Annotated in this window: 206 protein-coding genes and 1 pseudogene (1 of these 207 cut by a window edge); 80 read left to right on the top strand and 127 right to left on the bottom strand. The window is 64.1% G+C overall.

Features of this window, described 5'->3' with window-relative positions; genetic code table 11:
• Positions 1-23: 23 nt before the first annotated feature.
• The 14 genes from AC1RJW_RS09575 to AC1RJW_RS09640 form a co-directional block, all read right to left on the bottom strand.
• Positions 24-1970 (bottom strand): bifunctional 5-dehydro-2-deoxygluconokinase/5-dehydro-2-deoxyphosphogluconate aldolase, encoded by a 1947-nt coding sequence (locus AC1RJW_RS09575; RefSeq protein ID WP_493044731.1) that lies wholly within the window; start codon positions 1968-1970, stop codon positions 24-26.
• Positions 1971-1982: 12 nt separating this feature from the next.
• A complete protein-coding gene (gene iolG / locus AC1RJW_RS09580; protein WP_493044732.1) occupies positions 1983-2972 on the bottom strand; it encodes an inositol 2-dehydrogenase in 990 nt (329 codons plus the stop codon).
• Between the two features lie 70 nt (positions 2973-3042).
• Positions 3043-4143: a porin gene (locus AC1RJW_RS09585; protein ID WP_493044733.1), complete on the bottom strand. Its 1101-nt coding sequence runs from the start codon at positions 4141-4143 to the stop codon at positions 3043-3045.
• Positions 4144-4254: 111 nt separating this feature from the next.
• The gene (locus tag AC1RJW_RS09590) at positions 4255-5088 is read right to left on the bottom strand and encodes an inositol monophosphatase family protein (RefSeq protein ID WP_493044734.1); all 834 of its coding nucleotides are present in this window, start codon (positions 5086-5088) and stop codon (positions 4255-4257) included.
• Positions 5085-6170 (bottom strand): ABC transporter ATP-binding protein, encoded by a 1086-nt coding sequence (locus AC1RJW_RS09595; protein WP_070220974.1) that lies wholly within the window; start codon positions 6168-6170, stop codon positions 5085-5087. The genes AC1RJW_RS09590 and AC1RJW_RS09595 overlap by 4 nt, the downstream gene beginning before the upstream one ends.
• The gene (locus AC1RJW_RS09600) at positions 6167-8341 is read right to left on the bottom strand and encodes an ABC transporter permease (protein ID WP_493044735.1); all 2175 of its coding nucleotides are present in this window, start codon (positions 8339-8341) and stop codon (positions 6167-6169) included. Before AC1RJW_RS09600 ends, AC1RJW_RS09595 begins: the two co-directional genes overlap by 4 nt.
• 83 nt (positions 8342-8424) lie before the next feature.
• Entirely contained in the window at positions 8425-9444 is a 1020-nt protein-coding gene (locus AC1RJW_RS09605; RefSeq protein ID WP_493044736.1) for an ABC transporter substrate-binding protein, read from the bottom strand.
• A gap of 247 nt (positions 9445-9691) precedes the next feature.
• A complete protein-coding gene (locus AC1RJW_RS09610) occupies positions 9692-10978 on the bottom strand; it encodes an MFS transporter (RefSeq protein ID WP_070290424.1) in 1287 nt (428 codons plus the stop codon).
• Between the two features lie 679 nt (positions 10979-11657).
• A complete protein-coding gene (locus AC1RJW_RS09615; RefSeq protein ID WP_493044737.1) occupies positions 11658-11981 on the bottom strand; it encodes a thioredoxin family protein in 324 nt (107 codons plus the stop codon).
• A gap of 18 nt (positions 11982-11999) precedes the next feature.
• Positions 12000-12695 carry a fumarylacetoacetate hydrolase family protein gene (locus tag AC1RJW_RS09620; protein WP_493044738.1) on the bottom strand — a complete coding sequence of 232 codons (696 nt, stop codon included), beginning with the start codon at positions 12693-12695 and terminating at the stop codon, positions 12000-12002.
• A 76-nt stretch (positions 12696-12771) separates the two neighbouring features.
• Positions 12772-14067: an MFS family transporter gene (locus AC1RJW_RS09625; protein WP_101484721.1), complete on the bottom strand. Its 1296-nt coding sequence runs from the start codon at positions 14065-14067 to the stop codon at positions 12772-12774.
• A 153-nt stretch (positions 14068-14220) separates the two neighbouring features.
• Positions 14221-15423: a 3-oxoadipyl-CoA thiolase gene (pcaF, locus tag AC1RJW_RS09630; RefSeq protein ID WP_493044739.1), complete on the bottom strand. Its 1203-nt coding sequence runs from the start codon at positions 15421-15423 to the stop codon at positions 14221-14223.
• A gap of 27 nt (positions 15424-15450) precedes the next feature.
• A complete protein-coding gene (locus AC1RJW_RS09635) occupies positions 15451-16092 on the bottom strand; it encodes a 3-oxoacid CoA-transferase subunit B (RefSeq protein WP_493044740.1) in 642 nt (213 codons plus the stop codon).
• A 10-nt stretch (positions 16093-16102) separates the two neighbouring features.
• Positions 16103-16801, bottom strand: coding sequence for a 3-oxoacid CoA-transferase subunit A (locus AC1RJW_RS09640; RefSeq protein WP_493044741.1), 699 nt, complete (start codon positions 16799-16801; stop codon positions 16103-16105).
• Between the two features lie 165 nt (positions 16802-16966).
• On the opposite strand from AC1RJW_RS09640, the gene AC1RJW_RS09645 reads away from it, so the two are divergent.
• Positions 16967-17794, top strand: a complete 828-nt coding sequence (locus AC1RJW_RS09645) for an IclR family transcriptional regulator domain-containing protein (protein WP_493044742.1) — start codon at positions 16967-16969, stop codon at positions 17792-17794.
• Here the strand turns inward: AC1RJW_RS09645 and AC1RJW_RS09650 are convergent, their stop codons facing one another.
• Genes AC1RJW_RS09650 through AC1RJW_RS09665 form a run of 4 tightly spaced genes read right to left on the bottom strand, consistent with a single transcriptional unit; the run spans position 17795 to position 19922 of the window.
• The gene (locus AC1RJW_RS09650) at positions 17795-18652 is read right to left on the bottom strand and encodes a ChaN family lipoprotein (RefSeq protein WP_493044743.1); all 858 of its coding nucleotides are present in this window, start codon (positions 18650-18652) and stop codon (positions 17795-17797) included.
• A 42-nt stretch (positions 18653-18694) separates the two neighbouring features.
• Entirely contained in the window at positions 18695-19126 is a 432-nt protein-coding gene (locus AC1RJW_RS09655) for a DUF6691 family protein (protein ID WP_493044744.1), read from the bottom strand.
• Between the two features lie 8 nt (positions 19127-19134).
• Positions 19135-19560, bottom strand: a complete 426-nt coding sequence (locus AC1RJW_RS09660; RefSeq protein WP_493044745.1) for a YeeE/YedE family protein — start codon at positions 19558-19560, stop codon at positions 19135-19137.
• An 8-nt stretch (positions 19561-19568) separates the two neighbouring features.
• Positions 19569-19922, bottom strand: coding sequence for an ArsR/SmtB family transcription factor (locus AC1RJW_RS09665; RefSeq protein WP_070310209.1), 354 nt, complete (start codon positions 19920-19922; stop codon positions 19569-19571).
• A gap of 334 nt (positions 19923-20256) precedes the next feature.
• On the opposite strand from AC1RJW_RS09665, the gene AC1RJW_RS09670 reads away from it, so the two are divergent.
• On the top strand, positions 20257-20658 hold the full coding sequence (locus AC1RJW_RS09670) for a hypothetical protein (protein ID WP_493044746.1): 402 nt from the start codon (positions 20257-20259) through the stop codon (positions 20656-20658).
• 70 nt (positions 20659-20728) lie between these two features.
• Here the strand turns inward: AC1RJW_RS09670 and AC1RJW_RS09675 are convergent, their stop codons facing one another.
• The 4 genes from AC1RJW_RS09675 to AC1RJW_RS09690 are packed head-to-tail and all read right to left on the bottom strand — an operon-like array spanning position 20729 to position 23472.
• Positions 20729-20908, bottom strand: a complete 180-nt coding sequence (locus tag AC1RJW_RS09675) for a hypothetical protein (RefSeq protein WP_326459643.1) — start codon at positions 20906-20908, stop codon at positions 20729-20731.
• The gene (locus AC1RJW_RS09680; protein WP_493044747.1) at positions 20905-21306 is read right to left on the bottom strand and encodes a DUF3224 domain-containing protein; all 402 of its coding nucleotides are present in this window, start codon (positions 21304-21306) and stop codon (positions 20905-20907) included. Before AC1RJW_RS09680 ends, AC1RJW_RS09675 begins: the two co-directional genes overlap by 4 nt.
• Positions 21306-21893 (bottom strand): DUF1697 domain-containing protein, encoded by a 588-nt coding sequence (locus AC1RJW_RS09685; protein ID WP_493044748.1) that lies wholly within the window; start codon positions 21891-21893, stop codon positions 21306-21308. Before AC1RJW_RS09685 ends, AC1RJW_RS09680 begins: the two co-directional genes overlap by 1 nt.
• A 13-nt stretch (positions 21894-21906) precedes the next feature.
• Complete coding sequence (locus AC1RJW_RS09690) at positions 21907-23472, bottom strand: sensor histidine kinase (protein ID WP_493045142.1); 1566 nt, start codon at positions 23470-23472, stop codon at positions 21907-21909.
• A gap of 207 nt (positions 23473-23679) precedes the next feature.
• On the opposite strand from AC1RJW_RS09690, the gene AC1RJW_RS09695 reads away from it, so the two are divergent.
• Both AC1RJW_RS09695 and AC1RJW_RS09700 read left to right on the top strand, forming a co-directional pair.
• Entirely contained in the window at positions 23680-24018 is a 339-nt protein-coding gene (locus AC1RJW_RS09695) for a hypothetical protein (RefSeq protein WP_046684193.1), read from the top strand.
• Positions 24015-24860, top strand: coding sequence for an HDOD domain-containing protein (locus tag AC1RJW_RS09700; RefSeq protein WP_493044749.1), 846 nt, complete (start codon positions 24015-24017; stop codon positions 24858-24860). Before AC1RJW_RS09695 ends, AC1RJW_RS09700 begins: the two co-directional genes overlap by 4 nt.
• A 177-nt stretch (positions 24861-25037) precedes the next feature.
• Here the strand turns inward: AC1RJW_RS09700 and AC1RJW_RS09705 are convergent, their stop codons facing one another.
• Entirely contained in the window at positions 25038-25364 is a 327-nt protein-coding gene (locus AC1RJW_RS09705; RefSeq protein WP_034746769.1) for a hypothetical protein, read from the bottom strand.
• Between the two features lie 677 nt (positions 25365-26041).
• Here AC1RJW_RS09705 and miaB point away from each other — a divergent pair.
• The 11 genes from miaB (at position 26042) to AC1RJW_RS09760 (ending at position 37451) form a co-directional block, all read left to right on the top strand.
• Positions 26042-27409 (top strand): tRNA (N6-isopentenyl adenosine(37)-C2)-methylthiotransferase MiaB, encoded by a 1368-nt coding sequence (miaB, locus tag AC1RJW_RS09710; RefSeq protein WP_493044750.1) that lies wholly within the window; start codon positions 26042-26044, stop codon positions 27407-27409.
• The gene (locus AC1RJW_RS09715) at positions 27406-28470 is read left to right on the top strand and encodes a PhoH family protein (protein ID WP_493044751.1); all 1065 of its coding nucleotides are present in this window, start codon (positions 27406-27408) and stop codon (positions 28468-28470) included. Before miaB ends, AC1RJW_RS09715 begins: the two co-directional genes overlap by 4 nt.
• Entirely contained in the window at positions 28454-28918 is a 465-nt protein-coding gene (ybeY, locus tag AC1RJW_RS09720) for an rRNA maturation RNase YbeY (protein ID WP_493044752.1), read from the top strand. Before AC1RJW_RS09715 ends, ybeY begins: the two co-directional genes overlap by 17 nt.
• Before the next feature lie 4 nt (positions 28919-28922).
• Complete coding sequence (locus tag AC1RJW_RS09725; RefSeq protein WP_493044753.1) at positions 28923-29345, top strand: DUF4259 domain-containing protein; 423 nt, start codon at positions 28923-28925, stop codon at positions 29343-29345.
• Positions 29346-29462: 117 nt separating this feature from the next.
• On the top strand, positions 29463-30341 hold the full coding sequence (locus tag AC1RJW_RS09730; protein WP_034746750.1) for a CorC family transporter: 879 nt from the start codon (positions 29463-29465) through the stop codon (positions 30339-30341).
• Positions 30342-30357: 16 nt separating this feature from the next.
• Positions 30358-31938, top strand: coding sequence for an apolipoprotein N-acyltransferase (gene lnt, locus AC1RJW_RS09735; RefSeq protein ID WP_493044754.1), 1581 nt, complete (start codon positions 30358-30360; stop codon positions 31936-31938).
• Positions 31939-32084: 146 nt separating this feature from the next.
• A complete protein-coding gene (gene glyQ, locus AC1RJW_RS09740) occupies positions 32085-32999 on the top strand; it encodes a glycine--tRNA ligase subunit alpha (RefSeq protein ID WP_319990729.1) in 915 nt (304 codons plus the stop codon).
• Between the two features lie 37 nt (positions 33000-33036).
• Entirely contained in the window at positions 33037-35139 is a 2103-nt protein-coding gene (gene glyS / locus AC1RJW_RS09745; protein WP_493044755.1) for a glycine--tRNA ligase subunit beta, read from the top strand.
• A complete protein-coding gene (gene gmhB / locus AC1RJW_RS09750) occupies positions 35139-35726 on the top strand; it encodes a D-glycero-beta-D-manno-heptose 1,7-bisphosphate 7-phosphatase (RefSeq protein WP_493044756.1) in 588 nt (195 codons plus the stop codon). Before glyS ends, gmhB begins: the two co-directional genes overlap by 1 nt.
• Before the next feature lie 16 nt (positions 35727-35742).
• Positions 35743-36483 carry a lysophospholipid acyltransferase family protein gene (locus tag AC1RJW_RS09755; protein ID WP_493044758.1) on the top strand — a complete coding sequence of 247 codons (741 nt, stop codon included), beginning with the start codon at positions 35743-35745 and terminating at the stop codon, positions 36481-36483.
• 44 nt (positions 36484-36527) lie between these two features.
• A complete protein-coding gene (locus tag AC1RJW_RS09760; protein WP_493045143.1) occupies positions 36528-37451 on the top strand; it encodes a M48 family metallopeptidase in 924 nt (307 codons plus the stop codon).
• Here AC1RJW_RS09760 and waaA read toward each other — a convergent pair.
• The 4 genes from waaA to AC1RJW_RS09780 form a co-directional block, all read right to left on the bottom strand.
• Entirely contained in the window at positions 37448-38725 is a 1278-nt protein-coding gene (waaA, locus tag AC1RJW_RS09765; protein WP_493044759.1) for a lipid IV(A) 3-deoxy-D-manno-octulosonic acid transferase, read from the bottom strand. The two genes, AC1RJW_RS09760 and waaA, sit on opposite strands and share 4 nt — an antisense overlap.
• An 18-nt stretch (positions 38726-38743) precedes the next feature.
• Positions 38744-39766 carry a lipopolysaccharide heptosyltransferase I gene (gene waaC, locus AC1RJW_RS09770; RefSeq protein WP_493044760.1) on the bottom strand — a complete coding sequence of 341 codons (1023 nt, stop codon included), beginning with the start codon at positions 39764-39766 and terminating at the stop codon, positions 38744-38746.
• Between the two features lie 4 nt (positions 39767-39770).
• A complete protein-coding gene (locus AC1RJW_RS09775) occupies positions 39771-41153 on the bottom strand; it encodes a phosphomannomutase/phosphoglucomutase (RefSeq protein ID WP_493044762.1) in 1383 nt (460 codons plus the stop codon).
• A 104-nt stretch (positions 41154-41257) separates the two neighbouring features.
• Positions 41258-41566, bottom strand: coding sequence for an H-NS histone family protein (locus tag AC1RJW_RS09780; RefSeq protein WP_493044763.1), 309 nt, complete (start codon positions 41564-41566; stop codon positions 41258-41260).
• Positions 41567-41976: 410 nt separating this feature from the next.
• On the opposite strand from AC1RJW_RS09780, the gene AC1RJW_RS09785 reads away from it, so the two are divergent.
• From AC1RJW_RS09785 to AC1RJW_RS09815, 7 genes are all read left to right on the top strand, one after another.
• On the top strand, positions 41977-42816 hold the full coding sequence (locus AC1RJW_RS09785) for a symmetrical bis(5'-nucleosyl)-tetraphosphatase (RefSeq protein WP_493044765.1): 840 nt from the start codon (positions 41977-41979) through the stop codon (positions 42814-42816).
• Positions 42817-42903: 87 nt separating this feature from the next.
• The gene (locus AC1RJW_RS09790) at positions 42904-43824 is read left to right on the top strand and encodes an AraC family transcriptional regulator (RefSeq protein WP_493044766.1); all 921 of its coding nucleotides are present in this window, start codon (positions 42904-42906) and stop codon (positions 43822-43824) included.
• A 129-nt stretch (positions 43825-43953) separates the two neighbouring features.
• A complete protein-coding gene (locus AC1RJW_RS09795; protein ID WP_493044767.1) occupies positions 43954-44508 on the top strand; it encodes a carboxymuconolactone decarboxylase family protein in 555 nt (184 codons plus the stop codon).
• Between the two features lies 1 nt (position 44509).
• Entirely contained in the window at positions 44510-45592 is a 1083-nt protein-coding gene (locus AC1RJW_RS09800; RefSeq protein ID WP_493044768.1) for an acyl-CoA dehydrogenase family protein, read from the top strand.
• Entirely contained in the window at positions 45589-46383 is a 795-nt protein-coding gene (locus AC1RJW_RS09805) for an ABC transporter ATP-binding protein (RefSeq protein ID WP_326458782.1), read from the top strand. Before AC1RJW_RS09800 ends, AC1RJW_RS09805 begins: the two co-directional genes overlap by 4 nt.
• A 17-nt stretch (positions 46384-46400) precedes the next feature.
• Positions 46401-47645, top strand: coding sequence for an ABC transporter substrate-binding protein (locus AC1RJW_RS09810; protein ID WP_493044769.1), 1245 nt, complete (start codon positions 46401-46403; stop codon positions 47643-47645).
• Between the two features lie 2 nt (positions 47646-47647).
• A complete protein-coding gene (locus AC1RJW_RS09815) occupies positions 47648-48412 on the top strand; it encodes an ABC transporter permease (RefSeq protein WP_493044770.1) in 765 nt (254 codons plus the stop codon).
• Here AC1RJW_RS09815 and AC1RJW_RS09820 read toward each other — a convergent pair.
• From AC1RJW_RS09820 to AC1RJW_RS09845, 6 genes are all read right to left on the bottom strand, one after another.
• Positions 48409-49155, bottom strand: a complete 747-nt coding sequence (locus AC1RJW_RS09820; protein ID WP_326458785.1) for a lysophospholipid acyltransferase family protein — start codon at positions 49153-49155, stop codon at positions 48409-48411. The two genes, AC1RJW_RS09815 and AC1RJW_RS09820, sit on opposite strands and share 4 nt — an antisense overlap.
• 147 nt (positions 49156-49302) lie before the next feature.
• The gene (locus AC1RJW_RS09825; protein ID WP_326458786.1) at positions 49303-50604 is read right to left on the bottom strand and encodes a dihydroorotase; all 1302 of its coding nucleotides are present in this window, start codon (positions 50602-50604) and stop codon (positions 49303-49305) included.
• Positions 50605-50628: 24 nt separating this feature from the next.
• Positions 50629-51594 carry an aspartate carbamoyltransferase catalytic subunit gene (locus AC1RJW_RS09830; RefSeq protein WP_034746695.1) on the bottom strand — a complete coding sequence of 322 codons (966 nt, stop codon included), beginning with the start codon at positions 51592-51594 and terminating at the stop codon, positions 50629-50631.
• Positions 51587-52111 carry a bifunctional pyr operon transcriptional regulator/uracil phosphoribosyltransferase PyrR gene (gene pyrR / locus AC1RJW_RS09835; RefSeq protein ID WP_493044771.1) on the bottom strand — a complete coding sequence of 175 codons (525 nt, stop codon included), beginning with the start codon at positions 52109-52111 and terminating at the stop codon, positions 51587-51589. Before pyrR ends, AC1RJW_RS09830 begins: the two co-directional genes overlap by 8 nt.
• 39 nt (positions 52112-52150) lie before the next feature.
• Positions 52151-52549, bottom strand: a complete 399-nt coding sequence (gene ruvX / locus AC1RJW_RS09840; protein ID WP_230492103.1) for a Holliday junction resolvase RuvX — start codon at positions 52547-52549, stop codon at positions 52151-52153.
• On the bottom strand, positions 52546-53148 hold the full coding sequence (locus AC1RJW_RS09845) for a YqgE/AlgH family protein (RefSeq protein ID WP_493045144.1): 603 nt from the start codon (positions 53146-53148) through the stop codon (positions 52546-52548). The genes ruvX and AC1RJW_RS09845 overlap by 4 nt, the downstream gene beginning before the upstream one ends.
• A 386-nt stretch (positions 53149-53534) precedes the next feature.
• On the opposite strand from AC1RJW_RS09845, the gene AC1RJW_RS09850 reads away from it, so the two are divergent.
• Positions 53535-54998, top strand: a complete 1464-nt coding sequence (locus tag AC1RJW_RS09850; protein WP_493044773.1) for a cryptochrome/photolyase family protein — start codon at positions 53535-53537, stop codon at positions 54996-54998.
• A 1-nt stretch (position 54999) separates the two neighbouring features.
• Here AC1RJW_RS09850 and AC1RJW_RS09855 read toward each other — a convergent pair whose 3' ends face one another.
• From AC1RJW_RS09855 to AC1RJW_RS09880, 6 genes are all read right to left on the bottom strand, one after another.
• Positions 55000-60282 (bottom strand): Hpt domain-containing protein, encoded by a 5283-nt coding sequence (locus tag AC1RJW_RS09855; protein WP_493044774.1) that lies wholly within the window; start codon positions 60280-60282, stop codon positions 55000-55002.
• Positions 60283-60323: 41 nt separating this feature from the next.
• Positions 60324-62561, bottom strand: a complete 2238-nt coding sequence (locus AC1RJW_RS09860) for a methyl-accepting chemotaxis protein (protein WP_493044775.1) — start codon at positions 62559-62561, stop codon at positions 60324-60326.
• Positions 62561-63166, bottom strand: a complete 606-nt coding sequence (locus AC1RJW_RS09865) for a chemotaxis protein CheW (RefSeq protein WP_493044776.1) — start codon at positions 63164-63166, stop codon at positions 62561-62563. Before AC1RJW_RS09865 ends, AC1RJW_RS09860 begins: the two co-directional genes overlap by 1 nt.
• A 26-nt stretch (positions 63167-63192) precedes the next feature.
• Positions 63193-63558, bottom strand: coding sequence for a response regulator transcription factor (locus AC1RJW_RS09870; protein WP_070222135.1), 366 nt, complete (start codon positions 63556-63558; stop codon positions 63193-63195).
• A gap of 36 nt (positions 63559-63594) precedes the next feature.
• Positions 63595-64017 (bottom strand): response regulator, encoded by a 423-nt coding sequence (locus tag AC1RJW_RS09875; protein WP_326457650.1) that lies wholly within the window; start codon positions 64015-64017, stop codon positions 63595-63597.
• 84 nt (positions 64018-64101) lie between these two features.
• Entirely contained in the window at positions 64102-64254 is a 153-nt protein-coding gene (locus AC1RJW_RS09880) for a rubredoxin (protein WP_010401308.1), read from the bottom strand.
• 96 nt (positions 64255-64350) lie between these two features.
• Between AC1RJW_RS09880 and thiD the strand changes: the two genes are divergently transcribed.
• Together thiD and hemL are read left to right on the top strand one after the other, a co-directional pair.
• A complete protein-coding gene (gene thiD / locus AC1RJW_RS09885) occupies positions 64351-65208 on the top strand; it encodes a bifunctional hydroxymethylpyrimidine kinase/phosphomethylpyrimidine kinase (RefSeq protein WP_493044777.1) in 858 nt (285 codons plus the stop codon).
• Between the two features lie 59 nt (positions 65209-65267).
• On the top strand, positions 65268-66557 hold the full coding sequence (hemL, locus tag AC1RJW_RS09890; RefSeq protein WP_139090760.1) for a glutamate-1-semialdehyde 2,1-aminomutase: 1290 nt from the start codon (positions 65268-65270) through the stop codon (positions 66555-66557).
• A gap of 125 nt (positions 66558-66682) precedes the next feature.
• On the opposite strand, the gene AC1RJW_RS09895 is transcribed toward hemL, so the two are convergent.
• From AC1RJW_RS09895 to mpl, 9 genes are all read right to left on the bottom strand, one after another.
• Positions 66683-67399: an HAD family hydrolase gene (locus tag AC1RJW_RS09895; RefSeq protein WP_493044778.1), complete on the bottom strand. Its 717-nt coding sequence runs from the start codon at positions 67397-67399 to the stop codon at positions 66683-66685.
• Between the two features lie 280 nt (positions 67400-67679).
• Positions 67680-68645 (bottom strand): magnesium/cobalt transporter CorA, encoded by a 966-nt coding sequence (corA, locus tag AC1RJW_RS09900; protein WP_034746658.1) that lies wholly within the window; start codon positions 68643-68645, stop codon positions 67680-67682.
• A 221-nt stretch (positions 68646-68866) separates the two neighbouring features.
• Positions 68867-69607 carry a monofunctional biosynthetic peptidoglycan transglycosylase gene (gene mtgA / locus AC1RJW_RS09905; RefSeq protein ID WP_493045146.1) on the bottom strand — a complete coding sequence of 247 codons (741 nt, stop codon included), beginning with the start codon at positions 69605-69607 and terminating at the stop codon, positions 68867-68869.
• Positions 69589-70431, bottom strand: a complete 843-nt coding sequence (gene aroE / locus AC1RJW_RS09910) for a shikimate dehydrogenase (RefSeq protein WP_493044779.1) — start codon at positions 70429-70431, stop codon at positions 69589-69591. Before aroE ends, mtgA begins: the two co-directional genes overlap by 19 nt.
• On the bottom strand, positions 70428-71285 hold the full coding sequence (locus AC1RJW_RS09915; protein WP_326457686.1) for an energy transducer TonB family protein: 858 nt from the start codon (positions 71283-71285) through the stop codon (positions 70428-70430). The genes aroE and AC1RJW_RS09915 overlap by 4 nt, the downstream gene beginning before the upstream one ends.
• 137 nt (positions 71286-71422) lie before the next feature.
• Positions 71423-73510: a ribonuclease catalytic domain-containing protein gene (locus tag AC1RJW_RS09920; protein WP_493044780.1), complete on the bottom strand. Its 2088-nt coding sequence runs from the start codon at positions 73508-73510 to the stop codon at positions 71423-71425.
• Between the two features lie 2 nt (positions 73511-73512).
• Positions 73513-74127 carry a chorismate--pyruvate lyase family protein gene (locus AC1RJW_RS09925; protein WP_493044781.1) on the bottom strand — a complete coding sequence of 205 codons (615 nt, stop codon included), beginning with the start codon at positions 74125-74127 and terminating at the stop codon, positions 73513-73515.
• Complete coding sequence (locus tag AC1RJW_RS09930) at positions 74124-74708, bottom strand: YqiA/YcfP family alpha/beta fold hydrolase (RefSeq protein WP_493044782.1); 585 nt, start codon at positions 74706-74708, stop codon at positions 74124-74126. Before AC1RJW_RS09930 ends, AC1RJW_RS09925 begins: the two co-directional genes overlap by 4 nt.
• Complete coding sequence (gene mpl / locus AC1RJW_RS09935) at positions 74705-76081, bottom strand: UDP-N-acetylmuramate:L-alanyl-gamma-D-glutamyl-meso-diaminopimelate ligase (RefSeq protein ID WP_493044783.1); 1377 nt, start codon at positions 76079-76081, stop codon at positions 74705-74707. Before mpl ends, AC1RJW_RS09930 begins: the two co-directional genes overlap by 4 nt.
• A 115-nt stretch (positions 76082-76196) precedes the next feature.
• Here mpl and AC1RJW_RS09940 point away from each other — a divergent pair, with 115 nt between their 5' ends.
• From AC1RJW_RS09940 to AC1RJW_RS09975, 8 genes are all read left to right on the top strand, one after another.
• Positions 76197-76847 carry a hypothetical protein gene (locus AC1RJW_RS09940; RefSeq protein ID WP_070290494.1) on the top strand — a complete coding sequence of 217 codons (651 nt, stop codon included), beginning with the start codon at positions 76197-76199 and terminating at the stop codon, positions 76845-76847.
• Positions 76848-76866: 19 nt separating this feature from the next.
• A complete protein-coding gene (locus tag AC1RJW_RS09945; RefSeq protein WP_489629796.1) occupies positions 76867-77421 on the top strand; it encodes a TlpA family protein disulfide reductase in 555 nt (184 codons plus the stop codon).
• An 82-nt stretch (positions 77422-77503) separates the two neighbouring features.
• Entirely contained in the window at positions 77504-77941 is a 438-nt protein-coding gene (gene aroQ / locus AC1RJW_RS09950) for a type II 3-dehydroquinate dehydratase (protein ID WP_034746628.1), read from the top strand.
• A gap of 91 nt (positions 77942-78032) precedes the next feature.
• The gene (gene accB / locus AC1RJW_RS09955; RefSeq protein WP_070222155.1) at positions 78033-78497 is read left to right on the top strand and encodes an acetyl-CoA carboxylase biotin carboxyl carrier protein; all 465 of its coding nucleotides are present in this window, start codon (positions 78033-78035) and stop codon (positions 78495-78497) included.
• Between the two features lie 101 nt (positions 78498-78598).
• The gene (gene accC, locus AC1RJW_RS09960; RefSeq protein ID WP_070222157.1) at positions 78599-80014 is read left to right on the top strand and encodes an acetyl-CoA carboxylase biotin carboxylase subunit; all 1416 of its coding nucleotides are present in this window, start codon (positions 78599-78601) and stop codon (positions 80012-80014) included.
• The gene (prmA, locus tag AC1RJW_RS09965; protein ID WP_493044784.1) at positions 80011-80955 is read left to right on the top strand and encodes a 50S ribosomal protein L11 methyltransferase; all 945 of its coding nucleotides are present in this window, start codon (positions 80011-80013) and stop codon (positions 80953-80955) included. Before accC ends, prmA begins: the two co-directional genes overlap by 4 nt.
• 8 nt (positions 80956-80963) lie before the next feature.
• Complete coding sequence (locus AC1RJW_RS09970) at positions 80964-82229, top strand: DUF3426 domain-containing protein (protein WP_493044785.1); 1266 nt, start codon at positions 80964-80966, stop codon at positions 82227-82229.
• Between the two features lie 11 nt (positions 82230-82240).
• The gene (locus tag AC1RJW_RS09975; RefSeq protein WP_034746615.1) at positions 82241-83179 is read left to right on the top strand and encodes a carbohydrate kinase family protein; all 939 of its coding nucleotides are present in this window, start codon (positions 82241-82243) and stop codon (positions 83177-83179) included.
• Between the two features lie 49 nt (positions 83180-83228).
• Here AC1RJW_RS09975 and AC1RJW_RS09980 read toward each other — a convergent pair whose 3' ends face one another.
• Entirely contained in the window at positions 83229-83762 is a 534-nt protein-coding gene (locus AC1RJW_RS09980) for a YggT family protein (protein WP_227742044.1), read from the bottom strand.
• Positions 83763-84003: 241 nt separating this feature from the next.
• On the opposite strand from AC1RJW_RS09980, the gene AC1RJW_RS09985 reads away from it, so the two are divergent.
• Positions 84004-84384: a hypothetical protein gene (locus AC1RJW_RS09985; RefSeq protein WP_493044786.1), complete on the top strand. Its 381-nt coding sequence runs from the start codon at positions 84004-84006 to the stop codon at positions 84382-84384.
• Entirely contained in the window at positions 84321-85115 is a 795-nt protein-coding gene (locus AC1RJW_RS09990) for a hypothetical protein (RefSeq protein WP_493044787.1), read from the top strand. Before AC1RJW_RS09985 ends, AC1RJW_RS09990 begins: the two co-directional genes overlap by 64 nt.
• A 720-nt stretch (positions 85116-85835) precedes the next feature.
• Here AC1RJW_RS09990 and AC1RJW_RS09995 read toward each other — a convergent pair.
• From AC1RJW_RS09995 to AC1RJW_RS10065, 15 genes are all read right to left on the bottom strand, one after another.
• Positions 85836-86987 carry a ribonucleotide-diphosphate reductase subunit beta gene (locus AC1RJW_RS09995; protein WP_070218582.1) on the bottom strand — a complete coding sequence of 384 codons (1152 nt, stop codon included), beginning with the start codon at positions 86985-86987 and terminating at the stop codon, positions 85836-85838.
• A 118-nt stretch (positions 86988-87105) separates the two neighbouring features.
• A complete protein-coding gene (locus AC1RJW_RS10000) occupies positions 87106-90069 on the bottom strand; it encodes a ribonucleoside-diphosphate reductase subunit alpha (RefSeq protein WP_493044788.1) in 2964 nt (987 codons plus the stop codon).
• Positions 90070-90461: 392 nt separating this feature from the next.
• The gene (ampD, locus tag AC1RJW_RS10005; protein ID WP_493044789.1) at positions 90462-91073 is read right to left on the bottom strand and encodes a 1,6-anhydro-N-acetylmuramyl-L-alanine amidase AmpD; all 612 of its coding nucleotides are present in this window, start codon (positions 91071-91073) and stop codon (positions 90462-90464) included.
• Complete coding sequence (locus AC1RJW_RS10010; RefSeq protein ID WP_493044790.1) at positions 91051-92124, bottom strand: sigma 54-interacting transcriptional regulator; 1074 nt, start codon at positions 92122-92124, stop codon at positions 91051-91053. The genes ampD and AC1RJW_RS10010 overlap by 23 nt, the downstream gene beginning before the upstream one ends.
• Before the next feature lie 119 nt (positions 92125-92243).
• Positions 92244-92498: a PP0621 family protein gene (locus AC1RJW_RS10015; RefSeq protein ID WP_493044791.1), complete on the bottom strand. Its 255-nt coding sequence runs from the start codon at positions 92496-92498 to the stop codon at positions 92244-92246.
• On the bottom strand, positions 92495-93298 hold the full coding sequence (locus tag AC1RJW_RS10020; RefSeq protein ID WP_070218587.1) for a cytochrome C assembly family protein: 804 nt from the start codon (positions 93296-93298) through the stop codon (positions 92495-92497). Before AC1RJW_RS10020 ends, AC1RJW_RS10015 begins: the two co-directional genes overlap by 4 nt.
• A gap of 228 nt (positions 93299-93526) precedes the next feature.
• Positions 93527-94471, bottom strand: coding sequence for an ABC transporter substrate-binding protein (locus tag AC1RJW_RS10025; protein WP_493045147.1), 945 nt, complete (start codon positions 94469-94471; stop codon positions 93527-93529).
• A gap of 196 nt (positions 94472-94667) precedes the next feature.
• Entirely contained in the window at positions 94668-96662 is a 1995-nt protein-coding gene (locus tag AC1RJW_RS10030) for a MacB family efflux pump subunit (protein WP_493044792.1), read from the bottom strand.
• A 5-nt stretch (positions 96663-96667) separates the two neighbouring features.
• A complete protein-coding gene (locus AC1RJW_RS10035; RefSeq protein WP_493044793.1) occupies positions 96668-97855 on the bottom strand; it encodes an efflux RND transporter periplasmic adaptor subunit in 1188 nt (395 codons plus the stop codon).
• Between the two features lie 91 nt (positions 97856-97946).
• Positions 97947-98288 (bottom strand): DUF3325 domain-containing protein, encoded by a 342-nt coding sequence (locus AC1RJW_RS10040; RefSeq protein WP_493044795.1) that lies wholly within the window; start codon positions 98286-98288, stop codon positions 97947-97949.
• Entirely contained in the window at positions 98285-99982 is a 1698-nt protein-coding gene (locus tag AC1RJW_RS10045; RefSeq protein WP_493044796.1) for a PepSY-associated TM helix domain-containing protein, read from the bottom strand. The genes AC1RJW_RS10040 and AC1RJW_RS10045 overlap by 4 nt, the downstream gene beginning before the upstream one ends.
• Positions 99979-100242, bottom strand: coding sequence for a hypothetical protein (locus AC1RJW_RS10050; protein WP_493044797.1), 264 nt, complete (start codon positions 100240-100242; stop codon positions 99979-99981). The genes AC1RJW_RS10045 and AC1RJW_RS10050 overlap by 4 nt, the downstream gene beginning before the upstream one ends.
• 128 nt (positions 100243-100370) lie before the next feature.
• Positions 100371-102569: a TonB-dependent siderophore receptor gene (locus AC1RJW_RS10055; RefSeq protein WP_493044798.1), complete on the bottom strand. Its 2199-nt coding sequence runs from the start codon at positions 102567-102569 to the stop codon at positions 100371-100373.
• Positions 102570-102682: 113 nt separating this feature from the next.
• Entirely contained in the window at positions 102683-103675 is a 993-nt protein-coding gene (locus tag AC1RJW_RS10060) for a FecR domain-containing protein (protein ID WP_493044799.1), read from the bottom strand.
• Entirely contained in the window at positions 103672-104181 is a 510-nt protein-coding gene (locus tag AC1RJW_RS10065; protein ID WP_493044800.1) for a sigma-70 family RNA polymerase sigma factor, read from the bottom strand. Before AC1RJW_RS10065 ends, AC1RJW_RS10060 begins: the two co-directional genes overlap by 4 nt.
• 238 nt (positions 104182-104419) lie before the next feature.
• Between AC1RJW_RS10065 and ffh the strand changes: the two genes are divergently transcribed.
• Positions 104420-105787: a signal recognition particle protein gene (ffh, locus tag AC1RJW_RS10070; protein WP_034746567.1), complete on the top strand. Its 1368-nt coding sequence runs from the start codon at positions 104420-104422 to the stop codon at positions 105785-105787.
• 68 nt (positions 105788-105855) lie between these two features.
• Here the strand turns inward: ffh and AC1RJW_RS10075 are convergent, their stop codons facing one another.
• A complete protein-coding gene (locus tag AC1RJW_RS10075) occupies positions 105856-106065 on the bottom strand; it encodes a hypothetical protein (protein ID WP_493044801.1) in 210 nt (69 codons plus the stop codon).
• Positions 106066-106142: 77 nt separating this feature from the next.
• Between AC1RJW_RS10075 and AC1RJW_RS10080 the strand changes: the two genes are divergently transcribed.
• The gene (locus AC1RJW_RS10080; RefSeq protein ID WP_071653383.1) at positions 106143-106538 is read left to right on the top strand and encodes an SWIB/MDM2 domain-containing protein; all 396 of its coding nucleotides are present in this window, start codon (positions 106143-106145) and stop codon (positions 106536-106538) included.
• Between the two features lie 77 nt (positions 106539-106615).
• Here AC1RJW_RS10080 and AC1RJW_RS10085 read toward each other — a convergent pair whose 3' ends face one another.
• Both AC1RJW_RS10085 and AC1RJW_RS10090 read right to left on the bottom strand, forming a co-directional pair.
• A complete protein-coding gene (locus tag AC1RJW_RS10085; protein WP_493044802.1) occupies positions 106616-107242 on the bottom strand; it encodes a lytic transglycosylase domain-containing protein in 627 nt (208 codons plus the stop codon).
• Positions 107239-108978 carry a proline--tRNA ligase gene (locus tag AC1RJW_RS10090; protein ID WP_493044803.1) on the bottom strand — a complete coding sequence of 580 codons (1740 nt, stop codon included), beginning with the start codon at positions 108976-108978 and terminating at the stop codon, positions 107239-107241. Before AC1RJW_RS10090 ends, AC1RJW_RS10085 begins: the two co-directional genes overlap by 4 nt.
• Before the next feature lie 205 nt (positions 108979-109183).
• Between AC1RJW_RS10090 and AC1RJW_RS10095 the strand changes: the two genes are divergently transcribed.
• On the top strand, positions 109184-109816 hold the full coding sequence (locus tag AC1RJW_RS10095; RefSeq protein WP_493044804.1) for an RNA pyrophosphohydrolase: 633 nt from the start codon (positions 109184-109186) through the stop codon (positions 109814-109816).
• Between the two features lie 100 nt (positions 109817-109916).
• Here AC1RJW_RS10095 and mqo read toward each other — a convergent pair whose 3' ends face one another.
• Both mqo and AC1RJW_RS10105 read right to left on the bottom strand, forming a co-directional pair.
• Complete coding sequence (gene mqo / locus AC1RJW_RS10100; RefSeq protein ID WP_493044805.1) at positions 109917-111515, bottom strand: malate dehydrogenase (quinone); 1599 nt, start codon at positions 111513-111515, stop codon at positions 109917-109919.
• Positions 111508-111654 (bottom strand): hypothetical protein, encoded by a 147-nt coding sequence (locus AC1RJW_RS10105; RefSeq protein ID WP_493044806.1) that lies wholly within the window; start codon positions 111652-111654, stop codon positions 111508-111510. Before AC1RJW_RS10105 ends, mqo begins: the two co-directional genes overlap by 8 nt.
• Positions 111655-111958: 304 nt before the next feature.
• Here AC1RJW_RS10105 and AC1RJW_RS10110 point away from each other — a divergent pair, with 304 nt between their 5' ends.
• Entirely contained in the window at positions 111959-112381 is a 423-nt protein-coding gene (locus AC1RJW_RS10110; RefSeq protein WP_034780276.1) for a DUF1841 family protein, read from the top strand.
• 5 nt (positions 112382-112386) lie between these two features.
• On the opposite strand, the gene AC1RJW_RS10115 is transcribed toward AC1RJW_RS10110, so the two are convergent.
• From AC1RJW_RS10115 to nirK, 3 genes are read right to left on the bottom strand one after another with little or no spacing between them, the layout of a single operon-like run.
• Positions 112387-114657, bottom strand: coding sequence for a nitric-oxide reductase large subunit (locus AC1RJW_RS10115; protein ID WP_493044807.1), 2271 nt, complete (start codon positions 114655-114657; stop codon positions 112387-112389).
• A 14-nt stretch (positions 114658-114671) separates the two neighbouring features.
• Entirely contained in the window at positions 114672-115349 is a 678-nt protein-coding gene (ytfE, locus tag AC1RJW_RS10120) for an iron-sulfur cluster repair protein YtfE (RefSeq protein WP_493044808.1), read from the bottom strand.
• 32 nt (positions 115350-115381) lie between these two features.
• Complete coding sequence (gene nirK, locus AC1RJW_RS10125; RefSeq protein WP_493044809.1) at positions 115382-116878, bottom strand: copper-containing nitrite reductase; 1497 nt, start codon at positions 116876-116878, stop codon at positions 115382-115384.
• 150 nt (positions 116879-117028) lie between these two features.
• Between nirK and norR the strand changes: the two genes are divergently transcribed.
• Positions 117029-118585 (top strand): nitric oxide reductase transcriptional regulator NorR, encoded by a 1557-nt coding sequence (norR, locus tag AC1RJW_RS10130; protein ID WP_493044810.1) that lies wholly within the window; start codon positions 117029-117031, stop codon positions 118583-118585.
• A 14-nt stretch (positions 118586-118599) separates the two neighbouring features.
• Here the strand turns inward: norR and AC1RJW_RS10135 are convergent, their stop codons facing one another.
• Positions 118600-118941 carry a c-type cytochrome gene (locus AC1RJW_RS10135; protein ID WP_493045148.1) on the bottom strand — a complete coding sequence of 114 codons (342 nt, stop codon included), beginning with the start codon at positions 118939-118941 and terminating at the stop codon, positions 118600-118602.
• Between the two features lie 14 nt (positions 118942-118955).
• A complete protein-coding gene (locus AC1RJW_RS10140) occupies positions 118956-119285 on the bottom strand; it encodes a c-type cytochrome (RefSeq protein ID WP_046684254.1) in 330 nt (109 codons plus the stop codon).
• Between the two features lie 233 nt (positions 119286-119518).
• On the opposite strand from AC1RJW_RS10140, the gene AC1RJW_RS10145 reads away from it, so the two are divergent.
• The 8 genes and pseudogenes from AC1RJW_RS10145 to AC1RJW_RS10180 all read left to right on the top strand — a co-directional run bounded on the left by AC1RJW_RS10145 (position 119519) and on the right by AC1RJW_RS10180 (position 128992).
• Positions 119519-120388 (top strand): AAA family ATPase, encoded by an 870-nt coding sequence (locus AC1RJW_RS10145; RefSeq protein WP_436501367.1) that lies wholly within the window; start codon positions 119519-119521, stop codon positions 120386-120388.
• 9 nt (positions 120389-120397) lie between these two features.
• The gene (locus tag AC1RJW_RS10150; RefSeq protein ID WP_493044811.1) at positions 120398-121039 is read left to right on the top strand and encodes a GNAT family N-acetyltransferase; all 642 of its coding nucleotides are present in this window, start codon (positions 120398-120400) and stop codon (positions 121037-121039) included.
• Entirely contained in the window at positions 121033-122202 is a 1170-nt protein-coding gene (locus tag AC1RJW_RS10155; protein ID WP_475416080.1) for a vWA domain-containing protein, read from the top strand. The genes AC1RJW_RS10150 and AC1RJW_RS10155 overlap by 7 nt, the downstream gene beginning before the upstream one ends.
• Before the next feature lie 313 nt (positions 122203-122515).
• Complete coding sequence (locus tag AC1RJW_RS10160) at positions 122516-123703, top strand: cation:proton antiporter (protein ID WP_493044812.1); 1188 nt, start codon at positions 122516-122518, stop codon at positions 123701-123703.
• On the top strand, positions 123704-124834 hold the full coding sequence (locus tag AC1RJW_RS10165; RefSeq protein ID WP_409027826.1) for a YbdK family carboxylate-amine ligase: 1131 nt from the start codon (positions 123704-123706) through the stop codon (positions 124832-124834). It abuts the gene before it with no gap.
• A gap of 274 nt (positions 124835-125108) precedes the next feature.
• Positions 125109-125591: pseudogene (locus AC1RJW_RS10170) on the top strand (sigma-70 family RNA polymerase sigma factor); the annotation flags it as partial.
• Positions 125592-125618: 27 nt separating this feature from the next.
• On the top strand, positions 125619-126425 hold the full coding sequence (locus AC1RJW_RS10175) for a FecR family protein (protein WP_493045149.1): 807 nt from the start codon (positions 125619-125621) through the stop codon (positions 126423-126425).
• A gap of 95 nt (positions 126426-126520) precedes the next feature.
• Positions 126521-128992, top strand: a complete 2472-nt coding sequence (locus AC1RJW_RS10180; protein ID WP_493044813.1) for a TonB-dependent siderophore receptor — start codon at positions 126521-126523, stop codon at positions 128990-128992.
• Here the strand turns inward: AC1RJW_RS10180 and AC1RJW_RS10185 are convergent, their stop codons facing one another.
• Positions 128993-130072: an alginate lyase family protein gene (locus AC1RJW_RS10185; protein WP_493044814.1), complete on the bottom strand. Its 1080-nt coding sequence runs from the start codon at positions 130070-130072 to the stop codon at positions 128993-128995.
• Positions 130069-131070 (bottom strand): gamma-glutamyl-gamma-aminobutyrate hydrolase family protein, encoded by a 1002-nt coding sequence (locus AC1RJW_RS10190; protein WP_493044815.1) that lies wholly within the window; start codon positions 131068-131070, stop codon positions 130069-130071. Before AC1RJW_RS10190 ends, AC1RJW_RS10185 begins: the two co-directional genes overlap by 4 nt.
• A gap of 218 nt (positions 131071-131288) precedes the next feature.
• Here AC1RJW_RS10190 and AC1RJW_RS10195 point away from each other — a divergent pair, with 218 nt between their 5' ends.
• Genes AC1RJW_RS10195 through AC1RJW_RS10205 form a run of 3 tightly spaced genes read left to right on the top strand, consistent with a single transcriptional unit; the run spans position 131289 to position 133142 of the window.
• Positions 131289-131588 (top strand): hypothetical protein, encoded by a 300-nt coding sequence (locus AC1RJW_RS10195; RefSeq protein ID WP_244556192.1) that lies wholly within the window; start codon positions 131289-131291, stop codon positions 131586-131588.
• Positions 131585-132622: a 4-hydroxy-tetrahydrodipicolinate synthase gene (gene dapA, locus AC1RJW_RS10200; RefSeq protein WP_493044816.1), complete on the top strand. Its 1038-nt coding sequence runs from the start codon at positions 131585-131587 to the stop codon at positions 132620-132622. Before AC1RJW_RS10195 ends, dapA begins: the two co-directional genes overlap by 4 nt.
• Positions 132623-132632: 10 nt before the next feature.
• Positions 132633-133142, top strand: a complete 510-nt coding sequence (locus tag AC1RJW_RS10205) for a P-loop NTPase family protein (RefSeq protein ID WP_493044817.1) — start codon at positions 132633-132635, stop codon at positions 133140-133142.
• Between the two features lie 54 nt (positions 133143-133196).
• Here the strand turns inward: AC1RJW_RS10205 and AC1RJW_RS10210 are convergent, their stop codons facing one another.
• The 7 genes from AC1RJW_RS10210 to kdpF form a co-directional block, all read right to left on the bottom strand.
• On the bottom strand, positions 133197-133946 hold the full coding sequence (locus AC1RJW_RS10210) for a TorF family putative porin (RefSeq protein ID WP_493044818.1): 750 nt from the start codon (positions 133944-133946) through the stop codon (positions 133197-133199).
• A 133-nt stretch (positions 133947-134079) separates the two neighbouring features.
• Complete coding sequence (gene kdpE, locus AC1RJW_RS10215; RefSeq protein WP_493044819.1) at positions 134080-134778, bottom strand: two-component system response regulator KdpE; 699 nt, start codon at positions 134776-134778, stop codon at positions 134080-134082.
• On the bottom strand, positions 134775-137516 hold the full coding sequence (locus tag AC1RJW_RS10220) for a DUF4118 domain-containing protein (protein ID WP_493044820.1): 2742 nt from the start codon (positions 137514-137516) through the stop codon (positions 134775-134777). The genes kdpE and AC1RJW_RS10220 overlap by 4 nt, the downstream gene beginning before the upstream one ends.
• Before the next feature lie 58 nt (positions 137517-137574).
• Positions 137575-138150 (bottom strand): potassium-transporting ATPase subunit KdpC, encoded by a 576-nt coding sequence (kdpC, locus tag AC1RJW_RS10225; protein ID WP_493044821.1) that lies wholly within the window; start codon positions 138148-138150, stop codon positions 137575-137577.
• Between the two features lie 10 nt (positions 138151-138160).
• Positions 138161-140239, bottom strand: a complete 2079-nt coding sequence (kdpB, locus tag AC1RJW_RS10230) for a potassium-transporting ATPase subunit KdpB (RefSeq protein WP_493044822.1) — start codon at positions 140237-140239, stop codon at positions 138161-138163.
• A gap of 9 nt (positions 140240-140248) precedes the next feature.
• Positions 140249-142054: a potassium-transporting ATPase subunit KdpA gene (gene kdpA / locus AC1RJW_RS10235; protein ID WP_493044823.1), complete on the bottom strand. Its 1806-nt coding sequence runs from the start codon at positions 142052-142054 to the stop codon at positions 140249-140251.
• Positions 142054-142143, bottom strand: a complete 90-nt coding sequence (kdpF, locus tag AC1RJW_RS10240; RefSeq protein ID WP_034746483.1) for a K(+)-transporting ATPase subunit F — start codon at positions 142141-142143, stop codon at positions 142054-142056. Before kdpF ends, kdpA begins: the two co-directional genes overlap by 1 nt.
• A 463-nt stretch (positions 142144-142606) precedes the next feature.
• Here kdpF and AC1RJW_RS10245 point away from each other — a divergent pair, with 463 nt between their 5' ends.
• From AC1RJW_RS10245 to AC1RJW_RS10270, 6 genes are all read left to right on the top strand, one after another.
• Positions 142607-144604, top strand: a complete 1998-nt coding sequence (locus AC1RJW_RS10245) for a DNA topoisomerase IV subunit B (RefSeq protein ID WP_326457346.1) — start codon at positions 142607-142609, stop codon at positions 144602-144604.
• Positions 144604-146313: a molecular chaperone HscC gene (locus tag AC1RJW_RS10250; RefSeq protein ID WP_493044824.1), complete on the top strand. Its 1710-nt coding sequence runs from the start codon at positions 144604-144606 to the stop codon at positions 146311-146313. Before AC1RJW_RS10245 ends, AC1RJW_RS10250 begins: the two co-directional genes overlap by 1 nt.
• A 12-nt stretch (positions 146314-146325) precedes the next feature.
• A complete protein-coding gene (locus AC1RJW_RS10255; RefSeq protein WP_493044825.1) occupies positions 146326-148002 on the top strand; it encodes a hypothetical protein in 1677 nt (558 codons plus the stop codon).
• A 42-nt stretch (positions 148003-148044) separates the two neighbouring features.
• Positions 148045-149850, top strand: a complete 1806-nt coding sequence (locus AC1RJW_RS10260) for a J domain-containing protein (RefSeq protein WP_493044826.1) — start codon at positions 148045-148047, stop codon at positions 149848-149850.
• Between the two features lie 48 nt (positions 149851-149898).
• Entirely contained in the window at positions 149899-152253 is a 2355-nt protein-coding gene (gene parC / locus AC1RJW_RS10265; protein ID WP_493044827.1) for a DNA topoisomerase IV subunit A, read from the top strand.
• A 184-nt stretch (positions 152254-152437) separates the two neighbouring features.
• A complete protein-coding gene (locus AC1RJW_RS10270) occupies positions 152438-152626 on the top strand; it encodes a helix-turn-helix domain-containing protein (RefSeq protein ID WP_035822224.1) in 189 nt (62 codons plus the stop codon).
• On the opposite strand, the gene AC1RJW_RS10275 is transcribed toward AC1RJW_RS10270, so the two are convergent.
• The 13 genes from AC1RJW_RS10275 to AC1RJW_RS10335 all read right to left on the bottom strand — a co-directional run bounded on the left by AC1RJW_RS10275 (position 152623) and on the right by AC1RJW_RS10335 (position 170395).
• Positions 152623-152970, bottom strand: a complete 348-nt coding sequence (locus tag AC1RJW_RS10275; RefSeq protein WP_493044828.1) for a hypothetical protein — start codon at positions 152968-152970, stop codon at positions 152623-152625. The two genes, AC1RJW_RS10270 and AC1RJW_RS10275, sit on opposite strands and share 4 nt — an antisense overlap.
• A 26-nt stretch (positions 152971-152996) precedes the next feature.
• Positions 152997-155327, bottom strand: coding sequence for a DUF8189 domain-containing protein (locus tag AC1RJW_RS10280; protein ID WP_493044830.1), 2331 nt, complete (start codon positions 155325-155327; stop codon positions 152997-152999).
• A gap of 165 nt (positions 155328-155492) precedes the next feature.
• Entirely contained in the window at positions 155493-155969 is a 477-nt protein-coding gene (locus AC1RJW_RS10285) for a hypothetical protein (protein ID WP_070224288.1), read from the bottom strand.
• Between the two features lie 215 nt (positions 155970-156184).
• A complete protein-coding gene (locus AC1RJW_RS10290; RefSeq protein ID WP_493044831.1) occupies positions 156185-157402 on the bottom strand; it encodes an acetate/propionate family kinase in 1218 nt (405 codons plus the stop codon).
• A complete protein-coding gene (locus AC1RJW_RS10295) occupies positions 157399-158814 on the bottom strand; it encodes a bifunctional enoyl-CoA hydratase/phosphate acetyltransferase (RefSeq protein WP_493044832.1) in 1416 nt (471 codons plus the stop codon). The genes AC1RJW_RS10290 and AC1RJW_RS10295 overlap by 4 nt, the downstream gene beginning before the upstream one ends.
• A 9-nt stretch (positions 158815-158823) precedes the next feature.
• On the bottom strand, positions 158824-161088 hold the full coding sequence (locus AC1RJW_RS10300) for a DUF3141 domain-containing protein (protein WP_493044833.1): 2265 nt from the start codon (positions 161086-161088) through the stop codon (positions 158824-158826).
• A 47-nt stretch (positions 161089-161135) separates the two neighbouring features.
• Complete coding sequence (locus AC1RJW_RS10305) at positions 161136-162260, bottom strand: ABC transporter permease (protein WP_493044834.1); 1125 nt, start codon at positions 162258-162260, stop codon at positions 161136-161138.
• 1 nt (position 162261) lies between these two features.
• Positions 162262-165006 (bottom strand): ribosome-associated ATPase/putative transporter RbbA, encoded by a 2745-nt coding sequence (gene rbbA / locus AC1RJW_RS10310; RefSeq protein WP_493044835.1) that lies wholly within the window; start codon positions 165004-165006, stop codon positions 162262-162264.
• A 2-nt stretch (positions 165007-165008) separates the two neighbouring features.
• Positions 165009-166082 carry an HlyD family secretion protein gene (locus tag AC1RJW_RS10315; protein WP_493044836.1) on the bottom strand — a complete coding sequence of 358 codons (1074 nt, stop codon included), beginning with the start codon at positions 166080-166082 and terminating at the stop codon, positions 165009-165011.
• 18 nt (positions 166083-166100) lie between these two features.
• Positions 166101-167546 (bottom strand): efflux transporter outer membrane subunit, encoded by a 1446-nt coding sequence (locus AC1RJW_RS10320; protein ID WP_493044837.1) that lies wholly within the window; start codon positions 167544-167546, stop codon positions 166101-166103.
• A 10-nt stretch (positions 167547-167556) separates the two neighbouring features.
• The gene (gene fabI / locus AC1RJW_RS10325; RefSeq protein ID WP_493045150.1) at positions 167557-168342 is read right to left on the bottom strand and encodes an enoyl-ACP reductase FabI; all 786 of its coding nucleotides are present in this window, start codon (positions 168340-168342) and stop codon (positions 167557-167559) included.
• On the bottom strand, positions 168339-168524 hold the full coding sequence (locus AC1RJW_RS10330) for a hypothetical protein (RefSeq protein ID WP_493044838.1): 186 nt from the start codon (positions 168522-168524) through the stop codon (positions 168339-168341). The genes fabI and AC1RJW_RS10330 overlap by 4 nt, the downstream gene beginning before the upstream one ends.
• A 428-nt stretch (positions 168525-168952) precedes the next feature.
• Positions 168953-170395: an IgA Peptidase M64 gene (locus tag AC1RJW_RS10335; protein ID WP_493044839.1), complete on the bottom strand. Its 1443-nt coding sequence runs from the start codon at positions 170393-170395 to the stop codon at positions 168953-168955.
• A 213-nt stretch (positions 170396-170608) separates the two neighbouring features.
• Between AC1RJW_RS10335 and AC1RJW_RS10340 the strand changes: the two genes are divergently transcribed.
• Entirely contained in the window at positions 170609-171211 is a 603-nt protein-coding gene (locus tag AC1RJW_RS10340; protein WP_493044840.1) for a TetR/AcrR family transcriptional regulator, read from the top strand.
• A gap of 8 nt (positions 171212-171219) precedes the next feature.
• Positions 171220-172422, top strand: coding sequence for a DUF418 domain-containing protein (locus AC1RJW_RS10345; RefSeq protein WP_493044841.1), 1203 nt, complete (start codon positions 171220-171222; stop codon positions 172420-172422).
• On the opposite strand, the gene AC1RJW_RS10350 is transcribed toward AC1RJW_RS10345, so the two are convergent.
• From AC1RJW_RS10350 to AC1RJW_RS10360, 3 genes are all read right to left on the bottom strand, one after another.
• Positions 172413-173666 carry a cyanophycinase gene (locus tag AC1RJW_RS10350; protein ID WP_475416052.1) on the bottom strand — a complete coding sequence of 418 codons (1254 nt, stop codon included), beginning with the start codon at positions 173664-173666 and terminating at the stop codon, positions 172413-172415. The genes AC1RJW_RS10345 and AC1RJW_RS10350 overlap by 10 nt on opposite strands.
• 144 nt (positions 173667-173810) lie before the next feature.
• Positions 173811-176603 carry a TonB-dependent receptor gene (locus AC1RJW_RS10355; protein WP_493044842.1) on the bottom strand — a complete coding sequence of 931 codons (2793 nt, stop codon included), beginning with the start codon at positions 176601-176603 and terminating at the stop codon, positions 173811-173813.
• Between the two features lie 35 nt (positions 176604-176638).
• Complete coding sequence (locus tag AC1RJW_RS10360) at positions 176639-177637, bottom strand: MurR/RpiR family transcriptional regulator (protein WP_493044843.1); 999 nt, start codon at positions 177635-177637, stop codon at positions 176639-176641.
• Between the two features lie 202 nt (positions 177638-177839).
• On the opposite strand from AC1RJW_RS10360, the gene AC1RJW_RS10365 reads away from it, so the two are divergent.
• Both AC1RJW_RS10365 and AC1RJW_RS10370 read left to right on the top strand, forming a co-directional pair.
• Positions 177840-178976 carry a succinylglutamate desuccinylase/aspartoacylase family protein gene (locus AC1RJW_RS10365; RefSeq protein ID WP_493044844.1) on the top strand — a complete coding sequence of 379 codons (1137 nt, stop codon included), beginning with the start codon at positions 177840-177842 and terminating at the stop codon, positions 178974-178976.
• Positions 178977-178980: 4 nt separating this feature from the next.
• Positions 178981-180369 (top strand): YfcC family protein, encoded by a 1389-nt coding sequence (locus tag AC1RJW_RS10370; RefSeq protein ID WP_493044846.1) that lies wholly within the window; start codon positions 178981-178983, stop codon positions 180367-180369.
• A 24-nt stretch (positions 180370-180393) separates the two neighbouring features.
• Here the strand turns inward: AC1RJW_RS10370 and AC1RJW_RS10375 are convergent, their stop codons facing one another.
• Both AC1RJW_RS10375 and AC1RJW_RS10380 read right to left on the bottom strand, forming a co-directional pair.
• On the bottom strand, positions 180394-180819 hold the full coding sequence (locus AC1RJW_RS10375) for a GNAT family N-acetyltransferase (RefSeq protein ID WP_493044847.1): 426 nt from the start codon (positions 180817-180819) through the stop codon (positions 180394-180396).
• A 166-nt stretch (positions 180820-180985) separates the two neighbouring features.
• Positions 180986-181183 carry a hypothetical protein gene (locus AC1RJW_RS10380; RefSeq protein WP_076566245.1) on the bottom strand — a complete coding sequence of 66 codons (198 nt, stop codon included), beginning with the start codon at positions 181181-181183 and terminating at the stop codon, positions 180986-180988.
• A gap of 265 nt (positions 181184-181448) precedes the next feature.
• Here AC1RJW_RS10380 and argH point away from each other — a divergent pair, with 265 nt between their 5' ends.
• The gene (argH, locus tag AC1RJW_RS10385; protein WP_493044848.1) at positions 181449-182846 is read left to right on the top strand and encodes an argininosuccinate lyase; all 1398 of its coding nucleotides are present in this window, start codon (positions 181449-181451) and stop codon (positions 182844-182846) included.
• 52 nt (positions 182847-182898) lie between these two features.
• Here argH and AC1RJW_RS10390 read toward each other — a convergent pair whose 3' ends face one another.
• Positions 182899-183555, bottom strand: coding sequence for a hypothetical protein (locus AC1RJW_RS10390; protein ID WP_489629752.1), 657 nt, complete (start codon positions 183553-183555; stop codon positions 182899-182901).
• Positions 183556-184228: 673 nt separating this feature from the next.
• Between AC1RJW_RS10390 and AC1RJW_RS10395 the strand changes: the two genes are divergently transcribed.
• The 12 genes from AC1RJW_RS10395 (at position 184229) to AC1RJW_RS10450 (ending at position 196894) form a co-directional block, all read left to right on the top strand.
• Positions 184229-186760 (top strand): M4 family metallopeptidase, encoded by a 2532-nt coding sequence (locus tag AC1RJW_RS10395; protein ID WP_493044849.1) that lies wholly within the window; start codon positions 184229-184231, stop codon positions 186758-186760.
• 255 nt (positions 186761-187015) lie between these two features.
• A complete protein-coding gene (locus AC1RJW_RS10400; RefSeq protein ID WP_493044850.1) occupies positions 187016-188209 on the top strand; it encodes a type II secretion system F family protein in 1194 nt (397 codons plus the stop codon).
• A 10-nt stretch (positions 188210-188219) separates the two neighbouring features.
• Entirely contained in the window at positions 188220-189917 is a 1698-nt protein-coding gene (locus AC1RJW_RS10405) for a GspE/PulE family protein (protein ID WP_493044851.1), read from the top strand.
• On the top strand, positions 189904-190692 hold the full coding sequence (locus tag AC1RJW_RS10410; RefSeq protein WP_493044852.1) for a hypothetical protein: 789 nt from the start codon (positions 189904-189906) through the stop codon (positions 190690-190692). The genes AC1RJW_RS10405 and AC1RJW_RS10410 overlap by 14 nt, the downstream gene beginning before the upstream one ends.
• Positions 190683-191225, top strand: coding sequence for a hypothetical protein (locus AC1RJW_RS10415; RefSeq protein ID WP_493044853.1), 543 nt, complete (start codon positions 190683-190685; stop codon positions 191223-191225). The genes AC1RJW_RS10410 and AC1RJW_RS10415 overlap by 10 nt, the downstream gene beginning before the upstream one ends.
• Positions 191213-191833 carry a hypothetical protein gene (locus AC1RJW_RS10420; RefSeq protein WP_493044854.1) on the top strand — a complete coding sequence of 207 codons (621 nt, stop codon included), beginning with the start codon at positions 191213-191215 and terminating at the stop codon, positions 191831-191833. Before AC1RJW_RS10415 ends, AC1RJW_RS10420 begins: the two co-directional genes overlap by 13 nt.
• The gene (locus AC1RJW_RS10425; protein WP_493044855.1) at positions 191830-192369 is read left to right on the top strand and encodes a hypothetical protein; all 540 of its coding nucleotides are present in this window, start codon (positions 191830-191832) and stop codon (positions 192367-192369) included. The genes AC1RJW_RS10420 and AC1RJW_RS10425 overlap by 4 nt, the downstream gene beginning before the upstream one ends.
• Positions 192366-194246 carry a secretin GspD/PilQ domain-containing protein gene (locus tag AC1RJW_RS10430; RefSeq protein WP_493044856.1) on the top strand — a complete coding sequence of 627 codons (1881 nt, stop codon included), beginning with the start codon at positions 192366-192368 and terminating at the stop codon, positions 194244-194246. The genes AC1RJW_RS10425 and AC1RJW_RS10430 overlap by 4 nt, the downstream gene beginning before the upstream one ends.
• Positions 194243-194713: a type II secretion system protein gene (locus AC1RJW_RS10435; protein ID WP_493044857.1), complete on the top strand. Its 471-nt coding sequence runs from the start codon at positions 194243-194245 to the stop codon at positions 194711-194713. Before AC1RJW_RS10430 ends, AC1RJW_RS10435 begins: the two co-directional genes overlap by 4 nt.
• 14 nt (positions 194714-194727) lie before the next feature.
• On the top strand, positions 194728-195102 hold the full coding sequence (locus tag AC1RJW_RS10440) for a type IV pilin protein (RefSeq protein WP_493045151.1): 375 nt from the start codon (positions 194728-194730) through the stop codon (positions 195100-195102).
• Entirely contained in the window at positions 195089-195625 is a 537-nt protein-coding gene (locus tag AC1RJW_RS10445) for a type II secretion system protein (RefSeq protein ID WP_493044858.1), read from the top strand. Before AC1RJW_RS10440 ends, AC1RJW_RS10445 begins: the two co-directional genes overlap by 14 nt.
• 45 nt (positions 195626-195670) lie before the next feature.
• Positions 195671-196894, top strand: a complete 1224-nt coding sequence (locus AC1RJW_RS10450) for a M24 family metallopeptidase (RefSeq protein ID WP_493044859.1) — start codon at positions 195671-195673, stop codon at positions 196892-196894.
• Positions 196895-196934: 40 nt separating this feature from the next.
• Here AC1RJW_RS10450 and AC1RJW_RS10455 read toward each other — a convergent pair whose 3' ends face one another.
• The 20 genes from AC1RJW_RS10455 to paaA form a co-directional block, all read right to left on the bottom strand.
• The gene (locus AC1RJW_RS10455; RefSeq protein WP_493044860.1) at positions 196935-198512 is read right to left on the bottom strand and encodes a methyl-accepting chemotaxis protein; all 1578 of its coding nucleotides are present in this window, start codon (positions 198510-198512) and stop codon (positions 196935-196937) included.
• Positions 198513-198573: 61 nt separating this feature from the next.
• Positions 198574-198981, bottom strand: coding sequence for a type 2 periplasmic-binding domain-containing protein (locus AC1RJW_RS10460; RefSeq protein ID WP_070224256.1), 408 nt, complete (start codon positions 198979-198981; stop codon positions 198574-198576).
• A gap of 10 nt (positions 198982-198991) precedes the next feature.
• Entirely contained in the window at positions 198992-200254 is a 1263-nt protein-coding gene (locus tag AC1RJW_RS10465) for a hypothetical protein (protein ID WP_493044861.1), read from the bottom strand.
• 396 nt (positions 200255-200650) lie between these two features.
• Complete coding sequence (gene paaZ / locus AC1RJW_RS10470) at positions 200651-202702, bottom strand: phenylacetic acid degradation bifunctional protein PaaZ (RefSeq protein WP_493044862.1); 2052 nt, start codon at positions 202700-202702, stop codon at positions 200651-200653.
• Positions 202703-202803: 101 nt separating this feature from the next.
• The gene (paaY, locus tag AC1RJW_RS10475; RefSeq protein ID WP_493044863.1) at positions 202804-203418 is read right to left on the bottom strand and encodes a phenylacetic acid degradation protein PaaY; all 615 of its coding nucleotides are present in this window, start codon (positions 203416-203418) and stop codon (positions 202804-202806) included.
• Positions 203419-203509: 91 nt separating this feature from the next.
• Positions 203510-204241, bottom strand: a complete 732-nt coding sequence (locus tag AC1RJW_RS10480; RefSeq protein ID WP_493045152.1) for an ABC transporter ATP-binding protein — start codon at positions 204239-204241, stop codon at positions 203510-203512.
• On the bottom strand, positions 204241-204996 hold the full coding sequence (locus AC1RJW_RS10485) for an ABC transporter ATP-binding protein (protein ID WP_493044864.1): 756 nt from the start codon (positions 204994-204996) through the stop codon (positions 204241-204243). The genes AC1RJW_RS10480 and AC1RJW_RS10485 overlap by 1 nt, the downstream gene beginning before the upstream one ends.
• Position 204997: 1 nt before the next feature.
• Positions 204998-205981, bottom strand: a complete 984-nt coding sequence (locus AC1RJW_RS10490) for a branched-chain amino acid ABC transporter permease (RefSeq protein ID WP_493044865.1) — start codon at positions 205979-205981, stop codon at positions 204998-205000.
• Positions 205978-206856: a branched-chain amino acid ABC transporter permease gene (locus tag AC1RJW_RS10495; RefSeq protein ID WP_166446361.1), complete on the bottom strand. Its 879-nt coding sequence runs from the start codon at positions 206854-206856 to the stop codon at positions 205978-205980. Before AC1RJW_RS10495 ends, AC1RJW_RS10490 begins: the two co-directional genes overlap by 4 nt.
• Positions 206857-206928: 72 nt before the next feature.
• A complete protein-coding gene (locus AC1RJW_RS10500) occupies positions 206929-208080 on the bottom strand; it encodes an ABC transporter substrate-binding protein (protein ID WP_070224248.1) in 1152 nt (383 codons plus the stop codon).
• An 83-nt stretch (positions 208081-208163) separates the two neighbouring features.
• The gene (gene pcaF / locus AC1RJW_RS10505; RefSeq protein ID WP_493044866.1) at positions 208164-209369 is read right to left on the bottom strand and encodes a 3-oxoadipyl-CoA thiolase; all 1206 of its coding nucleotides are present in this window, start codon (positions 209367-209369) and stop codon (positions 208164-208166) included.
• Positions 209370-209391: 22 nt separating this feature from the next.
• Complete coding sequence (gene paaK, locus AC1RJW_RS10510) at positions 209392-210720, bottom strand: phenylacetate--CoA ligase PaaK (RefSeq protein ID WP_493044867.1); 1329 nt, start codon at positions 210718-210720, stop codon at positions 209392-209394.
• A gap of 69 nt (positions 210721-210789) precedes the next feature.
• The gene (gene paaI, locus AC1RJW_RS10515) at positions 210790-211236 is read right to left on the bottom strand and encodes a hydroxyphenylacetyl-CoA thioesterase PaaI (protein ID WP_326459268.1); all 447 of its coding nucleotides are present in this window, start codon (positions 211234-211236) and stop codon (positions 210790-210792) included.
• A complete protein-coding gene (gene paaH, locus AC1RJW_RS10520; RefSeq protein ID WP_493044868.1) occupies positions 211229-212794 on the bottom strand; it encodes a 3-hydroxyacyl-CoA dehydrogenase PaaH in 1566 nt (521 codons plus the stop codon). Before paaH ends, paaI begins: the two co-directional genes overlap by 8 nt.
• A gap of 1 nt (position 212795) precedes the next feature.
• Complete coding sequence (paaG, locus tag AC1RJW_RS10525) at positions 212796-213587, bottom strand: 2-(1,2-epoxy-1,2-dihydrophenyl)acetyl-CoA isomerase PaaG (RefSeq protein WP_493044869.1); 792 nt, start codon at positions 213585-213587, stop codon at positions 212796-212798.
• A 92-nt stretch (positions 213588-213679) separates the two neighbouring features.
• Positions 213680-214759 carry a 1,2-phenylacetyl-CoA epoxidase subunit PaaE gene (gene paaE / locus AC1RJW_RS10530; protein WP_493044870.1) on the bottom strand — a complete coding sequence of 360 codons (1080 nt, stop codon included), beginning with the start codon at positions 214757-214759 and terminating at the stop codon, positions 213680-213682.
• A 40-nt stretch (positions 214760-214799) separates the two neighbouring features.
• Positions 214800-215333, bottom strand: coding sequence for a 1,2-phenylacetyl-CoA epoxidase subunit PaaD (gene paaD / locus AC1RJW_RS10535; protein WP_493044871.1), 534 nt, complete (start codon positions 215331-215333; stop codon positions 214800-214802).
• A complete protein-coding gene (gene paaC / locus AC1RJW_RS10540; protein ID WP_493045153.1) occupies positions 215333-216085 on the bottom strand; it encodes a 1,2-phenylacetyl-CoA epoxidase subunit PaaC in 753 nt (250 codons plus the stop codon). Before paaC ends, paaD begins: the two co-directional genes overlap by 1 nt.
• Before the next feature lie 14 nt (positions 216086-216099).
• Positions 216100-216384, bottom strand: a complete 285-nt coding sequence (gene paaB / locus AC1RJW_RS10545; protein ID WP_034746356.1) for a 1,2-phenylacetyl-CoA epoxidase subunit PaaB — start codon at positions 216382-216384, stop codon at positions 216100-216102.
• Between the two features lie 28 nt (positions 216385-216412).
• The gene (gene paaA, locus AC1RJW_RS10550; protein WP_493044872.1) at positions 216413-217402 is read right to left on the bottom strand and encodes a 1,2-phenylacetyl-CoA epoxidase subunit PaaA; all 990 of its coding nucleotides are present in this window, start codon (positions 217400-217402) and stop codon (positions 216413-216415) included.
• Positions 217403-217669: 267 nt separating this feature from the next.
• Here paaA and paaX point away from each other — a divergent pair, with 267 nt between their 5' ends.
• Positions 217670-218599, top strand: coding sequence for a phenylacetic acid degradation operon negative regulatory protein PaaX (gene paaX / locus AC1RJW_RS10555; RefSeq protein ID WP_493044873.1), 930 nt, complete (start codon positions 217670-217672; stop codon positions 218597-218599).
• Positions 218600-218834: 235 nt separating this feature from the next.
• On the opposite strand, the gene AC1RJW_RS10560 is transcribed toward paaX, so the two are convergent.
• The gene (locus tag AC1RJW_RS10560) at positions 218835-219089 is read right to left on the bottom strand and encodes a hypothetical protein (RefSeq protein WP_493044875.1); all 255 of its coding nucleotides are present in this window, start codon (positions 219087-219089) and stop codon (positions 218835-218837) included.
• Between the two features lie 141 nt (positions 219090-219230).
• Here AC1RJW_RS10560 and AC1RJW_RS10565 point away from each other — a divergent pair, with 141 nt between their 5' ends.
• Both AC1RJW_RS10565 and AC1RJW_RS10570 read left to right on the top strand, forming a co-directional pair.
• Positions 219231-220355, top strand: coding sequence for a M14 family metallopeptidase (locus AC1RJW_RS10565; protein ID WP_493044876.1), 1125 nt, complete (start codon positions 219231-219233; stop codon positions 220353-220355).
• 354 nt (positions 220356-220709) lie between these two features.
• Entirely contained in the window at positions 220710-221840 is a 1131-nt protein-coding gene (locus AC1RJW_RS10570; RefSeq protein ID WP_493044877.1) for a cytochrome-c peroxidase, read from the top strand.
• Between the two features lie 40 nt (positions 221841-221880).
• On the opposite strand, the gene AC1RJW_RS10575 is transcribed toward AC1RJW_RS10570, so the two are convergent.
• From AC1RJW_RS10575 to pmbA, 3 genes are all read right to left on the bottom strand, one after another.
• On the bottom strand, positions 221881-223188 hold the full coding sequence (locus AC1RJW_RS10575) for an aminotransferase class V-fold PLP-dependent enzyme (protein WP_493044878.1): 1308 nt from the start codon (positions 223186-223188) through the stop codon (positions 221881-221883).
• A gap of 11 nt (positions 223189-223199) precedes the next feature.
• On the bottom strand, positions 223200-225611 hold the full coding sequence (locus AC1RJW_RS10580) for a TonB-dependent receptor plug domain-containing protein (protein WP_493044879.1): 2412 nt from the start codon (positions 225609-225611) through the stop codon (positions 223200-223202).
• Between the two features lie 248 nt (positions 225612-225859).
• On the bottom strand, positions 225860-227212 hold the full coding sequence (gene pmbA, locus AC1RJW_RS10585; RefSeq protein WP_493044880.1) for a metalloprotease PmbA: 1353 nt from the start codon (positions 227210-227212) through the stop codon (positions 225860-225862).
• A gap of 96 nt (positions 227213-227308) precedes the next feature.
• Here pmbA and yjgA point away from each other — a divergent pair, with 96 nt between their 5' ends.
• The 3 genes from yjgA (at position 227309) to AC1RJW_RS10600 (ending at position 229295) form a co-directional block, all read left to right on the top strand.
• Entirely contained in the window at positions 227309-227908 is a 600-nt protein-coding gene (gene yjgA / locus AC1RJW_RS10590) for a ribosome biogenesis factor YjgA (protein WP_326456447.1), read from the top strand.
• Positions 227909-227997: 89 nt separating this feature from the next.
• Complete coding sequence (gene mog / locus AC1RJW_RS10595; protein WP_326456448.1) at positions 227998-228630, top strand: molybdopterin adenylyltransferase; 633 nt, start codon at positions 227998-228000, stop codon at positions 228628-228630.
• The gene (locus AC1RJW_RS10600) at positions 228627-229295 is read left to right on the top strand and encodes an alpha/beta hydrolase (protein WP_326456449.1); all 669 of its coding nucleotides are present in this window, start codon (positions 228627-228629) and stop codon (positions 229293-229295) included. Before mog ends, AC1RJW_RS10600 begins: the two co-directional genes overlap by 4 nt.
• A gap of 56 nt (positions 229296-229351) precedes the next feature.
• Here the strand turns inward: AC1RJW_RS10600 and AC1RJW_RS10605 are convergent, their stop codons facing one another.
• Positions 229352-230686, bottom strand: the 3' portion of a protein-coding gene (locus AC1RJW_RS10605) for a S1C family serine protease (protein WP_493044881.1). 225 nt of this gene lie beyond the right edge of the window; the window shows 1335 of its 1560 coding nt (coding positions 226-1560); its start codon lies off the right edge, out of view — the gene reads right to left on this strand; the stop codon is at positions 229352-229354.

Raw genomic sequence — 230686 nt, forward strand, 5'->3', positions numbered from 1 at the left:
CATGGTCAGGCGGATGGTGGCGCTCATGCCGCACGCTCCAGGCGGTTGCGCGTGCGCTGCCACAGGACAATCAGCTGTTCGAAATTGGCGCGCACGGCGGCGATCAGGCCCGCATCGTCGAGTTCGCCAGCCAGCCAGCGGCGGCTCGGTTCCTGGAAGATGGTACGGCCGACCATGAAACCGCGGCAAGTCGTGCTGGCACTGGCCTGCTCAAAACTGTCGGCCAGGGCGGCGATGGGCGCGTTCAAGCCAAGTAATACGACGCCACGGCAATACGGATCGCGCTCGTGCACGAGGGCATCGATGGCTTGCCATTGCTGGGCCGACATGCTTTCCAGTTTCCACCATTCCGGGTAGATGCCGAGGTTGTACAGGCGCTTGACGGCGCGATACACGGTATCGTCGTGCTGGGGCAGCGACTTGGCAGGAATAATTTCCAGCAGCAATTCATGGCCCATGATTTGCGCGGCGTCGTACAAGCCCTTGATTTGCGCTTCCTGTTCCAGCCGGTTTTCCGGCGTATCGTCGGGATGCAGCTGCACCAGGCACTTGATCACGTGCTCCTTCGGCCACTGCGTCAAGCGCGACGCCAGCGAACGGCCCCAGTCGAACTGCAAGGGATTCGAGCCCGGCATCTCGACGGGACGGCCTATCCACCAGCCCCGTCCCGTCGCATCGTTGAGCGCATCGACGCCATAGCGGTCATCGATCAGCACGCCCGTGCCGCCCTGCAAGCCGCGCGCCGCTTCCGTCTGGCCCACGGCTTGCACGAACAGTTGCTTGAGCTTTGAAATCCGCGCTTCGTCGCTCACGCCCTGCTGGGCCAGCTCAAAGAATTGCGTGCGGTGATCGAACGCAAACACGCACAGCTCGTCCCATTGCTTGCGCGCCACCGTCGTGCGGTGCAGGCGCGACAAGGTGGCGTCCTGGTCCGGCTGCGTCAGTTTTGCCGCGTTGGCGAGGAAATAGTCGAGTTCCACGGGCGACGGCATGGCCGGCGCGCAGCCGTGGCGCGACACGACGAGGGCGCCGCAGCCATTCGCATAGCGGCAGCATGCCTCGTAATCCTCGCCGCGCAGCCAGCCTTTCAGGAAGCCCGACAGGAAGGCATCGCCCGCACCGAGCACGTTCAAGACTTCCACGCGCACGCCCTGATAGTTGAACGCCTCATCGAGACCGGCAGGAATGGCCGACTCGATGACGGCGCAGCCCAGCGGTCCACGCTTGACCACCAGGGTTGCACTACTCACCTTGCGCACGGCGCGCAGGGACGCCATGATATCAAGGCCGCCGCCGGCGATCATGAATTCCTCTTCCGTGCCGACGATCAGGTCGAACTGCGGCAAGATCGCCTGCAGGTGGCGCGTCACGCCTTCGTTCGAGACGAAACGCGTTTCGCCGTCCGCCTTTCCCGACAAGCCCCACAGCACGGGCCGGTAATCGATGTCGAGCACGGTGCGCACGTTGTTGGCGCGCGCCAATGTGAGTGCCTGGGTGCTGACGGCGTGCATGGCAGCGGTGGAGAAATGCGTGCCGGTGATCACCAGCGCCTTGCTCGAGGCAACGAAGGCCGCATCCACCGACGCGGCGTCGATGGCCATGTCGGCGCAATTTTCACGGTAAAAAATCAAGGGGAAGGTGTTTTTATCCTTGATACCCAGCATCACCAAAGCCGTCAGGCGGTCGCGGTCGATGCCCACGTGGCTGACGTCGCAGCCTTCCTTTGACAATGTGTCCGTCAAGAAACGGCCCATGTGGTCGTCGCCCACCTTCGACAGCATGGCCGATTTCAAGCCCAGACGAGCCGTGCCGAAGGCGATGTTCGCCGACGAGCCGCCCAGGTATTTGGCGAAACTGGTGACATCTTCCAGGGTACTGCCGATCTGCTGCGCATACAGGTCCACCGCCAGGCGGCCCAGGCAGATCACGTCGAGCGCGCGGCCCTGGGCAAATTCAGTCGTATTCTTCATGGCATTGTTTCCTTATGACAGTTGCACGATGCGCTGCTCGCGCCACGACACGGTGGCCGCTTCGGCCAGTTCCAGCGCTTTCAAGCCATCGTGGACGGTGGTGCGCAGCGCTGCGCCATGGGCAAAGGCGTCGAAAAAGTGCGCCATTTCGCTGGCGTAGGCGGCGCGGTAGCGTTCCAGGAAAAAGTCTTCCGGCTTGTCCACGCTGACGTTCACGGCGCCATAGGCCGTCACTTCCGTCGGCTTGTGGTTACCCGCCTGCAACATGCCGGCGCTGCCCAGCACTTCGAAACGCTGGTCGTAGCCGTAGGCGGCGCGGCGCGTGGTGTTGATCTGGCACAAACGTCCTTTTGCCGTGCGGATGGTCACGGCCGTGCAATCGAGATCGCCCGCCGCGCCGATGGCCGGATCGACCAGGCAGCTGCCCGTGGCGTGCACGCTGACGGCTTCATCGTCGAGTATCCAGCGGAAGATGTCGAAATCGTGGATCAGCATATCCTTGAAGATGCCGCCCGACACCTGGATATAGCTGACGGGCGGCGGGCCCGGATCGCGGCTGGTGACGATGAGCATCTCCGGCGTGCCGATCTCGCCCGCTGCGATGCGCTGCTTGACGGCGGCAAACGTGGGATCGTAGCGGCGCTGGAAGCCGATCATGCACAGCACTTTTGCCTCCTTGACGGCGGCGGCGGCGGCGCGCGCGCGCTCCAGGGTCAGGTCGACGGGCTTTTCGCAAAAGATGGCCTTGCCGGCGGCGGCCGCGCGCACGATCAGGTCCGCATGCGTATCCGTGCTCGACGCGATCAGCACGGCCTTGACTTCCGGGTCGGCCAGCACAGTGTCCACGCTGGCGACGCTGGCGCCATGCAGGGCAGCCACTTCCGCCGCCGCGCCCGCATGCACGTCGACCACGTATTTCAGGCGCACGCCGGGCTGGCGTACCAGATTGCCGGCGTGAATGCGGCCGATGCGCCCGGCGCCGAACAATGCCACTTGAATCATTTCCATCTCCTTGATAGTCGGTATTGCTTGGCCCGGAAATGCACACGTGTGCATTTCCGGGCTAAAAAAGTTAAAACAGGTGGATGACGCCCAGCATTACACCGCTGAGCTTGGCACCCTTCTTGGTGGTGGCGAAGGCATTGCCGCCAAACGTGTAGTTGGCGTTCTTGTCGTTATTCGTTTGCGTGTAGTAGGCATACACGGTGCTGCGCTTGGACAAGTAATACTCGTAGCCCAAAGTCGCCTGCTTGGCGCCGCTGTCGTCGCCGCGCACCAGGGTGGTGGCCTTGATGGTCACGCTGCTGCCGTTGGGCGCGCTGCCCGACACGTCGCCTGCCACGCCGAAACGGCCGATGAAGGCACCGCCGCCCGCCTTGTAGGCGCCCGTGATGGTGAAGTAGTCGCGCTGCAAGTCGCCGCCGGCCACGTCATACACCATGCGGTTCCAGGCCACGCCCACGTCGCCGCCGCCGAAGTTGTAATTGCCCACGGCACGGAACATCTTTTCGCTGAAGCCGGGACGCAAGTCCTTGTGCTTTTCATAGCCGACGGCGCCCTTCACGGGACCGTTTGCGTATTGCACGATGCCCGAATAGATGCGGTCGCCGTTCGATGCCTCGTTTTCGCTGGCGCGGTAAATCGTGGCGCTGAATCCCTGTACCACGGGCGTGCGATAGCTGACGGCATTCGAACTGCGGCGGTTGAAGCCTTCGCCGCCCAGCTGCGAAATGTTGGCGTCATCCTGGATGCCTTCGCCCACGAAACGGTTGGTGTAGCCGTTGATCTGGCGGATCGGCGTGGCGAAGCGGCCCAGCGCGATGCGGCCATAGGCGGGGTTTTCCAGCCCGACAAAGGTATCCTTGCTATTGATGGCGCCCGTGCCATCGTCGAGCTTGGCATTGCCCTCGATCTGGAAGAAGGCCGTGTTGCCATTGCCCAAGTCTTCTCTTCCCCGGAAGCCGATCTTCGAGGAATTGTCCGATACGCGCGACACCGACTCGCCATTCGGCGCCGTGGCCGAGCTCGACGTTTCGATACGGTCAAAGCCCGCGTGGATGCGGCCGTACACGACGACGCTCGATTCGGCCAGCACGCAGCCTGGCGCGGCCAGCAACAGTACGGCGGCGATCTTGTTCAACTGCATGGTGCTCTTTTTCATCCCGTTTTTCATTTTGTCTCCTGCTTGTTTTTATGCTGGTGGATTACTCATGATGCTCAACAGCGTGTTGCCACTACATGCGTCCCTCGCCGGACGCCTGCCCTCCCTTTCCAGTCAATGTGTTCAGGTACAGCGCGGCAAGGCCAGCGCCGCCAGTTGCGGATACAAGCGGGGGCCGCCCACCAGGATGGGGTTGCCCTTTTCCAGGCCGTTATCGGCGAGGAAATCATTGCAGCGCCCGCCCGCCTCGTTGACGAGCACGATGCCCGCCAGGCAATCCCAGGAATTGATGTGCGGCTCGAAATAGCCGATCAGGCGCCCGGCCGCCACGTAGGCGATCATCAGCGCGCCGGAACCGTTGCGGATGAACATGCCGCCCTCTTCCAGCACGTCGAGCAAAAAGGGCAAAAAGGTATCGGTGCCCACGCGGTGCGAAAAACCCACGCCCAGCACGCCGCCCTGCAGACTGGCCACGTCGTTCACGCGCAGCCGCGTTTCGCCCGCCTTCGCCGTCACATGCGCGCCTTGTCCCAGGCAGGCGTGGAACAGCTCGTCCGCATTCGGGTCGTACACGGCGCCGATGGCGGGCTGGCCGTCGACCAGCACGCCGATCGACACGCACCAGGCCAGCATGCCGTTGACGAAGCAGGCCGTGCCGTCGATGGGATCGATGACCCACACGCAGCGCGCGTCCGACGCCCCGCCGCCCCGCTCCTCGCCTACCACGGCGTCGTCAGGAAAACGCGCGGCGATTTGCGCGCGCACAAAATCTTCCACCATGCGATCGGCGATACTGACCATGTCCTGCAAGCCCTTTTCCTCGATCACCAGTTCCGTGCGGCGCTGGAACATGCCCAGTGCAATCTCGCCCGCCTGGCGGATGATGTGCCGGGCGTAGGCATAGCGTTCCAGGGTGGCTGCGTCGGCCAGTACCGCTGCCTGTGTCATATCTGTCATGCTTGTCCTCCAATGATGGCTGCGCCATGTTCGTGTACGGTCATGGCGACCGATGTGCCTTGCGTGAAAACCTGGCTCAAGTCGTGCGAGACGGCAAACAGTTCGCCGACCGGCGTCTCGAGCGTGTATTGCATTTCGCGTCCCAGGTAAGTGGCGCGCGCCACGCGCACCACCATGGCGCTGTCGGGCTGCGCGGGCGACAGCAGGATCGCTTCCGGACGCACGGCGAAACTCGCTTCGCCGCTGCGCTGGCTGCGGCATGGCAGGCGCAGCCGCAGCTTGCCCATGACGCAAACGGCCTTGCCGTCGGCCACCGATTCGATCACGCCATCGACGATGTTGGCGTTGCAGATGAAGTCGGCGACGAACTTGTCGGCCGGCGACTCGAACAGCTCGTGCGGCGTGCCCTTTTGCGCGATCACCTGGCGGTTCATGACGATGATCTGGTCGGAAATGGCCAGCGCCTCTTCCTGGTCATGCGTGACGTACACGGCCGTCAAGCCCAGCTTGACCTGGATGTCGCGGATCTCGTCGCGCACGCGGCGGCGCAGTTTCGTGTCCAGGTTCGACAGCGGCTCGTCCAGCAGCAAGACCTTGGGCTGCAGCACCAGCGAGCGGGCCACGGCCACGCGCTGCTGCTGGCCGCCCGACAACTCGTTGGGGAAGCGCGCGGCAAAGTCGGCCAGGCCCACCAGGCGCAGGCTTTCCTGCGCCCGTTCGATGGCGCGCGGCTTGGTCTCGCCCGAGACGGTCAAGCCGTAGCACACGTTGTCGAGCACCGTCATATGCGGAAACAGTGCATAACTCTGGAACACCATGCTGACGTCGCGCTCGGCGGCGGAGGTCAAGGTGACGTCCTCGCCGGCCAGCAGGATGCGCCCGGCGCTGACGCGCTCCAGGCCCGCGATCAGGCGCAGGGTGGACGTCTTGCCGCAGCCGCTGGGACCCAGCAGGGTGACCATGGTGCGCGGGGCGATCGTGAACGACACATCGTTCACGGCCAGGGCCTTGCCATAGCGCTTGGTAACACCGTCGAATTCCAGCGCGGCAAGCTCTGTTGCTTGGGTAGTAAAGTGGTTCATGCGTAGCTCTTTTCCAGGTTGGGAACGGCGGCCGGCAGCGTTTTTTCGGCGCTGACGCGGCGAAGGCGGCGCTTGCCGACCAGCAAATGGATCAATTGGATGCACAGCAGGATGATGACGATCAGCACCGTGGCATAGGCGATCGCCGTGCCGTAGTTGCCGTTCGACACCAGGCCGATGATGTAGGACGTGGCCATGTCGTAATCGGCGCTGACGAGGAAGACGACGGCCGAGATCGACGTGATCGAACGCACGAAGCCATACACGAGGGCCGAGGCGATAGCCGGGCGCAGCAGCGGCAGGATGACCTTGCGCATGGTGGTCCAGCTGCTGGCGCCCAGGGTGATCGACGCCTCGTCCAGACTGCCGTCGAGCTGACGCATGGCGGCGATGCCCGTGCGCAAGCCCATCGGCATATTGCGGAAGACAAAGCACAGGATCAGAATCGTCGCCGTGCCCGTCAGTTCGATCGGAGCCGAGTTGAACGCCAGGATGTAGCTGATGCCGATGACGGTGCCGGGAATGGCAAAGCTGAGCATGGTGCCGAACTCGAACGCGCTCTTCAGGGCGAATTGCTGGCGCACCAGCAGCCAGGCCGACAGGATGCCGACAAAGGCCGTCAAGGGCGCGGCGATGGCCGAAATCGTCAGCGTGGTGAACAGCGACGGCCAGGCCTGGCCCGTCCAGTGCCAGCCGGAAGCGCCCGCCGTGATGCCGAAGGCGTCGATGTAATGGCGCAAGGTGAAGGCATTGTCCTGGCCCCAGTTGTTCACGAAGCCGCCCGCCACCACGGTACCGTAGATCAGGGCCGTGAAGGCGAACCATGGTAAGGCGATGGTCCACAAGGTGGTTTTCAGGCGGGGATTGAGCGAGGCGTGGCCGCCGTGGTCGGCCTTGCCCGTCACCGTCACATACGATTTCTTGCCCAGCCACAGGTTCTGAATGAAGAAGGCGCCCACGGCAAAGGTCAGCAGCACGATGGCCAAAGTCGCCGCGCGGCCCTGGTCGTTCGAGGCGCCCACCACGGAAAAGAAGATTTCCGTCGACAGCACGTGGAAGTTGCCGCCCAAGACCATCGGGTTGCCGAAGTCGGCCATGCTTTCGATAAAGCACAGCAAGAAGGCATTGGCGATGCCGGGACGCATCAGCGGCAAGGAGACCTTGACGAAGGTTTGCCAGCTGCTCGCACCCAGGGTGCCCGACGCTTCTTCCAGCGAGGGGCTGACGCCTTCGACCACGCCGATCAATGTCATGAAGGCGATCGGCGCAAAGGCCAGCATCTGCGACAGCCACACGCCCGTCATGCCGTACAGCCAGCGGCTTTGCTCGACGCCAAACAGGTCGCCGACGAGGCCCGTGATGGCGCCGTTGCGGCCGAACAGCAAAATCAGGGCCAGGCCCAGCACGAACGGCGGCGTGACGATCGGCAAGATGGTGATGGCGCGCATGGGACGTACCCAGCGGCCGTTGGTGCGCGTCACCAGCAAGGCGAACACGAGACCGAGGAAGGTGGCCGACACGCCCGTCAGCAAGGCCAGCGCCAGGGTGTTCCAGGCCACGCCGCAGCGGCCGGGACCGGCCACGCAATTGAGGCTCCAGATGCCGGGGTCGGCCAGGCGGCGCGCCAGGGCGGCGGCGCCCGTGCCGCCATCGTCCATGGGCTGGCCGGCGCTGACGAGGATCAGCGCGACGGGGAACAGCACGAACAGGGAAATCAGGCAGATGATGAGGCCGATGGCGCCGGCCACGAAGGCGTCGCCGCGGCACACGCCGCAGGCGGCGGCGCCCGAGGTCAGCAGGAACAGCAGGCACAGCGCCAGCAGCAGCGCGCCGAAACCGAGGCCGGTGCCGGCGGCCAGCGGCCCCCAGCCCAGCCATGCCAGCCACAGCAAGCCGGCGCCGCCGAGGGCGATCTGGCCCAGGCCCAGGGTCTTGCGGTGGGGATTGCCGGCCACCAGCGCGGCGCTGGCGGCGATCAGGGCTAAGAACACGCCCAGCGGCCAGGCGCCGAACGACAGCACGTGCAGCACGGCCGGCGCGCCACGTTCACTGAAGAACTGGCCGTCGCGCAGCCATTCGCCGGCGAACAGTCCCGCTTCCTGCTGCTGCCAGGGCAACAGGCACAACGCTGCCAAAGCGGCCAGCAGCCAGCCGTAAAATATCTTTTTCATGAGGTCTCTATCCAGCTAAGTAGGCCTGCCGACATGGCCGTTGCGGCATACGGCAGGCTCGGTACGATGACAGTCTTTGCGCCTTAATTGCCGGCAGAATATATCTGTGTCGTCCAGCGTTGTAATAAGCGCTTGCGCGTGTCCGAGGCGCCGTACTTGGCGAAGTCGTAGTTGATGGTCTTGATGTTTTCCAGGCGCGGCGAGGCGGCGGGAATGGTGGCGGCCGTGTTCGATGGGATTTGGAAGGCCAGCGCTTTCACGGCTTCGCTCTGCACGTCGGGACGCAGGGCGAATTCATAGAATTTCTTTGCCTGTTCCATGTTTTTCGCGCCCTTGACGATGCTCATCGAGCCGATCTCGTAGCCCGTGCCTTCGCAGGGCGGCAAGACCTTCACGGGAAAGCCGGCCACGGTGAGTTTCATCAGGTCATGCATGAAGCCGATGGCCACGCCCGCTTCGCCGCGGCCTACGTCCTCGCCCGGCGCCACGCCCGCGTTCGGGTATTTGCTGACGTTCTGGCCCATTTTCGCCAGGAAATCGAAGGCTTCCTCTTCGCCGAACAGCTGCACCACGGTGGCCAGCGCGTTGTAGGCGGCGCCCGAGGAGTTCGGGTTGGCCATCTCGATCTCGCCCTTGTAGGCGGGCTTGACGAGGTCTTTCCAGCACTGGGGCGGCGGCAGGTTTTTCTTCTTCAGCACGTTTTCGTTGTAGGCCAGGCCCAGGATGCCGATGTAGATGCCGACGGTGCGGTATTTGGCCGTCTCGGCCTGCTTGAACGCCCACGGCTGCAGCTTGGGCAGGGTGGGCGACTTGTATTCTTCCGTATAGCCTTCGGCGGCGGCCTGCAGGTGCGGGTCGCCCGTGCCGCCCCACCAGATGTCCGATTTCGGGTTCGACGCTTCGGCGCGGATCTTCGCGTAGGCTTCCCCGGCGCTCTTCCTGATCATCGATACCTTGATCTTGCTTTCCGCCTCGAAGCGGTTCTTCATCAGCTGGCACCACTCCATGTCGGCCGAGCACAGCACGGACAGGCGTTCCTCGGCGGCCATGGCCGTCATCGGCAGGGCCAGGCTTATAGCAATCGCAACATTGCGCATCTTCATCGTCTCACTCCAAGTTCGTTGTCGTTGTGGTACTTCAGACCGCACCGCTATCTTGCGGTGTCACTGTCCCGGGATGTGCTTTTTAAGGCCTTGCACTGCATTGCACACGTGTGCACACCTTAACACCAGCCGATTTTGACTGTCAACAAGAATCTCGGCAGGCATGCGGCGTGGCGTTTTACCGACAAAAAAAGCCGCCAGCTGGTTGCAGCTGGCGGCTTTCGGGACCGGTGGGGTCAGAGGGGTGTTACTGCCAGGCTTCCTTGCCCGCGCGCGGCTTGCCCACCATCAGCAAGGCGCCCAGGGTCAGCACGGCCGCCAGCGACAGGTAATAGCCCACGTATTGCAGACCATAGTTGGTGGCCAGCCAGGTGGCGATGTACGGCGCCAGCGAGGCGCCCAGGATGCCGGCCAGGTTGAAGGTCAGCGAGGCGCCCGTGTAGCGCACTTCGGGCGGGAACAGTTCGGACAGCATGGTGCCCAGCGGTCCGTAGGTCATGCCCATCAAGCCCAGGCCGACGGCCATGAAGACGGTGACTTCCCACGTCACGCCCGAGCCGAACATGGGCGCGAGCACCAGGCCGAAGATGGCGATGGCGACGGAAACCCAGATCAGGGTGGCGCGGCGGCCGCGGCGATCGGCCAGCACGGCCGAAAACGGAATCGTCAGGGCAAAGAACAGCACGGCAAACAGCTGCACGACGAGGAATTCCTTGCGCGTGAAGCCCAGCTTGGTCGTACCCCAGCTCAGCGCGAACACCGTCATCAGGTAGAACAGCACGAACGTGGCCAGGGCGATGATGGTGCCCAGGAACAGCATGCGGCCATGCTGGCGGAACACGGTGGCCACGGGCAGCTTGACGACCTCGTTCTTGTCGATGACTTTCTGGAAATCCGGCGTTTCCGTGATCTTCAGGCGCACATACAGGCCGACGATGACCAGCAGCGCGCTGGCCAGGAACGGGATGCGCCAGCCGTAGCTGAAGAATTGCTCATCGGTCATGGTTTCGCTCAGCAGCAGGAAGATACCGCCCGACAGGAAGAAGCCGATCGGCGCGCCCAGCTGCGGGAACATGCCGTACCAGGCGCGTTTGCCCGGTGGCGCGTTTTCCGTGGCCAGCAGCACCGCGCCGCCCCACTCGCCGCCCAGGCCCAGGCCCTGGCCGAAACGGCACAGCGCCAGCAGCAGCGGCGCCAGGGTGCCGATGGCGGCGTAGGTCGGCAGCAAGCCGATGATGACGGTGGAGATACCCATGGTCAGCAAGGCCGCCACGAGGGTCGCCTTGCGGCCGATGCGGTCGCCGAAGTGACCGAACACGGCCGAGCCGATGGGGCGGGCAAAGAAGGCGATGGCGAACGTGGCCAGCGATTGCAGCACGGCGGCCGACGGGTCGCCGGCGGGGAAGAACAGTTTCGGGAACACCAGCACGGCGGCGGTGGCGTAGATATAAAAGTCAAAGAACTCGATGGTGGTGCCGATCAGGCTGGCGAACAGCACCGTGCCGGGGGAATTTTTCTTAGGGGGGGTGCTCATTTACTGCGCTCCTTGGGGAGGGTGTCTAAAGGCCATTCTCTGGATGTTTTTTCAGGCAGCAGCACAGCACGTTGTATAAAGTAACCGCCAGTAAATTATTGTTATTTCTGACTTCCATAAGCGGCGTGCTGCTGCGTTGGCAGCCGCTCGCAGTGCTCGCACTGCGTCGCGACAGCCGCCTTGCATCACATCCGCTTCTGTTCATCATAAATTTACAATAATTTCCCGACGATTACTTAGGCGCATTGTTCACCTATCATAGCTGTGCGCGGGCGCATTTGCTGCGAAATTGCTATTAAATTCGCAAACAAATTCCACGCCGCAACACGCCGTTGTTAACGGCAGACAACGGTGTACCAACGCGCGCTATCGCGCCGTGATCAGTGCTGATTTAGAGAAACAACGGTCGTGCGCCATCCGGTTACCCGGGGCACGGCAGGAAAGGCGTCAGGGGATGGGCGACGTGTATCAGGCCCGGCGTATCGCCAGGCATTCCGTACCAGACCCGCGCGTCGGCATCGCGGCATCGGTCATTTGTGGTGAATCCTTGCCTGCGGCCCCTCCGGGTGGAGCGGGCCGGCGATGATCGCGCTGCATCACGAAGGATGCGGTTGATCTTGCTGTAAGCGGCTTATGATACGCGCAGTGCTGCGGTGCGGCAAGAAATGATGCAAACCGCTTACGCCTCGATCAGGGAGAACGCCCTGGCAATCTCCGCGCTGTCGAGCGGACGCACGAGGCGCGCCACTTCCTGGCCATCCTTGAGAAAGATCAAGGTTGGCCACAGTTTCACCCGGAAGTAGCGCCCCAGCGCGCGGCCGGGGCCGTCTTCCACACGCAGGTGCGGCACCCCGGGATACCGCGCAAAGGCGGCGGCCAGCGGCGCCTGGGTGGCGCGGCAGTGGCCGCACCAGCCCGTGCCGAACTCCAGCAGGGCCGGCCCCGCCAGGGCGTCGATCTCGGCGCGCATGGGTTGTGCTACAGCATAAGTGTCGTTCATCATGCCCGTCTCCTTGACAGCTCAGACCACTTTCACGCGCAGTTCGCCCAGGCCATCGATGGCGCCCACCAGCGCGTCGCCGCGCTGCACGGCCGCCACGCCGGCCGGCGTACCCGTGTAGATCAGGTCGCCCGGCTGCAAGCTAAAGTAGGTCGACAGGTCGGCGATGGTTTCGGCCACGTTCCAGATCAGCATGTCGATGCTGCTGCTTTGACGCAGATCATCATTCACGCGCAGGGTGATGGCAGCATGGCTGATATCGCCCGCCTGCGCAGCCGGCGTGATGGGGCCGATCGGCGCCGAGTGTTCGAACGCCTTGCCCGTTTCCCACGGACGGCCCTGCTTTTTCGCTGCGCCCTGCACATCGCGGCGCGTCATGTCCAGGCCGATCGCATAACCCCACACGTGGCTCAGCGCATCGGCCACGCCGATATCGCTGCCGCCCTTGCCGATGGCCACCACCAGCTCCATCTCGTGCTGGAAATCCTGCGTCTGCGCCGGATACGGCAGCTCGCCCGTCGTGCCGGCTAACACGGGCAGCACCGCGTCAGCTGGCTTCATGAAGAAAAACGGCGCCTCGCGGCCCGTGTGGCCCATTTCCTTGGCGTGGTCGACATAGTTGCGGCCTACGCAATAGATGCGGTGGACAGGGAAAGTATCGACGCTGCCCGTGACGGGAACGCTGGGCTGGATCGGTGCGGGAATGACATACGACATGAAAACTCCTGATCGGCACGATAAAAAGGCGGTGATGAAAAAGGGACACCGCAGTGTCCCCCATTTTACGACAACGTTACTTGAGCAGTCCCGAGCGGCTCGGGTCCGGCATGCGGATGGCAACGATGAAAGAAATCAGGCACATGATGGTGACGTACCAATAAAAATACTCTTCCACGTGCCAGGCCTTGAACTGCAGCGCCACATATTCGGCCGAACCGCCGAACATGGCGTTGGCGACCGCATACGACAGGCCCACGCCCAGCGCGCGCACTTCGACGGGGAACATTTCCGCCTTGATCAAGCCGCTGATCGACGTGTAGAAGCTGATGATGGCCAGCGCGATGATGATCAGGCCAAACGCCGCGTACGGGCTGGAAATATCCTTCAGGGCATGCATGATCGGCAACACGCACAGGGTGGCCAGGCCGCCGAAGAACAGCATCGAGGTGCGGCGGCCGATGCGGTCGGACAAGGCGCCGAACACCGGTTGCAGAATCATGTACACCAACAGCGCGCAGGTCATGACGGCGCTGGCCGTCTTGGTATCCATGCCGGCCGTGTTGACCAGGTATTTCTGCATGTAGGTGGTGAACGTGTAGAACACGAGCGAGCCGCCGGCCGTAAAGCCCAGCACGGTAATAAACGCGCGTTTGTGCTTGAGCAAACCGCGCAGGCTGCCCGCGTCCTTGTCCTTGCGTTCGCTGGCGGTGGTCGTTTCCGTCAGGGATTTACGCAGGTTCAGCGAGACGAGGGCCGCCAGGGCGCCAAAGACGAACGGGATGCGCCAGCCCCAGGCACGCAGCTCTTCCAAGGTCAGCAGTTGCTGCAAGACCACCAGCACCAGCAAGGCCAGCAACTGGCCCCCGATCAGGGTCACGTACTGGAACGAGGCGAAGAAGCCGCGCTTGCCCGATTCCGATACTTCGCTCATGTAAGTGGCGCTGGTGCCGTACTCGCCGCCCACGGACAGGCCCTGGAACAGGCGCGCCACCAGCAGCAGGAACGGCGCGAAGGCGCCGATGGTGTCATACGTCGGCATGACGGCGATCATCAGGGAGCCGCCGCACATCATCAGCACGGAAATCATCATCGACTGGCGGCGGCCGTATTTGTCGGCGATGCGGCCGAACAGCCAGCCGCCCACCGGGCGCATCAGGAAGCCGGCGGCAAAGATACCGGCCGTCTGCAGCAGCTGCGTAGTCGGGTTACCGGAAGGGAAGAAGGCGTGCGAGAAATACAGCGCGCAGAACGAGTAAATGTAGAAGTCGAACCATTCGACCAGGTTACCGGAAGAAGCGCCAATGATGGCCTTGATGCGCTGCTGGGAAGTCAGCTGCGCAACGTCATGCGGAGTATCGTGGGATGTCATATCAATCTTCTTGTTCGTGTAAAAAAGCCAACGCCAGCCAATTTGCCCGGGCTGGTTTTGCATCATACGCCCTTGATCAAGGTCAAAAAGCCGCCCGGCATACGGGTTAATACGTATCGCCGGCAACTTTTTTTTGCCTGCAGGCGCGTGGAATCAGACCCGTTCCAGCACCAGCGCGATGCCCTGCCCCACGCCGATGCACATGGTGCAGAGCGCATAGCGCCCGCCCGTGCGGTGCAGCTGGTTGACGGCCGTCATGGCCAGGCGCGCACCGGACGCGCCCAGCGGATGGCCGAGGGCGATGGCGCCGCCGTTCGGGTTGACGCGCGGGTCGTCGTCGCGCAAGCCCAGCTGGCGCAGCACGGCCAGGCCCTGCGCGGCAAACGCTTCGTTGAGTTCGATGACGTCGAAGTCGGCCAGGGTCAAGCCCGTCATGGCCAGCACTTTCAGGGTGGCGGGCGCGGGGCCGATGCCCATGATACGGGGTGCCACGCCGGCCGTCGCCATGGCCACGATACGGGCGCGCGGCGTCAGGCCAAAGCGGGCCGCGTTCGCCTCGTCGGCCAGCAGCAGGGCCGCCGCGCCGTCGTTGACGCCGGATGCGTTGCCGGCCGTGACCGTGCCATCGGCGCGCACGACGGGTTTTAATTTTGCCAAGGTATCGAGGGTGGTGGCGCGCGGGTGCTCGTCGCGGCTGACAACGAGGGGCTCGCCCTTCTTCTGCGCGATGCTGACAGGACAGATTTCGCTGTCGAACACGCCCGCCTGCTGCGCCGCCAGGGCTTTTACCTGGCTAGCCAGGGCGAACGCATCCTGGTCAGCGCGGCTGATGCCGAAGTCGCTGGCCACGTTTTCCGCCGTTTCCGGCATCGAATCGACGCCGTACTGCGCCTTCATCAGCGGGTTGATGAAGCGCCAGCCGATGGTCGTGTCTTCCATTTTCATGCCGCGCGAAAAGGCGCTGTCCGCCTTGCCCATGACGAAGGGCGCGCGGCTCATGCTTTCCACGCCGCCGGCGATCAGCAAGCCCGCCTCGCCGCTCTTGATGAAACGGGCGGCGCTGCCGATGGCATCCAGGCCCGAGCCGCACAGGCGGTTCAGGGTGGCGCCCGGCACGCTGTCGGGCAATCCCGCCAGCAAGGCGGCCATGCGCGCCACGTTGCGGTTGTCCTCGCCCGCCTGGTTGGCGCAGCCGTACAGCACGTCCGTGACGGCAGTCCAGTCCACGTTGGGGTTACGCGTCATCAAGGCACGGATGGGCACGGCGCCCAGGTCGTCGGCGCGCACGCCGGACAGGCCGCCGCCATAGCGGCCGAAGGGCGTACGCTGCGCGTCGCAAATATAAGCGTGAGTCATGTTCTTTCCTCCAAGAAAGTGATTGAATTAACGTCCGTCCGTCAGCGGCACGGCCGTCAACGCTTGCAGCTGCTCAAAACTCAAGCCATCGACCAGTTCGACGACCGTGGCACCGTTTGGCCCCAGGTCGAGCACGGCCAGGTCGCTGTAGATGCGGCTGACGCAGGCGATGCCCGTCAGCGGGTATGAGCACGCCTGCACCAGCTTGCTTTCACCGCCCTTGGTCAGCAATTCCATCATGACCCAGGTTTTTTTCGCGCCGATGGCCAGGTCCATGGCCCCGCCCACGGCGGGGATGGCGTCGGGCGCACCCGTGTGCCAGTTGGCCAGGTCGCCCGTGGCGGACACTTGAAACGCGCCCAGCACGCAGATGTCCAGATGGCCGCCGCGCATCATGGCAAAGCTGTCGGCATGATGGAAATAGCTGCCGCCCGCCAGCAGGGTGACGGGCTGCTTGCCCGCGTTGATCAGGTCGTAATCTTCCTCGCCCGGCGCGGGCGCGGGGCCCATGCCGATCACGCCGTTTTCGCTGTGCAGAATGATCTCCGCGCCGGCCGGCAAGTGGTTCGCCACCAGGGTCGGCAAGCCGATGCCCAGGTTCACGACGGCGCCCTCATGGATGTCGGCCGCCACGCGGGCCGCCATCTGGTCCCGATTCCATTTATGCATTTGATACTCCTCAAGCAGCTTTGAAGCCGGCGGGGCCGGTGGCCGTGCGCGGCACTTGCACGATGCGCTGCACGAACAGGCCCGGCGTGATGACGTGTTCGGGGTCGATGCTGCCCAGCTCAGCAACTTCATGCACGGAAGCAATGCTGACCTTGGCGGCCATGGCCATGATGGGGCCGAAGTTGCGCGCCGTCTTGCGGTAGGTCAGGTTGCCCCAGCGGTCGCCCTGCTCCGCCTTGATCAGGGCGAAGTCGGCGTGGATGGGCGACTCGAACACATACATGCGGCCGTCGATTTCGCGCGTTTCCTTGCCCTTGGCCAAATCCGTGCCATAACCCGTGGGCGTAAAGAAGCCGCCGATGCCGGCGCCGGCGGCGCGAATGCGCTCGGCTAGGTTGCCCTGCGGCACCAGTTCCAGCTCCAGCTTGCCCGCGCGGTACAGGGCGTCGAAGACGTGGGAATCGGCCTGACGGGGGAACGAGCAGATGATCTTGCGCACCTGCCCGTTTTTCAGCAGGGCAGCCAGGCCCATGTCGCCATTGCCCGCATTGTTGTTGACGATGACGAGATCGCGCGCGCCCTGGGCGATCAAGCCGTCGATCAGCTCGGCCGGCTGGCCCGCGCCGCCAAAGCCGCCAATCATGACAGTGGCGCCATCGTGGATATCGGCCAGCGCATCTAGGACGCTGGAACGCAGTTTGTCGATCATTGCGGTCTCCTACAAATCAAACCCATCGGTTATTTGTTCGCATAACGAACAAATATTCGTATTTAGAACTTATTCGTGAGAATATGCCTGTTCGGGACGCTTGTCAATTTGCCGTTTTCGCCACCGCCATGGCTATAATTGCCACCTTGCCCCATTGGAATTGCCATGACCGCACGCAGCAGCACGCCCCTTTCCACCGAAGACACCGTCGATGCCGACGTCGCGCCGCGTCCCGGCGACAGCTATGTGCAATCGTTCGCGCGGGGCCTGGCCGTCTTGCGCAGCTTCGGCGCGGACGCGCCGCAACAGACCTTGAGCGAAGTGGCGGAACGGGCGCAGCTGACGCGCGCGGGCGCGCGGCGCATCCTGCACACCTTGCTGCATCTCGGCTACGTGGAAGCGGATGGACGGCTGTTCCGTTTGACGCCCAAGGTGCTCGACCTCGGTTACGCCTATCTGTCATCCTTGCCCGTGTGGACGCAGGCACAGCCGCTGCTGGAAGAATTGATGCAGACCTTGCGCCAGTCGTGCTCGGCCACCGTGCTCGACGGCGACGATATCGTCTATGTCGTGCGCCTGTCCGCGCACCGCACCATGTCGATCAACCTGGGCATCGGCAGCCGATTGCCCGCCTACTGCACCTCGATGGGCAGGGTGCTGCTGTCGGGCCTGGCGCCCGAGGCGCTGCGCGAACGGCTGTCGAAGATGGCGCTGCTGAAGATCACGCCGGCAACCAAGGTCGATATCGACGTCTTGATGGAAGAGATTGCGCATGTACGGCGCCAGGGCTGGTGCCTGGTGCAGGAAGAGCTGGAACAGGGCTTGATCGCCCTGGCCGCGCCCGTGTTCGACCGGGCAGGCAAGGTGGTGGCGGCGATCAACGTCAGCGGCCAGACGGCGGGGCCGTCCGTGGCGCATCTGCTGGAACACAGCCTGCCGAAACTGCTGGAGACGGCCAGCCGGGTCAGCGCTCTGGTGCGGGTGCAGCAGTGATTATTTCCTGAATTTGGCGCACAGGTCCGGGCGCGGCTGCGCCGGCATCGTTTGCGTCAGGTCAAACGTGCCCTGGTAGCCGGCGGCGCCCTGTTCCAGGTAGCCGATGCTGCGCACATTCAGTTGCGGGTCGGCCAGCTTCAGCCAGCGGGGCACGCCGAGATCCTTGCGCACATGCGCATTGCCGGCGATCAGCACCACATCGCGCGGTGCCTGGTCGCGGATCAGCTTGGCCATCCAGATATCGCGCGCCACCTGGGCGCTGACGACACCGGTCATCATCATGTCGGGCAGCATATTGCAGCGGGCCGCCTGGACTTCCTTCTTTTGCCCTTCCAAGATATCGGCCGGCACGGGCGTGGCCAGGTACGTGGCGACCATGGCGGGCGGCATGGACCACTGGATACCGTCGCGCGCGATGCGCGAGGCATCGGCCGGCGACAGGTTGCCGGCAATCAAGGTCAGCTGGTAGCTGATGACGAGGTCCAGCACGGGCCGGTACATGCTCCAGTCCCAGCGCGGCTGTTCCATCACGCGGATGATGCAATCGGGGTCGGCGCAATCGCGCGCGGCGCGCGTCAGCAAGGCCTGGTTTTCGCGGTCGAACTGCTCCATGACGATCACGGGACGCCAGCCGGCCGCCAGCCGGCGCTGCAATTCCGCGACGCGCAGACGCTGGCCTTGCGCATTGTCATACACTTCACCGAGCAGCAGCACTTGCGGATTGGGCAAGGTATCGGCTACGGGCGCGGGAGCGGGCGGCGCTTCCTTCTTCAGCAAGCTGCCGCAGGCGGCCAGCGCCAGCACGCTGCACAGCAGGGCGGCGCGCGCGCCGGCACGGAAAATCACGGTCTTCATGTAAGCGGTATCCAAAGTGGCGATGCGCCAGATTGTACCGTCTCAGGCCGGCGCAGGTGCCTTGCGCCGCTCCAGCACTTCAAAGAGAAGCATGCCGGCCAGCATGGCGCCGGCAAACAACCACGCCTTCGGCTGGCCGGCCAGCAACGACACGAGGGCGGGGCCGGGACAGAAACCGGCGAGGCCCCAGCCTGCGCCAAAGGCCAGGCTGCCCAGCAGCAAGCGCCGGTCGATCCGGCGCGACGCGGGCAATTGCATGGGGTCGCCCAGCAGCGACTTGCTGCGCCGCCGCGCCAGCCAGAAGGCCGGCAGGGCCACGCCGATGGCGCCGCCCATCACCAGCGCCAGCGACGGGTCCCAGGCACCGACCAGGTCGAGGAAACCGAGCACCTTGGCCGGGTTGCTCATGCCGGAGACGATCAGGCCCAGTCCAAAGACGAGGCCGCTCAACAGGGAAAGGATCAGCTTGCTCATAAGCTTGCTCACAGATGGCGCAACAGATACACGGTGAGGAAACCGGCCGCCATGAAGGCACACGTGGCCGCCAGCGAACGGGGCGACAGGCGCGACAGGCCGCACACGCCGTGGCCGCTGGTGCAGCCGGCGCCATAGCGCACGCCCACGCCCACCAGCAGGCCCGCCGCGATCAGGGCCGGCGTACCGGCGTCGATCTGCACGGGCGGCAAGGCTTGCCACAACTGCCACAGCAGGGGCGTGCCGACCAGGCCGGCAAGAAAGGCGATACGCCAGCCCAGGTCGCCACTGCGCGGGCGCAGCAAGCCGCCGAGGATGCCGCTGATGCCGGCGATGCGGCCATTGAACAAGATCAATAGCGCAGCGGCCAGGCCGATCAGCATGCCGCCGGCCAGCGAGGCCCATGGCGTGAAGTGCTGCCAGGCGATGCTCATGGCAAGGTTCAATCCGCTTCGTCGTTGAACGGGGGGCGCGGCGCGCAAAATTGCGCGTACAGCACTTGCAGCACGGCCAGCACGGGCGCGCTGGCGACGCGGTAATAAATCTGCTTGCCGTCGCGCCGCGTGGCCACCAGCATCTCTTCGCGCAGCACGCCCAGCTGCTGCGACAGGGTCGGCTGGCCGATGCCCACTTTTTGCTCGAGGTCGCTGACGCAATGCTCGCCCTGCGATAACTGGCACAGCAGCATCAGGCGGTCGGCATTGCCCATGGCCTTGAGCAGCGAGCTGGCCTTGTAGGCCGAACCCCGCATGGCGTCGAGGTTGTATTCGGCGTGTTGTGTTGCGACTGTCTCCATCGTGCCCTCCCACAGGCGGTCATATTGATCATCATGCGATAAACAATATACTAATCAACATATTGTTTTCCTGCTGGCGATTCGCACAAAAAAACAACAGTGTTTTTGGGCGATAGCGTACTCATGCAAAGTGTGCGGCAACGATCATGTTTACGCTATCAAAATGACAAATATTCGTAATAAACAGGAAATAAACGTATCAAAATTGTCACGATCTGTGCTGTAATGGGAGAACAGCAGAAAAACCATGATACGCCCCCGTACGGGCGAATCGTCCGTCCATGCGCAAGCCGGTTTCGGCTGCGCCACGCGGTGAACAACAAGGGAGAGCAAGATGAGAATCTATCAGCCGCTCTGCGTGGCCTTGCTGGCGCTGTCGGCCAGCACGGGAAGCGTGGCGGCAGTCAGCGACACGACGGCCGGCAAGCTGCAGGAAGCCGGCGATCGCGTGACGATCGATGAAAGCATCAGCTTGAATAATAATCCCGGCTGGGAAACGCCGGACTTGCCGTATGCACGCCTGCTGGCCAGCAGCAGCGCGACGGCGGCACCGCACTGGAGCAGCGCGCGCCATGTGGCCCTGGCGCCGCCCCGGCCCATGACGGCCGCGCCCGCACAGCAAGCCAGCGTGCCGGCCCCCGTGCCGGAAGCGAGCATGTACTCGATGCTGCTGGTGGGATTGGGCCTGGTGGCCTTGAGCCTGCACGGCGAAAAACAGGAAAAATTCGATAACTGACGGCGCCGGCACTGGCAAGGCGCTGCCGCAAAACATTCCGCCTGGTGCGGAATGTTTTTTGATGGCGCCATCATTTGTCCAGCAGGCGGCAGACCCTTTCGATATTGCCCACCGGAATGCCCGACTTCAGGGCGCGCGCGATGCAGCCCGCCTTGTCCGGGCCCGAGGCGGACATGAGCACGAAGGCCGTCACCACCACGCTGATGGCGACGAGCACGATCAAGATACCTTTGACGATATCCCAGTTCATGGCGTCTCAACAATGTCATACGTCAAATCATAATAATGCTTGCCCTCCTCGATGCGGATGGCCAGGCTGCCGGTGAGCCCTTGCAACTGCCCCGTGCCCGTATCGGGCACCACCGTCACGGACAAGGCGGGCGCGCCGCGCGTCATGCTGCCGCTATGCTGCAAATAAAAACTGCCGTGGCGCCCGTCCAAAGTGCCTTCCACCCGTTCCAGCGCCACATAGCCTGCCGAACCGGTCACGCTGGCACGCGCGCTGAGCATCTCGCCCTGCGCGCTGGCGTCGAGGGCGCCGTGGTAGCGCTTGGCGAGCGACAAGCGTCCCAGCCCCGACTGCGCGGCCGTGTCCGACAAGGTTTCCGGGCGGATGGTGACGTCGAATGTCCCTGAAATGGCAGGCATCAGTGCTCCTTGGTAAATGAGGATGTGGCGGCCGCATCGGGGCCGTTCAGCAGCGCATGTAATTTTTGCATGGTGGCCCAGTTGCGCGAGGTGACGCCGTCGCCCAGCAGCACGCCCAGCGCCGCCACCACCTTGCTGGCCAGCACGCCATCGGGACACCAGGCATACGCGGCCCAGCGGCCCAGCGCCAGCGCTTCCGGCTGCCACGGCTGCTGCAACAGGGGCAGCAGGCGCTGGACATCGGCCGGATTGTTGAATACCAAGGTCAGCAAGCGGGCCGCATCGGCCGCCGGCGCCAGGGTGTTTTGTTCCACCAGCTCGGCAAACTGGCTGGCCGACAGCACCGTCACCCTGGCCGCCACGCCCAGTTTCAGCACCAGCGCTTCCTCGATGCGGGCCGCGGCCTCGGCCGGCGCCACCGCGCCGCCGTCATACACGACGTTGCCGCTGTTGAGTACCGTGCGCACCTGCGCAAAACCCAAGTCGCCCAGCAGCTTGCGCAGGTCGGCCATGGCCACGCGCTTGGCGCGGCCCACATTGATCCCGCGCAAAAGCGCCACTTGCTGACTGTTTTCTATCGGTGCCATGTTGTCTCCTTGCCTATGCCTGGCTGCTGGTGCTTTCCGGCAACGGCGTCACCGTAGGCAAACGCAGCAGGAACGTCGCGCCCTGCCCCAGCGTGCTGCTGACCGTGATGGTGCCGCCAAACTGCTTGGCAATCAAGTTGAATACGATATTCAAGCCCAGTCCCGTGCCACCCTGCCCGCGGCGCGTGGTGACAAACGGATCGAACACGCGGTCGAGCATGTCGGGCGCGATGCCGCGGCCGTTGTCGCGCACCTGCATGGCGATCGCGTCGCCGTCGCGGCGTACGCCGATATGGATATTGCCGGCCGTGTCCGCATCGAAGGCGTGCTCGACGCAGTTCAATACCAGGTTGGTCAGCACCTGCGCCAGCGCGCCCGGATAGCTGTCGAGCATGATGCCGGGCGGGCAATCGATATCGATGCTGATGCGCGTCTTTTTCAGTGTCGGCTGCAGGCTCGAGATCACTTCGCCGATATAGTCGCGCAATTCGAACAAACGGCGCGCCTCGCTGACCTGGTCGACGGCGATCTGCTTGAAGCTGTGGATCAGGTGCGCGGCGCGGTAGGCATTGTTCATGATCAGCCGCGCGCTTTCGCCGGCCGTTTCCAGGTAGCGCACGATATCGGTCTTTTTCACGCTGCCGCCAGCCACCGCCGCGCTGATGCCATCGGTGGCTTCCTTCAGCACCGAGGCGCTGGTCAGGGCGATGCCGACCGGCGTATTGATTTCATGCGCCACGCCGGCCACCAGGCTGCCCAGCGAGGCCAGGCGTTCCGATTGCAGCAGGGACTCTTGCGCGCGGCGCAGCTCGTCCATGGCCTGCGCCGTTGCCTGCTGCGAGCGGCGCGCCATGTCTTCCGCCTCGCGGCTGCCTTCGATGATGGACTTGAGCTTGCGCTGCACGGCATTGAAGCCGCGGATCACGTCACCCAGTTCGTCGCGCCGGTTTTCCGGCAGCTCTTCGACGTCATCGCTGCCGCGCGTGGCCAGGTCGAACAAGCCGTCGCGCAACTGTTTCAGGGGGCCGAAGACGATGCGCAGGCTCAGCGCCAGGGCGCCCACGAGAATGATGTCAAGCAGCAACACTTCCACCACCTTGCGCCGCACTTCGCTGCGCAGGGCCGCATCGATTTGCTCGCGGCTGAAATTGACGATGACCTTGCCCACGATCACCGGCTTGCCGCCCGTGGCGGCCGCCACGGCATCGCGGAACACGAGTGGCGCCTCGACGGGCGTGCCGCCCATGGCCACGTCCGCCTCAAGCGGCACCAGGGTGCCGGCCGCGTCGCGCACCTCGCCCGCGAACAGGCCGACCGAGGCGTCATAGACGCGGATGCCGACCAGTTCCGGCGGCAGCATTTCGGCCGCGACGATGCTGTCGACCTTGGATTTATCGAGGTCCCACAGGGCGGACGGCAAGCTGGTCTGCAAACGCGTAAGCACGCCGCTGCGCAGGCGCGCGCTGCCCGATTCGAGTTCCTTGCTCAAGGTATATTGGGTATAGCTGCCGGAAATGCCCAGCACCAGGGTGACGATCACGACAAAAAGCAGAGTCAGCCGGACTTGGATACTCACCATCAATCAACACTCCCCGGGCCAGGCCAGCCGCCGGCCCGCGGCGCGGGCGCAGATACGTCAGCAAGACAACAGCCTGATTCAAATGTACGGTATGACATGCTTATTGGCAAGATTTACAGCATCCCCACTTTCAATAGGGACTTTGATGCAGGTTGAGACATTGCGTCATGGCAATGGTAATATCCCGCAATCATCTAAGGAGTCGTCATGGCGGTCACGCATCAACATCTACCCCTGGAACAAGTTCGTCCCGGCATGATTTTGTCGGATGTCTTGCTCGATGCGCATGGACAAGTGCTGCTGCCGCAAGGCGCGGTATTGACGGAAAACATGCTGGCCCTGATGCCCCGCCACAACATCGACATGCTGCCGATCCAGGCGCCGCCCCCGTCGCCGGAAGAAATCGCCGCACAGCAGGCGGCCGACAGCGAACGGCTGGCCTACCTGTTTCGCAAGCATGACCCGGACGATCCCCTCGATGCGGCCACCACCTTGCTGCGCAGCTATGTCACGGCTTACCGACTGGGCACGGGAGAGGCCGCATGAGCACCCAGCTGACGCTCGACGATATCGTCGCCCACCTCGATGACTTGCCTTCGCTGCCCGCCGTCGTCATGGAGCTGCTCAACAGCATAGACCAGGAAGACGTCGATATTTCCGTGCTGGCAAAAAAAGTGTCGTACGACCAGGCGTTGACGGCAAAAACCCTGCGCCTGGCCAACTCGTCGCAATATGGCTTGCAAGTGAAGGCCACCACCATCCAGCAGGCGATCACCTACCTGGGCTTCCAGACCACGCGCAGCCTGATCACCTCGGCCGCCATTACGGGCTGCTTCCCGGAAGGCCGCTGCCCAGGTTTCGACGACAAGGCCTTCTGGCGCCATTCGGTAGCGACGGCCGCCTGCGCCAAGGTACTGGCGCGGCAGATCCGCTTCAACCAGGATTACGCATTCACGGCCGGCTTGCTGCACAACATCGGCCGCCTGGTGCTGGTCAGCAGCTTTCCCGCACACTACGCGCAAGTCATCGCGCACCAGGCGGCGCACGATTGCAGCCTGCTCGAAGCGGAACAGGCCGTGCTGGGCGTGGACCACGTGCAGGCGGGCGTGGCCCTGGCCGAACACTGGAATTTTTCCGACACCATGCGCCTGGCGCTGGGCAACTACCTGCAGCCGGAAGCGCCGGGCGCCGGTTTCCTGGCGGCACTGATCCACGTGGCCAATGCCGTCGTCTGCGCGCTCGACCTGGCGCAGGCGGGCGACGACATGGTGCCGCGTGTCTCGCCGGTGGCCTGGGATGCGCTGGGCCTGGGCGAAGATGCATATCTGCAACTGTTCCGCGAAACGGAGCTGCGCTACGATGAAATCACCTCGGCCTTGTTAAGCTGATGGCATCAAGCTGACTCGGCAGGCAAAGCCGCAAACGCAAACGGCTCTCGCTGCGAAGCGAAAGCCGTTATGGGTACTGCGATACATCCCTATTACCCGGTCCATGCTGCCCGGTCCACGCCAGCCTGTTGCCGCCAGCAGCTACGCAAGCGGCACAGTCAGCGCGCAACCGCCACATCAGTGCGCGTAATTCGATTCTTGCGCATCGCCGCGGTCTTCCGCTTTTGGACGGCCCTGGGCGTCGGACAAACGATACTTGGTGCGGCGGTCGCCCATCAGATCGCGCAGGTCGCGGATGCTCATGCCCGTCACTTCGTGCATGCGGATCAGCAGCGAGGCGCCGACCGGCAAGCGGTGATGACGGATCTTGCTGATGACGGGTGGCGCCACTTCAAGCAGACGCGACAGGGCTGCATCGTTCTTCAGCTGCATCTTGCTCAGCAGAATATCCAGCAGGTGGTTCGGGTTGTAACTCTCTTGCGATGCTAATGCATGATGTGCCATGATTTTTCCTCGTCTGGTGAATGTAGAAAATAATGCCGATACGAACTTAAGGCTGGCTTAGAGTGTTCAAATAAACGTCTTTGCATCGGATTCAGCCCTCCCCTCCGCCTTCCCTCCTTATCGCACTGCCTGCACAGGACTCGCACAGCCACGTCCAACCAACGTGCGCAGCTTGCCGCGTGAGTAAAAAGTACTGCAATCCACAGAAATGAATTGCATATAAAACAATATACTAGTCCAAACACGCTGCATCTGCGCCTCGCGCAAACTTCCTGATTGTTGAATATCAATCAAGCTGCTGGTTGGCTTGGCAACGATGCTATTTCAACACATTAGGATGCCAGCGGGCGCACACAAGGCTTTGCAGCAACTTGTTACAAATCAATGGTGTCGTACGGCAATAAATGCTTTTCAGCATCATCGTTCCGCGCGCCTTGTTCGCATCGCAAGCTTGTCGGCAAGGTCAGCACGACATGGCCCGTCCCGGCGATTTACGCTAAACTATGGCCTGAACTTGCAGCGAGCCTGCCACCGGGCAGCCAGAGGCGCCCGGCCGGTCATCCACCGCCTCCCGCCCCGGGCGGCGCACAGCGCAAGCCCCCTGCCCAGCTGATTTGCCGCCACACTTAGTTGTCCCACTTATTTGCCGCTACATTTACCGATAAGCATCCGACTCCATGCAGAAAAAAGTATTCATTAAAACCTTCGGCTGCCAGATGAACGAGTACGACTCGGACAAGATGGCCGACGTGCTGGGCGCCTCCGATGGCCTGGTGCGCACCGACACGCCGGAAGATGCCGATGTGATCCTGCTTAACACTTGCTCCGTGCGCGAAAAGGCGCAGGAAAAGGTGTTTTCCGACCTGGGCCGTCTGCGCGAACTGAAACTGGCCAAGCCGCACCTCTTGATCGGCGTGGGCGGCTGCGTGGCCTCGCAGGAAGGCGACGCCATCGTCAAGCGCGCGCCGTATGTCGACATGGTGTTCGGCCCGCAAACGCTGCACCGCCTGCCGCAGATGATCGAACTGCGCCGCGCCAGCGGCGATGCGCAAGTCGACATCAGCTTCCCGGAAATCGAAAAGTTCGACCACCTGCCGCCGGCCAAGGTGGAAGGTGCTTCGGCATTTGTTTCCATCATGGAAGGCTGTAGCAAATATTGCAGCTACTGCGTCGTGCCCTACACGCGCGGCGAGGAAGTCTCGCGCCGCTTCGAGGACGTGCTGACGGAAGTGGCGGGCCTGGCCGCCCAGGGCGTCAAGGAAATCACCCTGCTGGGGCAAAACGTGAATGCCTACCGGGGCGCGATGGAAGGCGGAGAGATCGCCGACTTCGCCCTGCTGCTCGAATACGTGGCCGACATTCCCGGCATCGAGCGCATGCGCTTCGTCACCAGCCACCCGAAGGAATTCACGCAGCGCCTGATCGACGCCTACGCGAAGATCCCGCAGCTGGTCGACCACCTGTACCTGCCGGCGCAGCACGGTTCCGACAAGATCCTCGGCGCCATGAAGCGCGGCTACACGGGCCTCGAATACAAATCCATCATCCGCCGCATCCGCGCCGTGCGCCCGAACATGGCCATTTCCTCGGACTTCATCGTCGGTTTCCCCGGCGAGACGCAAGCCGACTTCGACGCCATGATGAAGCTGATCGCGGACGTCGGCTTCGACAACAGCTACAGCTTCATCTTCAGCAAGCGCCCCGGCACGCCGGCCGCCAGCCTGGAAGACGACACGCCGCATGAAGTCAAGCTGGCCCGGCTGCAGCAACTGCAGGCGGCCATCGACGCCAACACGCGCAAATACAGCCTGGCCATGGTGGGCAGCGTGCAAACCATCCTCGTCGAAGGCCGCTCGAAGAAGGACACGATAGCTCGCGAGCTGCAAGGCCGCACGGAAAACAACCGCGTGGTCAATTTCGACGCCGGCCCCGACGGCTTGCACCTGGTCGGCCAGCTGGTCGACGTGCGCATCACCGAAAGCCATTCCTATACCCTGCGCGGCGAACTCGTCGCCAGCGCACCCGCATTGAAAAGAGCCAGTTGAAAACCAAAGCCCCGATACAGCCGCATTACTTCATCCCCGAGCCGCTCGACAATACGCGCCTGGCGCATCTGTGCGGCCCGCTCGATGAAAACCTGCGCCAGATTTCCGCCGCCCTCGACGTGACGATCTTCCGCCGCGGCGAGAAATTCATCGTCGGCGGCAGCAATGCCGAACGCGCCGTGGAAATCCTCGAGCAGTTCTACGCCATCGCCAACAAGGTCGTGCCGCTGGAAGAAGTGCAGCTGGCCCTGGTGGAACAGCGCGCGGGCCTGTCCGCCGCCTCGGAACACCATGCCAACGCGCCCATCAGCACCTTCGTCGAGCCGGACATCGCCAGCCCCGTGCTGAAAACGCGGCGCTCCGACCTGCGCGGGCGCACGCCGCACCAGATCGCCTATTTGCGCGACATCCTCGAACATGACATCAGCTTCGGCGTGGGTCCGGCCGGCACAGGTAAAACCTACCTGGCCGTCGCCTGCGCCGTGGACGCGCTCGAACGCGACGCCGTCAAGCGCATCATTTTGACGCGCCCCGCCGTCGAAGCGGGCGAGCGCCTGGGCTTTTTGCCGGGCGACCTGGCGCAAAAAGTCGACCCGTACCTGCGTCCCCTCTACGATGCGCTGTATGATTTGCTGGGCTTTGACCGCACGCAAAAACTGTTCGAAAAACAGGTGATCGAAATCGCCCCGCTGGCCTATATGCGCGGACGCACCCTGAACCACGCCTTCGTCATCCTCGACGAGGCGCAAAACACCACCGTCGAGCAGATGAAGATGTTCTTGACGCGCATCGGCTTTGGCAGCAAGGCTGTGGTGACGGGCGACGTGACGCAAGTCGATCTGCACAAGAGCCAGACGAGCGGCCTGATCGACGCCGTGCACGTACTCAAGGACGTGCGCGGTATCGGCTTCACGCAATTTAACAGCACCGACGTGGTGCGCCACCCGCTCGTCGCGCGCATCGTCGACGCCTATGAAACGGCGCAGGCGGCCAATGCCGACGCCGCCCAGTTACTTCCCTTATTGAAACCAGCTGCCGCCAAAAATGTCCGAAAAAAATAAACTGTCCTTGTCCGTGCAATACCCGGATGCCCGCCTGGAAACCCTGATCACGCGCCCGAAAGTGCGCCGCTGGGTGAAGGCGGCCCTGTTCGCGCCCGCCGAATTCACCATCCGCTTCGTCGACGCGGAAGAAGGCCGCAGCCTGAACCGCGATTACCGCGAAAAGGACTACGCCACCAACGTGCTGACGTTCGCCTACAACGAAGGCGAAGAATTGGCCGAGGACGAGCCGACGCGCGCCGACATCATCCTGTGCACGGACGTGCTGGAAAAGGAAGCGGCCGAGCAAAAGAAAAGCGTGGAAGAGCACACGGCCCATTTGATCGTACACGGCGTGCTGCATGCGCAGGGCTACGACCACATGGATGACGCGGAAGCGGCCGAGATGGAGGGCCTGGAAACGGACATCCTCGCCAAGCTCGGCATTACCGACCCGTACAAGGAGTAAGCACATGGGAACCTGGGCCACTGACGCCTTCGGCAACGACTACGCCATGGATTGGGCGCAGGATTTGCACGAATATAAAACACTGGAACTGGTCGAGACAACGCTCGACAACGTCATCGACAGCCAGGAAGCGGAGCTGGAAGCGCCGTTCGCCGCCGAGGCGCTGGCCGCGCTGGAAGTGATCGCGCGCCTCTTGGGCAAGCCCGGCGAGGACGATCCGGCCACGGCCGAGGTGGACGAATGGGCGGCCGCCTGCAAGAAGAAAGTCACGCCGCCGCTGCTGGAAAAGGCGCGTCTGGCGTTCGATAAAGTCAGCGCGGAAGCGTCGGAACTGCGCCAACTGTGGCAGGACAGCGAGCACTTTGCCGACTGGCAGGCCGACGTGGCAGCCTTGCGCGCGCGCGTGCTGGGCCCGGAAGCGGCGTAAAAGATCGCGCAACGGCGCACTTCAACGTATTAAATTTGCATCAAAAGCGGGGAAATCCGGTATTCCCCCACTTTTGGTGTATCCTATATCCCTTCGCAACAACGGCTCACGCCTCCTATGCCCGAGCACCCTAGTGGCGTCAGAACTGACGTCAAGCCCCACCGGTCACTGTTTGAACGCCTGACCGCACTCATTTCCCCCGAGCCAGAGAACCGTGCAGAATTGCTCGAAGTTCTACACGATGCGCATGAACGCAAGCTGATCGACGCCGACGCCCTGTCGATGATCGAAGGCGTGTTCCAGGTGTCGGATCTCTGCGCGCGCGACATCATGATTCCCCGTTCGCAAATGGATGTCATCGACATCAGCAAGCCGATCGAGGAATGGATGCCGGAAGTCCTGTCGACCGCCCACTCGCGCTTCCCCGCGATCGAAGGCGAGCGCGACAAGGTCATCGGCATCCTGCTGGCGAAAGACTTGCTGCGTTATTACGCAGAAGAAACTTTCGACGTCCGTGACATGCTGCGCCCCGCCATCTTCATCCCCGAATCGAAACGCCTGAATGTGCTGCTGCGCGATTTCCGCGCCAACCACAATCACATGGCCATCGTCGTCGATGAATACAGCGGCGTCGCCGGCCTGATCACCATCGAAGACGTGCTGGAACAGATCGTCGGCGACATCGAGGACGAATACGACTTCGACGAAGCCGAGGACAATATCCTCTCGCTCAAGGAAGGCCAGTTCGGCCCCCGCTGGCGCGTCAAGGCGCTGACCGAGATCGAACAGTTCAACGAAGAAGTGGGCAGCCACCTGGTGGACGACGACGTCGACACCATCGGCGGCCTGGTCTCGAAGTACCTGGGCCGCATGGCGCACAAGGGCGACATCTTCGACCTGGGCAATCTGCGTTTCGAGGTGCTGCGCGCCGATGCGCGCCAGGTGCACGTGCTGCTCGTCGAGCGCCTGCCCAACGTGCCGGAACTGGAACTCTGACATGCGCGTGCTGTAAATGCGTTTCAGACGCGCCGACCCCAACGCCCCCGCCAAACCGCCCCGCAGCACCTGGGCGCGCATGCTGACTGCCGCCGTCGCCGGCGCCGTCGCCGTGCTGGCGTTCGCCCCTTTCGGCTACTGGCCGCTGCAAATCCTCAGCCTGGGCGTGCTGTTCTACCAAGTGCTGCGCGCGGCGAACGTCAAGGCCGGCGCGCTGATCGGCTGGGCCTACGGCTTCGGCTGGTGCGCGGCCGGCACGCACTGGCTGTATATCTCGATGCACCGCTATGGCGACATGGCCGCGCCGATCGCCGCCATCGCCGTGGCCCTGCTGGCCCTCTTGATGGCCATCTACGTGGCCCTGGCCATGGGCGCGGCCGCCTGGCTGCGCCAGCGCTGGGTGCTGTCCCTGCCCGCCATGACCTTGCTGGTGCTGCCTGCCACGTGGACGCTGTTCGAATGGACGCGCGGCTGGCTGTTTACGGGTTTCCCGTGGCTGGCCACGGGCTATGCCCACAATACCAGCCCGCTGGGCGGCTTTGCCCCCATCGTCGGATCGTACGGCCTGGGCTGGCTGGCGGCGCTGTCCGCCGGCGCCCTGCTGTTGCTCACGCATCGCACGCGCTGGAGCGCGCTGGGGGGCGTGATCGCGCTGTATGCGGCCGGCGTTGGCCTGCAATACGTGAACTGGACCCACCCGGTCGGGCGCCCGATCACCGTGCGCCTGCTGCAGGGGAATGTGCCGCAGCAGCAGAAATTCGACCCCGGCTTCGTGCTCGGCGCCCTGCAGATGTACCAGAGCGCCATCACCAGCGCGCCGGCCGACCTGATCGCCACGCCGGAAACGGCCGTCACCGTGCTGCCGCACCAGCTGCCGCCCGGCTATCTGGATAGCCTGGCGACGTATGCGCAGCAGACGGGCAGCACGATTTTGGTCGGCATGCCCGTGCTCGACGAGCAGCAGCGCTTCTACAATGCGGCCGTGGGCATCACGCCCAACGGCACGCCGGGACCGTACTACCAGTACCGCAAGCACCATCTGGTGCCGTTCGGCGAATTCGTGCCGCCTGGCCTGCACTGGTTCGTCGCCATGATGGCCATCCCGCTGGGCGACATGGGCCGCGGCGCCGAGGTGCAGGCGCCGCTGCAGGTACGCGACCAGCTGGTGCTGCCGAATATCTGCTACGAAGACCTGTTTGGCGAAGAAATCGCCGGCCAGCTGGCCAGCGCCCACCGCCACGGCAAGCAATCGGCCTCCGTGCTGCTGAATATCTCGAACCTGGCCTGGTTTGGCGACTCGATCGCCATCCCCCAGCATCTGCAGATTTCGCAGATGCGCAGCCTGGAAACGGGCCGCCCTATGCTGCGCTCGACGAACACGGGCGCCACCGCCGTCATTGACGGCAAGGGCGTGGTGCAAAGCCTGCTGCCGCCGGAACAGCAAGCCACGCTGGCGGCCAAGGTGCAAGGCATGGGCGGCATGACGCCATACATTCTGTACGGCAATAAACTGGTGCTGGCACTGGCCGCGCTGGCCCTGCTGACGGCCTTCCTGCTGTCGCGCGCCGCGCGCCGTAGCCGCGCCGCGCAGCAATAAGCGGCCGATATTGCCCGAAGAGTCACAGTGGGCGCATAAAAACCGCTAAAATTAGCAAAACCCCGGCCCGGACGCGCTTGTTAGCAACGTGCGGGCTTCAAGCAAACCTTAACAGCGCGCAGTCTCCCGCGCGGCGAACTCATACGATGCTCACATTTCAACAAATTATCCTGACCTTGCAAACCTATTGGGACAAGCAAGGTTGCGCCCTGCTCCAGCCCTACGACATGGAAGTCGGCGCCGGCACCTTCCACACCGGCACCTTCCTGCGCGCGATCGGCCCGGAACCGTGGCGCGCCGCGTATGTGCAGCCGTCGCGCCGCCCGAAAGATGGCCGCTATGGCGAAAACCCGAACCGCATGCAGCACTACTACCAGTACCAGGTGGTGCTCAAGCCCGCGCCGGAAAACATCCTCGACCTGTATCTGGGTTCGCTGGCCGCGCTGGGCCTGGACTTGAAGCAGAATGACGTGCGCTTCGTCGAAGACGACTGGGAAAGCCCGACCCTGGGCGCCTGGGGCCTGGGCTGGGAAGTCTGGCTGAACGGCATGGAAGTGACCCAATTTACCTACTTCCAGCAAGTGGGCGGCCTCGATTGCAAGCCCGTGCTGGGCGAGATCACGTACGGCATCGAACGCCTGGCCATGTACCTGCAGGGCGTGGAAAACGTGTATGACCTGGTGTGGACCGAGTGGGAAGAGAACGGCACCACGAAAAAACTGACCTACGGCGACGTCTTCCACCAGAACGAAGTGGAGCAATCGACCTACAACTTCGAGCACGCGAATACGGACTTGCTGTTTGAACAGTTCGGCAACTACGAAGCGGAAGCGAAGCGCCTGATCGAGCTGCAACTGACCCTGCCCGCCTACGAAAAGATCATGAAGGCCTCGCACAGCTTCAATATGCTGGACGCGCGCGGCGCCATCTCGGTGACGGAACGCGCCGCCTACATCGGCCGCGTGCGCACCCTGTCGCGCCTGGTGGCGCAAGCGTACTACGACTCGCGCGAGCGCCTCGGTTTCCCGATGCTGCCCGCCGCAGACCAAGCCGCCGCCTAATTCGAGCCTCTACACCGCCGTACCTGACAAGAACACCATGAACCAAACACTGCTCATCGAACTGCTGACCGAAGAACTGCCGCCGAAAGCGCTGGCCAAACTGGGCGCCGCCTTCACGGCCGGCATCGTCAACGGCCTGAAAGCGCGCGACTTCCTGGAGGCCGACAGCGTCGCCACCAGCTACGCCTCGCCGCGCCGCCTGGCCGTCTCCATCACCAACGTGCGCGAAGTCTCGCCCGATAAATCGATCCGCGAAAAAGTCTTGCCCGTCTCCGTGGCGCTGGACGCGAACGGCAACGGCACGCCGCCACTGGCCAAGAAACTGGCCGCGCTGGGCTTCCCCGATCTGACGGTGGCCGAGCTGGAACGCGCCGCCGACGGCAAGGCGGAAAGCTTCTTCTACACCTACACGGCGCCGGGCAGCAAACTGGAAACGGGCGCGCAAGCGGCCTTGACCGAGTCCTGCGCCAAGCTGCCGATTCCAAAGCTGATGAGCTATCAGCGCCCGGACGGCACCACCGTGCAATTCGTGCGCCCGGCCCACAGCCTGATCGCCCTGCACGGCATCAATATCCTGCCATTGACCCTGCTGGGCTTGAGCGCCGGCCGCACCACACTGGGCCACCGCTTCCTCACCGACGGCGAGCCGATCAGCATCGCGCACGCGGAAAACTATGCGCCGTCGCTGATCCTCAACGCCAGCGTCATCGCCAGCAACGAGGAACGCAAGGAGCGCATCCGCGCCCAGCTGCTGGACAAGGCCGGCGCCGACCAGGTGCTGATGCCCGAAGCGCTACTCGATGAAGTCACCGCCCTGGTCGAATGGCCGGTCGTGTATGAATGCCACTTCGAGGAAGAATTCCTGGCCGTGCCGCAGGAATGCCTGATCCTGACCATGCAGACGAACCAGAAATACTTCGCCCTGACGGACAGCGAAGGCAAGCTGCGCTCGCGCTTCCTGATCGTCTCGAACATCGAGACGGACACGCCCGAGCACATCATCGGCGGCAACGAGCGCGTCGTGCGCCCGCGCCTGTCCGACGCCAAATTCTTCTTCGAGCAAGACAAGAAGAAGACGCTGGCATCGCGCCTGCCGCTGCTGGCCAACGTGGTCTACCACAACAAGCTGGGCACGCAAGCGGCACGCACAGAGCGCGTCAAGTCGCTGGCCGGCGCCATCGCCGCCAAATTGAATTACGACGTGGCCCTGGCCGAACGGGGCGCACTGCTGGCCAAGGCCGATCTGCTGACCGACATGGTGGGCGAATTCCCCGAACTGCAAGGCATCATGGGCACGTACTACGCGCGCCATGACGGCGAACCGGAAGAAGTGGCGCTGGCCGCCTCCGAACACTACCAGCCACGCTTTGCGGGCGACAGCCTGCCGTCCACCGCCACCGGCACCGCCGTGGCCCTGGCCGACAAGCTGGAAACCCTGGTCGGCATCTGGGCCATCGGCCTGGCGCCGACGGGCGACAAGGACCCGTTCGCGCTGCGCCGCCATGCCCTGGGCGTGCTGCGCATGCTGCTGGAAAAACGCCTGCCCTTGTCGATTCAGGGCTTGCTGGGCGACGCGGCCGCGCAATTTGCCGCCGTTCCAGGCTTCAAGGACCCGGTCGCGGATGTGACCACCTTCATGCTGGACCGCCTGCGCGGCATCCTGCGCGAGCGCGGTTTCTCGCCGAATGAAATCGAAGCCGTCGTGGCGCAAAATCCCGACCGCCTGGACGACATCGTGCAGCGCCTGGAAGCCGTGCAGGCGTTTGCCGCGCTGCCAGAAAGCGCCTCGCTGGCAGCGGCCAACAAGCGCATCACGAACATCCTGAAAAAGAACGAGGAAGCCGTGAGCCAGGTCGCCGCCGGCGGCGTCAACGTGGCGCTGCTGCAGGACGAGGCGGAGAAAAAACTGGCCGCCGCCGTCTCGCGCGTGCAGCCGGAAGTCGACGCGGCCTTTGCCAAGGGCGATTTCACCAGCACCCTGCAAACCCTGGCGCAGCTGCGCGACGACGTCGACGGCTTCTTCAACGACGTGATGGTGATGGCCGAGGATGTCGCCCTGCGCAACAACCGTCTGGCACTGCTGTCGTCCTTGCACGGCATGATGAACCGCGTGGCCGACATTTCCAAGCTGGCGGCATAATGGGCACTCCGGCGCTGAAACTGATTATTCTCGACCGCGACGGCGTCATTAATCATGACTCGCCGGACTTCATCAAGTCGCCGGCCGAATGGCTGCCGATCCCCGGTTCGCTCGAAGCGATCGCCCGCCTGAACCAGGCCGGCTATCGCGTGGTGATCGCCTCGAACCAATCGGGCATCGCGCGCGAATATTTCGACATGACGGTGTTGAACGCGATCCACCAGAAGATGCACACGCTGGCGCAGCAGGTGGGCGCCGACATCGATGCCATCTTCTTTTGCCCGCATGCGGGCGCGGACAATTGCGACTGCCGCAAGCCGAAACCGGGCATGTTCCATGAAATCTCGCAGCGCTACAACACCAGCCTGCGAGGCGTGCCCACCGTCGGCGATTCGCTGCGCGACCTGCAGGCCGGCTTCATCAGCGGCTGCATGCCCTACCTGGTCTTGACGGGCAAGGGCGAAAAAACCAACGAAACGGGTGGCCTGCCGCCTGGCACCCTGGTCTTCTCCGACCTGGCCGCCGTCGTCAGCCACCTGCTCAAGGCGCCCGCGGCACCAGCGCCCACCGTGGCCTTCAGCATCTAATCTTCGGAGAACCGCATTGCGTAATATTTCCCTGTTCCTGCGATCCCTACTGTTCATGATCATCATGGTCGTGGCCACCATCGTCTGGGCCTGCGTGTGCTTTTTTGCCGCGCCATTGAGCTACAACAAGCGCTATTGGGTCACCTCGCGCTGGAACGTGTTTATCCTGTGGTGCGCCAAGGTCATTTGCGGCATCCGCTATGAAGTCAAGGGCGCCGAGAACTTCCCCGATGCGCCAGCCATCGTGCTGTCGAAGCACCAGTCGGCATGGGAAACCATCTTCTTGCTGCCCAGCCTTCCCCGCCCGCTCGTGTATGTCTTCAAGAAGGAGATTTTGTACATTCCCTTCTTCGGCTGGGCCATGGCGCTGCTGCGCATGATCCCGATCGACCGCAAGCAGGGCAAGCACGCCTTCAAGAGTGTGGTGGCGCATGGCAAGCGCCGCCTGGCCGACGGCCAATGGATTATCATGTTCCCTGAAGGTACGCGCATTCCCGTGGGACAGGCGGGCAAGTACAAGAGCGGCGGCACGCGTCTGGCCATCGCCACGGGCGCCGTGGTGGTGCCGATTGCGCATAATTCAGGCGAGTGCTGGCCCAAGCAGTCATTCCTCAAACGCCCGGGACTGATCACCGTTTCGATAGGCAAACCGATTTCGCCGGAAGGGCAAACCCCGGACAGCATGATGCAACAGGTGGAAAATTGGATAGAATCAGAAATGCGCGTCATTTCGCCTCACGCCTACAACGCTGGCTAGACGGCATCAGCGCGGTCATCCAGGAGCCGACCCTGCGCCAGCAGATGAAGACCATCAAGGTCGGCGACCAGCAACTGGATCTGTTCGCGCATGACGTTTCGACCAGCACGCCCCCGGCGGTGCGCCCCACGGCACCGCCAGCGCCGCCCGTGGCACCGCCGGTAGTGGAGCCCGCGCCCCCCATCGTTCGCCCTGCCCCGCCTCCCCTGCCTTCCCCGCCACGCACCGCCGATGGCCCGCCGCTGCGCCAGCTGCAACTGGGCAGCCACCTCGTCGAATTCGCCCTGCGCCGCTCCACGCGCCGTTCCATCGGCTTCATGATCGACGATAACGGCTTGCGCGTCACCGCGCCCAAGCGTGTCACCCTGGCCGAAATCGACAATGCCATCCGCGCCAAGCAAGGCTGGATCGTCTCGAAGCTGCTGGAACGGGGCGAGCGCAAGGTGCAGCGCCAGCAGCGTCCGCCCGTGGCATGGGTCGATGGCGCCGTGCTGCCCTACCTCGGTGGCGAGATCACCTTGCGCCTGCACCAGGCGCCGCGCCACCGCGCCAGCTTCCAGCGCGAGACGAATGAATTGCATGTTTGGGTCACGCCCACGGGCAGCGAGCAGCAGTTGAAGGAAAAAGTGAAAGGCTGGTTCCAGCACGAGGCGCGCCAGCTGTTCGAAGCACGGCTGGACCTGTATGCGGACAAGCTGGGGGTAAGCTACGATTCGCTGTCGCTATCCTCGGCCGGCACGCGCTGGGGCAGTTGCACCATCGAGCGCAAGATCCGCCTGAACTGGCGCCTGATCCACTTCGCCCTGCCGCTGATCGACTACGTGGTGGCGCATGAACTGTCGCACCTGCTGGAAATGAACCACAGCCCCCGCTTCTGGGCCACCGTGGAATCGATCTATCCTGACTACGATGGCGCCAAGCAGGCGCTGAGAAAACGCTCGCAGGAACTCCCCGTCTTGTTCAATTAAACGGGCAGCAGGGTCTTGATTGCGGCGACCGTACGCGGCGTGGCGCCACGGTGCTGCGCCGCGAAGGCCAGCGCCTTTTGTCCCATCGATGCCAGCTGCGCGGGGTCCTGCAGCAAGACTGACGCCTGCGCCATCAGCGCGTCGGCGTCCGCCACCAGTGCAGCGCCGCCGGCGGCAATCGCCTGCTCGGTCACCAGGGCAAAATTGAAGGTGTGCGGGCCGATCAGCACTGGCTTGCCAAGGGCCGCCGGTTCGATCAGGTTTTGCCCGCCCAGCGGCAGCAGGCTGCCGCCGACGAATGCGCAATCGCAGGCAGCGTAATACGCGAACATCTCGCCCATGGTATCGCCCAGCAGCACCTGCGTGCCCTGCGCCACGGCATCGTCCTGCGCCAGGCCGGACCTGCGCTGGACGACCAGCCCCTGCGCCGCGATCAACTTTTCCACCTCGTCGAAGCGCTGCGGATGACGCGGCACGATCAGCAGCAGCGCATGCGCCGGCAAGCTGGCGCGGATATACGCATCAAGGATCAGCTGCTCCTCGCCTTCGCGCGTGCTGGCGCACAGCAGCACGGGGCGCGCACCGATGGCGCCGCGCAGCCAAGCCCCCGTCGCCAGGGCCGCGTCGGGCACGACGACGTCAAACTTGATGCTGCCCGTGACAACCACGTGCTGCACGCCCAGCTGACGCATGCGATCGGCGTCGTCCTGCGTCTGCGCCGCCACCAGGGTGATGCCGCGCGCTGCGTCGGCAATGAGCTTGCCAAGACGCTGCGCCTTGCCCAGCGAACGCTGTGACAAGCGCGCATTGGCCAACACCACGGGCACTTTGTAGCGAGTGCATTGATGGATCAGATTCGGCCACACTTCCGTCTCCATCAGGATGCAGATGCACGGCGCAAAGTGGCGGATGAAACGGGCCGGCATGGCGCCCGTGTCATACGGCAGATAGCTTTGCACCAGGCGCGCGCCGTGTTTGGCGAACAGCGACTTTCCCGTGGCGCGCCCCGTCGGCGTCATGTGCGTGAGGACGATGCGGCACCTGGGCCAGGCGGCCAGCAGCGCATCGATCAGCGGCTCGGCCGCGCGCGTCTCGCCGACGGAGACGGCGTGCAGCCAGATGGTGTCTGTAGCCGTTGTCGGCTGGCGGCCGTAAAAGCCCAGGCGCTCGCCCCAGTGCTGGCGGTAGCCGGGTTCCTGGCGTCCGCGCAGCCACAGTCGCGCCAGCACCAGGGGCAAGGCCAGCCACCAGGCGAGGGTATAAAGAAGTCGCATGATTGTTGAATGTTGAAGTCAGGAGGTAGGATAGTCGGCCAGCAGGCGACGTGCCGCGGCCAGCACTTCCGGCACGCCGGGCGGCGCACCCTTGTCGCCCAGGTTGATGATTTTCGGCGACCAGTTGCCTTCCGTTTTCCACAGCGGCGAATCGGCATAGATTTCCACCGTCGGGCGCACGAAGGCGGCGGCGATATGCGTGAGACCCGTATCGACGCCGATCACCAGCGCCGCGTGGCGCGCCAGCAGGGTGGCGTCGCCCATCGACAGCTTGGGCAGCACGCGCGCATTCGGCAGGCTGGCCGCCAGCTGTTCGGCTTCCGCCTTTTCCCTGGGCGAACCCCAGGGCAGCAAAATCGGCATGGGCGCGAGCGCCTGGCCCAGGGCGATCCAGTTCTGCGGCGCCCATTTCTTGGCGTCGCGCGCGGTGCCGTGAAAATACACGCAGTAAGGCGCTTCGCCCATCCAGTCCGGGCGCGGTTCGCTGCCGGAGACTTCCGGCAAACCGAAATCGGCCGGCGTATCGACCGTGTAGCCGAGTGCGGCGGCAGCCACCAGGCGGCCGCGCGCTACCGCATGCGTGCGCGGGTCGAGCGGAATGCTCTTCGTGTGAAACAGACGCGAGATGCATTCATAGCCGGAGCCTTCGCTGCCGTTCGCCAGGCCGACCTTCTGCCCGCCCGGCGCCAGGCGCGCGGCGCCCATGATGATGCCCGTCTTGAGCAAGCCCTGGGTATCGAACACATAATCGTAGCGCGTCTGGCGCAGGCTGCGGAAGAAGGCAGCGATTTCCGCGCGCGTCTCCTTCTTGCCCAGGCTCTTGCGCCAGCGCCGTAGCGCAAAGGGAAAGATGGTACCCACGCGCGGGTTCAGGCGCACCAGGCTGGTATAGCCCTCCTCGACCACCCAGTCGATCGTCGCATCGGGATAATGGCGGGCGATGTCCGCCACCATGGGCAGGTTATGCAGCACGTCGCCCAGCGAGGACACCCGCACCAGCAGGATTTTCAAGGGCGCCTGTGCGCCAGGTTGACCGGCCATGCTGTCAGAACGGCAGTACCGCGTCTGGCTTGGCGGCCAGGATCACGCTCTTGAACTGTCCCTGGATGCGCGCCAGGGCCGCCGGCGTTTCCGCCTCGAAGCGCATGACGATCACCGGCGTGGTGTTCGATGAACGGGCCAGGCCGAAACCGTCCGCGTATTCCACGCGCAGGCCGTCGATGGTGATGATCTGTTCATTGCCGGGGAAGACGGCGTCGCGGCGCAGCATGTCCATCAGCGCGACGCTCTCGCCTTCCTTCAGTTCCAAGTGCAGTTCCGGCGTGCTGTCGGACTGAGGCAGGGAGTTCAGCAAGGCTGAAGGATCGGCTTCGCGCGTGAGGATTTCCAGCAGGCGCGCGGCCGAATACAGGCCGTCGTCGAAACCGTACCAACGGTCCTTGAAGAAGATATGGCCGCTCATTTCGCCGCCCAGCGGCGCACCCGTTTCACGCAGCTTGGCTTTTACCAGCGAGTGGCCCGTCTTGTACATCAGCGGCACGCCGCCATGCTTGCTGATCCACGGCGCCAGGTGACGCGTACATTTCACGTCGTACAGAATTTGCGCGCCAGGGTAGCGGGTCAGCACGTCGGCCGCGAACAGCATCATCTGGCGGTCAGGGTAGATGATCTGGCCATCCTTGGTGACCACGCCCAGGCGGTCGCCGTCGCCGTCGAAGGCGATGCCGATTTCGGCATCCGTCTCGGCCAGGCAGCGGATCAGGTCTTGCAGGTTTTCCGGATGCGCCGGGTCCGGATGGTGGTTCGGGAAATTGCCGTCGACTTCGCAGAACAGTTCGATGACTTCGCAGCCCATGCCGCGGAACAGGTCGCCCGCGAACGCGCCCGCGACACCATTGCCGCAATCGACGGCGATCTTGATCGGGCGCGCCAGCTTGACGTCGCCCAGGATGCGCTCCAGGTAGGCGGCGCGGATATCGTGCGTCGCATAAGTTCCCGGCGTAGCGCTGGCGCTGCCATCGTGGGCGACGATGCTGTGGTACAGCGCCTGGATCGCTTCGCCGTGGATGGCTTCACCGGCCAGCACCATCTTGAAACCGTTATAGTCGGGCGGATTGTGGCTGCCCGTGACCATGATGCCGGAGCGCGTGTCGAGCACATTCGTGCCGAAGTAGACCATCGGCGTGGCCACCACGCCCAGGTCGATCACGTCGACGCCAGCCGCTTGCAAGCCCTGCGCCAGCGCCGCCGTCAATTCAGGTCCAGACAGACGGCCATCGCGGCCGATCACGACCCGCTGCTCGCCCTTGGCCAAGGCGGCCTGGCCAAATGCCTGACCGATCTTGTGAGCCACGCTGGCATCGAGGGTTTTGGCGATGATGCCGCGAATATCGTAGGCCTTGAAGATCGTTCTGGACAATGGAAGCATGGTGTGGGCGGTATATAAGAAAGAAGAAGTAAGGGTCAAATAGGGTGCATGGCAAGATGCAGCGCGCGGCTGGCAGCTTGCTACTGCGCCAAGAGTATACCGAATTATACGCGCAGCAGATCGATCGACTTGCCCGATTCCACCCACTGTCTGACCCACAGCGGCTGGCGGCCACGACCTGTCCATTGTTCATTGGTATTGTCAGGATGGCGGTAACGCACCGCGACTTTACCCGTGCGCGGGTGCAAGCCATCGAGTATCAGCTGCTTCAGCGGAATGCCCGCTTGCTGCGCGATGGCCATGATCTGTTCGCGCGCCTTGTTCAAGTCTGCGCGTTCGCGGCGGTTCAATTCCTGCTTGACGTTATCTTCCAGTTTGCGTAATTCCAGCATCGTCATCGTTGACAGATCCATTGGTACATCCTTTATATTAATTTAAATAATAAAATCACGTGGAATATACTACATTGCATAAACATCTGCGCACCATTGCATAATCTCTCGCCAATTGAATCACGGCCATCGTTTTATTTAACGGAGCAACATTAAGATTAAATGAAGAATATTCAGCAAGCGCGCGTGGAAATTGAATAAATATGAATGAAATGGCATTCCGGCATGCCTGAGCGGTGTACCGGCGGCTTATGACCGATATATGGCAGCGAGAAGTGCAGCCCAATTAAATTCCCTATACGACATAATCGGCACCCGCTTTTTCTTCCCGCCGGCCAAGCGCGCAATCGGGCACCTGCCAGAAATACCCCCGACGCCAAAGGGCGGGCATGCTTATAATGCAGGCGCGTAGTTCACTTCACCCGGCACATATGAAAACTTACTTTATCGGCGATCTGCAAGGCTGCCATGCACAAACCGTCGAATTGATCGAACGGATCCAGATGGCAGCGGATGGTCCGTACCGCCTGCTGTTCGCAGGCGACTTGATCAATCGCGGCCCGGCCTCGCTGGCCACCCTGCGCCACATTCACGCGCTGGCGCAGCAGGGCCTGGCCGACAGCGTCCTGGGCAATCATGACTTGCACTTGCTGGCCGTGGCCAACGGCATCCGGCCCGAACATGCTTCCGACACCCTCGCAGAAATCCTCGATGCGCCCGACCGTGAGGAATTGATCACCTGGCTGCGCCAGCGGCCGCTGGCACTGGAACACGATGGCCATGTGCTCGTGCATGCGGGCTTGCTGCCGCAATGGAGCGCGGCCCAGGCCCTGTCCCTGAGCGAGGAGGTATCCACCATGCTGCGCAGCGACGGCTGGGTGGCGTTCCTGCGCACCATGTACGGCAACGAGCCGGCCGCCTGGCGCGACGACCTGCAGGGAGCCGACCGGCTGCGCTGCATCGTCAACGCCATGACGCGGCTGCGCTTTTGCACGCCGGACGGCATGATGGACTTCAAGATGAAGGAAAGCGGCAGCCCGCCGCCAGGTTCCGGCCTGCTGCCCTGGTTCGACGTTCCGGGCCGGCGCAGCGCTGGCGACACCATCGTCTTCGGCCACTGGTCGGCGCTGGGACTGCAATTGCGGGAGCACCTGATCGGCCTCGATAGCGGCTGCGTGTGGGGCGGAAAATTGTCGGCCGTGTGCCTGGAAGACCGCTCGCTGCTGCAAGTCGATTGTCCCGCCTTCCAGCAGCACAGCGGCAAGCAGTAAGCCGCATCGCGCATATGCTTAGTCGAAATCGGTCGTTGGCCATGCGGGGCGCGGCCCGTATGATGCAGCTTTTGCCTTTGCGATCCCATGCATCCTGATACCGACAAGCTGGCGCGCTGGCTGCTCGGCAGCCTGGAACTCGACACCGCCGTCCTGCACGTGGGCCAGTACTGCGGCCGCTGGCGCGCTTCCACGGCGGGCCGGGAACTGGGCAGCTTCCACCTGGTGCTCGATGGCCACTGCTATTTGCACCTCGACGGCGCGGCGCCGATTGCGCTCGGCCCGCGCGACGGCGTCTTCCTGCTGCGCGACTTGCCGCACTTTCTCAGCCCCCACAGCGACCCGCTGCAAGCGATGAGCGCACAAGCCATGCTGCCACTGCAATCGCCCACGGATGGCCTGGCGACGGCGCTGGCCTGCGGCTTCTTTCAATTCCGCGGCGCCCTCTCCGCGCTGATCGTCGACTCGTTTCCGCCGTATCTGCTGATACGCGGCGACGCGCCCGCCTTCAGCGCCGCCGCCGCGCTGTTCGACCTGATCCTGGCGGAGGCCGGCGGCGACCCGGAACAGCCGTCGCCGCTCATCGCGCGCCTGGTCGAGCTGCTGTTCTTCTACCTGATCCGCCATGTGGCGCAGGGCGAGCAGGTGGCGGCCGGCCTGCTGTCGCTGCTGCACCAGCCCGCATTTTCGCCGCTGCTCGAACGCATGCTCGACGCCCCTGCCGACGACTGGTCGATCGAGAACATGGCCAAGGCAGCGTGCATGTCGCGCGCCAGCTTCTGCAAGCATTTCGCCAGCGCCAGCGGCCACTCGCCGGCCCAGTTCCGGCTCCTGCTGCGCATGAAGATCGCCGCGCGGCGCCTGCACGACGGCGTCTCCGTCGAACGCGCGGCCGAACTGGTGGGCTACCGCTCGCACGCCGCCTTTACGCGCGCCTTCAAGCGGGTCACGGGCGAGCAGCCTGGCGCCTACCGGCGCGACCACCGATTGCGCCAGCTGGCCAGCTAAGAGGCTGCCGGGATCAAGGATCACACAATCACAGACGAACGAGCACAAAAGGACGACGCTGACGTCTGTTGCGTGCGCGATATGGCCGATATAATGCCCGGGTGACTTACTAACTTAGCAAGGTACCCCATGTCCCGTCTGACGCTGCACACTCTCGATACCGCACCGGCCGACAGCCGTCCCTGCGTGGAAAAGGCCATCGCCAACAACGGCTTCCTGCCCAACCTGATCGGCGTGCTGGCCAATGCCCCGCTGGCGCTGGAAACCTATCTGACCGTGTCCGGCATCAATGCACGCGCCAGCCTGACGTTAATGGAACGCGAAGTGGTGCAGATCACGGCCGCGCGCATCCATGGCTGCGACTTCTGCATCGCCGGCCATAGCGCCATCTCGCTGAAAAAAGCGGGCCAGACACCCGATACCGTGCGCGCCCTGCAGCACGGCCAGCCGACGGGCGATACGAAGCTCGACGCCGTCGCCGCCTTCGCCACGGCCGTCATCGCCACGCGCGGCGCCGTCAGCGACGCCGAATATCAAGCCTTCCTGGCCGCCGGCTACAACGAACAGCAGGCGCTGGAAGTCGTGCTGGGCATCAGCCTGGCCACCCTGTGCAATTTCTCCAACAGCCTGGCCGGCACACCCGTCAATCCGCAACTGACACCCTACCTGCCTGGCGCCGTCTGACATGGGCCGCCTCAATCACTGGCTGCACATGCACGCCGACCAGCTCGACCAATCGCCGGAACTGGCTGAAACCGTTTTGCCTGCCCTCGCTGGCGACAAGCTGCTGGCCATCGGCGTGCCGCAGGAACACGGCGGCGCGGGCGGCGACGTGCGCGACGCCATCGAGGCCATCGCCAAGGTGGCCGAGCAATCGGTGACGGCCGCCTTTGTCTTCTGGGGCCAGCGCTGCTTCATCGAATTCCTGCTGCAAAGCGAGAACCGCGCGCTGGCAGAGCGCCGCTTGCCCGGCCTGCTGGCCGGCACGCAGGCCGGCGCCAGCGGCCTGTCGAACGCCATGAAATTCTTGTCCGGCATCGAGCAGCTGCAAATCACGGGCGCGCGCCACGGCGACGGCTTGCTCGTCGACGGCGGCCTGGCCTGGGTGACCAACTTGCGCAAGGCGGGCTTTGTCGCGGCAGCCGCCGTGGCGCCCGACGATGGCGCGCCACCCCTCATCGTCGCCTTCGACAGCGGCACGGCGGGCGTCAAGCGCAGCGACGACCTGGACCTGATCGCCCTGCGCGGCAGCAATACGGCTTCCGTCAAGCTGGCGCAGGTGCACATCCCCGCCGCGGACATCATCAGCGACAACGCCCCGGCCTGGCTGCCGCAGGTGCGCCCTTCCTTCCTCGGCATGCAGTGCGGCCTGTCGATCGGACTGGCACGCGCCAGCCTGGCGCAGGCGGCGCAAATCTCGGCCGGCTCGCGCAACCAGCTCACGCCGCGCATCGAAGCGCTGCAGGCGGTCCTGGAAAATGCCGTCGCTACCCTGCTGGCCGGCGTGCACGATGGCCGCTTCAAGACACAGGCGCCGGCCATGTTCCGCCTGCGCATACAGCTGGCCGACGTGCTGCAGCAAGCGCTGATGCTGGAACTGCAAGCCATGGGCGGGCGTGCCTACCTGAACGCCGAGCAGCAGGGCTTTGCCCGCCGCTGGCGCGAATCGTCGTTCATCCCCATCGTCACCCCCAGCCTGACGCAATTGCAGGCGGCCTTGCAGCTGTTCGACAGCCAGCAGGCGGCCAAGGCGGGAGCATCGGCATGAGCGTTGCTGATTGGGCCTTGCAGGCGCAGGATCTGAGTTTTTCCTATGCGGGCAGCGCGCCCGTATTCCAGCACGTCTCGCTGGGCGTGCGCAAGCGCGAAATCGTCTGCCTGCTGGGCGGCAGCGGCTGCGGTAAATCGAGCCTGCTGCGCGTGCTGGCCGGCCTGCAGCCGCCGTCCACGGGCGCCATTCAATTCCTGGACGCGCCCATGCGCGAACCGGATCCGCGCAGCGCCCTCGTATTCCAGCAGGCGAGCCTTTTGCCCTGGCTGAACGTCACGGGCAACGCCGGTTTCGGCCTGGACTTCAAGCACCAGCCGCAGCTCACGCGCGCAGCGCACGAGGCACGCGTGGCGCAAGCCATCGAAGCCGTCGGTTTGAAGGGGCGCGAAAAACTGTATCCGTCCGCGCTGTCGGGCGGCATGGCGCAGCGCGTGGCCCTGGCTCGCGCGCTGGCGCGCGAACCGGAACTGCTGTTCGCCGATGAACCGTTTTCCGCCCTCGACGCCATCACCCGCGCCGAGATGCAGTCGCTGCTGGTCGACGTGGTGCACCGCTGGCACACGGCCGTGCTGCTGGTCACGCACGATATCGACGAAGCCATCCTCGTGGCCGACCGCATCCTGCTCATGGGCGGCAAGCCGGGCAACATCGTGCGCGAGTGGCCCGTCGCCATCGAGCAGCCGCGCATCGGCCACAGCGCCGACGTCATCGCCCTCAAGATGGACATCCTCGACGCCCTGCAGGCGCTGCAAAAGCAGGATCAAACGCCCGCCTTTGCTCCCAATTAATCGACCGGAACTTTCCCATGACATTCGAAGACCAAAACAAACCCCTGCATATCTGCGCCTCGTCCGATTGCGACTGCGGCCTGACGCGGCGCGACTTCCTGCGCATGTCGGCCCTGGCCACGGCCAGCGTCGCCTCGCCGCTGCTGTTCGCCGGCGACGCCATGGCCCAGCAAGGCCCGAAAAGCGACGACCAGCCCGTCAAGATCGGCTACCTGCCGATCACCGACGCCACTCCGCTGCTCGTCGCCCACGCGCGCAAGCTGTTCGAGGCGGAAGGCTTGCAGGCGGAAACGCCGCGCCTGTTCCGCAGCTGGGCGCAGATCATCGAAGCTTTCGTCGCCGGCCAGGTCAACGTCATCCACCTGCTGTCGCCTGCCACCCTGTGGGTGCGCTACGGCGCCAAGTTCCCGGCCAAGGTCGTCGCCTGGAACCACGTCAACGGTTCCGCGCTGACGGTGGCCAACGAGATCAACAAGGTCTCCGACCTGGGCGGGCGCACGGTCGCGATCCCGTTCTGGTATTCGATCCACAACATCCTGCTGCAGCAAATCCTGTCCGCCAATGGCCTGACGCCGGTCACGCGCGCGCGCAACGCGGCCATCAAGCCGAATGAAGTCAACCTGATCGTGCTGGCGCCGGCAGAAATGGTCTCCGCCCTGGCCAGCAAGTCGATCGCCGGCTACATCGTGGCCGAGCCGTTCAATGCGGCGGCGGAAAACGCCGGCATCGGCAAGATCCTGCGCTTCTCGGGCGACGTGTGGAAAAACCACGCGTGCTGCGTCACCTTCCTGTCCGAGCGCGACATCAACACGCGCCCCGAATGGGCGCAGAAAGTCACCAACGCCATCGTCAAGGCGCAGCTGTGGACGCGCTCGAACCAGGTCGACACGGCCAAACTGCTGTCGAACGTGGGCGAGCACCGCTACACGCCGCATCCGCTGCAGGTGCTGACCAAAGTGCTGGCCACCACCGACTACGCCGGCTATGAAAAGCAGGGCCTGATCATGCACAAGAACTGGCAGCAGCGCCGCATCGACTTCCAGCCGTATCCATTTGCCTCGTACACGGAAGAACTGGTGCGCGCCATCGGCCGCACCAAGGTCGAAGGCGATACGCGCTTCCTGGCGAACCTCGATCCGAAGTTCGCCGCGCGCGACCTGGTCGATGACCGCTTCGTGCGCAAGGCCATCACGGCAGTCGGCGGCCCGGCCGCCTTCGGCTTGCCGGCCAACCTGCTGCGCAGCGAAACCGTGGCGGTCTGACGATGGCAAGCAAGTTGTTCACGAAGTTCGGCCTGCCCCTGGTGGGGCTGGCCTGTGCCTTGCTGTTGTGGTCCATGGGCGTGACGGCGCTGGAAAAGTCCACGCCGATCGCCACCGCCTTCGCGCCCTTGCCTACGGCGCTGGCGTTCAAGGAAATGCTGGGCGGCTCCGATATCTGGCTGCACGTGGTATTGAGCCTGCAAAGGGTGGCCGTGGGCCTGGGACTGGCGATCGTCATCGGCGTGCCGCTGGGCGTGCTGGTGGCCATGTCGAAGAGCTTTTCCGGCGCGGCCATGCCGCTGTTCCAGCTGCTGCGCATGATTTCGCCGCTGTCGTGGATGCCGATCGCCGTGATGGTGCTCGGCGTCGGCGACGCGCCCGTGTACTTCCTGCTGGCGTTCGCGGCCGTCTGGCCTATCCTGCTCAATACGGCGGCCGGCGTGGCGCGGCTCGATCCGAACTGGCTGCTGCTGGCGCGCAGCCTGTCGGCCACGCGCAGCGAGATCGTCTTCAAGGTGATTTTGCCGGGCATCACGGCCGATATCCTGACGGGCGTACGCCTGGCCATCGGCATCATCTGGATCGTGCTGGTGCCGGCCGAAATGCTGGGCGTGTCGGCCGGCCTCGGCTACTTCATCCTCGACACGCGCGACCGCCTCGCGTATTCGGAGCTGATGGCTGCCATCGTGCTGATCGGGATGTTAGGTTTCATCCTCGACTACCTGGCCCGCGCCGCGCATGCGCGCTGGCTGCACGTCAAAAACTAGGCCGCCTTTTCCAGCGGCAGCGCAGCGGCCACCGCCGCCTGCGTTGCCGCCGCCAGTTCGCGCCGGTGCGCGTCGGACGTCGCCACTGGCGCCAGGCAGGTCAGGCGCGCCGTGATCGGCGGGCCGCTCAGGATCGCCACCATGCTTTGCGCAAAGCTCATCTCGCCGATGAAGTCGACGGCGTGATGCAAGGCCCCCTTGTCATCCACGTACACGAGCGCGAACGGCTGCACCGGCACTTGCGCGTCGATGGCCGCCTCGAACAGGTTGGCGTGAAACGGCAGGATCTGCCCTTGCGCGGCGGTCGTGCCTTCGGGGAAGAACGCGATGCGCTCGCCCGCCGTCAGTTTATCCACCAGCCCCTGGAAGATCAGGCGCAGGTCGCGCTTGCTGCCGCGCGAAATGAAGATGGTGCCGGCGCGTCCCGCCAGCCAGCCCAGGATCGGCCAGGCACGGATTTCCGCCTTGGCGACAAAACGGCAGGGGTGGACGGCATTGATGACGAAGATGTCGAGCCACGACACGTGGTTCGCCACCACCATCGCATGGTCGAGGGCCGGCACGCTGTCTGCCGGCTGCGCCACATGCACGCCGCAGATGTCGAGCAGCTGCGTCGACCAGCGGCGGATGCGCCGGTTGCGCCCTTCCAGGTCCAGCCAGGGAAAGAGCACGGCGCTCTTGGCCATGCCGCAGCTCAGGTGAATGGCGATGCGCGCGAGGCGGTAGGTAAGCAGAAGTTTCAAATGACACCAAGGTTGGAAGCAAAGCCATACAGCCGCGTAGGTCGGCTTAGCAGCGCCCGCGAGGCGCTGCGTAAGCCGACAGGAGCCGCCATGGACTTGTCGGATTACGCGTACCGCTAATCCGACCTACGGCTCCGATACAAAAAATTAACGCTGAAACGCCACCTGTCCGGCAACGATGGTCGCCTTGACGATGCCGCTCAGCTCATAGCCGAGGAAAGGCGTGTGCTTGCCCTGGCTGGCCAGCGACGCCGACGACACGGTCCAGCGCGCGGCGGGATCGAAGACGCAGATGTCGGCCGCTTCGCCCACGGCCAGGCTGCCGGCCGGGATGCCGGCGACACGGGCCGCATCGGACGTGACCTTGGCCACGGCGCGCGCCAGCGGACGGGCACCCGCCTGCGGCTGGCCCAGCGCATAGTCGTCGGCCCATTTCAGGGCCAGCGACAGCAGCAGTTCCAGGCCCGTGGCGCCGGGCGACGCTTCGCCGAACGGCAGCAGTTTTTCATCGTCGTCGACGGGCGTGTGGTCCGAGCACATGGCGTCGACCGTGCCGTCGAGCAGGCCGGCGCGGATCGCGTCGCGGTCGCGCTGGCTGCGGAACGGCGGCGTCACGCGCGCGTTCGGATCGAAGAAGCCGATGTCGGCGTCCGTCAGGTGCACGTGATGCACGCCCACGTCGCAGGTGACGGGCAAGCCTTCGGCCTTGGCGGCGCGGATCAGTTCCAGGCCCGCCGCCGAAGAGATGCGGCACAGGTGCACGCGCGCGCGGCTGGCGCGCATCAATTCAAAGATCGTGTGCAGCGCGATGGTCTCGGACATCACGGGCACGCCGGACAAGCCCAGGCGCGACGCCAGCGGGCCGCTGTGGGCGATGCCGCCACGGCCGATGTGCGGGTCTTGCGGGCGCAGCCAGACGGTGTAGCCGAAGGTGTTCGCATACTGCATGGCGCGCAGCAGCACGGTGGTGTCCTCGATCGGCTCTTCCGCCTGTGCGAAGCCGATGCAGCCCGCTTCCGTCAGTTCCGCCATTTCCGTCAGCGACTGGCCCTTCAAGCCCATGGTCAGCGCGCCCAGCGGGTGCACGTGGGCCTTGTTCTGCGTCTTGGCGCGGTATTTCAGCATCTCCACCAGGCCCGGCTCGTCGAGCACGGGATCGGTGTCGGGCGGGCAGACCAGGCTCGTGACGCCGCCTTGCAGCGCCGCCTGCAGTTCCGATTCCAGGGTCGCCTTGTATTCGTAGCCCGGCTCGCGCAGGCGCGCGGACAGGTCAACCAGGCCGGGGGAAACCACCAGGCCGGCCGCGTCAAACGTGGTGTCGGCCTTGAAGCCGGCCGGGGCGCTGCCCACGGCCAGCACCTTGCCGTCGGCGATAAACAGGTCTTGCAAGCCATCGATGCCGTTGGCAGGGTCGATCAGGTGGCCGTTCTTGATATGTAGTGTCGTCATGCTCGCTTACTCGTCCTTGGGCTATCAGCCCTGATTACCAGCCAAAATACTCATTACCGCCATGCGCACGGCGATACCGAACGTCACCTGCGGCAGGATCACCGCCTGCGGACCGTCGGCCACGGCCGAATCGATTTCCACGCCGCGGTTCATCGGGCCCGGATGCATGACGATGGCATCCGGTTTCGCCAGCGCCAGGCGTTCGGGCGTGAGGCCATAGCTCTTGAAGTATTCCTGCGCCGACGGCAGCAGCGCGCCGCTCATGCGTTCATTCTGCAGGCGCAGCATGATGATCACGTCCACGCCCTTGAGGCCTTCATCCATGTTGGTGAAGGTACGCACGCCCATCTGTTCCAGGCCGCCCGGCAGCAGGGTGTGCGGGCCGATGGCGCGCACTTCCGGCACGCCCAGGGTGGTCAACGCATGGATGTCGGAGCGAGCCACGCGGCTGTGCAAAATGTCGCCCACGATGGCCACCGTCAGGTTGGTGAAATCCTTCTTGTAGTGGCGGATCGTGTACATGTCGAGCAAGCCCTGGGTCGGGTGCGCGTGGCGTCCGTCGCCCGCGTTGACCACGTGGACGTGCGGCTGCTTGGTGTCGATCAGGTGCTTGGCGATCAGGTAGGGCGCGCCCGACTGCGCGTGGCGCACGACGAACATGTCGGCATGCATGGCCGACAGGTTGTCGATGGTGTCGAGCAGCGATTCGCCCTTGCTGGCCGACGAGGCCTGGATGTTCAGGTTGATGACGTCGGCCGACAGGCGCTTCGAGGCGATTTCGAAGGTGGTGCGGGTGCGCGTGGAGTTTTCAAAGAACAGGTTGAAAACGCTCTTGCCGCGCATCAGCGGCACCTTTTTCACGTCGCGGTCGGAAATGCCGACGAACGAGGAAGCGGTGTCGAGGATGTGGTTGACGATAGACTTCGGCAAGCCTTCGATCGTCAGCAGATGTTGCAGTTCGCCGTGTTTATTCAGTTGCGGATTAAGCATGGTGGGTATCTATGGTGAGCGTGAATTTTCCATCGTCGGCTTGCTTCAGGACCAGGGCCTGGCCCGGCGGCACGGCAGTGAAGGCGGCCACGAAATCGGCGGCCACCGGCAGCTGGCGTTCGCCGCGGTCGACCAGGGAGGCCAGCATGATCTTGGCCGGGCGGCCATAGTCGAACAATTCGTTGATGGCCGCGCGCGTGGTGCGGCCCGTGTACAGCACGTCGTCGACCAGCAGGATAGTGGCGCCGGCCACATCGAAGGCGATTTGCGTTGGCTTGACGTCCGCATGCAAGCCCTTCTGGGCAAAGTCGTCGCGGTAGAACGAGACATCGAGCACGCCCAGGCGGTCGAGCAGGTTCAGGTCGCGCGCCAGGCGTTCAGCCAGCCAGGCGCCGCCCGAATGGATGCCGACGATGGCCACGTTAGGGATGCCCGCCAGGCCGCTCTGCACCTGCTGCAGCAAGACCGCGTACAAGGCCTCGGCGTCGAGTTGGGAAGGATTCGTAGGATGCGGCATAGAGTTCTTGATCATTCAGGGAGGAAGTCTAGGGTCAGATTAATAATTCGCGTCGAAATACTGTTGCAGGATGATGGCGGCGGCGCGGTCGTCGATGACTTCGCCGCGCTTGGCGGCGATGACGGCCGAGGAATAACGCTCGTCGACCAGTTCCACCGGCAGGTTGAAGCGGCCATGCACCTGGTTAGCGAAACGGCGGCAGCGCGCGCTCATCTCGTGCTCGGTGCCGTCCGGGTGGCTGGGCAAACCCACCACGATGCGGCTGGCGCCCCACTCCCTGATCAGGCTATCGATGGCGGCAAACTTCGGTTCGTTCGCCGTGGCCGTGATCACGCTGAGCGGCTTGGCCTGGCAAATCATGGTATTGCCGATGGCCACGCCGATGCGTTTCAAGCCGAAATCGAAGGCGAGGATGGTGTCGATGGCGTCACCGCTCATGCGTGGCCAGCCTCGCTCGCCAGCATGAGGGGATCGATGCCCAGCAACTTGATGGCCGCCACGTAGCGCTGCTCGATGGGGAAATCGAACAGGATGTCGGCCGAAGCGCCTACCGTCAGCCAGCCGTTGCGGCCGATCTCGTCTTCCAGCTGGCCCGGGCTCCAGCCCGAGTAGCCGATCGAGACGAGCATGCGCTCGGGACCATCGCCCTTGGCGACGGCTTCGAGCACGTCGATCGAGGTGGTAAAGGCCACTTCATCGGTCACCGTCAGCGACGAGGAATAGCGCTCGCCCGGCGTATGCAGCACGAAGCCGCGGTCGTCCTGCACCGGGCCGCCGAACATGATCGGCTCGTTGATGATGGGCGTGTCGCTGCCGGCCGCCAGTTTCAGGTCGATGCGGTCGAACAGCACTTCCATGGTCATGTCGGTGGGCTTGTTGATGACGACGCCCAGCACGCCGTTTTCATTGTGTTCGCACACGTACACGACCGTGCCGCCGAAGATCGGGTCTTGCATGGCCGGCATCGCAATCAGGAAATGGTTGGCCAGATTCAGGGTGGAGGAACCGGTCGCGGCCGGCTCTCCCACACCCTGCATCAGGCGATGTCCTGGTAGAGTCTGGTCGATTTTACTCTTTTTCATACGCGATGCTCTCTCTGTGGGCTTGCTGGCAAGTCTCGCTTACCCCGCTATCGTACGCCTGGCGCAAGCGGCCGCACATCCTGGGCGGCGCGCACCGTGTTGCCAGGCGCTATTCTTGTTATGTTGTAAATTAATGATCAATTCACTATGCCTGCAGGCGCATGTCAATGCCAATTGTAAAATTGATTGCAAAATCGCTGTCGCACATAAAGCACCATGAACATACCCGGTAGTTTACACTGAATTGCCACCGCAGCGACGCCAAAGGCACGACGCGAGCGGCCATAAAGCCCTGTTGGCGGCAAAAAATCGCCTATCTTTGACCCTGAACACGCGAAATAATGACAATCAAGACTTCCCTGGTGTGGTTCCGGCGCGATCTGCGCGCGTTTGACCATGCTGCACTGCATCACGCTCTGCGCCAGAGCCAGGCCGTGCATTGCGTCTTCGTCTACGACACCGCCATCCTGGCAATGCTGCCGCGCCGCGACCGGCGGGTCGACTTCATCCATGCCAGCGTGGCCGAGCTGGCCCATGAGCTGCGCCAACTGGGCGGCGACCTGATCGTGCTGCACGCGGACGCGGCCGAGGCCATCCCGCGCCTGGCCGCCGAACTGAACGCCGACGCCGTCTTTGCCAACCACGACTACGAACCGCAAGCCATCGCGCGCGACGCCACCGTGGCCGCCGCGCTCACGCGCGACGCGCGCCTGTGGTTCAGCTTCAAGGACCAGGTCATCTTTGAAAAGGACGAAGTGCTGACGCTCTCGGCCAAGCCGTACACCGTCTACACGCCGTACAAGAATGCCTGGCTGAAGAAAATGCGCGCCGAACCCGGCTGCCTGGCGCCGTTCGATATCGAACCGCATGCGGCCAGCCTGGCGCCGCCGCGCAATGGCACGCCGGCGCCCCTGCCCAGCTTGGGCGAGCTCGGTTTCGAAGCGAGCAACCTGGCCGAACTGGCCATTCCCACCGGTATGTCGGGCGCCAGCGCGCTGTTCGAGGATTTTTTGCCGCGTGTGGCCCGCTATGACGTGGCGCGCGATTTCCCCGCCCTGAAGGGGCCGTCCTACCTGTCCATGCATCTGCGCTTCGGCACCGTATCGCTGCGCTATCTGGTGCGCACCGTGGTCGACCTGATGGACCGGGGCGGCGGCGGCGATGGCGCACCCGTGTGGCTGGCTGAACTGATCTGGCGCGATTTCTACGCCATGATCCTGTACCAGAACCCGCACGTGGAAGGCGGCGCCTTCAAACCGGCCTACGACGCCATCGCCTGGGAAACGGGAGCCGAGGCCGATGCCGCTTTTGCCGCCTGGTGCGAGGGGCGCACCGGCTATCCGCTGGTCGACGCGGCCATGGCGCAGCTGAACCAGACGGGCTATATGCACAACCGCCTGCGCATGGTCACGGCATGCTTCCTGATCAAGGATCTGGGCATCGACTGGCGCCGCGGCGAAGCGTATTTCGCGCTGCACCTCAATGACTTCGATCTGGCGTCGAACAACGGCGGCTGGCAATGGGCGTCCTCGTCCGGTTGCGATGCCCAGCCCTACTTCCGCATCTTCAATCCCATCACGCAGTCGGAAAAATTCGATGCCGGCGGGCGCTTCATCCGCCGCTACCTGCCGCAGCTCAAGGCGCTGGGCGACAAGGAAATCCACGCGCCCTGGCTGGTACCGCGCATGCTGCTCGAGCAAAAAAACATCATGCTGGGGCGCGACTATCCGGAACCCATCGTGCAGCACGACGAGGCGCGCAAGGAAACCCTCGAGCGCTATGCGGTGGTCAAGGCGGCAGCATAGCTCAAGCGCCAGCCAGCAAGCGCCCAACCTCGGCCAGCAATTCCTCTTCCTGGAACGGCTTGCCGAAATACGCATTCACGCCCAGCTCGAATGCGTGCGCGCGGTGCTTCTCGGCGCTGCGCGAAGTGATCATGATGACGGGGATGGTGCGCGTCTTGTCGTCGCTGCGCACATTGCGCGTCAAATCAAAACCGTCCATGCGCGGCATTTCCACGTCGACCAGCAACAGCGCCGGCATGGCAGCCGGTTCCAGCGCATGCAGCTGCTCCAGCGCATCAAGACCATCCTTGGCCAGCAGCACCTGGTAGCCTTCGCGCTCGAACAAACGCTGCATCACGCGGCGCACCGTCAGCGAATCGTCGACCGCCATCACGCGGATAGCTGGCGCAGCCAGTGCACTGGTGGCCGCATGCTGCTCGCTGCTGGCCAGCGCATACTGCGACAGCAGTTCCGGATGATGCTCGAGGTGCTGCGCCAGCGCCACCGGATTGAGGATCAGCACGATGTCGCCCGTACCCAGCACCGTGGCGCCGGCGATGCCCGGCATGCGCGCCAGTTGCGGGCCCACGTGCTTGACCACGACTTCGCGGTTGCCCACCACGTCATCGACCTGCAAGGCCAGCCTGTCGTTGCCATTCCTCAGCAGCAGCACGGGCGCATGGCGCTGCGTGGCCTGCACCGCCGGCGTCTCGCCCAGCATGGCCGACAGGTGATGCAGCGCCAGCGACTGCCCGTGCGACTCGATGCGCCCGGCCGCCCGCACCTGCTCCAGCTGTTCGCCTTTCAGGTGCAGCACCTGCTCGACCAGCACCGACGGCAAGGCATACGTCTTGCCGTTCGCCGCCAGCAGCACCACTTGCGTAACGGCCAGGGTCAGCGGCAGGTGGATGGTGAAGCGCATGCCCAGGCCCGCCTGCGTCAGCGTTTCCACGCGGCCGCCCAGGGCAAGCGCTTCGGAGCGCACGATGTCCATGCCAACACCGCGTCCGGCCAGTTCCGTCAGGCTGTCGGCGGTGGAAAACCCTGGCGTAAAAATCAGCTCGGTCGCCTGCGCGTCGGTCAGCGGCGCGTCCGTCGCCACAAGACCGGCGCCGTGCGCCTTGGCGCGGATGCGCTCCAGGTCCAGTCCCGCGCCATCGTCGGAAAAGGCGATCGCCACTTCATTGCCATGCTGGCTGACCTGCACCAGCAGCTCGCCCGTCTCGCTCTTGCCAGCAAGCAGGCGCGCGTCGCGCGGCTCGACGCCGTGCACGATGGCGTTGCGCAGCAGGTGCTCGAAGGGCGCGGCCATGCGTTCGAGCACGCTGCGGTCGATTTCCACGCCGCCGCCGCGGATGTCGAGGTTGACCCGCTTGTCGACTTCCTTGGCGCTTTGCCGCGCCACGCGGAACAGGCGTTCGGCGATGCTGGCAAACGGCACCATGCGGATCTGCATCAGGTCGCGCTGCAGCTCGCGCGTCAGCCGCGCCTGCAGCACCAGGTCGTCCGTCACCGCATCGACGCTGTGGCTGAGGTTTTCGTGGAACGAGGCCACGTCGTTGACGCTTTCGGCCATCATGCGCGTGAGTTCCTGCAGGCGCGTAAAACGGTCGAATTCGAGCGGATCGAATTCGCGCTCGCTGCCGACGGCCATGCGCGAGGCGATCTGCGATTCGGCCTGCATTTCCACTTCGCGCAGCTGGCGCCGCAGGCGCGCCAGGTTGTCGGAAAACTCGGACAGCGAAGCGCCCAGCACGCCCACTTCATTTTCCATCTTCGAGCGCGTGATCGACACTTCGCCGGCCTGGTTCACCAGGCGGTCGAGGATATCGGCGCGCACGCGCACCAGCGCCGCCTTCGGTTCGGCCACCGGCGTGTCTTCCATGCCCGGCAAGGGCAGCAAGGGCTGCTGCAGCTGCTCGAACAGGTGCAGCGCATGGTCGTAGTGGGCCAGCAATTCCTCGAAGGCCTGCGGCGTGGCGGTGCCCGCGTGCAGCATGTTTTCGATATGCGTCTCGATTTCATGCGCATGCTGGCCCAGGCGCATGGCGCCGGCCATGCGCGCGCTGCCCTTGACCGTATGCAGGGTGCGCAGCAGCATCTGCGCCTGGCCGCTGTCGTGCGGCTGCTGCTGCCAGCTGCGCAGCGCTTCGCCGATCTGCGGCAGCAGGTCGGCGCCCTCTTCCAGGAAGACGGACAATAAATCGAGGTCGAGTTCATCGCTGATGCCGGCGCTCGCCGCCAGCAGCGCGGCCGCATCGGCCGGCATGATGGCGGGCGCCGGCGCTTCCGGCGCCGCGTACTCCAGCGGCGGTGCGTGTTCGAAACCGGCGTCGAACAGGTCGTCGCTGGCGCCGCTGTCCAGCACCGGTGCTGGTACAGGTGCTTCGGCAGCAGCTGGCTGCAGTGCATCGGCGACGATGCTCGCATACGTCGCCTCGAACAGGGTCTCGAGCTGCGGTACAGGAACTTCGGGAAGCGGCGCGGCGGGCTGCGCGGGCGCGCCGACGATGCTGGCGTAAGCGGCCGCAAACAGGGCGTCGAGCCGGTCTTCCTGGCTCTCGCCGGGCGGCGCCGTCAAGGCCCGCCACAGGGTGTTGAGCGCTTCGATCATGTCCGGCTGCGATGGCGCCAGGTCGCCCAGCGCGAACGCCTGCAGCATTTGCCCGATGCGCTGCGTGGCCTGCTCCAGCACGTCGTGCTGGGCTTCCTGCAGCCCGGCCAGCGGCGGCACCACCGTTTCGATCACCGTCTCGAGAGCGTGCGCCAGGTCGCGCAGGGACTGGAAGCCGACCGTGCCGGACGTCCCCGCCAGCGTATGCACGGCTTGCAGCGCCTCCGCGCTGACGGCGCGCTGTTCATGGCGCCATTCGCCGAAGTCGCGCGTGAGCACGCGCAGCAATTCATCCGTCTCGGCCAGGTAGATGTTGTACAGGGGAAGACTGATGCGCAGTTCGCCCACGTGCTTGAGGTGATCGTCCGGCGCTTCATGGAGCGCGGGCGCCGTGGCCAAAGGAAGTCCGATCACATTGCCATTGCTGGCCACCGGCGTGGCCGGACGCGGCTTGCGCAGTTCGAACGCCCCCCCTTCGCGCACGCGCTCGGCCGCCGCCAGCAGCATGCCGGGCTCACGCTCGCGCCCCGCGCCGCCTTCCAGTTCGGCCACCCATTCGCTGAGCTGGTACCAGCCGTAATTAAGCAAGGTAAACAAGTCGTCGCTGACGGGGCGCGCTTCGGCCAGCCAGGTATTCATGACGCGCTCGATGGCGCCGGCCGCTTCGGCAAACTGCGCCAGGCCGATCATGCGGCTGCTGCCTTTCAGGGTATGAAACGAGCGGCGCAGCATGGCCAGGTGGTCGCCACTGGCGGCCTGCTCGCGCGGCAAGGCCAGCGTGGTGTCGATAAAGGCCAGCACTTCGCGCGCTTCGGCGATAAAAATGTCGAGCATCTCCGCGTCGACATCGGTCACTGCCGGTGCGGCATCCATGCCGGCGGGCGCGGCGGGCGCCAATGCCTGGTCGAGCAAGGGCACGGGCACGGCGCCGGCGGCGGCGACTTTTTCAAATGGCAGGGCGCGGAAGGTGCCGGCGGCGGCATCGAAATGGAAACGCCCGCTGGCCGCCTGCGCGTTGCGGCCCAGCATATCGACAAAAAAGCCCAGCGCGCTGACATTTTGCGCGATCTCGTCGAGCGCCGCGGCGGGCGACTCCGCATTGGCGTGCGCATTGGCGTCGCCACCGGCCAGCTGCCGCACGGCGGCGTCGACCTGCAGCACGGTGGCGCGCGCGTCGTCCTGTCCCAGCCCGGCCAGTTGCTGCTGCAACTGCTCCAGCACGGGCGCGACGCCATCGAGTGCCCCCGCCTTCCCCGCACCCGCTGCATCCGCGTAGTAGGCGTTGAGCACCTTTTCCACCTGGCGCAGCCCCGTCTTCATGTCCTCGGCCAGCGCGGCCACGGTCTGGCCCTGCTCGATCTGGCGCGACAGCTCGCCCGCCGTGACGGGCGGCGGCGCTTCGCCGGCCAGCAGTGCCTGCAGGCGCGCGGCGATGGTTTCCGCATTGCCGGCGAAATCGTCGGGCAGGCGGCGCAGCTGCTCCAGGCCCGTGTCGGCAAACAGCAGCGCCATGCCGATTTCATTCTCCAGAGCCGCGCTGCGCCCGGTGGTGACGGCTTGCCGCGCCACGGCCGCGCATTCGCGCAGCAGGCTGGCCAGGGCCGGCTGCTTCAGGGTCTCCACGTGTGCCGCCACTTCGTGCAGCGATGCGTCGAAATCCGTGCCCAGGACTGGATCGAGGTCGGCTTGCGCCAGACGGCTCCAGCTGGCGCGCGCCTGCGCCAGGGCCGTGCGGGCGCCTTGCAAGGCATCCTGGTCGATCTGGCCGTAGCGCCGCGTTTCCACGTCGGCGGGCACCATGCCGTCCAGGGCGAAAGCGGCGCGCAACTGGCGTGCCTCCGGCATCGGTTCCTGTGCCGCGGCGATGAAGAACAGGGCGTCGCGCAGCATCGTTTCGGGCAGGCTGGCCGTGCCCTGCGCCAGGCGGCGCAATTGCAGATTGATCAGGCCGAACAGCTGTTTGACGTTGAGCGTGCCCATGCCTTCGCCGCTGGCCGCCAGCCCGGCGAACGCCTGCATCGCGAACCAGAAGGTGCGCGCCGGCGCTTCCTGCTGCGCGTCGGCCACCAGGGTCAAGGTGGCGTGCAGCTCGCCCGCATGCTGGCGCCGCGCGGCGTCATCCTGCGCCTTCAGGAAGGGCAGCAGGGATTTTTCAAAGCGTCCGCGCCAGGCAGGATAGTCCGCCACGGGTGGCGTGTCGGCCAGCGCGATGGCCTGCCCTTCCAGCACCGATGAAGGCGGAAAAAACAGGTCGGCCGGGTGGATGCGCTCGGCGCCCAGCAGGGTTTGCAGATCGCGGTAGTAGGGGAACAAGCGCGCCGGCTGCGGCGGCGTGCCGGCCACCAGGTCTTCCAGGTATTCCGTCAATGCCTGATACAGTCCGGCGACGATTTGCGCATGGTCCAGCGTGTATTCGAGGCTGCCGTCGCGAAAGCGCGCCAGCGCCCGTTCCGCGCCGTCCGTCAGCAGGCTGGCGCCGGCCACGTCCACCATCACCAGCGCGCCATGCGCCTGGTGCAGGTGCGAGCGTGCATGCTGCAGGGCCGTGGCGCGTTCCTCGCGCTCGCGGCCTCCCGCCTCGAAAAGGGCTGTTTTCGAGCGGCCCAGGGCTTCGCGGATTTCCACCATCACCCACGACAAAGGTTCGCTGTCGAACGGCTTGGACTGCTGTGGACTATCAGGTGTGCTCATGCATGCCTCGGTAAGGAAATCGCCCTGGCTTGGCGCGACATTCAGGCGGCGACGCGGAAGCGCGACACCGAATTTTTCAGTTCCTGCGCCAGCATCGACAGTTTATGGATCGATTGCGCCGTTTGCTGCGTGCCGTCCTGCGTCTGCTCCGTCACGCTCAGGATATGCTGGATATTCAAGGCCACGCCGCTGGCCGAGCCGGCCTGCGTGCCGGTGGCGAACGAGATGCCCTGGATCAGTTCGGCCAGGTGTTTCGACACCTGACTGATGTCGCTCAAGGCGGCGCCGGCCGCGTCGGACAGGCGCGCGCCCTCGACCACGCCCTGCGTGGACGTTTCCATCGCCCGCGTCGCATCCTGGGTATCGGCCTGGATGGTGCGCACCAGCGCGCCGATCTGCTTGGCGGCGGCCGCCGAGCGTTCGGCCAGGCGCTGCACTTCCTCGGCGACGACGGAAAAGCCGCGCCCCGCCTCGCCGGCCGATGCGGCCTGGATGGCGGCGTTCAGCGCCAGCACATTGGTCTGCTCGGTGATGTCGGAAATGAGCTCGGTGATTTCGCCGATTTCCTGCGACGATTCGCCCAGGCGCTTGATGCGCTTGGACGTATCCTGGATCTGCTCGCGGATTTCATGCATGCCCTTGATGGCATTTTCCACCGCCGTCGAACCCTGCTGCGCCGCTGCCACCGACTGGCGCGCCACGTCGGCCGAGACGCTGGCCGACTTCGACACGTCGGTGATCGCATTGGCCATCTTGACCACGGTGGCGCTGACGCCCTGGATTTCGCGCGACTGCTGCTGCGACGCGATCAGCAGCTTGCTGGAGATGCTTTGCGCCTGCGTCGAGGCGCGGTTGACCTGTTCGGCCGTCGCCGTCACCCGTCCCACCAGCCCGCGCAATTCCTCGACCGTGTAGTTGACGGAATCGGCGATGGCGCCCGTGATGTCTTCCGACACGGTGGCCTGCACCGTCAGGTCGCCATCGGCGACCTTCTGCAATTCGTTCATCAGGCGCAGGATGGCCGCCTGGTTCTGGTCATTCCTGGCCTTCGCCTCTTCCTCTTTTCCCTGCGACTGGAGCCGCAGGATTTCCGCTTCCTGGCGCCGCCGCTCGGCGTCGCGCGTGCGGTTGACGGAGTCCTGCAGCAGCACGCGGCCGATGCCGGCCGCCGCGATCAGGGTCAGCAACACGCCGCCGACCATCATCCAGAAGGCGACGCCCAGGGTTTCCTGGTTCACGTGGTACATCTGCTGCAGCAGGGTCAAACGCTGGCGCAGGTCTTCGTTCTCGTTGAAGATCAGCTGTTCGGCGCTTTTCGCCGAGCTGAATTTGTCGAGCCGGTCGAGTATCGACGACACCAGCTTCTGGTAATTATCGAAACTGGCTTTCAGCACCACCAGCCGGTCGCGCAATTCGGCATCGCGCGTGGGCGCCAGTTGCAGCGACACGCTGCCGTTCAACAGGCCTTCCACGGCGGTACGGAAATACGTCGTGTCGCGTCCCAGCGAAAACGCCGTTTCCGAGCTGATGCTGCCCGACGACAGGAACTCGCTGGCGCTGCGGCTCATGCGCTGGCTCAGCATCATCAGGCGGCCGATGACGGCTAGGTCGCGCGCATTGCCGCCGCGCTGCACCTTCAGGGCCGCGACTTCCTCGGTCTGCGCCAGCAGCGCCGGCGACAGCGCGTTCAATTGCTGCAAGGTCTTGTCGAATTCGCCCAGTTCCGTTTTCAGGCGCAGGATGGTGCTGGCCGCGCGGTCGCTGCTGGCCCACTTCTTGCGCGCGTCGGCCACGGCCGCCAGCAGGGCGGAACGCGACTCGCCGATATCGCGGCCGTGATACGTCCCGCCGCGCAGCATCAGGCGGAAATCCTGGTTCAGTTCATTGCGGCTTTCCTCGAGCTGGCGGAACGCTTCCGGATTGCCTTGCACGGCGTTCGGCGCGGCCTTGCCGATGCGCTGCGAATGCATCAGCGCATCGCTGGCCAGCTGCGTCTGCGCCGAGGCGATATTGCCGCTGCGCGTATTGAGTCCCACGAACAGCAGGCTGGCGGCCAGGCTCAGGGCCATCACCGTTGACAGGATGCTCAGCTGCTTTTGCAGCGGAAAATGGCCGATCAGCGGCAGCTTCAAGTCGCGCACCGGCGCATTGGCCAGCGACTTGCGCCGTCCCAGCGCGTCGCGCAGGCGCAGCGGCAGGTCGGCAGCCGATGCCGGCTCGCCGGGCGCGTGCTCCGCTTCGGGCATGCCGGCCGCCAGGATGGGGGAATGGGCGCCCATCAGCAGATGTCCTTGTGGGCGGCAAGGCCGCCAAAGCCGGCATCGAGGAAGCGTTCCGCTTGCGCCAGCTGCGCCAGGTCCAGGCGCAGCCATTGCTGCCCTTCGCTGTCGCGCAGCGCCTGCGCCGCCCACGACGGCGGTCCATCCGGCAAGGAGACGGGCTGCATCGCGCGCAGCTGGCGCAAGCCCAGTACGCGCTCGACCAGCAATGCGCAATTGAGGCCCAGGCGGGGTGAAAAGGTGATGATGCGGCAGTGATTGCCGGGCACGCAGGCCGGCTCGCCCATGTAACGGGCCAGGTCGACGACCCCCGTCAGGCGTCCGCGCATGGCCGCCAGGCCCAGGTACCAGTCCTGCGCCAGCGGCACGCTCTGGATCTGCACACCGGCGGCAATGACGATTTCACCGAGCTGCGTCAGGTCGAGCAGACAGGGGCGGCCACCGAGCATCACGCCCAGTTCCTTGCGCGCCGCCAGCGCGCCGCTGCGCGCTGCCTGTATCCGCTCGATCAATTGCAGCTGATACTGGCGCAAGCGCCCCTGCCGCGCACCCGCCTCGAAGGATGGCATGGCGGCAGCGGCAGGCGGAAAGGCCGTTGTGGACACGCCGTGACCTGGCATCGTGTGCATGCTCAGGAAAGCGCGGCGATCTTGGCCAGCAGCTCGGCTTCCACCACCGGCTTGACCAGGTAATCGCGCGCGCCCTGGCGCAAGCCCCAGATGCGGTCCGTTTCCTGGCTCTTGCTGGAGCAGATAATCACCGGCACGTCCTGCAGTTCGGGATCGCGCGCGATGGCGCGCGTGATCTGGAAGCCATTCGCACCGGGCATCACCACGTCCATCAGGATCAGGTCGGGCCTGGCCTCTTTGAGTTGCGCCAGCGCGTCGGCGCCGTCCTGCGCCGTGAGGACGGCATAACCGGCACGCACCAGCATCTCGCTCAGGTAGTAGCGTTCTGTCGGCGAGTCATCGACGATCAGAATTGTGTGTATGGCCATCTGCTTCCTTGCTGCGTTGTCAATCAATAAAACCACTTACTCAAAATGCCCGGCCAGGTGCAGCCGCACGGCCTCCAGCAGCGCCTCGCGCGCCAGCGGCTTGGCCAGGCAGGCACTGGCGCCCGCCATGGCGCCGCGCGCGCGGTCGAACAAGCCTTCCTTCGACGACAGCATCAGCACCGGCGTGGCGTGATACGCGGCGCTGGCCTTGATCAGCGCACAAGTACGGTAGCCGTCCAGGCGCGGCATCAGAATGTCGCACACGATCAGCGCCGGCTGGCAGTCGGCGATCTTGGCCAGGGCCTCGAAGCCGTTTTCCGCCACCACCACGCGATAACCGGCCTCGCCGAGGATCTTCGCGGCCGCGCTGCGTATCGTCGCGCTGTCGTCGATGACGAGTATCGTGGCGCTGGCGCACACGGCATCGGGCGGCACCTCGGGCGGGAAGGGACGCGTCATGTGATTATTCGACAATCTTTCATACCATAGCACAGGCGGCCGCGATACCAGCGTGCGGCAGCGGCATCCCGTGGACCTGATTGATTACAGCGCCACCATCTCGAAATCATCCTTGCGCGCACCGCATTCAGGACAGGTCCAGTTCATCGGAACATCGGCCCAACGCGTGCCGGGAGCGATGTCTTCGTCGGGCAAGCCGGCCGCTTCATCATAAACCCAGCCGCAAATAAGACACATCCACGTTTGGAATTGCTGCGTTGTTTCGTTGCTACTCACGTTCTGCCACCCTTCAATCAAGTAAAATGCTGAATTAGGTATCTTAATCTACCCGCCGTGCAAAACCAAACTTCTCCCCTCATATTAAGCTTCGGCGTGTCCGATCCGGTCGGCGCGATCGGCATTCAAGCCGATCTGGCCACGTTTTCAGCCTTCGGCTGCCATGGCCTGTCGGTCACCACGGGCCTGCTGATCAGCGATACGGCACGCGTGGAAGACGTGCAGGCGGTCGACCCGGACTGGGTTTCCGACCAGGCGCGCGTGCTGCTGGAAGACATGTCCGTCGCCGCCATCAAGATCGGCGCGCTGGGCAGCGTGGAAAACGTCACGGCCATCGCCGAAATCGTCTCCGACTATCCGACCGTGCCGCTGATCCTCGATCCCTTCATCTCGGCGCTGCCGGAACAGGGCATGGACGACGAAGACATCCTCACCGCCGTGCGCCAGCTGCTGATCCCGCAAACGACCCTGCTGGTGCTCTCGCCGGTGGAACTGGAGCGCCTGGCCGAGACCTGGCGCGACGCCGATCCGGACGACACCCTGCAAAACGACGTCGACTACCTGGTGGCGCTGGGCTGCGAATACGTGCTCGTCACCGGCATGCCGGCCGACGCCAGCAAGTCCGGCATGGGCGAAGGCAAGCTGCGCGCCAATACCCTGTTCGGCGAGGACGGCGTGGTGCGCCACGACGAATGGCAGCACCTGCCGGGCATCTTCAACGGCGCCGGCAGCACCCTGTCGGCCGCGGCCACCGCCCTGCTGGCCCTGGCGGCAAACGAAGACGACGTGCCGCAGGTGGTCGTGGCGGCGCAGGAATTCACGGCCGGCGCGCTGGCCCACGCGCAACGCCACGGCATGGGCAAGCTGGTACCGAACCGGCTGTTCCGGCAGCAGCGCCAGCACGGCGCCCAATAATCCCGTCCAGACAAACACAGACGACACAGACAACGATCCACTCTCAAGGCACGATTATCATGACGACGACTTCACAGAACGACATCCTGTTTGCCCGCGCACAAAAAACCACGCCCGGCGGCGTCAATTCGCCCGTACGCGCCTTCCGCTCCGTGGGCGGCACGCCGCGCTTCATCACGCGCGCCGAAGGCCCGTACTTCTGGGACGCGGACGGCAAGCGCTATATCGACTACATCGGCTCGTGGGGCCCGGCCATCGTCGGCCACGCCCACCCGGAAGTGGTGAAAGCGGTGCAGGATGCGGCCGCGCTGGGCCTGTCGTTCGGCGCGCCGACCGAAGGCGAAGTGCTGATGGCCGAGGAAATCACGCGCCTGGTGCCGTCGATCGAGCAAGTGCGCCTGGTGTCGTCGGGCACGGAAGCGACCATGAGCGCCCTGCGCCTGGCGCGCGGCGCCACGGGACGCGACAAGATCGTCAAGTTCGAAGGCTGCTACCACGGCCACGCCGATTCGCTGCTGGTCAAGGCGGGCAGCGGCCTGCTCACCTTCGGCAATCCGACATCGGCCGGCGTGCCGGAAGATTTTGTCAAGCACACCCTGGTGCTCGACTATAACAACGTGGAACAGCTGAAGGACGCCTTCGACAGCTTCGGCGCGGAGATCGCCTGCGTCATCGTCGAACCCGTGGCCGGCAACATGAACCTGGTAAAAGCCACGCCAGAATTCCTGCAGGCGATGCGCGAACTGTGCACGCAGCACGGCGCCCTGCTCATTTTCGATGAGGTCATGTGCGGCTTGCGCGTGGCCCTGGGCGGCGCGCAGGCGCTGTACGGCATCAAGCCCGACCTCACCGCGCTGGGCAAGGTGATCGGCGGCGGCATGCCGGTGGCGGCCTTCGGCGGCAGCGCGGCGCTGATGCACAACATGGCGCCGCTGGGCGCCGTCTACCAGGCCGGCACCTTGTCCGGCAACCCGGTCGCCGTGGCGGCCGGCATGGCTACCCTGAAACTGATCCAGCAGCCTGGCTTCTACGAGCAGCTGGGCGCCACGGCCAAGCGCCTGGCCGAAGGCCTGACCGCCGCCGCCAAGGAGGCAGGCGTGGTGTTCTGCGCCGACTACATCGGCGGCATGTTCGGCATCTATTTCAGCGAAACGCCGCCGACCAGCTACGCGGAAATGATGGCGGGCGACCGCAGCAAGTTCAACGCCTTCTTCCACGCCATGCTGGACGAAGGCGTGTACTTCGCGCCCGCCGCGTTCGAGGCAGGCTTCGTCTCGGCACAGCACGATGACGCCGTCATCGACGCCACCATCGCTGCCGCACGCAAGGTGTTTGCCAAGCTGGCGTAAGGTACACACCTGACAAAACCTACTGCGCGTCGCGCTTTGCGGCCGGCGATGCTCACCGTACTAAAGTACGGTTGCGCTTCTCGGCCACAAATCACTGCCGCTCGCTACGGTTTTGTCAGGTGTCGTTACACTGTAGCGCCTTGTAGCAGTTCCGCCACCAGCGCCGGCAGCCTGGCCATGTCGCTGAACACGACATGCGCGCCGGCCGCCTTCAGGCGTGCTTCCTGGCCGGCGGCGATATGCCCGCCGCCGATGAATCCCAATACCGTCATGCCCGCCGCCACGGCGGCCGTCACGCCCGTGACGCTGTCTTCCAGCACCAGGCACTGGCTTGGCGGCACGCCAAAGGCGGCTGCCGCCGCCAGGTAGACGCCCGGATGCGGCTTGGCGTGGCCCACCAGGTCCGGCGTAAACACGCGCTTGTCGAACAGCGGCGCCATGCCGGTCCGTTCGAGTGCCGACAGCACGCGCGCGCTGACGCTGTTCGAGGCCACAGCCTTGGGCAGCGGAATGGCGGCCAGCGCCTGCGCCACGCCGGGCACGGCGCGCAATTGCGCATCGCAGGCCGCATCGACGGCGTTGCCGATGGCCATGATCTCGTCGGCCGGCAATTGCGGCAAGCCCAGTTCCTTGTAGATATCCTGCATCAGCGGCACCAGGCGCTGGCCCAGGCGCGGCTCGATCAAGCCTTGCACGGTGACGCCCTCGGGCAGGTTCGGCAGGCGTGGCCCCAGCAACTCCAGCAGCGCTTGCAGGGCCACGGCTTCGCTGTCGATCAGCACGCCATCGCAGTCGCTGATCAGATGGGTGAAGCGCGGTGGGGTGATGGCGGTATCAGGCATGGACTCTCCAGAAGAACAACGGTGACGGGAAATGCGGCGGCCGGCCGGCCAAGGCTGGCATCGCAACGATCATAGGTGGAACAGGCGGACGCTGCCACGCAGAAAACGGCTCAATGACGATACTTTTCTGCAAAAGGCAGACTACGGGGGAAAAGACTGGCTCAGCACAGACAACGTAGATACCAATTCAATACCACGCAATACCAGTGATTATCGCTGATTTTTGAATTTGCTGCGCTCGCCTTGAAACCGGGACGCGGGAGCGTCCCGGCAAGAGGGCTTATTTCAGCCAGCCGCGGTGGCGGAAGTACAGGAAGGGCGCGATGGCGCTGGTGATCATCAAGCCCCAGGCCCATGGATAGCCGAACGACCATTCCAGTTCCGGCATCAGCTTGAAGTTCATGCCGTACACGCTGGCGATCAGGGTGGGCGGCAGGAAGGCCACGCTGGCCACGGAGAAGATCTTGATGATCTTGTTCTGGTTGATGTTGATGAAGCCGACGGTGGCGTCCATCAGGAAGTTGATCTTGTCGAACAGGAAAGACGTGTGACCGTCCAGCGATTCGATGTCGCGCAAAATCTGGCGCGCTTCCTCGAACTGCTCGGAATTGAGCAAGCGGCCGCGCATCAGGAAGCTCACGGCGCGGCGCGTATCCATCATGTTGCGGCGGATACGGCCATTCAAATCTTCCTCATGGGCAATAGCATTCAGCGCTTCGGCCGCGTGCGCATCGGTAAATTCCTTTTGCAGCACGCGCGTGCTGACTTCTTCCAGGTTCTGGTAGATGCCTTCGAGCACGTCGGCCGAATATTCGGCATCGGTGGCGTACAGGTCGAGCAGCACGTCCATGTAGTCGGCGATCGAGCCGGGCCGCGAGCGGGCGCGCATCCGCACCAGGCGGAACACGGGCAAGTCGTCCGTATGCATGGAAAACAAAATCTTGCGGGCCAGGATGAAGGCCACGGTGATGACGCGCGACGGGCCGTCGTCTTCTTCGCGCAAGAAATCCGTGCGCAGATGCAAGTCGCCATTTTCCGCTTCGTAATAGCGTGCCGACGCTTCAATATCCTTGACTTCGTCTTCGCCCGGCAGGGTGACGTTGTAGATGGCCTTGACCCAGGCCCGTTCATCGTCGGTAGGGTCGGTCAGGTCGACCCACACCGGTTCGGCATTTTCGAGGTCTGCGCGGCTGTCGATCGGCACCTGGTTGAGCCGGCCATTCTGTAATACAAAGACATTGATCATGCGCGCTCTCAGCCGGATGTTGGGTTATCGTAATGTGCTGGCGCTGGCGCCAAAAATGAAAACAGCGCAAGTGTACCCGCAAAGGCCTTTTCACGACCACCCCCGGCACTGCTTTTTCACGGAAAAAGTGCGGCGCTGCACCAATCGAAGCGATTAAGATGCTGCGCCGCAATAGTGCCAATTCAACAGCTTTGATTTTATGCAAAGAAAGCTGGCCGCCATCACGGCAATTCCGCCGCCCCCATGCGGCGCAGGATCACGCCCGTGCGCCGGTTCAGATAGCCGGTATCGCGGTGGCGGTCATAAAAACGGGGATTCGGCAGCATCACGGCCAGTTTCGCCGCCTGTCCCGCGCTCAGGCCCGCCGCGCTGACCTTGTAATAGTGGCGCGCAGCCGCCTCGGCGCCGAAGGTGCCCGTGCCAAATTCCACCACGTTCAGATAAATCTCGAAAATGCGCTGCTTTTCCATCAGGTTTTCCAGCATATACGTGATGATCAATTCCTGACCCTTGCGCACATAGCTGCGCGAACCGGACAGGAACAGGTTCTTCGCCAGCTGCTGCGTGATGGTGGAACCGCCCGCCACGACCTTCTGTTTCTTGCTGTTTTTTTCATATGCCTTTTGCAAGGCTTCCCAATCCACGCCTTCGTGCTCGGAAAAATTCGCATCTTCCGAGGCGATGATGGCCCGTTTCAGGTTGTTCGAGATGCGGTTGTACGGCACCCACGTCTGCTTGATCGTGGCATTCGGATTCTTGTCCTGCAAGACAGACAACTGTTCGCGCATGAAAGCCGTGCTGGACGGGTTATGGTCGACCCACCACCAGATTTGCAGGAAAAAATACAGCTGCACGACGATAAAGGCCAGCACGGGCACGATGAACAGCCACTTGATCCAGCCGTAGCCACGGCCGCTCTTGCGCGCACCCTTCTTGCCGGCGCTCACAGGGCACCGCGCAATTGCGCCAGCAAGTCTTGCGTCTGCGGCCGCACGCCGCGCCACACGTAAAACGCTTCGGCCGCCTGCTCCACCAGCATGCCCAGGCCGTCGCGCACCTGCGCGCCATGCTGGGCGGCAAAATCCATGAAGACGGTGGGCCGGGCGCCATACATCATGTCCAGCGCCAGGGTGTGGCTGCCGAAGATACCGGGCGGCACGGGCGGCAAGTCGCCCGCCAGGCTGGCCGAGGTGGCATTGATGACGATATCGAAGACGCCTTCAGGCTGCGTGAAGCCGCCGGCGCGCAGCTGGCCGGGGTGCGCCAGCGCATCGGCAAACTGCGCCACCAGCGCCTCGGCCGTGGCCACGGTGCGGTTGGCAATGAACATTGCCTGCGGTCCCTGTTCCAGCAAGGGCAGGATCACGCCGCGCGCCGCGCCGCCCGCCCCCAGCAGCAGGACGCGCTTGCCGGCGATGGCTACGCCCGCGTTGCGCACGATGTCGGCCACCAGGCCCGCGCCATCGGTATTGTCGCCAAGAATGGTATCGCCATCGAAACGCAGGGTATTGACGGCGCCGGCGGCCCTAGCCCGCGCCGTCAGCTCCGTGGCCAGCGCGCACGCGTCGAGCTTGAAGGGCACCGTCACGTTCGCGCCCTTGCCACCCTCGGCGGCAAACGTGCGGGCCGCCAGCGCGAAGCCGTCCAACGGCGCCAGGCGGCGCTCGTAGACCAACGCTTGTCCTGTCTGCAGGGCAAACGCGGCATGGATCAGGGGGGACTTGCTGTGGGCGATGGGATTGCCGAAGACGCAATATTGATCTGAATTAATGTTTTGCTTGCTCAATTGCTGCCGCCAGTCAGGTTAGCTTCCATTTTTTCTTCGCGGGTAAATTTGAAACGGGTGATGACGACCCACAGATCATCTTTATCACTCGACAACATATTCGGTGGGAAACGGCCAAACGGCGCCGAACGGCGCACGATGGCCAGGGCCGCCGCGTCCAGCGCGGGATTGCCCGAGCTTTTCTCCACGCGGGCGCCGCCCTCTTTCTGGTAGATCGTGCCGTCCTGGAAGATGGGGATGTAAACGACCAGTTCGCCATACATCTTGCGGCCATTCTTTTGCGGGAAATTCAGGGTACCGATTTCCTCGATACGCTTTTGCAAGGTCTTGTAATACATGGCATAGCCGACCTCCTGCGTGCTGGGCGTAATAAACGTCTTGCGCGGACGTTTATTCTGGTCTTCCACGGTCTGGCTGATCTCGGCCGCCATGCGCGCGATGGCCTTGCTGCTTTCCATCAAGTCAGAACCGCTGGCCAGGGGATTGGGCTTGTCCTTTTCCGTGACGGGCGCGGCGCTGTAGGGCGTCGCCTTGGCCGCCTGCGTCAGCAGTTCCTGCTGCTTCTGCTCCAGCTCGGCGATGCGCCGGGCGCTGGCCTTGACGCTGTCGCCCTCTTCCACCTTGCGCATGTCGGGCAAGGGCGATTTGGCGCGGCCCTTGTCGGCTTGTCCGCCACCATCGAGGTTGGCTTGCGCCAGGGCATCGGCCTTCAGCGGCTTGTCCGCATGCTTGGCATTGACCAGTATCACTTCCAGGCCGGGATCGGTGGCCACGGCCCGCTGCGGGGCCGGGGCGACAAAATGCATCGCCAGCAAGGCGCCGTGCGCCAGCAGCGATACCGCCACGGCGATCATCAGGAAACGATTCTCTTGGAAAGACTTCACGCGCAACCCAGTTCGCAACAAGCACAAGATACAAGACTGCTGAATTCTACGTCAAAGGACGGCGCTGGAAACAGTTTTGCTCCCGTTTTTCGCGCCGCCCCGCGGCCTTACTTGACCTCGGGTTCGCTGACCACGTCTTCGCTGGCCAGTTCTGCCACTTCCGCATCGGCATCGCTGACCTGGTTCGCCGCTTCCGGCGATGCTTCCGGCGCCGCGTCGTCCTCGCCGGCGCCTTCGTCGCCCGATTCTTCTTCGTAGTCGAGCTCGGCATCGGCCGCCGCATCGGGCACGGCGGCGATTTCCAGCAAGCGCGCTTCGATGCTCAGGTCGACTTCATCCCAGCGCAGCAAGTCCAGTTTCACCTGGGCACCGCGCGCCACCGATGGCATGCCCGGCAGCTTGATGACCAGCGGAATGTCGACCAGGCGCAAAATCTCGTCTTTCAGCACGACGGCATCGACCTGGCGCGCGTTTTCCTGGTGCAGCCAGCGCAAGCACCAGTAGCGTTCCATATTCGACTGGAAATCGCCATACGCGGCATAGGCGGCGTCGAAAGCCGAGACGATGGCGAACAGATTCGCATCGCGCGGCTTGAACGGGGCCACCAGCGGCGCCGTCACGCCATGCTCGGCGCAGGCGATGATTTGCCACTGGTTCACCAGGTCCGTGTAGCGGCGCAAGGGCGAAGTGCTCCACGCGTATTGATCCACGCCCAGGCCCTGGTGCGGCGCGGCATGGGTGACCATGCGCACCTGCATCTTTGCAGCCCAGCTATTGCCGCTGCCGCCGCCCTGGCTGCGGTAGATGCCGGGCACGCCATGGTCGTGCAACATCTTGCCCCAGGTACTGTTGGCGAAAATCATCAATTCGGCAACGATCTTGTCCAGCGGCGCCCCGCGCTTGCGGCGCGCCACGGTGACGATGTCGTTTTCTACATAGAAGTTGAAATCGACGCGGTTATTCTGTTCCGGCTTCAGGCCAAACGCTTCGCGCTTCTTCATGCGGCCCTGTTCCAGCTGCTGCGCCCATTGCCACAGCACAGCGAAATCGGCCTTGTGCGGGTATTCTCCCTCGCCGCTGGCCAGGGTTTCTTCGTTGACCAGATCGTCGAGCTGGTTATGGCGCAAGTTGCTGGCGATCGGCACCAGCTCGGCGCGCGTCTGCGTGCTGACCACGGCCCAGTCCGCTTTCGGGTCCAGAGTGGCGTACAGCGACAGGGCCGGACACGTCGTGCCTTCCGCCAGGGTAAATGCATTGACGATTTCGTCCGGCAGCATGGTGATCTTGTCGCCCGGCATGTAGACGGTCGACATGCGCTGGCGCGCCATCTTGTCGATCACGTCTTCCGGGCGGATGCCCAGGCCCGGCGCGGCGATGTGAATGCCCACTTTCACGGTGCCATCCGGCAACGGCTGCACGGAAAACGCATCGTCGATCTCGGTGGTGGTCACGTCGTCGATCGAGAAGGCGGCCACGTCGGCCAGCGGCAGCTTGGCCGTCACGGAAGGCACAGGGACGCTCGGGAAACCGGCGCCCTTGGGGAAATTTTCGAAGAGGAATTTCGACAGGTGCAAGTCTTTCGGCGAAGCAATACCACCGACGGCCAGCATCAGGCGCGGCGGCGTCGTGTGCAATTCCGTGCACGCCGCTTCCAGCGCCTTGTATTCAATCGTGTTCTTGTCCGGCTTGAACAGCAGTTGCAGCACCATCGGTTGCATCGAGGCCGGCAAGCGGTTCTGTTTCAGCTCTTCCACATAGCCTGCCTGCACCAGCGCCTGCTGCTTTTTCTTTTCGATACCGGCAAGGGCCGCCTTCAAGGATGCTTCCGGCGCCGCCTTGTAGCGGCCACGGCCCTTCTTGTAGAAATACACGGGCGCCGAATGCAGGGCCAGGATCAGGCCGGCCGCTTCCGGCGGCAAGGGGGCATGGCCGAAATACTCGGCGCCCAGCTCGGCAAAGCCGAACTCGTCTTCGCCCGCCACTTCCCACAGGAAATCGAGATCGATCTCTGCGGCAACGGCCTTGGCCTGTTCCAGTAGCTCGGCCGGGGCCGGCTTTTCATACTGCAGCAGCACATCCTTGACCTTGACCTTGGTGCGCTTGCCGCTGGCCATTTCGACCTGATACGCTTCACCCGCTTGCGACAGGACCGTGCCGACCTTGAAATCGCCGGATTCTTCAAAAAATAGATTCATTGTTATGCTTTGTTTATTAATGTGTCGGTTGCAACGGTGCGAGTGATGGATGTCAACTCGAGCACCGCCGGCAAAAATACTTCGGTTACCAGCAGCAAGCCCTGGTGACGCTGATACAGGCAGCGGCGGGCAAAAAACAGCGACTTGGCGTCAAAGCGCCGCCCTTCCAATGCCAGCGCCGCCTGTGCCCGCTGCACCAGCGGGTGCCCGGCACGCAAGCGGGCAAATTCCAGTGCACCGCGACGCACCATGCGGTCGCCAAACAGGGTCGTGCCCAGCGAACGCTCGCCCAGCGCGGAAAACAAGGGCCAGTCCGTGGCCGTCGCCTGCATGGGCACGACGGTATGGCCAAACACGGCCGGTCTGTTATCACAACGCAACAGCACTTCGCGTTCCCATACCCGGCCCGCGCGGTGCAAACCAATGATGGCGGCCTCGTCGCTCAGGCAGCGTGCCGTTTCCTGATGCAAACATTGCACGCGGAATGCCTGGCTATGCGCTTTCAGCTTGGCCGTCAACGAACCGCCGCCCGTGAGCCAATGGCGCAAGGCCGGCGGCGCATTGACGGCGTTGACGTGCGCATGCCATTGCGCCTGGCGCAGCGAACCCGGCCTCACTGGGCCGCGTCCGTCGGGATGCCGCAAAAGGCCAGCACGGGCGCCAGGTATGCGGCAAATTCGCTGATGCCATGGTCGCTGCCATCGATGACGCACTGCTGCGCCCCCTGATAATGCGCCACCATGTCGCGGTAGTCGAGCACTTCATCGCCCGTGGCGGCAATCAGGAAGTAACGTTGCGGTTCAGTAATTTGCTCTACAGCAAAGCTTCCAAGCTCGGCGATGTATTCGCGCTTGAACTCGAATGGCTTGTCAGAATGAAACTCCGTCGTCACGCCCACATGCTGTTCCAGGTCGATCAGGGGCACGATGGCGGGATTGAGCAATACTGCGCGGCAACCGAGCCGCTCGGCCAGCCAGGTGGCGTAATACCCCCCCAGGGAGGAGCCGATAATCGTCAGGTCCGCTGGCGCCACGTTGTTGACTAATGACAAGGCCAATTCGATGGCCAGCTTGGGCGAGGCCGGCAATTGCGGGCACAGCCACTCTGCTTCGCGGCCCAGCGCCTGCATCTGCGCAGCCAGCAGGCGCGACTTCATCGACAGGGGCGACGAACGGAATCCATGCAGGTACAGAATCATCGGCCGAGCGCCTCCAGCAATTTCTGGTGCACGCCGCCAAAGCCGCCGTTGCTCATGACGACGATCTGGTCGCCGGGACGAGCGGCAGCCGCCACGGCCACCACCAGGGTATCGATATCCTCATACGCGCTGGCGATCTTGCCCAGCGGCGCCAGCGCGTCGCCCAGGCTCCAGCCCAGCGCTTGCTGGCTGCCGAAGCCGAAGACCAGGTCCGCATCCTTCAGGCTGCCCGGCAGCGCATCTTTCATGGCGCCCAGCTTCATGGTGTTCGAGCGCGGCTCCAGCACGGCCAGGATGCGGGCGCTGCCGCCAACTTTTTGGCGCAAGCCGCCCACGGTGGTGGCAATCGCCGTCGGGTGGTGGGCGAAATCATCGTACACGGTAATATTGTTGACGACGCCGCGCACTTCCATGCGGCGCTTGACGCTCTCGAACGTGGCCAGCGAGGCGCACGCCTGGGCAATGGGTACGCCCACGTGGCGCGCGGCGGCGATGGCCGCCAGCGCATTGCTGCGGTTGTGCTTGCCCGTGAGCGCCCACGCCACGTGGCCTTCCTGCTTTCCATTGAAGAACACGTCGAAGCTGCCATCGGCCTGCTCTTGCAGTTGCCAGTTGGCATCTTGACCAAAACTTTCCTGTTCGCTCCAGCAACCACGCGCCAGCACGCGCTGCAGCGACGCCTCGTCGCCGTTGTAGACCAGGCGGCCGATGCCGGGCACGGTGCGCACCAGATGGTGGAATTGCGTCTCGATCGCGTGCAGATCGGGGAAGATATCGGCGTGATCGTATTCCAGGTTATTCATGACGGCCGTCTTCGCGTGGTAATGCACGAACTTGCTACGCTTGTCGAAGAAGGCCGTATCGTATTCGTCGGCTTCGATGACGAAGAAGTCCGAATCGGCGCTCTTGCCATCGATCTTGCCGCTGAGGCGGGCCGAAATGCCAAAGTTCATCGGCACGCCGCCGATCAGGAAGCCCGGCGCGTAGCCCGCGTCTTCGAGTATCCAGGCCAGCATGGCTGATGTTGTCGTCTTGCCATGCGTGCCGGCCACGGCCAGTACCCACCGATCGCGCAGGATGTGTTCGCCGATCCACTGCGGACCCGATACATACGGCAGGCTGCGGTTGAGGATTTCTTCCACCAGCGGGTTGCCGCGCGAGACGACATTGCCAATCACATACAAATCCGGGTTCAGCTTGGTCTGTTCCGGATCGAACCCCTGGATCAGTTCGATTCCCTGCGATTCCAGCTGAGTGCTCATCGGCGGATAGACGTTGGCATCGCAACCGGTGACTTTATGGCCGGCTTCCTTGGCCAGGACAGCCAGGCCGCCCATGAAGGTACCGCAAATACCGAGAATATGAATATGCATGTGATCAGTGCGAAAGGCGCACGCTTAAGTAAGTAAGACGGTGAGATAAAAAACAGCAAGTGCAGGATTTTACCTGACGCCATGACTTTTTCCGCTTCGGAGTATCATCTCGCTCATGACGAACGATGCATTTGACGATAGCGCGCAGTTGCGCCTGGAAATCGCCGCCGCTGCCGCGCGCCTCGTGGCGCAGGATGGCGCCGACTATGGCAGCGCCAAGCGCAAGGCGGCGCGGCAAGTCCTGGGCGACGCGCCGAACCGGCCCACGAATCGGCCCAATATACTGCCGGACAACGACATGATCGAGGAGCAGGTGCGGCAATACAATGCCCTGTTCCTGGCCGACAGCCAGCCGGCGCGCCTGTTCCAGCTGCGCACGATTGCGCTGCAGGTCATGGAAGCGTTGCAACAATTTCATCCCCTGCTCAGCGGCCCCGTGCTCAACGGCACGGCCGGCCCCCACGACGAGATCTATTTGCAGCTGTTTGCCGAGAGCGCCAAGGAAATCCACATCTTCCTGCTGAATAAAAATGTCGTGCTCGACATGTCGGAAAGCCCGCATTTCAAGGGAGCGCGTTATGATGCGGTCGAGACAGCCAGTTTCTTGTGGAAAAATGAAGGCGTGCACGCGGCCATGTATGAGCTCGACGATATGCGCGGCGCGCTGAAAGCCAAGGCGGACGGCAAGGTGCTGCGCACCGATATCGCCGGGCTGCGCAGCCTGCTGGCCGCCAGCCTTGCCGATGGCGTGCCGGCTGCCGACTAACATTGATATAGATAAAGTTATGACAAAAAAGAATTGGATCGCCTGCGCCATCGTCGCGCTGATGTTTGGCGGCATGGGCGCCTACGTCGGTTTGAGCAAGGAAAAAACGAAAGCAGCGGGACCGCTGACGACCACCATCGCGCCAGGCGCGACGGGTCCCGTCAATGAGCTGTATGCGCTGTCCTTGCCGGACGCGGCGGGCGCCACGCAAGCCTTGTCGCAATGGAAAGGCAAGAATTTGCTGGTCAATTTCTGGGCCCCGTGGTGCCCGCCTTGCGTGGAAGAAATGCCGGAGTTATCCGAAGTACAAGGCCACTATGCGGCGAAAAACCTGCAGGTCATCGGCATTGGCATCGATTCGGCCAGCAATATTGCCACTTTTGCCAGCAAGGTCAAGATCGCCTATCCCGTGTATGTCTCCGGCATGAGCGGTACCGACCTGTCGCGTCATTTTGGCAATGCCACGGGCGGCTTGCCCTTTACGGTGCTGATCGGCGCCGATGGCGAAGTCAAAAAGACCTATCTGGGCCGCTTGAAATTTGATCAGTTGCGCGCCGATCTGGATAAATTGTAAATTCGGAGCGTGCTTTTTTCTCTTGCCAATGCGTATCTTTGGCGGCAAAATGCGGAACTTTCGCTAAAACGGTCTTCCATACATGGCAAAAAACCTCCTTCTGCTCAACGGTCCCAACCTGAATTTGCTGGGAACGCGCGAGCCTGAGGTCTACGGCGCCAGCACCTTGGCCGATATCGAGCAGGCAGCAATGGCGCAAGCCATGGCGGCCGGTGCCGACCTGGTCTGCTTTCAAAGCAACCACGAAGGCGCGCTGATCGACCGCATCCATGCCGCGCGAGCGGAAGGGATCGATGCCATCGTCATCAATCCGGGCGGCCTGACCCATACCAGCGTTGCCTTGCGCGATGCGCTGGCCGGGGTCGCCATCCCGTTCGTGGAAGTCCATATCTCGAATATTTATCAACGCGAAACGTTTCGACATCACTCATTTCTCAGCGCGATCGCGCAGGGGACGATCTGCGGGCTAGGTATCGATGGATATCGGTTTGCCATCGACTTTGCGCTTAAAAAACGTTAATCTACGCGATCTGCACGCATTTAGCGCGGCGATAGGCTCTTGGACATCACCGCATCACTCATAAAACAAACTACATTCCTAGGGGTTTTACATGGATCTACGAAAACTCAAGACCTTGATCGACCTGGTCGCCGAATCGGATATCGCAGAGCTGGAAGTTACCGAAGGCGAAAGCAAGGTTCGCATCGTCAAATCGTCGGCCATGCCGCAAAACCAGATGGTCATGATGCAGCCGCAAGGCATGCAAGCCCAATACCAGCCAGCCGCGCCAGCCGCCGCTCCCGCTGCGGCACCTGCCGTCGTGGTCGCCGCCGAGCCAACGGGCTATGTGGTCAAGTCGCCGATGGTCGGCACCTTCTACCGCTCCTCCGCTCCTGGCAGCGCCGCCTATGTTGAAGTGGGCTCGACCGTCAAGGAAGGTGATACCCTGTGCATCATCGAAGCGATGAAGCTGCTGAATGAAATCGACTCCGATAAAGCCGGTGTCGTGACCCAGATCCTGGTCGAAAACGGCCAACCGGTCGAATTCGGTCAACCCTTGTTTGTGATCGGCTAAAACCCAGTCCACACGGCCGGCAACGGCCGTTTGCAGTTTTAGCCCCTCACACTTGTTGTTTCGCCGGCTCGCCGGCTCTCACAGACATACGCGAACCTACCATGTTTGAAAAAATCCTGATTGCCAACCGTGGTGAAATTGCCCTCCGTATTCAGCGCGCCTGCCGCGAAATGGGCATTAAAACGGTTGTAGTCCACTCCGAAGCCGACAAGGACGCGAAATACGTCAAGCTGGCCGACGAATCCGTTTGTATCGGGCCGGCACAGTCGACCCTGAGCTACCTGAACATGCCCGCCATTATCAGCGCCGCTGAAGTGACGGATGCGCAAGCGATTCACCCAGGCTATGGCTTCCTGTCGGAAAATGCCGACTTTGCCGAACGCGTCGAGAAATCGGGCTTCGTCTTCATCGGCCCCCGCTCCGAATCGATCCGCTTGATGGGCGACAAAGTGTCGGCCAAGCAAACCATGATCAAGGCTGGCGTACCGTGCGTACCCGGCTCGGAAGGCGCGTTGCCGGACGATCCGAAAGCGATCGTGCAAATTGCCCGCAAGATCGGCTACCCGGTCATCATCAAGGCCGCCGGCGGCGGTGGTGGACGCGGCATGCGCGTGGTGCACACGGAAGCGGCCCTGATCAACGCCGTGGCGATGACCAAGACGGAAGCGGGCACCGCTTTCGGCAACCCTGAAGTGTATATGGAGAAGTACCTGGAAAATCCGCGCCACGTGGAAATCCAGATCCTCGCCGACGAACACAAGAACGCCGTCTGGCTGGGCGAGCGCGACTGCTCCATGCAGCGCCGCCACCAGAAAGTGATCGAAGAAGCACCGGCGCCGGGCATCCCGCGCAAACTGATCGAGAAAATCGGCGACCGTTGCGCCGAGGCATGCCGCAAGATCGGCTACCGCGGCGCCGGCACGTTTGAATTCCTGTACGAAAACGGCGAGTTCTATTTCATTGAAATGAATACCCGCGTGCAGGTGGAGCATCCCGTCACCGAGATGATCACCGGCATCGACATCGTGCAAGAACAGATCCGCATCGCCGCCGGCGAAAAACTGCGTTTCCGCCAGCGCGACGTCTTGCTGTCGGGCCACGCCATCGAGTGCCGCATCAATGCGGAAGATCCGTTCAAATTCACGCCATCGCCAGGCAAGATCGTGTCGTGGCATGCACCGGGTGGCCCAGGCATCCGCGTCGATTCGCACGCCTACGCCGGCTACTACGTGCCGCCGCACTACGACTCGATGATCGGCAAAGTGATCGCTTACGGCGCCACGCGCGAACAAGCGATCCGCCGCATGCAGATCGCCCTGTCCGAAATGGTGGTCGAAGGCATCAACACGAATATCGCCCTGCACCGCGAACTGATGATCGACGCGCGCTTCATCGAAGGCGGCACCAACATTCACTATCTGGAACAGAAACTGGCCGACATGCCGGACCTGGGCAAGAACCTGAATGGCGGCAGCCCCAGCATCGCCAAGAAATCCGAAATCAAGGCGGGCGCATGAGCTGGACGGAAATCGTCATCGAAATCGCCCGTGACAACGCCGAGGCCATGTCCGACGCGTTGATGGAAGCGGGCGCCCTGTCGGTATCGGTGGAAGACGCCGATGAAGGCACGGATGCCGAGCAGCCCCTGTTTGGCGAGCCCGGCATGGAACCCAAGGAAGCGGCGTGGGAACGCAGCCGCGTGGTGGCGCTGACGGACGTCGACGCCGACCAGGCCGCCATCGTCGCCGCCGCTGCGCAAGCCGTCGGCATGACGGAAGTGCCCGCCTTTACCATGCGCCCCGTGGAAGAGCAGGACTGGGTGCGTCTGACCCAGTCGCAATTCGCACCGATTCACATCGGCAAGAATATCTGGGTCGTGCCCAGCTGGCACGAGGCACCGGACCCAAGCGGTCTGATCCTGGAACTGGACCCCGGCCTGGCTTTCGGCACGGGCAGCCATCCGACCACGCGTTTGTGCATGGAATGGCTGGAAGCCAATCCGGCCCCAGGCAAGACCGTGCTCGACTACGGTTGCGGTTCCGGCATCCTGGCTATGGTGGCAAAGAAACTCGGTGCGCAAACGGTGGCCGGCGTCGATATCGACCCGCAGGCGATCGAATCGGCGCGCGACAATGCCGAGCGCAACCAGTGCGACATCGAATATTTCTTGCCAGACACGTTTGCCACCTCGGCACACGCCACGGCCAAGTTTGACATCGTCGTCGCGAATATCCTGTCGAGCCCATTGAAACTGATGGCGCCGATGCTGTCGGGCCGCGTTGCCGACGGTGGCGCCCTGATCCTGTCCGGCGTCCTGGCACGCCAGGCGGAAGAAGTGGCCGCCGCCTATGCGCCATTCATCCAGCTGGGTGTGTGGGCCGAGCAAGACGGCTGGGTGGCCCTGCATGGTCGCCTGGGTGCAACGCAAGCGCCTGCGCCCCGTGCGGAAGGTGCATAAGCACAGCAATGGCCCTCGCCACCAAATGCCCCCATTGCAACACGATATTTCGGGTCGCTGCTGACCAGTTGAAGTTACGTGGGGGCATCGTGCGCTGTGGCACGTGCAGGGAAGTGTTTGACGGCAATGCCGCGCTGGTCGATCCAGCTGCGGCATCGCCGTTTTTAACGTCCGGCCCCGCCACTGCCACCCCGCCGTCAACCAGTTATCCGGTCGACAACACCCTGCCGTCCGCTACGGATGACGAACCCATTTATTCCCTCGACTTCGACACCTCGTTCGACCCGTTCGGCATCTTGCCGGAAACGGCGCAGCTCAAGGACGACGCAGACGATGATGAGCACATCGAGCTGGACCTCAACGTGGTCCTCCCCGACGAGGTGCCGGCCCACGCGCCTGTCGCCGCACCTATTATTGAATTCCCTGCAGAAACACCGGCAGAGCTACCCGAAGCGCCGCTGCCCCAGCCGATGGCGCCCTTCAGGCGCCGCCAGGTCGATGACGTGCCCGCCTTCGCCACGTATCTGCGCGACAGCCGCCGCGAACCGAATCTGGACGCTGGCACCGCACCGGCGCTGCCGGCGACGGAAAAAGTCAGCCTGGACAAGCCGGTGCCGCCTGCGCCTGCCGCAACCAGCCCCGCACGCCGGGAACCGACGCTGGCCGACCATTCCTTCACGCCGCTGTCCGCCGCCCCCGTTGCGCCGGCTCCAGCCGAAGAGCATGAGGAACCAGTCCTGCCGTCGGCCCACGACGAGCCGGCCTTTGTCACCCAGGGCCGGCGCCGCGAACAGAGCGGCAAAGCCCTGCGCGTGGCCATGGCTATCGGCTCGCTGGCGCTGCTGCTTTTTTTATTCCTGCAAGTAATGACCACCTTCCGCAATCCGCTGGCGGCGCAATTTCCGCAGTGGAAGCCGACCCTGGTCGCGCTGTGCAAGCTCAGCGGCTGCCAGGTCGACTTGCCGGCGCAGATCGAGGCGCTGGCCATTGAGCAGGGCGAGTTGCAGACACTGAAGGAACAAACCTTTTCCTATGTCTCGCTGCTGCGCAACCACAGCCGCAGCGTGCAAGCCTGGCCCAGCATCGAACTGATCCTCAACGACGCGAACGACAAGCCCCTCTTGCGCCGCGTGATCGCGCCGCGCGACTATCTGCCGGCCACGATCGACGTCAGTGCGGGGTTTGCGCCGCGCTCGGAACAAACCATCAAACTGTATTTTGCATTAGACCAGCTCACGGCGTCTGGCTACCATATCGCCATCTTCTACCCTTAACAGACACTATCATGACCAAAACATCGCTGATCTGCGGCTCGCTTGCCACCGACACCATCATGCAATTCCCTGGCCGCTTTGGTGAATCCCTGCTGGCCGACCAGTTGCACAAGGTGAACGTCTCCTTCCTCGTGCCCACCATGCGCACAGAGTTCGGCGGCTGCTCGGGCAATATCGCCTACAGCCTGAAAATGCTGGGCGGCGACCCGCGCATCGTCGGTGTCATGGGGCAAGATAGCGCCGCCTATCTGGAACGCCTGCAAAAGCTGGGCATTTCCACCGCCAACATCCTGATCAAGGCTGACAGCTACAACGCGCAGTGCTTCGTCACGGCAGATGCGGACAATAACCAGATCAACGCCTTCCACCCGGGCGCCATGTCGTTTGCACATGAAAACCCGATCGCCAATGCGGGTCCGGCCAAGGTCGCCATCATCTCGCCGGACGGCGACCAGGGCATGCTCAAGCACGCCGCCGACCTGGCCGAGCTGGGCATCCCCTTCATGTTTGACCCGGGTCAACAGTTGCCACGCTTCAATGGCGAACAGTTGATCGACTTCATCAACAAGGCCACGTATGTGTCGGCCAACGATTATGAGATGGAAATGTTGATGGAACGCACGGGCTTGACCCTGCCGGACATCGCCAGCCGCCTGGAAGCGCTGATCGTCACGCGTGGCGAAAAAGGATCGGAAATCTATACGGACGGCAAGCGCATCGACATTCCTGTCGTGACCGCCAAGGAAGTGCTGGACCCGACCGGTTGCGGCGACGCCTACCGTGCCGGCTTGCTGTTCGGCATCACCAACGACCTGGGCTGGGAAACCAGCGGCCGTCTGGCCAGCCTGCTGGGCGCCATCAAGATCGCCACCCAGGGCGCGCAAAACCATGTGTTTACGCCGGAGAGCATCGCCGACCAGTTCGAAGCGGCATTCGGTTACCGCTATTAACAGATAGCCAGGTCGGCTTGCGCCTCAGCGCCAGGCCGACCTCCCCGCCTTACCTCAGCACAATAATCATCCCCACCAGCACTTGCGCAATCTGCAGCAAAATCAACGCCACCAGCAGCGACAGGTCCAGGCTGCCTACCAGCGGCACCACCTTGCGGATCGGACGCAGCAGCGGCTCGTTCAGGGCCCGTACAAACGGCGCCAGCGGCGCATGCGGATTGACCCAGCTGAAGATGGCTTCGATGATCAGCAAAGCCATGAAACCGTAGAGTATCCATTGCAGGAAGCGTTGCAGCGACTTGAGCAGTACCACTTCGACGGGAGCGCCGGAAATAAACAGCACCGAGCTGGCCAGCAGCACGATCAGGAAGGCGCCGATCAGGCTGGCCCAGTCATACCCGCCCACGCCCGGCACCACGCGGCGCAGGGGGCGCACCAGCCAGTCGGACAATTGAAACGTGAATTGCGCCACCGACGAGGGCGGCCGCACGCGCACCGCCTGCATCCAGAAGCGCAGCAGCAACACGCCCCCCAGCAAGGTGGCGATGGTATCAACGATCAATGTAAGGATAACGATCAGCACGACTAATTCTCCAAAAAAAAACCGCTGTGTGATTGAGTCACACAGCGGCGTGTTGCCTCATCCAGGCACCCGTATCGTTGGAATTACGATGGGCGGGTGCTGGTTGGGAATGGCCAGGCTGCAGCCGGTGCCAACACGGTTTTTGCTACAGGTGCGATAGGCGCCGATGGCTTGGCGACAGGCGCTGCCTTCTTCGGTGCGGCCTTTTTAGGCGCGGCCTTCTTGGCGGCCACGGCGGCTGGTGCCGCTGGAGCTGCTGCCGGCGCTGCTGCTGGTGCGGCTGCCACGACTGGCGCTGCGGCTGGCTTGGCGGCAGGTTTCGCTGCTGCTTTCGCTGCCGGCTTGGCCGCTGGCTTGGCTGCAGCTTTTGCCGCCGGCTTCGCTGCTACCTTGGCCGCTGGCTTGGCTGCAGGTTTCGCTGCTGGCTTCGCTGCTGGCTTCGCTGCAACCTTGGCGGCAGGTTTCGCTGCTGCTTTGGCTGCCGGCTTGGCGGCGACCTTGGCCGCTGGCTTGGCGGCAGCTTTTGCTGCCGGCTTCGCTGCTGCCTTGGCCGCTGGCTTGGCGGCAGCTTTTGCTGCCGGCTTCGCTGCTACCTTGGCCGCTGGCTTCGCTGCAGCCTTAGTTGCTGCCTTGGCCGCTGGCTTCGCTGCAGCTTTTGCTGCTGGCTTGGCTGCTGCTTTGGCAGCTGGCTTCGCTGCTGCCTTGGCGACGACTTTTTTCGCTGCTGGCTTGGCTGCCGCTTTGGCGGCCGGCTTTGCTGCTGCCTTGGCTGCAGGTTTCGCTACGGCTTTTTTCGCTGCCGGCTTCGCAACTACCTTGGCCGCTGGCTTGGCTGCTGCCTTAGCTGCTGGCTTCGCTGCTGCTTTGGCGGCCGGCTTGGCTGCTGCCTTGGCGACGACTTTTTTCGCTGCTGGCTTGGCTGCAGGTTTCGCTGCGGCTTTTTTCACTGCTGGCTTGGCTGCTGCCTTGGCGGCAGGTTTCGCTGCAGCTTTTGCTGCTGGCTTGGCAACGGCTTTTTTCGCCGCTGGCTTTGCTGCTGCCTTGGCGACAGGTTTCGCTGCCACTTTCGCTGCTGGCTTGGCTGCCGGCTTAGCTGCCGGTTTTGCTGCGGCCTTGGCCGCTGGTTTTGCTGCGGCTTTCGCTACTGGCTTGGCAGCCACTTTTGCTGCAGGCTTGGCTGCGGCTTTGGCGGCTGGTTTTGCTGCTGGTTTCGCTGCGGCTTTGGCAGCTGGTTTAGCGGCAACCGTCTTCGCTGCGGCTGCCGGCTTCTTCGCGGCAGGAGCAGCCTTGGCGGCTGGTTTCTTTACTTCTGATTTCTTAGCGGCTGTTGCCATTTGTCTCTCCTTCATCTGAGATGAGAAATTTAAGCTACAAGATTTAAACCCGTCCGACCCACCACAGGGATAGGCCAGGCGAATTATTCATCGGCACAAACGGTCGTTTGCGCTAATGAATTCGGCACCAGCTGAACTGCTGCAACTCCTCACGTTTGCAGCGCTTCAGCCATCGTCGGTGCCACCCTGCTTTATCTCGCAGCTGGTGGCAAAGTCTGAATTCGGTCATTCGTTTTCGATGCCGTGCGTTTTTTCGCTCCTCGCATCGCGCTCGCCACAACACCCATGCGTCAAATAAAAAACCGCCATGCCTGAAAAAATTCGGGCACGGCGGCAGACGAAAACGGTGTGGTTTTGTGCATATCCGTGTAAATCTGTATCCCTGTTTTGCGAGGTTTTTTCGCTACCGCGCTGGTTAAAAACCCCCGCATTCTAACGCTCGCATTTGCAATCTCATAAAGTACACGAAAACCTTGTCAATGCGCAACCGGCACGACACGTTTTCGCCTGCTTTTTTGCACGATACGCGTGCTATCGCACAATCGCGCGGCAAATGCCGCCGCCAGCGTCTCCGGAAATGCTTTTTTGGACCCGCCATGCGGCCATGCGCGGCATCCGAAAATCCTGGCGCAAGCCTCCTCGCATGGCGGGATGATGCACGCATTTTTCCGCCGCCATGCACGCAAAAAAAAAAGCGCCGTCACGATGACGGCGCTTCTTGGCGTTGGCGGGAAAAAGCTTATTCCCAGTTCAGCGCACCACCCGTTTGATACTCGGTCACGCGGGTCTCGAAGAAGTTGCGCTCCTTCTTCATGTCGATCATCTCGCTCATCCACGGGAACGGATTTTCTTCCTGGGCGAACAGCGGCTCGATGCCGATCTGCTGCGCGCGGCGGTTGGCGATGAAGCGCAGGTAACCCTTGAACATCGGCGCGTTCAGACCCAGCACGCCGCGCGGCATGGTGTCTTCCGCGTACGCGTATTCCAGTTCCACGGCCTTCATGAACAGATCCTTGATCTCTTCGCGGAAGGCGGCCGTCCACAGCTGCGGGTTTTCCATCTTGATCGTATTGATCAAATCGATGCCGAAGTTACAGTGCATCGATTCGTCGCGCAGGATGTACTGGTACTGCTCGGCCGCGCCCATCATCTTGTTCTGGCGGCCCAGCGCCAGGATCTGCGTGAAACCGACGTAGAAGAACAGGCCTTCCATCAGGCAGGCAAACACGATCAGGGACTTCAGCAGTTTCTGGTCGTTTTCCACCGTGCCGGTGACGAACGCCGGGTCGGTCAGGGTGTTGATGAACGGGATCAGGAATTCATCCTTGTCGCGGATCGACTTGACTTCGTTGTAGGCGTTGAAGATCTCGCCTTCGTCCAGTCCCAGCGATTCGACGATGTACTGGTAGGCGTGCGTGTGGATCGCTTCCTCGAACGCCTGGCGCAGCAGGTACTGGCGGCACTCGGGCGCCGTGATGTGGCGGTAGGTGCCCAGCACGATATTATTGGCGGCCAGCGAGTCGGCCGTCACGAAGAAGCCCAGATTGCGCTTGACCAGGCGGCGCTCGTCGTCCGTCAGGCCGTTCGGGTTTTTCCACAGCTCGATATCGCGCTGCATGTTCACTTCCTGCGGCATCCAGTGGTTGGCGCAGCCTGCCAGGTATTTATCCCACGCCCATTTGTACTTGAACGGCACCAGCTGGTTGACGTCCGTCTTGCCGTTGATGATGCGCTTGTCGTCGGCATTCACGCGGCGCGCCACTTGTTCGGCGTTCGCTTCGGACGGCTCGGCGCCGGCCGGCAGGTTCAAATCGGTATTTCCCAGTGGCGCTTGCTGCGCCGGACGCGGCACAGCTGCCGACGTGGTTTCATCATCCCAAGACAACGACATATTCTTCTTCCTTTCCATGCCGGCGAGCCGGCGGTCCGCAACAGGCCCGTTGAATCGGACAATGCGGACATTGACAACATTGAATCAGCCCAGAAGTTCTGGGCTGACAACTAAAATCTTACTGGCAGGCTTCGCACTCTTCGAAGCCGTCATCACCCGGGCGCAGGTAGCAGGCTTCGCCATCGGCGTCGTCCGCTGCCGCTGCCGCTGCCACGGCTGCCACCGGCGCCACGGCCACTGCTGCCGCTGCCACGACGGCTGCCTGGGCGCTCTGTGCGCTGGCCGACATGCCGCCATCGACTGCCACGGCGTTCAGGGCGCCCGTCTTGGAGGTCGATTTCTCCATGTGGGTAGCGGCGATGGTACGCAGGTAGTAGGTGGTTTTCAAGCCACGCAGCCATGCCAGCTTGTAGGTCTCGTCCAGTTTCTTGCCCGAAGCGCCCGCCATGTAGATGTTCAGCGACTGTGCCTGGTCGATCCACTTCTGGCGACGCGAAGCCGCTTCCACCAGCCAGCTTGGCGACACTTCAAAGGCTGTGGCGTAGATGTCGCGCAAGTCTTGCGGGATGCGGTCGATCTTCACCAACGAGCCGTCGAAGTACTTCAGGTCGGAGATCATGACTTCATCCCACAGGTCGCGCGCCTTCAGGTCGCGCACCAGGTAGCCGTTGATCTCGGTGAATTCGCCCGACAGGTTCGATTTCACGTACAGGTTCTGGAACGTCGGCTCGATACAGGCCGAGACGCCGATGATGTTCGAAATCGTCGCCGTCGGGGCGATCGCCACGCAGTTCGAGTTGCGCATGCCGAACTTGGCGATGCGTTCGCGCACCGGGGTCCAGTCCATGGCCGACGAGGAATCGACTTCCAGGTAGCCGCCGCGCTCTTCGGCCAGCAGTTTGACCGAATCCTGCGGCAGGATGCCGCGGTCCCACAGCGAACCGGCGTACGACTCATAGCGGCCGCGCTCTTCGGCCAGTTCCGTCGACGCCAGGTAGGCGTAGTAGCAGACGGCTTCCATCGAGGTGTCGGCGAAGCTGACAGCCGCGTCCGAGGCGAACGGCACGCGCATCATGTGCAGGCAGTCCTGGAAGCCCATCACGCCCATGCCGACCGGACGGTGGCGCATGTTCGAATTGCGCGCCTTGTCGACGGCGTAGTAGTTGATGTCGATGACGTTGTCGAGCATGCGCATGGCGGTGCGGACGGTCTTGGCCAGCTTGACGTGATCGAGCTTGCCTTCTTTCATGTGCGCCGGCATGTTCACGGAGCCGAGGTTGCAGACGGCGATTTCATCGCTGCTGGTGTTCAGGGTGATTTCCGTGCACAGGTTCGAGCTGTGGACGACGCCGACGTGCGACTGCGGGCTGCGGATGTTGCAAGGATCCTTGAACGTGATCCATGGGTGGCCCGTTTCGAACAGCATCGACAGCATCTTGCGCCACAGGTCCAGCGCGGCGATCTTCTTGAAGACGCGGATTTCGCCGGCGGCGGCCTTGGCTTCGTAGCCCAGGTAAGCCTGTTCAAAGGCCTTGCCGACCTTGTCGTGCAGGTCTGGCGTGTCCGATGGCGAGAACAGGGTCCATTCGCCTTTTTCCATGACGCGCTTCATGAACATGTCGGGAATCCAGTTCGCCGTGTTCATGTCGTGCGTGCGGCGGCGGTCGTCGCCCGTGTTCTTGCGCAGGTCGAGGAATTCCTCGATGTCCATGTGCCAGGTTTCCAGGTAGGCGCAGACGGCGCCCTTGCGCTTGCCGCCCTGGTTGACTGCCACGGCCGTGTCGTTGACCACTTTCAGGAACGGCACCACGCCTTGCGACTTGCCGTTGGTGCCCTTGATGTGGGCGCCCAGGGCGCGCACCGGTGTCCAGTCGTTGCCCAGGCCGCCGGCGAACTTGGCCAGCAGCGCGTTGTCCTTGATGGCGTCGTAGATGCCTTCCAGGTCATCGGAGACGGTGCTCAGGTAGCACGACGACAGCTGCGAGCGCAGGGTGCCCGAATTGAACAGGGTCGGGGTCGAGCTCATGAAGTCGAACGAGGACAGCAGGCTGTAGAACTCGATGGCGCGCGCTTCGCGGTCCGCTTCGTTCAGCGCCAGGCCCATGGCCACGCGCATGTAGAACGCTTGCGGCATTTCGATGCGCACGTCCTGGATGTGCAGGAAGTAGCGGTCGTACAGGGTTTGCAGGCCGATGTAGCCGAATTGCAAGTCGCGGTCGGCGACGATGGCTTTCGCCAGGCGCTCCAGGTCGAAGCTGGCGAGTACCGGGTTCAGCAGCTCGGCGGCGATGCCCTTGGCGATGTATTGCGGGAAATACGTCAGGTATTCGGCGGCGGCAGCCGCTTGCGGCACTTCCTTGCCGAACACTTCCTTGCGCACCGTGTGCAGCAGGATGCGGGCCGTGACCTGGCTGTAGGCCGGGTCTTTTTCCATCAGCGCGCGCGCCGCCAGGATGGCCGACTTGTGCAGCTCTTCGACGGGCACGCCGTCGTACAGGTTCTTCACCGTTTCAGCCAGGATGGCATCGGCATCGACGTGCTTTTCCAGGCCGGCGCAGGCGGCGTTGATCAGGTCGCGCACTTCCTGCATGTCCAGCAGGCGGCGCACGCCGTTGTCGGTGACATTTAATTGTGGTGCGGAAACTTGCGCGGATGCGCCTTGCGCTTCCTTCTGCAGACGGCGCTCTTCCATGTGCTTGGCACGGTACAGCACGTAGGCACGCGCCACGTCGTGCTCGCCCGAACGCATCAGCGACAGTTCCACCTGGTCTTGCACGTCTTCGATATGGAAGGTGCCGCCGCCCGGATGGCGGCGCACCAGCGCGGCGACGACGCCGTCGGTCAGCTGCTCCACCAGTTCGCGGATGCGTGCCGAGGCTGCGCCCTGGCCGCCGTTAACGGCCAAAAACGCCTTGGTCATGGCGATGGCGATCTTCGAAGGCTCAAATGCCACCACCGCGCCGTTGCGGCGGATGATGCGATAGTCGCCCAATGCCGCGCCCGTGCTCGCCACGCTGTTGGCCGCGCCTGGCGCTGGCGATACTGGCGTTGGATGGATGGAAATATCTTGTGGTGATTGCATTGAAGCTCCCGTTGTCAGCTAAAGTCAGCCTGCAGTTTTTCTGCCGCGTGTGTTGTTGAATAGAACGCCCGATGGTCAGGGTTTCTTCAGGTATTTGTTGCTAAATAGTAAATTTATAATGCATAAAACAGGGTCAGAATCCATAGCGCCACACCGTACTGCCCGGCTGGCGCGAAACACGATCAAGGGTGATAAACCGCCAGTTCCAGTGCTTTATCAGCAATCCGGGTAGCTTTGACAATAATTCTGAAAACGTCTGTGATGGCACTACATATAGTCTTTACATCCAACTTCTGCACTAATTGTAGTGCTCATCGAAGGGCGATGCAATAGTTTTCCGGCATCCGTCGGCGTAATTTTTTGTATTTTCATATACGATTTCGGTTGACTTTTCAGGGTATGGATGGAAAGCCCAATCCCCGCGAAGTAAGCGCTAACGCAGGCTGCCCGCGCAGGGTTTCCAGCCAGCATACTTGGTAAAAATGCCAGTCAAAAAACGGCCCCGGATCCGTCTTCCTCCCCGGTGCGATATGCTCGTGGCCACGTACCTGGGACAGCCCGTAGCGTGCCACCAGCGCCGCCGTCAGCACCGCCAGCACGCGGTATTGCTGCGGCTGAAAGGGGACAAAGTCCGAGCCTTCCATTTCGATACCGATGGAATAGCCATTGCATTGCGGGCGTCCTTCAAACATGGATGCGCCCGCATGCCAGGCACGTTGATCAGCAGAAACATATTGCAACAGCGCGCCATCGCGCCGCACAAAAAAGTGCGCCGACACCTGCAAGCCACGCAGGTCGGCGAAAGAAGGATCGGCATTATAATCTACCCGGCCCGTAAACAAGTCCGACACATGCGGTCCGCCGAAGTGGCCGCCCGGCAAGCTGATGTTATGGATCACCAGCAAGTCGACTTGCGCACCGTCCGGGCGCGCGTCGTGGTGCGGCGAGTCATAGCGCAGTGCGCCGTCGCACCAGCCATCTTCATCTATCGTCCATGCGCTCATCAAGTAGGGCTTCCTGTATCGTCAATTTCTGCATACGGTAACGCAACTGGCGCACGCTCAGCCCCAGCTGGCGCGCCGCCCGTGCGCGGTGATAGCGCGCCTGCACCAGCGCCTGCATGATCATGTCGCGCTCGGCCTGGCGCAAATACACGTCCAGCGGCAGGAGCGGGGCCACACCATATGCCGCCATGCCGGGCAGGCACAGTTGCCGCTCCGGCGCGGCCGGCAGTGCCGGCGCCGCCCGCAACGGCATGCTGCCCGGCGTGGATGGCAAGGCCAGCCCGTCGAGCGCGATCACGCCGCCGTCGGCAAAGGCCAGCGCCCGCTCCAGAACGTTTTCCAGTTCGCGCACATTGCCGGGAAACGCATATGCGGCCAGGGCCGCCAGCACGGGCGGCGCCAGGCTCACGGCCCGGCGTGGCGACAGACGCGCGAGGATCACCTCACATAATACCTGCAGATCGCCGCGCCGCTCGCGCAGCGGCGGCAGCGCCAGCTCGATCACATTGAGCCGGTAAAACAGATCCTGGCGGAACGTGCCGGCGGCCATGCCGCGCGCCAGGCCCTGCTGGCTGGCGCACAGGATGCGCACATCAATCGCCTCGTCAGTATTGCCGCCCAGCTTGCGCACGCGGCGCTCCTGCAGCACGCGCAGCAGTTTCACCTGCATGGCCAGGGGCAGGTCATCGACTTCGTCGAGCAGCAGGCTGCCGCCATGGGCCGCCTGGAACAAGCCTTGGCGTTCGTGCAGCGCGCCCGTATAGGCGCCGGGGCGGCAGCCGAAGAATTCCGCTTCCATCAGCGCTTCGGGAATGGCGCCGCAGTTGACGGCGATAAACGGAAAGCCGGCGCGCGCGCCCTGCGCATGGATGGCGCGCGCCGCCAATTCCTTGCCCGTGCCCGATTCGCCGCGGATCGCCACCGGTGCGCCGCAGCGGGCGATGCGGCTTATCTGCGCGCGCAGCGCCTGCATGGGCAGCGAGTTGCCGCTCAGTTGCGGCGCCCCCGGCTTGTCGGCGGTGGGCACGGTATGCGGGCTGGAACGGGACATGGGGACGCGCCTTTCTGCAATGGCGGTGGCAAACCGCCTGCTGCAGATGCTACGCCGGATGGGTGCAGGAGGTCGTTACGATACGGATGAGCAACGCGCGCGAAGCTGCGGGCCTGCCCTTACAAGGTGGCGTGCGCGTGGCTGCAGTAATCGTGGCCCTTTGCCTGCACGTTTTCCGAGGCCGGGTAGTACACGCCGCAATGGGCGCAGCACAGCATCAGCTCGGCATCGGGCAATTCCTGCGGCCGGGCCGGCGGCGTAAACGGGTTTGGCTGCTGCTGTGCGCGGGCGCGCTGCTGCATGCCGCGGATCTTGCTGCGGATAGCAAACAGCACCAGGAACACCAGCGCCAGCCAGAATAAAACACGTGTCATGCGAATCCTCGGTGTAAAACCACTTCCAGTACAAAACGGCTGCCGACATAGGCCAGCAGCAAGGTGGCGAAACCGGCCAGGGTGAAGCTCAGGGCCGTCTTGCCGCGCCAGCCGCGAAAGCGGCGCCCTGCCAGCAGGGCGGCAAACAATAGCCACGACAGCATGGTAAACACCGATTTGTGATCCCAGTTGAGCGCCTTGCCAAATAATTGCTCGGAAAACACGATACCCGACAGCACGGTCAGGCTGAGCAGGATGAAACCCAGGCCGATCATGCGGAAAAGCAACTTTTCCATCGTCAACAGGGCTGGCAACTGGTCCAGCGCGCTGCCGATGAAGCCGCGGCTTTCGCTGCGCGTATGCAGGCGCGACTCCTGCAGCGCCATGAGTACGGCGTGAAAAGCGGCGATTGTCAAGGTGCTGTACGCGAGCACTGCCACGGCAATATGCCAGCCGAAGACAGCCGACTTGCCTTCCATGCTGACCTGGCTGCCGGGAAAAGCCCAGGCAAGGCCGATGGCGATGACGGCGCTGGGCATGACCATGCGGCGCAGCCCGTCCAGGCTGAAATTGCGGTTCTCTATCCAGTAGGCGCCGACCGAGACCCACAGCGCGGCCGACAGCATGGCGGAAAAACCGAACCGCAAGGTGCCAGGCGCCATCAGGTCGAACCACAGGGTGGCGGCGTGCGCCAGCCAGGCAACGCCGGTCAGGCCGGCAATGAGCCGGGCACGGGACGAGGGAAGCACCGCGCACGCCGCGTACAACAGGGCGGCGATGAAAAAGAAATAGATCTGCATAGTTTAAGTTTACACCATAGCCGGCAAGCGCGATTCAAGCGACAGTATGGGCTGTAGGCAATTGGCGCCAGCCGATACCGCAAGCCTGCCATGATATCGCGCCTCGGCCGCGACGGGGTGGCGCACCCTCAAGATTTCGGCAATCTTTCGCACCGCTACATATATATAGTATGCCGCAAAAAAATGATGGCCCGCTAAGCGAGCCATCGGGTAATGCCAATATCCGGTTTACTTCACATTCAGGCTCTTTTTCGCCTGCTCGAGCAAGTCCGTCTTGACCCAGTCCTTGGCCACGGGCGGTTTTGTCATGCGGCCCACGCCCGTTTTCACCATCACATCCGTGGTGACTTGGATATGCTCGGGCGAGATGTCGTACGAATACGGCGAATTGCTGATCGCGTCGTCGAAGTCATCCTTCGTGATCTGGCCGCGGAACACGACTTCACGCACATACTTTTCCGCCGTCGCCTTGTTGTCGATAAAGGTTTTCGTCGCTTCGACGAAGCAGCGCATGAATTTTTCCGCCACCGGACGGCGTTCCTTGTAGAACTTTTCCGTCATCACCATGGTGCGCACGGGCTCGCCGATGGGCGTGTCGTACGGCTTTAATATTTCCACGCCGAAACCCTTGTTGATCGCCTGCGACGATTGCGGCTCCGACTGCATCATGGCATCGATATTCTTGCCCATCAGCGCCTGATTCAAGTCGGCGTAGGCCAGGAACACCAGCTGCACATCCTTGCCCTTGGTTTCGGAATAGGTCAGGCCCGCCTGCGACAGCTCGGCCAGCAGCAGCACTTCCTGGATGCCGCCGCGCGTCACGCCCACGCGCTTGCCCTTGAGTTCCTTGACGCTGGCGATCTTTTGCCCTGCGCCCGCCACCAGGCGCGCGCCGCCCTTGGCAAAGCCGGCCACTACATAGATCGGTGCGCCGCCGGCGCGGCCGGAAATGGCCGCTTCGGACGCCGTCGCGCCCACGTCCAGCTCACCCGCGATAATCGCCTGCATCACGTCGAGGCCTTTGGCGAAGACATGCTCTTCGACCTTGATGCCGCACTTGGGCGCGATTTCCTTGATGTACGACACGGCGCCGTAATGGGCGAATTTCAAGTTACCCAAGCGCACGACTTCCTGCGCCTGTACCTGCACCGCTCCCATGCCGAACCCCAGCATGAGGGCGGCGGCGATACCGGTCTTCAAGGTTGATTTTTTCTGCATCGGGTTCTCCTGTGGTGGTTGGTATGTGCCCGCAAGGGCATAAAACACGAAACACTGCTCTTATTATGGGGAGATAGTACCGCGTGTTGGAGCCAGGGCAACATTTTTTTGCCGGCAGCCACGCTGCCGGCGTTGTTACTACTGTCTATTGCTACTGCCCCGCCAGCGCCACCACCGGATCGAGTCCCGACGCCTTGCGCGCCGGCATGAAGCCAAACACCAGCCCCGTCACCACGGCGCAGGCAAACGCGCCGCCGATGGCGCTCAGGGAAAAGATCACAGGCACGTCCCATACCAGCAGCAGGCCGGCCACCGTCACGCCGACCACGATGCCGGCCACGCCGCCCACCACCGACACCAGCACGGCCTCGGTGAGGAACTGGCGCAGGATGTCGCGCCGGCGCGCGCCCGTCGCCATGCGGATGCCGATTTCGCGCGTGCGCTCGCGCACCGTCATCAGCATCACGTTCATGACGCCGATGCCGCCCACCACCAGCGAGACGGCGGCGATCAGGCTGAGCATCATGGTCATGTTGTCCTGCGTCTTCGCTTCGGCGGCAATCGACGCGGCCGCGTTGCTGATGCCGTAGTCGCGGATGCGGTGGCGCTCGAACATGGTGGCGTCGACCGCCGCCTCCACCTCGGTCACGCGCTTGACGTCGTCCACGGCCATGACCGTGTACGTCGGCTCGCGCTGGCCGAAGACGCGGATGCCGGCCGTGGAAAACGGCAGCAGCAGCACGTCGTCTTCATCCTTCTCGCCCGTCAGCGCGCCCTTCGCGCTCATCACGCCGATCACCTGGAACGGCACGTTCCCGATCAGGATGCTCTGCCCCACGGGATTGGGCACGTCGGGCATCAGCTTTTCGGCCAGGTGCGCGCCCAGCACGGCCACGGTGGCCATCTCGCGCTCGTCTTCCTCGGTAAAGAAGCCGCCTTTGGCCACGGGCCAGGTCTGGATCTGCGGCAGAGCCGGCCCCGTGCCGCGCACATAGGTCTGCACGTCGAGGTTGCCGTGGCGTATCACCTTGTTGCCTGTGACATTCGGCAGCACGTGGGAAATGCCCGGTACGTCCTTGAGCGCATCGAGGTCGGCCAGGGTGATGCTGCGCCCGGGGATGCGCGAGCTTTCGCCGCGCGACGCCATGTACAGCAAGTTCGAGCCGAAGGCGCCCAATTGCGCCATCACCTGCTGGCGCGTGCCCAGGCCGATGGCCAGCATGACGATCACGGAAGCGACGCCGATGACGATGCCGAGCAGGGTCAAGCCCGTGCGGAAGCGGTTGATCCACAACACGCGCCAGGCGGCGCGCGCCGCATCGAGCAATTCCGTGCCCAGCGACGCGCCCGTGTCGTGGGCGGCGCGCGACATGTCCAGCGGCGGCAGGGCCGTCGACGTGGCGGGAATGGCGATGGCGCCCGTGTCCGCGATGATTTCGCCATCGCTGATCTCGATCACGCGGCGCGCCTGGGCCGCCACCTTGCGGTCATGCGTGATGAGGATGATGGTATGGCCCGCGTCGGCCAGTTCGCCCAAGAGGGCCATGACTTCGGCGCCGCTGCTGCTATCTAACGCCCCCGTCGGTTCATCGGCGAGGATGATGCGCCCGCCATTCATCAGGGCACGCGCGATCGACACGCGCTGCTGCTGCCCGCCCGACAATTGATTCGGCCGGTGGTCGAGCCGCTCACCCAGGCCCAGGCGCTTGAGCAGCGCATCCGAGCGGGCGTGGCGGGCGGCGGCCGGCATGCCCGCGTACAGGGCCGGCACTTCCACGTTTTCGCGCGCCGATTCGGTGGCGATCAGGTGATACCCCTGGAAGACGAAGCCGAACGCTTCGCGCCGCAGCCACGCCAGTTCATCGGGATTCAGGCTGGCCACGTCCTGGCCGGCGAAGCGGTAGCTGCCGTCGCTGGGCCTGTCGAGACAGCCGAGCAGATGCATCAGGGTCGACTTGCCGGAACCGGACGCGCCCACGATGGCGACGAATTCGCCGGCGCCGATGGACAGAGTCAACCCGCGCAGCACTTCCACGGCCGGCGCGCCGTCATGGCCGCCGTAGCGCTTGCGGATGCCGGCAAGTTCAATCAGTGGCGCCGGCTGGCCGGGTTCCCCGGACTGCCCCAGCGACCTGACCTCGCTCATGGCGCTCACAGCTGGAACCTGCTGGCGCCACTGCCGGCCGGCTGCTCGCCCGTCACCAGCAATTCGCCTTCGCGCAAGCCTTGCAGCACTTCCGCGCTGAGGCGGTTGCGCACGCCCACGGTGACGGTGCGCGTATCGACCTTGCCGTCCGCATCCATCACGCGGGCCGTGAACTGCCCCGGTTTGGCGCCTTCTTCCGTCGATGGCTTCAGGGCCGGCAAGGGCACGGCCAGCACATTGTTCGCCGCGGCCGTGACAAACACCACTTGCGCCGTCATCTGCGGCATCAGTTCGCCATCGGCGTTATCGACGTCGAACAGCACGGTATAAAGGATTACCTTGCTGGTCGACGGCGCCAGGGCCGTGCCGGCGGCAGCACCACCGGGCACCGGCGGGGCCGGCAGCACTTGCCGCACCTTGCCGCTCCAGCGCCGCTGGTCGCCGCCCAGAGTGGTGAAGTACACGGGCATGTCCGGGCGCACGCGGCGCACGTCCGCTTCCGACACTTCCGTCCATACCGTCATGGCCGACAGGTCGGCAATGCGCAGGATATTCGGCGTCTGATACGTGGCGTTCAAGGTTTGCCCCTCTTTCGCGTCCAGCCCCACCACCTTGCCGGCCATCGGCGCGTAGATGCGCGTATAGCCGAGGCGCGCCTCGTCCGCCTTCAGGCTGGCCTGGGTCTGGGCGATCTGCGCCTTCAGGTGGTCGATCTTGGCGCCAGCCGAGGCCAAGGTGGCTTCGGCCGTCTCCAGGTCGGCCAAGGGTGTCGAATCGAACTTGGCCATCCGCTTCTGGCGCACGTGCTGCTGGCCCGCCAGGCGGTGCTGCGCCTGCTGGTCGGCCAGTTGCGCGCGCAAGCCCGCCAGCGCGGCGCGGCCCGCGTCGACCGTGGCCTGCTGCACGCTGGGGTCGATCTCGGCCAGCAACTGGCCCTTTTCCACGGCGCTGCCCGGCTGCACGTGCAGGCGCGTGATCTGGCCAGACACCTGCGCGCCCACGTCGACATAGGTTTGCGGCTGCAGGGTGCCGATGGCCGTGACGCTGGCTTCGATATTGCCGCGCTTGACGGGCGCCGTGTCGAACACGGTGGCCGGGCCGCGCGTAGCCCACAGGGTGCCGGTGCCAAACAGCGCCAGCAAGACCACGCCGCCGAGGATGCGGGCGCGGCGGGAAGGCAGGCGGGCCGCCATCAGGCAGCCGCCTTGCGGTTACAGGTAAAGTAAAACGGTGTCGCCAAACGTGAAAAATGCATCGGTCTATCCTTGAAAATAGCGGTGGACATCACCGCAGGAACGTCACAAGACCTGCCAGCGCGGCGACGGCTGCCAGCAGGGTACTACGCAACAACAAGCGGGGGGCATACGGCAGCAGCAGGGCCACCAGCAGCGCCCCGGCCCCGATGAATCCCAGCCAGGCGACGACGCCGACGGTGGCACTCCAGCCGGCCACGCAAGGCCAGATGGCCAGCGCCAGCAGGACGGCGCCCGCCAGCTGCAGCGCGCGCCGCACGTTCGGCGCCGCATCCGTGCCCCAGACCTGGCCATGGTGGCGGTCCATCGCCAGCGAGAGGCTGGCCATGCCCGCATACGACAGACCCAGCGCGCACAAGATGGTGTTAATCATGACTGTCCTTCCGTAGTGACGTGCAGGCTGACCGATGGTGTTTCCTTGCTTGCCGTCTTTTTGAGCGGTTTTTCCTTGCGTTTGTGGACTTTCCACGCGCCCCAGGCGGCCAGCAGGCCGAAGGCCATGCAGCCCAGCTCCACGCCGGCGCTTTCCCAGTCGCCGCGCGCGATTTGCGCCGCCAGGTTGTCGCCTGTGCTCAGCACATTCAGGACAGGCAGCAGCAGGCACAGGGCGGCCAGCAGGCACAGTTGCTCGATCCACGCGCGCTTTTCCGCGCGCAGGCAGGCGTGCACGAGCATCAAAAACCACACGCCGAAGAAGGCCCGCACTTCCCAGCCGGCGCGGTACTCGAGGCCGACGGGGATCAAACGGTTCGCCCACAGGAAGCCCACGCAGGCGATGGACAGGCCGGCAATCGCCGCCACGTTCAGGCATTCGATGACGCGGTAGACGCGCTGCGTGTAGGTGCCGAACTCGCCGCCCGACTTCTGGCGCCGCTTGACCATGAACAAAATGGCGCCCGTGCCCATCATGGCCGTGCCGGCCAAGCCGCAGAAGAAGTACAGCCAGCGCATGGGCGTGCCGCCAAAACCCACCATGTGCAGATTCGACATGACGGAGCGCGTCAGGCCCGCGCCGCCCGTGTCGGACGCGCCGGGCAGGCGCAAGGCGGTCTGCTCGCCCGTGGCCAGCGCATAGCAAGCCCTGCCCGTGTTGGCGCTGATGCGTTCCATCGTATCCGTCTCTTCATTCCAGCCATACATGCACACGCGCATGGAGGCATCGTTCGGATTGTCCAGCACCACGGCGCGGATTTCCTGGCCGATGGCCTGTTCGGCGCGCTGCGCGAACGCTTCCAGCGCGGGAATGGCCAGCGGCTGGCCCGTCTTCACAGGTTTGCCCGCGTCGTTCCAGTCACTTAAAAAGGCTTTCTTGGGGTTGTCCATGCCGTATTGCGCCACCACGGGCGCCGGCACATAGTCATCGCTGAAAAATGCCAGGCCCGTGTAGGCGATCATGAACTGGAACGGCAAGGTCAGCACGGCTACCGCGTTGTGTGCGTCGAGCCACGAGCGCTGGCCCTTGGCCGGACGGAAGGTGAAGAAATCCTTGAAGATGCGCTTGTGCGTGATGACGCCGCTCACCAGCGCCACCAGCATGATCATGGTGGTGATGCCGACGATCCAGACGCCGATGCGTCCCGCATGCAGCTCGTAGTGGAAATCGACGAAATGGTGGCCGCCGATGGTTTCGCGCTCGCTTGCCTCGCGCGCATGTTCGATGACGGCGCCCGTCAGCGGATCGAGCTCCGCCGAGCCATAGCCGCCGCTGGGCTGGAACCAGTAGGCGGACAGGCCATGGCCGGGACGCTGCACGGGCCAGATTTCCCACATGTCCGCCTTCGGGTGTTCCTTCGCCATGAAGTCGAGCGCCAGCTCCAGGCGGTGCGCGCGGTCCGTGACCTTCGGCAGCGGCGGATCGTTCGCATGCGCCGCTTCTTCCAACGCGTGTTCGGGCGTCATCCAGTGGCCGATCGGGTCGTCGAAGACGGCCAGGGTGCCGGTCAGGAAGATGGCGAACAGCAGCCAGGAAATCCACAGGCCGCTCCACGTATGCAGCCAGGCCATTGCCTGGCGCAAGCCGCCCTGCTGTGGCGTTTTCACCACTTTATCGACCTTGACGGCGTTCATGCGGCACCTCGCGACAGCAGCATGCCGATGCCGCCGCAGACGATGGCTGGCAGCAGCATGCCGATCCAGACGCGGCGCAGGTCCTGCACGGCAAAGACCCAGATGACGGCGCAGGTATACACGACAAAGGCGCTCAGGGTGGCCGTCAGCACGGCCTCGGCGCGCGACAGCGGCAGCACGGCCGCCAGCAGCACGGCCACGCCGGACGTCAGCGCATAGCCGCCAAAGACGGCGGCGAGCACGCGCGAAAACAACATCATGTTGGCCGATCTCATCATCGCGGCGCTCCCTGCAGCGCCAGCGTGTTCACGCCGTCGCGGGCCAGATTCAACTGCACATCCATAAGCCATGCATCCTTCATCAAGATAGGTCATTCAAAAGTGATTGTTTACAGTTTGTAGTTCAATGTCAGCATCAGGTTGCGCGGCGTGCCCACCAGGTTGCCGAAGACATCGGAATAGATACTCTGGTAATAGTGCTTGTCGAGTGCATTGTTGACGTTCAGGCGCAGCTCGGCGCGGCTGTCGATCTGCCAGGCCGCATTCAGGCCCACGATCGCATAGCGGCCCTGGCGCAGATGGTAGGTGCCGTCGCTCGACTCGGTCGCGCCCTGCCCGTACACCGACGCGCCGACGCGCCAGCCCTGTGCGGCGCCGGACAGGCGGTAGCTGGTGGCCAGCTTGAGCTGCTGGCGCGGATAGCGGCTGTTGAAATCCTTGCCAATATTGGCCGGATCGCTGTCGCGCGTGAATTGCGCCTTCACATAAGTAAAACCGGCCGACAGCTGCCAGTCGGGCGTCAGCGCGCCCGCCACGTCCAGTTCCACGCCTTCGCTGCGCACTTCGCCCGACGCGCGCTGGCAATAGCCCCAGGTGCTGCCGGGGCAGGGATTCGGGCCAGCCAGGTCGTCCACGCCCCGGTTCTGCTGGCGGATCTGGAACACGGCCGCGCTGGCATTGAGGGCGCCGCCGAAGTATTCGCCCTTCACGCCCGCTTCGTAGTTGGTGCCGCTGATCGGCTTCAACGGCTGCGCATTGGCATCGGTGGACGCCTGCGGCTGGAAGATCTCGGTCCAGCTGGCGTACACGGAATGCTGCTTGTCGAGGTCATACACGACACCGGCGTAGGGCGTGAATTCGCGCGCCACCGAGTAGCCGGCATCGTCCTTGTACCAGCTCACGCGCCCGCCCAGCACCAGCGACAGCGGCTCGGCCAGGCGCAGGCGCGTGCCCGCATAGACGCCGCTTTGCTCGGTGATGCTGGCCGTGTGCCACTGCGCGTAGTTGATGACGGGGCGCGTCACGCTGCCCGCATCCCAGTTGAACGGGTCGAGCACGGGCGCGGCTGCGCCCCAGCTGTACGGCGCCCAGCCGCCATAGCTGTTTTTCGACGAACGGCGGTGGCTGGCGCCGACGGTCAGCTCGTGCTCGCGGCCGAACAGGCTGTAGCTGCCGCTGGCATACGCGTCGTAGCTGGTATTGGCCACCTCGGCGCGGTAGCTTTGCGAATTGAAGCGCAGGGTGTCGCCGCGGCGGTTGATGCCGGAAAACGTCGTGTCGATCTCGGGCGTCTTGCGCGTGGCCGCCAGCTTGGCCTTCCAGCCGTTGCCGAAACGGTGTTCCAGTTCGGCGAAGATGGTTTTATCGGTCTGGCGCCAGCCGTCGAAGTCGCTGCCCAGGTAAGTGGAGCGGGGCAAATTCAAAAAGCGGCCGTCGGCGGCCGTCACCACGCCCGTCGTCACGCCGTCGTTATCGGTCTTGCGGTAGTGGGCGCCCACGGTCAGCGTGGTATCGGGACGCAGGTCGGCCTCGATGACGCCGTACAGCTGGTGATTGCGGCCATGCAGCACGTCGACAAAATCCTTTTTGTCCTGCACCGTGACGACGATGCGCCCGCGCAGGGTCTTCGCTGCGTTGAGCGCGTTGGCCGCGTCGGCTTCCAGGCGGTAGTTGCTCCAGCCGCCCACGCTGGCCGAAAACGACGCCTGGGGTGTGGCCGTCGGTCGCTTGCGCACCAGGTTGATGGCTGCGCTAGGCGTGCCGCTGCCCGTGGTCAAGCCCGTGGCGCCGCGCACCACCTCGATGCGGTCGTAGATGGCCAGGTCGTCATTGTCGCCATTGAAAGTGTTGTTCGCGCCCAGGCTGGTGGGCAAGCCGTCGAGCAGAATATTGTCGACTGGAAAGCCGCGTGCGCTGAAACTGCCCGAATCGCCCGTAAAGTTGCCCTTTTGCATGACCAGCCCCGTGATCGACTGCACGGCGTCGTCCAGGGTCGTGATGCCCAGGTCGTCGATCTGCTGGCGCGTCAGCACGCTGACCGACTGCGGCGTCTCGCGCAGCGACAGGTTCAGCTTGGTTGCCGTGTTGCTCACGCCCGTCGTATAGGAGCCGCTGCCTTCCGTCGTCGCATCGCGCCCCGCCGTGACCGACACGCCGGCCATGGTCTGCTCGGATGCGGGAATGGCGGGCGCCTGCTGCGCCAGCGCCGGCAAGCTGGCGGCCAGGCACAGGGCCGCAGCCGCTTGTGCCAGCGGGCGCAATGCGCAGTAAGGTGATGGCAAACTGACAAAATTCAAAGCGTACGACATGAAAGTTCCTGATGGTGGCGTCATGAGACGGTAAAAGACAGGCGCCCTACTCTGTAGGTGCCGCGAAAACGAAAAACGGGCAGCCGGATGGCTAAATATTTTTGCGCGGCGTGCTATGACGCCGGTTCGACGCTGACCCAATAGCGCGTGCGGCTGCGTACCTGCACCGGCAATGAGTTGGGCAGCATGTTCAAAATGCGCTGCGTGTCGGCCAGCGGGAACACGCCCGACAAGCGCAGCTGGGCCACTTCTGGCGCGCAGTCGATCACGCCGGGGCGGTAGCGGGCCAGGTCGGCCAGGAAATCGCCCAAGGTCACGTCGTCGACGATCAGTTGCCCGCGCGACCAGGCATCCGCATACGCATCGATGGCGTGCGGCGCGTCCGGCGCGTGGCGGCAAAAGGCCACGCCGCGCCCGGCCGCCAGCAGCATTGGCGCGCCAACACCGTCGCGGGGGCGGATTTCAACGGCGCTTTCAAACACATCCACCGTGCTGTAGTCATCTTGCTGGCGCACGGCAAAGCGCGTGCCCAGCGCGCGCACCAGGCCTTCGCGCGTGGCCACGACCAAAGGCGCGGCGCTGCCGGCACCGTGGCCGCTGGCCACGAGGACCTCGCCGGCCAGCAGCTCGATCAGGCGGCGGCTGGCGTCGAAACGCACGTTGACGGCCGATCCCGTATTCAGACTGAGCACGCTGCCATCGTCCAGCACCACTTCGCGCCGCTCGCCCGTGGCCGTGCGGTAGTCGGCACGCAAGGCGCGCACGCCATCCCAGGCGCCCGTCTGCGCGGCCAGCATGCCGCCGCCGGCCGCCACGCCCAGCCACGCCAGCAACTGGCGCCGCTTGCCGTTGACGGCTTTGCGCTGCGTGCCGGCCAGCGCCTGCGCGGCCGCGCCGCGGTGCAAGCCGTTGAAACGCCGCGATACCGCTTCGATATGCCGCCATGCCCGTTCATGTTCCGGGTCGGCGGCGCACCAACGCTGCCAGGCGGCGTGTTCCGCTTCGCCGGCCGCGTCCGACATCAGCACGGTCAGCCACTCGGCCGCCTGCTGCTGCACTTCCTCGCGGATGGCTGGCGATGCCGCAGGCTCTGCCAACTTGCTCATGCCGGCAACGAGAAAAACACCTGGCGGTTGGCACGCGTCAGGTATTGCTTGACCGAGCTGGCCGATACCTTCAGGCGCGCGGCGATCTCGGCATAGCTGAGACCTTCGAGCTGCGCCAGCAAGAACGCCGTGCGCACAGGCGCGGGCAAGCCGTCGAGGGCCAGGTCGATTTCCTGCAAGGCTTCCAGCGCCAGCAGCCGCGCTTCGGGTGCGGGCGCCACCTCGGGGGGCAGGCAAGCGAGCGCCTCCACGTAGGCGTCTTCCAGTACTTGCCGGCGGTAGCGGTGCGCCACCAGGCGGCGCGCGACGGTGGCGAGAAAAGGCCGCGCTTCGCGGATCTGCGGCGCGGAAGCGGCCGTCAGCACGCTGATAAAGGTGTCTTGCGCCAGATCCGCCGCGTCACCCGCATTGCCCAGCTTATGCCGCAGCCAGCCCTGCAGCCAGCCGTGATGGCTGCTGTAGAGCGCGTGCAGGTCTTGTTGCTGTGCAAAATCGGCGGCCGACATGGCATCCCTTTCCGCTCAGGCGTGCGCCACCCGAGAATGTAAATAAGAATTATTCTCATTCTAACCGCGCAATGCCTTTGATGCAATCGCGGCATTGACAGAAATACCAACTAATTCAAAAGCCGGCCAACCGCCAGGCGCTGCAGCGCAGGACCGCCAGCCACCCGCGATAAGGTAAAATGACGGCCATCGTCCGGCTTGCGCCGCCCACTCCCAAGCTTTTCATTGCAGGTTCATCATGCTAGATAATCTCACCCAACGGCTTGCCAAAGTCGTCAAGACCATGCGCGGCGAGGCGCGCCTGACCGAAGCGAACACCGCCGACATGCTGCGCGAAGTGCGCCTGGCGCTGCTCGAAGCCGACGTCGCCCTGCCCGCCGTGCGCGAATTCATCGCCAAAGTCAAAGAAAAAGCCATGGGCGAGGATGTCATTTCCTCGCTGACGCCAGGCCAGGCCCTCGTTGGCGTGGTGCAGCGCGAGCTGGCCGCCCTGATGGGCGCCGACCTGGGACCGGAAGCGTCGCAGATCAGCTTTGCGCAGCAGCCGCCCGCCATCATCCTGATGGCCGGTCTGCAAGGTGTGGGTAAAACCACCACCGTCGGCAAGCTGGCGAAGTACCTGAAGGAAGAAAAGAAGAAAAAAGTGCTGACCGTCTCGGCCGACGTGTACCGTCCCGCCGCGATCGCCCAGCTGCAATCGGTCACTGCCCAGGTCGGCGCCGACTTCTTCCCGTCCACCAGCACGGACAAGCCGGTCGATATCGCCCTGGCCGCGCTGGACTGGGCGAAAAAGCACTACCACGACGTGCTGATCATCGATACGGCGGGCCGTCTCGGTATCGACGAAGAGATGATGCGCGAAATCGCCGCCGTCCACGGCGCCGTGAAACCGATCGAAACCCTGTTTGTCGTCGACGCCATGCTGGGCCAGGACGCCATCAATACGGCCAAGGCCTTCAATGATGCGCTGCCGCTGACCGGTATCGTGCTGACCAAGCTCGACGGTGACGCGCGCGGCGGTGCAGCACTGTCCGTGCGCCACATCACGGGCAAGCCGATCAAGTTTGCCGGTGTCTCGGAAAAACTCGACGGCCTGGAAGCGTTCGACCCGACCCGCATGGCCAACCGCATCCTCGGCATGGGCGACATCCTCGCCCTGGTCGAAGAGGCGCGCAAGGGCGTCGACAGCAAGGCGGCGGCCGACCTGGCGCAAAAGATCAAGGTCGGCGGCAAGTTCGACATGAACGACTTCAAGGCGCAACTGGGCCAAATGAAGAAAATGGGCGGCATGGCCAACCTGATGGACAAGCTTCCAGCCCAGTTCCAGCAGGCGGCAGGCGGCAAGAACATGGATCAGGCCGATAAACAGGTGCGCCGCATGTGCGGCATCATCGACTCGATGACGCCGCAGGAACGCGCCAAGCCTGAACTGATCAAGGCCACGCGCAAGCGCCGCATCGCCGCCGGCGCCGGCGTGCAGGTGCAGGAAGTGAACCGCATGCTGACGCAATTCGAGCAGATGCAGACGATGATGAAGAAATTGTCGGGCGGCGGCATGATGAAGATGATGCGCTCCATGAAGGGCATGATGCCCGGCATGAGGTAAGGCGTCAGAATCCCCGTTCGCGGGGATTCTGACGGACTTCGTGACACCGCAGGATCATCGCTTGAAACTCAAAAAACACTGTTCCAAATAATGCCGGATTGCATTTTCATGTGTCCGGCATCACGCTTCCCGCCCTCCGCAACGCCCCTCCCCGCATAGCCAGCAACCATGCCATTTACGGGTAAAAACGCCGTTCTGCGCTCCCAAGCGGTGCGCCCGGGCGACAGCATGGCCATTTCCCTGCTTTTTCCTCGTGAAAACGTGAAAAACACTTGCATACAAGGTAAATCCACACCAATATTAGCCGTGCGATTAATTGCGCAATTTCCCATGTGTTTGTTAAGGAGGCTCGAAGATGGCAACAGCCAAAAAAACCCCAGTAGCAGCGCCAGCCAAAGCAGCAGCAGCCAAGCCTGCAGCCGCCAAGAAAGCAGCACCCGCAGCCAAGGCAGCAGCTAAACCTGCAGCGGCGAAGAAAGCGGCAGCACCGGCAACACCACGCAAGCCAAACGCAGCATTCATGAAAGCAATGACGCCATCGAAAGAGCTGGCCGCCGTTGTTGGCGCAGCACCACTGCCGCGCACGGAAGTGACCAAAAAGGTATGGGATTACATCAAAAAACTCGATCTGCAAGATCCGGCCAACCGCCGCATGATCAATGCGGACGACAAGCTGAAAGCAGTTTTCGGCGGCAAAGCCCAAGTCTCCATGTTTGAAATGACGAAACTGATCTCCGATCATTTGAAATAATCAGATACGCGCCGGCTAACACCGAGCGAGTGCCCCGCCGCATCACTGCGAGCGGGGCATTTTTTTGCGCTGGCCATTCACCCGGCCGGCTTGAATTCCCACTGGCTCCACGCGGCACGCACCGCATTCGGATACTCGGCCCTGCCCCGGCTGCCGTTATACCGCCCCAGCGCCAGGTACAAGTCGCCCTTTTCCATATCCAGGTACATGCGCAGGATCGCGCAGCCATAGCGCAGATTCGTCTGCATGTGGAACAGCTTGCTGCGGTCATGGTCGCCGATGACGCCCGTCCAGAACGGCATCACCTGCATGTAGCCACGCGCGCCAGCCAGCGAGACGGCATATTTGCGGTAGGCCGATTCCACCTGGATCAGACCCAGCACCAGGGCCGGCTCCAGGCCCGCGCGGCGCGACTCGTACCAGACGGTTTCCAGGAATTCCGTGCGCAGCTGGGCGTCCGGCAGCTTGCGCTGCAGGCGTTGCGACATCTGCGCCAGCCATTGCTGGTAGCGCTGCAAGTCGGCGGGTGTGGCAAATTTGGGTTGCGGCGGGCGTTCATCGCGGATCGCGTGCGACAGGGCCAGGCGGACGGAGTCGGCCAGCGCCTCCTCCTTCTGGTTGCCGGCCTGCACCAAGGGAGTGCAGGCCAGGCCGGCGGCCAGCGCGAGCGCGCCGGCCGTCTTGCTTACGGATAAACGCTTCACTGCGCCATTTTGCCCTGGATGAAGGCGACGATCTCGTCCGGCGCAACGCCGGTCGCTTCCGCGTCGCGGCGGCCCTGGTACTCCAGCTTGCCTTCTTTCAGGCCGCGCTCGCCGATGACGATGCGGTGCGGCACGCCAATCAGTTCCCAGTCAGCGAACATGGCGCCTGGACGCAAGCCGCGGTCGTCGACGATAACGTCCACGCCAGCGCCTTGCAGGGCCGCGTACAGCTTCTCCGTCTCTTCCTTGACCAGTTCGCTGCGGTCCATGCCCATCGGGCACAGCACGACTTCGAACGGCGCGATCGACGCTGGCCAGATGATGCCCTTGTCGTCGAAGTTCTGTTCGATGGCGGCGCCCAGGATGCGCGTCACGCCGATGCCGTAGCAACCCATCTGCAGCGGCGCAGGCTTGCCGTTTTCATCGAGGAAGGTGGCTTTCATGCTTTCCGAGTACGCCGTCCCCAGCTGGAACACGTGGCCCACTTCGATGCCGCGCTCGATGGCCAGTGCGCCCTGGCCGTCCGGCGACGCGTCGCCGGCGACGACATTGCGCAAGTCGGCCACGATGGCAGGCTCGGCCATGTCACGGCCCCAGTTGGCGCCCGTGTAGTGGAAACCGGCCTCATTCGCGCCGCAGACGAAGTCGCTCATGTGGGCGACCGTGCGGTCCGCCACCACGGTGACGGGTGCCTTCGTGCCGATCGGGCCCAGGTAGCCAGGGATGGTGCCGTAGACTTCCAGGATTTCCGCTTCCGTCGAGAAACGGTGACCGGCCAGGCCGGCAACCTTGCCCACCTTGATCTCGTTCAATTCATGGTCGCCGCGCAGCAGCAGCATGAAATGCTGTTTCGTGATTTTTTCGTCCTTGCCCGTCGTTTCCACCGTCAAAGCGATGGTTTTCACGGTGCGCGACAGCTCGATGCCCAGCAAGGCGGCCACGGTTTCGCACTTGACGGTGTCCGGCGTGGCCGTTTTCGTCAGCGCCTGGGTGGCGGCCGGGCGCTCGCCGGCTGGCGGCAGCGCTTCGGCCGCTTCCATGTTGGCGGCGTAGTCGGAGGTCGGGCAGTACACGAGCGCGTCTTCACCCGTGTGGGCGATGACGTGGAATTCGTGCGAACCGGAGCCGCCAATGGCGCCGTTGTCGGCCGCCACGGCGCGGAATTTCAGGCCGAAACGCGTGAAGATGCGCGTGTAGGCGTCGAACATGACTTTATACGACGCCTGCATGCCGGCCAGGTCGCGGTCGAACGAATACGCGTCCTTCATGGTGAATTCGCGGCCGCGCATCAGGCCGAAACGTGGGCGGCGCTCGTCGCGGAACTTGGTCTGGATATGATAAAAGTTCAACGGCAACTGGCGGTAGGACTTGATTTCCGTGCGCACGACGTCCGTGATCACTTCTTCCGATGTCGGCTGGATCGCGTATTCGCGGCCATGGCGGTCTTTCACGCGCATCAGTTCGTCGCCCATCTTGGTCCAGCGGCCCGTTTCCTGCCACAGTTCGGCCGGCTGCACGAGCGGCATCAGCAGTTCGATGCCGGCGGCTTTGTTCATCTCGTCACGGATGATGGCTTCCACCTTGCGGATCACGCGCAAGCCCATCGGCATGTAGGTATAGATGCCGGAACCGAGGCGTTTGATCATGCCTGCACGCATCATCAATTGGTGGCTGACGATTTCCGCGTCAGAAGGTGCATCTTTAAGTGTGGAAATAAAAAAACGGGAGGCGCGCATAACGGTGAATTCTTTTTAAAAAGAGAGGGTTATAATCAACCTAATTTTAAAGGATTAGCTGGCTGATGCGTCCATACTTTACACAAATGCGCTCAATTGGTGCGATTCCGGCGCTTTTCGCACCCCGAAAAGGTCACCGGCTTGCGAAGTTGTGGGTAATTATGTAAAAAAAGGACGCACTGTCGCAGAAAGTTTGAGGTGCATTATGCTCGACCGTGAAGGGTTTCGGCCCAACGTCGGCATCATCCTGCTAAACGCCCAGAACGAGGTGTGGTGGGGCAAGCGGGTGCGCGAGCACTCATGGCAGTTTCCGCAAGGCGGTATCAAATATGGCGAAACACCGGAACAAGCCATGTTTCGCGAACTTGAAGAGGAAATCGGACTCAGACAGGAACACGTCAAAATTGTCGGCCGCACCCGCGACTGGCTGCGCTATGAGGTGCCAGACCACTTCATCAAGCGCGAGATTCGCGGCCATTACCGTGGCCAGAAGCAGATTTGGTTTCTGCTGAGAATGTGCGCGCGCGATAACGACGTCAATCTGCGCCTGACCGACCATCCCGAGTTCGACGCCTGGCGCTGGCATGAATACTGGGTCCCGCTCGATGTCGTCATTGAATTTAAACGCGATGTGTACCAGCGCGCCTTGCAGGAGCTGTCCCGCTTCCTGACCTGGCCCGTACATGGCAACGCCCAGCAAGCGCACCGCCACACCTCGCGCTACCTGCGCCAGCCCCATGCGCCAAGGACACAGGACGGCGCGGCACTGGCCAAGCCTTGCGACGGCATTGCCGCCGAAGGGTGTACGCCGGAACTGATCTTGCCGGGCAAGGGGTAGTCCGCCGCAATGAACGCACGCTCCCACGCAAAAGGGGCAGCCTGAACAGGCTGCCCCTTTTTTCATGCCGGCAGGAAACTACCCTGCCGGTCAGGCTGACTTAGTTTGCTGCCGGCGCTGGCGCAGCGGCGGGAACATCCAGGGTAATGGCTTTCAGACCCAGGATATTGCTGCTGTAGTGGCGGATCTTGTTGGCCAGGGCCGGATCGTTGTTCAGCTTTTGGCCGTACGACGGCACCATTTCCACCATCTTCGCTTGCCATTCCGGCGTGGCCAGACGGCTCTTGAAGGCCGTTTGCAGCACCTTGATCATGATCGGCGGCGCGGTCGAGGCGCCTGGCGATGCGCCCAGCAGGGCAACGATGCTGCCATCGGCGGCGCCGACGACTTCCGTGCCAAACTGCAGCAAGCCGCCTTTGACAGGGTCATCCTTGACGATCTGCACGCGCTGGCCGGCGTTTTGCAGGGTCCAGTCTTCCATCTTGGCGTTCGGCAAGTATTCGCGCAGGGTCTTCAGGCGGTCTTCCGGCGTGTTCATGACTTGTTCGACCAGATATTTCGTCAGCGGAATATTGTCGTAGCCGGCTTGCAGCATCGGTTTCACATTGCCCGTGCCGATCGAAGCAGGCAAGTCGATCCACGAGCCGTTTTTCAGGAACTTCGTCGAGAAGGTGGCGAACGGGCCAAACAGCAGGGCTTTCTTACCGTCGATGATGCGCGTGTCCAGATGTGGCACGGACATCGGCGGCGAACCGACGGACGCCTTGCCGTACACCTTGGCCGCATGCGCCGCCACCAGTTCCGGATTGGTGGTCACCAGCCATTGGCCGCCCACCGGCACGCCGCCGTAGCCCTTGGCTTCAGGAATACCCGATTTTTCCAGCAGCGGCAGCGAACCGCCGCCAGCGCCGATAAAGACGAACTTGGCGCGCATGGTCTTTTCCTTGCCGGCAGCCAGGTCTTTCACCGTCACGTTCCACACGCCATCGGCGCCGCGCTGGATGTCTTCCACCTGGTGGCGCAGGTGCAGGACCATGCCGTGGCTGTCCGTCAGGTATTTCACCAGGCCGCGCGTGAGGTTGCCGAAATTGACGTCGGTACCGATTTCCATGCGTGTCGCGGCCACTTTCTGGCCCTTGTCGCGGCCTTGCATGACCAGCGGCGCCCATTGCTCGATCTGCGCCTGGTCTTCCGAGAACAGCATGCCCTTGAACAGGTTTTCCTTTTGCAGCGCAGCATAGCGCTTCTTCAAAAAGGCAATATTGTCGTCACCCCAGACAAAGGCCATGTGCGGCACATTGTTGATGAAGGTCTGCGGCGCGCCCAGGTGCTTGTTGGCTACCTGATAAGCCCAGAATTGCTTGGAAATTTCGAATTGCTCGTTGATGGCAACGGCTTTCTTGGTCTCGATGCTGCCGTCGGCCGCTTCCGGCGTGTAGTTCAGTTCGGCGAATGCCGAGTGGCCCGTGCCTGCGTTGTTCATCGCGTCCGAGCTTTCGGCCGCCACGGAATCGAGGCGCTCGACCATTTCCATCGTCAGCGACGGATCGAGTTCCTTGAGCATGCTGCCCAGGGTGGCGCTCATGGTGCCGGCGCCGATCAGCAGCACGTCAACCGGCTTTTCGGACGAAGCGGAAGGGGTCTTGTTACATGCCGCCAGGATCAGGCACGACATCAAAAGTAATAGCGATTTACGCATTCGTAACTCCATTTTTGGATACTGAAGGATGATTCTTGCGCGCCACCGTGGCGGCACCATCGCTGTGTTGAATGAAAAACAGCCAGCCAGCCGGAACGCCAGGGCGGCCGGACAGCTCGATGTCGATGGTGATAGGCATGCTGCCGCGCTCCGGGATAAGCCAGGAGCAAGATCTGGTGGCAAAGGTGCGGGCAATGGAAGCACGGAGTGGCAACAAAATCGCCATCGTGTCCAGAGCAAATATCAAGAGCGGCGATTTTATCACCGTTATTTGGCGCCGCCGGGCCGTGGCGGTAGTGGATAATACTTACTGCAGGGTATTAAATGACGGTGACTATCGGGTCATGCAAGCGGGTGCCAGACGACAAAAAGGGCATCCCCGATGCCCTGCGTTGACGTACGCGGTACAATGCCGGCTGCCCTTTAGCCATAGTCCTTCCGCCATGTTCAACCCCTCTTCCGACGACGTGCGCCGTTTCTTTTGCGAAACATTGCGCAAGCACCGCGCCCATGAAATCCTCACGCCGATGGAAGCCATCGCGCTCGACTGGATCCTCGAACACCCCGAGTATGAAAACGAGCTCTCCGACGTCGAAGCGGCGCTGGCGCGCGACTACTCCGTCGAAGGGGGCCAGGCCAATCCATTCCTGCACCTGTCCATGCATCTGTCGATCACGGAGCAGGTGCAGGTGGACCAGCCGCGCGGCATCCGCCCGGCCGTCCAGCAACTGACCCAGCGCCTCGATTCGGCCCATGCTGCCCAGCACGAAGTGATGGAATGCCTGGGCCAGATGATCTGGGCGTCGCAGCGCTCGGGCTTGCCGCCCGATACGGACGCCTATATCGACTGCGTCCGCAGGCGTTAACCGGGCTACACCGCTGAAGGCTGCAGTACCGCTGCCTTCGGCGCCTTGCCCAGCAAGCCCAGCACCACCTGCAATGCCATGGCGATGGCGCCGACGATGAAGACCACGTCGCCGAAGGTGCGTATCCAGCGCAGGTTTTGCAATAGCGGCTGCTGCATGAAGCCTTCGCTGCGCGCGTACCACAGGCCTTCCGTCACGCTGGCGTGGAACTGGATAATGCCAATCGGCAACAGACTGGTAAAGATCATCAGCGCCAGGCCCCCGTTCAAGCCCCAGAACGCCGTCTTCATCAAGGCAGGGCTGAAGCGGTAGTCGGGCCGCAGATAACGCAGCACCAGCAAGGTAAAGCCCAGCGCCAGGAAGCCGTACACGCCGAACAGCGCCGCATGCGCATGCACGGGAGTCGTGTTCAAGCCCTGGATGTAGTACAAGGCCACGGGCGGATTGATCATGAAGCCCAGCACGCCCGCGCCCAGCATGTTCCAGAAGGCGACGGCGACAAAGCACATCAGGGGCCAGCGCAATTGCTCCATCCACGGTGCGCGCTCCTTCAGGCGCCAGTTTTCCCACGCTTCGTGGCCCAGCACGATCAGCGGCACCACTTCCAGCGCACTGAAGCTCGCGCCGATGGCCATCACGGGCGTGGTGGTGCCGGCAAAGTACAGGTGGTGGAAGGTACCGGGAATCCCGCCCAGCATGAACAGCGAGGCCGACGCCAGGCTGGCCGTCGTGGCCATGCGCACCGACACCAGGCCCAGGGTCGAGAAGATGAAGGCCAGCGCCGTGGTGGCGAACACTTCAAAGAAACCTTCCACCCACAGGTGCACCACCCACCAGCGCCAGTATTCCATCACCGATAAATGCGTGCGCTCGCCGTAGAACAGGCCGGCACCGTAGAACAGGCCGATGGCGCCCACGGACGCGGTCAGCAGCGCCAGCAGGTTCTTGTCGCCGCCCGGCTGGCGCAGGGCCGGCACGACGCCGCGCAACATCAGCACGAGCCACAGCAGAATACCGACAAATTTGCCGATCTGCCACAAACGGCCCAGGTCCACATATTCATAGCCCTGGTGGCCAAGCCAGAAATTCCACTCGGGCGGCATCACTTGCGCAATGGCCAGGTAATTGCCGATGAACGAGCCGACGACGACCGCGACGAGGGCCCAGAACAGCACGTCGACACCGAGGCGCTGCCACTCGGGATCCTTGCCGCCATTGATCAAGGGCGCGAGGAACAGGCCGGCGGCCAGGAAGCCCGTGGCGATCCAGAACAGCGCGGCCTGGATATGCCAGGTGCGCGTGAGCGCATACGGGAACCAGCGCGACACGTCGATGCCGTAGAACTGCTGTCCTTCCACCGTGTAGTGCGCCGTAAAGCCGCCGATGAAGACCTGGAAGATGAACAGCGCCACCACCAGGAACAGATATTTTCCCAGTCCCCGCTGCGAAGGCGTCAGCGCAAAAGTGGTGAGCGGGTCGCGCGGACCGGCCACCGGCAACGCTTCGTCATGGTCGCGCAAGAAGGCCCAGCCCCAGACGAGGAAGCCCACGCCGGCCAGCAGCACCACCACGCTGGCGACCGACCAGACGAGGTTTTCACCGCTGGGCTGGTTGCCGATCAGCGGTTCGTGCGGCCAGTTGTTCGTATAGGTCACTTTCTGGCCAGGGCGCTCGGTGGCGGCGGCCCACGCCGTCCACAAGAAGAACTGCGTCATCTGCGCGCGCCGCGCGGCACTGGGCAGGGTATTTTCCTTCATGGCGAAATGCTCGCGGCTGGCGTGCAGCGCAGGCGCATCCGAGAACAGCTGGTCGTAATAATTCGCCGTGTTGGCGATGGCTTGCACGCGGCGCGCCGACAGGCGCAGCACTTGCGCATCATCGGTACGGTTGCCGCGGTATTCCAGCTTGAGCGCTTCGCGCAGCGCCGCCTGCGCGGGGCCGTCGAGCGCCGCGTACGCCTTGCCATGCTGCTCTTGCGCGGCCAGTTCCAGCCAGGCCGTCAGTTCGCGGTGCAGCCAGTCGGCCGTCCAGTCGGGCGCCTGGTAGGCGCCGTGGCCCCATATGGAGCCCAGCTGCATGCCGCCGACCGATTGCCAGGCCGTCTGGCCGTCGAGGACGCCCTCGCGGTCGAACAGCTGCCGGCCATCCTGCGCCAGCACTTGCGCGGGAATCGGCGGCGCCTGCCGATACACTTCCGTGCCGTAGTAGCCGAGCAGCGAGAACGTCACGATCAGCACACCGATCAGGGTGAACCAGAGTTTTTTGTAGGGACCCATGGGTCTTTCCTTTGTCAGTGCACCACGGCCGGCGCAAAGCGCTCGAACAGGATGTTGTTTTCAGTATGGATGTGCGCCATCAGGTCTTCGCGGAAGGTGCGCAAGCCCGTGTACAGTGCGCGCCAGGTGGTGCAGGCGCCGCCAGGTGCGGTGATATCGTTCGTCATCGCCTCCATGGCGCGCAAGGCCACGCCATGGTCGTCGTGCTCCATGCGCATCACGTTGATGGGCGCGCCGGCCCGGGGACCCTGGCCGCGCACGATCATGGGGAACAGCACGTCTTCTTCCTTGCGCATATGGCTTTCCAGCTCCTGCGCCATGGCCGACAGGTGTTCCGCCAGCCCGTGCGGACAGTCCGCGCGGTCGCCATGCACCTGCTCGACCTTGCGCGCCAGGCGTATCAGCTCGGGCAGCTGCTCGCGGTGCACGGCGTGGTAGCGCGCCAGGATATGTTCCACCAGCTCGGTGGCCGGAGCGTCCTGCCAGTCACGCGCGCCGCTAGCGTCAATCCGTCCTGCCAGCACTTCCAGTTCCTTGACGATGGGCGCCGTGTCCACGCCGGCCGCTTCGGCCGCCGCGCGCAGGGTCTTGTTGCCGCCGCAGCAGAAATCGAGGCGGTGCGCATCGAACAGGCGCGTGGCGCCGGGGATGCGGCGGGCCAGCTGGCCCAGGGATAGGTCGATCATTTCCATAGCAGTTCCTTGATGATGAATGGGGGGTTGTTTTATTGGACGGCGCCCGCGTGGTAGACGCCGGGCACGGCTTCGCCCGTCACTTCCAGCACGCCCACGGCGCCCTTGCCGGCGCGCGACAGCGCATGGTCGACCAGCAGATAGCTGCCCGGATGCTGTACCTTGAGTTCGACGATGGTCGCGCCGCCCGGTGCGACGAGCGTGGTTTGCACGTCGTGTTTCGGGCTGCTGATCGAGCCTTCGCTGTACACCTTGTCGAAGATCTCGCCGATGATGTGGAACGATGAAATCTTGTTCGGGCCACCCACGCCGAAATAGATGCGCACGGTCTCGCCGACTTTCGCCTGCAATTTGTGCGTCTTGCTCAGGGCGCCCACTTCGCCGTTGAAGACGTAGTAATCGGGCAGCTCATTGGCCATTTTTTCCAGGTTCGGTTCCTGGTGCACGGGCGCGCCGTGCGGACGGCCCGTGTACATCTCGCCCTGCATCACGTAATACTCGCGGTCGACCTTCGACAGGCCGCCTTCCGGTTCGACCAGGATCATGCCGTACATGCCGGCCGCGATATGCTGCGGCACCAGCGGCGTGGCGCAGTGGTAGACGAACAGGCCCGGATTGAGCGCCTTGAATGTGACCGTCTTTTCCTGCCCCGGCGCCACCTGCGTGTGCTGTCCGCCGCCATGGCCACCCGTCACGGCGTGCAGGTCGATCGAGTGGATCATCTTGCTGTCCTTGGCGTTGAACAGGGTCAGTTCGACCGTGTCGCCCACCTTGGCGCGCAGCATCGGACCCGGTACTTGCCGGTTGAAGGTCCAATACGTAAAACTGGTGCCGTCATCGAGCTTGCCCGGCAGTTCCACCGTCTCCATGCGGTATTTCAGGGTTTGCGGCGCGCGCGCGCCGATGGCGGAAGGCACCTGCGCCGGATTGGCGGCCACGCTGACGGCCGATGGATCGGGGCCGCGCATCGGCGACGGCGCGGGCGTGTACAGGGCCAGCGCGGCCGCCTGGCTCGATTCGCCCGCTGCGCTGCCGGCGCCAGCGGCCTTCGGTGCGCCGGCTTCGGCCAGCGGGGCGCCGGCGACTTCCAGCTTGCCCTCCATGCCGATCTGGCGGTGGCCGGGAATCGAGCAGTAATAGGTGAACGTGCCGGCGCGCGTGACCTTGAAGCGCACGGTGGTGCTGCCACTGTTGGCGCTGAACTTGTTTGATGCCACATTGAGTTCCGGGATCAGCAGGTCGTGCTCGGCGCCTTCGCCGCTTTTCAGCACCAGTTCGACCGTGTCGCCCACCTTGGCCGCCAGCACGGGGTTGACCTGGCCCTTGGCGTCGATGAATACCATCTTGCCGTCGACGATATTGGTTTGCAGTTCATAGCGCTTGAGCGCGGCGGCGGCAGAGGGTTGGCTGACAGCGGCCGCAGTGGCGGCGGCGCTGGCCGGCAGGCTCGCCTGGGCTTGCACGGACAGGGGCATGGCCAGTACGCAGACGGCGGCGGCAATGGCGTGGAGGGAGGGAGTCGTTTTCATCAGGCTTTCCTTGGTCTTGTATGCCGGTTCGGCACCCTTACCTAGGCAAACGGTGTGCCAGGAAAAACTTGTTTTAAATCAACGATTTGAAAAATGCACGGTCATCATGACCCTCTTTCACCGTGGTCCGTTGTACCCTGCATGGTACTTATGACCACCACCGCCATCCACCTGCTGCTGCTCACCGACCTGGTCGCCGACCTGCCCGTGGCCGTGCGCCTGCAGCGCCTGGTGGGCAGCCTGCGCGCACACTTCGGCTGCGAGGCCGTGGCCTTGCTCAAGCTCGATGGCGAGCACTTGCGCCCCGTGGCGATGGCCGGCCTGGCCAGCGACGCGCTGGGACGCCGCTTCGCCGTCGCCGGCCATCCGCGCCTGGCCGCCATCCTGCAGCGGCGCGGCGTGCTGTGCTTCCATCACGACAGTTCCCTGCCCGATCCCTACGACGGCCTGATCGCCGAGCGGGCCGGCGAACCGCTGCCCGTGCACGACTGCATGGGCATGGCGCTGGACCTGGAAGGCGAACGCTGGGGCGTGATCACGCTCGACGCGCTGCGGGTGGGCACCTTCGATACGCAGGCGCAGCGCGACTTGGGCGAGCTGGCCTGCGCCATCGAGGCGGCCGTGCGCGTGACCCGCCTGGAGACGGAAATCCGCGCCCTGCGCCTGTCGGGCGGCGCCATGCTGGCCGATGCGCAGGCGCCGCGCGAAGAACACGACTTCGTCGGCCAGAGCAGCGCCATCACGCACTTGCTGCACGAATTGCAGGTGGTCGCCGATTCCGAACTGCCCGTGCTGCTGCTGGGAGAGACGGGCGTCGGCAAGGAATTGTGCGCGCACCGCCTGCACCGCCTGTCGCGCCGCGCGGGCAAGCCATTGATCCACGTCAATTGCGCGGCCTTGCCGGAATCGCTGGCCGAGAGCGAATTGTTCGGCCATGTACGGGGCGCGTTTTCCGGCGCCGTCAGCGACCGGCCCGGCCGTTTCGAGGCGGCCGAAGGGGGCACCCTGTTTCTCGATGAAGTGGGGGAATTGCCGCTGTCGATACAGGCCAAGCTGCTGCGCACCTTGCAAAATGGCGAAATCCAGCGCCTGGGCGCGGACCGGCCGCGCCGGGTCAACGTGCGCGTGATCGCCGCCACCAACCGCAGCCTGCGCGAACATGTGCGCGACGGCTCGTTCCGCGCCGACCTGTACCACCGTTTATCCGTCTATCCCGTGCCGATTCCGCCGCTGCGCGAGCGGGGCAATGACGTGCTGCTGCTGGCCGGTGGTTTCCTGGAACTGAACCGCGCGCGCCTGGGCTTGCGCAGCCTGCGCCTGTCCGCCGCGGCGGAAAACGCCCTGTGCCATTACCGCTGGCCGGGCAACGTGCGCGAACTGGAACATGTGATCAGCCGGGCCGCGCTGAAAGCCGTGATCCGCGGCGCGGACCGCAAGGACATCGTGACCCTGGAAACGGATATGCTCGACCTCGATGCGCTGGAAGCGCCGGCCGGTACGGACGCGCTGCCGCCGGCGCCGGCCGCGTGCGGCACGCCGGCGGCGGCGCCGCTGTCCATGCATCAGATCGTGGAAGCGAGCCAGCGCCAGGCCATCCGGCAAGCGCTGGTACTGCATCAGGATAACTGGGCCGCCGCGGCGCGGCAGTTGGGGCTGGACGCCAGCAATCTGCACAAGCTGGCGCGCCGCGTCGGACTGAAAGCCTGACGCGGAGATACAGTTCAGCGGTGGATCACCAGGGTGGTCGGCAGGCTGTGCAGGTAGGCGGCCAGGTCCTTGATGTCCTGGCTGCTCAGCGGTTTCACCTGGCCCGTCATGATGGCGTTGTTGCGGCCGTTGGCCTTGTCACCCCGTTTATACGCCGTCAACGCGTGTTCCAGGTAATCCCTGTGCTGGCCCGCCAGTTTCGGGTAGGACGGGTCGATGGGCGAACCGTAATCCTTGCCGTGGCAGGTGGCGCAGCTGTATTTTTCGGCCAGGGCCTTGCCCGTGTTGATATTGCCGGCGGCGCTGGCGGAAAACGAGACGGTGGCGCAAACGAGGGCGGCGAGTAGTGTTTTCATCATCTGGCTGGTCCTCAGTTCGGCTTGGCTTGTTGCGCATAGTACGCGGCGACATCGGCGATATCCTGGTCCGACAGGCTGCTGGCGATGCCCTTCATGCTGGGGTGCTTGCGGTCGCCCTTCTTGTAGGCTTGCAGCGCATTCTCGATATATTTTGCCGGCTGGCCGCCGATCATCGGCACCTGGAACACTTCGGGAAAGGTCGCCTTGTAACCGGGGATGCCGTGGCAGCCGATACACATTTCCACCTTGGCAGGGGCTGCCTTGGCGTTTCCTACAATGTCAGCCGCTGTGACGGCATTTGCTATGCCGGCAAGCACGAGAAGTGCAAATATTTTTTTCATAGTGGCAATGTGAACAAAGGTAATCGGAGAAACGCCAGAGCTGGTTTTTATTGATTTTATGTGTTGACAATTAAGGTTGACAATTAATCTGCTGCTTGCCGATTCTAGCCAAGATATTCTTGCAAGTCCACCTATAAAACCCGCATTGTCGGCAGGCAGGCACAGGCCGTCCGCGTGGCAGCGCGCCACAGTTCTGTTTATACTCACCATTTCCCTACTTTGGCAGACCGCTCATGCAAGCACAGCACCCCCAGCAAGGCCAACGCTTCGAAGGTTCCGACAGCTATGTCGCCACCGCCGACCTGAAACTGGCCGTGAATGCGGCGCTGACCCTGCAGCGCCCGCTGCTGATCAAGGGCGAACCGGGCACGGGCAAGACCATGCTGGCCGAGGAAGTGGCCGCCGCGCTGAACATGCCGCTGATGCAATGGCATATCAAATCGACCACCAAGGCGCAGCAGGGCCTGTACGAATACGACGCCGTGTCGCGCCTGCGCGATTCGCAGCTGGGCGACGAGCGCGTACGCGACATCCAGAACTACATCGTCAAGGGCGTGCTGTGGCAGGCGTTCACGGCGCCAGAACCGGTGGTGCTGCTGATCGATGAAATCGACAAGGCCGACATCGAATTCCCGAACGACCTGCTGCGCGAACTGGACCGCATGGAATTCTATGTGTATGAGACGCGCGAAATGGTCACGGCGCGCCACCGCCCGCTCGTCATCATCACCTCGAACAACGAGAAGGAATTGCCGGACGCCTTCCTGCGCCGCTGCTTCTTCCACTACATCAAATTCCCGGACAAGGACACGATGGAGCAGATCGTCGCCGTCCACTACCCGCACCTGAAGCAGGAATTGCTGGCGCAGGCGCTGCAAACCTTCTATGAAGTGCGCGACGTGCCGGGCCTGAAGAAAAAACCGTCGACGTCGGAATTCCTCGACTGGCTCAAGCTCCTGCTGGCCGAGGATATCCCCGTTGACGCGCTGCGCAGCAAGGACAACAAGGCCGTCGTGCCGCCGCTGCACGGCGCGCTGCTGAAAAACGAGCAGGACGTGCACCTGTTCGAGCGCCTGATGTTCATGTCGCGCACCAACCGCTAAGGAGCGCCGGTGAACGATATCAGCCCCGACAAGGTCTTCATCCCCCTGGAACTGCACGGCATCCGCCTCGAAGCCTTGGCGCCGCACCACGCACCTGGCCTGCGCGCGGCGGCCATGGATGGCGAACTGTGGAATCTGCGCGTCACCTCCGTGCCCGAACCAGACCAGGTGGACCAATACATTTTCAAGGGCATCGAGATGCGCCCCACGCGCTTCGCCTTTGCCGTCATCGACGCGGCCAGCGGCGAGGTGCTCGGCACCACCAGCTATCACGACGTGGTGCCGGCCATTGGACGCCTGGAAATCGGCTACACCTGGTATGCGAAGCGCTGCCAGCGCAGCCACGTCAACACCACCTGCAAATTGCTGCTGCTGGCGCACGCCTTCGACAACCTCGGCTGCGCGCTGGTGGGTCTGCGCACCGACAATTTCAACCACGCCTCGCAGGCGGCCATCGAGCGCCTGGGCGCGAAAAAGGATGGTGTGCTGCGCCACCATGCGCTGCGCCGCGACGGCACCGTGCGCGACACGGTCATGTACAGCATCACGCGCGGCGAGTGGCCGGAAATCGCCGCCCATTTGCGCTACAAGCTCGCGCAGCGCCCCATCGCCGCACTGCCCCGCGCCGGAGGAGAGTCCGCGCCATGCTGATCGATTTCTTCTTCACGCTCAAGGATGCGAAGATTCCCGTCTCGATCAAGGAATTTCTGACCCTTCTTGAAGCGCTGCAAAAGAACGTCATCGACGCCTCGATGGACGATTTCTACTATCTGGCGCGCCTGACCCTGGTCAAGGATGAAGCCCATTTCGACAAGTTCGACCGCGCCTTTGCCCAGTACTTCAAGGGCGTTAACGCGGCCTTCGACACGAACGCGGCAATTCCCCTCGACTGGCTGCTCAAGCGCATGCAGCGCGAGCTGTCCGAAGAGCAGAAGGCGCAGCTGGAGAAATTCGGCTACGACAAGCTGATGGACCGCCTGAACGAGCTGCTGAAGGAGCAGAAGGAGCGCCACGAGGGCGGCAGCAAGTGGATCGGCACGGGCGGCACCTCGCCGTTCGGCAATGGCGGCACGAATCCGGAAGGCATCCGCATCGGCGGCAAGGGCGGCAACCGCACGGCCGTGAAAGTGTGGGAAGCGCGCAGCTACAAGGATTACGACGGCGAGCGCGAACTGGGCACGCGCAACATCAAGGTGGCCTTGCGCCGCCTGCGCAAGTTCGCGCGCGAAGGCGCGGAAGATGAACTGGCGCTCGACGCCACCATCGCCGCCACGGCGAACAATGCGGGCTACCTCGACATCAAAATGCGGCCCGAGCGCAAGAACCGCATCAAGGTGCTGATGTTGTTTGACGTGGGCGGCAGCATGGACGACCATATCGAGCGCACCGAGGAACTGTTCTCGGCGGCGAAGACGGAATTCAAGAACATGGAGTTCTTTTACTTCCATAACTGCGTCTACGACTATCTGTGGAAGAACAACCGGCGCCGCAACGCCGAGCGTTTTCCCACCTGGGACGTGCTGCGCAAATACCCGCCCGACACCAAGCTGATTTTCGTCGGCGACGCCACCATGAGCCCCTACGAAATCCTGCAGCCGGGCGGCAGCGTGGAATACAACAACGAGGAAGCGGGATCGGCGTGGCTGGCGCGCTTTACCCAGGCGTTCCCGAAATTCATCTGGCTCAATCCGGAGTCGGAGGGATTGTGGCAGTACCGCCAGTCGATCGGCGTGATGCGGCAGTTGATGAACAACCGCATGTTCCCCTTGTCGATCGACGGGCTGGAACGGGGCATGCGTCTGCTCAGTAAATAAAAGCACGCAACAAAAAGTCCATGGCGGCATGGGGCCGCCATGCCGTACACTGCGACACGGCACTACCGTGCGGAGCATCTCCGCCGCGGGCGGGTAGCATACGCCGATACCAGCCCTGCCCCACCCTGCTGCATCCCGTGCGCGGCCGCCATGGTCGCGACACTGTTCGATTGCGCACATCGTGCGCGCCTTCTGCTCCGGTAGAATCGGCGCATCGCTCTGCGCAAACTATGCACCACCGCTGCACCACGACATTGCCGCGCCAGCCCCCATGCTGCCGGCCGGTGCCAGCGCCATTTTCAAAGGAATGAGCATGCAAAGTCTGATCTCGATCGCCGCCGACCTGTCCTGGCCGTTCGCCATTACCCTGGCCTGGGTGGTGGGCGAATTCGGCCACCGCTGGACGGGCCTGCCGCGCATCAGTTTTTACGGCGTGATCGGTTTCGTCCTCGCCCAAACGCAGGTAGGCATCCTTCCCCAGACGGACGCCGGCCCCATGCTGGTGCTGGCCGACGTGGCCTTCGGCCTGATCCTGTTCGAGGTGGGCTACCGCATCAACCTGCGCTGGCTGAAGAACAATCCGTGGATCGCCGTCACGGGCCTGGTCGAATCCCTGCTGACCTTTGCCGTCGTCTACTTCATCGGCATCGAATTCGGCAGCACCTCGATGACGGCGCTGCTGCTCGCATCGCTGGCCATGTCCACCTCGCCGGCCACCATCATGCGCGTCATCAACGAGGAACGCAGTTCGGGCCAGGTCACGGAACGCATCGTCCACCTCACCGCCCTGAACTGCGTGCTGGCCGTCTTCACGTTCAACATCATCGTCGGCTTCTGGATGTTCCAGAGTTCCACCGACCTGATCGAGGCGAGCAGCAGCAGCGCCGCCGTGCTGGCCGCCTCCGTGGCCGCCGGCACCGTCTTCGGCATCGTCGTGCCGGCCATGCTGCGGCGCCTGGGCAACATGGCGCAGGACGCCACCGTGGCGTTCGCGCTGTCGGTGATGCTGCTCGTCGCCCTGACCTACACCACCAGCCTGTCGCCGCTGCTGGCCACCCTCACCTTCGGCCTGGTGGCGCGCCACCGCCGCGTCGCCTTCAGCCAGGCGCAGCGCAATTTCGGCGCGCTGGGCGAGCTGCTGACGGTGCTGCTGTTCGTGTATGCCGCCTCGACCCTGGAATGGGCCAGCGTGACGGCCGGCGCGGGCCTGGCCCTGGCCGTCGTCGGCGGGCGATTGCTGACGAAGGTCGCCGGCGTGGCCGCGTTTTCACATGTCAGCGGCATTTCCTGGCGCAAGGGCGTGCTGACGGGCGTGGCCCTGACGCCCGTCTCCGTCTTCATCATCCTGCTGCTCGAACACGCGCGCCAGCACGGCGTGAACTTCGGCGACGAATTGAACGCCCTGGCCGCCATCACCCTGGGCCTGGAACTGGTCGGTCCCGTGCTGGTGCAGCGCGTGCTCATGCTGGCCAAAGAAACCCACGAAATCAAGGAGCGCTAAATGCCGCTGGAACCCTTTGGCCAATCGGCCGCGCTGACCTTCGGCGTCGAACTCGAACTGCAACTGGTGAACCTGTCGGACTATGACTTGACGGCCGCCAGCCCCGACCTGCTGCATCTGCTGAATAAAAAGCCGTTCCCCGGCAACGTCACGCCGGAAATCACCGAGAGCATGATCGAGATTAACTCGAGCGTGCACACGCACCACGGCCCCCTGTTGGAGCAATTGCAGGAAATCCGCGACACCTTGATCACGGCCGGCGACAAGCTCAATATCGGCATCGCGGGCGGCGGCACGCACCCGTTCCAGCAATGGTCGTCGCAAAAGATCTTTTCCAAGCCCCGCTTCCAGGAGATTTCGGAACTGTACGGCTACCTGGCCAAGCAGTTCACCATCTTCGGCCAGCACGTGCACATCGGCTGCGCCTCGGGCGACGACGCCATGTTCCTGCTGCATTCGCTGAACCGCTACATCCCCCATTTCATCGCCCTGTCGGCGTCCTCGCCCTACGTGCAGGGCCGCGACACCCTGTTCGATTCGGCCCGTTTGAATTCTGTGTTCGCGTTTCCCATGAGCGGACGGGCGCCGTTCACCCTCAGTTGGGACCAGTTCTCCAACGAGTATTTCGCCAAGATGGAGAACACGGGCATCATCAAGAGCATGAAGGATTTTTACTGGGATATCCGTCCCAAGCCGGAATTCGGCACCATCGAACTGCGCGTGTGCGACACGCCGCTGACAGTGGAGCGGGCCGCCGCGCTGGCCGCCTACCTGCAGGCGCTGTGCCGCTACCTGCTCGAACGCCGCGAAGCGCCGCCCGTGGAAGACGATTACCTCGTATATAACTACAACCGCTTCCAGGCCTGCCGCTTCGGCCTCGATGGCGCGATCACGCATCCGAAAACCTACGAGACGATGTCGCTGCGCGAAGACATCATGACCACCCTGCGCAAGATGGAACCGCACGCCGAGGCGCTGGGCAGCACGCCGGCCCTGAAACACCTGTCGGACGTGGCCAAGCAGTGGAGCGACGCGCAATACCTGCGCAAGCAGCACAGCCTGCAGGGCAGCGCCGAGGGCATGGTCGATTCGGCGATCAGATGCTTCCGCGGTGAACCCATGAACTATTGAGGATGTCAGCCTGGAAACGTAGGTCGGATTAGCGGCGGCACGCCGCGTAATCCGACGGGCGCTGCCAACAATGTTGTCGGATTACGGTCCTTCGGACCTCGGCGGCCCCACCTAATCCGACCTGCGCCGCTGTCGTAGCAACGCGCCAAAAAACCACACCCCGCTTCCCCGTCATTTACATCCCCCTCCCCAACTTGTTACAATAAGTGAGAATGATTCTTATTGCCGTTTAAAAACACCAGTCCATTCGGGCCGGCCATGCAAGGGGAACGCGATGCCGCTGGCAGAGCCGCTACAACGCCAGGACATCGCGACACTGTATGCCGACCACCACGGCTGGCTGCAGGGCTGGCTGCGCAAAAAACTCGGCAGCACGGCCTGCGCGGCCGACGTGGCGCACGATACCTTCCTGCGCCTGCTCGACCGCGAAGACGCCGTCGCCGCGCGCGAACCGCGCGCCTTTCTCGCCACCGTGGCGCAGCACGTACTGTTCAACCATTACCGCCGCCAGAAACTCGAACAGGCTTACCTCGACGTGCTGGCCCAGTTGCCGCCCCTGCATGCGCCATCTCCCGAGGAACGCGCGCTGCTGCTGTCCACCGTGTTTGAACTGGATCGCATGCTCGACGGCTTGCCGCCGCCCGTCAAACGGGCTTTTTTACTGCGCCAGCTCGACGAACTGCCGCAGGAAGATATTGCGCGCCGGCTCGGCATCTCGCTGGCCACCGTGAAACGCCATCTGCAGCGGGCAAGCAGCGCAACACAGGCATGGCAGCAGCTGCAAATGCAGCACGAGCAACTGCCGCCCGGGACGCACGCGACCCTGCTGCGCGCCTGCGTGCAAGCCAACGCGCCGCGCCGCCGCGCCGTCAAGACGCTGGCACTGTTGCTGGCCTGCGGCGCCTCGCTGTATGCATTCGAACGCCGCAGCCCATGGCGCAGCTGGACGGCCGACTACCGCACGGGCATCAACCAGCGCCGCGTGGTGACCTTGAACGATGGTACGCAGCTCACGCTCAACACCAGCAGCGCCGTGAATATCGCTTACGACGGCGCGCAGCGCCGCATCGACCTGCTGGCCGGCGAAATCTTCATCGCCACTGGCAAGGATGCGGCGCAACGGCCGTTCTTCGTCGACACGCCGCATGGCAGCCTGCAGGCGCTGGGCACGCGTTTCACCGTGCGCCTGCACGAGCAATACGTCAGCGCCGGCGTGCTCGAAGGGGCCGTCGCCGTGCTGGCCGGTGACGGCAGCCAGCGCCTGGTACTGCGCCCCGGCGAAGGCGCGCATTTCGACACTGATGGTTATCACCGCCAGGCGCTGGTGCCGTACGGCGGCGCGTGGCTCGATGGCATGCTGGTGGCGCGCGACATGCGCCTGGCCGATTTCCTCGCCGAGCTGTCGCGCTACAGCGACCATCCGCTGAGCTGCACGCCCGCCATCGCCGGTTTGCGCATGTCCGGCTCCTACCCGCTGGCCGACGTCGATGCCATCGTCGATGCCGTCAGCGCCAGCCTGCAGTTACGGCGCAATACCATCACGCGCTTCTGGGGCCATCAGGTGGTGCGCATCGAACTGGCGGCCTGCTGAAAAATATTTTCTGCAAAGTGAGCTGTTTTAGCGTGCTCGCGTGACTTGGAAGGTAGGCAGTCTCCATCTTGCGCATCCACGAAAGGCTTTTTTCCATGCACCACGCTTCGCGTTCCCTCCTTACCCGTACCGTTCTGGCCTGCGCCCTGGCGCAGATCGGCATGGCCCTGGCCCTGCCGGCGCCAGCCCAGGCGCAAAGCCGGCAAGTACGCGCTTACAGCATTCCGGCCGGCGCGCTGGGCGACGTGCTGACGCGCTTCGGCAGCGACAGCGCCATCCTGCTGTCCTTCTCCAGCGATACCACGCAAGGCTTGCGCAGCGCCGGCCTGCAAGGCAGCTACAGCCTGCACGATGGTTTCCGCGTGCTGCTGGCCGGCAGCGGCCTGCAAGCCGTGCCGCAATCGAATGGCGGCTACCTGCTGCAAAAAATCCCCGCCGGCGCGAACGCTCCCACGGCGGACAGTCGCGGCATGGCCGTCATGAGCGGCGTCACCGTGGTGGCGGCGGCCGAGCGCAGCGCTGCCACCAGCGGCACGGGCAGCTACACGGGCGGCCCCGCCAGCGGCGCCACGGGCCTGGCACTGACGCAGCGCGAAACGCCGCAGTCGCTGACCATCGTCACGCGCCAGCAGATGGATGACCAGAACAGCAACGCCGTCTCCGACGTCATGAAGAACGTCAATGGCGTGAGCGTGCAAAACTACGACAGCGACCGCTGGAGCTTCCAGGCGCGCGGCTTTGCCGTCACCAATTTCCAGTATGACGGCGTGTCGGCCATCTATGACGGCGTCTACGACTGGGGCACGACCAACAGCGACATGGCCATCTATGACCGCATCGAAGTGCTGAAGGGCGCGACGGGCCTGATGAGCGGCTCGGGCGACCCGTCCGCCACCGTCAACATGGTGCGCAAGCGTCCCACTGCCAGCTTCGAGGGCGCGGCCACCGTGGGCGCGGGATCGTGGGACAACTACCGGGGCGAGGCCGATGTCTCCGGCCCCCTGAACGACAGCCGCACGGTGCGCGGCCGCCTGGTGGGTGCCTACCAGGACAAGCACTCTTACCTGGACCGCTACAAGCAGCAAAAATCCGTCGCCTACGGCATCGTCGAGGCGGACCTGACACCCGTCACCCTGCTGACGGCCGGCTTTACGCACCAGGATTACAAGCCGCGCGGCTCGACCTGGACGGGCTTCCCCGTGCTGCTGGCCGACGGCACCCACACGGATTTCCCCACCGCGTGGAATCCCGCCACCGGCTGGAGCCGCCGCGACATGCAGAACACCACGCTGTTCTCGTCGCTCGAACACACGTTCGCCAACGAGTGGAAACTGACACTGAGCGCCAACCAGCTGCGCAGCAAGCATGACAGCGTGCTCGGTTCGGCCAGCGGCGGCAATCCCGACCCCGTCACGGGCGAAGGCGCCTATTTCTTCATGGGCAAATACAAGGGCGACCGCCGCCAGACCACCGTCAACGTCGACGCCAGCGGGCCGTTTACCGCCTTTGGCCGTCGCCATGAAGCGATGATCGGCTATTCCCATTCCAGCGCGAAGCAGGACGGCCCCGTCTACGAATCGGTCTACCCACCCGTGGAAGGCAGCTATTTCGACTGGCGCGGCCAGTATGCGGAACCCGCATTTACCCGCCTGGGCAACGACAACGACAGCACGCGCCAGAGCGGCCTGTATGGCGCCGTGCGCCTGCATCCGGCCGACGCGCTGTCCGTCATCGTCGGCGCGCGCGTGAGCAGCTACAAGCTGGAGCAGGACCGTAGCTTCTTCGACCCCAAGACCGCGCGCATCACCTCGCGTATCGAGGAAAGCAACGTCATCACCCCGTATACGGGCGTCGTGTATGACCTCGACAAGACGTATTCCCTCTTCGGCAGCTATACCAGCATCTTCGCTCCGCAAAGCAACCGCGATGTGAACCGTCGGTTTCTGTCGCCCGTGCGCGGCAAAGGTATCGAGACAGGCGTGAAAGCCGAATATCTCGATGGCAAGGTCAATGCCAGCGCGTCCCTGTTCCAGATCCGCCAGAGCAACGTGGCCAGCTCTGTCGGTGAAGTCAACGGCGAAGAAGCGTATAAAGCCATCGATGGCGTCACCAGCCGTGGCGTGGAAATGGAGGTGACGGGCGAAGTAATGAAAGATGTGAAGCTGAGCGCCGGCTACACGTATTCGCATGTGCGCGACGCGGATGGCAAGGATGTCTTTTCCACCATGCTGCAAACCACGCAGCCTGCCCACCTGGTACGCCTGCAAGGCTCGTGGCGCCTGCCGGCCAGCTTGGACAAGCTGACCGTCGGTGGCGGCATCAACTGGCAAAGCAGCTACGACGGCAATATCTGGAATCCCGCCATCGAGGATTATTCACGCATCAAGCAGGGCGGCTACGCGCTGGTCAACCTGATGGCGCGCTACGAGATCAGCAAGAACGTCACGGCCAGCCTCAACGTGAACAACCTGCTGGACAAGAAGTACTTGACGGGCCTGGGCCTGTTCCAGACGGGCTTTTATGGCGAACCGCGCAACGTGATGTTCACCGTGCGCACGAAGTTCTAACTAACTGCCATACAGCGCCAGCGCCCAGGCTGGCGGGCGCAATTCCAGCGCCAGGGACAGGTAAGCGGGATCGAAGCGCGCCGCCAGCAGATACACATTGGCGGCGCCCTTGGTCTCCCAATTCCCCGTAAAGCCCTTTTCACCGGCGGCCACGCGCTTGCGGTCGAAGGGCACGGCGCTTTTCGCGAACTCCTCGTGCGTCTTTTTGCCCTGCGCATACGGCGCCAGCCAGGCCAGCGCCTCGGCCAGGCGCCGCGCTTCCGGCGCGCCATACCAGTCGTCGCCATGCGCCTGCGCCATCAGGGCCGTCGTCAGCAGCGGCTCCAGGCTGTAGGTGGTGTAGTGCAGGGCGTCGCGCTGCTCGAAGTCGAAGGGCACGCCGCCGGCGCCGATATTGCGCGGCACATGCGCCAGGAAGCGTTCCTTCGCCCGCGCGACCAGCAAGGCGTCGCCCGTGACATACGCGGCGGCCGTGCCGATCTTGATGCGGTGGCTGTGCCAGTTGTTGCGCGCCGTGGACGGGCCTCCCACCTTGATCGGATCACTCAGATAACCGTGCGCCAGGGTGCGGCAAAACGCCCGCACCTGCTCGCGCTCGATACCGTTCAAGCGCTCCTGCACCAGGTCAAATCCCATCAGCAGGCTGGCCAGTTCCGTCTCGTCGACGGGGCTGAACGAGGGCTGATAGCTGCCGCTCCAGGCCAGCAGCAGCTGGCGCGCCGCCTCGAAATGCGGCATCTCGCCCGACAGCCGCCAGGCCAGCGCCTGCAAGCGCGCCTGGCGCCAGTCTTCCTGCGCCTGCTGGCTGGTCTCGCGCCCGCCCTCTCCCTTCAGCAAGCCGCCCGTGCGCACTTGCGCCATCAGGTGCACGGGCCGCGCAGCGTCCTTGCGCGCCGCCTTGACCACCTGTTCAGCGATGGCCGGCGCCACCCGCGCCTTGAGCGTGCGTGCGCGCGCGGCGGACGTCAGCGCAAACGGCGGCGCGCCTTCATGCGGGCGCGTCGCCGCGCGCAAGCCCGCCAGGGGCAGCGCCAGCAGGCCGGCCAGCACGGCGCGCCGGCGGATCAGATGCGTACTCAAAACCGCGTCTCCCGCGCCGCGCGCAAAAAGTTATCGAGGATGGGCGTGCAATCGAGCAGCTCGACGCCGCCCGCCGAATGGAATTCCGGGTGCCACTGCAAGCCCATGACGAAGCGGGCACGCTGGTAGCGGATGGCCTCGACGATGTTGTCCCCTTGCGAATACGCTTCCACGGTGACGTCGTGCCCCAGATCCTTGACCGACTGGTGGTGGATGGAATTGACGAGCGCCTCGCCCGCCTTCGGGAACATGCCCGCCAGGGACGAGCCTTTCGGGAAGACGATGGTGTGGCGGTGGCGGTCATACAGGTCGTTGACATGGGAAGTCGCGCCTGCCACGTCCGAGGCGATGTCCTGGTACAGGGTGCCGCCAAAGCCCACGTTGATCAGTTGGCAGCCGCGGCAAATGCCCAGCACGGGTTTGCCCGCATCGACGAATTCATGCAGCAGTTCCAGCTCGTACAGGTCGCGCGCGCGGTCGCCGTTCCATTCGGGCCGCGTGGCCGCCTCGGAATACGTCTGTGGCGAGACGTCGGCGCCGCCCTGCAGCACCAGGCCGTCCAGGTGGCGCGCATAGTGGCGCAGGGTGATATTGCTCGGGTGTAGCTGGCCGCTGGTATTGACGGTCGGGATCATGAATACCAGCACGTCGCGCGACATGACCCACTGGGCAATCGACTCTTCCAGGTATTGCAGGTTCTTGCTGCGCAGGCCAGTGGCGCCCGGCTCGGGGTGGAAAATGCGCGCCGAGATGCCGATACGCAGGGTGCGCCGCATGAAATCGCGGCTGGCCTTGTCGCGCATGGAACGGTAGCGCGACGAGATCACCCGCCAGGCCAGCGCCAGCGGCGTGTCGTTATCCTTCAGGTAGCGCGGCGCGGCATCGCGCGCGCGGTGCTCATCATCGGGCGCCCGGCGGCCTACCCGGTCGGGCCGGGACGGCGCTGGCGCTGCGGGATCGGTGGATGGCGGCTGCTGGGGATCTTTTTCGTCTGACATGGCAAGGCTGACTGAAAGCGGAGACGTTTTCAATATAAACCCCCTCCCCCGAAAGCACGATTCAATTTTGTAACAAAAGCCCACGCGCGGGGCCTCTGCGCAACACACTCACGCCGCCTGCATACAGCCCGTTTACGCCGGCGGCCCCGCTTTTTAGAGAATCTTTACGCCCCCGCTGCTAATCTTGAACGTACCTCAACCACCGCTGCAAAGCCACCATGGAACCCCATTCACGCCTGCCATCGCATCAAGCACTGCCCCACCGCCATCCCCGCCTGCCCACCTTCCTCATGCACATCACGGTCGACAAAGCCTGCCTGGCCGAGCTGCGCCAGCTGGTCGTCAGGACCTGCGGCGGCATGCTGTCGTTCATGCGCGTCGAGGCGGTCGACCATGCCGAGCGCATGAAGGTCTGGCTGTGCGTGACGGAACCGGCGCTGCGCCTGACCATGGATGCCGTCATGCGCCTGCTGCCGGCGGCGGAATTTGGCCGCATCAGCCAGGGGAAATCGCTATGAACCAGTATTCCTGCGAACAGGCCATGTCTTCATCGCGCATCACCGCGCACTTCCAGGGCATCTGGGTGCCGATGGTCACGCCATTTTGCGACGGCGATGGCGACATCGACTTCGACGCGGCCCAGCGGCTCGCGTGCGAACTGGCCGCCAGCGGCGTCGATGGCCTGGTGGTGTGCGGCACCACGGGCGAAGCGGCCATGCTGAGCGCTGCGGAACAGAGCATGCTGCTCGACAGCGTGCTTGAAGCCGTCGGCCCCCGCTTCCCCGTCGTGATGGGGATCGGCGGCAGCGATACGCGCAGCGTCGTCGCCACGGTGCAGCGCTACAACGACCATCCGCTGGCCGGTCTGCTGGTCTCGGCACCAGCGTATGTGCGCCCTTCGCAGGACGGCATCGTGCGCCACTTCCAGGCCATCGCCGCCGCCACCGACCAGTCCATCGTGCTGTACAACGTGCCGGCCCGCACGGGCGTCAATATCGAACCGCAGACGGCGGCGCTGCTGGCGCGCGACTCGCACTTCGTCGCCATCAAGGAAGCGGGCGGCAAGCTGCAGCAGCTGGGCGAACTGCTGCTCGACACCCGCCTGGACGTGCTGTGCGGCGACGACGCGCTGCTGCTGGCCAGCCTGTCCATGGGCGGCCACGGCGCCATGTCGGCCGCCGCCCAAGTGCGCCCCGACCTGTATGCGCAGCTGTACCACCTCGTCAGGCAGGGCCGCCACGGCGCGGCCGGCGCCCTGTTCAAGACCATGCTGCCCGTTATCCGCCTGCTGTTTGCCGAACCGAATCCCGCTCCCGTGAAGGCCGCGCTGGCCATGCAGGGCAAGGTACGCGACGCATTGCGTTTGCCGATGACGCCCATGTCCGCCACCGGCCAGGCCGCCCTGGCCGAAACGCTGGAGCCACTGATGCAGCTGCCCGCATGGACCGCGGGCGACAGGGATGCGCCGCGCGAAGGCTGTCTGCTGCAACTGGTTTCCCCTGCCAACATCATGCCAGCCGTGCGCCAAGATGATCATCGCCATCACGGATGAACGCGGGGGGATGGAGAAATCCATCCTGGCCGGACGGCTGGCCGCCTCGCGCGCGCTGGCCGGACGCAAGGTATTGCTACTCGATGCCGATCCGCGCCAGGGCGCCATGGCGCAAGCCAGGAACCTGCACGACGGCGCCATGCACGGCAGCTTGACGCGGCCTCGCCTGATGGCGCGCGCCATCAGCGCCAAGGGCTTGCAGCCGGAGCTCGAGCACCTGGTGCACTGCTACCACGACATCGTCATCGACAGCGAAGGCCGCGACTCCATGGGCAGCCGTTCGGCCCTGATCGCCGCGCGCGTACTGGTGGTGCCGCTCGACGGCGTCGTCGACGCCGGAGCGCAAACGGGCCTGGCGCGCCGCATCGCGCACGCGCGCAGCGTCAATCCCGGCCTGCGCGTCCTGCTGGCAAGGGACACGCAAGCGGCGCCCGCCCACGCCCTGGCCGCGCGAATTCCAGCCGCCCGCGTAGTCGGTCTGGAACAGCTGTATTGCGCCGTTTTCAACCTTTCTGCCTAGCCCGTCCGGGCACGCAAAAAAGGCGGCGCATGCGCCGCCTCCCTCCCCTGTCAATTAAAACGTCTTGCTGACCGTCAGCTGCAGCGCCGTCTTGCCCATGAATTTGCCATTCACGGGCGAGGCATAGGCGGACTTGCCCGCGTTCGTGCCGATCACGGCCAGCGCGCCCGAAACAAAACCGAAGTCGCGCGTAACGCCCACTTTCCAGTCCGTGTAGCTAGCCGCATCATTGTTTTTGACCTTCTGGTGGCCCGCATGCAGGTTGCCGGTCCAGCCGTTCGTCAGGTCGATAGTCGCGCCGATATCGAGGTAGCCGCTGTTCTTGCTGTTGACGATGCCGAACAGGTTCGAGACGGCATGCGAATACTTGACGTAGGCGGGGCCGTACGACAGCTGGCCGTAGACTTCCTGCGTATCCGCGTCGGCCAGGCCGGCGACGTGCTTCAAGCCGTTGTCGGCGTACACATACGCGAGCACGCCCACGTCATAGCCAACATCGCCGCCCAACTGGCCGCGCTTGCCCGCATACAGGTCCACTTCCACGTCGCCGCTGCCGCCCGCATCCTTCGTCCACTTGATGGTGGAGGCCCAGGCGCCCGCATACAAGCCCGTCGGATTGTTGATGTAATCCACGCCGCCTTGCAGCGCGGGCTTCAAGCGCGTCTGCGAGATGCCCCGGTAACGGTAGTCGGACACACCGGCCACGTTGAAACTGACTTCATTGTCGGCCTTGGCCTCGTCCGCGTGGGCCAGGCTACCCGTCAAGGAGGTGGCGACGGCAAGTGCAAGTAGCATTTTATTCATGGTTTTTTCTTCTTCATGGGTGGTATGGGCCTTTGCCAACATGGCGCAGCTGGCCCGCCGCTGCAAAAATTTAAAGTAAAGCGTCCCCCCGGCGCGCGCGGCGCCTGTTTTCAAACAGGGGAAATAACAGGTGTTAGAGCGGCAGCAGCAAGCGGTAACCGATGGCCGTTTCCGTCAGCAGGTACTGCGGCTGGGCCGGATCGGCTTCCAGCTTCTGGCGCAGATGGCCCATGTAGATGCGCAGGTAATGGCCATTTTCGCTGTTCGACGGCCCCCACACTTCGCGCAGCAACTGCGGATTGGTGACCACCCTGCCCGCGTTCTTTACGAGCACCGACAGCAGGCGAAATTCCGTCGGCGTCATGTGCACCAGTTGCTTGTTGCGCGTGACCAGCCGGTCCTTCAGGTCGACGCGCACGTCGCCGAACTGCACCACGCCATCGTCGCTGGCGGCGGGCTGGCGCTGGCGGCGCAAGGTGGCGCGCACGCGGGCCAGCAGCTCGCCCACGCCGAACGGCTTGGTCAGATAGTCGTCGGCGCCCGCATCGAGCGCGCGGATCTTGTCCTGCTCGTCGACCCGCGCCGACAGCACGATGATGGGCACGGCCGACCATTTGCGGATGTCAGCGATGAAATCGATGCCGTCGCCGTCGGGCAGCCCCAGGTCCAGCACGATCAGGTCGGGCCGGCGCGTGCCCGCGTCGATCAGGCCCCGCTGCATGGTGGCGGACTCGAAAATCTGCCAGCCCTCGTCTTCCAGCGCGGCGCGCACGAAGCGGCGGATTTGCGGTTCATCCTCGACCAGCAAGGCAGTGGCGGAAGGTTCGTTCATGTTGGTTTTCCTGTTTCATGGTCGTTGGCGTCATCGAGCTCGATCTCCGGCGGCGCAGGAGGCGTGCCCAGCGGCAGGCTGAAGACGATGGCGGCGCCCTGCCCCGGCACGTGGGGCTGCGCGTGGATGGTGCCGCCGTGGGCTTCGACGATGGCGCGGCAAATGGCCAGCCCCAGGCCGACGCCCGGCTTGTTCGATTCGCGCTCGCCGCGCGTGAATTTTTCAAAGATGGCTTCTTCGCGGCCGGGCGGCAGGCCCGGGCCATCGTCAAGCACCGTCACCTGCAGGAACTGGCCGTGCACCCCGGCCGCGACCGTGATGGTGCTGCCGGGCGGCGTGTACTTGGCCGCGTTTTCCAGCAGGTTGCACAGCACGCGCTCGATCAGCACGGCATCGTAGCGCACCAGCGGCAGGTCCGGCGCCAGCTGCGTCTGCACGGCGTGCTGCTGCAATTGCGGACCGCTGGCGCGCAGCGCGCTGCCCACCACTTCTTCCAGCGCCTGCCATTGCAGGTTCAGGCGCACCTGGCCGCTCTCGATGCGCGCCATGTCCAGCAAGTTCGCCACCAGGGCGCTCATGCGCACGGTTTCGGACTGCAGCGAGCGCGCCATGTCCAGCTGCGCGGGCGACAGCGCAGGCCGGGACAGCGCCAGCGATTCGGCCAGGCCCACCAGCGACGTCAAGGGCGTGCGCAAGTCGTGCGACAGGGCCGCCAGCAGCGAATTGCGCAGCCGCTCCGATTCCATCTGCAGCAGCGCGCCCTGGGCCACGTCGATGTAGTGCACGCGCTCGAGGGCGATGGCCGCCAGCGCGGCAAAGGTATCGAGGTGCTGGCGCTGTTCCGGCACCAGCAGCCAGCGCCCGCGCTGCGCGCCATCGAGCGGTAGCAGCGCCAGCACGCCGCGCGTGCGCATCGGCGCGATCAGCGGCAGGTAGAAAATGGGCGAAGCCGGCAAGGTATCAGTGCCCGTCCCCGCCGCCTGCGCGTGGTCGAAGGCCCATTGCGCGATGCCGATATCGAGCGGTTCGCCGCCGTTCGCGGCCTGCAAGCTGCCCTCGTCATCGGGCAGCAGCAAGGTGGCGCGCGCGCGGAACGCCCGTTCGATGGCGCTTTTCGTGATGTCGAAAATCTGCTCCGTCTGCAGTACGCCGGACAATTCGCGCGAGAATTCGTACAGGGCGCGGGCGCGCGCTTCGCGGTGCGAGGCCACGCGCGCCTGGAAGCGCAGACCGGCCGTCAGGTGGCCCGTGATCAGGCCCACGGCCAGCATCACGCCAAACGTGATCACATACTGGAAATCGCCCACGGCAAACGAGAAACGGGGCGGCACGAAGATGAAATCGAAGCAGGCCACGCCCACCAGGCTGGCCAATGCCGCCGGGCCGCGTCCCAGGCGCACGGCCACCAGCACCACCGTCAGCAGGGACAGCATGGCGATGTTGGCCAGGTCCAGGTAGGGCTGCAGCGGGACCGACGCGAGGGCCGTGCCCAGGCTGGCGCCGGCGGCCAGGATGTAGCGCCAGTGACGCGATGGCCGGCGCGGCGCCTCCGCATCGTCGCCCGCCGCGCGCCGGGGCGCAGCATCGGCCGGCGGCAAGCCCACTTCGATCAGGTCGATATCGGGCGCCAGGCTGGCCATGCGCGCGGCAGGCGGCGCCTGCCACAGGCGCGCCAGCGCGCCGCCGCGGCCACGCCCCACGATGACTTTCGAGATATTCGCGCCGCGCGCATACTCGACCACGGCGCCGGCGATGTCGGCGGACGGCACAATGGCCGTGCGCGCGCCCAGGTCCTGCGCCAGCTTCAGGGTTTTCAGGATGCGTTCGCGCTGGCCCGCCGGCAGGCGCTGCAAGCGCGGCGTTTCCACGTACAGCGCGTGCCATTCCGCGTTCAGCTGGCTGGCCAGGCGCGCCGTGCTGCGGATCACGTGTTCGCCCCCCGCGTGCGGTCCCACGCAGGCCAGCAATGCGGCGCCCGTCTTCCACACGGGATTGATCGATTTTTCGACGCGGTAGGCCTGCACGTCATCCTGGATCCGGTCCGCCGTGCGGCGCAAGGCCAGCTCGCGCAGGGCGATCAGGTTACCCTTGCGGAAAAAATGCTGCGATGCCCGTTCGGCCTGCTGCGGCTGATACACCTTGCCCTGCTTCAGGCGGCGCAGCAGTTCATCGGCGGGGATATCGACCAGCACCACTTCATCGGCGCGGTCGAACACCGTGTCGGGCAGGGTCTCGGCCACGCGCACGCCCGTGATCCCGCCCACCACGTCGTTCAGGCTTTCCAGGTGCTGCACGTTCACGGTCGACAGCACGTCGATGCCGGCCGCCAGCAATTCCTCGACGTCCTGCCAGCGCTTAGGATGGCGCGAACCGGCCACGTTCGAATGGGCCAGTTCATCCATCAGTATCAGCGGCGGCGCGCGGCGCAGGGCCTCGTCGAGGTCGAACTCGTACAGGGTCTTGCCCCGGTACTCGATGGCTTTGAGCGGAAGCACGGGCAAGCCGTCCAGCTGGGCCGCCGTATCCTGGCGCCCATGCGTCTCCACCACGCCCACCAGCAAGTCCTGGCCGTCGGCCAGCAATTTGCGGGCGGCCGCCAGCATCGCGTAAGTCTTGCCGACGCCGGCCGAGGCGCCGAAATAGATGCGCAGCCGGCCGCGCGCGGCTTTCTGTTCCTGCGCCTGCACTTGCGCCAGCAGGGCATCAGGGTCGGGGCGTTGGCTGTCGTTGGGGAGCATGGGTATCTTTTTATATCAAAACCAGGAGCAAAACCGGCGGCTCTGCCCCTGCATCATCTTACTTCGCGGCCGCATCGAGCGCCAGATTCAGTTCCAGCACATTCACGCGCGGTTCGCCGAAAAAGCCGATATACGCGGTTTTCTGCACCTTGGCGATGGCGTTTTCCACCTGCGCCAGCGGCACGCCACGTACGCGAGCCACGCGCGGTGCCTGGTACAGGGCGCCCGCCAGGCTGATTTCCGGATCCAGGCCGCTGCTCGACGCCGTCACCAGGTCGACGGGGATCGGCTTGCGGTTGCCGGGATCGGCTGCCTGCAGGGCGGCGATGCGCGCCTTGACGGCGTCCACCAGGGCGGGATTGGTCGGCCCCTGGTTCGAGCCGCCCGAACCGGCGCCGTTATTGGCCATCGGCGCGGTGGCCGACGGCCGGCCCCAGAAATACTTGGGCGAGGTAAAGGACTGGCCGATCAGGGTCGAGCCGACGGGCTTGCCCCCACGCTCGACGATGCTGCCGTTGACTTCATCGTTGAAGGCCAGCTGGCCGATGCCGGCCGTGGCAAACGGATAGACGACGCCGCAGATCACGGTCAGCGCGGCAAACAGGACCAGGGCGGGACGGACGATAGTGCTCATGATGGTTCCTTTAGACTAAATTGATGGCGGACAGCAGCATGTCGATCAGCTTGATCCCGATGAAGGGCAAAATAATCCCGCCCAGGCCGTAGATCAGCAGGTTGCGGCGCAACAGGCTGGCCGCGCCGATGGCCCGGTACTGCACGCCTTTCAGCGCCAGCGGAATGAGCACGACGATGATCAGGGCATTGAAGATCACGGCCGACATGATGGCCGAGGCGGGGCTGGCCAAATGCATGATGTCGAGTGTCTTCAATTGCGGATAGGTGCCCACGAAGGCGGCCGGGATGATGGCGAAGTACTTGGCGATGTCGTTCGAGATCGAGAACGTCGTCAGCGAACCGCGCGTCATCAGCATCTGCTTGCCGATTTCAACGATTTCCAGCAGCTTGGTCGGGTTCGAATCGAGGTCGACCATATTGCCCGCCTCCTTTGCCGCCTGCGTGCCCGAGTTCATGGCCACGGCCACGTCGGCCTGGGCCAGCGCCGGTGCATCGTTGGTGCCGTCGCCCGTCATCGCCACCAGGCGGCCTTCGGACTGGTAGCTGCGAATCAGCTTGAGCTTGTCTTCCGGCGTCGCCTCGGCGAGGAAATCGTCCACGCCCGCTTCGGCGGCAATCGCGGCCGCCGTCAGCTTGTTGTCGCCCGTGATCATCACCGTCTTGATGCCCATGCGGCGCAATTCCGCGAAGCGCTCCTTGATGCCGCCCTTGACGATATCCTTCAGTTCCACGGCGCCCATGACGCGGCCGTCGTCCACCACCACCAGCGGCGTGCTGCCGCGGCGCGCGATGTCGTCGACGGCGCGTCCCACCTCGGCCGGATACGGCTGGCCCAGCGCTTCCACATACTTTTTCATGGAATCGGCCGCGCCCTTGCGCAGCTGGCGCACCTGCTGCTCGCCCGGAATATCCACGCCGCTCATGCGCGTCTGCGCCGTGAACGGCACGAAGGTGGCGTGCAGGCTGGCCATCTCGCGTTCGCGGATGTTGAACTTCTGCTTGGCCAGCACGACGATGCTGCGCCCTTCCGGCGTTTCATCGGCCAGCGAGGCCAGCTGCGCCGCATCGGCCAGCTGCTGTTCCGTCACGCCGGGCGCCGGCACGAAGCTCGACGCCTGGCGGTTGCCGAGGGTGATGGTGCCCGTCTTATCGAGCAGCAGCACGTCCACGTCGCCGGCCGCTTCCACGGCGCGGCCCGAGGTGGCGATCACATTGGCCTGCATCATGCGGCTCATGCCGGCCACGCCGATGGCCGACAGCAGGCCGCCGATGGTGGTCGGAATCAGGCACACGAGCAGCGCGATCAGCACGGTGATCGTCACCGGCGTGCCGCTGCCGGCCGCCGCCACGGAAAACAGCGAGTACGGCAGCAAGGTCACGGTGACGATCAGGAACACGATCGACAGGGCCACCAATAAAATCGTCAGGGCGATCTCGTTCGGCGTCTTCTGGCGCTTGGCGCCTTCGACCATGGCGATCATGCGGTCGATGAAGGCTTCGCCCGGGTTGACGGAAACGCGCACCAGCAGCCAGTCGGACAGCACGCGGGTGCCGCCCGTGACGGCGGAAAAGTCGCCGCCCGATTCGCGGATGACGGGCGCCGATTCGCCCGTGATGGCGCTTTCGTCGACGGAGGCCACGCCGGCCGTCACTTCGCCGTCGGCGGGAATCACGTCGCCCGCCTCGACCAGCACCGTCATGCCCTTGCGCAGGTCGGTCGCAGGCGTGGGCAGCCAGGAGGTGCCGTATTTCGGCGTTTGCATTTTCTTTGCCATCACCGTCTGCTTCAGCGCGCGCAGGGAGGCCGCCTGGGCCTTGCTGCGGCCTTCGGCCAGCGCTTCGGCGAAGTTCGCGAACAGCACGGTAAACCACAGCCACACGGCGACGGCGACGATGAAGCCGAACGGCGCTTCACCCTGGCCATTCAGGGCCTGGATGGCCAGCAGGGTCGTGATGATGCTGCCGACATAGACGACGAACATCACGGGGCTGCGCCACTGCGTGCGGGGGTCGAGTTTTTTGAACGCATCGACGATGGCTGGGCCAATCAGTGCGGAATCGAACAAAGTCAGGCTTGTGCGTGACATGGTAGCCTCTTATTTGATGAAAAGTTGCAGGTGTTCGACGATCGGGCCCAGGGCCAGCGCGGGAACGTAATTCAATACACCAACCAGCACGACGACGCCGATCAGCAGACCGATGAACATGGGACCATGCGTCGGCATGGTGCCCGCGTTGGCCGACAGGCGCTGCTTGGCCGCCAGCGAACCGGCCACCGCCAGCACGGGCACGATCACACCGAAGCGGCCGAACCACATGGCGATCGCCAGCATCACGTTGTAGAACGGCGTGTTGGCGGACAGGCCGGCAAACGCGCTGCCGTTGTTGTTGGCCGCCGACGTGAAGGCGTACAGAATCTCGGAGAAACCGTGCGCGCCCGGATTGGCCACGCCGATCTTGCCCGGTTCGACCATCACGGAGATCGCCGTGCCCGTCAATACGAGGGCTGGCGTAATCAGGATGGCCAGCGACACCATCTTCATTTCATACGCCTGGATTTTCTTGCCCAGGTATTCAGGCGTGCGGCCTATCATCAGGCCGGCGATGAAGACGGCCAGGATGGCGAACATCAGCATGCCGTACAGGCCCGTGCCCACGCCGCCGAAGATCACTTCGCCGAACTGCATCAGCAGCAGCGGCACCATGCCGCCCAGGGGCATGTAGGAGTCGTGCATGGAATTGACGGCACCGCACGATGCGGCCGTCGTCACCGCCGCGAACAGGGTCGAGGAGCTGATGCCGAAGCGCGTTTCCTTGCCTTCCATATTGCCGCCCGATTGCAGGCTGCTGGCCTGCTGGTCCACGCCCAAGGCCTGCAAGGCAGGATTGGCTTGCTGCTCGGCGCTCATCACGCCGGCCGTCATGACGACAAAGATCAGGGTCATCGCGGCCAGCACGGCCCAGCCCTGGCGCATGTCGCCCACCATGCGGCCGAACGTGAAGCACAGGCCGGCGGGAATGATGAAGATGGCCAGCATCTGCAGGAAGTTCGACAGCACGGTGGGGTTTTCGTACGGGTGCGAGGAATTGGCATTGAAGAAGCCGCCGCCATTCGTGCCCAGCAGCTTGATCGACTCCTGCGACGCGACGGGGCCCATGGCGATTGTCTGCGTCGTCGCCACTTGCGCTTCCATCACGGGTTTGCCGGCGGCGTCCAGCACGGGCTGGCCGTCAGCCGTCACCTTCGGCGTTTCATACGCCACGTGGTCGAGCAGGGTCACTTCCTTGTAGGCGGAAAAATTCTGGATCATGCCTTCGCCCATGAAGACGACGGACAAGGCCAGGGACAGCGGCAGCAGGATATACAGGGTCGAGCGCACCAGGTCAACCCAGAAATTGCCGATCGATTTGCCCGAGCGCGAGGCGAAGCCGCGCACCAACGCGAAGATCACGGCGATGCCGGTGGCCGCCGAAAAGAAGTTCTGGCATGCCATGCCCAGCATCTGCGTCAGATAGCTCATGGTCTGTTCACCGCCGTAGCCCTGCCAGTTGGTATTGGCGACGAAGCTGACGGTGGTATTGAACGAGGAATCGGGGCTGACGGCGCCCAGGCCCTGGGGATTCAAGGGCAGGAAACCCTGCAGGCGCTGCAGGCCGTAGACGAAGACGGCGCCCACGGTATTGAAGACGATCAGGGCGATGGCATAGCTTTTCCAGCCCATGGCCTTGTCGGCGGGAAGGCCGGACCAGCGGTACAGCAGGTTTTCCAGCTTTTGCAGCCAGCCCAGGCCGCGCACGGGGCCATCGCCGGCCACCCTGGCCATGTACAGGCCCAGCGGATAGCCGGCGGCCAGCAGCACCGCCAGGAAGGCCACCAATAACAGTATCGATTGCGTCGTCATCACAGTTCCTCCGCCTTCAGCAGCGCCACCAGCAGGTACACGAGCAGGCCGGCCGAGACGACGGCGCCCAGCACATAAAACGCGTTCATTTGACGCTCCCTAATTTGTCGCAGGCGACGGCAAAGCCGGCCGCCACGACGAAAAACACGGCAATCAAGCCGAGATATACGAGATCCATTCCCACCCTCATTCAGGTTTGTTTTGATAGTGAGCAGATTAGCCAAAAGGGTCTAAAAAATTCGTAAAGACTGGGAAGGCAGCTGTAAACAAGATGTAAAAAAGGCGGCTTTACCGCATTAAATCCATCACAATTGGCGCAAAACCACGCGCGCGGCGCACCGTTGTTGCCCTGGAGTAGCGCTATTGCTCGCCGGACAAGATAGAATGCGCGAGCGTCCGCACAAGGACGCCAAGCCTGCCGCACTGCCCTCCCCCAGTGACGCTGGACGGGATATACTGTATATTCATACAGTTATCGCCGCCGCTGTCATTGCGCCCCGCAGTGCCCTGGCCTGGCGTTCCAACCACTGTCTTTACTTAGCTTGAACACGTATGGCCACTAAAAAACCAGCATCCGACTACAGCGAATCATCCATCCGTGTCCTGAAAGGACTGGAACCCGTCAAGCAGCGCCCGGGGATGTACACCCGCACTGAAAATCCGCTGCACATCATTCAGGAAGTGATCGACAATGCCTCCGACGAGGCGCTGGGCGGTCATTGCACGCATATCGCCGTGACGCAGAACACGGATGGCAGCATCACCGTCGAAGACAATGGCCGCGGCATTCCCGTCGGCCTGCACCCGGAAGAAGGCGTGCCGACGGTGGAAATCGTGTTTACACGGCTGCACGCGGGCGGCAAGTTCGACAAGGGTTCGGGCGGCGCCTACGCGTTCTCGGGCGGCTTGCACGGCGTCGGCGTGTCCGTCACCAATGCGCTGTCGACGCGCCTGGAAATCACCGTCTGGCGCAAGGAAAGCGACGGCAACGGCCTGCATCACATGGTGTTTGCCAACGGCGACGTGATCGAGCCCCTGAGTTCCCGCCCCGCCCCGCGCGACGGAAAAAAATCGGGCACGCGCGTCACGGCCTGGCCCGATGCAAAATACTTTGATTCGCCGAACATCTCGCAAACGGAGCTGCAACGCCTGCTGCGCTCGAAAGCCGTGCTGCTGCCGGGCGTCACCGTCACGCTGACCAACGCGAAGACGGGCGATACGCAGACCTGGCAGTACGCGGAAGGCTTGCGCGGCTACCTGACCGAAACGCTGGCGCAGGTATCGAATGGCGAAACCCTGATTCCCCTGTTCGAAGGCGCGCAATACGCGGGCCCGGACTCGGAAGGATTTGCCGAAGGCGAAGGCGCGGCCTGGGTCGTGGCGTGGACGGAAGAAGGCGCCATCGTGCGCGAATCGTATGTCAACCTGATTCCCACCTCGAATGGCGGCACGCATGAATCGGGCTTGCGCGACGGCCTGTTCGGCGCCGTGAAAAACTTCGTCGAAATGCACTCGCTGCTGCCCAAAGGCGTGAAACTGCTGCCGGAAGACGTGTTCGCGCGCGCTTCCTTCGTGCTGTCGGCCAAGGTGCTGGACCCGCAATTCCAGGGCCAGATCAAGGAACGCCTGAATTCGCGCGACGCCGTGCGCCTCGTGTCGACCTTCACCAAGCCGCCGCTGGAACTGTGGCTGAACCAGCACGTCGATTATGGCAAGAAGCTGGCCGAGCTCGTGATCAAGCAGGCGCAGTCGCGCCAGCGTTCACTGCAAAAAGTGGAAAAGAAAAAATCCTCGGGCGTGGCCGTATTGCCGGGCAAGCTGACCGACTGCGAATCGTCGGACATCGCGCGCAATGAACTGTTCCTCGTCGAGGGCGACTCGGCGGGCGGTTCGGCCAAGATGGGCCGCGACAAGGAATTCCAGGCGATCTTGCCCCTGCGCGGCAAGGTGTTGAACTCGTGGGAGACGGACCGCGACCGCCTGTTCGCCAATAACGAGATCCACGACATCGCGGTGGCCATCGGCGTCGATCCGCACAGCGTGGGCGACTCGCCCGACCTGTCGGGCCTGCGCTACGGCAAGATCTGCATCCTGTCCGATGCGGACGTGGATGGCTCGCACATCCAGGTACTGCTGCTGACCCTGTTCTTCAAGCACTTCCCCGTCCTGATCAACAAGGGCCACATCTGCATCGCCCGTCCGCCTTTGTACCGCGTGGACGCGCCCGCGCGCGGCAAGAAGCCGATGCAGAAAATCTATGCGCTCGACGACGGCGAACTGCTGGCCATCGAGGACAAGCTGCGCAAGGAAGGCGTGAAACAGGGCGCCTGGTCGATCTCGCGCTTCAAGGGCCTGGGCGAGATGAACGCCGAGCAGCTGTGGGAAACGACGATGAACCCGGACACGCGCCGTTTGCTGCCCGTCACGCTCGGTGAAATCGACCACATGGCCTCGGCGTCCCGCTTCAATATGTTGATGGGCAAGGGCGAAGCGGCAGGACGCCGCGCCTGGATCGAGGAACACGGCAATGAGGCGGAGGCGGATATCTGATGATCATCGGCATCGACCTGGGCACCACCAACAGCCTGGTTGCCATCTGGCGCGACGGCAAGGCTGCCATCATCCCGAATGCGCTCGGTGAACACCTGACACCGTCGTGCGTGAGCATCGACGACGACGGCACCGTGCTGGTGGGGCGCGCCGCGCGCGAACGGCTGCAGACGCACCCGCAACTGACGGCGGCCGTCTTCAAGCGCTACATGGGCAGCGAAAAGAAGATCACCCTCGGCACGCAGCAATTCCGCCCGGAAGAGCTGTCGTCGATGGTGCTGCGCGCGCTGAAGGAAGATGCCGAAGCCTTCCTGGGCCACAAGGTCGAGGAAGCCATCATCACCGTGCCCGCGTATTTCAGCGATGCGCAGCGCAAGGCCACGCGCATCGCCGGCCAGTTGGCGGGGCTGCGCGTGGAGCGCCTGCTCAACGAGCCGACGGCCGCCGCGCTGGCCTACGGCATCCGCGACAAGGAACAGGAAAGCAAATTTCTCGTCTTCGACCTGGGCGGCGGCACGTTCGACGTGTCGATCCTGGAGCTGTTCGAAGGCGTGATGGAAGTGCGCGCCTCGGCCGGCGATAATTTTCTGGGCGGCGAAGACTTCGTCACCGTGCTGGTCGACGCTTTCATGGAAGGCAGCGGCCTGCGCGGCGCCGTCGGCAGCCGCCTGCTCGACCCGCGCCAGCAGCAGCTGCTGCGCGACGAAGCCGAGCGCGTCAAGCGATTGCTGTCAGACCAGCCGTCCGTGCGCATGGCCACGCGCTACCAGGACAAGGAGTACAGCTGGGAGATCGGCGAAGACAAGCTGGCGCAGTTGTGCGAACCGCTGCTGGCCCGTTTGCGCCTGCCCGTGGAACGGGCGCTGCGCGACGCCACCATCCGCGCGGCGGAATTGAATGAAGTGGTGCTGGCCGGCGGCGCCACGCGCATGCCGCTGGTGCGTAAACTCGTCTCGCGCATGTTCGGCCGCTTCCCCGCCATCCACCTGGACCCGGACGAAGCCGTGGCGCTGGGCGCCGCCGTGCAGGCGGGTCTGAAGATGCGCGACGTGGCCCTCGACGAAGTGGTCATGACGGACGTGGCGCCGTATTCGCTGGGCATTTCGATTTCGCGCCAGGTCGGCGCGAACCAGTATGAGGGCGGGCATTACCTGCCCATCATCGAGCGCAACTCCGTGGTGCCCGTCTCGCGCACGGAAAACATCACCACCATCCACGACAACCAGAAGGAAATCAACGTGGCGATCTTCCAGGGCGAGTCGCGCCTGGTGGCCGACAACGTCTTCCTGGGCAAGATCAGCTTCCCGATCCCCGCGAAAAAGGCGGGCGAGATCGGCATCGACGTGCGCTTCACCTATGACGTCAGCGGCGTGCTGGAAGCGGAAGTGACGGTGCTGGCCACGCAGGAAAAGCACAAGATGATCATCAGCGACAACGCGGGCGTGATGACGCCGGAACAGATCGAGCAGCGCTTTGCGGAACTGGCCGACCTGAAGATCCACCCGCGCGAGCAGATGGAAAACCGCACCCTGGTCACGCGCGCCGACCGCCTGTACGAACAGTCGCTGGGCGACGTGCGCCAGTACCTGGCGGCGCACACGGCCAACTTCCAGGCCGCGCTGGAAACGCAGGACCCGGCCACCATCCGCAAGGCGCGCCAGGCGCTCGACGAGGTGTTGCGCCAGGTCGAGAGCGAGAGTTTCCTGTAAATGGACGGCGGCATGCACAACGGCCAGCGCGGCCTGTGGGCCATCCTGGGCACGGAGCCGACCGGCGACGAGCGCGCCCTCAAGCGCGCGTATGCGAAACGCCTGAAGGTGTCGCGTCCCGAAGACGATCCTGCCGCCTTCCAGGAGCTACGCGACGCCTATGAATACGCGCTGCATCTCGCCACGCAGAAGCAGGAAGCCGGCCTTGCCGCCCCGCTTGAAGCCCCGCCTTCCCATCGCCAGACTGTCACCGTGCCGGACGCGGTGCAACGGTCGCAAGAGGCATTTTTCGCCTGGCGCGAGAATAACCATGAGCACCCGCTCGAAAGCCTGGCGGCGCTGGCGGCCAGCGAACAGCTGCTCGATTTCGCCGTGCGCGAACAATTCGAGCGCCTGGCGCTGGACTATTGCGCCAGCGAGATCTGCGGCGACGAGGAGCGCGACGCCCTGGTCGCACACTTTGAGTGGCAAAAATATTTCCAGCGCCTGGAGAAGATCAACCGCGACGATGCGCATACCACGATGGCACGCTACAACGCCGCCCGTTCGCATGAGTTCCTGCTGCATGGCGACCATCAGCAGAAGGCCGCGTTGAAAGTGCTGCTGGCGCCCCGCCCTCCTGCCTATACGGGATTGCTGGGTGACAAGATCTTTACGCGCACCCTGCTCGAGTTGATCACGCGGCTGCGCTGGCAGCACCAGGATTTCCTCGCGTACCGCGTCAATCCCGAGGTACTCGACTGGTGGGAGCGGCACGCCAGCGCCAAACGCTATCATGTCGATACGGCGGTGCACTCCTTCATTGTCGGGCTGGTGCTGTTCATCATCGCCCTCGTATTCGAGTCTCTCCGGGAGGGTGAGAAAATCGCGTATTTCAACGCCATCGCCTTTTTCGGCACGCAGGCCCTGACGTTCTGCGTCTTCGCGGCCCTGGCATTCCTGCCGCCACGCAAGCTGCTGGCCAGGATGGCACAGTTCAAGGAGCGCAGACTGGATATCTACCTGCACCAGCGGCGCTACCAGGCCAGCTGGCAATTGGGCTGGCTGCCGCCATTCGTGCTGCTATCGCTGCCGCTGTTCCTGCCTGGCGGCTATCGGCCGTTGTCCTACGTAATGCAGCCAGGACTGATGGTGTGCGCATTACTGGCGCTGTTGGCGGCATCCGTCGTCCTGCGCTGGTATCATCTACTTCTGCTGATGCCACTGGCGCTGGCATCGGCCATGCTGATGCGAGAATGCGGCTTCGGCAACTACGGCAACGGTGTCCTGCTGTCGTTCTGCACCTGCTTGCTGGCGCAGGCCATGCGCGGTGGGGTACGGCTGTTCCTGGCATCGGGCTGGCCGCCCGCCAGGCTGAGGGTAGTGCGCCTGGCATGGCTATGTAGCCTGCCGGTACTGTTGATCATGCTGGCACCTGGCATCCTGCCGGCGGCCTTGCCGGTCCTGCTGACGTGGCTATGGTGCCTGAGCGGCATCCTGTTGTCCCGCTTCACGCCCACTAAATTGCCGCCCGTTATGCTGATATGGCCCCTGCTGTTCCTGAAAGGCGGCTGGGATCATGTGCGCGATTATCTGGACGGCCTGCCCGATACCCGCCTCGTATTCCTGATGCCCTTGCTGCTAATCGTGACCATTTTCATGCTGACCAATATGTATCATGCGGAACAAGATGAAAACTATTTTTCCTGATTTTCCGGTCATGGATCGACGGGGCTATCGATGAGTGATGGCATGCACAACGGCCAGCGCGGCCTGTGGGCCATCCTCGGCACGGAGCCGACCGGCGACGAGCGCGCCCTCAAGCGCGCGTATGCGAAGCGCCTGAAGGCGACGCGTCCCGAAGACGATCCTGCCGCCTTCCAGGAGCTGCGCGAAGCGTATGAATACGCGCTGTGCCATGCGCACCTGTTTGCTGGTGAGCTGCCGGAAACGCAAGCGGCCGAAGCGGCGGTGGCGGAAACGCCAGAAGCGCCGCCCATGGAGCCGGCCGACCTGTGGGGCGTCATCGACGAACCCGCGCAGCAAGCGCACGCGGAACTGTGGGGCGTCATCGCCCAGAACCAGGCACCGCCGCCGGAACTATGGGGCGTGGTCGCCATCGATCCGGCGCAGGAAGCGGCCAATCTTTGGCAAGGCTGCCTGGCATGGATGCGGCACGCGGATGCGGGCGACGCGCTGGCCCGCATGCTGCAGGACGACGCCATGCTGAACCTCGACGTGCGCGAAGAATTCGACCTGTGCGCGCTGCGCTATTGCGCCAGCGCCGGCTATGACCTGGCGCTGCGCCAGGCCCTGTTCGAGCAGCTGGACTGGGAGCACGACTTTTCCTACCTGGCGCGCAGCCATGCGGACCTGGTGCGCGCCGCCGTGCAGCGCTACCGGGCCGACCGCTCGTTCGCCCATTTCAGCGACAACCGCGACAGCTACCCGGGCCTGGACTGCATCATGTCGCAGCAGCCGCCAAGCGCCTACGCGCGCCAGCTGTTCGATGAAAAATTCACGCTGCAGCTGCGCGAGCTGCTGCACGCGATACGCTGGCAGCACGGCGAGATGCTGGCCTACAAGCTCGATACGGACCTGTTCGAGCAGTGGGAACACGCCGTGCATGGCAAACGTTACTTCAAGCAGACGGCGCTCGCGTCGGGCGGCCTGGGCTTCGTGCTGCACTTCATGCTCGCGGGCGTGCTCGATGCGGCCGGCTTCAAGCTCGGCGACACGGCCGCCTATGCCAGCCTGCTCGGTTTCCAGGCGCTAACCTTTGCCCTGTTGGCCATGCATGCCTTGCGGTGGCCGGCGCCCCTGTTCGCGCGGCTGGACTCGCTGCAGGAAGCGCTGCAGGACCGCCTGCCCGTGCTGTGGCATCGGCCCGGCTTGCGGCAACTGGGCTGGATCGCGCCCTACCTCGTACTGGCGCTGATGCTGTTCCTGCCCGAACGCAGCGACACCATGCGCCTCGTCACCGCGGGCGGCCTGTGCGCGTCGGCCCTGCTCGCGTATGCGATGAACCGCCAGCTGCTGCATGGCATGCTGCTGCTCCTGGTCCTGGGCATGTCGCTGTTCGCCGCCATGTTCATGAGCGGCAAGGGCCAGCCGGCGCTGGCCATCGGCGACGCCATGCCGATGATGTTTTGTCTGGCGGCGCTGGCCCTGCGCAGCGCCACCGGCCTGTATGGCGATTGCGGCTGGCCGGAGGCGCTCTTGCCCCGCCTGCGCGCGGCATGGCTGATCGGCTGTGCGGGCCTGCTGTCCTTGCTGTATTTGCAGCAGCTGCCGGCCGCCCTCGTCGGCGCCGCGCTGTATGCCTGGTCGTGCGCCGGCCTGCTGTTTTCCCCCACCGATTTCAAATGGAAGACGATCTGGCCGGTGATACTGGTGCCGTCCCTCGCCAGCGTCGTGCTGGCCGGCCAGCCCCCGGCCATCCGCGCCATGCAGATGATGCACAACAGCGTGGAGCTGGCCCTGGCCGTGCTGTATCTGACCTTGCGCTATATGTATCTGACGTACGGCAAGTCCTTTTCCAAATCCCGGCTGTCATAATCAGCCCCACGAATTCAACCGCAACCACTTAACACCGAAACAAGCGCCATGTCCACACAAACCAATTTATTTGACGATGCCCAGCCTGAGCCGATCGAGCCGGATGAACCGGTATTCGACGGCGAAGCGCTGACCCTGTCCACCTTTGCCGAGCGCGCCTATCTCGATTACGCCATCTCCGTCGTCAAGGGCCGCGCCCTGCCCGACGTGTGCGACGGCCAGAAGCCCGTGCAGCGCCGCATCCTGTATGCGATGAATGAGCTGGGCTTGAATTCCACGGCGAAGCCGCGCAAATCGGCGGCCGTGGTCGGCGACGTGCTGGGTAAATTGCATCCGCACGGCGACCAGTCCGTGTACGACGCGCTGGTGCGCATGGCGCAGGATTTCTCCTTGCGCTACCCGCTGATCGATGGCCAGGGCAACTTCGGCTCGCGCGATGGCGACGGCGCCGCGGCCATGCGTTACACGGAAGCGCGTCTGACGCCGATCGCCAAGCTGCTGATGGATGAAATCGGCATGGGCACGGTGGATTTCCAGCCCAACTACGACGGTTCGACGGAAGAACCGAAGCTGCTGCCGGCGCGCCTGCCGATGGTGCTGCTCAATGGCGCCTCCGGCATCGCCGTGGGCCTGGCGACGGAAATCCCGTCGCACAACCTGGCCGAAGTGGCGAAAGCAGCCGTCGCCATGATCCGCGATCCGAAGATGACGCACGCCGAGCTGATGGCCATCATTCCCGGTCCCGACTTCCCCGGCGGCGGCCAGATCATCACGCCGCCCTCGCAGATCGCCGACATGTACGCGAGCGGCCGTGGCAGCATGAAGGTGCGCGCGCGCTGGAAGATCGAGGAACTGGCGCGCGGCCAGTGGCAAGCCGTCGTGACGGAACTGCCGCCGGGCACCTCGTCGCAAAAGGTGCTGGAAGAAATCGAGGAACTGACGAATCCGAAGATCAAGCTGGGCAAGAAGGCGCTGTCGCCGGACCAGGTAGCCCTGAAGGCGCTGATCCTCAATTCGCTCGACACCATCCGCGACGAATCGGGCCGCGCCGCGCCAGTGCGCCTCGTGTTCGAACCGAAGTCGAAAAACCAGGACCAGACGGAATTCATGCTGATGCTGCTGGCGCACACGTCGCTGGAATCGTCGACCTCGATCAACCTGGTGATGATAGGCGGCGATGGCCGTCCGCGCCAGAAAGGCCTGGGCGACATCCTGCGCGAGTGGATCGACTTCCGTTTCGAGACCGTCACGCGCCGCACCGGCTACAAACTGGGCAAGGTCAAGGACCGCATCCATATCCTGGAAGGACGCGAAGCGATCCTGCTCAATATCGACAAGGTGATCCAGATCATCCGCAATTCGGATGAGCCGAAGGCGGCCCTGATCGAGGCGTTCAAGCTGTCCGAGCGCCAGGCCGACGATATCCTGGAAATCCGTTTGCGCCAGCTGGCGCGCCTGGAAACGATCAAGATCCAGCAGGAACTGGCCGAGCTGCGCAAGGAAGAAAAATCGCTGCAGGACCTGCTCGACAACCCGGGCTCGATGAAGCGCGCCATCATCCGCGAGATCGAAGCGGACGCCAAGCAGTTCGGCGACGCGCGCCGCACCCTGATCGAGGAAGCGCAGAAAGCCGTGGCCGAACAGAAGGTGGTCGATGAGCCGGTCACCGTCATCATCTCGGAAAAAGGCTGGGTGCGCGCGCGTACCGGCATCGGCCACGATGCGGCGCAGTTCACCTTCAAGGCGGGCGACAGCCTGCATGGCGCCTTCGAGTGCCGCACGGTCGACACCCTGCTGGGCTTTGGCAACAACGGCAAGATCTACTCGGTGCCCGTCTCGGCGCTGCCCAACGCGCGCGGCGACGGCGTGCCGATCACGACCTTGTGCGACCTGAGCGGCGGCACGCCGGGCAATGCCGTGCGCATCCTGCACTACTTTGCGGGCAATGGCGCCACCAATTTGCTGCTGGCGTCGAGCGCCGGCTACGGCTTCATCGCCAAGGCGGGCGACATGACGAGCCGTCTGAAAGGCGGCAAGGCCTTCATCACCCTGGACGATGGCGACGTGCCTCTGGAACCGAAAGTCATCCCCGAGGCGGCCAGCGCCCTGGCCTGTTTGACGGAAGGCGCGCGCCTGCTGGTGTTCGGCCTCGATGAAATGAAAATCCTGTCCAAGGGCGGCACGGGCGTCAAGCTGATCGACCTCGATGCCAAGGACAAGCTGCTGGCCGTGCAGCCGATCACGCAGCGCGGCGTGGTGGTCTCGGGCATCGGCCGCGCGTCGAAACCGCAGGATGCGTCGCTGGGCGCCACGGCCCTGGCCGAGCACTTCGGCAAGCGCGCCAAGAAGGGCAAGGCGCTGGCGGCCAAGCTGAAGCCTGTCTCGATGACAGCCATCGGCTGAGCGCCACCCAGCCACACGAAAAGACAGGTTCGCCTGTCTTTTTTTTCGCCCATCGCATCTGGCAGCAGAGTAAATAATTTTACAGATAGGCGCCGTGCTCCCGTTATCCCTGCAGGCATGCCACCGGCATGCCGCCCACGGACAGGAGAGCAAGGATGACACACAACGTCTCAGGCAGGCTGCCATGCAGCGCCTGACGCCGGCAGAACGGCTGGTGGCGGCCATGGCGGCCGAAGGCTTGCCGTATAAAAGCATCGCCAGGGAACTGGGCAAGTCGCCGGCCACCGTGCGCAACCAGCTGCATGCGATTTACCAGAAGCTGGGCGTGGGCAACCGCACGGCGCTCGCGCACAAGCTGCGCGGCCAGCCTTAACGCCGCGCCAGGCGCAGCACGTCGGGCGTCGCTTCGACGATGTCGATCACGTCCTGCGCCCCGCCAGCATCGCTGAGCGCATAGCGACCCATGCCCAGGGGCACCAGCCAGGTAACGGGGCCGGCGCGGGGACGGTCGTCGGGGCCGGGCGCCATGGACGTCAATGTCGCCTCCCCTTGCGCCATGGCGCCGGCGGGCGCGCCGAATTCGAGCACCTTGCGCCCCTTGCGGCTGGGAGGAAAGGCGAAGGTGGCCGTGGGCCGGTACACCTCGATACCGTCGGCATCCTCCTCGAAGGAATGCGTCCAGCTGCCGCTGGGCAGTGCCGTTGTCATGCCGTGCATGCCGCCTCCCGTTTAACGCATTGACGTCAGAAACACGATACCACGCCGCCCAGGCTTTCATAGCCGCTCACGGACGGTGACCAGGCCGTGCCGTTCCAGGCCTTGTGGAACAGGGCGCCATTCGTACCCGTGACAAACACGTCGAGCCGGTTCGGCGCCCAGGCCGTGGCGCGCGGACGCGAGGTGCACACGCCGCCCAGGCTTTCAAAGCCCGTCAGCGACGGCGTCCAGGTGCTGCCGTTCCACGCCTTGTGGTACAGGGCGCTATCGGTGCCGATGACGAACAGGTCGAGCCGGTTGGGCGCCCACGACACGGCTTCCACCTCGCCCACGCAGATGCCGCCCAGCCGTTCGAAGCCGTCGTTGGACGGCCCCCATTTGGCGCCGTCCCACCACTTGTGGTACAGGGCGCCATCGGTGCCCGTAACAAAAACGTCGAGGCGGTTCGGTCCCCACGCCACCGCCTTCGGCGACGAGGTGCAAATGCCGCCCAGGCGCTCGTAGCCCGTCAGCGACGGTCCCCAGGCGGTGCCGTTCCACCACTTGTGGTACAGCGCCCGGTCCGTGCCGATGACGAAGACATCGAGGCGGTTCGGCCCCCACGCCACGGCGTCCGGCTGGCCCAGGCAGATGCCGCCCATGGCTTCGTACCCGGTCAGCGACGGCCCCCAGGCGGACCCGTTCCACCACTTGTGATACAGGCCGCGGTCCGTGCCGACGACAAACACGTCGAGGCGATTCGGCCCCCAGGCCACGGCGCGCGGGTCGCCCACGCACAAGCCGCCCATCGCTTCATAACCGGTCAGGGACGGTCCCCAGGCCGTGCCGTTCCACCATTTGTGGAACAAGCCGCTGTCGGTGCCAGTGACGAACACGTCGAGCCGGTTCGGCGCCCACGACACCACCTGCGGCGCGCTGGTACAGATGCCGCCCTGCCCTTCATAGCCGGTGACGGACGGCGCCCAGGCCGTGCCGTTCCAGGCCTTGTGGTACAGCGCGCGATCCGTGCCCAGCACGAAGACGTCGAGGCGGTTCGCGCCCCAGGCCACGACGGGGGAGGAACTCTGACGCGGCGTGGCGCCCGTGCCGCCCGTCCCCGTGCCGATGCTGGCGCGCGGACCATCGAGGCAGGCCTGCATGCGCGCCACCTGGCCCGCCGTGAACATGAACATGGCGGGATCGTCGACGTAATCCATGTAGTTCATGAACATGTCGCCATTCGGCCCGTTACTGCAGGAAATGTGCGGGAACGAAGGCTGGCCCGTGTTCGGTCCGCCCTGGTTCGGCGTGTCGGCCACGTTGTCCGTGCCCGAGCACCCGGTGCCGTCGTCGCCCCAGATATGATTCAGGTTCAGCCAGTGGCCGATTTCGTGCGTGGCCGTGCGCCCCAGGTGGAAGGGCGGCGCGGCCGTGCCCGTCGTGCCGAAGGCCGATTGCAGGATCACCACGCCGTCGGTGGCGGCCGGTCCGCCGGGAAACTGCGCGTAGCCGAGCAAGCCGCCGCCCAGCTGGCAAACCCAGATATTCAGGTAGGTGTCGGCCGGCCAGGCATCCATGCCGCCCATCGCCTGCGATTTGACGGCATCGTCGGCGCCAAACGAGGCCACGGTCGTCTGGCGCCGCTCGACGCCGCTGGTGGCCGCGCCGTTCGGATCGGTCGTGGCCAGCGCGAACTCCACGCGCGCATCGGCCGTCAGCGGCAGGAACGGCGCCGGCGTGCTGTTCACATCGGGATTGACACGCCGGAAATCACGGTTCAGTACGTCGATCTGGCTGGCGATCTGCGCATCCGAAATATTCTGCGCGGCCGTATTCCACACCACGTGCACGACCACCGGTATCTGCGTCACGCCGGAACGTGCTGCAATGCTGCCGTCGCCCTCGTAGAGACCGGCCAGGTTTTCAATATCGGCGCGCACGCTCGCATACGATGGATCTTCAGTCAGCAGGCGGCGATGCACATCCATCGTGGCGCAGGTGCGCACCTGCGGCGCGCCGCCTCCCTGGCCGCCGCCGTCACCGCCCATGCCGCCTCCCCCGCCCCCGCCCCCGCCATCGCGGTCGCCCCCCATGCCGCCGCCATCGCCCACGTGCATGCAACTGGCGCCGGCCATGCCCTGCGATGCCTGCTGCATGCCGCCGCCCGGCATGCTCCCCGCGCTGGCAGCTGCAGCATGGGTGGCGGCCTGGTCTGCGTACGACATGCCCAGGCGCGGCCCCGGCATGGCGCCGGCGCCGGCCACATCAGTGCCGGCATGCACGTCTCCCTCGACCGGCATGGACTGCATGGACTGCATGGCCGGCGCGCCTTCCGCCGAACCGGTGGCCGGTGTTTTTTTCGTTTTAGCGGTGCTCATGATGTCTCCTTCGTCTGTTTGCCAATTCACTATGGCACGGCGAAAAGAGGAGCATTTGCGCCAGATCAAGACTGGCAAGCGGTGCCTGAGAAAAGTGGCGGACGAAAAAAAAGACAGCCGAAGCTGTCTTTTTTTGCTTGCAGGCCGTGGCCCGCAAACGGGGAATTACTTGGCGGCGGCGGCCTTGACTTCAGCGTCGGCCTTGGCCTTGGCTTCTTCCGTCTTGGTGGCGGCGAGGGCTTTGTCGGCGTTCGCTTCCACTTTTTCCTTGGCGACCTTGGCGTTCGCTTTCACGGCAGCCTTGGTAGCTTTCGCATCGGCCTTGGCATCGGTCTTGTCTGCCTTGGCTTCCGCTTTCAGCTTGTCTTCCGCATCGGCGTTGACGACTTTGTCATGGGCCTTGGCCTTGGTTTTGTTCGCCTTGTGATGGGCGTCGGCTTTCTTTTCGTCAGCCTTCATTTCGGCCTTGGCGACATTGGCGTCAGCCTTGGCATCGACCTTGGCTTCCGAAGCGGCAGCCTTGTTGACATCTTTTTGCGCTGAAGCCTGGGCTTTCACGACAGCTTCCGTGGCCGGCGCCGTTTGAGCGAAGGCGGCGGTAGCAAACAGGGTAGCGATCAGTGCGGCGAGTAATTTGTTCATGATGAGACCTTTCAATATGGTTTAATTTTATTCTTACTAAAGGCGGGCAAAATGTTCAAAATTTGCCAGGCATCGCGCTGTTTCTTGATGTAGCGCAATGGCATGACTTCATAGTAAAGATAACTGGCAAACCACACAGTGCGGTAGCGCACTCAACGAGAAATATGTGCAAATCGACAAATTTCCCATCGAGTGCGGCCGGACGCTTCAGATCCTCATGCGCCCACGGCCAGCGCCGCGTGGCGCGCCGCCACCCACTCCTCGTTGGCCGGCTCCACGCCTACCACGATGCGGCTGGCGTCGGTGGAGATACGGCTGGCGTTGCGCGCATTGGCCTGCGCATCGAGCACGGGGCCGATAAAACCGAGCTCGGCGCAGATGCGCTGGCGCAGTTCGGCGCTGTGCTCGCCGATACCGGCCGTAAACACCAGCATGTCCAGCCCCCCCAGCACGGCTGTCAGGGCGCCGATCTCGCGCACGATGCGGCGGACATATAAAGCCAGCGCGGCGCGGATGCGTTCGCCCGTCGCATCCTGCCGGTCCTGCTGCGCCAGCAGCACGGGTGGGTCGGCCGACACGCCGGACACGCCCAGCAAGCCCGACTCGTGGTACAGCACGTGCGCCACTTTTTCCAGCGACAGCTTTTCGATTTCCATCAGGTAGATCACGGCGCCCGGATCGAGCGAGCCGCAGCGCGTGCCCATCATCAGGCCGTCGAGCGCGGAAAACCCCATGGTGGTGGCCACGCTGTGCAAATTGTCCATTGCGCACAGGCTGGCGCCGCTGCCCAGGTGGGCGACGATGACCTTGCCGCGCGCGACAGCGCCAAAACGCCGCTCCAGCACCAGCGACTGGTATTCGTAGGACAGGCCGTGGAAGCCGTAGCGGCGCAAGCCCCGCTCCCACGCATCGTAAGGCAGGGCCAGCATCTGTTCGACCTGCGGCACCGTATGGTGGAAGGCCGTGTCGAAGCACGCCACCTGGGCGATGTCGGGCCGCGATGTGAGCAGCACCTCGATCGCCTCGAGCGCGAACGGCTGGTGCAGGGGCGCCAGCGGCACATAGCTTTTCAGGTCCGCCAGCACGGCGAAATCGATGCGCACGGGGGCGAAGTACTTGCTGCCGCCATGCACCACGCGGTGCGCCACGGCGCGCAGCGCACGCCCGTCCAGCTGCGCCACCACTTGCGCGCGGATGTATTCGAGCGCCGCGTGATGCGGCTGCTGCGGGTCCAGCTGCAAGGCGACCGCCGGCAGGCCGCCGGCGCGGTACGTGGCGTTTTCGCGGCCGATGCCTTCGACCTTGCCGCTCCATTGCGCCTGCTGCGGCAGCACGCCGTCCGCCTGCTCGAACAGGGCGAACTTGATGCTCGACGAGCCGCAATTGAGCACCAGGATCAAGGCACCGTCGGCGTGGGTGATTTGCGCGTTCATGGCGGCGTGCTCCGGTAATGGTTGGCCAGCATCACGGCGATGGCGCACGAAGCGATGCGGCTGGCGCGCGAATCGGCGCGGCTGGTGAGGATGACGGGGATCTTCGCGCCCAGCACGATGCCCGCGCTGTCCGCGTCGCCCATGTATTCGAGCTGCTTGGCCAGCATGTTGCCGCTTTCCAGGTCCGGCACCAGCAGGATGTCGGCGCGGCCCGCCACTTCCGAGACGATGCCCTTGACGGTGGCGGCGGCGATCGAGACGGCGTTATCAAAAGCCAGCGGGCCGTCGAGGATCGCCCCCGTGATCTGTCCGCGGTCGGCCATCTTGCACAGGGCGGCAGCGTCCAAAGTCGCCGGCATGTCCGCGTTCACCGTTTCCACGGCGGCCAGGATGGCCACACGCGGGCAGGCCACGCCGATCACGTGCGCCAGGTCGATGGCGTTGCGCACGATGTCGGCCTTCATGGCCAGGTTGGGCGCGATATTGATGGCGGCATCCGTGATGATGAAGGGGCGCGGATAGGCGGGCGTCTGCATCAGGAAGCAGTGGCTGATGCGGCGCTTGGTGCGCAGGCCGGCGCTGGCCGACAGCACGGCCGACATCAGTTCGTCCGTATGCAGGCTGCCCTTCATCAGTGCCTCCACTTCACCCTTGCCCGCCAGTTCGGCGCCGCGCGCGGCCGCCGCATGGCTATGCTCGACGTCCTCGATGGCGATGCCGGCCAGGCTCAGGCCCGCTTCGGCCGCCACCGCTTCCAGGCGCGCGCGCGGCGCCACCAGCACGGGCGTGATCAGGCCGGCCGCATAGGCGTCGAGCGCGCCCGACAGGCTCAATTCATCGCAGGGATGGATCACGGCGACCTTGATGGGTCCCAGCGTGCGCGCATGCTCCAGCAGGCGCCGCGTGCCGTCGCCGTTATGCAGCCGCACTTCGGGCAAGGTGGCGCGCGCCCGTTCGATCTGCTCGGCCGGCGCGATCACCTGCGCCTCGCCGTCGAGCACCACGGCGCCGTGCTGGTTGACGCAGCGGCAAGCCAGGGTCACGTGGCGGCTGCGCGGCTCGAGGGCCGTGACGGTGACGCTGATGGCCAAGGTATCGCCCACGCGCACGGGCTGCAAAAAGCGCAGGGTCTGGCCCGTGTAGACGGTGCCGGCGCCTGGCAGGCGCGTGCCCAGCACGGCGGAAATGAGAGCCGCGCCCCACATGCCGTGCGCGATCACGCCCTGGTAGCGGGTGGCGACGGCAAATTCCGTATCGAGGTGCTGCGGGTTGTCATCGCCCGACATCACCGCGAACAGGGCGATATCGTCCATGCTCAGGGTGCGCGTGATGCTGGCGGTGTCGCCGATGGCGATCTGGTCGAAGGTGCGGTTACGCACGATATGCAGATCATCGTCTTGGGTAGTAGTCATCGTGGTCTTCTAGGCAGAGGTAATGTGTTTGGCCGGTTTGGCCTTGGGTCCGGCATGGGATGGGCGCGCGTCCGGCGGCAGCGCCTGCGCCTGCGCCTTGATCGCGCGGTCGAAGACGTCAAGCATCTGCTGCAGGCTCGCTTCCTCGTCCGGCGTCGGCGCCTCGGGCACTTGCAGCACCTGCTGCAGCCACTCGGCCAGCGCGCCGATGTCATCCGGATCGGCGCGCGACAGCAAGGCCGGCAAGGCGGCGATGGCGGCATCGAAATCATGCAGCATCAGGCGCGCCTGCTGGCGCACGATGCCGCGGAATTCCTCCATGCCGACCTCCTGTCGGTATTGCGGCTTGATCAATTTGAGGGCCAGGTTGACCCTGCGCTCGTCGGCGATCATGCGGAAGCGGTAGATATAGAACAGCGCGCGCACGGCCGCTTCCACCAGGCCGCCGCGCTGCATGTCCTCGTCCATCTTGCGCGTTTCGCAGCGCACGTATTCGCAATGCTCGGGCGAGATGCCGGGATGGGGGCGCGGCGGCGCGGCATCGCCGATGGCCTGTCCCGTCAGCGCCTGCACCAGGGGCGAGCCGTACACCAGGTCGAAGGTGCTTTCCTGCACAGTATCGCGCCAGTCGCGCCAGCTGTTCAAACCGGCCGTGATGGCGCCGGAGACGGCTTCCTGCATGGCCAGCAGCGGATTGTCGGGCGATACCGGCTGGCGGTGGGCGCGCACTTTTTCCGCCTCCCTGGCCACCAGCCTGGCCAGCGGATTGTGATCGGTCCAGCGCTCGTACGACACGCGCAGCGGATGCGCAAGCTGCAGGAAGCGCGCGGTCTGCGGCGTGACCATGGCGCGTACCCACGGCTGCGCGAACGTGCGGTACAGGGCCAGGTTGACCTCAGATACGCGCGCGGCGGCGGCGAACTTGCGGTCGTTTTCCACGCTCGGCCGCACGATGGCGCGCACGTCCTCGATGCCGCGGTGCTCGACCTGCAGCACATAATCTCCGCTGGCCAGGTCCGCGTTCGGCGTGTCGGGCGTCTTGTCGACGATCCGCGCTTCGTAGATACCGGCCGGCAGCAGGTTGATCAGGTCGATATTGCTGGCGAATTTCTGGTGTTCCTTGTGCCCCACCTTGGCCGAGACGAAGATGCCCAGGTGGCCGATGCTGTCATGCACGGCATACACGATGGTCTGGTCGTGCATCAGCACGTCCTTGTCGTCGCGGTACAGGTCCGTGATCCAGCCCAGCGCCTGCGGCGGCGGCGTGATGTTGTCGCCATTCGAGCAGAACACGACGATGGGCGAACGGATATTGCGCAAGTCCAGGCGCACGCCGTCGGAGGTAATCAATTCCGCCGTGGCCAGGCGGTTGCCGATGAACAGATTGTCGACGATGTACTGCATCTCGACGTCATTGAGGAAGACGTGGCCGCCCCAGTATTTTTCAAATTCCAGGTAGCGGGGCGCTTCCGTGTCGATGTTCGCGTACAGGTTGTACTGCTTGCTCCACAGGGTGTTGGCCGGGTTGAGCTTCTCGAAATTCTGCACCAGGCTGGCGCCGTCGAAGCGGCCGTTGCCCAGGTCGCCCGCCAGCGCCGTGGCCCAGCTGCCGCCCATCAGGCCGCCCGCGTAGCGCATCGGGTTGCGGCCATGCCAGCCGGCCCAATAGGACACGGGCGCGCCGGCCACGATGATGGGGCCGAATAGTTCCGGGCGCATGGCCGCCGTCATGAGGATTTGCCAACCCGCCTGGCAATTGCCGATGACGACGGGCTTGCCTTCGCTGAGCGGATGCAGGGCGATGACTTTTTCCAGGAAGGCCGCCTCCGCGTGCATCACGTCTTCCACCGTCTGTCCCGGCACGGGATCGGGCAGGAAACCGATGAAGTAGCACGGATGGCCGGCGCGCAGAGCCACGCCGATCTCGCTCTCGGCCTTGAAGCCGCCGATGCCGGGACCATGGCCGGCGCGCGGATCGACGACAACAAAAGGGCGCTTCGATGGATCAGGCTCGGGCGCATCGGGCGTCAAAATGCGCGCCAGGCCGTAGTTGACGGGGCGCGCCAGCTCAAGGCCGGACATCACCAGTTCGGCGGGGAAGTCCAGCACGTTCGGTACTTCCTCGGCCAGGTGCTCTTGGTACTGGTTGCCGCGCCGGCGCATCACGTCCGCGTACAGCACGATGCGCTGCCACGAGTCGCGCGCATAGTCGCCCAGCATGCCCAGCGACGGCAAGCCGCCGGTGGAGAAAAATGGTGCAGCTTCGATCTTCATGGCTATCCTTTTCATGCAAAAAACGCCGGACCATTCCGGCGCGGGGGCTACGCCATCTGGCTGATGGTCTTGCGAAAACGCGCCAGCGCGAAGGTAAACAGGGCCGTGCCGATGGCCAGCAAGGCCAGGAACGGTTTCCACACCACGTCGATGCCGGCGGCCCGGTACAGAATCGCCTGGCTCAATTCGACGAAATGCGTGGTCGGGGCGATCAGCATGATGTTCTGCACCAGCTCGGGCATGCTTTCGCGCGGCGTGCTGCCGCCCGAGAGCATCTGCAGCGGCAGCAGCACGAGGATCAGGAGCATGCCGAACTGCGGCATGCTGCGCGCCACGGTGGCCAGGAAAATGCCCATCGAGGTGGTGGCGAACAGGTGCAGGGCCGCGCCGCACAGGAACAGCGCGATCGAGCCTTCGATCGGCACGTGCAGCATGCCGCGCACCACCAGGTTCAGCGACAGGGCGGCGGCCAGCAGCACCACCAGACCCATCGACCAAACCTTGCCCAGCATGATCTCGGCCGGCGTCACGGGCATCACCAGCAAGTGCTCAATGGTGCCGTGTTCGCGCTCGCGTATCAGGGCCGCGCCCGTGAGGATGATCGACAGCATCGTCACCTGGTTGATGAGCTCCATCAGCGAGCCAAACCACGCCTGGCTCAGCGAGGGATTGAAGCGCGCGCGCATCACCAGCTCCACGGGCGAGACGGTCGCGCCCCGGTAGCGTTTGCCGAATTCGGCTATTTCACCGGCGACGATCTGCTGGATGTAGCCGCTGCCGCTGAAGGCCTGGCTCATGCGCGTGGCGTCCACGTTCAGCTGCAATTCCGCCTGGCGCCCGCCCAGCACGTCGGCCTGCAGCTTGGGCGGGATCGTCAGCACGAAGGTGTACCGGCCCGCGTCCAGGCCCGCATCGACCTGGCTCTGGTTGATCATGGCCGGCGGCGTGAACTGGGGCGGGAAGAAGGCCGAGGCGATGCGCCCGGACAGGGGCGAGCCATCCTCGTCGACGATGGCGATCGAGGCCATGTGCAGGGTTTCCGGCTTGGCCGTGGCGGCCACGTAGATCGCCAGGGTGAACGTGTAGAGGATCAGGATCAGCATCATCGGGTCGCGGATCAGGCTCCAGATTTCCTTCACGCCCAGGCGGTAGATGTTTTCAAGGTGGCGCATGTCAGCTCTCCTGTTTCTTCAGCAGCGCCACCGTCACGCCGAGGATCACGGGAATGGCGACGAGCAGGGGCCAGAACGAGGCGTGCAGGTCGCCGAAGCCCAGCGCCTTGTTGAACACGCCCCGGCTGATATTGAGCATATGCGTGGCCGGGTACATCAGGCCGATGGCCTTGCCCACGCCTTCCATCGACGAGACGGGATTGAGCAGGCCGGAAAACTGGATGGCCGGGATCATGGTGCCGATCATGGTCACGAACAGGGCCGCGATCTGGCTGCGCGTAAAGGTCGAGGCGAACAGGCCGATGCCCGTGGCGCAGATATTGAAGATGAAGGTGGCGCCGATCAGGGTCGGCAAGCTGCCCTTGATCGGCACGCCGAAGGCGGTGACCGCCAGCAGGGCCATGAGGACGAAGTTGAACATGGCCAGCACGACGTACGGCACCTGCTTGCCGAGCAAGAATTCCAGGCGCGTGACGGGCGTCACGTACAGGTTGATGATGGAACCGAGTTCCTTTTCGCGCACCACGGACAGCGCCGCCAGCATGGCCGGCAGCATCAGCAGCAGCAAGGGAATCACGGCCGGCACCATGGCGGGCAGGCTTTTCACGTCCGGGTTGTAGCGGTAGCGCGTCTGGATGGCGACGGGGTTGCTCATCGTGATGCCGTAGCGGTGCAGCGCTTGGTCGGCCAGCCACAGCTGATGCATGCCCTGCACGTAGCCCTGCACGGTTTCGGCGCGCATCGGCATGGCGCCGTCGATCCACGCGCCCACCTGCGCCGGCGCGCCGCGCTGCACGTCGCGCGCGAAGCCGGGCGGAATCTCGATGGCCAGCGACAGCTCGCCGCTGCGCATGCGCTTGTCGATATCGGCATAGTCGCGCAGCGGCGGGCGCTCGACGAAGTAGCGCGAGCCGGCCAGGTTGTTCGTGTAATTCTGGCTCAAGGTGGTCTGGTCGTGGTCGAGCACCGCGTAGCTCAAGTCCTCGACGTCCAGGCTGATGCCGAAGCCGATGACGAACAGCAGCAGCACGGAGCCGCCCAGCGCCAGGGTCAGACGCACGGGGTCGCGGCGCAATTCCAGCGCCTCGCGCCACATGTAGCTGAGCATGCGGCCCAGGCTGAAACGGCTGCGCCGGTGCTGCGGTGCGGCCGCTTCAGCCTTCTGCACGGGCGCTTCGGCTTCGCTTTCCTGCGCCGCCGCTGCCGTGCCGCCGCCCGCCTCTTCCAGGTAGGCGATGAAGGCCGCTTCCAGCGATGGCGCGCCCTTCTTGCGCACCAGTTCGGCCGGCGCATCGCTTACCAGCACTTTACCCGCGTGCATCAGCGAGATGCGGTCGCAGCGCTCGGCCTCGTTCATGAAGTGGGTGGAAATGAAGATGGTGACGCGGTCGCGCCGCGCCAGTTCGATCATCAGGCGCCAGAAATTGTCGCGCGCGATGGGATCGACGCCGGACGTCGGCTCGTCGAGGATCAGCATTTCCGGCTTGTGCACCATGGCCACGGCCAGCGACAGCCGCTGGCGTATGCCCAGCGGCAGGCTGTCGGGCAAGTCGTCCATCACGGCGCGCAAGTCGAAGCGCTGCGCCATTTCATCGATCCTTGCCAGGATCTCGCCCTCCGGCACGTGGAACAGGCGCGCGTGCAGCACCAGGTTCTGGCGCACCGTCAGTTCGCTGTACAGGGAAAACGCCTGCGACATGTAGCCGACCCTGCGGCGCGTGTCGATGTCGTTGGAATCGACCTCCTTGCCGAACAGCCAGGCCTTGCCTTCCGTGGCCGGCAGCAAGCCCGTGAGCATCTTCATGGTGGTCGACTTGCCGCAGCCGTTCGAGCCGAGAAAGCCGAAGATCTCGCCGCGGCCGATGCGGAAATTCACATGATCGACGGCCGTGAAATCGCCGAAGCGCATGGTCAGGTCTTTGGCCTCGATGGCGACGTCCTGCGCGCTGGCAGGGTCCAGCGGCGTGATCACGACGGGCTGGTGGCCGGCGCGCTTGGCTTCGGGCAGTAGCTTGATGAAGGCCGCTTCCAGGTTGCCGCTTTCGGTACGCGCCAGCAGTTCGGCCGGCGTGCCCGTATCGAGCACCTTGCCGTCATCCATGGCCACGAGCCAGTCGAAGCGCTGCGCCTCGTCCATGTAGGCGGTGGCCACCATCACGCTCATTTGCGGGCGCTGCACGCGGATGCCCGCGATCAGGTCCCAGAACTGGGCGCGCGCCAGCGGATCGACGCCGGTGGTCGGCTCATCGAGAATGAGCAGGTCGGGATCGTGGATCAGGGCGCAGCACAGCCCCAGCTTCTGCTTCATGCCGCCCGACAGCTTGCCCGCCGGGCGCGCGAGGAAGGGCTGCAGGCCCGTGCTGGCGGTCAGCTGGTCGATGCGGCGGCGGCGCTCGGCGGCGTCGTGGCCGAACAGGCGCGCGAAAAACTGCAGGTTTTCCTCGACCGACAGGGTAGGATACAGATTCTTGCCCAAGCCTTGCGGCATGTAGGCAATGCGCGGGCAGACATCGTCGCGGTGGCGCGCATCGCGCATGTCGCCGCCCAGCGCCATCACGCTGCCCTGCTGCACGGCGCGCGCACCGGCTACCAGCGACAGCAGGCTCGATTTGCCCACGCCATCGGGGCCGATCAGCCCCACCATGCGGCCGGCCGGCACGTCGAGGTCGACGCCGTCGAGCGCCACCGTCTTGCCGTAATGCTGGCTGACGCCCTGGATGCTGACGACAAAGGAAGTCGCGTCCATGCTCACTGCGGAACCTTCGCCGTCAGTTCAGCGGGCCATGGCTGCTTCGCATCGAGGCGCACCCAGGCCACGCCGGGCAAGCCCACTTTCACCAGCGCCAGGTGCTTTTGCAGCAGCTCGCGGCTGATCTGCGCCTTCACGCGGAACATCAGTTTTTGGCGCTCGCTGGCCGTTTCCACCGTCTTCGGCGTGAACTGCGCGCTGGCGGCGACAAACGAAATCGTCGCGGGAATCACGTAATTGGGCGCCGCGTCGAGGATGATGTGCACTTCGCCGCCCATCGCCACCTTGCCGGCCGCTGTCTCGGGCAGAAAGAAGGTCATGTAGACGTCGGACAGGTCGACCAGGTTGAGCACCTTGCCGCCGCCGGCCAATACTTCGCCCTGCTGCGCCACCAGGTATTGCACGCGGCCGTCGCGCGGCGCCGTCAGCTGGCCATCGGCCAGGTCGGAATCGATGCGCGCCGTGGTCGCCTCGGCGGCCACCACGGCCGAACGCGAGCCGACCACCTGCGCCTTTGCCGCGTCGATGGCCGCCTGCGCCGCCGTCACCTGCGCCTTGGCCGCATTCAGGGCGGCGGCCACGCTGCGCACCCGGGCGCGATCATCGTCGAGTTCCTGCACCGAGGAAGCACCTTCCTTCGACAGGGTTTCGGAGCGGGCCAGGCGGCGCTTGGCCGCATCGAGTTCGCTTTCGCGCTGCGCCACCATGGCCAGCGCGGCCGCCTTGTCACTCTCGCGCACGGCCACCTGCGCCTGCGCGCCGACCACGGCATCGGACGCCTGCTGCTGGCGCGCGCGCGCCTCGTCGCGCTGGGCCGTCAGCGAGTCGACCTGCATGGTGGCCAGCGGCTGGCCCGCCTTGACGAAATCGCCCTCGCGCACGAGGATCTCCTTGACCCGGCCGGCCAGCTTGGTGGCGACGTCGACTTCCGTCGCTTCGATGCGGCCATTGCCGCTGACAAAACCTTCGCCAGGGCCCGTGGGGCGCATTTTTTGCCAGGCCACGTAGCCCAGCACGAGAACGGCCACGACAAGCGCCGCGGGGATGAGTTTTTTCTTCAGTTGAGCATTCATGGTATCGAGGCGATCAAATTAGTGGGTGGAAGCGGCGGCGGGTGCGGGTGCGCCGCCGCCCAGGGCCGCGTACAGGCTGACCTGGCTGGACAGCAGCGCGCGGCGCGTCTGCACCAGCTGCTGCTCGACCGTCAGCAAGTCGCGCTGTGCATCGAGCACTTCCAGGTAGGGCGCGGCGCCATTGTCGTAGCGCAGCTTGGCCAGGCGCGCCCGTTCGCTCTGCGCGGCCAGCGTGGTCTTGCCGATATCGACCTGCAGCGCCAGCCAGCGCCGGTTCGACAGCGCATCGGCCACTTCGCGGAAGGCGCCCTGCACGCTCTTTTCGTAATTTGCCACGGCCACGTCGCGGCGCACCTCGGCCAGGTCCATGTTGGCGCGGATGCGGCCCGCGTCAAAAATCGGCAGCACTAGGCGCGGCGCGAAATTCCAGGCGCCGCTGCCCGAGTCGAACAGGCCGCTCAATTCCGCGCTGGCCGTGCCATAGGCGGCCGTCAGTGAGATCGTCGGGAAGAAGGCGGCGCGCGCGGCGCCGATATTCGCCTGCGCGGCGCGCAGCTGGTGCTCGGCCGCCACCAGGTCGGGGCGCTGCGTAAGTAAAGCCGAGGGCAGGCCCGCATGCAGCGGCTGCAGCACGCTGGCATCGTCGAAGCGGCGCACCTCGCCAGCCACCGGCGCCAGGTCGACGGGGCCGCCCACCAGCTGGGCCAGCGCATGCGCCTGCACGGCGCGCGCCTGTTCCAGCTGGGCCGACAGCGACAGGGCCTGGCTGAGCAGGGTTTCCACCTGCGTCAGGTCCAGCTTGGAAATCGATCCCACCTCGAAGCGGCGCGTGAAGATGCGCAGCGATTCGGCGCGGCTGTCGACCGTGGCGCGCGCCAGTTCCACGCGCTCGTCGAGTTCGCGCAAGCCCAGGTAGCCATTGGCCACCTGCGCCACCAGGGCCACGCCGACGGCGCGGCGCGCCTCGTCGCTGGCCAGCAGGGTTTGCAGGGCGCTGTCCTTCAGGCTGCGCACCCTGCCCCAGAAATCGAGTTCCCAGGCGCTCACGTTCAAGCCCGCCTGGTACTGCGCGCTCGTCATGGCGCGGCCCGTCGGACTCAAGTCATCTGGCACGCGCGCGCGGCTGCCGGAGGCGCCCAGCGCGATGGTGGGGAACTGCTCCGCGCGCTGGATGCCATACGCGGCGCGCGCCTCTTCCACGCGCAGGGCGGCGATGCGGATGTCGCGGTTGCCGGCCAGTGCCTGCGCAATCAGCGCCTGCAGACGCGGGTCGGCAAAGTAGGCTTGCCAGGCGACGTCGGGCGCCTGCGCGCCGGCCGGATCGGTTTCCGGATACTGCGCCGCCACGGGCAGCGGCGGCGGCGCGTACGGCGGCGCCATCGAGGCGCAGCCGGCCAGGGCCAGCGCGGTGGCCAGCGCGGCCATCCTGGCGCGGTTGGGCAAAGTAGAAACAGCCATGGTCATCGTCTTCCAGTCAATTCAGAATGTTGTAGCCGCCATCGACATACAGGGTGCCGCCCGTGATGGCGCGCGCGCCGTCGCCGGCGAGGAAGGCGCACAGCGCGCCCACGTCCTCGATGGTGGCCAGGCGGCGCATGGGCGAGCGTTCGATGGCGTCGGCCATCAGGCGGTCGAAATGGGCAATGCCGGAAGCGGCACGCGTCTCCAGTGGCCCCGGCGAGATGGCGTTGACGCGGATGCCTTGCGGCCCCAGTTCGGCGGCCAGGTAGCGCACCGACGCTTCCAGCGCCGCCTTCACGGGCCCCATCAGGCCGTAGTCGGCGATGACTTCCTCGGCGCCCAGGTAGCTCATGGTCATCAGGCTGCCGCCGTCCCGCATCAGGGGTTCGGCCAGCTTCGCCATGCGCATGAAGGAGTGGCAAGAGATATCCATCGCCTGGGCAAAACCGTCGGCCGAACTGTCCGTCACGCGGCCATGCAAATCGTGTTTCGGCGCATACGCGATGGAATGCACGACGAAATCGATGGCGCCCCACTGCCGTTCGATCTGCGCGAACACCGCTTCGAGCTGGCCCGGCACGGCCACGTCGAGCGGCGCCATGATGGCCGCCTGCACTTGCTGCGCCAGCGGCTCCACGTGCGCTCTGGCCTTGTCATTGAGCCAGGTCACGGCCAGTTCGGCACCGGCCGCGCGCAGGGCGCTGGCGCAGCCCCAGGCGATGCTTTGCGCGTTGGCGATGCCCACCACCAGGCCCCGCTTGCCCTGCAAAGGCAAGTGTGGGCGCAAGTCGGCCGTCATGCCTGGACTGGACGTAAGGCGGGCCACGGCGTGGCCGCCTGTACGCAGCGCACCGCGCCGGCATGCATGGCGGCGGCGCACATGGCCAGGGTCACGCCGCCGGCGCGCGCATACGGTAAGGTAATCGGTGTGTGGGGATGGAGGGTACTGCACGCGTCAGGCGCGGGGGTGTGCATCTTCATGAATCGGCTTCCGTCACTGAAATTCGAGGCCGGCACCAGTGCATTCTCGAGGAACTGGTACAGGGCGAAAATTACTCTACAGCATTTAGATACGTGATTCGCGATGAGTCCGGTCCGCATGCTTATCGTTTTGAGCTAGGTCAACTATAAGTGCGATTGCGGCAATGCAACATTGATGTAAATCAAATTTTACCTGAATATTATCTAAATGAAATATTTTTCAGGCAAGCGTGCGGGAGTGTGTATTTGACAATAATACTGGGCTGAAGGGAAGAAAAGAAGCTTTGCCAGCGACGATGCATATTGCCTGGAAAACAAGCAACGTTGAGCGGTAGAAGAAGGCAGACGGTGGGGAGAGGCAGAACGGGGGCCATGCTATTGCGTTGCAACATGGCCCACCATGCATTACCGGATGGAGATGAACAGTACTATTTGCCCAGCGCCGGGGCAGGACGCGAATACAGGTCGATGATGGTGCTGATGCCATCCTGGCATACGGAGCAGAACGTCTCGCTGCGGTCGAACATGATGCACTGCATCTCGGGCCGGTAGTAGCCGGACGATTCATAGTTTGCGCCTTCGAAGGCGCCCACCGCATGGCGCTGCGGCGCCTTCGAGAACAGTTGCTGCGTGTACGCCAGGTCGGCCTTGAACAAGTCGCTCATCTCGCTTTCCGGGCGATTGGCCGCGCGCAGGGCGGCGCGCTGCTTCTGGTACTCGCGTGCATGACTGTCGTAGGCTTCCTTCGGCCATGGCGTCGGCAGCGGCGTGCCTGCCTTGACGTGGTTCTGCCATTTCAGCCTGGCCGGATCGCGCAGCGCCGTGGCGTTCGGCTCCCACGGCTCCTGCCGCTCGCCATTCGACTGATAGGCCACGGGCGAGGTGTAGTACTCGTCGGCCAGGCCGGCGAAATGGTGGCCGAATTCATGCACGAACAGGTAATTGGCCCAGTCGTTGTTGGCTGCGGCCGTGCTGAACTGGCCGAAGATGCCGCCACCGCCGTAGGTGTCGTTGTTGACGAGGATTTCGATGAATTCATACGGCGCATACTGCGCCAGGTCGCGCAGGGCGCGGTTGTCCGTCGTCAGCACATAACGCTCGCTGCCGAAAATATCGTAGCGCGTGCCCAGCGGCGACGCATGGTGCACGCCCGTCGATGGACGCGACACGCCCGATTCCTGCGTCGGCGCGGCCATGGCCCACACGTTGAAGTCATTGGCCCGTTCGCGGAACGGCGAGACCGTAAACAGGTGCTCGGCCAATTTGCGCGCCGTCGCTTCGAACTTGCCCATTTCGGCGGCCGTGTAGCCGTCGCCCATGATCAGCAGGTCGACCTTCTCGGACGAGGGGCCACTGATGCGGATCGGTATCGGCTTGACCGGTGCCGGCGGCTGCTTGCGGATCACGTCCTGCGCGACCGGGTCGACATCGGTGCTCCACGCAACGGAAAACAGGCCGCGCTCGTCGCGCTTGAGGATGCGCACGCGCACGGGGTGCTCGGGCTGCGGGAAGCGCACGGATTCCTGGAACGCGCGCGTGGTGGTTTTCGCTTCGTCGGTACTGGCCCATTCACCGAAAATGGTGGAGAAGCCGCGCGAATACAGCACCTTGCCGGACTTGATATCGACCACTTCCAGCAGATTGTTGCCGCGGTTGCTGTCATCGATGGGGCGCGCCAGGTTGCCCGGCCACGGCAAGGGCTCGACCAGCACGCGCTCGACCGCATAATGTTCGCCCAGCGCATTGCCGCTGTGCTGGTAATCGAGGCGCATGGTGGCCGGCTGGGCGGCACCGGCAGCCTGCGCTGCAGGGACGATGCCAGCGGCCAGCGCCAGCGCGCAGAGGAAGGATCGAATCGGGGTCTGCTGCATTTCATTCCTGACACGGTAGAAAAACGGGTAAAAGAAGCGGTTTTCCGAACAAACAGCGGCGCCAGCGGCGGGCATGGAAAAATCCGGTGCGGCACATTGTAGCGACAGGAATCGGCACTGCAAAGCATCCATTTCACGCCCCGCTTGACCGCGCCGCGCAATCCATTTATATTAGACTGACTAATCAATTAATTAAAAGGATAGCCAACCGCCATGCGCACCATCGATCCCGGCAAACACGCGGCCCGCCGCGACGCCATTCTCGCCGCCGCGCGCAGCTGCTTCGCGCGCAAGGGCTTTCACCAGACCAGCACCGCCGCCATCTGCGCGCAGGCGGGCATGAGTCCCGGCAACCTGTTTCACTATTTCCCCACCAAGCAAGCCATCATCGCCGCCATCGTCGACCAGGAAGGCAGCGAGACGGCCGCCTATTTCGCCGGCGTGCACGGCAGCGCCGATGCGTACGGCGCCCTGCTCAACTTCATGGACCTGGTGCTGGCGCTGGCGGCCGACGGGGACTTTGCGGGACTGGCGCTGGACATTGCCGCCGAGGCGATGCGCGACACGGATATCGCGGCCAGGGTGGCGCGCAACGACGCCAGCCTGCGCGGCGGCCTGCAAACCTTGCTGGCAGAGGCGGCGGCGGCAGGCCAGATCGACGCCGCGCTGGACGCCGCGCAAACGGCCGGCTGGATCGCCGCGTTGATCGACGGCATCTTCAACCGGGTCGCCGTCGATCCCGACTACGCGCCGCTGGCGCAGCGCGCCAGTTTGCACCTGCTGCTGGCGCGCTTCCTGCGCCCTGCCCTGGCATGAGCGCCGCCATGCAAACCCGGCCCGCGCGCATCGCCGACGTCGACGCCCTGCGCGGCTGCGCCCTGTTCGGTATTTTGGTCGTCAATATCGGCGCCTTCGCCACGCCCTGGTTCGGCCTGGGCTTGACCGATCCGGCCTTTCACGGCGGCGTGGACCGCGCCACGCATTTTCTTGTCGCGCTGCTGTTCGAGACCAAGTTCTATCTGCTGTTTTCCTTCCTGTTCGGCTACAGCTTCACCTTGCAGATGCAGGCGGCGGCGCGCGCCGATGCACCGTTCGTGCCGCGCATGCTGCGCCGGCAGGCGGGCCTGTGGCTGATCGGCGCCCTGCATGCCGTGATCCTGTTTCATGGCGACATACTGACCACCTACGCCGTGCTGGGCATCGTGCTGCTGGCGCTGCACCGCTGCGGCGAACGCCAGGCACTGTCCCTGGCCTTGATGCTCGTCGCCGTCTGCGCGGTATTCTGGGCAGGCATGGCCTGGCTGCAAAGCCTGCAGCCGCCGGGCGACGCGGCGGACAACGCCGTGGCCATGGCGCAAAAGGCGGCAAGCGCGCTGGCCGCCTACCGCGCCACGCCGGCCGCCGTCGTCAACCAGCACTTGCACGAACTGAGCGACATCTGGATCGTCCTGCTGCTGGTGCAGGCGCCGTGCGCGCTGGCCATGTTCCTGTGCGGCCTGGGCGCCGGCAAGCGCGAAATGCTGCTGCACGCGGCCGATTATCTGCCGCTGCGCCACCGCCTGCTGTGGGCCGGCGCGCTGGCGGGATTGCCCGGCGCCGCCTTTTATGCGTGGACCTCCGTGTATGGCGACAGCCAGGCATGGCAGGTGGCGGGACTGGCCGTCGGCCTGGCGAGCGCGCCGCTGCTGGCGGGCGCCTACCTGGCATTGGCGCTGGCCCTGTTCGAGCGTCTGCGCGACGGCACGCTGTTTGCGCTGCTGGCCGACACGGGCCGCATGGCCCTGTCGAACTACCTGCTGCAGTCGGCCGTCTGCGCCTGGCTGTTCCTCGCGTATGGCGCGCGCTTGATGGGCAGCGTCTCGCCGCTGGGCGCCCTGGCGCTGGCCGTCATCATCTTCAGCCTGCAACTGCCGTTTAGCCGCTGGTGGCTGCGCGGCCACGCGTACGGCCCCGTCGAATGGCTGCTGCGGGCCTTGACGATCGCCGCATGGCCGCGCTGGCGGCGCAGCGGCGCCGCTTATTTGTAGCGGTACAGCGGCTGGCGCAGCTGGATGGGGCGGATGTCGAGGCGCAGCTTGAGCACCGAATACGCTTCCGCCTCGGTCGAGCTGTAGCCGACGCTGTTGACCGTTTTACTGAAGCGGAACTCGAAGCCCAGGTCCGGGTACGGGTCGCGCGGGTTGCCGAAGGCGATGCCGATGGCTTCCTGCTGCGCGTTGTCGATCAAATTGCCCATCAGGTCGAGCACGGCGTTGTTGCCGAGGATATCGTTGGTAAACACGGGCTCGCGCATGTCGGGCTGGTTCGGATCGAGCTTGTTGTCGGCCTTGTCCGGCGAGGGCGTAAACACGCGCGTGACGAGGTTGAACTTGTCGCCCCGGTCCAGATAGCTGATGGCGGCGTTGCTGATATTGAAATTTTTCACGCCGCGGTCGCTGATGGCGCCCGACAGGTCGATCAGCAGAGCGCCGCTGTAGCCGATCACTTCCACGTCGCGCATGGCGTCGACCACCATGGCGCTGTTTTCATCGATGCCCAGTCCCAGGTGATAGCCTTTTTTCAGCATCACGGGAATCATGCGGGCAAAGCGCCCGCGCACCAGCAAATGCTGGTCGACGAAGACGTCGCTGCCGATGAAGCCCAGGCCCGGCGCGATCTCGCGGCCGTCCGTGACGCCCATCTTGAGCATGTCGAGCACGGGTTTGGCATCGTAGAACATGGTGGTGCTCATGATGGCCGCGCCGGCGCTGGAACCGGCGATCACGCCGCCGTTGCGGTAGACCGACCAGATGGCTTCCAGCGCGGCCGTGCGGCTGCCGTCCGGGCGCAGCAACGCTTGCGTGATGCGCCCCTGGTCGCCGCCGGCAAAATAGATGCCGGTGGCCGACTTGATCTGCGTAACGATGGCCGGATCTTCGGCCGCCTTGCGGTAATCGCGATTGGCCAGCTTGACGGCCAGCGGCACGAAAAAGGCATCCGCGCCATATTGATTGAGCTTCCTGATGATGCTTTCACCCGATTTTTCCGGGTTCATCGCGGCCGAGGCCAGCACGGCGATGCGCGCGCCGGGACCGCCCGACAACTTGACGATGCGCTGCCACACTTCGGCATTGTCCGCGCGCAGGCCGCCGCCGATGATGACGAGGGTGCCCTGCGGCGCGCTGCCGATGGCGCTGCCGCCAGGCGCCGCCACGGCATGAAAGCTGCACAATGCCAGCGCGAACAGCAGCGCGGCGCAAAAGGTGTGATACCGGCTTGAGAATGATTTCATGGTGCCTTTCAAATACAAGGAAAGGGGTGCACACTGGTTGATGCAGGTATGCGCCCTTGCTGCCAAAACTGCTGCTTGCAACCCAACTGCGATACTACCCGCTGCGTGTGACAGCGGTATTGCGGCATCTCCTGCTTTGCCGCCTTATTTGAAGCTGTAATTGGCGCTGGCATAGAAGCGCCGGCCGCGCGGGTCCGAATAGCTGGGGTCATAGCCGGACAGGAAAAAGTATGCCTGGTTCGAGTACGGCGGACTGGTATTGAACAGATTCTGTATGCCGGCGCGCAGCTTGAACTGCTGGCTGACCGCATACGCGCCCGACATATCCCACAGCGTGTACGCCTTCACGCGATTCGGCTTGACCACGCTGCCGTCGTCCGTGTTGATGGCCGAATTCTGGTCATCGTAGCCGCTCGAATACGTGTTCGACAGGCTGGCCGAATACGGGCCGTTGTCCCAGTCGAGCGTGATCGTGTGGCGCCAGCGCTGCACCACGCCATCCGTGACGAAGCGATTGAGATTGCTGACAAAGGTATCGCCAGGGCTGGTCTGTATTTTTGAGCCGAGCACATACGTGCCGCTCAGGTGCCCGCCAAAGCGTCCCCACGCCGTTTTCACGCCGTGCAGGTCGGCCGTGATATCGATACCCGAGGCTTTTTGCGCGCCGCGGTTTTCCTTGCGCAGCTCGATATAGTCGATTTCATTGTCCTCGTTGCGGTGCACGAGGTTGCCGTACTTGGCCAGATTGCCTAGGATGATGTCGTCGCCGATTTCGCTGATCAGGTCCGTGCGCTTGATGTTCCAGTAATCGACACTGAAGGTCCAGTGCTGGCCAGGTTCGAGCACCAGGCCGGCCGAGAACTGGCGGCTGTGTTCCGGTTTCAGCTTGTCGTTGCTATAGCGGCGCGTGTCCCAGTTTTGCGCGCAATCGGCATAATTGTTGTCCACGGTGGCGCACAGCACGGGATCGGGCAAGGTCGCCGTGCTGCTGTAGACAGTGGGACGGTGCAAATCCGACATCGACGGCGCGCGGAAGCCCTTGCCGGCCGAGGCCCGCAGCAGCACCTGCTTGGCGGGCATGTAGGTCAGGCCCACCTTGGGACTGAGGGCGCCGCCCACCTGCTCGTAATGGTCGTAGCGGCCAGACAACTGCGCCTGCCACTGTTTGCTAAACGGCAGCAGCAATTCGCCGTACACGGCTTGCACATTGCGGCTGTCGCTGGTGCCCTTGCCACCTTCCGGCGCCGCATCGTTGTTGATGTTGTCGCTCATCAGCAGTGCCGATGGGCGGAACTCGGTGCGTTCGCGCCGCACTTCGCCGCCCACGGCCAGCGCCATGTCGCCGCCGCCCATGGCCATCAGTGCGCGCGAGGCCTTGAAATCCACCCCATCCATGGTGCCGCGCGCATGGCGCACCTCGTCGTCGACCTGGATGCTGTCGAGCAGCGCCCGGCCTTTCGCGCCGGAGGGCCCGAACGGATTGATGTCGCCGGCGGCAATCCCCGCGATCAGCTTGTCGTACAGGACGTAGCCATGCGTATCGCGGTCCTTCACGACGTTGACGCTGTGATTGAAGCCCACGTCGTAATCCCAGCCGGCGAGCGTGCCGGTGGCGCCCACCACGACACGCTGGCTTTCGCTGGTCAGCTGACTGGTGCGCATGCCCGCCTCGTTCAGGCGCATGCGCAGCTCCAGTTCGCGCTCCACCTGCTTGCCATCGTCGTCCAGTATGGTATCGAAACCGGCGTTGGCCAGCTGCGGCACCTTGCTGTAATCGAGAAAGCCAGTCACGCGCGCCGACGAGCCCACGTAATAGCTGCGCGAACGGCTCAGCGCCACTTCCGCATACAGCTGGTGATCGTTATTCAGTTTCAGCACGCCGCGCGTGAGCAGGTTCAGCTTGTCCGTCTTCGGATACAGCTCCGTGTCGCCCATGTAGTCGTAGGTGCAGGCATCGACGCCGCCCGTACCCGCCGACAGATACAGATTGGCCGGCGGCGCGCAGTCCGGAATCGCAAAATTGATCTGGCGGTTGGTGATCGGCTTTCCATTGAGCAGAAAACCGTTGTCCTGCAGGTGCTCGCGCTGGGCGCTGGACAGGCGGATATTCGCCGGGCTGGTAAAGTTCGACAGCAGATGGCCCAGGCGCTGCGGGATCTGCAGGTTCGGGATGAACTTGCGCTGCGAAGAGCGCAGACGGTCCGTTTTTTGCAGGTCGGCCACGGCAAAGATATTGTAGCCATCGGCCGCCAGGTCGCCCGTGCCGGCCGTGATGCTGGCCGTGCGCTTGCCCGCGCCGCCTTCGTCGGTGCGGCTGCCGTAGACGTTCAGCTCCACGCCCTGGTAATCCTTGCGCGTAATGAAATTGATGACGCCGCCGATGGCGTCCGTGCCGTACAGGGCCGAGGCGCCGTCGAGCAGCACTTCCACGCGCTGCAGGGCGGCGGCGGGAATGTTATTGAGGTCCACGCCCGCATCGTCGCCGGGCGAGGCAAAGTTGGCCATGCGCCGGCCATTGAGCAGCACCAGGGTCGACGACGTGCCCACGCCGCGCAGGTTGGCGCTGTTGAAGCCGCGCTGGTCGCCGCCCACGTTGATGCTGGCGCCGTCCGTCAGACCGCCCACGTTGGCCGACACGCGCGCCATCAGCTCGGCCGCCGTCGTCACGCCCGCCTTTTCGATCTCGGCGCGCGTGATGATCTGCACTGGCAGCGCCGTCTCCGACTCCAGCCGCTTGATGGCCGACCCCGTGATCTCCACGCGCTGCATTTTTTTCGGCGCCGGCTCCACGTCCGGCCCCTGCTCCTGGGCCCGCGCGCCGCCGGCCAGCATGCCCAGCGCCGCCGACACGCTCAAGGCGCCCAGCGCCAGCCGCACGCCTTGCGCCAGCAGCGACTCGCGTGGCAAGGAGCCGCCATCCTGTCTTTTCATCTGCATTGCCTCTCTCCCCAATGGTGTACGTCTGATTTTTATCATGATTTTGGGACTGCCTTGCGTTGCCTTGAAGCTGTTTTCCGCACACCCTGCACGCCATGTTCGCCGCCATACAGATAGGCTGCGATGACGTCGCTCAAGCGGGCCGCTTTTTCAACGTTCTTTTTGTTCGACACCATCAGCGCCACGGCCAGCGCCTCGATCATGGCCAGCGCCGTGCTGGCGCTGCTGGGTAAAACGGGATGCGTGCTTTGCGCATACAGCGCGTGATCGGCCAGTTCGGCCAGGGGCGATGCGGGCGAGTCGGTCAGCGCCACGATGCAGGCGCCGCGGTCGCGCGCGAAGCTGGCCAGGCCGATGCAGTCGAGCGTGTAGCGGGGGAACGAGATCACCACCAGCACGTCGTGCGCCGTCAGGTTGACCAGGTGACCGGCCGCCACTTCCGAGCCGCCGATGCCCACCACTTCCACCACATGCGGGCAAAACGGCTGCAGGTGCTGCACCAGCATGCCCGCCAGGTTGGCCGACAGGCCGAAACCCATCACGTACACGACCTTGGCGCGCGTCAGGCGGCGCACCACGGCCTGCACGGCGGGCGGAGACAGGGCATCGGACGTGGCGGCGATGTTGGCGGCCGCATATTCCAGGCTTTCCGTGATCGGCGAGGTGGCGCGCGCGCGCCGTTCTATCGTGCGGCGCAGTTTGTCGACCGGCTGCAGCAGCGATTGCAGGGTTTCGGCCATGGCGCCGCGCATGGCCGAATAATTCTTCTGGCCGATGTCGCGCGCGAAGCGGCTGATGGTGGCCGTCGACACCTGGCAGCTGTCGGCCAGTTCCTCAATGCCCAACGCCGTCACGCGCATCTGGTTGCGCAGCAGGTAGTCGGCGATCTGCCGCTGCGAGGCCGAGCCGCCGGCCAGCACGTGCATCAGCGCCTGCCCCAGCGGCGATTGCGCGAACGCGGCATCGGGCGACGCCAGCGTGGTGGCAAGTGGCGTGGGGGCGCTGCTTCTGGCAGGACTGGCGGATGCTCTCATATCGCTGGCGGCCTGTGTTCTTGTGTGTGGCGAATGACGGATAAGGAGGCGAAAACGGGACGCTGGAACTTACTGTACTCATATCAAAAAGAAAACTCAACAAATATTTGTAAAAGGATTTTCATTGATTTACTTCGTGAAAATATTGCTACATAATCGACCGGAATCCATCAACCGCGCCCCGTTTTGGGGCGAATTCACCATGCAAGTACAACAGCATCCCATCTCCACCGCGCACGCCAGCGTCTCCTGCCAATTGAGCAGCTTCCACTTCGGCACTGCGGCCACCACCAGCCGCAGCGGCAAGAAGGTGTACATCCAGGCGGCGCTGCATGCGGACGAGGTACCGGGCATGCTGGTGTCGCAATTTTTGCGCCGCGAACTGCTGGCGCTGGAGGCGGCCGGCAAGGTGCACGGCGAAATCATCCTGGTGCCGGCCGCCAACCCGATCGGCCTGGCGCAAGCCATCCATGGCGCGCCGTTCGGCCGTTTCGACCTGACCACCGGCATCAACTTCAACCGCGCCTACCGCCATGTGGCCGATGAACTGAAAACCACGCTCGATGGCCAGCTGGGACAGGATGCGCAAGCCAACGTGGCGCTGATACGCGCGCACGCGCGCGCCGCCGTCGCCGCCTGGCGGCCGGGCACGGATGCGGAAACGCTGAAGAAAACCCTGCTGGGCATGGCCATCGACGCCGACATCGTGCTCGACCTGCATTGCGATAACGAAGCGGCCCTGCACATCTATACGGGCACGCCGCTGGCGGCGCAGATCGCGCCCCTGTCCGCGCTGCTGGGCGCGCGCGCCGTGCTGCTGGAACTGGCGGCCGGCGAAGAGCCGTTCGACGAAGCATGCAGCCGCTTGTGGTGGGATCTCGACGCGCACTTCCAGGGCCGCTATCCGATTCCCGCCGCCTGCCTGTCGACCACCGTCGAATTGCGCGGCGAAGTGGAAGTGAGCTACGCGCTGGCCGAACGCGACGCGGCCGCCCTGCTGCGCTTTCTCGCCATCGAGGGCGTGCTGGAGATCGCCGGCGCCGGCAACGACCTGCCCGCGCCGCAATGCACGCCCACGCCGCTGGCCGGCGTGGAACCCATCCTCGCACCGCATCACGGCGTGCTGGTCTACCTGCGCGAAATGGGCGACATATTGGCCGCCGGCGATGCCGTGGCCGACTTGATCGACCCCGTCAGCGGCGAGACGACGACCTTGCGCTGCACCGTCGCCGGGGTCTTTTTTGCGCGCAGCGCCCACCGCCACGTCCTGCGCGGCATGAACGTCGGCAAGGTCGCCGGCGCGGTCGCCTTCCGCGGCGGCAGCCTGCTGAGCCAATGACGCCATGAGAACATTCAAGCTCCCCAATACCTTCGTCCTGCTGTGCGCCATCCTGGCCATGATCGCCCTGGCGACCTGGCTGGTGCCGGGCGGGAAATTCGACACCCAGCTGGTCAACGGCAAGCAGCTGATCATCCCCGGCACGTTTCATTACGTAGCCAACAAGCCGCAGGGCCTGGCCGCGCTGATGATGGCGCCCATCAAGGGCTTCGTCGACGCCAGCCTGATCATCGGCTTCGTGCTGATCGTCGGCGGCGCCTTCGCCGTGCTGCAAAAAACGGAAGCCTTCGACTCGCTGATCAAGGCCATCGCCAAGGCCCATACCAGCTCGCGCTTCGTGCGCGCCGCCATCATCCCCGTCTTCTTCACCATGTTTTCGCTGGGTGGCGCCACTTTCGGCATGAACGAGGAAGCGATTCCCTTCATCCTGATCTTCGTGCCGCTGGCGCTGGCCCTGGGCTACGACACCATCACGGGCGTGTCGATACCCTTCATCGGCTCGCAGGTGGGCTTTTCCGCCGCCTTTTTAAATCCGTTCAACGTCGGCATCGCGCAGGGCATCGCGGGCGTGCCGATCTTTTCCGGCATCGGCTACCGCCTGATCGTGTGGGCCATCGCCACTGCGGTCAGCATCGTGTTTTTGATGTGGTACGCGGCGCGCATCAAGCGCCATCCGGAAAAAAGCCCGACCTACCTGCTCGATATCGAAAAGCGCAGCGAGCATTCGATGGACCTGGACAGCTTTGCCGGCATGACGCGCACGCACCGCGCCGTGCTGTGGATTTTCATGGCGACCCTGCTGACGATGGTCGTCGGCGTCGTCAAGTACGACTGGTTCATCGATGAAATCGCCGCCCTGTTCCTGGTGATGGCCATCGTCGTCGGCCTGGTCGGCCGGCTCGACATGGACAGCCTGGTCGCATCCTTCGTGCAGGGCGCGCGCGACATGGTCAGCGTGGCGCTGGTCATCGCGCTAGCGCGCGGCACCATGATCCTGGCGCGCGACGCGCAGATCATCGACACCATACTGCATGCATTGACGCCCCTGGTGGCGTCGTCGAGTCCCGTCTTCGCCGCGCAAAAGATGTTCTTCATGCAGTCGGTGATCAACTTCTTCATCCACTCGGGCAGCGGCCAGGCGGCGCTGACCATGCCCATCATGGCGCCGCTGGCCGACCTGGTCGGCGTGACGCGCCAGACGGCCATCCTGGCCTTCCAGTTCGGCGAATTCACCACGCCGATGATCCCCACGTCCGGCATCACCGTCGGCGTGCTGGCGCTGGCGCGCGTGCCCTGGATTACCTGGGCCAAGTGGATGATCCCGCTGCAACTGATCTACCTGGTGCTGGCGCTGCTGCTATTGATTCCACCGTGCCTGATGCACTGGCAGTGAGCGCCGACCCAGCTGCTCAGGCAATCAACGCTGGTAGATATCCGGCACATACCGCTCCATCAGCGTCTCCGGCCTGAGCGGCGCCGTAAAGCCGTAGCGTGCATACAAATCATGCGCCGTGCTGGTGGCCAGCATGAAGCGGCGCAGGCCCTGCAAGCCGGGATGCGCCGTCACGGCCTCCATCAGGCGCTTGCTGTAGCCACGGCCGCGGTATTCTTCCAGCACATACACGTCGACCAGATAGGCAAACGTGGCGTAGTCGGTGACCACGCGGGCGAACGCCACCTGATGGCCGTCCAGCGTGCCGCCAAAGCAGAGCGAATGGTCGATCGCGCGCTGTACGGTAGCCAGCGGTATGCCGATGGCCCATGTCGATTGTGCGCTGAGAAAATGGTGGATGGCTGGAACGTCGAGTTCCGCCTTGTCGGTGCTGATCATCAAATGTGACATCGCGCTGGCTTTGCTATCGTTGAAAAACACGATCATCGGCCTTTTTTCTGCGGCTGTCACCAGGGCTGGATAGAACCGGGGGCGCCGCCCGTTCTGCCTGTCCGTGATGCGGTGTTGCTGTTTGCTGCGGATGCTTCTTGAACTGCCTGCAATGCCATCGCCGCGCTTACAGGGCGGCTTTTTCTTCAGCGCTCAAACGCTTGGCGCTGACGTACACGGTGTGCATGGTGGCTTGATCGGCGCTGGCGACGATGGGGGCGGGCGCGGCGCGGAACTTCGGCACGGCGGCGGTGGCCAGGCTGGTGGCGGCAGCGACGGCGATGATGGCAACGAAGATGGCTTCCATGTTTTTAGCGATGTTCATGATGGTGTCCTTTGGGTGGCTGGTTGTGTGTTGCGATGATTGAACTGTAGGCCGATCCCCCCTGAACTACCATCGGATTGCGACCAAACGCACGATTCGCGGGACAGAATACAAAAAGCCCCGATGAAACGCACAACATGCCCTCGGCGTGGCATTTGAGGCTTGCCAGCCCCATTCCTGGCCATTTCAGCGCCCTGCAAGCCCCTAAAAGCCCTACCGCCGGCCAACCTTGTTTATAATCGCCCTACACTAAAGGACTTCTTTCATGACTGATCAATTCTCCAAAAAGGGCGAAGCCTGGTCGGCCCGGTTTTCCGAACCGGTCTCGGACCTCGTCAAGCGCTACACAGCTTCTGTATTTTTTGACAAGCGCCTGGCGCTGTTCGACATCGAAGGTTCGCTGGCCCATGCGGAAATGCTGCATGCGCAAGCCATCATCAGCCCGGCCGACTACGCGGAAATCCAGCGCGGCATGGCGCAAATTTCGCAGGAAATCGCCGCCGGCCAGTTCGAATGGCTGCTGGACCTGGAAGATGTCCACCTGAATATCGAAAAACGCCTGACCGAACTGGTAGGCGATGCGGGCAAGCGCCTGCACACGGGCCGTTCACGCAACGACCAGGTGGCCACCGACATCCGCCTGTACGTGCGTTCCGCCATCGACGACATCACCGCCCTGCTGGCGACCTTCCGCAGCGCGCTGACGGACTTGGCCGAGCAGCATGCCGATACCATCATGCCGGGCTTTACCCACATGCAGGTGGCCCAGCCGATCACCTTCGGCCACCACATGCTGGCGTACGTCGAAATGTTCGGCCGCGACGCCGAGCGCATGGCCGACTGCCGCAAGCGCGTCAACCGCCTGCCGCTGGGCGCCGCCGCCCTGGCCGGCACCACCTTCCCCATCGACCGCCTGCGCGTGGCCAAGACGCTGGGCTTTGACGACGTCTGCCACAACTCGCTCGACGCCGTCTCGGACCGCGACTTCGCCATCGAATTTTGCGCCGCCTCCGCCGTGCTGATGATGCACGTGTCACGCATGGCCGAAGAACTGGTGATCTGGATGAGCCCACGCATCGGCTTCATCGACATCGCCGACCGCTTCTGCACCGGCTCGTCGATCATGCCGCAAAAGAAAAACCCGGACGTGCCGGAACTGGCGCGTGGCAAGACGGGCCGCGTCTACGGCCATCTGATTGGCCTCTTGACCCTGATGAAAGGCCAGCCGCTGGCCTACAACAAGGACAACCAGGAAGACAAGGAACCGCTGTTCGACACGGTAGACACCGTCATCGACACACTGCGCATCTTCGCCGACATGGCCGGCGGCATCACGGTGAAATCGGAAGCGATGCGCGCGGCCGCCCTGCAAGGCTACGCCACGGCGACCGACCTGGCCGACTACCTGGTCAAGAAAGGCTTGCCATTCCGCGACGCCCATGAAGCGGTGGCCCTGGCCGTGCGCGCCTGCGTCGACGCCGGCTGCGACCTGGCCGACCTGTCGCTGGAGCAGCTACGCGCCTTCTCGCCGCTGACCGGCGAAGACGTATTCGAGGTACTGACGCTGGAAGGCTCCGTTGCCGCGCGCGACCACGTGGGCGGCACCGCGCCACGCCAGGTACGCGCCGCGATCGCCCGCGTGCGTACGCAGCTGGAAAAATAAAACCGGCGCATGCCGGCAAACGCCCCGCTGCATCGCTGCAGCGGGGCGTTTTTCATTGCGCCACGATTTTCGACAGTACGGAAAACGCGGCGCCCGTCTGCGACGCTTCCAGCAGCAAGGTCAGCTCCGTATACGTGCAAATGATGTTGATCAGGTTGATCCGTTCCCAGGCCAGGCGCTTGAGGATGGCGTGATACACGCCCGGCGTATAGCAGGTTTCAGCGGCCAGGTGCAGGGTCACGGCCGTCACCCGCTCCAGGCGCGCCAGTTCCTGCTCTTCGCCGAACACCTCTTCCACCAGCGCGTGCAGCGAACGGCTGCAGATCACCATCACCTCGTTGACGCCGCGCGTAATGGTGATGAACGTGCCCCGCTGGGGCGCTGCCAGCGCCAGCAACTGGCGCTGGCAGGCATACGTCTGGTCGGAATAGCGGTAGGTAAAAACCATCAATTCACTGCGCGTGGACAGTTCTCCCGCGCGGTGCGCCAGCACGATCTCGCCGCTTTTCTGCTGCGGCATCCGCTCGGCCAGGCGGCGCAGCGCCATCACCACGGCGGCCTGCCCCACCGGTTTCCATAGGTCGGTCTGCAATTGCGGCTGCAGCTGGCGCGCCAGCTCCGACAGGTTGAGCAAGCCACGGCCCAATCCTTCGCTGAGAAAGGCCGATTCCATCACGATCTGTTCCACTTTGGTCGCTATCGAAAGCATAGTTCTTCGGGCCGGTGATTCCGGTGCACGCACCAGGAGCCGGCAACCCTTCCTGAAAAAAAGATGCATTGCGCCAGCGGCCGCGCCGGATGGCGCGGTCGGACTCGCTGAAAAGAACCCCCTCGCGGGGGAAGAGCCGGCTAGCGGCGGCTAGGAAGGCGGATGCAGCATGAGTGCCGCTCCAGAGGGGAAGTGGCTGAAACCAACAGCAGAAAACAGAACTGACGTCATGTGAAACTCCCGATTTTTTTCCCGATGCGCTGTATCTGGACGCGGTCATTGCCGCGTGCGCTTTTTTTGTCTTCGCGTAGTCCGCTGGGGACAATGCGAAGAGCTAGTGTAGATCGCAACATTTAGAAAAGGCAACAGTGTTTTTCCAACAGAACGCGCCATTAGGGGAAGTAGTCCAAAACAAAAGTTGCAGCTTGTGGTAGATCAAACTTTCCTACGATGCGACGTCGATAAATGTTCAATTCTTAACAAAAATTCGCGCAGTGACCCATTTCTTGAATTTTTTGACATGGCGATCTCGACAAGTTTAGTGTCGCCCTACCCGGCGTCATGCCACCACAAAACGGCAGGCTATCCGCCCGCTGCCAGGCGCGCCGGGGTGGCCATCAGGCATCGCGGCCAGTTCATTCACCATTTCCTTAACCGATACCATGGAGCAGAAATGAATTTACGTTTGACGATAGTTGCCGCATCCATCGCCGCCCTGCCGCTGATGGCCACCACGGCCGACGCCGCCACGCCGCTGCCACAGACCCTGATGGCAGCCCCGGTCGCCCTGGCGTCTCCACAAGAGACCGCCAGCCTGGTCAACAAGCTGGCCGCGCAGGCACGCAGCCGCGGCCTGAATACCGAGCATGGCTTTGCTGTCGGCGCCCAGCATCCGGGCGTCAGCGGCACCCGCGTGAGCCGCGTACAGCACACCTACAAGGGCTTGCCCGTCTTCGGTTCCGAGACGGTCGTGGTCAGCAACAGCGCCGGCGACATCGTCAGCGAATCCGTGTCGGACCGCGCGTCCGGCCTCGGTAGCGGCGGCGTCAATTCCGTCACCCGCAGCGCCACCACCGATATCGACACCACGCCGGCCGTCAGCGCCGCCGCCGCCATTGCCGCCGCCGTGAAAAGCATCGGCGTGCCCGCCGTCGACCATGTGCCGCCGCATGCACAGCTGCTGATCTACCCTGTCATGAAAACCGTGCGCGTGGCCGGCGCCGAGAACAAATCGGAAGCCGCGCTGAACGCCCTCGACGTGCAGGATGTGGTCGACCACTACGAGCTGGCCTACCTGGTGCAGACGCGCATGATCAGCGGCAGCAAGCCCGTCTACTACGACACCGTCGTCAGCGCCAAGGATGGCCGCATCCTGCGTCAATGGAAAGCCCTGAAAACCGTCGCCGGTATCGGCAACAGCCAGTACAACGGCCAGGTGCCGCTCAATACCACGCTCACCGGCAGCACCTACACCATGAAGGACCCCAGCCGCGGCACGGGCGGCAGCTTCGGCGGCATGGCCATCACGAATGCCAACCACGGCACCACCTCGGGCAGCGTGTACAGCAGCACCAGCAATACCTGGGGCGACGGCCAGCAGTACATCAGCGGCGGCAGCACCACCAACGCCAACGGCCAGACGGCGGCCGTCAACGCGATGTGGGGCTTGATGAACACCTACGACACGCACAAGAATGTGCTGGGCTGGTCCAGCCTGGACGGCAACAACACGGCCACCCACATTGCCGCCCACGTCAACACGGCCTACGACAACGCCTACTACGACGGCAACTGCAAATGCATGTACATCGGCGACGGCGGCAGCTCGTTCAACAACCTCGGCTCCATCGACGTGATCGGCCATGAGATGGGCCACGGCATCACGGACGCCACCTCGGGCCTGATCTACTCGCAGGAGTCGGGCGGCTTGAACGAATCGAGCTCGGACATCGCCGGCGAGATGGTGGAAGCGTATGCGCGCGCCGGCGGCACGGGCACCACGATTCCCAACACGGGCAACGATTGGATGACGGGCAAGGAAATCGCCAAGAATGGCCAGCCGCTGCGCTGGCTGTACAAGCCGAGCAAGGATGGCAGCAGCCCGAATGCGTGGAGCAGCACCATCAAGAACCTCGACGTCCACTACAGCAGCGGTCCGAACAACCGCATGTTCTACTTCCTGTCGCAAGGCTCGAATTCGACGTCCAGCAGCGACTACTACAGCTCCTACCTGAACAAAAGCCCGCTGGCCATGACCGGTATCGGCAGCGACAAGGCTTACCGCATCTGGTTCAAGGCCGCCACCACCAAGTTCACCTCGTCGACCAACTACGCCGACGCGCGCAACAAGGTGCTGCAGGCAGCCGAGGAACTGTATGGCGTGGGCAGCGCGGAATCGATCGCCGTCAAGCGCGCGTATGCGGCCATCAACGTGGGTACCGACGTCGATGAGTCGACGACGGGCGGCGCGGTGACCATCACCAGCCAGCCAGCCAGCATCACCGTCGCACCGGGCGGCACCGCCTCGTTCGCCGTGGGCGCGGGCGGCGGCACGGCGCCGTACACCTACAAGTGGTACCGCAATGGTGCCGTGATCAGCGGCGCCACATCGCCGGCCTACAGCTTCACGGCCGCGGCGGCCGACAGCGGCGCCGTCTTCAAGGCCACGGTGACGGATTCCTCGTCGCCCGCCGTGACGGCCACGTCGAACAACGCCACGCTGACGGTGGGCACCAGCAGCGCCACCGAACGCGTGACGAACGGCGGCTTCGAGGCCGGCGCCACGGGCTGGAGCGGCACCACGGGCGCCATCGGCACGTTTACGGGGCAAACCGCGTACGAAGGCACGCAGTACGCCTGGCTGGGCGGCAATGGCGTCACGGCCAGCGAATCGCTGACGCAAAGCGTCGCCATTCCGGCCGCCGCCACGTCCGCCAGCCTGAGCTTCGCGCTGCATATCGACACGGCTGAAACGGGCAATACCGTGTACGACAAGCTGGTCGTCACCGTGAAGAACAGCGCCGGCACGGTGCTGGGCACCCTGGCCTCGTACTCGAACGTGAACAAGGCGGCCGGCTACCAGATCCGCACCTTCGACCTGATCGCCTACAAGGGCCAGACCGTGCAGATCTCGTTCGCCGCCACCGAGGATGCGTCGCTGCAAACCTCGTTCGTGATCGACAAGGTCAGCCTGGTTACCCAGTAAGCGGCTGAACATGCGGGCGGCAGGCCGGTTTGCCGCCAGTCGCCCGCATCCACCACACGGCACGATTGATTTCCTGGCAATTCCAGTCTACCCTGAGGCAGTGATTGCCTCTTGCCTGCTGCCGGTACCCGCGACGAATTGAACTTTTTTTGGATGGTTTCTGACCGATGCCTACTTCGACCTTGTCCGCACGCGCTTTCCCCCATTCCAGCCTGTCCATTTTTACGCCTGCCACCATGTTCGCCTGAGCCGGCCATGCAGTTCCACCTCCAGGTGCAGGGCCCGGCGGGCAGCCAGGCGCTGGCCATCGACGCCGCCAGCGAGGCCGAGGCGATCCGCGCGGCCGTGCGCGGCGGCTGGCGCGTTCTGGCCGTCGACGACGGCACCGCGCAGGACGCGGGTGTCGCGCTGCGCCCCGGCAAACAGGGCCTGCCCCTGCTGCAATTCAGCCAGGAGCTGCTGGCCCTGCTCGAAGCGGGCCTGAACCTGGGCGAGGCCATGGCCACCCTGCACAACAAGGAAACGCGCCCGGGCGCGAGGAGCACCCTGGCCGCCATCGTGCTCACCCTGCAGCAGGGACAAAGCTTTTCCGACACCCTGGCCGGTTTCCCCGATATCTTCCCCGACATTTACATCGCCACCGTGCACGCAGCCGAACGCTCGGGCAACCTGCCCGAGGCGCTGGCGCGCTTCGTCGCCTACCAGCTGCAGTTCGACGCCATCCGCAAAAAACTCATTTCCGCCGCCATCTACCCGTGCATGCTGCTCGTCGTCGGCGGCTTGGTGACCCTGTTCCTGCTCGGCTACGTGGTGCCAAAATTCAGCGTCGTCTACGAAAGCTCGGGCCGCGAGATTCCCTGGATGTCGCAAATGCTGCTCGGTTTTGGCCAGACCCTGGCCGCGCATCCGCTGCTGTGCGCCGGCGCGCTGGCCGCGGCCGTCGGCGTCGTGGTCTTCGGCATCGCCAACCGCGCCATGCGCATGGCGCTGGTGCTGCGCCTGCTGCGCCTGCCCGTACTGGCGGACAAGGCGGCGGAATTCCGCCTGGCCCGCTTCTACCGCGCCCTGAGCCTGCTGCTGCACGCGGGCATCCCGCTGCACAAGGCGCTGGCCATGGTCGGCCCCATGCTGCTGCCGGCGCAGCAGGAGCAGCTGGCGCAGGCGCGCCGCGCGGTGCAGGAAGGCATGCCGTTTTCCACCGCGCTGGAACAGGCCGGCATGGCCACGCCGGTGGCGCAATCGCTGCTGAAGGTGGGCGAGAACACGGGCCGCCTGGGCGACATGCTGGAACGTTCGGCAAAATTCCACGACGAGGAATTCGCCCGCTGGGTGGACTGGGCTTCGCGCCTGCTCGAGCCGCTCTTGATGACCATCATCGGCGTCGTCATCGGCGGCGTGGTGGTGCTGATGTACATGCCGATCTTTGAACTGGCGGGGAGCTTATCTTGAAGGTCATGTCATGAACGCACGCGACGAAGAACGGGCCGTGCTCGATGCGGCCATGCTGCGCCGGGCCCACGCGAGCGCGCTGGAACAGGGCCGTCCGCAGATGGCCGTGCTGCAGGAAACGGCAGCCCTGCCGCCCGAAGTCTTTTTGCGCCAGCTGGCCGCCCTGTTCCGCTATCCGGCCTGGACGATGGCCGAACTGCAGGCCGCCCTGCCCGCCTTTGCCCTGCTGCCCTATACCGATTGCGCCCAGCGCGACTGCGTGCTGCTGCAGCCCGATGCGCCAGGCGCGCCGCCCGTGCTCGTCATCGGCAATCCCTTCAGCGAGGACCTGCTGCAATGGGCCGACTTCGCCCTGTCCACGCCTTTCACGGTGGCGCTGGCGCATCCGGACGACCTGTCCGCCTACCTGCAGCAGCAGGAAAGCGTGCAGCAGGCGATGCAGGAAATGCAGCACGGAGATGATGTGCCGGGCCTCGACCAGAGCATCGAAGACATCTCGCTGATCCGCATCAGCGAAGACAGCAGCCCGGTCGTGAAACTGGTGAACTCCACCATCTACGATGCCCTGAAATTCCAGGCCAGCGACATCCACCTCGAATGCGACGTGGCCAGCCTGGTCATCAAGTACCGCGTCGACGGCGTGCTGGTGCAGGCGGGCCAGGTGCAGGGGCTGCAGATGGCCGAACAGATCATCTCGCGCATCAAGGTCATGGCCGACCTCGACATCGCCGAGCGCCGTATCCCGCAGGATGGCCGCTTCAAGGTGCGCGTGAAAGGGGCGGAGATCGACTTCCGCGTTTCCATCATGCCCAATATCTTTGGCGAGGATGCCGTGCTGCGCCTGCTGGACCGGCGCGCGCTGACGGAGGCGGCGCAGGCGCTGCGTCTGGAAAGCCTGGGCCTGAACGAGGACGCCATCGAACAGATCCGCCGCCTGGCCGCCAAGCCGCACGGCATGCTGCTGGTGACGGGGCCCACCGGTTCCGGCAAGACCACCACCCTGTACGCGGCCATCACGGAAATCAACACGGGGCGCGACAAGATCGTCACCATCGAAGACCCCGTCGAATACCGCTTGCCGCGCGTGCTGCAGATTCCCGTCAACGAAAAAAAGGGACTGACGTTCGCGCGCGGCCTGCGCTCCATCCTGCGCCACGATCCCGACAAGATCATGATCGGCGAGATCCGCGACGATGAAACGGCGCAGATCGCCGTGCAGGCCGCGCTCACTGGCCACTTGGTGTTTACCACCGTGCACGCGAACAATGTCTTTGATGTGGTCGGACGCTTCCTGCACATGGGCGTCGATGCCTACAGCTTTGCGGCGGCCCTGAACGGCATCGTGGCGCAGCGCCTGCTGCGCCTCAATTGCGCCCATTGCGCCGTCGACGCCAGCGCCGAGGTGCTGGCCGACGCGCAGCAGCTGCGCGACAGCGGCCTGGCCCTGCATCAGGTGCAGGACTGGCAATTCATGGCCGGCAAAGGCTGCGGCCACTGCCGCGGCACCGGCTACAAGGGCCGCAAGGCCGTCGCCGAGGTGCTGATGCTCAGCGATACGATGCGCGAAATGATCTGCACGCGCGCGCCCCTGAGCCAGATGAAGGAAGAGGCGGCGCGCAACGGTTTCCGCCTGGCGCGCGAAGCGGGCCTGGACCTGGTGCGGCGCGGCGAAACCACTTTAGCGGAGCTCAATCGTGTCACTTATTGAACGCCTTACCCGCGCCACCGTATGCCTGCACCTGGCCCCGCACGGGCTGCACGGCGTGCTGCGCCGCGCCGGCCGCCCCTTGCCCGACAGCGCCTTTCACCTGCCCATTGCGAATCCCGACGCCAGCTGGGAAGTGGCGCTGGCCGCCCTGCGCGGCTGGCTCGAACACGATGGCGGCAAAAAACTGCCGCTGGCCGTCAGCCTGGCCAGCCGCTGGTGCGCCATGCTGATGGTGCCGTGGAGCGGCGCCCTGCTCGACCGCAGCAGCGCACAGCGCTTCCTGCACAGCCAGTTCGGCGCCGTGTATGGCGAAGGCGCGCGGACCTGGCGCTTGGCCGCCGACGACGCTCCCTATGGCATGCCGCGCCTGGCCTGCGGCATCGATGCGGCCCTGCTGCAAGGCGTGCAGGACGCGGCGGCCGCGCATGGCCGGCGCTGCCTGTCCATCGAACCGATCGCCGGACCGGCCTGGCGCAGCATCGCCGGGGAAAAACCCGCCGCCTTCGCCCTGGTGGAAGCGGGACGGCTGCTGCTGGCAACGACGAGCGGCGGACGCATCACGGCCCTGCACAGCCAGTCCTGCGCCGCGGCCTGGGGCGATGAACTGGACCGGGCATGGCGGCGCTGGAACTTGCGCGCGCCGCAGCTCGACGCCATCGAACACGTGGCCCTGATCGACTTGAGCGGCGTGCCGCAATCGAACGTGCCAGAACGCTTCGTGCCCATCGCCGTGGCCGGCGCCGCCCACCTGATGCGGGAGGCCGCATGGGCCTGAGCCGCCTGGAATTCCTGCCGCCCGGCGCCGCGCAGACGTTCAAGGGCTGGCGCCTGGCCCTGTGCCTGGCGGGCGGCTTGCTGCTGCTGCCGGCCGCCGGGTACTGGCTGGTGCAGGCGCAGGAAACGCGGCGCCTGGAAGCGCAGCTGGCGCAGCTGCAGCCGGCGCGTCCCGTGCGCGCGCCCCTCTCGGCAAGCCAGCAGCGCGAGCGCGACATCGAACTGAAACAGGTGGCCGCCGCCGTGCGCCAGCTCAACCTGCCCGTCACGCGCCTGGTCAGGACGGTGCAGGCGCCGCGCGACGTGCGCGTGGCCCTGCTGGGGCTGGACCTGAACGCGCAGCAGGGACAGGATGGCGCCAGCGTGCTGAAAATCGCCGCCGAGGCGGAAACCCCGCAAGACATGCTCAACTACCTGGCCTTCCTGAACCAGCAGCCCATGTTCAGCTCCGTGTATCTGCTCAAGCACGAGATGAATGCGAACGCCCCCGAACACCCTTACCGTTTTCAGCTGGAGGCGCAATGGCGGCAATAAAACCCCTGTTAAAAGCCGGCACGCCCGTGGCCCGGCCGCGCCTGCAACTGCGCCTGCCTCCGCGCCTGGCGTGGGAAACGGCGCGTCTGTGGCGTGCCCTGGGCTCGCCCAGCGCCATCGGCGCGGCAAGCCTGGCGCTGGCCGCCGTCGCCATGCAGCAGGGCGAGGCGCTGGCCGGACGCCAGCAGCCATTGCGCGCGCAGCTGGCCATGATGGCGAAACAGGCGGCGCTGCCGCCGGCGCCCGTCACGCTCGACGCCGATGCGGACAGCCTGGCCGCCTTTCACGCCTACCTGCCCGCGCGCGACAGCATTCCCGAGCAGTTGAAGGCCTTGCTGGAAGTGGCGCAGAAGAGCGGCGTCACCCTGGCCAAGGCCGACTACAAGCCGCAGGAAGACGGCAATACGGCCTTTTTGCGCTACCAGATCACCTTGCCCGTGAAGGCCGAATACGCGCAGCTGCAAACCTTTATCGTCGACGCCCTGCAGGCGCTGCCCACGCTGACGCTCGACTCCGTGCTGTTCAAGCGCGAGCAGATCGAGGCGGGCGAGATCGATGCGCGCATCCAGTTCATCCTGCTGGTCAAGAAGGCGGAGGCGCGCCCATGAAAAAAGCCGTACTGGGAGCCGCCGCCGTGGCGACCTTGCTGGCCGCCCTCTTTGCCCCGGAGGACGAAGGCAGCATCGTGGGGCCGGCCACGGCCACGCCGCGCCAGGTGGAACGGGTGGCGCCAGCGCCCCTCGTCGTCACCACTGCCACTGCGCCAGCCAATCGCGCACTGGCCATCGAACCGCGCCGGGGGCTCGACGACGAGGAAGCGGCCACCCTGTTCGCCAAGCAAAGCTGGCAGCCGGAGACGCCGAAAAAGATCATGCTCGACCAGCAGGCGGCGCAGGCCACGCGCACTGTCGCCGCCGTCGACGCGAACGCGCCGCCGCCTTTGCCCTTCCAGTTCCTTGGCCGCTTCGTCGACGAAGGCAAGGCCGCCTATTTTCTCCAGGCGGGCGAACGCAACGTGGTGGCGCGGCCGGGCGACACGCTCGAAGAGCGCTACCGCTTCGACGGCGTGGTGCAGGGCGCCCTGCAATTTACCTATCTGCCGCTCAACCTGAAACAGACACTCGCCGTAGGGGATATCAATTGAAACGACGCACACCACGTACTGGCATTACCCTGCTGCCGATGCTGTCCCTGCTGGCTGCCTGCGCCGGCAACCAGGCCTATACCGACGGCCAGGCCATGCTGGGGGCCGGCCGCACGGAACAGGGCCTGGCGCTGCTGGAACAGGCGGCGCAGGCCGAACCGACCAACGCCAAGTACCGCATCGCCGTCAGCAATGGCAGGATGCACGCGCTGAACAACCTCAATGGCCGCGCCGAGGCGCTGCGCCAGCAGGGCAAGCTGTCCGAAGCGCAAGCGCTGTACCAGCAGGCGCTGGCGCTGGACGCCAGCAACGACGTGGCGCAGCGGGGCCTGGCCGGCGTGGCGCAGGATGAACGGCACCGCAAGCTGGTGCAGGAGGCACAGTCCAGCTACCAGCGCGGCGGCGAAGCGAATGTCGCGCAGGCGCAGGAAGCCTTGCGCCAGGTGCTGCAGGAGCGACCCGCGCAGCGCGAGGCGCTGGCCCTGAAAGGCCGCATCGGCGACGAGCAGGCCAAAAGCCGGCCGGCCGGCGGCAAGCTGGCGGCCGCCTACCGCAAACCCGTGACCCTGGAATTTCGCGATGCGTCCCTGCGCTCCGTATTCGACTTCATCAGCAAGGTGTCGGGCCTGAACTTCGTCTTCGACAAGGAGGTCGATCCCGCCCTGCGCGCCACCATCTCCGTGCGCGACACCAGCATCGAAGAGGCGATTGCCATGCTGCTGGGCGCGAATCAGCTGGAGCAAAGCGTCACCAGCGACAAGTCGATCACGATCTACCCGAACACGCCGCAAAAGGTGAAGGATTACCAGCAGCTGGTGGTACGCACTTTTTTCCTCGCCAACGCGGACGTCAAGACGGTGGCGTTTTCCATCAAGACCCTGCTCAAGGCCAAGGACGTCGTCACCGACGAGCGCCTGGGCATCATCATGCTGCGCGATACGCCGGAAATGGTGCGCATGGCCGAGCGCATCATCAACGTGCAGGACCTGGCCGACCCGGAAGTCATGCTGGAAGTCGAGGTGCTGGAAGTCAAGCGCACGCGCCTGATGGAATTGGGCGTGCGCTGGCCCGACCAGGCCAGCCTGACCCTGGCGGGCGTCGGCAGCGGCTTGGGCGGCCTGAAGGTGGCGGACTTGCACCGCATCAATGGCGAGAATATCAACCTGGGTATCGGCGGCGTCACTCTCAACGCCAACAAGACGGACAGCGACAGCAATATCCTGGCCAACCCGCGCATCCGCGTGCGGAACAAGGAAAAGGCGAAGATCCTCATCGGCGACCGCGTGCCCGTCATTACCGTCACGACGAATAATGGCGTCAGTTCCGACAGCGTCAACTACATCGACGTGGGCCTGAAACTCGACGTGGAGCCGAACGTCTACCTGGACGATGAAGTGGCCATCAAGATCAACCTGGAAGTATCGAACGTCGTCAAGGAAGTGATCAGCAAGACGGGCACGCAGGCTTACCAGATCGGCACGCGCAGCGCCTCGACCGTGTTGCGGCTGAAAGATGGCGAAACGCAGGTGCTGGCCGGCCTGATCAGCGACGAGGACCGGGGCACGGCCAACAAGGTGCCGGGCGTGGGCGAACTGCCCGTGCTGAACCGCCTGTTCGGCAGCCAGAAGGACGACGCCATGCGCAGCGAGATCGTGCTGTCGATCACGCCGCGCCTGCTGCGCAGCATCCGCCGCCCGGACCTGATGACGGCCGAATTCAATTCCGGCACCGAGGCGTCCGTGGGCGGGCGCGCCAGCGTGGGCGGCACACAGGAAGCCATCGCCGCGCCAGAGCAAGCCCCGCCGCGCGCCGGCTCGCCCATGACGGGCGGTGACGAAGCGCCCGCCGCCGACAAGACAAGCAAAGGTGGCCAGTGAAGCATAAAGGCTTTACTTTCATCGAACTGATGATCACCCTGGCCATCATGGCGACGCTGGCCACGGTGGCCGTGCCGATGGCGCAGGTGGCCTTGCAACGGGCGAAGGAGCAGGAACTGCGCAGCGCCCTGATCGAGATGCGCGAAGCGATCGACGCCTACAAGCGCGCTTCGGACAATGGCCGCATCAAGCTGTCGCTGGGCGCTTCCGGCTATCCGAAAAAACTCGAGGAACTGGTCGAGGGCGTGCCCGACCAGCGCAGTCCATCAAAACAGAACATCTATTTCCTGCGCCGCCTGCCGCGCGACCCGTTCCAGCCCAGGGAAGCCGGCAGCGCGTCCGACAGCTGGAGCAAGCGCGCCTATGCTTCGCCGCCCGACAATCCCAGCGAAGGCGAAGACGTGTTCGACGTCGCCTCGCGCTCGACCAAGGTGGGCCTGAACGGCGTGCCGCTCAATCAATGGTGACCGCCATGCATACCATGACCATACGCCGCGGCTTTACCCTGGTCGAACTGCTGGTGGTGCTGGCGATCATCTCGCTGCTGCTGACGATCGCCATCCCCCGCTATTTCGGCTCGGTGGAAAAATCGAAGGAAGTCGCCCTGAAGGAAAACCTGCAGGTGCTCAGGAGCGGCCTCGATAAATACTATGCCGACAAGGGAGAATATCCGGCCGCGCTGGCCGACCTGGTGACCCACCATTACTTCCGCAGCGTGCCGCTGGATCCTGTCACGGAGTCGGCCGCCACCTGGCAGCTGATCCCTTCGCCGAATGGCGAGATCGGCGGCGTGGCCGACGTGCGCAGCGGCGCCAAGGGCAAGACGCGCGAGGGCATTCCCTTTGAGCAGCTCTAGTTTCCGGCGCGGCGCACGGGGCTTCGCGTATATCTGGACCCTGATGCTGGTGGCCTTCATGGGCGTGGGCCTGGTGCTGGCCAGCGAACTGTTTGCCACGGCCGCGCGTCGCGAGAAGGAACGCGAGCTGCTGTTCATCGGCCATGAATTCCGCAACGCGCTGGGCCGCTACTACGATAGCACGCCGGCCGACGGGCGGCCCCGCTATCCCTTGACCCTGCAGGAACTGCTGCGCGACCCGCGCTTTGCCAACGCCCGGCGGCACTTGCGCCGCCTGTATGCGGACCCCGTCACGGGCAAGGCGGAATGGGGCGTGCTGCGGCAGGAGGGACGCATCGTCGGCATCCATTCGCTGTCGCCGCAGCTGCCCATCAAGCAGGACAACTTCCTTGACGAAGACGCCAGCCTGCGCCGCAAGCAGCGCTACGCGGACTGGCAATTCACCTATCCGCACGACCTGGTGCTGGCCACGCCCGACGCGGCCGGCGGCGCGCCCGGCCTCAAGCCGAAAGGCGCGAACTGATATCATGCCCGCATTCCATATTCAGCATCGAGCAAAGGAGCAGGCATGAGCATAGGTGGCACTTCCATCGAACAGGCATTGGCGTCGCTGTCGGACATGACGGGCGGCATGGTCGCCATCGGCCAGGACGAACATGCGCAACGCATCGCCAGGGCGCAAGCGTTCATGCGCGAACAGGGCATCGCCGCCATCTACCTGAACGCGGGCGCCAACCTCACCTATTTCACGGGCACCAAATGGTATGCCAGCGAACGCATGGTGGGCGCCATCCTGCCGGCCAGCGGCGACATCGAATACATCGCCCCCGCCTTCGAGGAAAGCACCCTGCAAGGCTTCATGCTCATCGAGGGCAAGGTCAATTGCTGGGAAGAGCATGAAAGCCCGTACCAGCTGTTCGTCGACGTGCTGGCGCGCATGGGAATCGCCCAGGATGCGGCCGCGCCGCCGCGCGTGGGCATCTGCGAAAGCGCCGCCTTCTTCATCTATGACGGCATCAAGCCACTGGCGCCCGGCTACGCGCTGGAAAACGCGCGCACCGTCACCGCGTACTGCCGCAGCAGAAAATCACAGGCGGAAATCGCCCTGATGCAGCGCGTGATGGACATGACCCTGGCCGTGCACGTGGCCACGGCCAGCATGCTGTACGAAGGCATCACGACGGTGGAAGTGGAAGAATTCATCCAGCGCGCGCACCGCAAAGTGGGGGCGCCCCGCTCGTACTTCTGCATCGTGCTGTTCGGCGAGGCGACCGCCTATCCGCATGGCGTGAATTACGTGCAAACCCTGAAGGCGGGCGACACGGTGCTGATCGACACGGGCTGCCAGGTGATGAACTACATCTCCGACATCACGCGCACCTATGTTTTCGGACAGATCAGCGAGCGCCAGCGCAGCGTATGGAACAGCGAAAAGGCCGCGCAGGCAGCCGCATTCGCGGCCGCCCGGCTGGGCGTACCGTGCGGCGACGTGGACCGCGCCGCGCGCGTCTCGCTGGAAGCGGACGGCTACGGCCCCGGCTACAAGCTGCCCGGACTGCCGCACCGCACGGGCCACGGCATCGGCCTCGATATCCACGAGTGGCCTTACCTGGTGGGCAACGACACGACGCCGCTCGACGTGGGCATGTGCTTCTCGAACGAGCCGATGATCTGCATCCCCGGCGAATTCGGCATCCGCCACGAAGACCATTTTTATATGACGGAAAACGGACCGCGCTGGTTCACGCAACCGGCGCACAGCATCGACGATCCGTTCGGCTTGCGCACGTAAGCCGGCGCTCCTGTGTTGGATTACGCTGCGCTAATCCAACCTACGCATACGCCAATACCTGGTAGGTCGGATTAGCGCGCAGCGCGTAATCCGACACAGCACCCTGCGCCAGCTTGAACACGGCCAGCGCCGTGCCCAGCTGCACGGCCTGTTCCTGCAGCGATTCAGCCGCCGCCGACGCCTCTTCCACCAGCGCGGAATTCTGCTGCGTCATCTGGTCCATGCTGCCGATGGCCACGCCGATGTCGCCGATGCCGGCGCTCTGCGCCTGGCTGGCGGCGCTGATCTCGGCCATGATGTCGGCCACCTTTTTCACGGAATCGACGATCTGGCCCATGGTCAGACCCGCCTCGTCGACCAGCTTCGAGCCGACATTCACCCTGGCCACCGAATCGCCGATCAATTGCTTGATCTCGCGCGCCGCTGCCGCGCTGCGCTGCGCGAGGTTGCGCACTTCGGACGCCACTACGGCAAAGCCACGCCCCTGTTCGCCGGCGCGCGCCGCTTCCACGGCCGCATTCAAGGCCAGGATGTTCGTCTGGAAGGCGATGCCGTCGATGACGCCGATGATGTCGACGATGCGTTTCGATGCATCGTTGATCTCGCCCATGGTGGTGACCACCTGGCTGACCACCTGCCCGCCCTTCACGGCAACCGACGATGCCGACACCACCAGCGCATGCGCCTGGCCCGCGTTGGCGGCGTTGTCGCGCACGGTGGAAGTCAGGCTGTCCATGCTGCGCGCCGTCTGGTCCAGGCTGCCCGCCTGCGATTCCGTGCGCGCGGCCAGGTCCGCATTGCCCTGGGCGATTTCCGCGCTGGCCACCTGGATGGTTTCGGCCGACGCCTTGATATCGGAGACCATGCTGCCAAGCTTGGCGCGCATGTCCTTCAGCGCCGCCAGCAGGCTGTCCTGGTCGCCCGCCTCGGTCACGATGTGCATCGACAGGTCGCCATCGGCCACGGCGCGCGCGATCTGGCGCGCATATTCGGGTTCGCCGCCCAGCTGCTGCCAGATGGCGCGCACGACGAAATGCGACACGGCCACCAGGCAAACGATGACGGCCAGCGCTACGGCGATGCTGGTATTGAGCGCATTGCGCACATTGGCAGCGCTGCGTTCTATGCCCTGCCTGAACTGCGCTTGCGCCTGTTCATTGGTCTTTGCCAGGTCGGCATTGAGCACCGCCAGCGCGCCCTGCATGCGCGCCACGGTCGCCTGCGGGTCACCCTCTTCCATTTCCAGCATGATGCGCGCCGCGCTCAGGGCCGGCGCATAGTAGGCATCGAATTCCCTGGCCAGCCGCGCACCGTGCTCGCGCTGGCCGGGGATCGCCGCAAAGTCGCCCAGCCTGGCGTGCAGCTTGGTAGCCTGGTCGCCGACTTGCCCGATGCGTTCCTTGTCGCCTTCGCTGACGGCATCGCGCAGGGCGTCGGCGACGGCGGCCACGTCCAGGGTCAGCGACTTGGCCAGGTCAAGCACGGGATAGTCTGCGCTTTCCGTGGCGTGGATGGAATTGAGCGTGGCCGTGGACAGGTAGGCGCTGACGGCCAGCCCCAGCCCGAAAATCACGGCCGAGACGACAGGCAGCGCCCATATCTTGCGTTTGATGCTCATTGCTGTCTCCTGATTCTGATGAATTATCGGGCCGCCGCATGGCGTGCGGCCCGGGCCGGCTTTATGGCGCCGTCAGCACCACTTTGACGCTGGCGTCGACGGCACTCTTTTCGATATAGCCGATGGCTTTCGGATCGGCAGCCACGGCCTTCTTCACGTCGGCGCTGTTGGCCACTTCCTTCGGCAAGGTGGCCTTGCCCGTGAAGACCAGCTTGGACCACAGGGCCTTCGCTTGCGACGGTTCCTTGTCCGTCACCTTCTTGTAGAACTCGGCGCGCACGGGGGCGCTTTCCGGCTGGTCGATCGGCGTCATGGCCGTCGATTTACCGAGGAAGAATTGCGCCACCTGTTCATTCGTCATGGCGCCAGCGGCGCTTTTCGGATTGACCACCACGACCACTTCGGCCATGGCGGGAACGGCTGTCGACAGCGCCAGCAAGGCAGCCACATTCAAGATCAATGGTTTCATGCGGCGCTCCTCAGAAAACGAAATCGATGGCGGCGGCAGCCACCGTGACGGGACCATGGAAGCCCGGCTTGGCTTGCACGAACAGGCCAGGGCCATTCTTCGGCTTGATGCGGTCGATCTGCACTTTCAGCGCGGCCGAACGGTGGAAGTCCCAGCGCACGCCGATGCTGTCCGTCGATTGCTCGAGCTGGTTGCGCATGGTGGCCAGGGTCTCGACGCCGGCCGACAGGGCGCGCAGGGTCGGCGTACAGGCGGCCGGATAGCCGGCAGGGCAGGATGCGGGCACGGTGTTGTTCACGCGGCCATCGGCCTTCAGGCTGGCGTGGCTGTAGTAGGGCAGGAAAGCACCGAGGCGGTAGCCGCCCATCACATACCACGAGGTGCTGTCGCTGACATAGCTGTCCGTCTTGCGCTTCGCATATTCGGACTGCAGCAGCACGTTGTTCCAGTCCAGGCCCAGGCCCACGGAGGTAAACGACGCCTTCTTGTCCTTGACTTCCAGCGCATCGGCCAGGGCGCCCAGCTGGGCGATCCGGTAGCCGCTGCCGGCCGCGCGCAAGCTGCCCATCAAGGTGTTCAGGCTCGGCGAATCGTTGATCGTCAACTTGGTCTCGGCCCGGCCGAAGCGCACGGTGACGGGGCCATGCTCAGCCACCACGTTCAAGGCGACGATGGACTTGCCCTCCACCTGCACGGTCGAAGCGGGACCCGTGGCCAGGGTGGCCTTGGTGCGGCCCAGCGCCAGCTGCGTGGTGATGCTGGTATCGCCCGCGCTGAACTGGTAGGTGCCGTCGATGCCGTCGATGCTGTTCAGCGGTACCTGCGAATACATTTCGCCGGGCGGGCGCAGCATGGTGTTGGCATAACCCACGTTGCGATAATCGGAAATCATGAAGACTGGCAGGCCCATGCGGCCGACGCGCACGCTGAAGCTGTCCGATACCTTGGCCTTGGCGAAGGCCCACGCCAGTTCGGCGCCGACATCATCCTCGCCATCCTTGCGCGCCAGGCCCTGCACGGTGGCCGACAGCCACGGGTTGACGGTGACATTGGCTTGCAAGCCCAGGTTGGAATCGACGCCCGTGCGGGCGGTGCGGCCGGCGCCGGCAGCCTGGTTCGGGCGCGCAAACTGCGCGTTGTCCGTATCGGCCATGGTCAGGGCGGCAGTGCCGTAACCGCTAATCTTGACGGCGGGGCCATCGACTTCTTCCGCATACGCGTGGCTGATGGCCAGGGGCATGGCCAGCATGAAAATCAGGACGTGTTTATTCATAGTAATTAAATACCCGTAGCGGTGAACGTGGAATGGGACTCGCGGTCGAGGGCTCACCGGCCGTAAAGGGCCGGGTCCTTTTTTTCGCGCCGCCATCGCCTTGGGCGTGCATGGCGGCGTGACCAGTGAGTAAAACCATGCTACATAGAAAAGGTTTTACGTTGGAAAGTTTTCTTGCAGCAATGCGTAAATTCGTCGCTTTTGATGAAAAAAGCACGCGTTCTAGAGGGGTTTATCTAAATAGCACGCTGTGCAAAACCACACTTAGCCTATATTTTTCATACACTTATGGATAATTCAAGACCAAAAGAACCCGCATAAAAAAAGCGCCACCCGCGCGAAGTTCGCGGGCGGCGCCATTCACACCAGTCCTGCCGGAGACGCTTACTCTCGGACTTACTCGCGCTTCGACACCAGGGTCAGGATGTCGTAGCTGGCCACCAGTTCCTCGTTCTGGTTGGTCACCTGCACGTCCCACGCGACCACGCCCTGGCCCACGCCAAAGACGTCCTTGCGGTTACGGTCGACCTTGCGCTTGCAGGTCAGGCGCGCGCGGATGGTGTCGCCGATGGCGACAGGCGCGACGAAGCGCAGGTTGTCCAGTCCATAGTTGGCCAGCACGGGGCCGACGCCGGGCGAGACGAACAGGCCGGCGGCGGCCGACAGCACGAAGTAGCCGTGGGCGATGCGCTTGCCGAACTGCGATTCCTTGGCGGCGATTTCGTCGAAGTGCATGTAGAAGAAGTCGCCCGAGATGCCGCCGAAGGCGACGATGTCGGCCTCGCTAACGGTGCGGCGGTGCGTCAGCAGCGAGTCGCCCGTCTTTAGATCCTCGAAATGCTTGCGGAACGGGTGGATCGGGCTTTCATTGACGTCCGCGCCGCGCACGTATTCGCCCGTGATGGCCGCCAGCATGGTCGGCGAGCCTTGCACGGCCGCCCGTTGCAGGTAATGGCGCACGGCGCGCACGCCGCCCAGCTCTTCGCCGCCGCCCGCGCGGCCAGGGCCGCCGTGCTTCAGCTGCGGCAGGGGCGAGCCATGGCCCGTCGAATCGACGGAGGCCACGCGCTCGAGCACATGTACGCGGCCATGCGTGGCCGCCATTTGCGGCACTACACGCGCGGCTATCTTCGGATCGCGCGTCACCAGGGTGCTCACCAGGCTGCCCTTGCCGCGCGCGGCCAGGGCCAGCGCCTCGTCAATGTCCTTGTAACCCATCATGGTGCTGACCGGGCCGAACGCTTCCACATCATGCACGGCATCGTTGCCGAAGGCGTCGCGGCACATCAGCAGGGTCGGCGAGAAGAAGCTGCCGTCCTGTGCACCATCGCCGAGCGGATTAAATCCGTCGGCCACACCGAACACCACTTCGTTACCCTGCGACAGCGTGGCAACCCGTTCGGCCACGTCGTTCTGCTGCTCTTTCGACGCCAGCGCGCCCATGCGCACGCCTTCGATGGACGGGTCGCCCACCACCACCTTGGCCAGGCGCTCGCGCAGGCGTGTGCCGACGGCGTCCATCAGGTGCTCGGGCACGATGATGCGGCGGATCGCCGTGCACTTCTGACCCGACTTGCCCGTCATCTCGCGCACGACTTCCTTCACGAACAGGTCGAATTCCACGTCGTCGGGCGTGACGTCCGGCGCCAGGATGGCGCAGTTGAGCGAGTCGGCTTCGCCGTTGAACGGCACGGACTGGGCGATCAGGTTCGGATTGGTGCGCAGCTTGGCGGCCGTGGCGGCCGATCCTGTAAACGTGACGAAATCCTGGCCATTCAGGCGGTCCAGCAAGTCGCCCGTGGAGCCGATCACCAGCTGCAGGCTGCCGGCCGGCAGCAGGCCCGATTCATGCATCATGCGCACGACGGCCTGCGTCAGATAGCTGGTCGCCGTGGCCGGCTTGGCGATGCAGGGCATGGCCGCCAGGAAGCTGGGCGCGAATTTTTCCAGCAAGCCCCAGATGGGGAAGTTGAAGGCGTTGATGTGCACGGCCAGGCCGCCGCGCGGCACCAGGATGTGGGTACCGGCGAAGCCGCCCTTCTTGCCCAGCGCGATGGCCGGGCCTTCATGCAGCACATTCGACGACGGCAGCTCGTTGCTGCCCATGCTGGCGTAGGCGAACAGGGTGCCCGTGCCGCCTTCGATATCGACCCAGCTGTCGGCGCGCGTGGCGCCGGACAGGTGCGAGATCGCATACAGTTCTTCCTTGCGTTCGACCAGGTACAGGGCCAGCGCCTTCAGGCGCGCGGCGCGCTGCTGGAAATCGAGCGCCATCAGGCCCGGCACGCCCGTCTTGCGCGCATACGTGACGGCTTCGTCGAAGTCGATCTTTTCCGCATGCGTGTGATAGATGACGCGGTTGTTCAAGGCGCTGTGCAGGGGCACGGCGGCGTTTTCGCCCAGCCAGCGGCCGGCGATCAGGCTTTGCAGGGTGGATATGTGAGCCATGTGGATTCTCCGTTAGGGGTCAGAGCCGTCGGGGGAATGGATGCCAATGGCATCTATTCCGATCTTGAAAGGACTGACCCCAGCATTTAAAGGGTTAAAGGTTATTGCGCTGCGGCGTTCTTGTGCAGGTGCAGCGGCAATGCGGATTCAAAATTCAGGCGCTGGCGGTTCGCCTCGACTTGCGTCAGCGCTTCCACCTCGCGCATCGTCTGCATCGAACGCACGGCCAGTTCGTGGTACTGGCCCGTGCCCGAGCTTTTCCATTTGATTTCATCGTCGGTCAGCGCGCGGATCACCTTGGCGGGCGTGCCCACGACCATGCTGCGCGGCGCGACGAGCATGCCCGCCTTGACGAAACTCATGGCGGCGACGATGGATTCCTCGCCGATGACGGCGTTATCCATCACCACGGCGTTCATGCCGACGAGCGCGTTGCGGCCGATGCGGCAGCCGTGCAGCACGGCGCCATGGCCGATATGGCCGTCGACTTCGACCACCGTGTCGCAGCCGGGAAAACCGTGCATGACGCAGGTATCCTGCAGGTTCGCCCCCTCTTCCAGAATCAAGCGGCCGAAGTCGCCGCGGATCGAGGCCAGCGGGCCGATATAGCAGCGCGGACCGACGATCACGTCGCCGATCAGTACGGCCGACGGGTGCACATAGGCGCTGGGGTGGACGACGGGGGTGACGCCGTTGATTTCGTAGACTTTGACCATGTTGTTCTCCAAAACTTTATTGCCAGCCGTAGCGGCTGATGTCGGATTACGCGCAAGCGGCTCGGCGCCCCCGCTAATCCGACCTACGTCTTCACATACCCAGGTACGCGCTTTGCACCTGCTCGTTATGCAGCAATTCGGGTCCGGGACCGGACAGGGTGATGGCGCCCGTCTCGATCACATAGCCCACGTCGGCGATCGACAGGGCCGCGTGCGCGTTCTGCTCGACGAGGAAGATGGTGATCCCCTGGTCGCGCAGCTCGGCCACGATGCGGAAAATTTCCGCGATCAGGAGCGGCGCCAGGCCCATGCTCGGCTCATCGAGCAGCAGCAGTTGCGGGCGGCCCATCAGCGCGCGCGCCATGGCCAGCATCTGCTGCTGCCCGCCGGAGAGCGTCCCGGCCAGCAGCAAGCGCTTTTCCTTCAGGATCGGGAACAGGCCGTACATGCGCTCCATGTCGCCCGCCACGTCCTGTGCGGGGCGTGTAAACGCGCCCAGGCGCAGATTATCTTCCACCGTCATGGGGCCGAACACTTGCCGCCCTTCCGGCACCTGGCAGATGCCGGCGCGCACGCGCTTGTCGGCGCTCATGCGGCTGACGTCCTGGCCGGCAAAGGCGATGCTGCCGGCGCTGATCGGCTGCACGCCGGAGATCGTCCGCAGCAAAGTCGTCTTGCCGGCGCCATTGGCGCCCACCAGCGCCACCAGTTGGCCCTGGCGCACTTGCAGGTCGATGCCGTGCAGGGCCTGGATGCGGCCGTAATGGCTGGTCAGGTCGGCGATATCGAGCACCAGCGGTGTCTGAGGTTTTTCCATCTTCATCATGCCGCCACTCCCAGGTATGCCGCCACCACGTCGGGGTTCGCGCGCACTTCGGCGGCGGTCCCTTCGGCCAGCTTCTTGCCATAGTCGAGCACCAGGATATGGTCCGACAAATTCATCACCAGTTTCATGTCATGCTCGACCAGCACCACCGTCACGCCCGATTGCGCCACCTTGCGGATCAGGGCTTCGATCTCGCCCGTCTCCGTGTGGTTCAGGCCCGCGGCCGGTTCATCGAGCAGCAGCACTTTCGGCTTGGCCGCCAGCGCGCGGGCGATTTCCAGGCGCTTTAACGCGCCATACGACATCTGCCCCGCCTCGTCATCGATATGCCGGCCCACGCCGACAAACTCCATCAGCCCCGCCGCCTCGTCGCGGCAGGCCGCATCGGCGCGGCGCACGGAAGGCAAACGCAGCATGGAGGCGAACAGGTTCTGGTTCAGGCGCAGGTGCGCGCCCACCATCACATTGTCGATGGCCGTCATGTTCATGCACACCTGCAGGTTCTGGAAGGTGCGGCTCATGCCGCGCCGCGCCAATGCATCGGGCGACATGGCGGCCACGTCCTCGCCATTGAGCAGGATCTCGCCTTTGGTCGGCGTGTAGACACCGGTGATCAGGTTGAACAAGGTCGTCTTGCCGGCGCCGTTCGGCCCGATCACGGAGTGGATGTTGCCTTCCTTGACGGTAAAGCTCACGTCCTGCACCGCATGCACGCCGCCGAAGCTCTTGCTCAGGTTGTTAATCGTCAGCATCTCACACCTCCCGTGCAGATTGAGGCGGTGCTTTCGGCGTAGCAGAACGCTTGCGCGAACGGCTGGCCAGACTAGGCACCAGGCCCTTTGGCATGAAGATCATGGTCACCATCAGGATCACGCCGAACACCACCGTTTCCCAGCCTTCAAAACTGGACAGCAGTTGCGGCAAGACCGTCAACAGCGCGGCGCCGATGATGGAACCGAAGATCGACGCCATGCCGCCCACCACCACCATCGTCACCAGCTCAATCGAGTGGAAGAAGCCGGCCAGGTTGGGCGTGATGAAACCGATGTAATGGGCGCTGATGCTGCCCGCGATGCTGGCGATGACGGCCGACAGCACGAACACGCGCACCTTGAAGCGCGTCGTGTCGACGCCGACCACGCGGGCCGCCACTTCAGAACCGTGGATGGCCTGCAGCGCGCGGCCGACGGGCGAATCGATCAGGTTCAGGGCCAGCCACGTGACCAGCAACAGCAGCACGGCGCACACCAGGTACCACGATTTTTCGCCGGCGATTTCCAGGCCGGCGACACTGAAGGCGGAGACGCCGATGCCGTCCGGACCGCCCGTCCATTGCGTCTCGTTGTTGATCACGATGGAAATGATGATGCCCAGTCCCAGGGTCGCCATGGCCAGGGTATGGCCCTTGAGTTTCAGTACAGGACGGGCCAGCAGCAACGCCAGCAGGCCCGTAGCGACGGCGCCGGCGGCCAAGGCGGCCAGCGGCGGCCAGCCATAGTGCGTGGTCAGCACGGCCGACGCATACGCGCCCAGGCCATAGAAGCCCGCGTGGCCGAGGCTGATCTGGCCCGTATAGCCCATCAAGAGGTTCAGGCCGATGACGACGATGGCGTTGAGGGCGATGCGGATCGCCACGTCATAGTAGAACGCATTGCTGAGGAACAGCGGCAGGATGGCCAGCACCAGGGCCAGCACCAGCAAACCGCCATGGCGCGAGCGGGTAAGGAAATTCTTCATACACGCTCCGAATTTTTAGCGCCAAACAAGCCTTGCGGCAGGAAGAACAGGATCAATAGAATCAGCACGAACGGTACCGCGTCCTTGTAGGCCGACGAGATGTAGCCGGCCGTCATGGCTTCGGCGATGCCGAGGATCAGGCCACCGGCAATCGCGCCTGCGCCGCCGCCCAGGCCACCCAATACGGCGGCGACAAAGCCTTTCAGGCCCAACATGATGCCCGCGTCATATGAGGTATACGTGATCGGAGCGACTAGGATGCCGCCCGCCGCGCCCAGCAGGGCCGACAGGCCGAACGAGAACAGCAGCACCTTGCGCGTGTTGATGCCCACCAGTTGCGCGGCCAGCTTGTTGTGCGAGGTGGCCAGCATGGCCTTGCCCATCAGGGTGCGGCCGAAGAACCAGCCCAGCACCAGCACGATGACGACCGTCACGCCCAGTACCCACAGGCTTTGCGGCAGCAGGCTGGCACCTAAAAAATCGATCGGCGCGTCGCCGGAAAAGGCCGGCAGAGAATGCGTATCCTTGCCCAGCCAGATTTGCACGAGGCCGCGCAGCACGAGCGAAGCGCCGATGGTGATGATCAAGAGGGTGATGACCTGCGCGTTTTGCGCCGGTTCGATCACGGTTTTTTCCATCAACAGGCCCACCAGACCGGTGGCGATGACGGCCAGGATGATGGCCAGCGGCAGCGGCACGCCGGCGGCCGACATCACGGCGGCCAGCATCCCGCCCAGCATGATGAATTCGCCCTGGGCGAAATTGATCACGCCGCTGGTGTTGTAGATGATGGTAAAGCCCAGCGCCGCCAGCGCGTAGGCGGAACCGACCGTCATCCCGGAATACAGAAATTGTAGAAATTGAGCGACTTCCATGGTGTCTCCATTATGTTCGGCTATGCGCGGGCCGCCTTCGAGGACGGCCTCGCGCAGGTACTCTGGCTTACATCACTTCGACAATTGCCATTCGCCGTTCTTCACTTCCACCATGCGGAAAGCCGACAGATCCAGGCCCATGTGGTCCTTGGCCGACATGTTGAACACGCCGGTCGTGCCCACAAAACCCTTGGTCTGTTCCAGTGCCGTGCGCACTTTTTCGCGGTCCGTGCCGCCGGCGCGCTTGATGGCGTCCACCGACAGGTTCAGCGCGTCGAGCGCATAGCCGCCAAAGGTCGACGGATCGATCTTGTAGCGCTCTTTATACGTCTTGTCGTAGCCGACGACGACGGCCTTCTGCGCGTCGCTGTCGGGCAGCATGGCGCCGATCAAGAGGGCCGGCGTCGGCAGGCGCACGCCTTCGGCGGCCTTGCCCGACAGCTTCAGGTATTCGTCCGACGCCACGCCATGCGACTGGTACAGCGGCAGCGCGGCCATACCCAGCTGGCCGTAATTCTTGGTCACGACGGCCGGGCCCTGGCCCAGGCCGAAGACGAAGACGGCCTGCACGCCAGCCGTATTCTTGATGCGCGTGAGCTGCGCCGTGATGTCCGTGTCTTTCGGGCCGTAGGTTTCATCGGCCACCAGGGTGATGCCATATTTGGAAGCGACGATCTGCGACTCCTTGCGGCCCGAGGCGCCGAAGCCGCTCGTTTCCGACAGCAGGCCCACCTTGCTGATGCCGCGCTTCTTCATGTCCTCGAACACCTTCTCGGCCGCCATGCGGTCCGTATGCGGCGTCTTGAAGACCCATTTCTTGACCGGATCGATGATGACCACGGCGCCCGCCAGCGAGATGAACGGCATGCTGGCGCGATCCACCAGCGGCGCCATCGCCATCGTCGCGCCGGTGGTGGTGCCGCCGATCAGCACGTCGACCTTGTCCGACTCGATCAGGCGCTTGGTAAAACCGTTGGCCTTGGCCGCGTCGCTGCCGTCGTCGTAGTGCACCAGTTCCAGCTTGCGTCCCAGGACGCCGCCGGCCGCATTGATTTTCTCGATATACAGCTGCAGGGTTTTCAGTTCCGGGTCGCCCAGGAAGGCGGCAGGTCCCGTGACGGACAGCACGGAACCGATCTTGATGTTGTCGGCCGCGTACGCACCCGCGGCAGTCATGGCCAGCACGCCGGCGATCAGGGTTTTCTTGAAGATATTGGCAATCATTATGGTCTCCACCAGGTTGGCACTACGGTCAATTATGGTTGGCGCTTTTTTGCAAGCCTGCGCCTTTTTTTTGTTTTACTTTTTTATACGCGTTCAATGACGACAGCAATACCCTGTCCCACGCCGATGCACATGGTGCACAGCGCATAGCGTCCGCCCGTGCGCTCCAGCTGGTTCAGCGCCGCCATCACCAGGCGCGCCCCCGATGCGCCCAGCGGATGGCCGATGGCAATCGCCCCGCCATTCGGGTTCACGTGGGCCGCATCGTCGTCCAGGCCCAGGTCGCGCGTGACGGCCAGGGCCTGCGCGGCAAACGCTTCATTGAGTTCGATCACGTCCATCTGCTCGATGGTGAGGCCGGTCTGCGCCAGCACCTTGCGCGACGCCGGCGACGGACCGAAGCCCATGATGCGCGGCGCCAGACCGGCCGTGGCCATGCCCAGCACCTTTGCGCGCGGCGTCAATTTGTATTTATCCACGGCGGCGGCGGACGCCAGCAAGATCGCGCAAGCGCCGTCGTTCAAGCCCGAGGCATTGCCGGCCGTGACCGTGCCATCCGCTTTCACCACGCCTTTCAGTTTCGCCAGCATTTCCAGCGAGGTGTCCGGACGCGGATGTTCATCCATCGTCACCATCTTCGGCTCGCCCTTTTTTTGCGGCACGGCGACGGGCACGATTTCGCGATCGAACACGCCGGCCGCGTTGGCGGCGGCCCAGCGCTGCTGACTGCGCAAGGCCAGCGCGTCCTGGTCGGCGCGGCTGATGCGAAATTCCACGGCCACGTTTTCCGCCGTTTCAGGCATGGTGTCGATGCCGTACTGCGCCTTCATCTTGCCGTTGACGAAGCGCCAGCCCAGGGTCGTGTCTTCGATTTTCGCCGCGCGCGAGAACGCGCTGTCGGCCTTGCCCATCACGAAAGGCGCGCGCGTCATGCTTTCCACGCCGCCGGCGATGATCAGTTCCGCCTCGCCCGCCTTGATCGAGCGGGCGGCCATGCCCACGGCGTCCAGGCTGGAGCCGCACAGGCGGTTGATGGTATTGGCCGGCACTGCCGCCGGCAAGCCCGCCAGCAGCGCGGCCATGCGGCCCACGTTGCGGTTGTCCTCGCCCGCCTGGTTGGCGCAGCCGTAGAACACGTCATCGATGGCGGACCAGTCGACGGAGGGGTTGCGGGCGATCAGCGCGGCAATCGGCAGCGCGCCCAGGTCGTCCGCGCGCACGCTGGACAAGGCACCGCCGTAGCGGCCGAAAGGTGTGCGCACGGCGTCACAGATAAAGGCTTCGTTCATGTTTGCTTCCTTGTTCGGGCTATCAGGAGAAAATCTTCGGGCGCTGGTCGACCACGCGGCGGGCCTTGCCCGTCAGCGTGCGTTCGATGCCGGCGGCGGCCACCAGGCGCACGCGCGTGCTCACGCCCACGTGCGTCTTGATACGGTGTTCCAGCTCGCGCGCCAGGGCGTCCGTTTCGCTGGCCGAGATGGTGGCCGTCAGGTCGATGCGCAGCTCGGCGATCACTTCGAGCTTGTCGAGGTGGCCGTCGCGCGTGACGACCAGCTGGTATTGCGGCGCCAGCTTCGGCATTTTGAGGATCAGTTCCTCGATCTGCGTGGGGAAGACGTTCACGCCGCGAATGATCAGCATGTCGTCGGAGCGGCCCGTGATCTTGCCGATGCGGCGCATCGAGCGCGAGGTCGGCGGCAGCAAGCGGGTCAGGTCGCGCGTGCGGTAGCGGATGATGGGCAGCGCCTCTTTCGACAAGGAGGTAAACACCAGTTCGCCCTCTTCGCCGTCCGGCAGCACTTCGCCCGTTTCCGGATCGATGATCTCGGGGTAAAAATGGTCTTCCCAGATGACGGGACCGTCCTTGCTCTCGATACATTCGGACGCCACGCCAGGCCCCATCACTTCGGACAGGCCGTAGATGTCGACGGCGTCGATGCCGGCGCGCGCCTCGATTTCCGAACGCATGGCGTCCGTCCACGGTTCGGCGCCGAAGATGCCCACCTTCAGCGACGATTCGGCCGGGTCCAGGCCCTGGCGCGTGAATTCCTCGATGATGTTGAGCATGTACGACGGCGTGACCATGATGATGGACGGCTTGAAATCCTGGATCAGCTGCACCTGCTTTTCCGTCTGGCCGCCGGACATCGGGATGACCGTGCAGCCCAGGCGCTCGGCGCCGTAGTGCGCGCCCAGGCCGCCCGTGAACAGGCCGTAGCCATACGAGATATGCACCATGTCGCCCGCGCGGCCGCCGCCGGCGCGGATCGAGCGCGCCACCACGTTGGCCCAGGTGTCGATATCGTTCTGCGTGTAGCCGACCACCGTGGCCTTGCCCGTGGTACCGCTCGATGCGTGGATACGCACCACCTGCTCGCGCGGCACGGCGAACAGGCCGAACGGGTAATTGTCGCGCAAGACTTTTTTATCGGTGAACGGAAATTTCGACAAATCGGACAGGGATTTGAGATCGTCCGGATGCACGCCCGCTTCGTCAAAGGCGGCACGGTAATGGGGCACGTTGTCATAAGCGTGCTTGAGCGTCCATTTCATGCGTTCGAGCTGCAGCGCCTGCAGTTCATCCTTGCTGGCGCGCTCGATCGGCTCGAGGTCATTCGGGGCGGGATAGCGTTGGACCATTTCTGTCTCCTAATCGGTTCTTCAATTTTTCAAATCGGCTGCGGCAGTTCAAACCTGCTCTTGTGCTGTTCAACCGCTAATGACTTCGCCCGCCACGCGGATCGACTTGCCGCGGAAGAGCGCGATGGCGCGCCCTTCCTGGTTGCTGACCTTGACGTCGTAGACGCCGCTCTTGCCCGCCAGCGCCTGCTCCACGGCGTGCGCCGTCAGCACGTCGCCTTCGCGGCCTGGCGCCAGGTAGTCGATGGTGCAGCCGGCGCCCACGGTGTTCATGTTGTAGCTGTTGCAGGCGAAGGCGAAGGCGCTGTCGGCCAGGGCAAAAATGAAACCGCCATGGCAGGTCTGGTGGCCATTGAGCATGTCGGCGCGCACCGTCATCGTCATGCGCGCATGGCCGGGGCCCACGTCGGCCAGGGCGATGCCCATGGCGGCGGTGGCGTTATCGCGCGACAGCATGGAGGCGGCAGCCGCTTCGGCCAAAGCCTGGGCGGCGTGAATATGGTCTTCCTTATGCATGAAACGGTGCTCCATTGGCGAGTTTGCGGCGCAACAGCGGCGAGACCCGGTAGCGGTCTTCGCCATAGCCTTGCGCCAGGTGGTGCAGCACGGTCACGATCTGTTGAACGCCTACCGCATCGGCCCAGGCCAGCGGTCCGCGCGGATAATTGACGCCCTTTTGCATGGCGATATCGACGGCATCCGCCGTGCACACGCCCTGGTTGACGGCGTCGGCCGCCTCGTTGGCCAGCATGGCGACCGTGCGCATGACGGCCAAGCCAGGCACGTCGTCCAGGTGCGTGACGGTGAAACCGGCCGCCTGGAACAGGCCGACGGCGGCCGCATAGGCGTCGTCGCTGCACTGGTCGGCACGGGCCACGGCGATGCGCTTTGCACTGGCGTAATCGAGCGCCAGATCGAACAGCACCGTGTCCGGATGCTGGTTGTCGTGCGCGCGCTGGGTGGCGCTGCGGCCATCGGTCAGATAGATCGCGGCGCCATGGCAATGCAGGGCCGGTGCCTCGTCATGCGCCTGGCCTTCCTGCGTCACGCGGCGGCTGACGGTGACGCCCGCCTGTTCCAGCCGCTGCACCAGGCTGCGGATGATGCCGCTGTGGCCACGGCCATCGCCGCCGATGGCGGCCGACAGGGCGACGAATTCCGGCTTCGGCTGCGTGCTTTCCGCCTGCGCGACAGGGGCAGCGGCGCCTTCGCCGTACAGATAAAAACCACGGCCCGATTTGCGCCCCAGGAAACCGGCGTTGACCATTTCCTGCTGCAGCACGGACGGCGTGAAGCGCGGGTCGTTGAAATAGGCGCCGAATACGGATTGCGTAACGGAGAAATTCACGTCATGGCCGATCAGGTCCATCAATTCGAATGGCCCCATGCGGAAACCGCCCGCTTCGCGCAGCACGGCATCGATGGTGGCGGCATCGCCCGCCTGCTCGTTCAACAGGCGCCAGCCTTCCGCATAAAACGGACGGGCGACTCGGTTGACGATGAAGCCCGGTGTCGATTTCGCATGCACGGGGTTCTTGCCCCAGGCAATCGAGGTGTCGTAGACGGTGGCGGCGACTTGCTCGCTGGTGGCCAGGCCACTGATCACTTCCACCAGCGCCATCAGGGGCACGGGATTAAAGAAATGCATGCCGACCAGGCGTTCCGGCCGGCGCAGCTTGGCGGCGATCGCCGTGACGGAGATCGACGAGGTATTCGTCGCCAGGATGCAGTCGTCGCTGACTAACGCTTCGAGTTCGGCGAACAGGCCGCGCTTGACGTCGAGGTTTTCCACGATCGCTTCCACTACCAATGCGGCGCCGCTCATGTCGGCCAGGCTGCCGGCCGCCTGCAGGCGCGCCGTGGCGGCCGTGGCTTCGTCCGCCGTCATACGGCCCTTCTCGGCCAGCTTCGCATACATCTTGCCGATATCAAGCAAAGCCTTGCTCACCGCTTCCGCGCGCGCGTCGTACAGTTTGACCCTGTAGCCGGCGGCAGCTGCCACCTGCGCGATGCCGGCGCCCATGGCGCCGCTGCCGATGACGGCGACGATACTGTTGTTATCCAAAGCTGCCATATCAGTGTCCCTTGAATTGCGGTGTGCGTTTTTCCATGAAGGCGGCCACGCCTTCGCGGTAATCGTCGCTGTTACCGAGATCGCTCATCATGCGCGCTTCCAGCGCAAGCTGCTGCGGCAGGGTATTGGCGCCACTGAGACCCAGCGCCTGCTTGGTGTACGCCAGGCCCTTGGTCGGCGCCGTGGAAAAGTGCACGGCCAGCTTGCGCGTCTCTTCCGCCAATTCGGCGTCGTCCACGCATTTCCAGATCAAACCCCAGTCCTCGGCCTTTTCGGCCGTCAGTTTTTCGCCGAGCATGGCCAGTCCCATGGCGCGTGCCGAACCGATCAGACGCGGCAGGAAGAAGGTGCCGCCCGTATCCGGAATCAGGCCCAGCTTGCAGAACACTTCGACGAAGCTGGCCGACTTGCCGGCGATGACGATGTCGCAAGCCAGCGCCAGGTTGGCGCCCGCACCCGCGGCCACGCCGTTGACGGCGCAGATCACGGGCATAGCCAGGGCTTTCAAGGCCAGCACCAGCGGCGCGTAGTTCTTTTCCACCGATTCGCCCAGGTCCACGCCCTTCGAACCGGGTTCCACGGCGCGGTCGGACAAATCCTGGCCCGCGCAAAAGCCGCGGCCCGCGCCCGTCAGCACGAAGACGCGCACGGTGCTGTCGGCGTTCACTTGCGCAATCGCGTCGCGCACTTCCTCGTGCATGGCTTGCGTAAAGCTATTGAGCTTGTCGGGACGGTTCAGGGTCAGCGTCGCGATACCCTGCTCAATGGTGAAGAGGATGTTTTGGTAGGTCATGGCGTGTCTCGTGTACGTTTATTTTTAACCCAGGTGCCACTGCCGGGGTCGGACCTTAAGGTCCGACCCCAGATGTTGTTTGGGGTTTGCGACTATTCTGCCTGATCGAAATCGACAATCACCTTGTCGGTCAGCGGAAAACTCTGGCAGCTGAGGACGAAACCGCGCGCCACTTCGTAGTCTTCCAGCGCGTAGTTGACGTCCATCTCGACTTTGCCGTCGAGGATCTTGCAGCGGCAGGTCGAGCATACGCCGCCCTTGCACGAGTAGCGCATGTCCAGCCCACTGCGCAGTCCCGCGTCGAGGATGGACTCCTTGTCCTTGTCCATCATGAAGGTGGTGTGGTTGCCGTCCATGATGACGGTCACTTCCGTTTCCTGCACGGCATCCGCAGCCAGCTGGGCGCGCGGCTTGTGGGCGTTTTTCGGGATGCTGGCGGCGAACAGTTCGATCTTGATATTCTGCTTGGGCATGCCGGCCGCCTGCAGGGCAGCGGACACGCCCAGCATCATGTCTTCCGGGCCACAAATAAACGCGTTGTCGTAGTCTTCGACTTTGATCCAGTGCTGCAGGAACTGCTCGCATTTTTCCTGCGTGATGCGGCCGTTGAACAATTCGATGTCCTGCTGCTCGCGGCTCATCACGTAGACGAGGTTCAAACGCTCCAGGTACACATCCTTCAAGTCCGTCAATTCTTCCTTGAAGATGACGGACGACGAGGCGCGGTTGCCATAGAACAGAGTAAAACGGCTCAGGGGTTCCGCCAGCAGGGTCGTCTTGATGATGGAGAGGATGGGCGTGATGCCGCTGCCGGCCGCAAACGCCAGGTAGTGCTTGCGGTTGACGCAGTCGAGCGGCACGTTGAAGTGGCCCATGGGCGGCATCACGTCGATGGTGGCGCCGGCTTTCAAGGTGTCGTTCGCCCAGGTGGAAAAGGCGCCGCCTGGCGTGCGCTTGATGGCCACGCGCAGCGTGCCGTCCTGCACCGCCGAACAGATGGAATACGAGCGGCGCACGTCTTCCGCATTGATATGGGCGCGCAGGGTCAGGTGCTGGCCCTGCTGGAAGCGGAACTGCTGCTGCAGCTCGGCTGGCACGTCGAACGTGACGGCGATGGTGTCGCGCGTTTCGTTGCGCACGTTCGCTACGCACAGCGGATAAAATTTACTCATGCTTCATCTCCAGTTTCTTCGGAACGTGTGCCTGATTTTTTTAGTGGCACTTGAAGTAGTCAAACGGTTCGCGGCAAGCCAGGCATTTATACAGGGCCTTGCACGGCGTGGAGCCGAACTGGCTGGTCAGCTGCGTATGCGTGGAACCGCAGTTCGGGCAGATCACCTCCAGCTTGGGCATCGGTTGCCGTTTCACGCCACCACGCAAGCCGCTGATGTCGATCACCTGCTGCTGCGGCGGGGCGATGCCATAGCCTTTCAGCTTGGCCTTGCCCGTCTCGCTCATCCAGTCCGTGGTCCAGGCGGGTGCCAGCTGGTTCACCAGGGTCACCTTCGCCACGCCATGGCTGCGCAAGGCTTCCGTGACGGCGTCGGCGATCACCTGCATGGCCGGGCAGCCCGAATACGTGGGCGTGATCGTCACGGTGCAGGCATCGCCATCCGTGACTTCGACGGCGCGCACGATGCCCAGGTCCACCACCGAAATGACGGGAATTTCCGGGTCGGGCACGTCGCCCAGCCAGGCCCAGACCTGGGCGGCATCCAGCGCGGCGGCGCCAGCGGCCGTGTTCATTACCACTCTGCCCCGGGATAGGCGCGCTGCAGGAACTGCATCTCGGCCAGGATAAAACCCAGGTGTTCCGTGTGCGTGCCCTGCTTGCCGCCCTTTTGCATCCAGGCGTCGGGCGCCGGCATGGTCAATGTCGCTTCGGCGAAGATCTCGGCGACGTGTTCGAGGAAAGCCTGGCGCAGGATGTCCGATGGGGGCGCGATGCCGGCGGCGACCATGGCCTGGTCGACGGCGTCGTACTTGAACATCTCGCCCGTGTACATCCACAGCTTGTCGGCCGCGGCCTGCGTTTTCGCATGGCTTTCCGCCGTGCCGTCGCCGAGGCGCACGATCAGGTCACCGCTGCGGCGCAAGTGATACGTGACTTCCTTGATCGACTTTTGCGCCACTTCGACGATGCGCGCATCCGTCGATTTCGTCAGTTCCAGCAGCTGGAAGTAATGCCAACTGTCGAAGAAGAACTGGCGCATCATGGTGTCGGCGTAATTGCCGTTCGGCTGTTCGACCAGCAGGCAATTCTTGAAATCGTGGGCGTCGCGCAGGAAGGCGATGTCGTCCTCGTCGCGGCCCGCGTTTTCCAGTTCCGCCGCATAGCTGAACCACAAACGCGTCTGGCCCAGCAGGTCGAGCGCCACGTTGGTCAGCGCCATGTCTTCTTCCAGCGCCGGCCCCTTGCCGCACAGCTGCGACAGCTGCTGGCTGAGGATCAGGGCATTGTCGCCCAAGCGCAAAAGGTAGTTGACCTTGTCATCCATTGCAGGCGCTCCCATCACAGGTTCTTGACTTCTTCCGGCATCGGGAAGAAGGTGGGATGGCGGTATACCTTGCTGTTCGACGGCTCGAACAGGGCGCCCTTGTCGCCGGGGCTGCTGGCGACGATATCGGCCGCGCGCACCACCCAGATGCTCACGCCTTCATTGCGGCGCGTGTAGACGTCGCGCGCATGGTTGACCGCCATGGTGGCGTCGGAAGCGTGCAGGCTGCCCACATGCTTGTGCGCCAGGCCGTGCTGGCTGCGGATGAAAACTTCCCACAAAGGCCATTCTTTGCTCATGTTGCTATCCCCTATCTGTCTTATGTAATTACGCTGCTGCTTTGTTAGCGGCTTGCTTGTCGGCATAGGCGACCAAGGCATCGCGGAACCATGCACCATCTTCATACGCTTTCACGCGCGTTTGCAAACGCTCGCGGTTGCATGGGCCATTGCCCTTCAGGACATTGTTGAACTCGGACCAGTCGATCTCGCCGAATTCATAATGGCCCGTCTCGGCGTTGAACTTCAGGTCGGGATCGGGCACGGTCAGGCCCAGGTATTCGATTTGCGGCACGGTCTGGTCGACCATGCGCTGGCGCAATTCATCGTTCGAGAACAGCTTGATGCGCCATTGCGCGGACTGGGCGCTGTTGACGGAAGCGGCGTCCGATGGACCGAACATCATCAGCGACGGCCACCACCAGCGGTTCAGCGCATCCTGCGCCATGGCTTTCTGTGCCGGGGTGCCCTTGCACAGCGACATCATGATGTCGTAGCCCTGGCGCGCATGGAACGATTCTTCCTTGCAGACGCGGATCATGGCGCGCGCATACGGACCGTAGGAGCAGCGGCACAGGGGAATCTGGTTGATGATGGCGGAACCGTCGACCAGCCAGCCGATGGCGCCCATGTCGGCCCACGACAGGGTGGGATAGTTAAAGATGCTGGAATATTTGGCTTTGCCCGAGTGCAAGGCGGCGAGCAAATCGTCGCGCGAGACGCCCAGGGTTTCCGCGGCGCTGTACAGGTACAGGCCGTGGCCCGCTTCGTCTTGGATCTTCGCCAGCAGGATCGATTTGCGTTTCAGGGTCGGTGCGCGCGTGACCCAGTTACCTTCGGGCAATTGGCCGACGATTTCCGAGTGGGCGTGCTGCGAAATCTGGCGGATCAGGGTCTTGCGGTAGGCGTCGGGCATCCAGTCCTTGGCCTCGATCTTGATGCCTTCGTCGATGCGCGCCTGGAAAGCGCGCTCTTCCTGGCCCATGTCGTCGATGGAGCGGACGTTCTTGAGGCCGGTTTCAACCATTTGTGCGTACATGATGTGTCTCCCATGTCTTTGATTTTGCGCAGCAACGCGGTGCGATGAACAGATAATACGATACAAAAAACGATTTGCATACACTTGATGTGAATCATTTTAAAAATTCGTATCTTGTGCCGCTTTTTTGTGCGTATGATATTGCTTATGAGAAAACACCATGGAGCGCTACCCGTGCATCCGGCAAATTATTGCCGCGCTACCCGCGCAGCCAAGTAAACTGCTGCTTTTATTGAACCGACCGCAACACGGCCAGACCGGAACCACATGAAGAACACCCGCTGCACGGCATGGATAGCCGATTTCCTGGAAAGCGACCCACCGCGCTCGAAGTCCCTGGTGATGACCATCTTTGGCGACGCCATCGTGCCGCGCGGCGGCGCCATCTGGCTGGGCAGCCTGATCGAACTGCTGGCGCCGTTCGGCGTCAATGACCGGCTATTGCGCACCAGCGTGTTCCGCCTGGCGCAGGAAGGCTGGCTCAGCTCGCAACGCGACGGCCGCCGCAGCGCCTATACGATACGCCCGGAGGCGCTGGCCCGCTTCGAACGCGCCTACCGCCGCATCTATGCGCCGCTGGTCGTGCATTGGGATGGCAGCTGGACCCTGGTGATCGGGCCGGCCGGCAGCATCGGCGCCGCCGAACGGGGCGCGCTGCGCAAGGAATTATTGTGGGCGGGCTACGGCTTGATTTCCCCTGGCATCTTTGGCCACCCGGCCAGCAATACGGAGGCGCTGGAAGATATCCTCGTGCGCAACGAGGTGCAGGGCAAGCTGTATGTCTGCCACACAACAGAGTTGCCAGGCGTCAGTACGCGCCCCCTGCGCGACATGGTGGGCGAATGCTGGGACTTGTCGGAAGTGATGGCCGGCTACGAAAAATTCATCGCCAGCTTCCAGCCCCTGCTGACCCTGCTGCAGGAAGAGCCCGTGTTCGATGCGGAACAGGCATTCGTCATCCGCTCGCTGCTGACGCACGCCTACCGCCGCGTGCAGTTGCACGACCCGCAACTGCCCGTCGAGCTGCTGCCCGAACCGTGGCCCGGCACGCAAGCCTATGCGCTGGCGCGCGACCTGTACCGCATCACGTATGCGGCGGCCGAGGAACACATCCTGGCCACCCTGCGGCGCGAGGACGAGCACGCGCCGGACGTGGAGCCGTGGTTTTTTGAACGTTTCGGCGGCCTGAACGCCTGAGAAAACGTCCATGGCGGCGTTGCAGGGCCTGGGCGTACGTTCGTACTGCCTGCGGCCCTGCGCCTTGCCCTGGCCATTTTTCAGGCGTTCAGGAATAAGAACACCTATCAAAACCTACTGCGCGTCGGTATTTGCGGCCTGCGATGCTCACTGTACCTTAGTACAGTTGCGTTTCTCAACCACAACTCCCTTCCGCTCGCTACGGTTTTGTTAGGTGTTGTAAGTCACTGCCTGCTCACTGTTTCACCACCACTTGCTTGGCCCCTGCCAGCAAATCCTGCCCCAGCTTTTCCAGCGCATTGGCCTGCACCAGCATGGTGTCGAGGATGGCGACGTTGAAGGTGAATTCGGCCGGCGTCGTATAGCCGGGGAAACGTATGATGCGCAGCAATTCCTGCAAGGTCGTACCCTTGCCCAGGTGCGCCAGGGCGTCGCTGAGGGCGCTGATTTTCTTTTCCAGTTCGCGTATGTGTTTACCGTTGTCATCCATGATGCTCTCCCCGTGTCGGAGCTTCCACCTTAGCAAAGCACACCCGTCATCGTTTGCGCCAGCACAAAGGCCAGCGCAAAACAGGTATCATCGCGCCATTGCACACGATGCAAAACCCATACGTTTTTATCAGGAACACTCATGACCATTAAAATCAGCCAGCAATTCGACGCCGGCGCGATCGAGGTGCTGCGCGCCGACGATGCCCAATCCATCGAGCTGAACATCCGCAAGGATTCCCATGCCGACATCACGCAGTGGTTTTACTTCCGCCTGCAAGGCGCGCAAGGCGAGGCGTGCACGATGCGCTTCATGAACGCAGGCAAGTCGGCCTACCCGGACGGCTGGAAAGATTACCAGGCCGTGGCCAGCTACGACCGCGAAACGTGGTTCCGCGTGCCCACCAGCTTTGACGGTACGGTAATGACCATCGAACACACGCCGGAAGAAGAAAGCGTCTACTACGCCTACTTCGAGCCGTATCCATGGGACCGCCACCTGGCCCTGATCGACAGCGCGCAAGCGTCGCCGCTCGTGCGCTTGATCGACCTGGGCAGCACCGTGGAAGGCCGCGACATGAACCTGCTGGTCGTCGGCGACGCCGATGCTGAAAAGAAAGTCTGGGTCATTGCGCGCCAGCACCCGGGCGAGACGATGGCCGAATGGTTTGTCGAAGGCATGCTCGAAGCGCTGCTGGACCAGGCCAATCCGTTTGCCCGCCAGTGCCTGCAGGACGCCGTCTTCTACGTGGTGCCGAACATGAACCCGGACGGTTCCGTGCACGGCAATCTGCGCACCAACGCGGCCGGCGCCAACCTGAACCGCGAATGGATGACGCCGACCATGGAGCGCAGCCCGGAAGTATTCCTGGTGAAACAGAAAATGCATGAAATCGGTTGCGACCTGTTCCTCGACGTGCATGGCGACGAAGGCTTGCCTTACGTCTTCGTGGCCGGCAGCGATGCGCTGGAAAACTTTACGCCAGCACAGAAGGCGGCGCAAGACCGCTTCATCGCCGACTTCAAGGTGGCCAGCCCCGACTTCCAGGATGAGCACGGCTATGAAGACGGCCCGTTCACGCCGGAAGTGCTGACCATGGGCTCGCCCCACATCACGCACGCCTTCGCCTGCCTGTCGCTGACCCTGGAACTGCCGTTCAAGGACAACGCCAACGATCCCGACCCGCAAACGGGCTGGAGCGGCGCCCGCAGCGCCGCCTTGGGCGCGGCCGTGCTGCAACCGATTCTGTCCACCTTGCGCGCCTGAGCGCCAGGGCCGAAGCGGTCCGCTTGATCCCATGCCCCGCTCGCCGGGGTATTTTTTATGCCCGCCCGGCAAGCCGATTCTCTGCAATACGCAGCCATGGCATCGCCCCTGGCATCATGGCTGCGTACCTGCCGAACCAGCTTTCAACAGGGAACACGAGCGCATCGGCATGCACGCCACCATGGCGCAGCGCAGCATCGCTAATCGTTGCCACGCCGGCCATTGCTGCCTATACTGGGCGCAGCATTGCCTGTCCCTTCCCTTGCCGATAAGCACCCACCTATGACCATCAAAGACCAGCCACGCGCTGCGGCGCGATTTTCGCCGACCCGATTTGCACACGTGTGCATATTCTTGTTTCTTGGCTTGCACGGCGTGCCGGGTACGGCGGCCGAACTCAGCCCTGCCGCCCAGCTGGGGCGGCGCATCTTCCACGATGCCAGCCTGTCCGCTTCGGGCAAGCAGTCGTGCGCCAGCTGCCACGACCCGGCCCACGCTTACGCGCCCGGCAACAAACTGGCGGTGCAACTGGGAGGCGCCGATGGCCGGGCCCACGGCTACCGCGCCACGCCATCGCTGCGCTACCTGGAACACAATCCGCCCTTCCGCTTTGATGAGGAAGGCGCGCCCAACGGCGGCATCAACTGGGACGGCCGCGCCGCCAGCCTGGCGGAACAGGCGGAACGGCCTTTCCTGGCAGCGCACGAAATGGCCAATGCCAGCACGGATGAAGTGGTGGAGCGGCTGCGCAACGGCAGCTACGCGGAAGCATTCCGGCACGTCTTTGGCGCTGCCATCTTTGCGCAACCGCAACAGGCCTTTCGCCGCATCACCTATGCCTTGCAGCAATTCCAACAGGAAGAGCCGGATTTCCACCGCTACGATTCCAAATATGACCTCTACCTGGCCAACAAGGTTCCGCTGGAGCTGGCGGAATTGCGGGGCCTGGCCCTGTTCAACGATGAACGCAAGGGCAATTGCGCCGCTTGCCACCCCAGCGTGCGGGGCGAACATGGCGCGCCGCCCTTGTTTACGGACTTCAGTTTCGACAATCTGGGCGTGCCGCGCAATACGCGCATTCCCGCCACGGCCGACCCCGCCTATTTCGACCTGGGCTTGTGCGGCCCCGACCGCACGGACCTGGCCACAAAAGGAGCGTTATGCGGCGCCTTCAAGGTGCCCAGCCTGCGCAATGTCGCCACGCGCCAGGTGTTTTTCCATAACGGCGTGTTCGACAATCTGACGGATGCCCTGCGTTTCTATGTGCGGCGCGATACGCATCCGCAAGAATGGTATCCGCGCGACAAGCGGGGAAAAGTGCAGAAATTCAATGACTTACCCGCCAGGTACCGCGCCAACGTCAACGTCAAGGAGGGGCCGTTCGACCGCAAGCGGGGCATGGCGCCCGCGCTGACGGCGGGCGAGATCGAGGATATGGTGAAGTTTTTGGCCACGCTGACGGATGGCTATCAAGTCCAGCAGTAATACATGGGGCGTTCCAGCGCCGGAACGCCCCCCCTGGCAACTAGCCGCGCGCCACCTTGCGCAGGGCATCGACCAGCCGGTCCAGATGCGACTCGGGCGTAAAGATGCCCGGCGTGACGCGCACGCATGCGCCGCTGGCAAGACCGTCACGCGGCACGGCAAAGATGCCGTGTTCCTGCACCAGCTTTTTCGACAGGGCATAACTGTCTGCCACGCTGGTCCTGCCTTTCAGACGGAACGAAGCGATGGCGCTCGTCAGGCGTGGATCGCTGGACGCCAGCACCTCGATGCCATCGATGCCGCGCGCCGCCTCCACCCAGCGGTTGCGCAGCAGCCGCAGCCGCGCCTGCTTGTTGGCCACGCCGATGTGCGCATGCAAGTCCAGTGCCGCCGGCAAACTCAGGTAGGCGGCGAAATTGAGCGTGCCCGTATGTACGCGGGTACGGATATCGTCGCCCGCCTTTTCTCCCAGGTACGGGTCGATATCAGCCGCCCGGCCCCGCTTGATGTAGGCGGCGCCCACGCCCACGGGCGCGCCTATCCATTTGTGCAGGTTGATGCCGGCAAAGTCCGCCTGCAGGTCGGGGATCGTCATGTCCAGCTGGCCAAAGCCATGCGCCGTGTCGACGATCACATCGATGCCCCGTGCGCGCGCCAGGCGGCTGATCTCGGCCACGGGCAAGACCATACCGTTGCGGTGGTTGACATGCGTGAGCAGCATCAATTTCAGCTTCGGCTGACGTTCCATGGCGGCAACATAGGCAGCAACCACATTGTCATGCGTAAATGGTTCCGGGATGGCAATGGACACCACCTGGGCGCCACGCCGCTGCTGCAGCCAGCGCGTGACGGTGATCATATTGTCGTAATCGATGTCCGCGTACAGCACCGCATCGCCCGGCTGCAGGCGGTTGTAGCCGGCGATCAAGACTTGCAGCGCTTCCGTGGCGCCCCGCGTCAGCACGATTTCATCGATCCCCACGCCCAGCGCCCTGGCCGCCGCCGCGCGGGCCGCCTCGAAGTCGGCGGGAAAGCGCATGCGCGCATACCAGGCGTTGTCGCGGTTGACCATGGTCAATTGCTGCTCGTAATGACGCAGCACGGGCCTGGCCATCGAACCCCAGTAGGCATTGTCGAGTTGCACGATGGCATCGGTGGTGTCGTATTGCCCGGCCACGGCTTGCCAGTAAGCCTGGTTGCTGGCCAGCGTCTCCGGCGTGGTGCCGGCGGGCACTGCCGGCAAAGGTGGTGGCAAGGCGGCGGACGCCGCCGATCCTGCGCCCGCCGTCAAGGGCAGCGCCGCCGCCAGCGAACCCGCACGCAACAAGGCGCGGCGTTGTGGATTCATCGTCATCCCCCTTAAAATTTCACTTTGTACTCGACGTACAGCTTGCGCCCGTCCGTGTCGTATGGCGCGTTGCGCGAATAGATCAGACCGCGGCTGGCCTGGAAGGTTGCCTCATCGGGATATTTGTCCAGCACGTTGTCGATACCCACGCGCACGGACTGCTTGTCGCTGATCTTGTAGCTGACCGCCAGGTCGAGAAATTGCATGGCGCCAAAACGCTGGAAGATATCGCCCGTGGCGTTGCCGGAATTGTCCGTCCAGGCGCCGTAGTAGCGCACGCGGGCCAGGGCATTCCAGCTGCCCAGGTCGTAGTTGCCGCTGATGGTGGCTTTCTGGCGCGGCAGGCGCTCTTCGAACACCTGGCGCTGGGCTGCATTAGTCACCAGGCTGGACTTGCCGCCGTCAACCTTGGTGGTGTTGTAGTTGTAGGCCAGGGTCAGGTTCAGCTTGCCGTCGCCGATACGGCTGACGTGGCTGCCCACGATATCGATGCCGCGCGTGGTGGTGTCGAAGTCGTTCGTGAAATAGCTGACGGAGGTGTAGCGCAGCGGGTTGGCCACGCCAGCGGGCACGGCAAACGCGGCGGACGTGCTGAAGCGGTCGCTGACCTTGATGTCATACACGTCGACGGAACCGGAAAAGCCGGCCGGCGTCTTCCAGGTAAAACCCAGCGACAGGTTCTTCGATTTTTCAGGCTTCAGCGCCTGCGCACCGAGCAGGATGGCCAGCGGGTCGTTGTTGGCCAGGCGGCCACTGGTAAACAACAGCAGGGTCTTGGTGTCGAGGCCCTGGTTGGTGCTGTTGGTGTTCGACTGGCCCGGCGTTGGCGCGCGGAAACCCGTCGAGTAGGAACCGCGCAGGGCCAGGTCTTCGCTCAAGGCGTAGCGGGCCGACAGCTTGCCGTTGACGGTGCTGCCAAATTCCGAGAAATGTTCATAGCGGGCCGCGCCGCCCAGGCTCAAGGCCTTGCTGACGGGCACTTCCACGTCCAGGTAGGCCGCATAGCTGTCCTGCCCCCAGCTGCCCGCCTGGCGGTCGCTGAAACCGGGCGCGCCGTTGGCGTTCGCGTCCAGGCCGACGGCCGCGCCCGGCCCCACCGTCCAGGACGCTACATCGCCCGCCTTCACGCCATACGTTTCATTGCGCGCTTCCGCGCCAAACGCGATATTGACGGGTTGCGGCAACGATGCCACGGGCAGTTCATAGTTGAAGTTGGCGTTGAGAATCTTTTCCGCCTGCGACAACTGGCCCAGGTAGAACGACGTCGGGCTGCTCGGCCCCATCGAGGCGTTGATGGAATTGGCCAGCTTGTAATCAATGCGGTTACGGCCATAGGAAGCGCTCACATCCCAGCCGAAGCGGTCGTTGAAGTGACCGCGCACACCGGCCACCAACTGCAAATCATCCTGGTCGTTCGAATAGCTGGGGCTGAAACCAAGCGGATACAGGCTGCGCAAGTCCCAGCCGGGGAACAGGCTGCTGGTCTTATACGCGCCCGTGCTGGTGTCTGGATTTCTCCAATTGAAATCCGAGGTGCCGTCGCTGCGGCTGAACAGGCCGAAACCGTACAGTTCCGCCGTGTCGGACAGGGCCAAGCTGGCATTGAAGCCGATGCGCTTGCTGTCGAGTTCAGGCTGGCCCCAGCGCTGCACGGGATTCGGCACCTTCAGTTCAGGATGGGCATTCTGGAAAGCAATGGCGTCGGCCCGCTGGCGCGTGCGCGAAGTGGGGTCGGACTGGGCCAGCGCGCCGAAAATCGTCGCCTTGCCCGTCTCGCCAAACGTAAAGCCCGTCTTCAGGTTGAGCTCATTGCCCTTGCCGTCGCCTTCCGAATATTGCGAATGGTGCACGGACAGCTCCGTGCCGACCGTGTCGTCGAGAATGATGTTGATCACGCCCGCGATCGCGTCGGAACCGTACTGGGCCGAAGCGCCGTCACGCAGCACCTCGATGCGCTTGATGGCGGACACGGGAATCTGCGCCAGGTCCGGCGCCTGCGCACCGCGCGCTCCGAGCAGGGCGCTGCGGTGGAAACGCTTGCCATTGATCAAGACCAAAGTCTGGTCCGGCGACAAGCCGCGCAGGGTAGCCGGGCGCACGAAGACTTGCCCGTCGGCCATCGGCAAGCGCTGCACCACGTACGAGGGAACCAATTGCGCCAGGACATCGTTCAAGTCCGACGATTCGACGGCGCCGATATCTTCGCGGTTGAACACATCGACGGGCGCCATGGTATCGAACTGCGTGCGGTTGCTGCCGCGCGTGCCGGTGACGATCACGGCTTGCGTTGTATCAAGGATATCGCTGGCAGCAACGGGCGCGGCGGGCGCATCGCCATGGGCATGCGCCTGGCTGGCGAAGACGGCGCTCAAGGCGCACAACAGGGCCGCCGCGCGGGCGATGCGGGTACGGGAACAGGTCATGGAGAGAGTTCACTATGCAGGTTGGATCAACAACGACGCGTCACGGCAAGACTCGCATCTTGCATGAAATATCACGAAGTTCGGCTTACTTACATTAAAAGCATCTAAATTACGCAGATAACGTCAGATGGCGTCATCATACGAAGCGAATATTTCCGCCGTATGACGACCAGGCCGCTGCGCGAAAAACCACAGGGACAAGAAAAAAGGCGCCAGCGGCGCCTTTTGATCAGGAGGAATGCATCCGTTCAGCCGCCGGCCACCACCATGCTCTCGATGAGGATGGAACCCGTCTCTTTGGTTCCGCGACGCAAGACGTCGGCGCCCACGGCGACGATGTTGCGCAGCATGTCCTTCATGTTGCCGGCAATCGTGATTTCTTCCACCGGATACTGGATCACGCCGTTTTCCACCCAGAAACCGGAGGCGCCGCGCGAATAGTCGCCCGTCACGTAATTGGTTCCTTGTCCCATCAGTTCCGTCACCAGCAAGCCCGTGCCCAGCTTTTTCAGCATGGCACTGAAATCGTCGCTGGCGGCCGTCAGGTTCGAGGTCAGGTACAGATTGTGCGAGCCGCCCGCATTGCCCGTCGTCTGCATGCCCAGCTTGCGGGCCGTATAGGTCGACAGGAAATAGCCTTGCACCACGCCATCCTTGACGACGTCGCGGCTGACAGTCTTGACGCCCTCTTCGTCGAACGGCGCGGAACCGACGCCGCCGATCACGTGCGGGTCTTCGAAGATCTGCACGTGCGACGGCAGCACCTGCGTGCCCAGGGAATCGTTCAGGAACGTGGATTTGCGGTACAGGGCGCCGCCCGAGGTCGCTTGTACATAGGTACCGAGCAAACCGGCCGCCAGCGGCGCCTCGAACAGCACGGGACAAGTGCGCGTGCCCAGCTTGCGCGCATTCAGGCGCGACAGGGCGCGCTCGGCGGCGTAGCGGCCGATGGCTTCCGGACTCGACATCTTGGCGGCGTCGCGCACGGACGAATACCAGTCGTCGCGCTGCATCTTCGCGCCCTTGCCGGCGATGGGTGCCACGGACAGCGTATGGCGCGAAAACGGGTAGCCGCCGATGAAGCCGCGCGAATTGGCGGACACAAAGTGCGATTGCTGCACGTGCACGCTGGCGCCCTCGCTGTTCGTGATGCGCGGGTCGACGGCGAACGCGGCCGCTTCGGCCCGCTGGGCCAGTGCGACGGCTTCCTCGGCGGAAATGAGCCAGGGATAAAACAGTTGCAAATCGCGGGGGGACATTTCCAGCATGTCGGCGTCGGCCAGCCCCGCGCAATCGTCCTCGGCCGTGAAGCGGGCGATATTGTAGGCGGCGTCCACCGTGGCGCGCAGGGCGGCAGGGGAAAAGTCGGAGGTGCTGGCATTGCCGCGTTTCTTGCCGACAAACACGGTCACGCCCATGCCCTTGTCCTTGTTTTGCTCGATCGTCTCGATCTTGCCTTTTCGTACAGAAACGGACAGGCCGCCGCCTTCGCTGACTTCGACGGCTGCGTCGGTACCGCCCGCTTCCCGCACAAAAGACAACACATCACGGGCCAGTTGCTGCAATTGCTCTTGACTATGGGTAAATACGGAGTCGTTCATGCGCTGTTTTCTTCGGAAAGCCGCTAAAAAGGTTATCATAGCAGTCGTTTACAGTTTACAGGAGCGGTCCACAAGTCCTCTCCCGCCTTATATATCATGCCAAATCCAAACCGGGGAGCTTGCGGCTTCCAATCCACCGAATTCGAACAGGAATATGAACGTCCGTCGAAGTCGGAACTCAAGCGCCAGATGACCGTCCTGCAAAAGCTGGGCGAAGAACTCGTCAATGAGGCACGCGACCGCGTCAAGCGCGTCCCGATGCCGGAAGACGTGCGCGACGCCATTCTCGAATGCCAGCAGATCAAGGATCACGAAGGCCGCCGCCGCCAGCTGCAATACGTGGGCAAGAAAATGCGTACCCTGGATGAAGAAGAAGTTGCCGCCATCCAACGCACCATCGATAGCTGGAAAGGCTTGTCGAAAGCCGACACGGCCAATATGCACGCGATGGAACGCCGCCGCGACAAGCTCTTGACGGATGACAAAGCGCTGACCGTCTTGCTGTCGGAAAACCCGGAACTGGACGTGCAGCACCTGCGCACCCTGATCCGCAATGCCCGCAAGGAGCAAGCCGAGAACAAGCCGCCGAAAGCCTACCGCGAAATCTTCCAGATCTTGAAAGAGATCGCCAAGAAGAACAACAGCGGCAAGAAAGATGCCGATGAAGATGGCGCAGAAGCGGAAGACGACGAGTAATTCGCCGTCCGAAACGCAAAGATGGACAAAAAACCGGGATAATCCCGGTTTTATTGTTTTTACGCCACTCCAGACTTTATAGGTGACCGATGTCCACCACTCTCGAAGACGAATTGATTATCGGCCTCGTGTCGATCTCCGACCGCGCCAGCGGCGGCGTGTATGAAGACCTGGGCATTCCGGCCCTGGAAAGCTGGCTGTCCGCCGCCATCCGCACGCCTTTCCGCCTGGAAAAGCGCCTGATCCCCGACGAGCGCTCGCAAATTGAAAACACCCTGATCGACATGGTCGACCTGAACCACTGCCATCTGATCCTGACGACGGGCGGCACGGGTCCGGCGCGGCGCGACGTCACGCCGGACGCCACGCTCAGCGTGGGCACCAAGGAAATGCCCGGTTTCGGCGAACAGATGCGCCAGATCAGCCTGCAATTCGTGCCGACGGCGATCCTGTCGCGCCAGGTGGCCGTGATCCGCGAGACGCCCGAGCGCGCTTGCCTGATCATGAACTTGCCGGGCCAGCCAAAAGCCATCAAGGAAACCCTGGAGGGCTTGAAGGATGTTGATGGAAATCAATTGGTGAACGGTATCTTTGCCGCCGTCCCCTATTGCATCGACCTCATCGGTGGCCCCTACATGGAAACCGACCCGGCCATCTGCAAGGCCTTCCGTCCCAAATCGGCGCTGCGTCCGGCGCAACCTTTACCTGAGGAAAATACATGAGCACCTTGCTGGAAACCATAGAACTCGACAGCGCACCGAACCCCACCGTTTCCATCATCTGGATGCACGGCCTGGGCGCCGACGGCAACGATTTCGTGCCCCTGGTAAAAGAACTCGATTTGCGCGGCTGCCCCGCCATCCGCTTCATCTTCCCCAGCGCCGGCACCATGCCCGTCACCATCAACAACGGCTACGTGATGCGCGCCTGGTACGACATCCTCGTGAACGACCTCGTGCGCCGCGAAGACGAGGGCGGCCTGCGTGCCTCGCAGGCGCAGATCGAAGCGCTGATCGCGCGCGAAAAAGCGCGCGGCATTCCCGCCAGCCGCATCATCCTGGCAGGCTTCTCGCAAGGCTGTGCCATGACCTTGCAGACGGGCTTGCGCCATGCGGAACCGCTGGCCGGCCTGATGTGCCTGTCCGGCTACCTGCCCCTGGCCGACAAGACGGCTCTTGAACGCACGCCGGCGAGCCTGCAGACGCCGATTTTCATGGCGCACGGCACGGCCGACCCCGTGGTGCCGATCGGCCGCGCGCAGCAGTCACGCGACTTGCTCACCGGCATGGGTTACAAGGTGGAATGGCACGAGTACATGATGCAGCACTCGCTGTGCCAGGAAGAAATCGACGCCATCGGCGCGTGGCTGAAAAAAGTATTGGCTTAAAGTAAAACAGGCGCGGTGTGCGCCGCGCCTGTTGTCATACGGAACGCCAGGAACGATCAGTTCGCCGGCGTTTTTGCATTCCATATCTTCAACATGTCGGGCGACGCTTCCGAGCGGATACCGTTGTCCGTCAGCACCGATTCCGTCGCGGCCAGCATCTCCTTGCGGGGCACGACGACCATTTCCGCATCGCGCTGCTGGAAGCGGAACGTCAGCAGCTCATCGGTCTGGTCGCGCAGCAAGGCCACCAGGTGCGCCAGGCTGCGCACGCGCACGCCATTGACGGAATCGACGACCGAGAAGAAACGGGTACTGTAACCATTCATCAGCTTGTGCGGGAAGAATGGCGCGGCGATCACCACCAGCTCTTCGCGCTCGCTATCGGGCGCATCGCCGCGCCGCGTGGCCAGCGGATTGCCGGCAAACGCCATGCCGCCCAGCATTGCCGGGTTGCCACTCGGCGCCGCCATGAATTCCGTGGTGGCGCGCGAAAACACCATCGGGCCGAAGATGAAATAAGACGGATAATTGCCCTGCAGACCGCTAATGAGCATCGGGTGCGCCGCCGAGACGGGCACCTTGATTTTCAGGGGCGCGCCCTGGCGCACTACCGTCAACGGCAACTCGCCGTCTTTCGCCAGTTGCTGCACGCGGTACTGGAAGCGCACGCGGCTGTTGGCATTCAGCTTGACCATGCCCTGGTTGTCGATAGGAAATTCACCGATATGCGTGATCACATCCCACTCCTTGAGCGGATAGCCGGCATCCTTGCTGGCCGGCGTCATCACGACGGCGCCCTCGACACCCTTGGCCAGCTTCAGGTAGGTGCGCAGCGCGGGATTTTCCAGCGTTTGCGTCACGTCGCGCATGGCCGGCTTGCCCTTGGGAGCGCCGCTTTCCTGATCGCGCAGGAACAGCTCGATTTCCTCGTTGGGGATGATGTAGCCGATGTTTTGCGCATTGAGCATGCCCGCAAAGGCCAGGCCGATCATCTTGTCGCCGGCAATCACGGGGCCGCCGCTATTGCCCGGATTGATGGCTGCATCGATCTGGATGCGCAGGCCGGAGACGGGGAAGTTGTAGCGCACGAATTCGATGCGCGAGACGATACCCTTGGTGATCGACAGCGAGGTGCCGCCCGTCGGATAGCCATACGCCAGCACGGCATCGCGCACGTCCGGCAAGACGTTGGCGCGCGGCACCGCCTTGTGGCTGGCGAAAAAACTGTCGTCGTCGATCTTCAGCAAGGCCAGGTCCATGCCGCGCGAAATGGCCAGCACGGTTGCCGGTATCTTGTCGCCCGCGCCATTCGCCTGGATCTGCACCTGGCTGGCATAGCCGACCACGTGCGCATTGGTAAGGATGCGGCGGCCTTCGATGACGACGCCCGA

The organism is Janthinobacterium sp. GW822-FHT07A03 (assembly GCF_058798815.1).

Excerpts from the sequence above, each read along its gene's own strand:
- AC1RJW_RS09915 (WP_326457686.1), bottom strand. The coding sequence starts at position 71,285 with ATGATCGCCGTGGCGGTATCGCTGCTGGCGCACGGCGCCTTGCTGGCG.
- AC1RJW_RS10015 (WP_493044791.1), bottom strand. The coding sequence starts at position 92,498 with ATGACACGTGTTTTATTCTGGCTGGCGCTGGTGTTCCTGGTGCTGTTT.
- AC1RJW_RS09585 (WP_493044733.1), bottom strand. The coding sequence starts at position 4,143 with ATGAAAAACGGGATGAAAAAGAGCACCATGCAGTTGAACAAGATCGCC.
- AC1RJW_RS09670 (WP_493044746.1), top strand. The coding sequence starts at position 20,257 with ATGAGAATCTATCAGCCGCTCTGCGTGGCCTTGCTGGCGCTGTCGGCC.
- AC1RJW_RS09725 (WP_493044753.1), top strand. The coding sequence starts at position 28,923 with ATGGGAACCTGGGCCACTGACGCCTTCGGCAACGACTACGCCATGGAT.
- AC1RJW_RS10010 (WP_493044790.1), bottom strand. The coding sequence starts at position 92,124 with ATGTCCCGTTCCAGCCCGCATACCGTGCCCACCGCCGACAAGCCGGGG.
- AC1RJW_RS10400 (WP_493044850.1), top strand. The coding sequence starts at position 187,016 with ATGCAGTTCCACCTCCAGGTGCAGGGCCCGGCGGGCAGCCAGGCGCTG.
- AC1RJW_RS10420 (WP_493044854.1), top strand. The coding sequence starts at position 191,213 with ATGGCGGCAATAAAACCCCTGTTAAAAGCCGGCACGCCCGTGGCCCGG.
- AC1RJW_RS10180 (WP_493044813.1), top strand. The coding sequence starts at position 126,521 with ATGCACCACGCTTCGCGTTCCCTCCTTACCCGTACCGTTCTGGCCTGC.
- AC1RJW_RS10580 (WP_493044879.1), bottom strand. The coding sequence starts at position 225,611 with ATGACCTGTTCCCGTACCCGCATCGCCCGCGCGGCGGCCCTGTTGTGC.
- AC1RJW_RS09695 (WP_046684193.1), top strand. The coding sequence starts at position 23,680 with ATGGCGGTCACGCATCAACATCTACCCCTGGAACAAGTTCGTCCCGGC.
- AC1RJW_RS09790 (WP_493044766.1), top strand. The coding sequence starts at position 42,904 with ATGCATCCTGATACCGACAAGCTGGCGCGCTGGCTGCTCGGCAGCCTG.
- accC (WP_070222157.1), top strand. The coding sequence starts at position 78,599 with ATGTTTGAAAAAATCCTGATTGCCAACCGTGGTGAAATTGCCCTCCGT.
- AC1RJW_RS09680 (WP_493044747.1), bottom strand. The coding sequence starts at position 21,306 with ATGCCTGCCATTTCAGGGACATTCGACGTCACCATCCGCCCGGAAACC.
- parC (WP_493044827.1), top strand. The coding sequence starts at position 149,899 with ATGTCCACACAAACCAATTTATTTGACGATGCCCAGCCTGAGCCGATC.
- mog (WP_326456448.1), top strand. The coding sequence starts at position 227,998 with ATGTCCACCACTCTCGAAGACGAATTGATTATCGGCCTCGTGTCGATC.
- AC1RJW_RS09690 (WP_493045142.1), bottom strand. The coding sequence starts at position 23,472 with ATGGTGAGTATCCAAGTCCGGCTGACTCTGCTTTTTGTCGTGATCGTC.
- waaA (WP_493044759.1), bottom strand. The coding sequence starts at position 38,725 with ATGCGACTTCTTTATACCCTCGCCTGGTGGCTGGCCTTGCCCCTGGTG.
- AC1RJW_RS09855 (WP_493044774.1), bottom strand. The coding sequence starts at position 60,282 with ATGAGCACACCTGATAGTCCACAGCAGTCCAAGCCGTTCGACAGCGAA.
- AC1RJW_RS10280 (WP_493044830.1), bottom strand. The coding sequence starts at position 155,327 with ATGAGCACCGCTAAAACGAAAAAAACACCGGCCACCGGTTCGGCGGAA.
- AC1RJW_RS10040 (WP_493044795.1), bottom strand. The coding sequence starts at position 98,288 with ATGATTAACACCATCTTGTGCGCGCTGGGTCTGTCGTATGCGGGCATG.
- AC1RJW_RS09700 (WP_493044749.1), top strand. The coding sequence starts at position 24,015 with ATGAGCACCCAGCTGACGCTCGACGATATCGTCGCCCACCTCGATGAC.
- paaX (WP_493044873.1), top strand. The coding sequence starts at position 217,670 with ATGAAGAACACCCGCTGCACGGCATGGATAGCCGATTTCCTGGAAAGC.
- AC1RJW_RS09800 (WP_493044768.1), top strand. The coding sequence starts at position 44,510 with ATGGGCCGCCTCAATCACTGGCTGCACATGCACGCCGACCAGCTCGAC.
- AC1RJW_RS10250 (WP_493044824.1), top strand. The coding sequence starts at position 144,604 with ATGATCATCGGCATCGACCTGGGCACCACCAACAGCCTGGTTGCCATC.
- AC1RJW_RS10270 (WP_035822224.1), top strand. The coding sequence starts at position 152,438 with ATGCAGCGCCTGACGCCGGCAGAACGGCTGGTGGCGGCCATGGCGGCC.
- AC1RJW_RS10415 (WP_493044853.1), top strand. The coding sequence starts at position 190,683 with ATGGGCCTGAGCCGCCTGGAATTCCTGCCGCCCGGCGCCGCGCAGACG.
- AC1RJW_RS10290 (WP_493044831.1), bottom strand. The coding sequence starts at position 157,402 with ATGAACGCGCAAATCACCCACGCCGACGGTGCCTTGATCCTGGTGCTC.
- AC1RJW_RS10405 (WP_493044851.1), top strand. The coding sequence starts at position 188,220 with ATGAACGCACGCGACGAAGAACGGGCCGTGCTCGATGCGGCCATGCTG.
- AC1RJW_RS09875 (WP_326457650.1), bottom strand. The coding sequence starts at position 64,017 with ATGACGCGTCCCTTCCCGCCCGAGGTGCCGCCCGATGCCGTGTGCGCC.
- AC1RJW_RS10345 (WP_493044841.1), top strand. The coding sequence starts at position 171,220 with ATGCAAACCCGGCCCGCGCGCATCGCCGACGTCGACGCCCTGCGCGGC.
- AC1RJW_RS10375 (WP_493044847.1), bottom strand. The coding sequence starts at position 180,819 with ATGTCACATTTGATGATCAGCACCGACAAGGCGGAACTCGACGTTCCA.
- pcaF (WP_493044866.1), bottom strand. The coding sequence starts at position 209,369 with ATGAACGAAGCCTTTATCTGTGACGCCGTGCGCACACCTTTCGGCCGC.
- AC1RJW_RS10355 (WP_493044842.1), bottom strand. The coding sequence starts at position 176,603 with ATGCAGATGAAAAGACAGGATGGCGGCTCCTTGCCACGCGAGTCGCTG.
- AC1RJW_RS09685 (WP_493044748.1), bottom strand. The coding sequence starts at position 21,893 with ATGGCACCGATAGAAAACAGTCAGCAAGTGGCGCTTTTGCGCGGGATC.
- AC1RJW_RS10335 (WP_493044839.1), bottom strand. The coding sequence starts at position 170,395 with ATGCAGCAGACCCCGATTCGATCCTTCCTCTGCGCGCTGGCGCTGGCC.
- paaG (WP_493044869.1), bottom strand. The coding sequence starts at position 213,587 with ATGACCTACCAAAACATCCTCTTCACCATTGAGCAGGGTATCGCGACG.
- AC1RJW_RS10450 (WP_493044859.1), top strand. The coding sequence starts at position 195,671 with ATGAGCATAGGTGGCACTTCCATCGAACAGGCATTGGCGTCGCTGTCG.
- AC1RJW_RS09920 (WP_493044780.1), bottom strand. The coding sequence starts at position 73,510 with ATGAATCTATTTTTTGAAGAATCCGGCGATTTCAAGGTCGGCACGGTC.
- AC1RJW_RS09645 (WP_493044742.1), top strand. The coding sequence starts at position 16,967 with ATGACCGCACGCAGCAGCACGCCCCTTTCCACCGAAGACACCGTCGAT.
- AC1RJW_RS10340 (WP_493044840.1), top strand. The coding sequence starts at position 170,609 with ATGCGCACCATCGATCCCGGCAAACACGCGGCCCGCCGCGACGCCATT.
- lnt (WP_493044754.1), top strand. The coding sequence starts at position 30,358 with ATGCGTTTCAGACGCGCCGACCCCAACGCCCCCGCCAAACCGCCCCGC.
- AC1RJW_RS10370 (WP_493044846.1), top strand. The coding sequence starts at position 178,981 with ATGAGAACATTCAAGCTCCCCAATACCTTCGTCCTGCTGTGCGCCATC.
- AC1RJW_RS09785 (WP_493044765.1), top strand. The coding sequence starts at position 41,977 with ATGAAAACTTACTTTATCGGCGATCTGCAAGGCTGCCATGCACAAACC.
- AC1RJW_RS10455 (WP_493044860.1), bottom strand. The coding sequence starts at position 198,512 with ATGAGCATCAAACGCAAGATATGGGCGCTGCCTGTCGTCTCGGCCGTG.
- AC1RJW_RS10255 (WP_493044825.1), top strand. The coding sequence starts at position 146,326 with ATGCACAACGGCCAGCGCGGCCTGTGGGCCATCCTGGGCACGGAGCCG.
- AC1RJW_RS09870 (WP_070222135.1), bottom strand. The coding sequence starts at position 63,558 with ATGGCCATACACACAATTCTGATCGTCGATGACTCGCCGACAGAACGC.
- AC1RJW_RS09805 (WP_326458782.1), top strand. The coding sequence starts at position 45,589 with ATGAGCGTTGCTGATTGGGCCTTGCAGGCGCAGGATCTGAGTTTTTCC.
- rbbA (WP_493044835.1), bottom strand. The coding sequence starts at position 165,006 with ATGGACGCGACTTCCTTTGTCGTCAGCATCCAGGGCGTCAGCCAGCAT.
- AC1RJW_RS10395 (WP_493044849.1), top strand. The coding sequence starts at position 184,229 with ATGAATTTACGTTTGACGATAGTTGCCGCATCCATCGCCGCCCTGCCG.
- corA (WP_034746658.1), bottom strand. The coding sequence starts at position 68,645 with ATGATCAATGTCTTTGTATTACAGAATGGCCGGCTCAACCAGGTGCCG.
- AC1RJW_RS10350 (WP_475416052.1), bottom strand. The coding sequence starts at position 173,666 with ATGAAATCATTCTCAAGCCGGTATCACACCTTTTGCGCCGCGCTGCTG.
- AC1RJW_RS10330 (WP_493044838.1), bottom strand. The coding sequence starts at position 168,524 with ATGAAGATGCACACCCCCGCGCCTGACGCGTGCAGTACCCTCCATCCC.
- AC1RJW_RS10320 (WP_493044837.1), bottom strand. The coding sequence starts at position 167,546 with ATGACCATGGCTGTTTCTACTTTGCCCAACCGCGCCAGGATGGCCGCG.
- accB (WP_070222155.1), top strand. The coding sequence starts at position 78,033 with ATGGATCTACGAAAACTCAAGACCTTGATCGACCTGGTCGCCGAATCG.
- AC1RJW_RS09575 (WP_493044731.1), bottom strand. The coding sequence starts at position 1,970 with ATGAAGAATACGACTGAATTTGCCCAGGGCCGCGCGCTCGACGTGATC.
- AC1RJW_RS10305 (WP_493044834.1), bottom strand. The coding sequence starts at position 162,260 with ATGCGCCACCTTGAAAACATCTACCGCCTGGGCGTGAAGGAAATCTGG.
- waaC (WP_493044760.1), bottom strand. The coding sequence starts at position 39,766 with ATGGCCGGTCAACCTGGCGCACAGGCGCCCTTGAAAATCCTGCTGGTG.
- glyQ (WP_319990729.1), top strand. The coding sequence starts at position 32,085 with ATGCTCACATTTCAACAAATTATCCTGACCTTGCAAACCTATTGGGAC.
- kdpB (WP_493044822.1), bottom strand. The coding sequence starts at position 140,239 with ATGTCACGCACAAGCCTGACTTTGTTCGATTCCGCACTGATTGGCCCA.
- AC1RJW_RS10145 (WP_436501367.1), top strand. The coding sequence starts at position 119,519 with ATGCAAGCACAGCACCCCCAGCAAGGCCAACGCTTCGAAGGTTCCGAC.
- AC1RJW_RS09825 (WP_326458786.1), bottom strand. The coding sequence starts at position 50,604 with ATGACGACACTACATATCAAGAACGGCCACCTGATCGACCCTGCCAAC.
- AC1RJW_RS10260 (WP_493044826.1), top strand. The coding sequence starts at position 148,045 with ATGCACAACGGCCAGCGCGGCCTGTGGGCCATCCTCGGCACGGAGCCG.
- kdpA (WP_493044823.1), bottom strand. The coding sequence starts at position 142,054 with ATGACGACGCAATCGATACTGTTATTGGTGGCCTTCCTGGCGGTGCTG.
- AC1RJW_RS10220 (WP_493044820.1), bottom strand. The coding sequence starts at position 137,516 with ATGCTCCCCAACGACAGCCAACGCCCCGACCCTGATGCCCTGCTGGCG.
- AC1RJW_RS10055 (WP_493044798.1), bottom strand. The coding sequence starts at position 102,569 with ATGTCGTACGCTTTGAATTTTGTCAGTTTGCCATCACCTTACTGCGCA.
- mpl (WP_493044783.1), bottom strand. The coding sequence starts at position 76,081 with ATGCATATTCATATTCTCGGTATTTGCGGTACCTTCATGGGCGGCCTG.
- AC1RJW_RS10460 (WP_070224256.1), bottom strand. The coding sequence starts at position 198,981 with ATGAAACCATTGATCTTGAATGTGGCTGCCTTGCTGGCGCTGTCGACA.
- yjgA (WP_326456447.1), top strand. The coding sequence starts at position 227,309 with ATGCCAAATCCAAACCGGGGAGCTTGCGGCTTCCAATCCACCGAATTC.
- AC1RJW_RS10575 (WP_493044878.1), bottom strand. The coding sequence starts at position 223,188 with ATGAATCCACAACGCCGCGCCTTGTTGCGTGCGGGTTCGCTGGCGGCG.
- mqo (WP_493044805.1), bottom strand. The coding sequence starts at position 111,515 with ATGCGTAAATCGCTATTACTTTTGATGTCGTGCCTGATCCTGGCGGCA.
- pyrR (WP_493044771.1), bottom strand. The coding sequence starts at position 52,111 with ATGCCGCATCCTACGAATCCTTCCCAACTCGACGCCGAGGCCTTGTAC.
- AC1RJW_RS10465 (WP_493044861.1), bottom strand. The coding sequence starts at position 200,254 with ATGAATAAACACGTCCTGATTTTCATGCTGGCCATGCCCCTGGCCATC.
- AC1RJW_RS10210 (WP_493044818.1), bottom strand. The coding sequence starts at position 133,946 with ATGAATAAAATGCTACTTGCACTTGCCGTCGCCACCTCCTTGACGGGT.
- paaE (WP_493044870.1), bottom strand. The coding sequence starts at position 214,759 with ATGAGTAAATTTTATCCGCTGTGCGTAGCGAACGTGCGCAACGAAACG.
- AC1RJW_RS09845 (WP_493045144.1), bottom strand. The coding sequence starts at position 53,148 with ATGCAGGGTGTGGGAGAGCCGGCCGCGACCGGTTCCTCCACCCTGAAT.
- AC1RJW_RS10500 (WP_070224248.1), bottom strand. The coding sequence starts at position 208,080 with ATGATTGCCAATATCTTCAAGAAAACCCTGATCGCCGGCGTGCTGGCC.
- AC1RJW_RS10165 (WP_409027826.1), top strand. The coding sequence starts at position 123,704 with ATGCCGCTGGAACCCTTTGGCCAATCGGCCGCGCTGACCTTCGGCGTC.
- AC1RJW_RS10035 (WP_493044793.1), bottom strand. The coding sequence starts at position 97,855 with ATGGCGGCCCGCCTGCCTTCCCGCCGCGCCCGCATCCTCGGCGGCGTG.
- AC1RJW_RS09880 (WP_010401308.1), bottom strand. The coding sequence starts at position 64,254 with ATGTGTCTTATTTGCGGCTGGGTTTATGATGAAGCGGCCGGCTTGCCC.
- paaI (WP_326459268.1), bottom strand. The coding sequence starts at position 211,236 with ATGCATAAGGAAGACCATATTCACGCCGCCCAGGCTTTGGCCGAAGCG.
- AC1RJW_RS09615 (WP_493044737.1), bottom strand. The coding sequence starts at position 11,981 with ATGATGAACGACACTTATGCTGTAGCACAACCCATGCGCGCCGAGATC.
- AC1RJW_RS10135 (WP_493045148.1), bottom strand. The coding sequence starts at position 118,941 with ATGAAAACACTACTCGCCGCCCTCGTTTGCGCCACCGTCTCGTTTTCC.
- ffh (WP_034746567.1), top strand. The coding sequence starts at position 104,420 with ATGCTAGATAATCTCACCCAACGGCTTGCCAAAGTCGTCAAGACCATG.
- AC1RJW_RS09810 (WP_493044769.1), top strand. The coding sequence starts at position 46,401 with ATGACATTCGAAGACCAAAACAAACCCCTGCATATCTGCGCCTCGTCC.
- AC1RJW_RS10365 (WP_493044844.1), top strand. The coding sequence starts at position 177,840 with ATGCAAGTACAACAGCATCCCATCTCCACCGCGCACGCCAGCGTCTCC.
- AC1RJW_RS10285 (WP_070224288.1), bottom strand. The coding sequence starts at position 155,969 with ATGAACAAATTACTCGCCGCACTGATCGCTACCCTGTTTGCTACCGCC.
- AC1RJW_RS09850 (WP_493044773.1), top strand. The coding sequence starts at position 53,535 with ATGACAATCAAGACTTCCCTGGTGTGGTTCCGGCGCGATCTGCGCGCG.
- ampD (WP_493044789.1), bottom strand. The coding sequence starts at position 91,073 with ATGAGCGCATGGACGATAGATGAAGATGGCTGGTGCGACGGCGCACTG.
- AC1RJW_RS10110 (WP_034780276.1), top strand. The coding sequence starts at position 111,959 with ATGTTCAACCCCTCTTCCGACGACGTGCGCCGTTTCTTTTGCGAAACA.
- AC1RJW_RS09605 (WP_493044736.1), bottom strand. The coding sequence starts at position 9,444 with ATGAAGATGCGCAATGTTGCGATTGCTATAAGCCTGGCCCTGCCGATG.
- AC1RJW_RS10190 (WP_493044815.1), bottom strand. The coding sequence starts at position 131,070 with ATGTCAGACGAAAAAGATCCCCAGCAGCCGCCATCCACCGATCCCGCA.
- fabI (WP_493045150.1), bottom strand. The coding sequence starts at position 168,342 with ATGACGGCCGACTTGCGCCCACACTTGCCTTTGCAGGGCAAGCGGGGC.
- AC1RJW_RS10390 (WP_489629752.1), bottom strand. The coding sequence starts at position 183,555 with ATGCTTTCGATAGCGACCAAAGTGGAACAGATCGTGATGGAATCGGCC.
- AC1RJW_RS10045 (WP_493044796.1), bottom strand. The coding sequence starts at position 99,982 with ATGAACGCCGTCAAGGTCGATAAAGTGGTGAAAACGCCACAGCAGGGC.
- norR (WP_493044810.1), top strand. The coding sequence starts at position 117,029 with ATGACCACCACCGCCATCCACCTGCTGCTGCTCACCGACCTGGTCGCC.
- nirK (WP_493044809.1), bottom strand. The coding sequence starts at position 116,878 with ATGAAAACGACTCCCTCCCTCCACGCCATTGCCGCCGCCGTCTGCGTA.
- AC1RJW_RS10050 (WP_493044797.1), bottom strand. The coding sequence starts at position 100,242 with ATGATGTTGTTTTCGCGCGTGCTCGCCGCCGTCTTTGGCGGCTATGCG.
- kdpE (WP_493044819.1), bottom strand. The coding sequence starts at position 134,778 with ATGAACGAACCTTCCGCCACTGCCTTGCTGGTCGAGGATGAACCGCAA.
- AC1RJW_RS09775 (WP_493044762.1), bottom strand. The coding sequence starts at position 41,153 with ATGCTTCCATTGTCCAGAACGATCTTCAAGGCCTACGATATTCGCGGC.
- AC1RJW_RS09660 (WP_493044745.1), bottom strand. The coding sequence starts at position 19,560 with ATGAGCATCGCCTGGCAGCACTTCACGCCATGGGCCTCGCTGGCCGGC.
- AC1RJW_RS10140 (WP_046684254.1), bottom strand. The coding sequence starts at position 119,285 with ATGAAAAAAATATTTGCACTTCTCGTGCTTGCCGGCATAGCAAATGCC.
- pmbA (WP_493044880.1), bottom strand. The coding sequence starts at position 227,212 with ATGAACGACTCCGTATTTACCCATAGTCAAGAGCAATTGCAGCAACTG.
- AC1RJW_RS09665 (WP_070310209.1), bottom strand. The coding sequence starts at position 19,922 with ATGGAGACAGTCGCAACACAACACGCCGAATACAACCTCGACGCCATG.
- AC1RJW_RS10485 (WP_493044864.1), bottom strand. The coding sequence starts at position 204,996 with ATGCTGACGATTAACAACCTGAGCAAGAGCTTCGGCGGCGTGCATGCG.
- AC1RJW_RS09730 (WP_034746750.1), top strand. The coding sequence starts at position 29,463 with ATGCCCGAGCACCCTAGTGGCGTCAGAACTGACGTCAAGCCCCACCGG.
- AC1RJW_RS09975 (WP_034746615.1), top strand. The coding sequence starts at position 82,241 with ATGACCAAAACATCGCTGATCTGCGGCTCGCTTGCCACCGACACCATC.
- AC1RJW_RS09655 (WP_493044744.1), bottom strand. The coding sequence starts at position 19,126 with ATGAGCAAGCTGATCCTTTCCCTGTTGAGCGGCCTCGTCTTTGGACTG.
- AC1RJW_RS10205 (WP_493044817.1), top strand. The coding sequence starts at position 132,633 with ATGGAGAAATCCATCCTGGCCGGACGGCTGGCCGCCTCGCGCGCGCTG.
- AC1RJW_RS10495 (WP_166446361.1), bottom strand. The coding sequence starts at position 206,856 with ATGGAAGTCGCTCAATTTCTACAATTTCTGTATTCCGGGATGACGGTC.
- AC1RJW_RS10380 (WP_076566245.1), bottom strand. The coding sequence starts at position 181,183 with ATGAACATCGCTAAAAACATGGAAGCCATCTTCGTTGCCATCATCGCC.
- paaK (WP_493044867.1), bottom strand. The coding sequence starts at position 210,720 with ATGGTCCAACGCTATCCCGCCCCGAATGACCTCGAGCCGATCGAGCGC.
- AC1RJW_RS10025 (WP_493045147.1), bottom strand. The coding sequence starts at position 94,471 with ATGCTGGGGTTCGGCATGGGAGCGGTGCAGGTACAGGCGCAGGAAGTC.
- paaD (WP_493044871.1), bottom strand. The coding sequence starts at position 215,333 with ATGAACACGGCCGCTGGCGCCGCCGCGCTGGATGCCGCCCAGGTCTGG.
- AC1RJW_RS10080 (WP_071653383.1), top strand. The coding sequence starts at position 106,143 with ATGGCAACAGCCAAAAAAACCCCAGTAGCAGCGCCAGCCAAAGCAGCA.
- AC1RJW_RS09760 (WP_493045143.1), top strand. The coding sequence starts at position 36,528 with ATGAAGACCATCAAGGTCGGCGACCAGCAACTGGATCTGTTCGCGCAT.
- AC1RJW_RS10315 (WP_493044836.1), bottom strand. The coding sequence starts at position 166,082 with ATGAATGCTCAACTGAAGAAAAAACTCATCCCCGCGGCGCTTGTCGTG.
- AC1RJW_RS10440 (WP_493045151.1), top strand. The coding sequence starts at position 194,728 with ATGACCATACGCCGCGGCTTTACCCTGGTCGAACTGCTGGTGGTGCTG.
- AC1RJW_RS09650 (WP_493044743.1), bottom strand. The coding sequence starts at position 18,652 with ATGAAGACCGTGATTTTCCGTGCCGGCGCGCGCGCCGCCCTGCTGTGC.
- AC1RJW_RS09610 (WP_070290424.1), bottom strand. The coding sequence starts at position 10,978 with ATGAGCACCCCCCCTAAGAAAAATTCCCCCGGCACGGTGCTGTTCGCC.
- AC1RJW_RS10360 (WP_493044843.1), bottom strand. The coding sequence starts at position 177,637 with ATGAGAGCATCCGCCAGTCCTGCCAGAAGCAGCGCCCCCACGCCACTT.
- paaY (WP_493044863.1), bottom strand. The coding sequence starts at position 203,418 with ATGGTCAAAGTCTACGAAATCAACGGCGTCACCCCCGTCGTCCACCCC.
- AC1RJW_RS10115 (WP_493044807.1), bottom strand. The coding sequence starts at position 114,657 with ATGGGTCCCTACAAAAAACTCTGGTTCACCCTGATCGGTGTGCTGATC.
- AC1RJW_RS10245 (WP_326457346.1), top strand. The coding sequence starts at position 142,607 with ATGGCCACTAAAAAACCAGCATCCGACTACAGCGAATCATCCATCCGT.
- AC1RJW_RS10175 (WP_493045149.1), top strand. The coding sequence starts at position 125,619 with ATGCAGCACGAGCAACTGCCGCCCGGGACGCACGCGACCCTGCTGCGC.
- AC1RJW_RS10490 (WP_493044865.1), bottom strand. The coding sequence starts at position 205,981 with ATGAAGAATTTCCTTACCCGCTCGCGCCATGGCGGTTTGCTGGTGCTG.
- AC1RJW_RS09995 (WP_070218582.1), bottom strand. The coding sequence starts at position 86,987 with ATGTCGTTGTCTTGGGATGATGAAACCACGTCGGCAGCTGTGCCGCGT.
- AC1RJW_RS09705 (WP_034746769.1), bottom strand. The coding sequence starts at position 25,364 with ATGGCACATCATGCATTAGCATCGCAAGAGAGTTACAACCCGAACCAC.
- iolG (WP_493044732.1), bottom strand. The coding sequence starts at position 2,972 with ATGATTCAAGTGGCATTGTTCGGCGCCGGGCGCATCGGCCGCATTCAC.
- AC1RJW_RS10090 (WP_493044803.1), bottom strand. The coding sequence starts at position 108,978 with ATGCGCGCCTCCCGTTTTTTTATTTCCACACTTAAAGATGCACCTTCT.
- AC1RJW_RS09625 (WP_101484721.1), bottom strand. The coding sequence starts at position 14,067 with ATGACATCCCACGATACTCCGCATGACGTTGCGCAGCTGACTTCCCAG.
- AC1RJW_RS09970 (WP_493044785.1), top strand. The coding sequence starts at position 80,964 with ATGGCCCTCGCCACCAAATGCCCCCATTGCAACACGATATTTCGGGTC.
- AC1RJW_RS10300 (WP_493044833.1), bottom strand. The coding sequence starts at position 161,088 with ATGAAGATCGAAGCTGCACCATTTTTCTCCACCGGCGGCTTGCCGTCG.
- AC1RJW_RS10060 (WP_493044799.1), bottom strand. The coding sequence starts at position 103,675 with ATGAGCAAGTTGGCAGAGCCTGCGGCATCGCCAGCCATCCGCGAGGAA.
- AC1RJW_RS09815 (WP_493044770.1), top strand. The coding sequence starts at position 47,648 with ATGGCAAGCAAGTTGTTCACGAAGTTCGGCCTGCCCCTGGTGGGGCTG.
- AC1RJW_RS09635 (WP_493044740.1), bottom strand. The coding sequence starts at position 16,092 with ATGCATAAATGGAATCGGGACCAGATGGCGGCCCGCGTGGCGGCCGAC.
- AC1RJW_RS10295 (WP_493044832.1), bottom strand. The coding sequence starts at position 158,814 with ATGACTACTACCCAAGACGATGATCTGCATATCGTGCGTAACCGCACC.
- miaB (WP_493044750.1), top strand. The coding sequence starts at position 26,042 with ATGCAGAAAAAAGTATTCATTAAAACCTTCGGCTGCCAGATGAACGAG.
- gmhB (WP_493044756.1), top strand. The coding sequence starts at position 35,139 with ATGGGCACTCCGGCGCTGAAACTGATTATTCTCGACCGCGACGGCGTC.
- paaC (WP_493045153.1), bottom strand. The coding sequence starts at position 216,085 with ATGGATGACAAGGTCAACTACCTTTTGCGCTTGGGCGACAATGCCCTG.
- AC1RJW_RS10195 (WP_244556192.1), top strand. The coding sequence starts at position 131,289 with ATGGAACCCCATTCACGCCTGCCATCGCATCAAGCACTGCCCCACCGC.
- AC1RJW_RS10560 (WP_493044875.1), bottom strand. The coding sequence starts at position 219,089 with ATGGATGACAACGGTAAACACATACGCGAACTGGAAAAGAAAATCAGC.
- AC1RJW_RS10425 (WP_493044855.1), top strand. The coding sequence starts at position 191,830 with ATGAAAAAAGCCGTACTGGGAGCCGCCGCCGTGGCGACCTTGCTGGCC.
- AC1RJW_RS10075 (WP_493044801.1), bottom strand. The coding sequence starts at position 106,065 with ATGCAAGTGTTTTTCACGTTTTCACGAGGAAAAAGCAGGGAAATGGCC.
- AC1RJW_RS10480 (WP_493045152.1), bottom strand. The coding sequence starts at position 204,241 with ATGAAGATGGAAAAACCTCAGACACCGCTGGTGCTCGATATCGCCGAC.
- hemL (WP_139090760.1), top strand. The coding sequence starts at position 65,268 with ATGACGACGACTTCACAGAACGACATCCTGTTTGCCCGCGCACAAAAA.
- AC1RJW_RS09590 (WP_493044734.1), bottom strand. The coding sequence starts at position 5,088 with ATGACAGATATGACACAGGCAGCGGTACTGGCCGACGCAGCCACCCTG.
- AC1RJW_RS09830 (WP_034746695.1), bottom strand. The coding sequence starts at position 51,594 with ATGCTTAATCCGCAACTGAATAAACACGGCGAACTGCAACATCTGCTG.
- kdpF (WP_034746483.1), bottom strand. The coding sequence starts at position 142,143 with ATGAACGCGTTTTATGTGCTGGGCGCCGTCGTCTCGGCCGGCCTGCTC.
- AC1RJW_RS09940 (WP_070290494.1), top strand. The coding sequence starts at position 76,197 with ATGACGAACGATGCATTTGACGATAGCGCGCAGTTGCGCCTGGAAATC.
- paaB (WP_034746356.1), bottom strand. The coding sequence starts at position 216,384 with ATGAGCAAAGAATGGCCTTTGTGGGAAGTTTTCATCCGCAGCCAGCAC.
- paaZ (WP_493044862.1), bottom strand. The coding sequence starts at position 202,702 with ATGGCTCACATATCCACCCTGCAAAGCCTGATCGCCGGCCGCTGGCTG.
- ytfE (WP_493044808.1), bottom strand. The coding sequence starts at position 115,349 with ATGGAAATGATCGACCTATCCCTGGGCCAGCTGGCCCGCCGCATCCCC.
- AC1RJW_RS09895 (WP_493044778.1), bottom strand. The coding sequence starts at position 67,399 with ATGCCTGATACCGCCATCACCCCACCGCGCTTCACCCATCTGATCAGC.
- AC1RJW_RS10105 (WP_493044806.1), bottom strand. The coding sequence starts at position 111,654 with ATGCCTATCACCATCGACATCGAGCTGTCCGGCCGCCCTGGCGTTCCG.
- AC1RJW_RS10600 (WP_326456449.1), top strand. The coding sequence starts at position 228,627 with ATGAGCACCTTGCTGGAAACCATAGAACTCGACAGCGCACCGAACCCC.
- AC1RJW_RS10160 (WP_493044812.1), top strand. The coding sequence starts at position 122,516 with ATGCAAAGTCTGATCTCGATCGCCGCCGACCTGTCCTGGCCGTTCGCC.
- AC1RJW_RS10020 (WP_070218587.1), bottom strand. The coding sequence starts at position 93,298 with ATGCAGATCTATTTCTTTTTCATCGCCGCCCTGTTGTACGCGGCGTGC.
- AC1RJW_RS09860 (WP_493044775.1), bottom strand. The coding sequence starts at position 62,561 with ATGGGCGCCCATTCCCCCATCCTGGCGGCCGGCATGCCCGAAGCGGAG.
- AC1RJW_RS10095 (WP_493044804.1), top strand. The coding sequence starts at position 109,184 with ATGCTCGACCGTGAAGGGTTTCGGCCCAACGTCGGCATCATCCTGCTA.
- AC1RJW_RS09640 (WP_493044741.1), bottom strand. The coding sequence starts at position 16,801 with ATGATCGACAAACTGCGTTCCAGCGTCCTAGATGCGCTGGCCGATATC.
- AC1RJW_RS09780 (WP_493044763.1), bottom strand. The coding sequence starts at position 41,566 with ATGGATCTGTCAACGATGACGATGCTGGAATTACGCAAACTGGAAGAT.
- pcaF (WP_493044739.1), bottom strand. The coding sequence starts at position 15,423 with ATGACTCACGCTTATATTTGCGACGCGCAGCGTACGCCCTTCGGCCGC.
- AC1RJW_RS09930 (WP_493044782.1), bottom strand. The coding sequence starts at position 74,708 with ATGATTCTGTACCTGCATGGATTCCGTTCGTCGCCCCTGTCGATGAAG.
- AC1RJW_RS09595 (WP_070220974.1), bottom strand. The coding sequence starts at position 6,170 with ATGAACCACTTTACTACCCAAGCAACAGAGCTTGCCGCGCTGGAATTC.
- ruvX (WP_230492103.1), bottom strand. The coding sequence starts at position 52,549 with ATGAGCGGTGACGCCATCGACACCATCCTCGCCTTCGATTTCGGCTTG.
- dapA (WP_493044816.1), top strand. The coding sequence starts at position 131,585 with ATGAACCAGTATTCCTGCGAACAGGCCATGTCTTCATCGCGCATCACC.
- AC1RJW_RS09620 (WP_493044738.1), bottom strand. The coding sequence starts at position 12,695 with ATGTCGTATGTCATTCCCGCACCGATCCAGCCCAGCGTTCCCGTCACG.
- paaA (WP_493044872.1), bottom strand. The coding sequence starts at position 217,402 with ATGTACGCACAAATGGTTGAAACCGGCCTCAAGAACGTCCGCTCCATC.
- AC1RJW_RS10155 (WP_475416080.1), top strand. The coding sequence starts at position 121,033 with ATGCTGATCGATTTCTTCTTCACGCTCAAGGATGCGAAGATTCCCGTC.
- AC1RJW_RS09600 (WP_493044735.1), bottom strand. The coding sequence starts at position 8,341 with ATGAAAAAGATATTTTACGGCTGGCTGCTGGCCGCTTTGGCAGCGTTG.
- AC1RJW_RS10000 (WP_493044788.1), bottom strand. The coding sequence starts at position 90,069 with ATGCAATCACCACAAGATATTTCCATCCATCCAACGCCAGTATCGCCA.
- argH (WP_493044848.1), top strand. The coding sequence starts at position 181,449 with ATGACTGATCAATTCTCCAAAAAGGGCGAAGCCTGGTCGGCCCGGTTT.
- AC1RJW_RS09795 (WP_493044767.1), top strand. The coding sequence starts at position 43,954 with ATGTCCCGTCTGACGCTGCACACTCTCGATACCGCACCGGCCGACAGC.
- AC1RJW_RS10275 (WP_493044828.1), bottom strand. The coding sequence starts at position 152,970 with ATGCACGGCATGACAACGGCACTGCCCAGCGGCAGCTGGACGCATTCC.
- AC1RJW_RS10030 (WP_493044792.1), bottom strand. The coding sequence starts at position 96,662 with ATGAGCGAGGTCAGGTCGCTGGGGCAGTCCGGGGAACCCGGCCAGCCG.
- aroQ (WP_034746628.1), top strand. The coding sequence starts at position 77,504 with ATGGCAAAAAACCTCCTTCTGCTCAACGGTCCCAACCTGAATTTGCTG.
- glyS (WP_493044755.1), top strand. The coding sequence starts at position 33,037 with ATGAACCAAACACTGCTCATCGAACTGCTGACCGAAGAACTGCCGCCG.
- AC1RJW_RS09675 (WP_326459643.1), bottom strand. The coding sequence starts at position 20,908 with ATGAACTGGGATATCGTCAAAGGTATCTTGATCGTGCTCGTCGCCATC.
- paaH (WP_493044868.1), bottom strand. The coding sequence starts at position 212,794 with ATGGCAGCTTTGGATAACAACAGTATCGTCGCCGTCATCGGCAGCGGC.
- ybeY (WP_493044752.1), top strand. The coding sequence starts at position 28,454 with ATGTCCGAAAAAAATAAACTGTCCTTGTCCGTGCAATACCCGGATGCC.
- AC1RJW_RS10065 (WP_493044800.1), bottom strand. The coding sequence starts at position 104,181 with ATGTCGGCCGCCGATTTTGCACAGCAACAAGACCTGCACGCGCTCTAC.
- AC1RJW_RS10565 (WP_493044876.1), top strand. The coding sequence starts at position 219,231 with ATGACCATTAAAATCAGCCAGCAATTCGACGCCGGCGCGATCGAGGTG.
- prmA (WP_493044784.1), top strand. The coding sequence starts at position 80,011 with ATGAGCTGGACGGAAATCGTCATCGAAATCGCCCGTGACAACGCCGAG.
- kdpC (WP_493044821.1), bottom strand. The coding sequence starts at position 138,150 with ATGAGCACTATCGTCCGTCCCGCCCTGGTCCTGTTTGCCGCGCTGACC.
- AC1RJW_RS09945 (WP_489629796.1), top strand. The coding sequence starts at position 76,867 with ATGACAAAAAAGAATTGGATCGCCTGCGCCATCGTCGCGCTGATGTTT.